We start from the raw sequence: 230,686 nt of genomic DNA on the forward strand, positions 1-230,686 counted from the left end.
CCCGCGGGGGCTATCCGCCCCTCGACCCGGACCAGGGCAAGCCCTGGACTCGGGTTGGAAGAACTGCGCGATGCGCAGTTCTTCCACGGGCCGGTGGCAAGACCAGGGACAACGTTGCCAGGCACGGCGGTCTTGGTTGGCAGGGCCTTCGCTGGTCTTGCCTCGACCTGTTCGATGAACTGCGCATCGCGCAGTTCATCGACCCCGGGTCCAGCGCTTGCGCTGGTCCGGGTCCAGGGGTGGATAGCCCCTGGTGGGGCCTGGGGCAACGCCCCAGCGCGGCGGCCGTGCTCGAGCGGACGCTCCTTCAGCCCTGCGCGGGCGCGTCTTCGGCCCGCTTTCGGCTCGAAACGAAGAGCCTTCGCGTTGCGATGGGCGTGAGCCTCGGGATCGACGGGTCCCGCTCGTGCGCGCGATTGAATACCTTCATCACGCGCTCCATCTGGGAGAGGCAAATGCCGTCTTGTAGGTCGAGATCGGCCTGCGTGATCGGACCCTTGGTTCGCGCGCCGGACGCGAGCTCGCCGGTGGATTTCACCTTCGCGGCCATGTCCTCGAACGCGATGATCTGCGCGGTGTCGAGCCCGCCGTCCTCGAGCTGCTTGGCCGCCTTCGACAGGGGGTTCTGCCGGATGTCCTTCGCGACCTTGAGGAGGGACGTGAGGGATTGGGCGAGCGTCGTGAAATCAGTGACGCGGCCGGTCGCTTTCGTGACGCGCTCGTCGAGCCCCGGTTCGAGGTGGGAAACACCGTCGAGCGCGGTGACGAGGCGATCGCGTTCTTCCATTCCATCTCGATAGGCCTGGTCGGCGACGGCAATGGCAGCGGCGCGGCTCGCCTCGCGAGCGTCCGTGGCTCCGTCGAATTGGGCCACCATGTCGGCGAGCTTCTTCCCTTCATGCACGAAGACCTTGAGGAGCGGCTCGGAGAACCCGAGGAGGTGCCGCTTTTGCGCGGGCGTGGCCTTGGGCCAGAACTCGCCGACGATGCCGCCGAAACGAACGAGGTCGGTGAGGATCTTCTCGCTGCGGATCTGCGAGCCCCGCTCCATCAAGTCGGCGTGGGGGATCTCGACAGCATAACGTTCCGTTTCATCCTGAGTAGGTGCGGACACCATCGCGAGGACGGAGGCCCAGGTGTAGGTGGGGGTGGATGTAGTCACGCTTGCCAAGGTAGCCGAGGGAGATCTCGAAGGAAAGGGGGAAGATTACGGAGAGGACGCGCGGGGGGGACGGGGGAGAGTGTTGCCGGTCACCGGAGACGGGATCTCGGTGGCTTGGGACGGGATCGCGGTGGTGGGTGACGGGATCGCGGTGGTGGGTGACGGGATCGCGGTGGAGAGGTGGGCTGGAGGCGCCGGGTTCAGGATGCCCGGGCGGTGGAGGGGGCGGGCGGGGCCGAGGGGCGTGGACGCGGTGGGGGAGTCGCGGGATGCGGCATGCGTCTCCCTTCGGGGATTGACACCAGCGAAGGAACCATGACTAACCTACGCAGCCATGCACATCCGCAAGATCCAGATTGAGAACATCCGATGTTTCGGGGCGGGCGAGCGGGGAGTGCATCTCGATCTGAGTCGTCCCGACGGATCGCTCGCTGGATGGACGGTGTTCGCTGGGCGCAATGGGACCGGCAAGACAACGCTCCTACAAGCGATAGCGCTCTGCCTGACGGGCCCTTCCGAGGCACGACAGCTCCTGCCGTCCTTCTCCACGTGGCTTCGAGGCGGCGCACGGGAAGGGAAAGTCGATATCGAGTTCGAATTCGATGACGCCTCTCTAGGGGAGATACTTCCCGGGAGCGGCGGGCGCTTCGAAGCGGCTCTTTTCTGGGAGCGCAATGGGGGGCGGGAGCCCGTACTGCAGTTTCGCGGACCGAGCATCGAGGAAGGCGTCACCGGGAAGGCGGAGCTTCTGGGTCCCTGGAAGTGGGACGCGGACCGCTGGTTCTGGTGTGGTTATGGTCCAGGCAGACGGCTTGGGGGCGCGAGCATCGTACCGGAACGCGGAGCTTCCCACAAAATAGGGCGTGTCGCTACCTTGTTCGATGAGGAAAAGTCCCTCGTCGAGGGGCTCGACTGGTTGAGGGAGTTGTACTCGGATCGGTTGGATCTGGCGGAGCGTGCGCGGAACGCAGACGCCAGTCGAAAATCAGAATTGGAGCGCCTCGCCGCCGAGCTTCGAGTGTTGCAAGAAAACGTCATCGGTTTGCTGAACGATGGCCTTTTGCGCGATGGCATGCGCGTCGTCGAGTTCAACCGAGAAGGTTTGTGGGTCGAGCAGGGCGGCGTGAGCCTGGCGCTACACCAGCTCAGCGGCGGCTCTCGTTCCGTCGTCGCCCTCGTGTTCGACATCCTGCGTCGCATGCATGAATGTTTCGGTGAGCTCCGCATCGAGCACGACAAGGAGCATAACGTCATCACCGTGCCTTATGAGGGCGTGATCCTGATCGACGAGATCGAGTCCCATCTTCACGTCTCCTGGCAGCAAAGCATTGGATTCTGGTTGAAGCGACATTTCCCGAACGTTCAGTTCCTGGTGACGACACATAGTCCGTTCGTGTGCCAGGCTGCCGATCCCAACGGCCTCGTGCGCCTCGCCGCCCCGGGCGAGAAGCGCTCCACGGAGATCATGCCGGAAGAGACGTATCTGCGGGTCGTCAACGGCGGCCCCGACGATGCCGTGCTCACGGACCTCTTCGGCCTCGAGACGGTGTACTCGGAGTCCGCAGAGGAGCTCCGCAGCCGCATCTCCAGGCTCGATGTCAAGCTGATCCGGGGAACTGCAACCGCGGAGGAGAAGGAAGAGCGTGACCACCTCGTCAAGATGTTACCGGGCGGCGGAAGCGCGATGGTCGAGCAAACGCTCCGAAAGCTGGAGGCGTTGGGGTGAGGAAACTCGACCGATTGCCGTTGAGCAAAGATGCCCAGTCGAGGCTGGAAAGCCGCACCAAGCAGATCCGCGAGGCCGCCTCGGACCACGAGGATGACGAACAGCGCTTTCTCGTACAGAAGAAAGAGGCCCAGCGTCTATGGGCACAGGAGAACACGGTCGCGTTTCTCGAAATTGAAATGGTGCTGAAGAGGATGGCTCCCGACGAGGGCCGCTGCATGTATTGCCAGTACAATGAAGGCAGCGCCATCGACCACTTCTGGCCGCTAGCGGTGTTCCCCGTTCGGGCATACGATTGGCATAATTATTTGTGGTCTTGCTCCGTATGCAATAGCAACTACAAGGGCGATCGCTTCCCTCGTGATCGGAACGGCTATCCTCTTCTCCTCGACCCGACGGTAGATGAGCCTCGCGACCACCTTTATCCGGCTCCCAGCACGGGGCAGGTCAGGCCTCGGACATGCAAAGGTGCCAAGAGTATCCGCACGTTGGGCCTCAATCGCGGGATGCTCTGCAAGGACCGGAAAGCTGCATGGGACACCGCACAGAAGGTGGTCGAGCTCTATGCGCGATATTGCGCCGAAGGAAATGGCGACGGAGCTGGAGCCTGCAAGTCGGATTTGCAGCGGCACCCGCTGTCGAGTGGATTGCGAGACCTTCTCGGCATCTTGAAGACACCTGGAGCGAAGCACTTCATCGGACCCCGGTGCCTCGCGGCCCTTCGAGACCATCCTGAAATCGAGCAATGGGTCCAGCCCGCAGGACAGGAGGCAGCGTCGCAGCCGACGCTCGCGGTGGACGCGCGTAACGCGACGCGGTAGCCTGCGCCGTGCCCGAGGATCGCCCCCCCGTACCCCGACAATCCCAAGCCCCCGCGCTGCTCGCGCTTCTCCTTTCCACCGCCGCCTGCGGCCGCGTCGGCTACCGCGCCCTCGAACCACGCCCGAACGCTGGCCTCTCCACACGCGCCGCCCGCATCTCGGCCCGTGTCGAGCGTATCCACGTCGGGTACTGGCAACAGAGCGCGAACACGCGCGTCGACGTGCACGTCGTCAACGAGGGGAAAACGCCCCTCCACGTCGAGCCCGAGAGAATCGATCTCGCCGTGCTCGGGAGGCCGTCCGCGCTCGTCGACGCCGCCGTCCAGGAGGGCGACAAGGACCTCGATCCCGGCGAAGGTGGCACCTATCGCCTCACGCTCCCGCGCGCGCCGATCGAATCTGGCGCCCCGTACGTCCTCCGCCTCCATCCTGCCGTCAACGCCCCTGCCGACGCGATCGAACCTTTGCCCCTCGTCAATCCGGCAAAGCCTCATCTCGGGTATGGCCCTCCGGCTGATTCCACGTGGGTCTTCGTCGCCCGCATCGGTGGCGGCGCCATTCGACGTGATGACGTCACGGCGGGGCTCGGTGGGATCGAGGTCTTCACCGGGCCCCAGTTTGGTCGATTCTCCTTTGGCCTCAGCGCGATGATCGGCGCGGGCTCGATCGGCGGTGAGGTGCGTTATCGTTTCGAGCCGGCGAAGGTGCTCGCGATCGTCCCGTTCGCCGGGTACGGGTATTATCCCATCGCGGGGATCGTTGGCCTGAATGTGGGTCACGGCGGCCGCGTCGGCGCTGAGCTCCAGTTCTCGCTCGGTAAGGCCACGCGCTTCGGCTGGGCCCGGAGCGGCGGACGCATGGGCCTCTTCGCCCATGCCGGGCCCGTCTACCTGCGTGTCGTCGATTCGGTGGGCATCGCTGCACAGGGTGGCCTCACCTTCGGTTTTTTCTAGCGTCCTTCCAATCGGAATCGCCCCGGACATCTGGTAGCATGGTCTGTCGGATTGCTTCGGAGGTCTCCTTCATGACGCGTGACAGGCTCTGGTTTCTTTTCCTCGCGGCCGCCGTTTCCTCCGCGGGCGCGATCGCCGCTTGCGGCGGCGGCGGCGATACGAGTGGCGGCGCGGCGGGCAGCGGCGCTTCGGGTCCGGACGCGGGTTCGTCGTCTGGCGGCGGCGGTTCGGGCGGTGACGGTGGCTTGTTCAATTTCCCGGACGGCGGCGAGCAGGCGCTCGTGATCGAGCCGCAGGATCCGATCCTCGACGTGACCGGCGCGCCCGGCTCGCTCCCCTTCAACGCGAAGCTCACCGACGGCTCGAACCCCGGCGCTGTCGATTGGTTCCTCGACGATGTCACCGTCGGAACGATTGGCACCGACGGTGTCTTCGCTTCCGGCGGCTTCGTCGCGGGCAAGGCCAAGGTCACTGCGAAGAGCGGGCAGCTCGAAGCGAGCACGACGATCACGGTGCGCGTGAAGATCGCCGACAATGCCGGCAATCTCTCGACCGACGATCAGACGAAGCTCGACACCGGCGGCAATGCCGATCCGGGCTTCCGGTGGCTCTATCCGTACGACAAGACGGTCTTTCCCCGTGGCCTCGCGGCCCCCACGCTTCAGCTCGCCGGCAATGCGGATGCCGTGCTCGTGAAGATCAACGTGGGCGATTTCGAGTACAAGGGTTACTTTGGCGCCTCGGCCCCGGCGCGCGTGGACCTGCCCGCGGCCGTTTGGAAGGGCGTCACGCAGAGCGCCGGCCCGAGCGACATGGTCTCCGTCACGGCCACGAAACTCGCCGGCGGCGCCGCGACCGGCCCCGTCACGCAATCGTGGCGCATCGCGCAGGGCAGCTTGAGCGGCATCGTTTATTACAACACGTACGTCTCGAAGCTCGCGAACGGCGGCGCGGTGATGCGCATCAAGCCGGGCTCGAATGCGGAGGTTCTTCTCGGCGGATGCAACGTCTGCCACTCCGTCAGCGCGAATGGAAACGTGCTCGCGGCAGGCGTCTCCTGGGGCGACGGCAACCCGCTCGACAGCGCGACCTACGATCTCTCGCAGGACGGCACCGCCTCGCAGCGCTACCTGGACACCGACGGCCGCAAGTTCTCCTTCGGCGGGCTCACGCCGGACGGGACGTACATGATCACGAACGGCATCCCGGCGAGCGGTTCGCCCGTCCGTGGTTTGGCCGGGGATTACCCGTCGCGGCTCCTCGACACGAAGACGGGCGCCGACGTGGGGGCGTCCTCGTTCACGAGCGCCGTGAAATACGCGCTGACGCCGACGTTCTCCCCGGACGGCAAGCACGTCGCATTCACCTGGTACGACGCCAGCCCCGGACGAACCCTGGCCATGATGGACGTCGACCTCGCGCAATCGCCGCCGGCGTTCTCGGCGATCAACGAGCTTCTCACCGTGCCCTCGGGCATCGTCGGCTGGCCGAGCTTCACGCCCGACGGCGGCGCGGTGCTCTACCACGCGGGCGATCGCTTCGACACCGCGGGTGGCGGCGCGACGCCTTCATACGCCGAGGTGCTCCTCGTCGAGACGGCCACGAAGGCGGTGAACAAGCTCGCGGCGCTGAACGGCTACGACGCGAATGGGCAGTTTTATCTGCCGTTCGGCGACGCCGAGGAAGCGCGTCTGAACTACGAGCCGACGATCCTGCCCGTCGCGGTCGGCGGGTATTACTGGGTCTTCTTCACGAGCCGGCGCGTCTACGGCAACACGATCGGCCCAGGCGGCACGGTGCCGGAAGGCGACAACAAGTGGGGCACGTACGTGAACGGCGCCGAGACCCCGAGCCCGCGCAAGAAGCTCTGGGTGGCCGCGATCGACATCGATTACCAAGGCAAACCCGATCCGAGCCACCCCGCATTCTACCTGCCCGGTCAGGAGCTCGAAGCGGGCAACATGCGCGCATTCGCCGCGCTCGAGCCCTGCAAGGATCTCAACCAGCCTTGCGAATCCGCCGCCTCGTGCTGCAACGGCAACGTCTGCCGTCCGGCCGACGTGAACGGAGACGGAACGAAGGAGCTCGTCTGCGTGCCGCCGCCCGTGAACGAATGCGCGCAGGAGGGCGAGTCCTGCGAGACCGCGGCAAACTGCTGCACGCCCGGCTCCTTGTGCATCAACAATCGCTGCGCGGCCCCCACGCCGAAGTGAGGTCGAGGCGCACGCCTCCGGCCTGATCCACCACGGAACCAGGGCGGCTCCCGGCGCACCGGGGCGCCGCCCGTCACGTCACCCAGCATATTTCACGGGCAGCCGTGAGGGGTCACGGGTTCTCTGGACGCCCGTCCGTTTCAGCGGATGATGCGTCGGAAGAAACCGACGCGTCTTTCCTGGCATGCAAGATGCTCATCGGTTTTTTGCATGTCGTCCCTGAGAAGACGCTTGGTGTCGTGTGGCGCCTTCGCTCTGGGAGTGGCGCTCGGGCTGCCCGGGAGCGCTGCTGCGGTGGAACCGAAACCTCCGGTGGAGATCTCCGGCTCCCCCGGCAATGGGGTGACGGTCAAGGTCGGGGACGTGTTCTCGTTTAATGCCCGGAGCCGGATCCAGCTTCGCTACCAGATCAACGTGCCTCCTGCGGATGATCAGGGCGAGCGGGATTTCCAGCAGATCGTCAACATCGGGACGGCGCGCCTCTGGTTCTCTGGCCACGTCTATCGGCCTGAGCTGACATACATGATTCAGCTCGCCATTGCTGGACGTGACTATCGTGACGGCGCGACGTCACCGATCTTCGACGCCTATGTCGACTGGAAGATCCACCGCGATTTTAATGTGCGAGCCGGGCAGTTTTTCGTTCCGTTCGATCGATTGCGGACGGTTCGCGAGTTCGCGCTGCAGATGGCCGACCGGCCGGTGCCCGTCGCCGAGTTGACGCTCGACCGCGATGCGGGCATCACGTTTTATTCGGAGAATTTTCTGGGGAAAGAATCGCCGGTCGCGTGGCGGCTCAGCGCTTTTGGCGGAGGTGGGACGAACCTCACCACGTCGCGAGAGCCCGGTGTGCTCCTCGTGGGGCGGCTCGAGCTTCGTCCGCTCGGCAAGATCGACGATGATTCCGAGGGCGATCTCGACCGCAGGAAGAAGCCGGGCCTGGCGCTCGGCGGCGCGTTTGCGGCGAACTACAATACGAACCGGTTGCGGAGCACGACGGGCGCGACGTTCCTCGGGGGAACGACGGATTATCTGCACGCTGCCGCCGATCTCGTGTTCAAGTGGCGCGGGTTCGCGCTCCAGGGCGAATATTTGTGGAAACGCGCGGACGTCGATCGGATCGAGTCCACGGACGAGGACGGCAATCCGCGCACCGAGTATACGCGTTCGGGCCAGGGCACCGTGTTTCAGGCCTCGTACGTGTTCGATCCGCCGATCGAGATCGTGGCGCGGTTCTCACGATTGTACGCGTTCGGAGGGACGGACCCGAAGCTCGTCTCCGAGGTCGAGAGCCGCGGACAGGAGATCGGCGTCGGGCTCAACTATTACTTCAACAAGCACAAGATGAAGCTGCAAGCCGACTGGATCGCCCGGATGCCGCACGATTTCGATTTCGAGAGGGCGAACCACGCGGCCCACCTCCTGCTCGACGCGACGTTTTGAGGGATGCTGCGCCTAGCGCTGCATCGAGGGGGGGCCAGCGGAAGGCTCGCGGAAATGCGACCACTCGATGCCGAGCTTGCGCATGCGCGCGCGCAGCGTGTGCGGGTTGATGCCGAGCAGGCGCGCCGCGCCGAACGGGCCCTCGATGCGGCCGCCGCGCGCGGCGAGGGCGCGGCGAATGTGCGCGGCCGTTGCCTCGTCGAGGGTGACGATTTCCTCTGCGTCGCGGACAGGTGTCGAGGGGCGCGAGGGCGGTTTTACGGTCGGGCCCCCGAGCGCGGCCGCGAGTTCGAGTCGCTTGCCATTGCCGAGGATCGCGCCGCGTTCGATCACGGCCGCGAGCTCGCGCACGTTGCCCGGCCACGTGTATCGACGGAGCAGCTCGATGTCGTCGGGTGTCGGCGTGAGCCCGGGTCCGCCGAGGCGTTTGCCCGCGCGCTCGGCGAAATGCGCGGCGAGGGCCGGGAGGTCTTCCATGCGGTCGCGCAGCGCGGGCAATCGAATGGGGAAGACGCTCAGGCGATACCAGAGGTCCTCGCGGAACGTCCCTTCGGCCACCATGCTTTCGAGGTGCCTGTGCGTGGCCGCGACGATTCGCACATCCACGTGGATCGTCTCGTGGCCGCCGACCCGCTCGATCGTGCTCTCCTGGAGCACACGGAGCAGGCGCACCTGCGCCGCGCGTGGCAGTTCGCCGACTTCGTCCAGAAAAAGCGTGCCGCCGTCCGCGCGCTCGAACCAGCCTTTGCGTGTGCCCACCGCGCCGGTGAATGCCCCACGCTCGTGGCCGAAGAGCTCGGAATCGATGAGCTCGGAGGGAATGGCGCCGCAATTGACGCGTACCACGGGCCCATGCGCGCGTCGCGAGCGCGCGTGGATCGCCCGCGCGATGACCTCTTTGCCGGAGCCGGTCTCGCCCAGCACGAGCACCGGCGCGTCCGTGGGCGCCACCTGAAGGACGCGCTCCATCACCGGTTTGAGCCCGGAGGATTCTCCGATCACGAACTCGCTCATGTCCATGGTTTCCCTCGGGAGGTTCAGATCTCGTAATCGGGCACGAAGACGCGCACCCTGCGTGGGGCGACATGGACGGTGTCGCCCGAGCGCAGCCCGAGCGCGGCGAACCGCTCGGGCGTGAGCTCCACGTTGATCAATTGATTCGAGTCGAGCGCGCGGAGCTCCACCTTGGTCCGGGATCCGGTCGGATTCACGTGCAGGACCTTCGCCGCGAGGCTGCCTGCATCGGTGGGATGACGCTCGACTTCGAGCTCGTGCGGCCGCACGTAGACGGCGGCGTCGCGCGCCTCGGGATGTTGGTAATCGGGGTACGCCACCGTGAGGCCCGAGACGACGGCCTGGCCGCGCTCGACGCGGCCGTGGAACACGTTCACGTTGCCGAGGAAGTCCATGACGAACGCATTCGCGGGGCGCTCGAATACGTCGGCCGGCGTGCCGACCTGCTCGATGCGGCCTTCGTTCATGATCACCACGTGATCGGCGACCTCGAAGGCCTCTTCCTGGTCGTGCGTGACGAAGACGCTCGTGACCTGGATCTCCTCGTGGAGCTTGCGCAACCATTGCCGGAGCTCCGTGCGCACCTTCGCGTCGAGCGCGCCGAACGGCTCGTCGAGCAAAAGGACGTTCGGCCGCGCCGCGAGCGCGCGGGCGAGCGCGACGCGCTGCCGTTGCCCGCCCGAGAGCTGCGCCGGATAGCGTGAGCCCAGGCCTTCGAGGCGAATCAACTTGAGGAGCTCGTCGACCCGGGTTTGTCGTTCCTGCTTGGGCACCCCGCGCACGCGCAGGCCGTAGCCGATGTTCTCGGCGATCGTCATGTGCCGGAACAGAGCATAATGCTGGAAGACGAAGCCTACTTTTCGATCGCGGGCCTCGTAATCGGTGATGTTCTCGTTGTGGTAGAGGACCGTGCCCCGGTCGGCGACCTCGAGGCCCGCGATGATTCGTAACAGCGTGGTTTTTCCCGAGCCGGACGGGCCGAGCAGGGCGAGGAGCGAGCCGCTCGGGACGTCGAGGCTGACGTCGTCGAGGGCCCGGAAGCTGCCGAAGTTTTTGGATACGCCCTGGATGCGGATGCTCATGGATGCGCTCCCGTGCGGCGGCCCTCGTCGGATTGCGGGATGCGATCTTCGAGCTTGCGCTTGACGACGAGCGTCAAGATGGCGAGCAGCGTCAGCACGGACGCGACCGCGAACGATCCCGGCATGTTGTACTCCTGGAACAGCTTTTCGATCCGGAGCGGCATGGTGTCGGTCTCGCCGGCGATGTGCCCGGAGACCACGTACACCGCGCCAAACTCGCCCATGGCGCGGGCGTTGCACAGAATGATGCCGTACACGAGCCCCCATTTCACGTTCGGCACCGTGACGTGCCAGAACATCTGCCAGCCGCTCGCCCCGAGGCTCAGCGCCGCGAGCTCCTCGTCCGCGCCAATGGCGTTCATGACGGGGATGAGCTCGCGCGCCACGAAAGGAAAGGTCACGAATGCGGTGGCCAGGACGAGCCCCGGCGTGGCGAAGATGATCTTGAGGCTCTTGTTCGAGGGCCACACCTCGAAGGCCTGCTGCCCGAGGACGAGGAGCACGAAGACCGTCGCACCCGCGAGGGCCAGGGCGAAGGGAGGCGTTTTCCAGAGGCCACGCCGCGCGCGCGGGTGGCTCGGCCGAAAGACGAAATAGGCGACGGCGAGGAGGAGGACGAGGAGGGCCGCGACGAGGTACGGCATGATCGCATGGCCGTCGCGGCGGAGGAAGGCACCGAAATAGCCTTGCAGGCCGAAGATCAGCACGAACATCAGGCCGGCGACCACGGGGGAGACCGAAAAGGGCAGGTCGATGAGGGCCGTCAGCAACGTGCGTCCCGGGAAGGAAAACCGCGCGATTGCCCAGGCCGCCGCGACGCCGAAGACCACGTTCGCCGTGACCGCGATGGGGACGACGGTGAGCGTCAGGCCAATCGCGTGGCGCGTGTCCGGATCGTCGACGAGGTTTTTCCAGTAGACACCCGCGCCCTCGGCCAGGGCCCCGGCGAATACATGGGCCACGGGAATCACGATGAGCACGCCGACGACGGCGACGGCGAGTCCGGTGAGGCTCCATCGCAGCCACGCGGGATCCTGCTGCGCCCGCCGGATCTTCGCCGCTGTGGCCTTCGTTCGAGGCGCGTTGCGGACCTCCGCCGTCTCAACGGTCATGGCGCCGGCTCCAGCTTTCGAGGAAGTTGATCACGAGCAGCATCGAGAACGAAATGACGAGGAGCACGACCGCGATGGCCGTCGCCTCGCCATACGCGAACTCCTCCAGGCGCGCGACGATCAAGATCGGTGCGATCTCCGTCTTGAAGGGCATGTTCCCCGAGATGAAGACGACCGAGCCGTATTCGCCGATGGAGCGGGCGAATGCGAGGGCAAACCCCGTGATCAACGCCGGATAAAGCGTCGGAAGGATGACGAACGCGAACGTTTGCCAACGCGTCGCGCCCAGCGAAGAAGAGGCTTCCTCGGCCTCCGGATCGATGTCTTCGAGAACCGGCTGTACGGTCCGCACCACGAAGGGCAGGCCGACGAAGACCAGGACGAGCACGATCCCGAGCCGCGTATACGCCCCGCGGATTCCGAGGGGGACGAGGTATCGACCGAGCCAGCCACTTTCCACGTACAGGCTCGCATAGACGAGCCCGCCCACCGCGGTCGGCAACGCCAGCGGCAGGTCGACGAGCGCGTCGATGATACGTTTGCCCGGGAACGTGTAGCGCGTGAGGACCCAGGCGATGAGGCCGCCGAGAACAACGTTCACGAGCGCGGCGACGAACGAGGTCCCGAAGGTCAGGAGATAGGCGGCGCGCGCGCGCTCGGTCCACACCGCGCCCAGGAAATCGTGCAGCGAGAGCGACCCGGCCTTGACGAAGACGGCCGTGATCGGCAGGAGCACGAGCAGGCCGAGGTAAAAGACCGTATACGCCAGGGTCAGGGAAAACCCCGGGAGCACTCTGCGGTTCACGCTCGCCATCCGCGGCTACTTCTTCGGGCTGTAGATGGTGTCGAAGACGCCGCCCTCGCCGATGAACTGCTTGTGCGCGTCGGGGAAGTCTTTCGCGATCTCGGTGATGGCGAAGAGCCGGAGCTCCGGAAAGATCTCCGCGTGTTTCTTCAGGATGGCCTCGTTCGTCGGCCGGTAGAAATGCTTTGCTGCGATCTCCTGACCCTCGTCCGTGTACGCGAATTTGAGATAGGCCTCGGCGGCTTTGCGGGTGTTCTTGCGGTCGACGTTGCCGTCGACGATGGCCACGTGGGGCTCGGCGCGGATGCTGATGGGCGGATACACGAGCTCGAGCTCGCCCTTGGCTTCGCGTACTTCGAGGTGGGCCTCGTTTTCCCACGCGAGGTGGACGTCGCCGATCTTCTTCTGGACGAACGTGGTCGTCGCGCCGCGCGCGCCCGAATCGAGGACCGGGACCTGCTTGTAGAGCTCTGTGACGTATTTGATCGCGTCGTCGCGGGAGCCGCCGCGCAGGACCACGGAGCCCCACGCGCTGAAGAAGGAGAGGTAGCCGTTGCCCGAGGTTTTCGGGTTCGGCGTGATCACCTCGACGCCGGGCTTGATGAGGTCCGGCCAATCCTTGATTCCCTTCGGATTGCCCTTGCGCACCACGAAGACGACCGTGGATGTATACGGCAAGGAGCGCGAGGGGAACTCGTCGACCCAGTTCGGCTGGATGAGCCCCTTGTTGCGGATCGCGTCGGTATCGAGGAAGGAGGCGAGGGTGACGACGTCCGCTTCGAGCCCGTCGATGACGGCGCGCGCCTGCGTGCTGGATCCGCCGTGCGATTGCTTGATGGTGACCTTCGTGCCCGATTCTTTCTCGTAGGCGGCGATGAACTTCTCGTTCAGATCCCGCCAGAGCTCCCGGGTCGGGTCGTACGAGACGTTCAGGAGCTCGACCTCCTTGGCCGCGCCCCCAGGCTGTGACTTGCCGCAGGCCAAGAGCCCGAGCGCGCCCACGATCAAGGCGGTGATCGCCGCACGTCGGCCCGCCTTCCCACCAGTCGGAATGTGCGCCACGATGACGAGGGTATGTCCGCTATAACGGACGTGTCCAGTGAAATTTGCATGCTGTCCGTCATGGCGGATGATATTGTGTGGTGTGGGACACTGCGCAAGCGACGGCGTCGATTGACGTGGGGTCGTAGTCCGGGTATTCGGGGGGAATGCCGACGCGCACCGAAAAGCTCGCCGCCTCGCTGGTCGTCCTCTTGCTGCTCGCCGGTTGCGGGGGCGGGGAAGGAGGCGCGGGCGGCAGCGGCGGCGCAGGCGGAAGCGGAGGCGCAGGCGGAAGCGGCGGCGCGGGCGGAAGCGGCGGCGCGGGCGGAAGCGGCGGCGCGGGCGGAAGCGGCGGCGCGGGCGGTAGCTCCGTGAGCCCCGAGCCGCCCGCGGAGCTCGAGCATTACGTGACGGGCAACGACGCGGACGCCGACGTGATCCCCGCGGGGCCGGGCCTCGTCTTGATGGGCGGCTCGACGGACGTGGACGCCGCGTTCACCTGGTGGAAGCCACGTATCGCGGGCGGCGACATCGTCGTGATCCGCACCTCGGGCGCCGACGGGTACAACGAGTATCTGCAGGCACTCTCCGCCTCGGATTCGGTCGAGACGATGCTCGTCACGAGCAAGGAGCTCGCGAACAGCGAGTACGTGAAATGGCGCGTCGAGCACGCCGAGGGCGTTTTCATGGCCGGCGGCGATCAGGCCGATTACGTGAACTTCTGGCGAGGCACGGCCCTCGCCTCGGCGATCACCTCGGTCTGGCAGCGCGGCGGCGTAATTGGTGGTACGAGCGCAGGCTGCGCGGTGCTCGGCGAATTCGCCTTCGCGGCCTACGAGGGCACCGTGTACTCGGACGAGGCCCTGCTCGATCCGTACAACGTCTACATGACGATCGAACGTGATTTCTTCGCGTTCCCGCCGCTCGCCGGGTTCATCACGGACACCCATTTCGTGCCTCGCGATCGCATGGGCCGCCTCGTCGGCTTCCTCGGGCGGATCCTCGCGGACGGCTGGGCCCCGAAAGCCAAGGGAATCGGCGTCGACGAAGAGACCGCCGTCGTGATCGATGCCCAGGGCAAGGGAGAAGTGATAGGGGAGGGGAAAGCGTATCTCGTGGTGGCGAACGACAAACCCACGACCTGCGAGGCCGGAAAGCCGCTCGTGTATTCGGGGTTGTCGTACCACCGGCTCGCGGCCGGCGATACCTTGGAATTCCCGTCGGGCGAAACGAGCGTGCCCGCCGAGCCCCTCAGCGCCGCGAACGGCGTGACGAGTCCGGCAAACCCGTACTGATTCGAATCAGGGCAGCGCCTTGAACTGCGTGATCATCTTCGCCCAGACCGCGGGCGTCACGCCGACCTCGAGGTGGCCGTAAGGCACGCCTTCCTGCTTCGACTTGGCCGTCTTGTTCGTGCTGGTCCAGCCCTGCGTGAGCTGATCCCGCGCCGCGACGCTCACGTCGAAGAGCACGCCGTCGCCCTTGGGATCACAGGTCGGGCAGGCCATGCCGTCGATCTCGAAGACCTGCCCGCTCGTGCCGCCCGAGGTGCCGTGCAGCACGTACAGGTAATCGAGGCTCGTGCTCAGGCCCCGCGCCCGGAGCCTTTCGATGAGATTGCCGCCCATCTCCATGACGGCCTTGATGCCGATGCCGTCCATCAGCTTGTACTGCGCATAGCCGAGCGAATACGACTCCGCCGTGAGGCTGTCGTAATAGAGGTGCTTGGCGCGGCAGGCGGACGCGGGATCGTACGCGGTGGCGCGGCAGGTCGTGTGCCCTGCGTCATCCATGATCCAGCCGGCGCCGCCGAAGACGTTCGCCGGGTTGTAGTTCGTCTTGATGGCGATCCAGTCGCGCCACTTCGTCTCGTCCGTGTCGAGCGTGGACCAGTCGTAGCTCACCGGATCGTCCTGCCGGTTCGGCAGCGGGTAATACGGGCGCAGATCGTAGGCGACCTGCATCTGGCCGAGGTACGCCGAGACGAGCTTGCCCTTGTCGTCGACCGAGCCCCACAGCGCCAGGTTGTACTTGTCGAACGTGTAGCCCGTGGCCGAGGCGCCTTGCTCGGTGTTCAGCGTCTTCAGCGACTTCGGAGCGAGGGGGAGGCCGGTCGAATCGAGGCCCGTGATGTTCGACGTGTAAATGCGGCGCCAGTAATCGAGCCACGTGCCGCCGCGGTTCTCGCAGACCGAGTACGCATACGGGTTCGGGAAGATGTCGTTCGGCGAGTCCGCATACCCCCACGTCACGCATTGCACGGCGGACATGTAGCTCCACGTCACGGGCCCCTGGCCGAGCGGCGCGTTCTCTGCCGTGCTGTAGATGAGCAGCGGGTTGAACGGGTGGCGGAAGTTCAGGTCGATACCGAGGTGCGGGCCGGAGAGCGCGACGTACGTGCGCACGTCCTTGCGGAAGTTCGGCACGCCCTTCGACTGGAGCGCGGCGAGCTGCTCGAAATACTTCGGGCCCCAGTCGGTCCAGAGCGCGGGGCTCTGCATGTAGAGGTCCGCCGCGACGACGCCCTTGCTCCAGGCGACGAGGTTGACCTTCGGCTGGCCCGTGAGCGAGCGGATGCGCGAGAGCGCGTTCGCGATGTGAATGGCCTGGTTGAAGTTGTCGCCGTGGAAGTTGCCGAACGTCGTGGCGTACGTGCAGAACCCTTCCGCCTCGAGCGCGTGCACGAAGCCCGTCGCCTGTGTCATGCCGGGGTAGAGCTTGCCCGTGCCGTCGTTGCCGCTCGGCCGGAGCCAGACGTTTGCGTTCTGCATGGCGCCGTGCACGAGGAGTACGGGGCTCTTCGTCTTGTCACACTGATCGAGCGCCGTCTTCGGGCCGTGATGCAGGAGGACGAAGCGGGCCTCGGGGCGCGTGGGGCCCTTGTCCGGACAAGCGGCGGCCGAGGTCGAGCCGACGGTGCCGGCGCAGGCGTTGTTGTAAAAGAGGTTGAACCCGTCGACGAGCTGCTGGTTCAAGGCGCCGAAGTAGGTGCGCAGCGGATAGGTGGAGTCCTCGAACGTGTCCTGCCACCGCCCCTTCGCCGTGCGCAGGTTGTAGCCCTCGGTGCGGAACTTTTGCCGACCTTGGAGGAGCTCGATCTTGCCCCAGGACCAGCTCGGGGGCGTGATGGATCCGACAACCCCGTAGCTCTGCGAGAACGTCGTGGTCGCGGGGGGATCGAAATAGGCCTCGTAATCGGAGATGAACGTGATGGCGGAGGAGACGTCGCCGATCTCGTCGTCCTCGTCCTGCGCGAGGTCAGAGTCGGACGACGCCACGCAGCCCATGGCGGAGAGTGCCGCGACGAGGGCCGTGAGCGCAAACGAACGACGGGGAAGCGAAGATTGCAGCATGGAAACCTCCTGGGCAGCGCCCGCCAGGGAACCCGGGTTGTGCAACCGCAGCAACCACGGGTCGTCCATGCCTATCGGTGTTGCGAGGGGTTTTCAAGCATCGTTCGAACCGGAAGGTCCGTTTGATGCTGCGCCTGCGAAGAAGTGTCGGTAGGGAAGCAATTGCCGCACTGCAAAACGACGCCCAGTGTGCGTGCTGCGATGCAGCATGGAGCGGCGCGTCGTCAGCCGCGGATCTTCTTCGCCATTTCGGCGACGCGCTTGCCGAGGTACTTCGCGTGCGCGATGTCGTGCTCGGTGGGCGCGCCGTTCGCCGTGACGGAGGGGCCGTAGGGGTTGCCGCCGGACGCGAACACGAGCGCATCGGTGTACCCCGGGGTCACGATGACGCCGCCCCAGTGGTAGAACGTGTTGTAAAGCGCGAGCAGCGTCGACTCCTGCCCGCCGTTCACGTTCTGCGCCGAGGTGAAGCCCGCATACACCTTGTTCGCGAGTTTGCCCTGGAACCAGAGCCCGCCCGCCGTGTCGATGAACGACTTCACCTGCGCCGACACGTTGCCGAAGCGCGTGGGCGTGCCGATGACGACGGCGTCGGCCCAGTCGAGGTCCTCGAGCGAGGCCTTCGGCTCGTTCTTCGTCTTGTCGACGAACGCGCGCCACGCGGGGTTTCGGTCGATGGCCGCGTCCGGCGCGGTCTCGGCGACGAGACGGAGGCGCACCTCGGCCCCCGCCGCGCTCGCGCCCTCGCCCACGGCGTTCGCCATGGCGTGGTTGGTCCCCGTCGACGAATAATAGATGATCGCTACGTTCGGCATGGTGGCTATCTACTCCGTCCAGTCGGATAGTCGGATGGTCGGGGGTTCGGGGGCGTAGCTCGGCTTGTCCGAGCTACGCCCCCGACCATGGAAAGGCGCGTACGGTATCACGCAAGGTCGAAGAGGAGCACCTCTCCTTTTCCGAGACCGGTGAAGACGAGCTCCTTCTCCCCGCTCACGGCCGCGCCGTCGCCCGCGCGGAGCACGGTTCCGCCGAGCTGCACTTCACCCTTCGCGACGTGCACGTAGGCGTGCCTGCCGTCCGCGAGCGTGTGGCGCGCCTCTTCGCCCTCGGAGAAAAGACCGGCATAAACGCTCGCGTCCTGATGAATCGTGACGCTGCCGTCGCGGCCGTCGCGGGAGGCGATGAGGCGGAGCCGGCCCTGTTTGTCCGCGTCCGAAAAGTTCTTCTGCTCGTAGCTCGGCGCGATCCCGCGCGCCTCGGGCACGATCCAGATCTGCAAGAAATGGACGCGGTCCTTGCGCGAGCCGTTGAACTCGCTGTGCGTGACGCCCGTGCCGGCGCTCATGCGCTGCACGTCGCCCGGCCGGATGACCGAGCCGGTGCCCATCGAGTCCTTGTGCTCGAGCGCGCCGTCGAGCACGTACGAGAGGATCTCCATGTCGCGGTGCGGGTGCGTGCCGAAGCCCTGCGCCGGCGAAACGCGGTCCTCGTTGATGACGCGGAGCGACCGGAAGCCCATGTGGGCCGGATCGTAATAGTTCGCGAACGAGAACGTGTGGTACGAGTCGAGCCAGCCGTGGTTTGCGTGTCCGCGGTCTTCCGAGCGTCGCAGCGTGATCATGGTGGTCTCCTTCGGTCCCCGGCTTCGTGCGGGGCGCTGTCCGTTCGCCCATCGAGCTTTGCACGACCCGGGCCAAGCCGGTGGAGGCGCTTTTTCCGCGGGAAACGCCAGGTCCGTTCCTCCGGGGCTCTCAAAATGATAGACTCACGGCTCTCAAGATGAAAACCACGGGCATGCGGGCCGCCGATCTGCGGCTCTCCGATCTGTTCTCGTTCAGCCCGAAGGGCGGCGTCATGCGCTTCGCGGGCGAGCGCGTGCTCCTCTTCGACGCCGTGGCGCTCGGGCTCTTGCGCAAGCAGCTCATCGAGAGCTTCGGCTACCACGCGGCGCGCGCGGTGCTGACGCGTTTCGGCTACGGCCACGGCTGGCGGACGGCGGAGGCGCTGCGCGAGGAGATCCCCTGGGCCGACGAGCGTGAATGGCGCATCGCGGGCGGGCGGCTCCACCGGCTCTGGGGGCTCGTGACGTTCGAGCCAGTCGAGCCCGCGGGGCGCGAAGGGCCCGAGCCTTTCGCCGACGCGATATGGCACGATTCGTACGAGGCCGAGCAACATCTCTTGCACCTCGGGCAAGCGACGGAGCCGGTGTGCTGGACGCTCGCGGGATTCGCGAGTGGATACCTGAGCCGCGTGAATGGTCGGCCCATTTTCGCCCTGGAGGAGTCGTGCCGCGGGAAAGGTGACGCCGTCTGCCGGATGATCGGGCGGAGCCGCGAGGAATGGGGCGACGCGATCGAGCCGCACCTGCCGTTTTACGAGACGGACTGCCTCGACGCGTCGCTTCGGCACGTGCAGCGAGCTTTGCGGCGGGCCGAGACGCGGCTCTTGCGCGCCGAGCGGTTGCTCGCGGCGGGCGACGACGAGGCGGAGGTGCCGGGGATCGTTGCGCGGAGCGAGGCCATGCGAGGCGTGGTCGCGATGGCCCGGCGGGTCGCCCGGACGAACGCGACGGTGCTCTTGCTGGGCGAGAGCGGCGTGGGCAAGGAGCGGATCGCGCGGCTCGTGCACGACGCGTCGCCGCGCGTGGGCGGGCCGATGGTGGCGATCAACTGCGCCGCGGTGCCGGAGAGCCTGCTCGAGAGCGAGCTCTTCGGGCACGCGAAAGGCGCATTCAGCGGAGCCGTGACGGAGCGGGCGGGGCTTTTCGAGGCGGCGCGGGGCGGGACGTTGTTCCTCGATGAGGTGGGCGAGATCCCGCTCGCGATGCAGGCGAAATTGCTGCGGGTGCTGGAGGAGCGCGAGGTGCGGCGGGTGGGCGAGAACCGGACGCGACCCATCGACGTGCGGATCGTGGCGGCGACGCACCGGGATCTCGCGGCGGCCGTGGCGCAGGGGCGTTTTCGGCAGGATCTTTATTTTCGGCTGCGGGTCGTGGAGATCGCGATTCCGCCGCTCCGGGAGAGGCCGGACGACATCCTGCCGATCGCGCGGCGGCAGCTCTCGGAGGCGGCGGCGCGGGAAGGGGAGGCGCCGAAGGAGATCGGCAAAGCGGCGTGCCGCGCGCTGTTCGAGCACGCCTGGCCGGGCAACGTGCGCGAGCTCGTCAATGCAATGGAACGGGCGCGGATCCTGTCGGAGGGGCCGACGATCGAAGTGGTCGATCTGCCGCCGGAGATCGGAGGCACGGCGGCTGTGAGCCCGAGCGGAAAAGATTTTTCGCCGCGCCCGCTGGCCGAGGTCGAGCGGGAGCACATTCTCGCGACGCTCGCGGCCGAGGGAGGCAACCGCAAGGAGGCCGCGGCGAAGCTCGGGATTGGCGTGGCGACCCTGTATCGAAAGCTCAAAGAATACGCCGAGGGCTAGGCGTCACTGGCAAGCGCCGCCCAGGAGATCCGCGCCGAGGCATTGCCCGCTCTCGCAATCGGCGTTCGCGTAGCAGTCGACGCCCGGCCCGCCGAGCTTGCAGATGTTCGCCTCGCACGTACCGCCGAGGCAATCGGCGTGCGTCTGGCACGCCTTGTCGTGCCGGCACGGATGACAGACGTCGCCGCCGCAATCGACGTCCGTTTCGTCGCCGTTCTGGATGCAATCGCCGCAGCTCGGGCCCGCTTCGCCCTCCTCGCCGCACGTGACGCGTCCGTCCGCCGGCGCGCAGAGCTGCCGCACCGAGCAGAAATGGCTCACGCAATCCGACTCGACCCCGCACGCAGCGCCGTCCTGGCACGCCGGACACGAGGTGCCGCCGCAATCGACGTCGCTCTCGTCTCCGTCCTGCACGCCATTGCTGCACGGCGCGGCGCCGCCTTCGCCGCCTTCGCCGCCCCCCGCGGCGTCGCTCTCTTCCTTCGCCCCGGCCCCGTTGTTCCCGCTGCCATCCGCGTTCGCCGGGTCCTTCCATGCCTCGATGCCGAGGAGGTCGGCGCAGCCGGTCACGGACAGAAGCAAACCCAATCCCGCTGCTGTGAAGAAAATGGAACGCATGTTCAGTATTCTACCGAGCGGAGGCAACGCGCCGCAAGGTAACTCGCAGCGGTCGGATCAGAATTTTCCGATGAGAAGCGCCCCGCCCCCGGTTCGATCGGCCCAGGGCGCCACTTCGTACTGGAAACCCGTTCGCGATGCGGGTTTGGGTGCCTCGGCGCGCTCGGGGAGCAAGGCGAGCACGAGCGCCGTCACCGCGCCCGCCGCGCCGATGCCAAAGGCGACGTTCGCCACCGTGGCAGACCGGAGCGCGTCCTCGCGGAGCTCGCGCCCGCGCTCGCAGGAGGCCGCCGTCGTGCAGGACTCCTGGATCGAGATCGACGCGGCATTCCGGCTCCCAGCCGAGAGCGCGAAGGCCGCCGCGACCGAAAATCCCGTGAGCCCCACCCCGCCCGCCACGATCGCAAAGACCTTGCGCGGGCCAAGTCCCTTGGAGGTCGAAAGGTTTGAGGTCCCAGGATCCAGTCGCGCCGGATCTTTCTTCGGTGTGTCGACGGGCGCGGGGCGATTGCCGTCGGGGACCTCGACCTCGGCGATCTTGCGCGGCTCGGCCGTGACCGTGGCCCGGAACTCGGGCCGGCCCGGAAGGCGCGCGACGATCTCGTACGTGCCGGGATCGATGGGCTGGGCGACCCCGAGCTCGTCCGGCGAGAGGCGCACGCCGTTGCGGAAGACCGCGATCCCTTCAGCGCCCTTCGGCAGCCGCACGAGCAGGCGCGGCAGCTCCGGTTCGAGCGCGCTCGCGCGCTGCCGGGCAAACGCGCCGCGCTCGTCGTTCACGGCCTCCGCGCGCCGGGCCGTCTCGCCGTACTCGCGCCACGCGGTCGCGGTGCGGCCCTCCTGCTCGTGGCAGGCTGCGAGCAGCCCGAGCGTGCCGATGGCCGGATCGAGCGCGTCGCTCTGGGCGAGTTTCGTGCAAGCCTCGACGAACGCGCCCTGTTCGAGCAGGCGCTTGCCGTCCTGGAAAAGGGTCTCGGCGAGCGTCGCAGCCGCGGTGGGATCCGCGGGCGACGTGAGCCGCGGTTCTTCGTCCGCGCGGGCCGCGGCGGGCACGAGGGCGAGAAGCGACGCAGCGACGAGGACGAACCTATTTGCGCTTGCCACCAAAAATCCCCACGGTTTGCTTGATTGTTTGCGTTTGCTTCGAGGTCTTCGTCGTCGTGGGCGACGTCTTCGTGGACTTCGCCGTGCTCGTGGTCGTCGTCGCGGGCGACGCCGCGGAGGCGAGCGGCTCCGCGGCCGTCGGAGGCGGCGCGGGCGGCGTCGTCGGCTCGGGCGCGCGCGCAGCGGGCGTGGCCTCGGGCGGCGTCGTCGCGGCTGCGGGCGGCGCTGCCTGTTGCGTGATGACGACGAGCGAGACGACGAGGGCGGTGGCGACGAGGCCCGAGGCCGCGAACAACGCCGCGCGTTTTTTCCGGCCCCGGACGTTGCTACCGAAGTCGACAGAGCTCGTGAGGCCCGCGTGCGTATGGGCGAGCGCGCGCGGGAGCGTGACCGCTTGGTCCGTGGGCACGCGCGAGGGGCGCGGCGGTGCGGCGGTCTCGACGCTCGCAATGCCCGCGAGCATGTGGACGATACGCGTGGCCCGCGCGCTCGCCTCGGGGCCGCCGAAGGGCGCGATCGCCTCCGCGAACGCGCCGAGGTCCGGGAACCGCTCGTGCGGACGCTTCGCGAGGGCGCGCAGGATCGCCTCTTCGAGCCGAGCCGGCACCTCGGGGCGTTTTTCGCGCACGCGCGGCGGCGGCTGCGTGGCGATGACGACGATGAGCTGCGTGATGCTCTCGGCCTCGAAGGGCGGCGCGCCCGCGAGCATCTCGTACAGGATCATCCCGAGCGCGTGCTGATCGCTGCGTGCGTCGACGTTCTTCGTCGACTGGATCTGCTCGGGGGACATGTACTGCGGGGTGCCGAAGACCGCGTCGGTGCCGGTGATCGAGGCGCTCTGCCCCGGCGCCTCTTTCGAGAGGCCGAAATCGAGCACCTTGAGCACGCGCGGGCGGAGCGGGCGCTCGGCGAGGAAGAGGTTCGCCGGCTTGAGATCCCGGTGCACGAGGCCCTGCGCGTGCGCGGCCGCGATGCCCTCGCAGGCCTCGAGCGCGAGGTCGACCGCCTCGGTGACGGGGAGTTTTCCACGGCGCGTCAGCTCGGCCTCGAGGTCGTGCCCGTAGAGCCGCTCCATCACGAGGTACGGCGTGCCCGTCTCCGTTTGCCCGACGTCACTCACGCGCGCGATGTGCTCGGAGGGCAAGGTCGCGGCGATGCGAGCTTCACGGAGGAAGCGCGTCACGACGTCCGAGGAAAGCACGAGCGACGGGTTCAGGAGCTTGATGGCGACGGTCTGGCCGAGCGCGAGGTGCGTGGCTTCGAGGACCACACCCATCCCGCCGCTGCCGAGTTCTTGCTCGACACGGTACTTGCCCAGCAGGATGGTCCCGGGCAGCGGCGCCACCATCATACTCATCACGGACGCTATCACGGCTCGTGTCCGGCCGAAACAAGGTCGTCGCGTATGCGTCGGGACGGACGTGTCGGAAATCTGTCACCCGCATCCGCGCGCGGGTGTCCGCGGACGAACCGTTGCCATTGGCGACGCACGGGGAGGGGCCGCCGGCGGAGGCTCGAAGGGCCGGACGACGCCGAAAAAGGAGGTGTCCGCGATTTCCGACGCCGGTTGGTTCGTGGACAAAGGCCCGAATCCGTGTTTCATGATTGACATGCCGAGTCGAGCTTACCGCACCACGATGGGCCTCCTCTTTTCCTCCGCCTGGCTCAGCCTCGCGGCATTTCAAGCGGTTTCGTGCGCGGAAGGGGGAGAGGTCGGCACGGGCGCGGCCGGCGCGAGCGGATCGCAGAGCGGGAGCGGCGGCCGCGGCGGCGACGGGGGCAGCAGCGGGACCGGGGGCGACGGCGGTTCCGCAGGCATGGGGGGCGCAGGTGGGACAGGCGGCGCAGGCGGCGGCGCGGGCATGGGCGGAGCCGGCGGCGTAGGCGGAGCCGGCGGCGCGGGCGGCGTCGGTGGCGTCGGTGGCGAAGGCGGCGGCGGCGGCGGCGGCGGCGGTGCCGGGGGTGGAGGCGGCGCAGGGGGCGCGGGCGGCGCGGGCGGCGGGCCCGTGGTTGGGCTCGAGCTTTGCGTGCTGAATGACGCGGGCCCGGAGGGCGCTTGCGCGAGCCCTGAGGAACTCGCGTATGGCGTCGTACCCGCGGGGACGACCCGGATGCGGCTCTTCCGCGTGGACAATGCCTCGAACGCGACTGCGTCGTTCGCGTCGGTGAACGTGGCGAACCCCGACTTTTCCGTCGCGGTGGTCCGGTACGTGCCCGATGCGCCGAACCCGCCGATTCGCGTGCCCGTCACGTTGCCGTTCGACCGGCCGCCTGGCACGTCGCTTCATTTCGAGGTCACGTATACCTCGCCCGGCCTCGCCGAGCCGCTCGATCCGCTCGACGTGCAGGTCACGGCGACGATCGGCGGCGCCCCCACGCCCGACGTCCTCGTGCCCATCGTCGGCACCGCGGAGGGCTGCCCGCAAGGCGAGGCCGTCTGCGACGCGGATCCGACGAACGGCTGCGATACCGACATCATGACGAGCACGGACCATTGCGGTGGCTGCGACCAGGCGTGCAGCTTGCCGAACACCACCGCCGTCTGCGTGGCCGGATCCTGCAAGCCGGGCGCGTGCACCACGGGGTTCGGGGATTGCAACGACGTGGCCGGCGACGGCTGCGAGACGGACGTGACGAGCAACGTGCAGCATTGCGGCGCCTGCAACGCCGCCTGCGATCTCCCGAACGCGACCGAGGCGTGCATGGGGGGCACCTGCGTGCCGGCCGCCTGCGCCGCGCCGTTTGGCAATTGTGATCAGATCCCCGGCAATGGCTGCGAGACGGATCTGCAAACGAGCCTGGCCCACTGCGGCGCGTGCAACGCGGCCTGCGACCTCGCGAACGCCTCCGAGTCCTGCGTGTCCGGCACCTGCACGCTAGGCGCCTGCGACGGCGGGTTCGGCAACTGCGACGGCATGAGTGCGACCGGCTGCGAGACGAACGTGCAGACGAGCCTCGCCCATTGCGGCGGGTGCAATGCGGCCTGCGACCTCGCGAATGCCTCCGAGTCCTGCGTGTCCGGCGCCTGCACGCTCGGCATGTGCGCCGTGGGATACGGCAACTGCGACGGCATGCCCGCGACCGGCTGCGAGACGAACTTTCTCAACGACGCGTCGAACTGCGGCGGCTGCAACAACAACTGCGGGATGCTCATCCCCAATGCGCAATCGACGTGCTCGGCCGGCATGTGCCAACTCGTCTCCTGCTTGCCCGGCTATTTCGACGTCGACGGCTCCTCGCAGAACGGCTGCGAGTGCCAGTTCGTCGGGGCCGATCTGCCCGACGACGGTTTCGCCGACACGAACTGCGACGGCATCGATGGCGACGCGTCCGCGGCCGTGTTCGTCGCGAAAACCGGCAGCGACCTGAACCCCGGCACGCGCGAGTCCCCGATGGCCACGATTTCCGCCGGGATCTCGAAGGCGGTCGTGCTCGGCAAGAAGCAGGTGTACGTATCGCAGGGGCTCTACGACGGGCGCATCGTGCTGGCGAACGGGGTATCCTTGTACGGCGGGTACTCGGCGCAGAACAACTGGGCGCGGAGCACGGCCTACGTGGCCACGATTCAATCGAGCACCGTGCTGAACGGCCGCGTGAGCGCGGTCGAGGGCAAGGACCTCGTCACGGCGATGACCGTCGACCGGATGACGATCCAGACGCTCGACACGAACACGGCGGGTATCTCGAATTACGCGATGTATTGCAACAACTGCACGTCGCTCGTCCTGAAAAACAGCTCGCTCTCCGCCGGCGCGGCGGGGCCCGGGGCGGCCGGCGCGGCGGGGACGGCCGGCGGCATCGGCGGCAACGGGGCCGCAGGAGGGCCCGGCGGCTGCGATTCGAGCTCACCGGCCGCCGGCGGCTCCGGTGGGACGAGCGTGTGCAGCCGGACCGGCGGCCTCGGTGGCAAGGGCGGCGACGCGGTCGCCGGCGGAACGGGGCTTTCGGGCGTCGGAGGCACGCCCGGCGGAATCGGCGGCTCGGCGGGCAACACGGGAACGGACGGCGGGGGCGGTCAGAATGGCGCGGCGGGGACGAACGGCGGGAACGGGGCGGGCGGCAGCGGCGGATCGACCGCGAGCCTGTTCTGGGTGGGCACCGCGGGCGTCATGGGCGTGACCGGCACGCACGGCAATGGCGGCGGCGGCGGCGGCGGCGGCGGCGGCCAGACCGGGCCGTTCGTCATCAATGGCACGGGCAACGGCGGCGGCGGCGGCGGCGCGGGCGGATGCGGCGGCACCGGCGGCACCGGCGGCGGCGCGGGCGGCGGATCGTTTGGGCTCTTCGTCATCAATTCGAACGGATTGGTCCTGTCGGCCAATACGATCAAGAGCGCGAAGGGCGGCAATGGCGGCAGCGGCGGCGCGGGTGCCGCGGGCGGGGCCGGCGGTGGCAGCGGGACGGGCGCGGCGACGTGCACCGCCGAGGTGGGCAAGGGCGGCAATGGCGGCACCGGGGGCAAGGGTGGCAATGGCGGGCACGGCGGCGGCGGCGCGGGAGGCCCCTCGTTTGCCGTGTATCGTGTCGGCAGCGCCCTGGTTTCGGTTACCGGCAACACGCTCACGCCCGGCACGGGCGGCTCCGGCGGCACCTCGCCCGGCAACGCGGGCACCGCGGGCGCGTCCGGGCAGGTGCTCTGAGCACGTTCCCGCGCCTTTTTCCCGAGGGCCAAGGTTTACGGCCGGCGCGCCCGTCGCCTAGACTCGCGCGCCGGGGCGCTCGTGCGCCCGAGGGAGGTGTCCGTGTCCATTCGTTCGTTGCCTGCGATATCGCTGGTCGCGGTGATGCTCTGCGCTGTCGGGTGCAACAAATCCGACCCAGCCGCCGGCGGAGAGGTGAAGCCCGAATCCCGGGCCGGTGCCGAGGGGAAGGCCGCGTCGGGGCAGAAGCCCGCGGACACGGACGCGGCGAAGGCGCTGCTCGAACAGTTCTTGAAGCCCGGCGTCGATCACGCGGCGCTCACGAAGCCGCTCGAGCCGACGGCCGAGGATTACAAGGCCGTCTTCAAGGAAGAGGCCGCGGGCAAGCTCGAATCGCATTACAAGAAGATGTGGTCCGACCCGAACGCGGCCATCAAGCCGAACGAGGGACAAACCCAGCTCCTCCTCTACTCGGCGACGACGGAGGAGATCGCGGCGGGCGATGGCGACGGCCCGAATTTCCCCGGCGGATACAAGAAGGCGGTGGAATCGATGAAGCCGGGCGTGCGCTGGTATCGGTTCAAGTTCGTCAAGCCTGGCGAGACGCTCGGCATGGCATTCGACGGGCTCACGTTCGTGAATGGCAAATGGCGCTTCTTCCCGAAGCCGTGGCGCGGGCTCGAGGGATCGTGATGGGCACGGAGAGACACATGATCAAAAAAGAATGGATGTTTCTGTTCCTGGGGCTCTCGGCGGCACTTTCCGGCTGCAGCGGCGGCGAGGGAGGCTCCGGGACGAACGAGCCGGCCGACGTTTGCGCGCCTTTCATGTCGGAGGCCTCCGCGGGCGAGGTCGAGATCGTCGTCCGGAACGACCGCTCCACGCCCGTCTACCTACGCAACGGTATGTGCGACGCGCGGTTCTCCCTCCAGCCGCTCGGGGCGCCGGCGGGGGAGACATCCCGAAGGGCCGAGCTCACGGTCCTCGACGTCACGTGTGACGACGCCCGAACGCTCGAAGCGTTCCCGCTCGATTGCTTCGACTCGTCGTTGCCTCCGATCGCGCCAGGCGCGACGGTGACGTTTCCCTGGAAGGGCCTGCTCTACGAGCGCGTCGGCATGCCGGCGAGCTGCTACAACGAGAAGGCGACCCCGCCCCTACCGTCCACGTGTTCCCAGGGCTTCGCCGTCGCGCCGGGCATGGTGGAGGCGACGATACCGCTCTTCGCGAACGCCATGGAGAACTGCGAGGGCGGCTGCCAGACCGGGCTCGATCCGTTCGAGGTCAAAGGAACGTTCAGCTACCCCGACGAAAAGACCGTCACGATCCCCGTCCCGCCCTGACTCAATGTAGATCCGCGAGGAGCTTGTCCGCCGTGAGTTGGTCGGCGGCGAGCCCGCCGAAGTACTGCATGAGACCCACCTCCTCGTACCGCGGCATGATCCGCGGCGAGAGCAGGCCGATCTCGCGCAGGTTCGGCACGAGGCGGCTGAACATCACGGTCCGGAACTCGTTCATTCCCTTCGACCGGTACACCACGTTTCGCCACTCGGCGCGCGTCATCCGGCCCTCGAACCACTCCTCGTAGACCTCGTACGCGGCGAAGCGGTTGCGCATGAGCAGCGCGATCTCGAACGACCAGTCCTCGCGCTCCTGCCGCTCGCGCTCCGTGATGTGCTTCGTGAAATGCTCGCGCAGCGCGCACACGCCGTAATGCACGTGCCGCGCCTCGTCCTGGATGACCATCTTGAGGACCTCCTTCAAGAGCGGCTCCTTCGTCTCCTTGTACAGCGTGCTGAACGCGCCGAGCGCGAGGCCCTCGACCATGATCTGCATGCCGAGGAACTTCATGTCCCAGCGGCCGTCGGTCATGAGCGAGTCGATGATCACGAAGAGGTTGTCGTTGATCTGGTAGAGCTTGTTGAGCTTCGTATCGAGGTAGCGATTGAAAACCTCGACGTGGCGGCCCTCGTCCATCACCTGCGTGGCGCCGTAGAGCTTGCCGTCGAAGAACTGGACGGCCTCGGTCACCTGCGCGGCGGCGAAGAGCGCGCCCTGCTCGCCGTGCAAGAACTGGCTGAGCATCCAGGCGCACATGCTGTAGCCGAGCTCCGCCCGCTCCTTCTTGTCGAGCTTGATGCCGAGCGCCTCGATCTCCTCGAAGCAGAGGAACTCCTCGGGGATGAGCGGTCGCGTGGGATCGAGCGGGTCGACGCTGATGTTCCAGGGCAGGTCGTCGCCGTTCCACTGGCCGACCTTCGCGCGGCGGTAGAGGTCCGCCATCTCGGGCTGATCGTTCGGATAACTCCAGTCGAAATGAGCCGTATGCGTCGCGGGCATGTCCGTCGGCGTGCCTTGCTTGCCGCGGTGCAGGAGCAGGCCCCGCACGCTCGAGGGGCCGAGCGCGGTGAGCACCTTGGGATCCCTCACCGAAAACAGGACCTCCATGGCCTCGAAATACGCGTCGATCTGCGATTGCATCCTCGGCGGGAGGAACCTCGTGAGCCGGCTCGTGTCGAACATGGTGTGTCTCCTCCGAAAACCGTTGCACCTCAAAGTGTCGCGAGGAAATTCCTCGCCAGCGCGTCGTGGTAGCGGACCAGAAATGCGTTGATGAGCGGCAGCGCCCGCTCGACCATGGAGGCGGCCTGCTCGGGCGAGAGCGAGGAGAGGCGCTCGGTGAGGAGCTTCGCCTCGCGGGCGAAGAGCGCGCCCATGGCCTCCTCGTACATCAGGATGTCGCGCGCAGAAAAGCCGATCGACTCGTCGAAGCCGATCCGCCGGAGCTCGGCGAACGTCTCCAGGATCCACGTGTCGTCGCTCGCCACGACGAGCCGCGCGCGGCCCGAGGCGTCGTGCTCCTCCGCGGCCGCGATGAGCCCGAGCTCGACCATGTCCTCGAGATCTTTCCGCGAGAGGCCGAGCTTCTGGATGAGCTCATGGGCGTCCGCGGTCGTGGGTTTGTCCGCGCGCGCGCCGAGCGTGGCGCTGAGGCGCGCTTTCACTTCGTGCACGAACCTGCGCTGCGCGGGGCTGAAGGCCTCGTCGCGTTCCTCGAGCAGGGCCTTGATGGCGCGCAGGGGGAGGAAGCGCTCGTGCTGGAGCTTGCGCACGAGGAGGACGCGGGCGAGGTGTTCCTCGCCGTAATAGGCCATGTTGCGGCCGGTCTTGTGGCCCTCGGGCACGAGGCCCTGCTGGATGTAGAAATGAATGACCTGCCGCGGCAAACCCGTCCGCTCGCAGAGGTCCTTCATGCGATACGGATAGGCCTCGCGGTCCACGGCGGGACCCTTGCTCGCGAGCGCAACGTCCATCACGGGACTTCCACCGTGCACGGCGCCGCCGCGCGGGACACGCACGCGAGGACGAACCCCTGGCTTCGCTCCTCCTCGTGCAGGCAATTCGGCTCTTCGCTCGTCACGTTCCCCGAGAGGAGCTTCACTTTGCACACGCCGCACCCGCCCATCGTACACGAGAACGGCATGGGCAGCGACGCGGCCAGGCCCGCTTCGAGCAGGGTTTGTCCGGGAGCGGCGGAGACGGTCTTCGTGCGGCCGCGAAGGCGGATCTCGACCGGAGCGGAGGTCGTCGGGAGTGCGGGCGTGGTGCGGCGCGCGGGCGCGGAGAATCGCTCCTCGTGGATGCGGGCGGGAGCGACGCCGCGGGCGAGGAGGGCCTCGCGCGCCGCGACCATCATCGGCTCGGGGCCGCAGACGTAATACGCGGTGGTGTCCGCGTCGAGGTCCGAGGACGCGGCGATCGCGTCGAGCTCGCGCGTGACGTTGTCACGATCGAGGAGGCCCGTGCGTCCGGTGAAACCCGCGGGCGGATCGGAGAGAACGTGGCGGAGCGTGAAGCGGTCCGCGTGGGCTCGAGCGAGGGATTCGAACGCGTCGCGGAAGATGATGTCGGCCTCGCCGCGGTTTCCGTACACGAGGGAAACGCGGCTTCCGGGCTCGCGGGCGAGCGTGGTCCGCGTGATCGAGGCGAGCGGCGTGATGCCGCTGCCGCCCGCGAGGAGCACGAGGTGCCTTCGCGCCGCGGGATCCGGCGTCACGGTGAAGTTGCCCGAGGGGCCGAGCACGTCGAGGACGTCGCCTTCCGCGACCCGCTCGTTCAGGTGGTTCGAGGCGCGCCCGTCGGGCATTCGTTTGATGGTGATCGTCACCTCGGCGGCGGCGCCGTCCTCGTCGGGGAGGCTCGAGATCGAATAAGCGCGGCGGAGAACCTCGCCGCTCGTGAGCGTGACGAGCACCGTGAAGAACTGGCCGGGCACGAACGAGATGCGGCGGCCCTCGGGATCGGTGAGCGTGAGCGAGACGGCGTCCTTGGTCTCGCGTACGACGCGGGTGACGCGGAGCCTTCGCGGCGTGATGCCGGCGCTCGACTCGGGCGTGACGGCGAAAAGGTGCCGGGCGAGTGGCGCGCGGATCGCGTAGGGCGGGGGGCGCGCGCCGGTGAAGTCGCTCAAGACCGTGCGTACGTCACGCACCAGCGCTTCGAGCCGGACGACGACGGTGGCGGGCAGGAGAGCCGCGGGGCCGAAGCCTCTTCGCGCATCGTTCCCCTTCTGGCTCTCGCTCTCGCTGCCGTTCCGGGCCTTGTCGAGCTCCATGGCTCGCTTGTACCCCCTCGAACTGCAAAGTGTCAAGTGTCACTTGACACTACGCGCTCACGGCGGGCGTCGTGCAGCTCTCGGGGGCCGGGATGATTGGGATCGGGGATGAGGCACGAAATCGACGGAACGACGATCCGAGCGGCAAAAACCGGCCATAGATGCTTCAGGTTCGTACCATCGGCGCTGGTTCGTCGGCGGGACGTGTTGTCATCCAGCCTGCATCATGCTTTGCTCGATACCGTGAGTTACCTGTTCGTCGCGTACCTGTACGACAAACGTCGCTGCTCGGCGAAGGTCATCGTGGATCCGTGGGCCGACGCGGAGCCGGGCTTCGCGGGCGAGAGCCTCGTGCGTGTCGCCGTGAGCCCGCGCGTCGAGGCGGTGTTCTACTTCCCCGGGAATTTCCGGCTCAAATCGCAGGCATTCTCGTTCGGCTGCGAGGTGTTCCTGGTCGACGACTGGGCCACGGCCCCGGCCGAGGCGCTCCGGAGGGCCGGCGCGCGCGATTGGCAATACGTGGCGTGGGCGTCCTCGGACATGAGCGACTACGACGTGGCCATGCGTTTCACGCCCGACGGATTCGACGGCCGCGCGATGATCGACGGGGAGGGCGAGCGCATCGCGATCGACAAGGGTGTCATCCAGACGTACGAAAAAAAGACGATCGCCGCCTCGCCGCAGGAGCTCGGCTTCGGGACCGAAGGGTTCGACGAGGAGGCGTTCGAGCGCGCGCTCGTGGAACGAGAAGAGCCCTTCCGGCCGGGTCTTCTGGTGCACGATACGCTCGGCGTGACACGCGGGAAGGTGATCGACGCGCTTCACAACGTGGCCGATGGGCAAGGCGAGGCGCTCTGGCCCAAGGGCGGGCCGCTGGATACGCAGGCCCTTCGCCGCGCGGCCGCGGAAGCCGAGGATTCGTTCGTGCCGGCGCTGCCGCTCTGGGAGCATTTGCGCGGCGAGGCGATGAAGCCCGAAAGCGGGCCGAGGAAAAAGAGGGCGCGGATGAAGGCGGGCTGATTCAGGGGCCCGGGCCGAAGGGGCGCTCGACGGCGACAAACGTCGAGCCGGCGATCCAGAAGGGCATCGGCATCACGTCCGCGGGCATCGGCGCGCGGAGGAGCTCTGCGGGCAAGGCGTACGTCCGATCGACCACCCGCACGGTCGCGGGCGCGAAAGGCGTGATGTCGAGGGACCATTCGATGCCCTCCGCGGGTAAACCCTGGAAGGTAAAACCCCAGGGATCGTCGGTTGTCGCGCGAAATCCGTTCGGCTCGTCCACGCGGCGCCCGTCGATGGTCGCGCCGCGGAGGGGCGCCTCCGAGGTGACCGAGACGAGGACGAACGGCGCGTTCCGGCCCGAGCGAATCCGAAAGCGGAGGGTGCGGATTCCATCGTGAAGGGTGTCGCCGAGGGATTCGAGCTGGGGAGGCGGGACGTCGAGCGGCGGCGCCTCGGCCTCGTGCCGGAGCGTGCCCTGGCCGGGAAGGGAGAATCGCGGGGCGCGGCGCGTGGCTTCGGGGATGTGCAACGTCGTCCAGGGAGCCGGCTTTTCTTCCGTCGTCGTCCAGACGGCCGCGCGGCGACCGGCGTCGAGGGCGTACGCGAGGCACGCCGGGCGGGGCTCGGAGGGAGAGAAGGAGTTTGTCGCGACGGACAGGCCCAGCGTGACGGCGCATGCGCCGGCGAGGCCGAGGGCGGGTTTTCGCGACGCACCCGCGCCGAGGACTTCGAGCAGCGGGGCCAAGAGGCCCGCGAGGAGCACGACGACGGCGACGGCCGGCGCGGCCCGCGGCAAGCCGAGCGCGATGAGGAGGAGGTAAGGGACGGGGACGACGAGGACGAGCGCCGGAAGCGCGGAAAGCAGGAGCCAGAGGCCGCTCGACGGCGATTCCGGCGAAGGGCGCCTTTGCCAGACGAGCAGGCCCGTAAGCGATGCGGCGAGCGGGAGGGCAAAAAGAAAACTTGCGCCCGGGAGGAGCGCGGCCGTCGCGAGGGCGAGGAGGAGCCAGGCCGCGGCCGCGCCGAGCGCGAGCTCGAACGGGGAGAGGCGTGCCCGGAAAAACCTATAGGCGGCGGCATATACGGCGACGCCGAGCAGGGCGATGGCGATTCGCGCGAGGCCCGGATCGAAGGGGTCGCCGCGGAAAGCGCCCCACGCGGGCGTGAGGGCGCGGAGCGCGGCGACGAGCCCGGCCGCGAGCGCGGCCGCGGCCACGAGCGAGGCGAGGAGCGTGCCGAACCCGGCAAGCACACGCGCGGGGCGCGCTTGCCCACGCCGCATGGCGAAAACGAGCGCGAGGACGAACAGGGCCACGGGGATCATCGCAATCGGCAGCGCCCACGCGCGGCCGTAGACGACGAGGCCGAGGCCCGGGACGTCGAAATAAACGACCGGCTCGGCCCTGAGGGTCGTGAGATCCAGGTCCCCGAAGCGCCGCGCGAGGGCGAATGCGAGCATTCCCTCGTGCGCGAGGGTCCGCCGGTCGAGGTGCGCCGGGTCGTCGACGGGCGCGTGGTAATGGGCAGCGCCGTCGGCAAACGCGAAATTCATTCCAGGCACGCCGGCGCGCAGAAACGGAAAGATGTCGGTCTGGTGGCCGAGGCGGCGCGCGATTTCGGGGAAGAGCGACGAGGCGACCGGATCGGGCACGGCGTCCGCGAAATGCCGCACGAGCGCGCCGGCGCCGGCGCTCGTCTCGATGAGCCCGACGGGGCCTCGCGTGCCACGCCCGTCGAAGTTCAGCACGAGGCCGATGTCGCGGAACGATGGGTGCTCGTGGACGAATACGTTCCCGCCGAGGACGCCGGCTTCCTCGGCGTCCGTGAACAGGAAAATCATGTCGTTGCGGAGCGTGGGGCCCTCGCGGAGGGCGCGGGCCGTCTCCAGCAGGACGGCGACGCCGCTCGCGTCGTCGGCCGCGCCGGGGGCATTGGGGACCGAGTCGTAATGGGCGACGAGCGCGAGGGCCGGGCCACGCTCACGTCCAGGCAAACGCGCGACGAGGTTTTCCACGCGGGAGACGTCGTACGGCACGCCCCAGTGTGTGCCGAGCGCCGTGGCACGCTGGATTTCCACGGAGATGCCGAGGCGCGTAAGCTCGTCGCGGATGAAGTCCCGCGCGGCGTCGTGGCCCGGGGTGCCCGGAGGTCGCGGCGCCGCGGCGATGCGCGTGACGTGGGCCGCGGCGCGATCGACCGAAAAAGCCTGCGGCGTCGTGCTCGCCGGTGGGTCTTTCGGGACGAACCCGAAGATCCGGAAGGCGACGATCCCGAGGAGGGCGAGGACGAGCGCGGCGCGGAGGGCCCCCGGGTGCTCTTCCGGCTTGTTCACCATGTCCCGACCCTACCACCCCGGAGGTGCGGCGCACGTCGATTGAATTTTGGTCACAGCGGCTACGGGCGAGCGTCTATCCTGTGCCCCCCCGGCGCTCCCAGGAGGTCGTTCGTGTCCGCTCGTGTTTCTCTCACCCGCACATACCCGCTGGTCCTCGCGCTCCTCGCCTCGCCCGCGTGCCATGTCGAAGAGAAGGCCGCCCCGACGCCGCCGCCGCTCCCCGCGCCCGCCGCCGCGCCCGCGCCTTCGAGCGAGGGCGAGCAGCGGGACGCGCGCGCGGAGTTCATCCGGTCGAGGTATACGAAATACGAATATCGCATTCCCATGCGCGACGGCGTGCGGCTCTTCACGGTGGTGTACGTGCCGAGCGACGCGAGCCCGTCACGGAAGTATCCGTTCCTCATGATGCGCACGCCCTACTCCGTGGCGCCATACGGGGCCGATCGGTATCGCGGGCGTTTTCTCACCGAGGCCTTCGAGAAGGAGGGCTTCATCTTCGTGCATCAGGACGTGCGCGGCCGCTACATGTCCGAGGGCGAGTTCGTGAACGTGCGCCCGCACCTCGACAAGAAGGGGCCGAAGGACATCGACGAGAGCACGGATACGTACGACACGCTCGAGTGGCTGACGAAAAACGTGGCCGGGAACAACGGGCGCGCGGGCATGCTCGGGGTGTCGTATCCGGGGTTTTATTCGTCGGCCGGCGCGATCGACTCGCACCCTTCGTTGAAGGCGGTCTCGCCGCAGGCGCCGATCGGGGACTGGTTCCGCGGCGACGACATGCACCGGCACGGCGCCTTCAATTTGCAGCTCGCGTTCCATTTCTTCGGGTCGTTCGACAAACCGCGGCCGAAGCCCAAGGAGGACAGCGAGGACGACTGGGAAGGGGTCGACTACGGGACGCCCGACGCCTATCGGTTTTTCCTCTCCGCGGGGCCCCTGTCCGAGGCCGAGGCGAAGCATTTCAAGGGTGATCGCCCGTTCTTCCGCGACATCGTGGCGCACCCGAACTACGACGCGTTCTGGCAAGCCCGGAACATCCTGCCCCACCTGCGCAACATCAAGGCCGCCGTGCTCGTCGTGGGAGGATTTTTCGATACGGAGGATCTCTACGGCCCGCTCGCCACGTACCGCGCGATCGAGGCACAAAACCCGGGCGCGAAGAATTCGATCGTGATGGGGCCGTGGAAACACGGGGGCTGGTACCATACGACAGGGGACAAACTCGGCGACGCGGATTTCGGGTTCGCGACGTCGCCCGTGCTCCAGGATCTCGAGTTCGCGTTCTTCAAGCACCACCTGAAGGACGGGCCGGATCCGGAGCTCGCCGAGGCGCTGGTCTTCGAGGGGGGCGCCAATCGCTTCCGGCGGTTCGACGCCTGGCCTCCGCGCGAGGCGAAGAAGGGGCGGCTTTATTTGCAAGGCAGCGGCGCGCTGTCGTTCGAGCCGCCGAAGAACGGGGAGGCCGAGAGCGACGAATACCTGAGCGACCCCGACAAACCGGTGCCGTACACGCAGGAGATGTCGAATGGCTGGTCGTCGAGCTACATGGCCGAGGATCAGCGCTTCGCGTCGCGACGGCCCGACGTGCTCGAATATCGCTCGGAGCCGCTCGAGCGGGACGTCACGCTCGCGGGCCCGCTCGAAGCCGAGCTCTGGGTGAGCACGACGGGGACCGACGCGGACTGGGTGGTGAAGCTCATCGACGAGAACCCCGGAAAGATGCCGGGATTCAAGAAGGAAGACCGGTGGGACGGCAAGAAGGACCGCGGCGGACAGCAGATCCTCGTGCGCGGCGAGCCGTTCCGCGGACGGTTCCGCGAGAGCTACGAGACACCAAAGCCGTTTGTCCCGGGCGAGCCGACGAAGGTGAAGTTCGCGGTGAACGACGTGTTCCACACGTTCAAACGCGGTCACCGGATCGTGATCCAGGTGCAATCGACCTGGTTCCCGTTCATCGATCGAAACCCGCAGAAATTCGTGCCGAACATCTTCGAGGCCAAACCAGGTGATTACACGAAGGCGACGCACCGCGTCTATCGATCCCAGGCGATGCCGAGCGCGCTGGAAGTGACGCTCCTCCCGGCGCTGGACGAGTAGGTTTTTCTTCGCACCTCGAACGTTTCTCCGGTACGCTCGCGCCGCCGATCCGCGATGAACACGATGAACCCCACCGCCCCGCCCGCCGCGCCCGCTGCCTCGACGGAAAACACGCCCGCGCAGGACCCCGAGCAACAATGGCTCGATACGGTCTATCGCAAAGGGGAAAAACAGCTCACGCCGCGCGCGGTCGTCGCCGGGATGCTCATCGGCGGGGTGATGTGTTTGTCCAACCTCTACGTCTTTTTCAAGACGGGCTGGAGCCTCGGGGTCACGTTGACCGCCTGCATCCTGGCGTTCGCCCTCTTCGAGCTCTTGCGCGCGGCGAAGCTGACGAAGGGCGAGTTCACGATCCTGGAGAACAACGCGATGGGCTCGGTCGCGTCCGCGGCCGGGTACATGACCGGCGGCGGGAACATGGCGGCGTTCGGCGCGTTGCTCATGGTCACGACGATGCGGCCGAGCGCGGTCTGGTTGATGCTGTGGTTCGGCGTGATCGCGGCGATGGGCGTGTTCGCGGCGATCCCGATCAAGCGGCAGCTCATCAACAAGGAGGCGCTCGCGTTCCCCACGGGGACGGCGACGGCCGAGACGCTGCGCTCGATGCACGTGGCAGCACATCACGGAGACGCGGGCGCAGAAGGCGCGGGCGCCGGCAAGGCGAAGGCGCGGCTGCTCGGGATCGCGGGGCTCATGGGCGCGATGCTCGCGTTTCTGCGCGACGCGAAGGAGGCGTGGATCAACCTGCCAAGCACGATCGCGCTGCCCTTCACGATCGCGGGGCGCGCCGCGAAGGACTGGACGATCGCGCTGAACTGCGAGCTCGTGATGGTCGGCGCGGGCGCGCTCATGAGCTTCCGCACGGCGTGGTCGCTCCTGCTCTCGGGAATGGCCGGCTACGCGATCCTCGCGCCGCGGCTCGCCGCGGAGCACGCGATCAAAGAGGTGAGCTACAAGGCGATCGTCGGATGGACGCTCTGGCCAGGCGCCGCGATCCTCGTGGCCTCGGGCCTGACGAGCTTCTTGCTCGATTACAAGAGCATTGTCCGCTCGTTCCAGGGTTTGTCGGGGATATTCACGGGCGGCGCGAAGAAATCCGAGAAGGAGGAGCCGATCGCGGAGGTGGAGTGCCCGGCCTGGTGGTTCCCCGCGGGGTTTGCCGTGCTCGCGCCGATCGTGATTCTCTTGATGGGGTTCCTCTTCCAGATCCCGTTCTGGGCCGGGCTCATCGCGGTGCCGCTCGCGGTCGTGATGGGGTTCGTCGCGGCGCGCGTGACGGGCGAGACGGACGTGACGCCGACGAAGGCGCTCGGGCCGGTGACGCAGGCGATCTACGGGCTGCTGACGCCTGGCAACCTCGCCGGCAACATCATGAGCGCGAACGTGACGGGCGGGGTCGGGCTGCATTCGGCGGATTTGCTGACCGACCTGAAGAGCGGGTGGCTGCTCGGCGCGAGCCCGCGGCAGCAGCTCAAGGGGCAGCTCTTCGGCGTCGTGGCGGGGGCGCTCGTCGTGGTGCCGGCGTTCTGGCTCATCATGCCGGACCCGTCCGTGCTCGGCAGCGAGGAGTGGCCCGCGCCTTCGTGCCTCGTGTGGGCCGGCGTTTCGAAGGCATTCGCGGGCGGGCTCGGTGGTTTGCCCCCAGGGGCGGATCGGGCGATGGTGATCGGGCTTCTGCTCGGCGTCGTGCTCGCGCTCGCGGAGCGATTCGCGCCGAAGAAGCTGCTACCATTCGTGCCCTCGCCGGCGGGCCTCGGCATTGCGCTCGTGATCCCGGCGAGCAACGCGATCTCGATGTTCATCGGGGCGACGATCGCGTACGTGCTGCGCAAGACGAAGCCGGCGCTCGGCGAGCTGCTCACGGTGCCGGTGTCGAGCGGGTGGATCGCGGGCGAGAGCTTGATGGGTATCGCGATCAAGCTGCTGGTGGTGGCGGGGGTGCTGCAGAAGTAGGCGGGAGCCGGGGGACTGCGGTCAGCCCACGGGGACGAGGTCGATCCGGCCGAGCTCCTCGTGGACGGCCGCGACGGTCGCCTGGATGCGGTCGCCCACGGCAAACCGCTGGCCGTGGCCGATGAGGGCCTGCGCGGCGAGATCGGTGCGGAAGGGGCCGCCGGGGAGTGCTTCCATGGCAATGGAGCCCATCGCGCCCGTGCCGGCGATTTGTACGAGAAGGCCAAACGGCTTGATCGCGATGATGTTGCCCGAGACCTGCTCGCCGAGGCGGCTGGCATAAAGGCGCGCGACGAGCATGCGGTGACGCTCGGCCTCGGCTTTGCCCGCGTTCTGCGAGGAGCGATCACAATCGGCCGCGAGGACGGCGAGCCCGGCGCGGATGTCCTCGTAATCGCGGTGGCCTTCGAGGTACCGCTTGAGGATGCGGTGCACGACGAGGTCGGCGTACCTGCGGATCGGCGAGGTGAAATGCAGGTAGAGCGGCGCGCCGAGGCCAAAATGCGGGCCGGGATCGGGCGTGTAACGCGCCGGGCCGAGGGTCTGGCCGAGCACGGTGCGGATCGCAGGCTCGAAGCGCGCGCCGGCGATCTGCGTCTCGAACGCGGCGAGCGAGCGGGCCGAGAGGCGTGGGCCGAAGCCGGCCTCGATGCCGAAGTTGTGCGCGAGCTGCGCGAGCGTGCGGACGCGCTCGGGCGAGGGCTCGTCGTGGACGCGGTAGATGCCGGGGAGGCCACGTGCGACGAGCCATTCCGCGACGGCCTCGTTCGCCGCGACCATGAGCCGCTCGACGAGCCTGTGCGCAGGGGTCTCACGGCGCGCTTCGATCGCGATCGGCTCGCCCGTGCCGGCGTCGAGCTCGATCTTCGCCTCCTCGCGCGCGAGGTTCACCCCACCCCGCGCGGCGCGAACGGCGCTGAGGCGCGCGACCGCGGTGCGGAGCCAGCGGAGCGTGCTCTCGACGGCGGGCGGGACGCCTTCGGCGTGGCTTTCGGACAGGAACGTGTCGACAGCGTCGTACGTGAGGCGCGCGCGCGAGCGGACGAGGCTCTCGTAGACGTCGACCGAGGTGATGCGACCCTCGGGATCGATGCGGAGCTCGGCCGTGAGCGCAGGCCGGTCCTCGCCCTCGACGAGGCTCGCCGCGCGCGACGAGATGGCCTCGGGGAGCATCGGGAGCACGCGGCCCGCGAGGTAGACGCTCGTGCCGCGCAGGCGCGCCTCGCGATCGAGGATCGAGCGCTCGGGGACGAAGACGTCGACATCGGCGATGGAGACGAGCACGCGGAGCGCGCCGCTCGCGTCGGCCGGGTACGCCGAGAGCGCGTCGTCGATGTCGCGCGTGGAGGCCGCGTCGATGGTCACGGTCGGGACGCTCCGGAGATCGCGCCGCCGCTCCATGGGGATTGGCCGCGTGGCCGCTTCCTCGGCAGTACGATCGAGGGTCTCGGCGAAGACCGCGCGCAGGCCGTGCCGCGCGATGCAACGCTCGACGCCGAGATCGGCGCCTTCGGGGACGACACGCGCGACGACGAGGCGATCGCCCGAGACCTCGGCCACGACGTGCGTGCCCTCGGCGAGCTCGTTCGTCGTGTCGAGCGGCCAGTCCGTGTTCGCCACGGAGCGATCGATCCGCAGGTAGCGTTTGCCGCCGCGGAGGACGACGCTGCCGAAGACCTCGGCGCGGGCGCGGCTGACGAGCGCGAGCTCGGTGGCGACGAAGCGGCCGTTGCCTTCGGACGTGAGCCGCGCGGTTACGACGTCGCCGTCGAGGAAGGGGTTCAGATCCGGGGGGGCGATGAACGCGGAGATGGGCGTCGGCGCTTCGACGACGAGGAAGCCGAACCCTCGTGGATGAACGGAAATGCGCCCGCGTGTCGTGCCGTCGCTCATGTGCCGTCAGGACCGTCGCTCTCGGCTTGCCCGCGGCGCCACCGGAGCTGCATCTCGATCTCCTCGGCGTCGCCCTCGGCCTCGTGCTCGATCGAGAGCTCGGCGTCGTACGGGACCGTGACCCGCACGCCGCCGACCTGAACGCGGAACGGCTCGCCTCGCTCGACGGCATCGGCGACGCGGCGGAGCAGCGCGACGAACTCGTCCCTCGTACGGATGCGCGTGACGTCTCTGGCCATGGGCGGAGGATAATCGGCTCATCGTCGCGATGTCCATCGGAGGCATGTGCTAGTGTCCGGCCCCCTCAGGAAAACCGGAATGGAAGCGAAATCCGAGGTGATCCAGCGGCTCGAAGCGAAGGCGAACCGCGCCTTTCCGCACGTGCTCGCCGCGCGTGACCTCTCCGCGCGGACGCTCGAAAGGCTCCGCGAGCTCCTCCGCGGGCACGATCCGGAGGACGCGAGCATCGTCGTCTTCGGCTCGTTTGCCCGCGGCGAGTACACGCCCGGCAGCGACATCGACTGGACGCTGCTCGTCGACGGGCGCGCGGACCGGGTCCACTTCGACGAGGCCGTCGCGATCACGCGTATCCTGGACGCGGCGAAGTTCCAACCGCCGAGCCCGTTCGGCGTCTTCGACAACGTGTCCTTCAGCCACCCCTTGCTGCACCTCATCGGGGGCCACGACGACACGAACCGCAACACCACGCAGCGCATCCTGCTCCTGCTGGAGTCGATCGCGATCGGCCAGAGGGAGGCGCTCGATCGGGTCGTCGACCTCGTGCTGCACCGCTACGTCTCCGATGATCGTGGTCTCTTGTTCTCCAAGCGTTCGAAGCTCGTGCCGCGCGTCCTCTTGAACGACATCATCCGGTACTGGCGCACCATCACCGTCGACTTCGTGAACAAGCAGGGCTTCAAGGGCGGCTGGGCGCTGCGCAACATCAAGCTGCGCATGAGCCGCAAGTTGCTCTTTGCGAGCGGGATGCTCGCGTGCTTCGCGCTCGAGCTTTTTGGCAAAGGCGAATTCCGGCGTGGTGAGGGCGGCATCGATCCAGCGCGTGTCGTCCGCTACCTCCGCGAGCGGCTCCGCCTCTCGCCGTTCGAGCAGATGTGCGAGGTCCTGCTCCGGCCTACGATCTCCGTCGAGACCGCGCAGAAGGTGATGGGCTCGTACGATGCCTTCATGGCCATCCTCTCGGACGAGGACAAACGCCGGCACCTCTCCGATCTCCCGTTCGAAGCCTTCAATCAAGACGCGCTCTGGAAGGAAGCGACGAACTTGACCTATACCTTCCAGGATGGGCTCGATCAGGTCTTCTTCCTGGAGGACGAAGAGATCGCGGGCCTCGTGCGGCAATTCGGCGTGTTCTGAAGGGAGCCGTGGTTGCAGAGGTGCCGGCGGCGGAGTAACCACACGGCCTTCCCATGTCGGTTCCAGATGAACGACGCACGCACAGAGGCCTGACGATCGCGGGCCTCGTGCTCTGCCTCGCCATGGCCGCGCTCGAGGCCACCGTCGTGGCCACCGCGATGCCCACCGTCACGGGGGATCTCGGCGGCATCCAGTATTATTCGTGGGTCACGAACGCCTACCTGATCACGTCGGCGATCACGGTCCCCATCTTCGGCAAGCTCGCGGATCTGCACGGCCGAAAGCCCGTCTTGCTCGCGGGGATCGCCATCTTCCTCCTGGGCTCGGCGGCGAGCGGCGCGGCGCAGTCGATGCCAGCGCTCATCGTGTCCCGCGCGATCCAGGGGCTCGGCGCCGGGGCCATGCAGCCGATGCCGATCACGATCATCGCGGACATCTTCGGCATCGAGGAGCGCGCGAAGCTGCAAGGTTTCTTCGGCGCGGCGTGGGGCTTCTTCGGGCTCGTCGGGCCGATCATCGGCGGCGTGATCGTCGAGAACGTCTCCTGGCGCTGGGTTTTCTACATGAACCTGCCCTTCGGCGTGGCCGCCGCGGGCCTTCTCGTGACGGCCTTGCACGAGCGCGTGGAGCGGAAGAAGCGCCGCCTCGATCTCGCCGGCGCGGCCCTGCTCGCGAGCTTCGTGACAGCGCTGCTCCTCGCGAGCTCCGGGGTGCACGGCTCCGGCGCGTGGAGGTTCGTCCTCGCCACGGTGCTCTCCTTCGCGGCCTTCATTGCTGTCGAGCGTCGCGCCGAGGAGCCGCTCCTGCCGCTCTCGCTCTTCACGCGCCGGGTGATGGCGCTCTCGTCCGCGATGGGCGCAGTCATCGGCGGTGCGATGATCGCGATCCTCACGTACGTGCCCCTGTTCATCCAGGGCGTGCGCGGCGGGACGCCGACCCAGGCGGGCAGCTCCATCACGCCCATGCTCGTCACGTGGCCGATCGCGAGCTCACTCGCTGGGCGGCTCCTTCCGCGGGTGGGCTTTCGCGCGCTCGTTCGCCTGGGGATGGGCTGCACGGGGGCGGCCGCGGTCGCGCTTCCCTTCATCGCCGAGCAAGGGCCCCTCGCGCTGCGCGTGGTGACCGGGCTGTTCGGGTTCGGGATGGGCTGCGCCAACACGGCGCTCGTCATCGCGGTGCAGACCTCGGTGCGCTGGGAGCAACGTGGCATCGCGACCGCGAGCACGATGTTTTTCCGGACGATCGGCGGCGCCGTCGCGGTCGGCGTGATGGGTGGCGTGATCGTCGCGGCGCTCGGGAAGGACCCGTCGCTCCCGAAGGACGCGGCGAGCCAAGCGCTGTCACGGGAGGGGATGTCCACGCTCGGTCCCGACGTCGTGCAGCGGATCTCCGGCCTGCTCGATGCGGGCCTCGGGACGGTCTTCTGGATGATCGCGGGGCTCGGTTTCACCGCGTTCGTGGCGGCCCTGTTTTTCCCGGACGTTCCGCTGGAGACGATGACGTCGAAGCCGGCTCCCGCGTCGGCGCCTCCTGCGCATTGATCGTTTGACCACCAAATAGATCGTTCAGGGGACGGGCGCCGTCGTCGGGGCTCGCCGCGAGCGTGGCTGGATCTTGGTCACGCGCGGGTTCGGCGTGAGATCGAGCCCGAAGGCGATGCCGAGGCTCGCGCGCACGTCGTGCAGGGGGGCGAGCTCGAGCGCGGGGGGAACGAGGCGATAGCTGCCTTCGAAGAAGGCGGAGATCGGCTCGTCGTTGATCGCGAGGATCGTCCGCTCGACGCGGCCGTAGCCAAGCGCGCCGAGCTTCCAGGTGCGCTCGCTGGTCCAGTGCGGGGTGATCTCGGCGCGGGTGTCGAGCGAGAAGAGCCCGTCCTGCGTTTCGAAGCGGAAGCGGAGCGAGCCGGCCGTCCCGGGGGCGACACGATGCACGAGGCGAGGGCGCGCGATCGAGCCCTCGGGGCCGGTGCCGCGTTGCGGGCCGTAGACGTCGAGGTCGTACCGCACGCCTACGCCGATCTCGATGCTGCGGCCGGGATGGTTGGAGCGCAAAGGATCGAGGTAGGCGGTGGCGCGGGCGACGGAGACGCGGAGGAAGGGGATCGCCGCGCCGTCCGCGGCGCCCGTGGGCAGGGCACGCGGGACGGTGACGCGTCCGATCTCGCCATCGAAGCCGATATCGAAGGGGAAGGGGATGCTGAGTGGCGGCGAGGAGGGCAGGACGATGCGTGGCGCGAGATCGTGGCGGTGCGCGGCGGCGCCGTAGAGCGTGGCGTCGAAGGAGGGCATGTCCCCGAATGGGCGGACGAAGGGCGCGATGAAGCCCGAGAGAATGCGTTGATCGAATTGCCATTCGACCCGCGAGGGGCCCTCGCCGAAGGCATAACGACGGCGCACGGAGATGCCCGCGTGGACCTCGAGTGCAGGGGTGATCCGGCCGTTTTCGTTGCGCGCACCGGATGAGGCCGCGCCGAGGCGAATGCGGCTTTCGGGATCAAAACGAACGCGGAAGGTGCGGCCCTTGGGCGAATGACGAAAGTCTCCCTCGTACGCCGCGGCCATGGGCGCGGTGGTGATGGCGATCGCGGCGATCGCGGCGGTGAGGGAGCGTCGGATCACGGGTCCTCGAAGGCGGGCATCGGCTCGAAGACGCGCGGCGGGGCGCCGAAGGACATGCGCAGGCCCGCGAAGAAGCGGAGCTCGACCGCACGCACGTCACGCACGAAGTCGTTTTGCGTGCGGCCCTCGGCCGCGAGGCGGGCCGAGATCGGCTGGTCGTTGATCGCGACGAGCACGCCCTCGTACGCGAACGATCCCGCGAGGCGATTGACGCTCTCGCCCGTGAGGTCGCCCGAGACGATGGTGGGGCGGCGGAAGGTGAGATCACTGAAGAGATAATGCAGGCCGCCCTTGCCGAGGCTGATGCGCGATTCGATCGCGGCCGTGGGTCCGATGAAATAATTGCCCGATTTGCCGGAGACGATCTTCCGATCCTGCCAGTGCGCGCCGAAATCGCCGCCGAGTTCGATGCGGAGGTGGCTGTACATGTCGTCCGATTGCCAGGGGTTCCAGGCGACGTGGAACTCGCCGAACTCCATGTCGAGGGCGTCCCGGAACGAGGGCTGGCGATCGAGGACGGAAAGGACGCGGAAGCCGAAGCCCATGCGCGGCAGGATCGGGTGGACGTCGGGCTCGCCGAAGAAGGTGCTGATCCAGAAGAGCGGGCGCCTGTGCTCGTGCTGGTAATCGTAGGAGAGGAGTGTGCCGCGGAGCTCGAGGTCGGCGAAGGTCGCGCTGCCTTCGAGGATGCGGAGGTCGTGACGGGCTCGCTTTCGCGGCGAGAGAATGCTGAGGTGAATGCCCATCTCGGCGTTCGCCCGGGCAAACGGAAAGCCCGCGGGGACGGCGAAGCCGCGGCTCGATTGCAGAGTGGGAGCCCAGCCGACGCCGATGTAGAAACGGTTCAGGAGGTCGAATTTGACCTGAAAAGCCCGGCCACTCTCGCCGCGCGCGTAGCCCGGCGGGGCCTCGGCGACCGCGGGGACCATGCGTGCGCGGCGCGCGAGCTGCCGATATTCGTCGTCGCTGTGCGCCGAGCAGGGCTGGACCTTGTCGAGCGGATCGCCGATGCCGACCATCTCGCCGGGAGCGGCGAGGCACGTCTCTCCTTTGGCGTCCTGCGTGCATTGGACGCGGAGCGTTTTCCCCTCCTTCAGATGATAACAGCTCACGGGCTGGTCCCAGCGGAGCGCTGGCGGAGCGTCGTCCGCCGCGGCAGGCGCCGCGAACGCGAGGAGCGGGGCGGTGAGCAGCGCGGAGAGGATGAGGCGTCGGGGAGGTGATCGCACGGTGTTACCTCGTGGCGAAGGCGCCGGCGCGCGAAAAAGAGATCGCGGCATCCAGCAAGCTATCACGAGAGAAGCACGCGGCGTGCCCGCAAGAGGGCAGGGGAGGGAGGAAGGACCTGTCCATTCCGAAAGTGCAGAACATCGACGACGACCGGCGGAAATTCGACAGGGTCTGCGAAGGCGCGGACGCGGCTCGGCGCGGGATCCTGCCAACACGGCTGCGCACGTGGCGCCGTGCCTTTGCCGACATTGAACGGTCCGGGGTGTCCTTGCTAGATTCGGCCGATGACGAAGACCTTCCGATCCTTGGTTCGACGGGCAAACACATTCCAGGCGGCCGTGGCCCTCACGGCGGTATCCCTCACGGGGTGCAGCGACGATCCGGCGCAAAACCCGCCCTGCGTGGGCGATGCGTGCAATCCCCCCGAGCAGACGTGCGTGCCGACGATGGACTTCGAGGGGCTCGACGGCGGGCTCACGGAGACGCTGCGCAGGTTCTACAATGGCAGCGGCGACGGGGGACTCGCGCACATCACGTACTGGAGCCTCAAGGCAGGGACGCCCGAATTCGACGATCTTCCGGCCGAGGAGCAAGCGAAGGTCAAGAAGATGCAGGCGAGCGTCCTGCATTCGCTGAAGCTCGCGCCAAAGGACGACGTGGCCGGCATCGAGGTCACGGGCACGCTTACGGTGACCGAGGGCGGGGTCACGCGGACGCAGGAGATCGTGCTGAAGATGCCGAATGATTGGAACGGCAAGCTCGTGGTGGCCGGGACGCCCGGGACGCGCAATGAATTCTCGAACGATGGGACGATCGTTCCCTGGGTGCTGAAGCGCGGGTATGCGTACGTGGCCGGGAACAAGGGAATGACGAACGGCGGGGCCGATGGGAACGCGACCTTGCTCTCGAAGACGCACCCGACGCAGCACTGGGGCGCGATGATGCTGGATCTCGCGGCGTGGGCCTCGACGTCGATCGAGATCGTGACGTGCAAAGCGCCGACGCATGTGTATGCGGTGGGGCTCTCGAACGGCGGATACCAGGTGCGGCGCGCGCTGGAGCTCGATCACGAGCGCGAGAAGGCCGGCGGGAAGCGGATCTTCGCGGGCGGGCTCGATTGGTCGGGCGCGTACTGGCCCGACGCGCGGGTGCTCGACAAGGACAAGGACGGGACGGTGACGCCGGCCGAGTATGCCGCGGCAAACCACCTCGTGAGCACGAACGAGCGCGCGGCGCTGGCGATGAAGTGGGCCTACGATCCCGCGACGCTCTCGACGCCGGCCGCGTACACCGAGATGCCGCCGTTCTCGGGGGCGCAGGATGCGATGATCGCCGCGGGTTTCGGCGCGCCGTCGGCGACGATCTGGAGCGCGTACAACACGGCGTTCGATTCGCTGAAGGCGTCGCTCCCGCAATTCAAGGGGATCGGGTACTACAACTTCACGGCCTATTACTTCAAGGCGGAGCTGCTCGGCCACGATCTCACCGAGAGCGCGGCGTATAGCTGCTTCCCGCCGAACGACATGGATCCGCCGCCGTTCTACGCGTTCCTGACCTCGGCCGAGGACGCGGGCTGGACGCCGGAGAGCGTGTCGTTTGCCCTGAAAAACGCGAATACCGGCGAGTTCTCGGCGCCGCTCGTGAGCATCCACGGCGACGCGGACGGGCTACTCGGGGTGATCGCGAACGCGGAGGCCTATCGCGACGCGGTGACCGCGTACGGCGATCCGGACATGTACCGGCTCTACGTGGTGGCCGGCGGCGGCCACGTGGATCTGCATTCGGACGGGGTGCTCGATTTCGATTTCGACGGTACGCCGGCCGAGGAGGGCGCCCAGGACAAGTTCACGATCCTGCAGCCCTACGCGGAGCGCGCATTCGACGCCCTCGTGGAGTGGGCCGAGAAGGGCACGGCGCCGCCGCCGAGCAAGACGCTGGCTACGGATTTGGTGAACGATCAGCTCGACGCGTCGAAGATCGAGCTCTGAAGAGGACCCTCAGGAGGGCCGCTCCGGCGCATCCGCTGCGAGCCGCCCTCGCTGGCGCCGCGCCTGCATGCGCCGGAACTTCTCCCGCAGGTGATAAAGCGTCTCCAGGAGCGCGCCCAGGAATTCGAGCGCCTCTTTTGCGTCCTGGTGCGAGGCCTTCGGATCCGTGGGCAGCACGCCGACGTCGCCGAGGAACCGGAGCTCCTCGCCCCAGCGGCAAAGCTCCTCGCTGATGAGGCCCTTCGTGTAGAGCGCCCGCAGGCCGTCGAGGAAACGCTCGTGATCGGGCGCGAACTCGCGCACCACGACCTCCAGCGTGCGCCGCGCCATGACCGCCGTGGCCATCCACGCGCCGGCCGCCTCGCACCGCAGCGTCTCCTGGTACGACTCCATCACCCGCGGCGGGAGCTCGAAATCGATGGGCCGGAGCACCGAAGGCCAGAGCTGCCGCGGCTCCGCGGCCGCGCCGTCGGTTTCGTGCTCGTATTCGACGAGCCCAACGCGGTTGCAGCGGGCGCAGTGGCCGAAGACGTAGTCCTTCGAGGTCCCGTCCTGCTGCTGGTACTTGTGCTCGCCGTGGTGCACGAGCTGCACCTGCATGCGACACGCCTGGCAATAAAAGCTCGGGTTGCGCTGCGTCGACATGGCTACTCCTCGCGACGATGGATGCCCACTCTTTCACGGAGGCCCGCCGGGAGCAATGCCCATTCCGTGCCCGACGCACCTCGGCGCCCCCCGTGCGCGGGCCCCCCTGGGCTACTCGTCTTCCGGCTTTCCGTCTTCGTACTTCGGCGCGAGCGGCGCGCTCTGCCCCTTGGGGTCGAGCAGCTCGAAGGTATTGACGCAGAGGCCGAGCGGGACGACCCACACGTCCCATATGTCGAGCGGCGCCATTCCGATGAGCGCGAACAGGCGATTGCCGTCCTCGAACATCGTGATGCGCAGTCTGAGCTTGCCGAAATCACTCGCCTGCACCGCGACCGCGTCCGCGGCCCAGCCGAACGGGAACTTGTTCAGCTTCATGCGCTGGAGCGCGAGCTGCTGGAGATAACATTGCCGCTCCAGCCATTCAGCCACATTGCCCTTCTTCGGCGCGGGGCGGACGCCGACCGTGAAGAGGATCGGCGGGAGCATCTCCTTCGCCGCGCTGAAGAGCGCGAGCGGGGCGAACTCGGACTCCTTGGAGAAGTCGATCTTGGACGCCGGCGCGGGCTGCTGATACCAGCCGTCGGGCAGGAGAATGCTGAAATCGAGATCCGAGCGAGGCTGCCGGACCGTGACGGTAATGCAATCCTTCAGCTCTTCCGCGTTCGGGAAGACGCCTTGGGTCGGGAGATCCGGATCGTCGAGCGCCATGTCGAGCTCTTCCTTGCTGGAATCGAGTCTAGCACCTTCGTCACGAGGGATCGTCGAAGACGAAGAGGTGCGCGAGGCCCTCGCCGTCGACGGCGATCGTGCGGCCATCGAACAGGCGGGGCGTGCCGATGATCTCGTCCGGCTCGGCGAGCGCGGCGAAGGTCTCGCGCTTGACGTCGAGCAGGATGAAGCGGGTCGTCGCCGGGCGCTCCTCGTCGCCGGGCTTTTCCGTGCGGAAGAAGGCGACAGAGCGGGCGCTCTGCGTGAACGTGGGCGTGCGCGCCGGGTCGAGGTAGCTGCTCTCGTAAAGGACGTGGCCCTCGCCTTCGAGGCGCGGGACGACGATGAGCGCGGTTTTCTCCTGGTCTTCGTGCACGCAGAAGAGGCCGAGCGTCGCGCCCTTGGGTGACCAGAAAGGCAGGATGTGGACGTTTCCGCCCGGGATCTCGGTGAAGATCGAGGTCACGACCGCGTTTTTCTCGCGCTTGACGAGCCAGACCTCGGAGATCTCCTCGCCCTCGCGCCCGGCCGTGTATACGATGTGCTCGCCGTCGGGCGAGACCACGATCTGCGCAGGGAACGAGGGATCGGCGTCGTCCTCGAAGGGGCCGAGCGCGCGCGGCTCTTCCTCGTCGAGCCCATACCGAAGCAGCGATTTGCGATAGGGATCCGCGACAAGGATGGCTTTGCCACCGGCTGTCCAGCCAAACCCCGTCCCTTCCACGCGCCGGATCTCGCCCGGCGCATCCGCACTCGCCCAGCCGACGGTGCCGCGCGCGCCATGACCGAGGAGCGGCGCGACGCGATACGCGATGTGCGAGCCGTCCGGGGAAAATGCGAGGTCCTCGACGCGGCCGGGCTTGAAGGGGACGAGGAGCCGGACCGAGTGGGCATTGTGGATCTCGCCGATCCAGATTCCGGTTTGTCCCTCGGGACCGTCTTCGCGGACAAAGGCGATACGATGGCCGGAGGGCGCGAGCCGGCAGAGCCGCAGGACGGCGTCGCTGGGCACGGGCGCTTGGAGCGTGCGGTGCTGGTAGCGGAGTCCGGCTAGTTGGGTGGCCATGCCGTGAAATATCCGTTGAGCTCGTGCAGGCGTTCGATGAAATCAGCGAGGTCCGGATCGGGCGCCGGCTCGAGCTCGCGGACGGCGAGCAGGCCGATCGTGATGGATTCGCGCTCGTCCTCGGTGGGCGTGCGGTCGTTCGCCGTCATCGATTGCATGGCGGCGAGCTGGCGGGCGATGGATTCGTAGGTGACCGAGCGCGGGGCGCCTTGGAAGCGCGCCTCGGCCTCGATCTGCGTCTGCGCGAGGACGTCGAAAAAATCCTTCCGGTTGTCGAGCGGACGGTTCATGCGGGATCAGGCGGCGGGCTTCACGCCGATTTCGTTGATGTTCGAGTTGTTGCCGATGTAATACTGGGTCGCGCCGCCCGGGGTCATCACCGGCTTGTTCTTCACGCTCCACGTGTCGAGGATCTTCGCCGCCGTGGTCTTCAGGTAGGGCGTGGACGGCGGAATGGCATACGGCTTCGCGATCTTCTCGACGACCGTGCCGTCCTGCTTCGTTCCCATCCAGCCAATGCCGAGATCGGGCGGCGTGGCCATGGAGCTCGCGAAGTAATTGCCCTTGAACCCGCCCGGGACCTGCCATTGCGTGAGCCGCTTCGGCGCCGGCGGCGGCGGACCCACGGAGAGGGGCTCCTTGAAATCGACGCCCCTCATGTGACTCAGGATCTCGTTGATCTCCTGCGGGTAGTTGTAATTGCGCACCTTCCCGAGGGCCTGGTCGAATTTCTGGCCGTTGTCCTTGTAGAAGTGGAGCGCGATCTTCTTCCGGGCGGCCATCTGCGCGACGCTGCTGCCCTTCTCCGCGGCGATCTTGAACATCTGCGGCGTCGGGGGCCGGAAGCCGATGATCTGGCGCTGCATGGCCAGGCGCACGGCCTTGGGCTTGGGCTGGCCAAACGTCTCCAGAACCGCGCCGAGCGTGCGACCCTGGGGCCTTCGCGCGCCGTCGCTCGCGCTGCCCTCGACCTTGGGCGCTCCCCCGGGCACGCTCTTCGTATTGACGTAGACGTGTTTGCCCTCGATGATGACGTCTCCGCCCGATTTCAGGACGACGTTGCGATCGGCGAGCAAATTGATGTTCGCGTCGTCGAGGATGCTCGTGCCCTTGCCCGTGGTGAGCGAGATCTTCGGGTGGACCGTCTCGATCATCGTCTCCTTGAGCACCATCGTGGGCTCGTTCGGTTTGTCCGGGTCTTTCTCCCGGAACTCGACCATGGCGGCGACGCTGCGCTGGCCGACCATGACGTTGTCGACGGCGCCGATGAAGGAGCTCCTGTTTGCGCCCACGAAGATCGAGCGATTCGCGCCCGTCCGCTCGTTTTCGTTCGCCTTGACGAGCTTCGAGAGGTTTCGCTGGGCCTGCATGTAGAGCACCTCCTTGCCCGCGGCATCGTCGAAGGTGATCTCGTTCCAGCCCTCGGATTTCGGCGAGGACTGCGATTTCCACGTGCTCACCGTCCGCTGCTCGGGGAGGTTGAAAGGCACGGGCGCGACCTTGTTGTAGGCGCGGCCGAGAAGGACGGGTTGATCCGGATCCCCTTCGAGGAAGCCGATCAAGACCTCCTGGCTCACGCGCGGCAGGACGATCATACCGAACGCGCCGCCGGCCCAGCCCTGGCTCACGCGAATCCAGCAGGACGATTGATCGTCGTATTGCCCGTCGCGATCCCAGTGGAATTGCACGCGCACGCGGCCGTGCTCGTCGGTGTGGATCTCCTCGCCCTTCGGGCCGACGACGATCGCGCTCTCGACGCCCTCGACGACGGGCTTCGGCGTGACCTTCATCGGCCGGAACCGCGTCTTCTCCTCGACGAACGCGGCATACCCGGAGAGCGTCCACTCGCCGTCGTGCGTGCCTTCGAGCGAGACCTCCGTGCAGAGGAAGCGGCCCGCCGAGACGTCGCCGCGCGGGTGATTCTCGATCTTGAAGAGCAGCCCCGGCGCGAGGTCGTACGCGTTCGCGTCGAACTGGAGCTCGCGCTTGCCGCGGCGCGCGGCCGCGAGGTCGATGTCGGCGACAAGCTTGCCCTCGGGGTCCGCAGGGACGCGCGGCTGCTCGCGCCGATCCTTGACGAGCCCGGCGGGCGTGTACCGGTAAAGCTCGTAAAAATCCTCGGGCTTCGAGGCCTTCTCGGCGTCGCCGAGGAGGTGGAAATCGGGGCGCACGAAGTCGTAATCGCGGAAGCTCGCCGCGCCGGGGCGAATGCGGTGCGCGATCTTGACGTTGCGGACGAACTCCTTGCGCGCGTCCTGGTTCGGCGCGTACACGAAGGGCAGGATGGGGCGCTCCTCGCCCGCCTCGGGTTTGTCCGAAAGGATCAGCTCGGTCGTGTACGTGCCGGCGTTGCCGCCGCCGACCTGCTTGAAGAAATAGGAGATGCCCTCCTCTTCGAGCAGGCGGCTCACGAAGTCGTAATCGCTCTCCTCGTACTGGACGCGATATTCGTGCTCCTGGTGCTCGTCGACCGTCTTCATCTGGTGGACGATCGAATACTCGTCGAGGATCTGCTTGACGATCGCGGGGATCGTCATGTGCTGGAAGATGCGGTTCCGCTTGCGGAGCCTGAGGAGCCACATCTGCGGCACGATCCGCACGAAATAGGTCGAAAGACCCGTCGGCTCGGCCTGCACCATCTGAATGTGGCTGGCGACGCCGGACCACGCGCGCGGCCCCGAGAGCGGGCCGCCCATCATCAAGAATGCGGCAGGTCTCCCGACGAACCCCTCGAGATCGAGCCCTGGCAGGCGCGAGCGCGCGAGCACGCCCACGTCGAACGAGCCAGAGATCGGCTCCCGGACGGAGAAATGCCGCACCGAGAGGGAGTCTTCATTGTTTTCGAAGGCAAGCTCCAGCAGCGCCATGATCGGCCTCTTCGGTTACGTCAGATCGTGTCGTCCGGATCGTCTTGCTTCACGGGGCGCAAGGGCGGGAGCGCGCGACCGTGCGTGATGTCCGCGACGCGCGCGAACCAGCGCGTCGTCCACGTGGCGGCGAGATCCCTGAGCTTCTCCATGCCCTCGTCGAGTATCTCCCGCGTCGTCGTGGCGAGGGGGAAATCCTTCTTCAGGAAATACATGCGTTTGTCCGGGTCGAGGTGGAAATACCCTCCCCCCTGGTCGAAGAGCCCGCCGATCGCCGGATCGTTGAGCGCGCGGCCGACCTTCATGAAGGCGTCGATCTGCGCCTCCGGCGCGCCGTCGCGCCACGCCTTCGCCACGAAGACGCGCCCGACGAGCGCGTCCTTCTCGGGCTCGTGCCGGAAGCCGAACTCGCCGAACGAGATGTCCCCGTTCGCATCGAACGCCGCGTCGTAGCGGTTTTCTTTGCGCGCGTAGAACTGCATGAGGGCCTCGGCCCTGTCCCGCCCCGGCGGCATCGCGCTGTTCGTCGCCATCGTCGTCCCTTTGCCTTCCGCCTCGGCGCCTTATTTGTTCTTGCCGCAGCCGCAGGTGTCGCCGGTGTTCCGGTTCTGCTGCTGGTAGGCCTTGAAATAAAGATCGTCGTCGATGCCGTGGTATTCGGTCATCCCCGGCAGCCAGTGCTTGTCGAGGTTCTTGCCGTTCGTCTCGAAATCGGCAGCCTGGCCGCGCTCGCCCGAGAACGTGACGACGTTGCCGCCGCCCGCGTACTTCGCGTGATTGCTCGGATTGTCGCCGAGGCCGAACACCATCGGCGTCGCGTCGTTCACGTGCACGTAATGCGTGTACTTCGGCCCGTTCACCCATTGCGGCGCCGCGGAGCCGAAGCTCGTGACCTTGACGTTCTCGTCGAGGCCCGCGTTCGGCGAGGGCGAACCCGCCTTGAGCGTGTTGTTCGCGTCGTAGAGCGCGAGGCTCGTGACGGCGCCGCCCTGGCTATGGGCGAAGATCTCGACGGGCCGCCCCGACTCGCGCTCGGCCACGACGAGGTCGCTCAGCGTGTTCACCGCGGGGTTTCGTCCGTCCGTCGTGAGGTCCTTCTTGCCCGCCGCCGCCTCGCGAATGAGGCGCCGATCCTTCGAGGTCTGCTGCGCGTCCTTGGCAAACCCTTCGGTGGCATTGTAAACGCCGACGACGGTGGCGCACGTCATGTCGCCGAGCTGCTTCAGCGTCTCGCAATGGGTGGTGCGCGTCGTATTGATGCCGTTGACGTAGAAGATCGTGCGCGGAGGTTTGCCCTCGGTGCATTTCGCGCAGCAATCCTTCGTCGCCTGCGAGGTGTTTCGCGCAGGATCGTCCGGCCGTTCTGGGTCGTAGGCCGAATGGGTCGCCGACGATGGGTTGTAGCCGCTTTTCTTCGCGTTTTCTATATCGGCCCGCGTGACCTCCTGGCCCTTCTGGGTGAGCGGCACGCATTTGCCGTTCACGTAGCCGAAGATCGCGCCGTCGTGGTCGACGTCCTTGCCGGTGCACGCAATACAAGGCTGGGCCGGGGGTTTGCCCGTGAAATGCTCCTTGGCCTTCGCATACGCGTCGCTGACGGCCTTCGCGCCGGAGTCGAGCGCGTCCTTGCCCGCGCCGAGCACGTTGTACCCGGCGTCCGCCACGGCCCGCGTCGCGCCCCGGACCCCTTCCTTGACGGTGTCCTTGACCGCGACCGCGGCATTGCCGACGGCCTTCGCGCCCGTCACGACGGCATTGCCGACGGCCTTCGCGCCGCTGACGATCCCGTCGCCAATCATCTGCGCGCCACCCGTGATGGCGCCGGCTGTCTTCTTGGCCGCGTTCGAGGCCGCGCCCAAAGCTCTCTGCAATAGACCGCCACCAGGCATGACTCAGGTCTCCTCGAGCGTACGAAGAAGCTTGCGCGTGAAGTCCGAGATCCACGCGGCCTTGTCACCGGACGAGAGGTGCTTGGCCGCGAGCGTCTCCGCCACGGCCGGCATCGCCGTATCGAAATCACCGCCGAGCGCCCAGGCCGTGATCACGTACGTCACGAGCTCGAGCTCCGTCGTGAAGCCGTGCAGCGTGCGCGCACGATCGATCTGTTCGGCGACGAAATACTTGAGCGAAGGCCTCGGCTCCTCCCGCGCGTCCGGAAACTGCGTCTGGAGGAAGTTCACCGTGCGATCCGTGAAGCGCTCCTCCGAGGCCTTGGAGAAGGCGCGCATCTGCGCCGGGCGCAGCTTGTAGAGGACGTCCTCGCGCTTGCGCGGCGCGCCCTCGACGAGGCGTTTCCAGAAGAGCGCGCCGAGGCCGTCTTCCGTGGGGATGCCGTACTCGCTCACGGGGCCGTAAAAATCGTCGAGCTCCTGCGCGGTGCAGCAGTCGAGCCACGTGACGAGCACGCGCGGATCGTAGAAGCGGAAGTTCATCTTCGTGCCCGCCGGCGACTGGACCAGGAGGTAGCGGCGGAAGTGACGACGCACGCCTTCGAGGTTCGTGTCGGCGATCGCGAAGATGCAGAGGCTCGGATCCTCGGTGAGGCCCTCGCGCAGCCAGGTCCAGGTCGAAGGATCGACCTGGAAGAGGTACGGCGCGGCGTCGGCCCACTCGCTCGCGTCCTTGGGTTTGTAGAGACAGACCGCGGCGTGGGGGCCGGCTTGCGTGGCCTTCTCCGCGACGAACGGCGCGTCCGCAGCGTCGACCGCGGCGAACAGGCGGCCCGATCGCGTGAGGCGCTCGATGCCGTCGGCGAAGGCCGCGGTCGTGACGAGAGGGGACTCGTGCTCGTTCATGCCGTTGTCCATCAAGCCTCGTTCTCCCTCAGAAGTCGCACTTGATCGGCGTGAACGGCGCCGCCGCGCGTTTCGCGGCCTTGAGCGTCAGCGCCTGGGACTTGTTGCGGATGCCGACCGCGTCGACGATGACGCCCGGCGGTTGATCGGGCGGTGGCGCGCCGGGAACGTACGGAGGCGGGGTGCCGCCGATGAGCACGGTCATGCAGCCGATCGCGATCGGATCGATGCCCGCGACGCCGGGGACGCCGGGCGCCTTCGGGGGCTCCTTCTTCTCCTCGGCGGGGCCGATCTCGATGTTGAGCTTGAAGCCGAGGCCCGCGAGCAAGGCGCCGACCTTCGCGCCGAACCCCATCTGGAGCTTGCCGTCGCGGTAGCCCGCGTACGCGCTCGCGCGCGCCTCCGCGGTGAGCAGCGCGCCCGAGGCCTCGCCGCCGATGCTGACGTCGAGGTTCACGAGCGGGATCGTGAACGTCTTCTTGCCCGAGGCTTTGCCCTCGACGACGGACGCGCCCGCGCCCGCGCCCGCCTCGACATACGCGGACTCGACCTTGCCGTTCTTGACCTCGAACTGCCCGCCCGCGGCCGCGTCGGCCTTCGCGGTGAGGACCTTGGCCTCGCCCGAGACTTCACCCCAGCCCTTCGCGTCGCCGGCCTTGCCCGCGGCCGCGAAGAGCGAACCTTCGATCTCGGCCTTGCCGCCGGCGTTCGCCTTCATGTTGCGAACGTTCTCGATCTCGGCGGTTGCCCCGATGGAACCCTTCGTCGAGCCGGAGAAGAACTGCGCGTAGTTGTCGACGGGTTTGCCGTCGGCGCCCTTGGGCACGGTGGTCGCGCTCCAGAGCTCCTTGTTCGCGCCGAGCGCGACCTTGGGCTTCCACGCTTGATCCTTCGGATCGCGGCCGTGCGCGACCTGATCGAGCGCCTTGTCGCCGGCCTTGTTCTTCGCCTGGTCCCAGGCTTCGCCGAGCGTCTTGCCCGTGCCCTCGCCCTCGGTGGCGTACTTGTTTTCCTTCGTCGCGGACCCGTCCGCTTTGAAGGTCCACTTCGCCTGCTCGGGTTTGGCCGCGTCGCCTCCGCCGACCGCGGTGGAGGGCATCATGCAGGTGCACGCGTCGCCCACGCGCGCGGCGCCGACCTTGTTGATGAAGACCGTGAACGACGTCTGCGTGACGGGCCCGGGGCCGTGCAGCGGACAGACGTGTTTGTCGGTCAGGCGCGCGGCGGGCATCCCGCCGATGGTGACGTCGGGCGAACCCTCGGCGAGCACGCCGCCGTGCACCGTCAGATCGCCTTTGCGTGCGGCTTGCGGCATGGCGGTCTCCTAGCAGTTGATCTTCACGAACGGGCCGCCGTGGATGACGACCTCGCCACCCGCGTTGAGCTTGATGTCACCGTCGGCCTTCAGCGTGATCGTGGCTCCGTCGAGCGTGATCGTGGCCTTGCCCGTGGTCAGCGTGATCTTGCCGTCGACCATCTCGATCATGGTCTCTTGCTTCTCGACGTCGGGGTTGCCCATGGCCTCGACCTTGAGGTCCTTGGGTTTGGCCATGATGAGCGCGTACTTCGAACCGACGAGCGTGGTGTCGACGGCGCCGACGACGCTCGAACGGTTTGCCCCGACGACCATCGTGCGGTTCGCGCCGGTGCGCTCGGTCTCGTTGCGCTTGACGAGCTTCGAGAGATCACGCTGCGCCTGGACGAAGAAGAGCTCCTTGCCCGCCTTGTCCTCGAACATGATCTCGTTGAAGCCGCCGGTCGTCGGCGAGCTGTTCGTCTTCCAGGTGCTCTTCGTCTTCTCGTCGGGCAGCTTGTACGGGACGCGGTTCTTGCCGTTGTAGAGGCGGCCGACGATGACGGGTTCGTCGGGGTTACCTTCCCAGAAGCCGACGAGGACCTCCTGGCCGATGCGCGGGATCGTCATCATGCCGTACGCGGCGCCGGCCCAGCCCTGGCTCACGCGGATCCAGCAGGTCGAGTTCTCGTCGTACTTGCCGTCGCGATCCCAGTGGAACTGCACGCGCACGCGGCCGTACTCGTCGGTGTAGATCTCCTCGCCCTTCGGGCCGACGACGAACGCGCTCTGGATGCCGTTGATCTTGGGGCGCGGCGTGCGCTGCGCGGGCCTGTGCAGGACGTCGATGAACGTGGCCTCGCCGGAGAGCGTCCACTCGCCGTCGGGCGTGCCTTCGTGCATCGCCTCGAGGACGAGGAGCTTCTTGCCCGGATCGAGATCCTCGCGCGGGTGGTTGTCGATGCTGAAGATCACGCCCGGCGCGAGATCGAAGGCGTTCGCCTCGTACGAGACGACGCGCTTCGTGCGGCGCTCGGCTTCGAGCAGGATGTCCGCGCGGCGCTTGCCTTCCTTGTCGTCGGTGAAGGCGCCGTGCTCGTAGACGTATTGCTCGAAGAAGTCTTCCTTCTTGGTCTTCTCGGCCTCGCCGCGGAGGAGGAACTTGGGTTTTTCGAAGTCGTAGTCGCGGATCACCGCGGCGCCGGGGCGAACCTGGTGCGCGAGGTGGACGCGGCAGATCCACTCGTTGTTGCCGGGCTGGTTCGGGTTCTCCGCGTGGCGGATGGGCTTGCGCGCCTCGCCGCGCGTGGGCGCGTCCGCGAGGTGGAGCTCGCTGACGATCTTGTCGCCGTTCATCGCCTGGCCGAACCAGTACGAGATGCCTTCTTCCTCGAGCAGGCGGCTCACGAAGGCGAAATCGGTCTCGCCGTATTGGACGCGGTACTCGTGCTCGGGGTGCGGCTCGGTGAGCTTCTCCTTGGGCGTGATGCCGTACTCGCCGAGGACCTTCTTGACGATGTCGGGGATCGACATCTTCTGGAAGATCCGGTTGCCCTTGCGCTGCGTGAGCAGCCACATCGTGGGCACGATCCGGATGAGGTAGGTGGAGAGTCCGAGCGAGGTGCCGGTCGGCGGCTCGACGTCGATCTGCTCGGCGTGGCTGACGACGCCGGTCCAGCCGCGTGGCACGTTCAAGTTGCCAATCGCGAGCAAGCCTCCGGCCTTGCCGACGAGCGATTCGAGGTCGATGTCTTCCTTCGGCGAGCGCGCGACGATGCTGGCGCTGAAGAGCGTCGAGATGCCTTCGTGCACCGAGAAGTGCCGCACGGAGAGGCTCTGCTCGCCGGACTCGAAGGAGAGATCGAGGATCGCCATTGGCACAGCCTACGAAAAGCAGGGCGAAGCATGCAAGGGGGCCGAGCCATGCGAAGGCATATCGACACCCCGCGTCATGGGCGCCGATGAGCTATCCGTGAAAAATGATGCCGACGGTGTAGATTGGCGGGCGGTGGAGGGACTTGTCGTGACCGGGCCTTCATTCGCCGGGGCGCGGTGGTCCGGCACGCTGAGGCAGAAGGGCTGGATCGACAGGGTCAGCGAGCAGCGTCGCGGAGCTGTTTCTTGAAGGTGAGGCGGACGATGGGGACGATGGTGGGATCGTTTTGGATTTCGCGTTCGAATTGGAGGACGTCGTAGTAGCCGCAGCGGCTCTTGCCGGGGTATTCGCGGCAGGCCTGGGGGCGGCCTTCGTAGATGGTGCAGCCGCGGGTCTCGGGGTGGAGGAATTTGCAGGATTTGCCGAAGAAAGGATCTTTCTTCCGGCGGAGGATGCGGCCGCCGAAGCGGTGCACGGTGAAGCGTTTCTCGGCGACCTCGGGCGTGAGGCCGAAATGGGCGGCGAGCCGCTTGACGTCCCGCGCCGTCACCTCGACGCGCTCGTAGATGGAGCAGCAAAATGCCACGCACTTGGTGCAATCGTATTGAACGCGCGTTCGTCCGGCGGCCACGGCTGACTCCAGGGAGAGTTGGAATTGGATGGATGCCGCGTCACGCGACGAGGCGGCGCGAGTCTAGGCGCATCGAAGGCGCGGGTCGAGGGGGTTCGTCCGAGCAGGCGATGTGGGCAAAATCACGCAGCCTAGACGAACTCATCCCGTCCCCGGTGCTCTCCCGCGCGTCCTGGGCGGCCAGGTTTGTGCGTTGTGTCGCAATTCGTCGTGACGGGGTCGAATGCGGGCGCTACCTTTCAAGGACTCACGCGGAGGTGCTGTCATGCGCGTTTTCTTGAGCGCCGCTCCGCTTGTCTTGCTGCTTGCGTGCTCGCGCCCGGCCTCGCCCGGCGACCACGGCGAGTCGGCCGATGCGGCTTCCGCGCCGCCGCAAATGCAGAACCTGGCGTCGATCGGGCCCGCGAAGACGAGGCCTCTGTCGCCGCAGGGCGGGCGGCGATTCCGGGTCTCGCCGCTGGGAAACGACGCAAACGATTGCTCGGAGAGCAAGCCCTGCCGGGAAATCCAGCGAGGCATTTCCCTGGCGACGGCGCCCGGCGACGTGCTCTTCGTGGAAGACGGGGAATACGCGCGGTTCACGGTGGACGGGCTGCGCGGCGAGCCGGGCCGGCCCATCACGATCTTCGCGATCGGCAAGCGCGCGGTCGTCCGGCCGGATCCCGATTGCAAGAACAAGAACGCTTGTCGGGACAACATCATTCTGCGGAGATCTCACCACGTCGTCCTCGACGGGATCTCGTCGTACGGCGCGCCGCGGGCCGCGGTGGCGGTGTTTTACGGGACGAATGTGGCGATCCGGAACGGGACGTACTTCGACAACGGTCGGTGGGGGATCTTCTCGTCGTTCGCGGACGATCTCGTGGTCGAGAACAACGAGGTCCGGCGGAGCCGGCGCGAGCACGGGATCTATCTGTCGAACAGCGGCGACAGGCCCGTGGTGCGGGCGAACGTGCTGCGCGACAACGACGGCTGCGGGATCCAGATCAACGCCGACATGCGCGAGAGGCCCGAGTTCGACAAGTCCGGCAAGAGTTTCTACGGCGGCGTGGCCGACGGGCTCGTGACCGGTGCCGCCATCGAGCGGAATCTCATCATCGGCAATGGCGCCGGGCTGCTCGCGAACAACAAGAAGCGCAAAGGCGCGGGGATCAACCTCGACGGCGTGCAGGATTCGATCGTCCAGGGGAACGTGCTCTACGACAATGCCGCGTCGGGCATCGTGGCGTTCGGCGACGCGGATGGAAGCGAAGAGGACGCGGAGGAGGACGGGGACGGTCGCTTCGGGCCGAAGGGGCTTTCGATCGTGCACAACACGGTGGTGATGCCCGAGGGGGCGCGGAGCGCGCTGCAGGTGCGATTGAGCGCAGGGCCGAACGTGGTGCGGAACAACATCCTGTATCATCGGGATGCGCGCCGCGCAGGGCTCGAGCTCGTGACGGAGAAGGACGCGAAGCTCGTGGAGAGCGACGGGAACGTCCTTGATCGGGTGGCGATCGGGGAGAGGGTGCGGCCGCTCGAAGATTGGCGAAAGCAGCTCGGCAAGGACGGGCATTCGCTGTCGCTGCCGCTCGCGCGGCTCTTCGTGGATCCGGCGCGGGGCGATTACACGCTTTTGCCCGCGTCTCCGGCGGCGCGGGCGGCGACGGCGGATCCGGTGGACGAGCACCAGGATTTCATGGGGAAACCACGGATGAGGCGGGAGAAGGGGCACAGCATTGGCGCCTGCGAGGTGGCGCCGGCGGAGCCGCAAGGGGTCAGGGCATCACCAGTCGGACCACGCGCTCACCAGCGATGAGGACGAGGTCCTTGCCGTCAACGGTGACGGCACGGACGCCGCGCGGTGCAACGGAGAGGGGCGGCGCGCCGTCGGCCGCGAGGCGGCCCGGCGCGCCGCTGCCGAAGACGTGCGCAAAGTGGCTCGAAGGCCCGATCGCGCCACTCGCATCCGGCTCGACGACGACGAGCGTGTGGCCGAAGTCGTTCGCGATCACGAGCTCGCCCGTCGGGAGGAAGGTGATGTCGCTCGGGCGATTGAGGCGCAGGTCGGAGAGGGCGCCGGGCTTGGCGACGCCGTAGCGCTGGCTGTCGCCCGGGATGACGTTTTCCGCGGTGAAGGGGCCGGCGGCGGGGATGCGGCGGACGGCGTTGGAATCGTACGAGGCGACGTAAAGGTCGCCGTTCGGCGCGAAGGCGATGCCGCTGATGTTCGGGCCGAGGCTCTGCGGGACGTCGTCGACGTAGCCGGGCTCGAGCGTGACGCCGAACGTGGTGATGGCCTGGTTCGTGATGTTGATGATGCGGAGGTAGTTCGCGTCGGCGAAGTAGAGCGCGCCGTTCGGGCCGATCGTGGCCTTGCCCGCGCCGGTGTTGATGGCGACGCGCGCAGCCGTGGCGAGGCCCGCCGCCTGCTGCTCGGCGGTCGTGGCGGCGCGGCCGTCGCCCGCGACGACGGAGAGCATGCCCGTCGCAAGGTCGATCTTCGACACGCGCGGCAGGCTCGCCTCGAGGAGGTAAAGCGCGCCGCCCGCGAGATCAAAGCCGCGCAAGGAGGCGAGATCGGAGGCGAGCGCCATCCCGTTCGGGCCGATGGTGTTGCCGGTGTAGCCCGTGCCGGCGAGGGGCATGAGCAAGTTCGTCGTGCGATCCTGGGCCACGACGCGCGCGTCCGAAGTGTAGATGTAGCGATTGTTCGCCGCGTCGACGCGGATGGAGCTCAGGCTGTTCAGGGCGCGGAGCGAGAGGCCGGGCAGGTTGTCGATCTTGGTCGGGCCCGTGCCGGCGACGGCCTCGACGAGCCCCGGATTGCCGGCGGCGTCGAACAGGACGCGGCGCAGGCGGCCCTCGGCGAGCACGAGGAGCGAGCCGTTGCGATCGACGAAGGGGCGCGAGAAGAGCGCGAACGTGGCGCTCTTCGCGGGGCCGCCGTCGCCCGTGTAGCCGGCGTTCGGGATGGCCTTGCCCATGTCCCAGCTCCCGGCGACGAAATCGATGCAGTCGTTCTCGTCGAGCGCCGTCGCCAGGTTCCCGCCGGCCGGGCGAATGCGGCGGATGAGGCCGTGGCGGCTGCCGACGAGCAGGTCGCCGCGGACGGGATCGACGATGACGCCGCTGTTGATGCCGAGCGGCGTGGTGATCGCGGGGCAACCCTCGGCGGGCAGGCTCGAATTGTTGCCGTTGCCCGCGAGGTGCACGCTCTCGACGTACATCGGATCGCCCACCGGCGGGCGGTTCGCGGGGATCTTGCGGAGCTGGATGGACGTCGCCGTGTAGATGCTGCCGTCGGCGTCGAGCGTCACGGTGAGCGGATTGACGGCGCCGATGTTCGCGATCTGATCGACCGCGTCGGCCGCGATCGTGACGCCCCAGGCCGTGGTGGCCGTGCCCGTGGTGTTGATCGCGCGGATCGTGCCGTTGCTGTTGTCCGCGACGAGCAGGATCGAGCCGTCGGCCGTGAAGGCGAGGTCGGTGATGCCGTTGAAGCTCGCGCTGAGGCGGTTGCCGCCGTTGCCGCCGTTGCCGCTCGACGCGGTGCCGGCATAGTCCGTGACGGTGCCGTCGGTGCGCTTGGCCCGGAAGATGCGGAAGCCCGACGCGAAATACGCATCCTGCGTGACGGGGTGGATCGCGACGGCGGCGACGCCCTCGGGCGCCTGCGCGACGGTCTGGATGGTCTTCGGCTGGATCGTCTTGCCGAACATCGTGACGGGCATCGAGCCGTTGTTGATGACGCGGACACGCTTGCGATCGGCGATGTAATAGTTGTTGGCCGCGTCCGTCGTGACGAACCCGCCTTCGATGGAGGCGAGCAAGGGATCCGCGCCGTCGCCGATCTCGTTCTCCTCGGGGCCGCCGCCGGCGAGGATCTTGTAATCGCCCGAGACGCCGAAGACGCCGGCGTTCGTGGTTTGTCCGGCCGAATCGATGAGGATCTCGGCCGGGCCGAAGTTGACGGCCGGGACTTCCACGACGAGCCGATCGGGCTCGGCGGAGAGGACGACGGCGTCCACACCGTCGAAGGTGACCTTGTTCATCGCGGCGTCCGCGGCGAAGCCCGTGCCGCGGAGAACGAGCGCGCTGCCGGGAGCGCCGCCGGCCGGGGTCGTGTCGAGCACGGAGAGAATGGGCGTGGTGCCGGTGATCGTGGCCGCGACGTAGCTCCGCGCTGGCATTCGTCCCGGGGCGGCGAGGTTCAACGGGCCGGTGACGGCGTCCGCGGGGACGGTGACGACGACCTGCGTGCCGGCGGCGTTGATCGAGGTGACGGGCGCAGGCGCGGCGGCGCCGGCAAACGTGACAGAAAGGTCGGCGGGTTGCAGGCCGACGAAGCCAGCGCCGGTGAGGGTGATGCTCTCGCCGGGTGCGTGGGGCGCGTCGAAGCCGGTGACCGCGAGCTCGGCGGCGATCGAGGCGTCGGTGATCGTGAGCGGGAGCCAGTTCGAGCGCAGGCCGTTGACCTCGATGGCGATGGCGCCGGTCGCGAGCGTGGACTCGGAGTTGCCGACGCCGAGCGCGAAGGCGAGATCGCCGGGAGTCGCCTGGTTCGTGACGATCTTGCGGCGCGTGCCGCTGCGGCCCGGGATCGCGAGCTGGTTCGCCTCGACGGACGCAGGGTCGAAGCCGAGGCCCTGGACCTTCAGCGTGGAGGAGAGTTTGGCCTGCGTGACGTCGGTCGAACCGGCGACGGGCAGGTGGGTGAAACCCGGGGAGAACGTGGCTTGCGGCGTGCCGTCGAGGGTGAGCGTGACGACGCGGGTGCGGGCGACGGCGGCGGGCGTGGTGACGCTGAGGGTGCCGTCGTCGAGGACCATGACGTCGGCGGCCGGGACGTTGCCGAAGAGGACGCCGACGGCGCCGACGAAGCCGTAGCCGCTGATCGTGACGAGCTCGCCACCGGCGGCGCTGCCGGCGGCCGGCTGCATGCCGATGATGGCGACGGCGGGCTCGACCTCGATCGTGTAGTCCTGCGTCGCCTTCTGGCCGTCGGGGCCCGTGGCCACGAGCGAGACGACCTGTGGCCCTTCCTGGCCTGCGGCGGGCGTCCACGTGACTTCGCCCGTCGCGGCGTCGACCTGCATGCCGTCGGGCTTGGTCGTGAGCGAGTAGGTGATCGTGTCGCCAGGGAGGGCGTTTTCCTGAACGGCCTGCGACGCGTAGAGGTAGGGGTCGCCGACGCGCGCGACGAGCACCGGCGATGTGGTGAACGAGACCGGGCCGCGCATTTCTTCGTGTCCGCCGGCGCCGGCGCTCCCGCCGTTGCCGCCTGCGCCGCCGCTCCCGCCCATGCCGCCGACGCCGCCCGCGCCGCCGCTGCCGGCGGGGTTCGTCGTGCCGGAGGTCGAGGGCGCATCGTCGGAGCAACCCGTCGCGAAGGCGGCGAGCGGGAGGCTGATCAGGAACGCGAGCGAGAGTCGGCTTTTCGCGCGGGAACGCATGGCGTGCTCCTCCTGTGACGGAAGGGAAGGATCGAGGAGGATAGAGCGGAGACGCCGGCGGCAGAAGGGGGAGGATGACAGCAGAGGACGATTCCCGTGTGCCTGGACGAGCTCCGCTTCACCGAACCATGTCGTTCGTCACCCAATCGATGACGGAGCCATGCTGCGGGTTCCAGCCGAGCTCGCGGCGGGCTTTTTCGGAACGGACGCGGCTGTTCGAGCCGAGCGCGAAGACGGCGAGCTCACGGCCCCACCGGGCGATCGCCTGATCGGCGGGCCACGACTCCGCCGCGCCAAGCCCGAGGGCCTTGCCGATCGCGCGGACGAGATCGCCGAAGGAGGCCTCGCCATTCTCCACGTAGTAAAAACTCCCTGCCGGCGCCTTCTCCAGCGCGAGCAGATAAAGCTCGGTCATGTCGGCGATGTGGACGTTCGACCAGATGTTGAGGCCGCGGCCGATGTAGCGCGGGATTCCGCTCTCCTTTGCCTGGGCGCAGAGCGGCGGGATCTGCACGCTCTGGGCGGGCGGGCCCAGCGTGTGGCCGTAGATCAGGCTGTTGCAGAGCACGACGGTTCGCACGCCGGGGGCGGCCTCGACGATGCGCTTGTTCAATGCGACGCGGTGTTCCTTGTCCGGCTCCGGCACGACCTGCGTCTCCTCGGTGAAGATCGCACTCGACGGTTCGCCCATCGCTTCGTCGCCAACGAGGCTCGTGCCGCTCGTGTGGAGGAACGGTTTGCCCGAGCCGGCAAGTCCGGCGAGCAGTGCGATGGCGGCGCCCTCATGGTCGCTGTCGGCGGCATTGATGACGGCATCGGCGGCCTTCGCCTCGGCGGTGAGCAATGCGGCGTCGTCGAGCGTGCCGAGGACGGGGTCGATGCCCTTCGCGCGCACGCCTTCGACCTTCGCAGCCGAACGGACGAGGCCGCGCACGACATGCCCCAGGGAGGCGAGCCGCGCGGCGACCGAACCACCGATATAGCCGCTTGCACCGGTCACGAAGATCTTCATGCAACACTCCTTTTCTCGAGGCCTGGACGATGGAATCACCGCGGCCCTTTGACAATCCGCCGCGCATGCGCATGACATGTGAATCCCTTTCACAAGGCAGGGGTCGAGATGGACAATCGCATGGGCGAGATGCGGGTCTTCGTGCGGGTGGTGGAAGCCGGCAGCTTCTCGGAGGCGGCGCGTCAGCTCAGGATGACGCCGTCGACCGTGAGCAAGCTGGTCGGCCGGATCGAAGAGCGGATGGGCGTGCGCCTCGTCGAGCGCTCGACACGACGCCTGTCGTTGACCGACGAGGGCCAGGTCTACTTCGAACGAAGCGGCGCGCTCCTCGGCGAGCTCGACGATCTGGAAAGGGAGCTCGCGCAGGGAGGTGCGCACGCGAGGGGGACGGTGCGCGTCAACGCGTCGGTCGCCTTCGGCGTGCGCGGGCTCTTGCCGCTCTTGCCGGGTTTCTGGGAGGCGTATCCGGAAATCGTCGTCGACGTGTCGCTGTCGGACGAAATCGTCGACCTCTACCTCGATCGCACCGACATTGCATTTCGCGTCGGCGCGCTCGGCGACTCGAACCTGGTCGCTCGAAAGGTCGGCACGGCACGCCGCCGGATCGTCGCTTCGCCGGCCTATCTGAAACGACACGGGACGCCCCGGACCGTCGAGGATCTCGAGCGCCACAATTGCCTAGGCTTCAACTTTCGGCGGTCGGCGCCGGTGTGGCCCATGCGGCAGGGCGGTCGTGTCGTCGACCGAACCGTGCGCGGCAGCTTGCTCGCCAACAACGGCGAGACGGTGCGCACCATGGCCCTCGCGGGCGTCGGATTGGCGCGGCTCGCGGACTTCCACGTCGATCCCGACATCGAGAGCGGACGGCTCGTCGAAGTGCTGGCGGACGAAGAGCACAGCGACGTCGAAGACGTGCACGCGCTTTATCTCGGGGGGCAGCGCGTGCCACAACGCGTCCGCGTGTTTCTCGACCACATGGTCCCGCGGTTGCAATCGTTCATGGCGCGTGGCGGAGACGATCGCCACGGTCGGGACGCCTCGTCAGGTCCGCGGGGCGGCTCGCGTGAGCGGTCGCGAAAGGCCCGCACGCCCCCGCCTCGTGCGGCTGCGTCGCGATGAAGTCGCGCGGGCGGCGCGTCGTCGTGTCACTTCGCGCGCACGAGCAGCTCCTTGGCCACGTCCACGAAGAGGCGCAGCGCCGGGGAGCATTGCGCGCGGCTCGGGTAGTAGAGGAAAAAGCCGGGGACCTTGGGCGCGTAGGGCTCGAGCACACGCTCGAGCCGCCCGGTGCGTAGCTGCTCCATCACCATGGGCTCGAAGGCGTATGCCAGCCCCAGGCCTTCCTCGGCCATGGCCACGCCGAGCTCGCTCTCGTTCGTGACCACGCCTCCGCGCACCGGCACGCGCCAGTTCCTGCGACCCCGCTCGAGCTCCCATGCGTAGAGCGCCCCGGTGGTCTGCATGCGGAAGGTAATGCATTCGTGGCGCAAGAGATCCTCGGGGCGCTGCGGCGTCCCGTGGCGCGCGAGGTAGCTCGGCGCGCCCACCACCACGAAGCGAAATGCGTCGGTGAGCCGCACCTGCACCATGTCGCGCTCGATGGCCTCGGTCAGCCGCACGCCCGCGTCGTAGCCCTCCGCCACGATATCCACGAAGCGGTTTTCGAGGACGACCTCGACCTCGATCCGCGGGTGACGGGCGCGGAAGGTAGGCACCAACGGCGCGATGATGAAGGGCACCGCCGCCCTCGGCACCGACAGCCGGACCCGGCCCACCGTCTCTCCCGGCTGCGCGGAGACCTCGGTGAGGGCGGCGAGCGCCTGTCTCATTGCCGGGCCGGCGCTCTCCACGAGCCGCCGCCCTGCATCCGTCAGCGACACGCTACGCGTCGTGCGGGCCAGGAGCACCACGCGTAGCTGCTCCTCGAGCTGCCGCACCGCCTGACTCACGGCGGACCTGGAGACGCCGAGCTCGCGCGCCGCGCTGCTGAAGCTCTGCAGGCGCGCCACGGCAAGGAACGCCTGGAGCTGGGGGAAGGGCGCCGTGTTCATGCGGAGGATCCGGCTTCAAGCGCGCCTCATTGTCAAGCATGGGTTAACAGCCCGTTGGCTCCCCGGCGCCTAGTCCTCCGCGGGACCGGGGCGTACGTTTCTTCGTGCACGGGGACGGAGCCGAGTCGAAGGCTTATTCCGCCGCCGGTCCGACAGGAGAACGTTCAATGCAGAAGCGCAAACTTGGAAACAGCCATCTGGAAGTCTCGGCGATCGGCCTCGGCTGCATGGGACTGAGCTTCGGCTACGGCCCACCCACGGACAAGCAGGAGGCGATCTCGCTGATTCGAACGGCCGTCGAGCGCGGCGTCACGTTCTTCGACACGGCCGAAATCTACGGCCCGTTCACGAACGAAGAGCTCGTGGGCGAAGCGCTCGCTCCCTTCCGCGAGCAGGTGGTGATCGCCACCAAATTCGGCTTCAACGCGGACGTGGGAGTGTCTTCCCTCAACAGCCGACCCGAGCATATCAAGCAGGTCGCGGACGCGTCGCTGAAACGCCTCCGGACCGACCACATCGATCTGTTCTACCAGCACCGCGTCGACCCGGATGTGCCAATCGAAGACGTCGCGGGCGCGGTGAAGGAGCTGATCCAGGAGGGCAAGGTCAAGCACTTTGGCCTCTCCGAGGCTTCCGCCAAGACGATCCGCCGCGCCCACGCGGTCCAGCCGGTCACGGCGGTACAGAGCGAATACTCGCTGTGGACGAGAGGCCCTGAAGCGGAAGTGCTGCCGACCCTCGAGGAGCTCGGTATCGGGTTCGTTCCATTCAGCCCTCTGGGCAAAGGCTTTCTGACGGGCAAGATCAGCGAAAACACCACGTTCGCGAGCTCCGACATCCGCAACATCATCCCTCGATTCACGCCGGAGGCAATGAAAGCGAACCAGGCCTTGGTCGATCTGCTGGGCCAGGTCGCGGAACGGAAGAAGGCGACCCCGGCCCAGATTGCTCTGGCATGGCTCCTCGCGCAGAAGCCATGGATCGTACCGATCCCCGGCACCACGAAGCTGCACCGCCTGCAGGAGAACATCGGAGCAGAAAGCGTCGAGCTTTCGCCTGACGATCTCCGTGAGATCGAGAGCGCCGCCTCGAAGATCACCGTGCATGGGGCTCGCTATCCCGAACACCTGGAGAAGAGGACCGGGCTCTGAGCAAGGCGGGACGGGGGCGGCAAGGGGAGCTGATGCGATGGAACGCGTCGTGTAGCTAGCCTTCCGCGTTCGGCGTCTGCTTTGCCTTTGCGGCCTGCTTCGCGCGCCGTCGCGCGGTCGCCTTCTCGGCCGCCGCGAGGAGCGGGGCGCGAATGGCGTCCACGGCGGCGGCGGGGGCGCTCGATTGTTCGAGGTTCGTGAGCACGGCCTTGGCGACCTTCGCCCAGGCGCGCCTCCGCTTCCGGATCTCGGCCGGCGAGACGCCATTCTTTTGCGCCTCGGCGGCGGCCTGCGGCTTTTGATTCTCGATGGCCCCGAGCTTCTGGCCTGCGTCGCCGAGCTGCACTTCGGGTCTGATCCGGGATCGAATCAGAGGGGAGACACTCGACGTCATCGAGCGGGAGGCCCGCGCCTCACTTCCCGGCGAGGCACTCGGGATTGCAGCGCTCGGCGATGCAACCGTCGAGTCGAGTGGCCTCGTCGGAGGGCTCGAAGAGCTGGCCGCACGTGGCGAGGCAGGCCTGGATCATCGCAGCACGGTCGCTGTCTTCGAGCACGGGCGTCCCGGCGGGGGGCGGCTTGCGGCATCCCATGCGGCACCCGAGCGCTTGGGCCGCGCTGGGGGTGAAGGCCACAGGCGGAGAACAGCAACGAGACTTGACGCACGGAGCGCAGGACTCGGACAGGCTCTTCGTCATCGTGCACGCGGCGACTGATTCGGGGCTCACCGGCGCCGGGCTCGCCTCCTCGATGGGCATGCTTGTCGAGGCCGAGGTGGGCGCGGGGGTCGGGGCGGCCACGGGGCTCGGCTCCGAACCGCCACACGCGACGAGGAAAACTCCCAGCAGGGGTACAGAATGAAGTTTCACTCGCCCACGCTAGCACTCTCGCGCTGGTGCTGGACCGGCGGAGCGCGATTGGCGGGGAACCATGAGCCCAAAGCAAAACACGAGGAGCAATCCGAGATATACGGCTCGGGCCCGCATCGGTGCGCACGCCCCCGCGCCGCGAAGTTCGTCGAGGATCAGGGCCAGAGCTCGAGCGTCACGGATTCGTGGGAAAACCCCACGACCTCGACGCCGAGGCTTTCGAGCTGGAGGAGCAAGCCGAACGGCGATTCGAGATCGGCAAATGCACGGCCGACCGCAGCCGGATCCAGGAAGAAACGCGCGCCCAAGGACCTCGGCTGCGGCTCCACGCGACTCCCTTGCGCGACGAGCTTGCGCCACGAGAGCTCGCCGACGGCCGCGACGCATGCGCGGGTCCACGCCCCCCACCAGGTTCGTGGAATCGGGACGTCTGCGAGCCCGCCGGGGACCTGCCGCATCAGCTCGACCATGAGAAGGAGGGCCGCTCGCTCCGGCGGCCGCTCCCGATGGATCCCGGTCCTCCAGACGGGGCGGCGGATCGATTCGCGGCGGCCTTCGGAGAGAGCCCTCGTGCTTCGACCGAGCGCATCCAGGGCGCGCGTGGCCGCGAGCGCGAGACGTTCGGCCTGCGCGACGAGCGGGGCGAATCGCGAGAAAGCAACGGCGTCCTGCGTCGTGATCGGGTGGTGCACGGCGCGCGCGGGCGGAACGCCGGGGCTGCGGCAAAGCGCGATGGAGACGGCGCAGGCGCGCATGCGTCGCCGGATCGAGCCGGGCGCGCCGCCGATGCCCACGCCGTGCAAATGAAAGAGCCGCAGTGGGTCGTCCTCGTATCCCTCGCGGGCGCGATGCATTCGGAGCCGATCCCAGGCCTCGAATGGATCCCGCGTCGACGAGGCGATGCGGCCCGTGAGGTCCCGTCGCTCGGGCGTGTCGAGCTCGAGGCGCGCCACGGCGCGAGGCCATACGCCGGTTCGAACGGCTTCGGCGAGCGCCTCGACGCTCATTCGAATCCGTAACGCACCAGCGGGAGATTGAGATGCGGCGAGCGGCCGGGGATGGGCGAAACGTCCGCAAACACGAAGGGTTCGCCGTCGATGCACTCGAGCGGAGTGCGTGGCGTCTCGTCGGTTGCATCCATCGGTCCTCTTGTCGGCTCGCTCACGAACGGCTCGTTCCGCGCCCCGTGGAGATCATCGCTGCGGCGGTCGCACCTTCGCATGGTCGCCTGGCTCCTCCCCCCGCATCTTCGGGGAAAGCATCCTGTGAGGATGAGACCAAAACAATGGTTCTCCGAGGTCGGGATCGAAAGGCCCGCAGCTTCGGGTAGACTGCCCCCCATGTACACCCCTTCCATCGCCAACAAGAATGACTCGTCCTGGTTGCTTCGGCCATGACCCTCACCATCGAATCGACCCTGGGCCTATGCGCTTCGCGCGGCAGTCGGACGGACGATCGACGTCGGCGCCGGAGCCGGAGAGGGATTGCTCGTCGTCGCTGACGGAATGGGGGGGCCCTGCACGGGGTGGCTCGGCGCACGCCTGGCCGTGCGTGCGCTCGTCCAGCCATTCACGAGCGTTGGCGCGGAGCTCCGGTTCGTGGGAGCCGCCGAGGGGTTCCCCGACAACTGTGACTGGGCCGGCGCGATGCAATTGCATCGAGGGGCCGAGCGCGTGTACGAGGCGTGCGCGGCGGACTTCGGAGATCCGGCGGCGCTCCCGCGTGATCTCGCTGCGATGTTCTCGGAGATCGACCGGGTCGTGGCCAACGTCCCGAAGCATGACCGTATCTACGGCCTCCTGGTCGGGTGTATTGCCGCCACCGTCGAAGGCGCTCGCGTGCGTGGGATCCACGTGGGGATCGGGCGCGCGCTCCTGCTCCGCGCGGGCGCCCACCACTTCGAGAGTCTCGTGGTCGAGCATTACCTGCACCTCGTCGCGGATCGCATGTCGCAAGCCCGCGACATCGACCCGGCGCAGATCCCGTTGAACATCATCGCCAACGGGCTCGGGGGACTCACGCAAACCGGGGTGGGCGTCGACCCATTCGATGTCGAGCTCGGCGCGGGCGACCTTCTCCTCCTCTGCTCCCAACGAATGGACGTCCCCGAAGAAGAAGTGGCCCGCATCGCGAGGGCCGCCGTGGACGATGGTGCTCCGCTCGAGGAGCTCGCGCGCACCCTCGAACGCCGCTCGGCCGCCGTGTTCGACGCTTCCGAGGCGCATCGCGCCGTGGACGTGGCCTTCGCGATTGCGCTTGCGAGGCTCTCACATTCGAGGAGAATTCGGTCCGATGGGCGAGCCGACCGGCGCGCGCGGGACGAGGCCGTGGATCAAGAGCTCGAGCGCCCGTGCCATACGCCGATCTCGCGCGCGGCCCGATCCATCGTCCGCGAGGACGGCCGAGAGCATGGCGAGCACGTCGATCACGTCGGCGAGGGTGAGGTCGTCGCGGACCAGCCCCGCCGCGCGCGCGCGCTGCAGTGGCACCGTGAGCAGCCGCGTCACCCGGGGCACGAGGGCCTGGAGCGCGTGCTCGCCCGGTCCACGCAGCAGGGCGGGCACCAATGCGTGGGTCTCGGTGTGCCGTTCGACGATGGCCGAGAGTAGCTTCATGAAGGCGTCGGGACGATCGCCGTGCTCGTGGGCGAGCGCCTCGAGCTCGCAGAGATCATCCTCGACGATGGCGGCGCCGAGCGCGTACCGGTCCGGGAAGTTCCGATAGAGCGTCGCCCGCCCGACGCCGGCGTGACGCGCGATCGCATCGAACGGCGCGTCGAAGCCGGCCGAGGCGTACACCGCGCGTGCTGCAGCGACGATCCGCGCGCGGTTCTCCTCGGCGTCTTTCCGGCGCGCCGGTCTTTTTTCCGTGGGGCTTTCCACCGCGCGACTCTACCCCGAAGCCGAAGTGGACACCACTGTCCACTTCGGATATGCTCGAACCACGAGCGCCGGAAGCCAGGGCTGCTCGCCGCTGAAGGAGTGCTTCATGAACGACGACACGCTGCCGACCTTGCCCGCGAACGCGTCGATCTTCACCCGCATCCGCCTGGCCGTCCACGCGCTCGGCGTCCTGGCCAATGACCCTGGGCACACGTACTACGCGGTCCGCTGGTGAACGCGTGCCTCGATAGCGAGACGTACGCGAAGCTGGCCGAGACGTGGCGCGAGATTCCCGAGGCCCGCCGGCTGCTCGACGAGCGCCCGACGTTGCAGGGCCGCGAGCTCGACCTCGAAGCCCTCGCGCGCCTGCCGAAAGGCACGCTCGGCCACGAATTCGTGCGCTACTTCCGCGACAATGGCATCGAGCCGTTCATCACCACGTTCCCCGTCGCGAGCGACGTCGATTACCTCAGCAAACGCTACCGCGAGACGCACGACCTGTTTCACCTGATCACCGGTTATGGGACCGACGAGCCCGGCGAGATGGAGCTGCAGGCCTTCGTGCTCGGCAACCTCGGCGTCCGCCAGGCGGTGCTGATCCTGGCGTATTCGGTCCCGCGACAGCTCAAGCGCTCGGGATTCAAGGATTTCAAGGCGTACCTCGGCCGGCTGCGCGCGGCCTATTCGCGTGGCCGCCACTCGCGCGAGCTGCTCAGCGTGAGCTACGAGAAGCTGTGGGAACAGCCGGTGTCGACGCTGACCGACCTCTTGTGCGCCCCTGCGTGAGGGCCTGAGCATGCGGCCCCCCGGTCCCGGACTCTTACAGTTCATCCACGGCGTTCGCACCCTCGGATTCCTCGACTTCGTGGGGAAGCAATGGCGCGAGCACGGAGACGTGTTCCAGGTGCGCATCGGCCGGCGAACGCTCGTCTTCGCCATGCACCCCGACGCGGTGGAGCGCGTCAACATCAGCCATCGGCAGAACTACGACAAACTCGGCAGCTACGACGGGGTGCGGAAATACCTGATCGGCAATGGCATCGTCGCGAGCACCGGGGATCTCTGGCGCCGGCAGCGCAAGTTGATGGCGCCCTTCTACACCCCAAAGGGCGTGCAAGCTTATGCCGAGCTGATGATTCGCGATGGCGCCCGCCTCGTGGAGCGCTGGGAGGCGCTCGCCAGCAAGGGCACCGAGGTGGAGATCGCCGAGGAAATGACCAACGTCACGGCCTCCATCATTCTGAAGGCGATGTTCAGCACCGAGACGATGGAGTCGATCCACCAGATGAAGGACGCGGTGGAGACGATGCTTTCCTTCGTCAACGACCGGATGGCGGGCCTTTCGCTCCCCGATTGGTTGCCTACCTCGAAGAATCGCAAATACCTCGCAGCGCGGGAGCGGGTGCATCGTTCGATCAGCGCGCTCATCGCGCAAAGGCGCGGCACCGACGAGGCGTCCTGGCCCGACGACCTCCTCTCGCGGCTCATGAAGGCGCGCGACGAGGAGACCGGACAGGCCATGTCGGAGACCCTGCTGCGCGACGAGTCGATCACCACCTTTTTCGCGGGCCACGAAACCACCGCGCGCACCATGACGTTCGCCTGGTACGCGCTGGCGACGAACCCGAAGGTGACCGAGCGCCTGCACGAGGAGCTCGATCGCGTGCTCGGCGGACGGACGCCGACCGCGGACGAGCTGCGGCAGCTTCCGTATACGCTGCAGGTCGTCAAGGAGGTGCTGCGGCTCTACCCGGCGGCGCCCTTTTACGTGCGCGATGCCCTCGCCGCCGATCGGATCGCCGGCTTCGACGTGCCCGCGGGCGCGGCGGTGATGCTGTCGCCGTATTACACGCACCGGCATCCAGAGATCTGGGAAAACCCCGAGGTATTCGACCCCGATCGCTGGACGCGCGAGCGAGAGGCCGCCCGTCACGGCTACGCATACCACCCGTTCGCCATCGGTCAGCGCATTTGCATCGGCAACAACTTCTCGCTGCTCGAGAGCCACCTGCTTCTGGCGATGCTCGCGCAGCGCTTCACGCCTCGATTGCGCGCCCGCTTCGAGCCGCGCTGGACGATGCAGGGCACCCTGGGCATCACCAATGGGCTGCCGATGGTCATCACGCCGCGCCGACCCGCAACACCCGGCCGCGTGGGTGACCTCGACGGGCGGTCCGGGTAAACTGCCCGCCGTGTACACCCTCTACATCGCCAACAAGAACTACTCGTCCTGGTCGCTTCGCCCGTGGATCCTGCTCCTGGAAGCAGGCATTCCCTTCGAGGAGCGTTTGCTCCGGTTCGGCGACGAGGCCGCCTGGGCGCCGTTCCGCGCGATGACGCCAGCGGGGAAAGTGCCGACGCTGCTCGACGGCGAACGCGTGGTGTGGGATTCGCTCGCCATCGCGGAATACCTCGCCGAAAGGCACCCCAGCGTGTGGCCCCGCGACGAAGCCGCCCGCGCCTGGGCGCGCTCCGCGGCCGCCGAGATGCACGCAGGATTCGGGGTGCTGCGCGAGAAGTGCAGCATGAACATCGGCATTCGCGTGCGCTTGCACGAGACGCCGCCCGCGCTTTCGCGCGACGTGGCGCGGATCTCGGCGTTATGGACGGAGGGGCTCGAGCGCTTCGGCGGGCCGTTCCTCGCCGGGGACACGTTCACGGCGGTCGACGCCTTCTTCGCGCCGGTGGTCTTCCGCTGGCAGACGTATGGACTGCACTTCGGGGAAGCGGCTGCGGCCTACGCGACGCGGATGCTCGAGCGTCCGTCGATGCGAAGGTGGTACGACGAAGGGATCGCCGAGACCTTCCGCGACCTGTCTCACGATGAGGAGTGCCGCGCCGCCGGTGTGTGGACCGCGGATTTCCGGGCGAGCTGAGCGCTCGGCACCTCACGCAATCCGATGCAGCAACGGCTCGCCGCGAAGGAGGCGGTGGACGTTGCCCGCGACGATGTCCGCGATCCGCGCGAACGCCTCCTCCGTCGAGCCCGCGACGTGCGGCAGGACGACGACGTCGTCCCGACGATAAAGCGGATCCGCCGGATCCCAAGGCTCCTCCCAGAACACGTCGAGCCCAGCACCGCCGAGCCTGCCCGTCTCCAGGGCATGCAAGAGCGCGTCTCGATCGACGATGGGGCCCCGCGCAACGTTGACGAGCAGGGCCCCGGGCTTCACGCGCGAGAGAAACGTTTCGCCCACGAGGCCACGCGTCCTCGGCGTGAGCGGGCAATGGATGCTGATGACGTCGGCGCGGGCCGCGAGATCGAGGACATCCTCGGGGGACGTGGTGCTACGCGCGGCGAGGATACGCATGCCGAGGGCCTCGGCAATGCGGGCGAGCGCCGCGCCGGAGCGGCCGAGGCCGAGGATGCCGAGCGTGCGGCCCGCAAGCTCGATGCCGAGCGGCGCGCCGATGGAGCGCTCGGCGAAAGCGCGGCTCGCGCAGGGGAAGCGGCGCGCAAGAGCGAGGATCAAGAAGAGCGCGGCCTCGGCGACCGATTGTCCATTCGTGCCAGGCGCGTTGCACACGGGAACGCCCCGGGCGCGCGCCGCCGCGAGGTCGATGCCCTCGGTGCCAACGGCCGGCTGCTGGATGAGGCGAAGATTGCGCGGCGCGGCAATGACGTCGGCATCGAGGCGAGCGTTCGAGGGCAAGAGGACGTCAGCGTCCTCGACCTGGCCCGCGAGCGGCAAGCCCGGGTCCCACGCGCGCAGCGTGACGCCGAGAGGCAGCCGCGCGCGGATGGCGTCGACGATGGGGAACCAGCCCGTGCCGCAGAAGACGATGTGCACAGGGGACGGTTACCGCCATCGAGGCGGTCGCGCACGCGCGGAGGCGTGCCCCGTCGTCCGAGGCGGTCTTCGTGCCCCCGCCGTGTGTGGAAAAAGATACAGGCTTTTCCGTACGTCAGCGGGTCGGGCTCGTGGTCTCGATGCGCAACCTTTTGCCGGTTCGACGTCGGTTTCCGTTAGCATGGTCGATCGTATGGATCTGGCTCCGGGCTCAATCATCGCGGGACGGTACCGGGTCGACGCGCGTGTCGGCGCGGGCGGCATGGGCGAGGTGTGGGCCGGTGAGCACCTCGCGATCGGCATGAAAGTGGCGATCAAGACGCTGCTCGCCGCCGCTGCCTACGATCGCGAGGTGGTCGCGCGTTTCCGCCGCGAGGCAAACCTGCTCGGCCGCATCCGGAGCGATCACGTCGCGCGCGTCGTCGACTTCGTCGAGGATCCGAGCGTCGGACTCGTGCTCGTCATGGAGTACATCGAGGGCCAGCCGCTCTCGAAGGTGCTGCAGCAGCGAAGGCTCTCCGTCGAGGAGGCGATCGACGTGGGCTGTCACGTGGTCGACGCACTCGGCGATCTGCACCGCGCGCACGTGATCCACCGCGACATGAAGCCCGGCAACATCATGATGGAGCCGCAGCCGAACGGCAGGACGCGCGCGATCATCGTGGACTTCGGCATGGGCCGCATCGAGTCCGGCGCAGGCGAAGACCTCGAGCAGACGAACCTGACGCGCGCAGACATGGCGCTCGGGACCCTCGAGTACATGGCGCCCGAGCAGATCCTGAACTCGCGCGACGTGACCGCAGCCTCGGATCTCTACGCAGTCGGAGCCATGCTCTACCGCGCGATCGCAGGGCGCCACATCTTCGGCGACGCGCAAGACGCGGAGCTCGCGCGCGCCAAGCTGATGACGGACGCCCCGCCGCTGCAGACAGGGCGAAACGATCGAATCTCGCAAGGGTTCGTCAACGTGGTGATGCGCGCGGTGCAGCGCCGGCCGCAGACGCGCTACCAGAAGGCCGAGGACATGCTGAACGAGCTGCGCGCGCTGCAAGACGCAGTGCGCGCAGCGGCCTTCGAGAGCAGCGCGGCGCGGCATCTGCTCGGGCCGACGAGCATCCCGAACGCGCGGCCCTCGCAGACGTCGTACCCGGGATACGCCGCGACGCAGACGCCGCTGCCGTACGCGCAGCAGCAACCGCCGGTGCAAGCTCCGCAAGCGATGATGCAAGCGCAGGATCGGCCCTCGCTGCCGGGCGGGCCGATCTCGCGGCCAAGCATGAGCGGCCCCGCGCCCATGTCGGTCCCCGCAGCCTCTCCGCGTCGTGGCATGTCACCCGCGGCCGTCGTGGGCCTCGTGTTCATCGCGCTCGCAGCAGGCGTGGCCGGAGCCGCCGCGTTTTTCCTGAACGCGAGGCCCCCCGAGCCAGCCCTTTCCACGGCAGCCGCCACGCCGTCGCAAGCGCCCGTGCCAAGCGCGACCCCCACGCCGACGCCGCAAGCCCCCGCGCCGTCCGCAGCCGCGCCAGCGCCAGGCGCCGAAGGCGATGGTATCGACGTCGAGCCCGCCGCGACCGCGCCGCAGCAAGCGCCGAGCCAGAAGCCCGCGGCGACGCTCGGGAGCGGCGCGTCGTCCGCGAAGCCGTTCGGCACAGGCACGGCGAAGGCGCCCGCGTCGACGGGCACGGCGCCGAAGGTCGGCAATATCAACTTCCCCTGAGAGGGGCTCGACAGGAGCGTGGCGCCGGGGCGCTGCCCCCGGACCCCGCGGGGGCTATCCGCCCCTCGACCCGGACCAGGGCAAGCCCTGGACTCGGGGTGGAAGAACTGCGCATCGCGCAGTTCTTCCAACGGGCCCGTTGGACCGCGTTGCCAGTCGAGAGGGCAGCGCGGCTGTCTCGGTTGGCAGGATCGTCGCCGGTCTTGACTCGGCCTGTTCGATGAACTGCGCGAAGCGCAGTTCATCGACCCCGGGTCCAGCCCCTGGCTGGTCCGGGTCCAGGGGCGGATAGCCCCGGTGGGGCCTGGGGCAACGCCCCAGCGCAGCGGCATCCGCGACGCGGTCGATCGTTCAGTTGCCGTCGTTCGAGCAGGCCAGGAACTGCATGCCGCAGCCGTTCGAGGAGTTGTCGAGCAGGCAGTTCTCGCAGTCGGATGCGGGGACCTGGTTCGACATGCACGCCTCGCCGCACACCGACGCGCAGGCGCCGAGGCACTTGCAGTCGGTGAAGGCCTCGTAGAGCGGGACGGACGCGGGGCAGAGCTCGGGCGGCATCTCGTCGAGCAAGAACTGCTTGCACGACGCGCACGTCGAGCCGCCGCCGGCTCCGCCCACGCCGCCAGTGCCGGCCACGCCGCCGCCTCCGCTGGCTCCGCCGACCCCGCCGAAGCCGCCGACGCCCACGGCAACCGAGGGCCCGGGCACGCCTGGTTCGGGGGAGCAGGTCGCGAAGTTCGAGCTGTCCTCGGTCACGTCGTAACAGCACGTGTCGCCCTCGAACGCGCCCTCGCTGTCGACCGAGGAGATGCTGCTCGAGCAGAAATCACCCTGGAAGAAATCGAGCGCCTCGCCCTGCGAGGGGCAGGAGCCTTCGAGCTCGGTCCAGTAGAAACAGGCGCGATCGGTCCCGCATCCAGAGCTCGACACCGTGAGGAGCAAGCCGGTCGCGAGTGCGAGCGAGAGGAGGGGGAGCGGCAGCGAAGAAAAAGAAAAGAAGCGCGGGTATCGCATGCCGTCCAGCGTGGCGCCTCGCGCTCGAAAATTCAATCGTGGCGCGGGGGAGGTTCGCGCCCATTCCGCCTAGCGGTGTTCCCTCGTTACGTGGAGCTCAGCGCAGCGGGGCCGGCCGGCTCTCGGGCGGCGAGGCGAAGAAGCGGAGCAAGCGCTCGGCGAGCACCTCGGGCGCGGTCCAGTGCATCATGTGGCCGGCTTCGGGCAGATCGACGTGCAGCGTGCTCGGGATGCACGCAAGCCGCTCGGCCTCGTCGGGCAACCGCAGGCCGTTGACGCCGCCGCTCACATAAAGCGTGGGCGCCGTGATGCGGCGGAGGAAGCACTTGAAGGACTCGAGGTGGAACGGGACCGGCGCCGTCGTGCGGTGCATGGCATCGTAGGCCCAGGACAAACGGCCCGAGTGGGTGCGCGTGAGCAGGCGCGCGCGGCTCTCGAGGATCGCGCGCGGGACCTGCGGGTGCCTGCGCGCGAGGCGATCGAGGGCCTCGTCGAAGGAGCCGACGGGGCGCGGGGTGCGATCGAGCGAGCGCATGTCGTCGAGCCAGGTGCGCATGCGATCGACGGCCGTGCTCGGTTCGGAGGCGGGCGCGCCGAGGCCTTCGAGCAGGACGAGCTGATCGACGCGCTGAGGCCTCGCGCCGGCGAAGAGCGCGGCGATCGTGCCGCCCATCGAGTGACCCACGAGCGCGAGGCGCTTCGGCGCGAGGATGTCGAGCAGCGACGAGAGGTCACTGACGTAGTCGGGGAAGTGGTAGTAGCCGCCTGCGCCGACGGAGTCGCTCTCGCCGAACCCGCGAAGATCGGGCGCGAGGACGTCGTGGCCGGCGCGCGCGAGGGGCTCGGCCACGAGATCCCACGTGGCACCCGAGTCCAGGTATCCGTGGAGAAGCAGAACCGTCAGGCCGCTCGGACGAGCGCTGGCGGGCTGAAAACGATGGATGTAGAGGCGGATTCCATTGACGAAGACGAGGCCCGACCCGCTCTGCACCATGCCACCCTTAGCAGGGATGCCGCGGCGCGGATAGTTCTGCTAGCGTCCCGGCCCGGAGGCCGGTCGATGGCTGCAGAAGGCGGCAATGGCAAGGGCGCGGTAGGGCCGAGCGGAGTGCGGACGTACCCCGATTTTTCGGCGCCCACTGTGGACAAGGTGATGGTCGAGGAGCGCGCGGCGGCTCTCGGCAAGCGCAGCATCAAGAAGGAGGCGAAGGTCGCGGGACTCTTGCTCTCCATCGCGATGATGGATCTCACGACCCTCGAAGGGAAGGACTCGCCGGGCAAGGTGACGCAGCTCTGCCAGAAGGCGATGCGGCCCTACGCCTCGCCCGAGGTACCGCCGTGCGCCGCGATCTGCGTGTACCCGAAGCTCGTGCCCGTGGCGAAGCAAGCGCTCGCCGGATCGAGCGTGAAGGTCGCGAGCGTGGCGACGGCGTTCCCGAGCGGGCTCTCGGCGCTCGACGTGAAGCTCGACGACGTGCGGCGCGCGGTCGCGTGGGGCGCCGACGAGATCGACATGGTGATCGATCGCGGCGCGCTGCTCGCCGGGGAGAAGACGCGCATCTTCGACGAGATCGCGGCGACGAAAGAGGCGTGCGGAGCGGCGCACCTCAAGGTGATTCTGGAGACGGGAGAGCTCGGCACGTACGACCTCGTGCGTGAGGCGAGCCAGATCGCGATGCTCGCGGGCGCGGACTTCATCAAGACGTCGACGGGCAAGGTCACGCCGGCGGCGACGCCCGCGGTCACGCTCGTGATGCTGGAGGCGATCCGCGACTTCTTCTACGCGACGGGCAAGCGCATCGGCATGAAGCCGGCGGGCGGGATCCGCACGGCGAAGCAGGCGCTCCATTACCTGGTGCTCGTGAAGGAGACGCTCGGGGACGCCTGGCTCACGCCGGATCTCTTCCGCCTCGGCGCATCCACGTTGCTCAACGACGTGCTCATGCAGCTCGAGAAAGAGCGCACGGGCGCCTACCAGTCAGGCGATTACTTCAGCAAGGACTGAGGAGACACGATGACCGCCAAGGAAACGATCGCCTCTGCGACGAACGGCGAGACCCACGCGGCCCCGTCGTCGCCCGCTCGCCCAACGCATGGAGCCGCGCTCGAGTTCGGCAAGGCGTGGACCTACGCGCCCGCGCCCGAGGCCGCCGATCACGTGCGGATCGATCCGCGTTACGAGCTCTTCATCGGCGGCAAGTGGGTCGCGCCGTCGTCGGGCAAGTATTTCGACACCGTGAGCCCCTCGACCGAGCAGAAGCTCGCCGAGGTCGCCGAAGCCAACGAGCGTGACGTCGACCTCGCCGTCAAGGCTGCGCGAGCTGGGTATGAAAGGTACTGGTCGAAGCTCTCCGGGATCGAGCGCGGCAAGTACATCTACCGCATCGCGCGGGTGATCCAGGAGAAGGCGCGCGAGCTCGCCATCGTGGAGACGATGGACGGCGGCAAGCCCATCAAGGAGTCGCGCGACGTCGATCTGCCGCTCGTGGCAGCGCACTTCTTCTATTACGCGGGCTGGGCCGACAAACTCGCGTACGCGTTCCCGGGTCGCTCGCCGCGCCCGCTCGGCGTGGCGGGGCAGGTGATCCCCTGGAACTTCCCGCTGCTCATGGCCGCGTGGAAGCTCGCGCCCGCGCTCGCCGCGGGCAACACGTGCGTGCTCAAGCCCGCGGAGACGACGCCGCTCACGGCGCTCTTGCTCGCGAAGATCATCGAGGAGTGTGATCTGCCGCCGGGCGTGGTGAACATCGTGACGGGCGCGGGCGCGACGGGCGCGGCGGTCGTCGCGCATCCGGACGTGGACAAGGTCGCGTTCACGGGATCGACGGACGTGGGCAAGCGGATCCAGAAGGCCCTGTCCGGCACGAAGAAGAAGCTCACGCTCGAGCTCGGCGGCAAAGCGGCGAACATCGTGTTCGCGGACGCGCCGCTCGATCAGGCGGTCGAGGGGATCATCTCGGGCATCTACTTCAACCAGGGGCACGTCTGCTGCGCGGGATCACGCCTGCTCGTGGAGGAGGGCGCATTCGAGCCGCTCCTGCAAAAGCTCCGTGATCGCATGCAGACGCTGCGCGTGGGGGATCCGCTCGACAAGAACACCGACGTCGGCGCGATCAACTCGAAGATGCAGCTCGACAAGATCCGCGAGCTCGTCGACGCGGGTGAGCGCGAAGGCGCCGAGCGGTTCTCGACGCCGTGCGAGTTGCCGACGCGCGGCTACTGGTTCGCGCCGACGCTCTTCACGGGCGTGTCGCAATCGCACCGCATCGCGCGCGAGGAGATCTTCGGGCCGGTGCTCGCCGTGATGACCTTCCGCACGCCCGACGAGGCGATCGAGAAGGCGAACAACACGATGTACGGCCTGAGCGCGGGCGTCTGGACGGACAAGGGCTCGAAGAGCTTCTGGGTCTCGCAGCGGCTGCGCGCCGGGGTCGTCTGGGCGAACACGTACAACAAGTTCGATCCGAGCTCTCCGTTCGGCGGTTACAAGGAGAGCGGCTTCGGCCGCGAAGGCGGCCGGCAAGGGCTCTTGCCGTATCTCGAGGTGGACTGATGGCGCGCGCGAAGGAGAGCAAGGTGAAGGACAACGAGCGCGCGCCTCTGCAGGACGACGTGAACGGGAGCGAGAACGGGTTCGTCTTGCCCGAACGCCTGCGGGTGAGAAAAGCCTACAAAATGTTGGTCGGCGGGCAGTTCGTTCGATCGGAGTCGGGCAGGTACATCCAGGTGGCGGATCCGATGAGCCTCGGAGGGACGAAAGAGAACGTGCCGTGGGCGTCCCGCAAGGACGTGCGCGACGCGGTCGTCGTGGCGCGCGGCGCGTGGGAGGGCTGGTCTGGCCGAACCGCGTACAACCGCGGGCAGATCCTCTACCGGCTCGCGGAGATGCTCGAAGCGCGGCAAGGCGAGCTCGCGCGCGCGCTCGAGCGCGGCGGGCTCGATGCGTCGCGGGCGGCGACCGAGACGGCGGCCGCGATCGATCGCGTGGTCTCGTACGCGGGCTGGGCGGACAAGTACCAGAGCTTGTTTTCGAGCCTGAATCCGGTCGCCGGGCCGCACTTCAACTTCACGGTGCCCGAGTCGATGGGCGTGGTCGGCGTCGTTTCGCCCGCGCGTCCGGCGCTCCTCGGGCTGCTCGGCGCGGTCCTGCCGATCATCACGGCGGGCAACACGGTCGTCGTGCTCGCGAGCGAGGAGGATCCGCGCACGGCGCTCGTGCTCGGCGAGGCGCTCGCGACGAGTGATCTGCCGGGTGGCGTGATCAACGTGCTCACCGGCCGCGCGGCCGAGCTGCTTCCGCACCTCGCGAAGCACATGGAGGTGGCGGCGCTCGATCTGCACGGCGTGACGCCGGAGCTCGCGCGCAAGGCGGAGGAGGCGGCCATCGTGAACGTGAAGCGCGTGCGGACGCGATCGATCGACGAGGCGGCCTGGTTCGACGCGGACGGCGCGACGAGCCCGCGCTGGATCGAGCGGTTCGTCGAGATGAAGACGATCTGGCATCCCTCGGGCGCGTAAGCGCAAACCTCCATCCACCGGCATCCCCACCAGCGCTGCGCCGACGCGATCCGAAGGGTTCCGCTTGCGCGGCGTGTCTTGCGTGCATGCGAGACACGCGGGGCCATGTGCGCGGGGGGGCTTGCGCCGGCGCAAACGCTGCCGGCTGCACTCGACGGACCCGCTTGAACGTGCGCAAGCGGGGTCAGCGCACACGTTTGGGTGCGCTTGCGCGCGCACAAGCGCATCCGTGACATGTGTTTGGGGTGTCTTGCATCGGCGCAAGGCACTCCAAACAGTCGCGAGGGCACTGCTTGCGTGGGTGCAAGGGACGTCGGCGACGCCCGAGGGGTCGATTTGCGTGCGTGCAAGACACGCCTCGCAGAGGAGGTGTGGGGTTTTGCGCCGTGGAGCCCTCGGTCGGGAGCCTGCACGCTGCGTTTTTGCGGGGGTGTTCAGCGGCTCTTGTCCGACGAGGGCGGAGGCTCGTCAGGACGTTCGTTGCGCTCGGCCGGCGAGGGGCTTGCCGCTGGGCGGGTGAACGGGCAAGGAACGACGAGGCGCATGTTCCAGTCGATCGAGATCGAACGGTTCCGTGGCTTTTCCCGCCTCACGCTGGAGGATCTCGGTCGCGTCAACCTCGTCGTTGGTGAGAACAACACGGGGAAGACGTCGCTGCTGGAGGCGATCACGCTGCTCGCGAATCCCATGCAGATGTTTGATCTGCATCGGTTGTATCGCATCGACCGCCACCAGGAGGCTGACGCACGGTTTTTCGATTGGGTGCCGCAGCATGGTGCTGGGGACGCTGCGGCCTGCCTTCGGGTGACGTCACCGAAATCCGAGCTGCGTGAGTTTACCATCGAGAGGGGCTTCCACTTCCAGCACAAGCTCGGTGAGGGTGAGCAAAGTGAGTTCTCATCCGACAAGCACCCGATCTTTGTACGCGGCAAGGGACCATTTCGACGTCTGCGTGCGCATGCGGTCTCCGTGCAGCACCGCGTGCCCGAAGCGCTGGTAGACGCCTTCGCGGCAGCAGTGCGAGCGCCCGAAGACGAGCGGCAGTTGGAGTCTCTGCTCGCCTCCGTCGATAAGCGCATCCGCTCGGTGCGGCTCGACGCTGCCTCTTCCAAGCCCTTCATCGCCGTCGACGTCGGCCTTCGTGAGCGCATCCCCCTCTCGCAGGCAGGGCAGGGCATCTACAGGCTCGTGGCGATCTTCTCGGAGCTGCTCGGCGGCAAGCCGGACATCTGCTTCATCGACGAGATCGAGAACGGCATCCACTACACCGCGCTCCCCACGGTCTGGAAGGGAATCGCCGAAGTCTCCGAGCGCCTCGGCATCCAGGTCTTCGCCACGACCCACTCCCGCGAGTGCCTCATCGCCGCGCACGAGTGTTTCGCTGCGCGAAACAGCTACGACTTCCGCGTGATCCAGCTCTATCGCATGGAAGGCGCGGCGGAAGGGCGCACCCTGGACCGCAAGCACATCGAAGCGGCCATCGCCGGGGACATCGAGCTTCGTTGAGACGGTGATGACAACCAAGAAACCGACGCTCGAAGCGTGCGATCGTGTCCTGATCGTCGAGGGCTACGGCGATCTCCTGTTCTACGCCGAGGCGCTCGAGGCGATCGGCAAGCTGGACGGCGTCTTCATCAAGGAGATGAACGGCAAGTCCGAGCTGACCACCAAGCTGGAGACGTTCCTGAGCCGGAAGCTCCTCGCCGCGAAGAAGTGCATTGGCGTGATCGTCGACGCGGACGCGGACCTTTCGGGTACGTGCCGTTCGCTTGAATCGGTGCTCACGAGGATCACGGGGCAGGCGGTCAGGCATGCCGACTGGACGCAGGGCACACCGAGCATCGGGCTCTTCGTCGTCTCCGGCGACGGTAACACCGGCGAGATCGAGTCCCTCGTCTGGCGAGCGTGGTCGAACGACCCCGAGAATGCTGGACCCAGGACGTGCGTCGAGACGTTCCTCGCCTGCATGGACGGCCAAGGTCATCGGGCAAAGAGCCCCGACAAGGGACGGATCAGCGCGCTCCTCTCGGTGCTCAGCGACGAGGACCCCCGGCTGGGCCCCGGCGCGAGGGATCGCGTCTTCGATTTCTCCCGTCCCGAGTTCCAGCCCCTCATCGACTTCCTCCGCCGCCTCTGAAGCGCTACACCCCGCCCGTGCGCGCTCTCTTCTTCGGCACCCCTGCCATCTCCGTCTTCGCGCTCGACGCGCTCCACGCGATCGCCGAGATCCCGCTCGTCGTTTGCCAGCCCGATCGACCTGCGGGTCGCGGCCTCGAACTCCGTGCGCCGCCGGTCAAGCAGCGCGCCCTCGAGCTCGGCCTGCGCGTCGAGCAACCGCTCAAGGTCAAAACACCGGAGTTCGCACGCCTCATCGCGGAGACGAACGCCGACGTCGCGCTCGTCATCGCGTACGGCCGCATCTTGCCCAAGGCCGTGCTCGAAGCGCCTCGCCGCGGCTGCATGAACCTGCACGCCTCGATCCTGCCCAAGTACCGCGGCGCGGCCCCGATCACGTGGGCGATCGTGAACGGCGAGCGCGAGACGGGCGTTTGCCTCATGCAGATGGACGAGGGCATGGACACGGGCCCCGTCTTCTCCACGCACCGAATCCCGATCGGCGAGGACATGACCGCCGACGAGCTTTACGTCGAGCTCGGCGAGCTCGCGGCGCGTGTCGTGCGTGAAGATCTTTTCCGCGCGGTATCCGGAGACCTCGTTGCGCGGGAACAGGATCACGCGGCGGCGACGATGGCGCCGATGCTCGAAAAGGAGCACGGCCGCATCGATTGGTCGAAGCCCGCACGCGCGGTGCACGATCACGTCCGCGGCATGACCTCGTGGCCCGGCGCGTTCACGACGTGCGCAGGCAAAGGGCTGAAGGTGCTCGCAACGAAGGTGGCCACCGAGCAAGGTGTGCGCGGCACGCCCGGCGAGATCATCGCCGCGGACAAATGGGGCGCGGAGGTCGCATGCGGCGCGGGCACGATCACGCTCGTGCGCGGGCAACTCGAAGGACGGAAAGTTCTGTCCGCGCAGGAGCTCGTCGCCGGTCGCGCCCTCGCGAAGGGCATGACCCTCGGCGCCTAGCCAGCGCGCTTCTTCCGCTTCTTCTTCGCCGGCTTCGGCTTCGGCTCGCCTTCGTCTTTCGTTCCGTCGCCGCCGCTCGGCGCCTTCGTCGCATCCGAAAGCTTCCCGGGATCGGCGCAGCAGCGGAAGCCCGTCTCGTAGAACGTGAACGACGGCTCGTGCGCGTCGTTCGTCCCGCGGCAGCCCGTCCACGGCTTCGCCCAGAACCCGCCCATCAGCGCGCCGGGGAATTTGCGTCCGGGCCGCGTCGCGACCCACTCCTCGACGTTGCCCATCATGTCGTAGATGCCGAACGGCGAGACGCAGCTGAGGTACGAGCCGCTCGTCGCACCTTGCCAGAGCTTCTCGAGCTCCTTCTTTTCGTCCTCGCCTCCGGCCGCGAGCGCCCGCGCGTCGAACGGCCGCCACGGCTTGTCGCTGTTGCATTGCGTCCGGTTCACCTGCCAGCCGTACGCGAGCGGCCTCCGCTCGCCGCCTTCGCAGGCGAGCTCCCACTCCTGCTCGGTGCAGACGCGTTTTCCGCGCTCGCCGCACCAGCGCTCGGCCATCCGGAACGACTGCATGACGAGCGGACGCGCGCCGCGCCGGTTCGGCGCCTCGAACTGATCCATGCAGACGCGGACGTCCGTCCGGGTCCCTTCCTCCCCCGTCAGACCCTCGAAATAAGCGAAGCAATGCGTCGTCTTCGCGTCCTTGCGGGGGTCTGTGCAGAGGTGCTGGACCTCGTCGGCGTGTGTGCCCGTGACCAGGCGCATGTCGCTCGGGCACTCGGGGTTCGGGCCTGGATCGAGCGAAGGCGCTGCGGGGACGTGCAGCAGGAAGGCAGCGAGGGACAACGTCGCGAGGACCGGATCGAGCAAGCGGCGGACTCCCGGGCGCATGGTACCCGCCCCGGACGGGGGCGCTAGCCGTGGCGGGCTCTTCAAAGCTCGGAGAAGACCCTACGGGACCCCCGTGGCTCCCGAGAGCGGATGAAATCTCCCGCAGAGCCCTGGCATGGCGCGTGCGTCGTGTCTACGTTGACCGCCGCCTCCGACACCCCGCTCGGGCGCAGCTTGCTCCACGGGGCTCGGGAGGACATCAAACCGATTGACGCTATTCGTGAGCTGGCCTCTGTAGGGTCCAGCAATTGCCGCCGATGCCGGTCGGAGCTGCTCCCGTCCCGGGTAGCTTCGCAGAGGAGATCGTCTCATGTCGGAAAAGAAAAACCCGCCGAGTCAGCCGCGTTCCGAGGAGGAGGTGGTCTTCGGCGACGAGCTCCCGGTCCTCCCCATCCGCAACGCCGTGCTGTTTCCGGGAGCGGTCGCGCCGTTCGACGTGGGCCGTGAGAAGAGCGTCGCCCTCGTCGAAGACGTCGACAACCTTCCCGGGCCGGTGATCGCGATCTTCGCGCAGAGGGATCCGTCGACGGACGATCCCGCGGCGGAGGATCTTTACCCGGTCGGTTGTGCGGCCCGCGTCCTCAAGGCGCTCAAGCACAGCTCCGGCAACTACTCGCTCATCCTCCAAGGCCTGACGCGGATCCGTCTCGAAGGCGTGGTCACGATGTCGCCGTACATGAAGGCGAAGATCCGTCGCATCGACGAGCCCGCGACGGAAGACGTCGAGGCCGAAGCGCTCGCGATGAGCCTGCGCGACATCGCCAAGCAGGTCATCCAGCTGATGCCCGAGCTGCCGCGCGAGGCGGGCTCGCTGATCGATTCGATCCAGGCGCCCGGCGCGCTCGCGGATCTCGTGGCGGCGAACCTCGACGCGCCCGTCGAGGAGAAGGCGCAGCTCATCGAGACCGTGGACGTGAAGGAGCGCATCCGGAAGGTTCTGCGCCTGCTCACGCGCCAGCTCGAGATCCTCAAGATGCGCGAGCGCATCAACTCCCAGATCAAGGAGGAGATGGGCAAGAACCAGCGCGAGTACGTGCTCCGCCAGCAGCTCAAGGCGATCAAGGAGGAGCTCGGCGAGGACGACGGCGATCAGGGCGATCTCGACGGCCTCGAGGATCGCATCGCGAAGGCGAACCTGCCCACGGAGGCGGAGACCGTCGCGAAGAAGCAGCTCAAGCGCCTGCGCACGATGCAGGTGGGTTCGGCCGAGTACACCGTGGTCCGGACGTACCTCGACTGGATCCTCGACATCCCGTGGACGCAGTCGACGACGGACAATCTCGACATCTCGGCGGTGCGCAAGGTCCTCGACGAGGATCACTACGGTCTCGAGAAGGTGAAGAAGCGCATCCTCGAGTACCTCGCGGTGCGCAAGCTGAAGCAGGACAAGAAGGGACCGATCCTCTGCCTGCTCGGGCCTCCCGGCGTCGGCAAGACCTCGCTCGGGCGCTCCATCGCGCGCGCGCTCGGTCGGAAGTTCCACCGCGTCTCGCTCGGCGGCGTGCACGACGAGGCGGCGATCCGCGGCCACCGGCGCACCTACGTCGGCGCGCTGCCCGGCCAGATCATCCAGGGCATGAAGAAGGCGAGCACCGTGAACCCGGTCTTCATGATGGATGAGGTCGACAAGATCGGGCACGACTTCCGCGGCGACCCGTCCGCGGCGTTGCTCGAGGTGCTCGACCCGGAGCAGAACAACACGTTCGCCGATCACTACCTCGAGATCCCGTACGACCTGTCGCACGTGATGTTCGTGGCCACGGCGAACACGGCCGACCCGATCCCGCCTCCGCTCCGCGACCGCATGGAGATCCTCGAGATCCCCGGCTACACGCGGCGTGAGAAGCTCGCGATCGCGCGGCAGCACCTCCTGCCGAAGCAGCTCTCGGATCACGGCCTCACGCAGGAGCAGCTCGAGATCACCGATCGTGCGCTCGAAGAGATCATCGATCGGTACACGCGCGAGGCGGGCGTCCGTTCGCTCGAGCGCCAGATCGCGAGCGTCATCCGCGGCGTGGCGGTGAAGGTCGCCGAGGGCGAGACGCAGAAGCGTCGCGTCGACAACGAGGACGACCTGCACGAGTTCCTCGGCGCGCCGAAGTACACGAGCGAGGTCGCCGAGCGCACGGCGGACACGGGCGTGGCGACGGGCCTCGCGTGGACGAGCGTGGGCGGCGAGATCCTCTTCATCGAGGCGACGCGCATGTACGGCACCGGCAAGCTCCAGCTCACGGGGCAGCTCGGCGACGTCATGAAGGAGAGCGCGCAGGCAGCGCTGTCGTTCGTCCGGACGAATGCCTTGAAGTACGGCATCCCGAAGGACTTCCTCGACAAGAGCGATCTGCACATCCACATCCCCGCGGGCGCGATGCCGAAGGACGGACCGAGCGCGGGCGTGACGATGTTCACCGCTCTCGTCTCGCTCCTGACGGGCCTCAAGGTCCGGCACGACGTCGCGATGACGGGCGAGATCACGCTGCGTGGTCGCGTCCTGCCGATCGGCGGCCTCAAGGAGAAGGTGCTCGCGGCGCACCGCGCGGGGATCAAGCGCATCATCGTCCCCGAGCGGAACCGCGCGGACCTCGAGGAGGTGCCGAAGGAGGTCGTCGACGAGCTGCAGTTCTTCTTCGTGAGCCGCATGGAGCAGGTGCTCGAAGCGGCCCTCGAGTCGATGCCGCAGCCTGTGCCGGAGGGGACCGAAGAGGCCCGCGACGGCGAGAAGAAGGACGCCGAGAAGCAACCGACGGCCAGCAGCAACTGACGCAGGTTTGTCGGCAATGAACATCGGGGGCGGTGCTCGCGCATCGCCCCCGATGTCTTTTTGTGGCGCCGATCCCCATGCTCGCCCGACGTTCGCGGAGCGGGAGACCCGCGGCGGACAAAAATGTTAGTGTGGCGGGCGGATGAAGCCCTGTCCCAGCTGTCAGTGGATGCTCAAGGACACGGACTCGGTCTGCAACATGTGCGGAGCGTCCGTGGGGGGTGGAGCAGGCGCACCGGCGCCGCCTCCGATGGGTGGAGCGGGGGCCTATGCGCCTCCGGGGCCCCCAGGGATGGGCGGCGGCTACCCCGCGCCTCCACCGAAGATCAACCCGGGCGGGATGGCGCCTCCGCCGCCCGTCACGCCCGGAGCCTATCCGCCGCCGCCCATGGCCGGAGGCGGGATGCCGGCCGCGAGCGCGTTCTCGTCGGCCGACGTGGACGACAGTCCCATGCGCTCGCCCTGGGCGCGCGAGGCGCCGAAGCCCGCGCCGCAACAGCCGATGGGCGCGCCGCCCGGGATGCCCGCGGCCCCGGGCTTCGGAGCGCCGCCCGCACCCGGCGGGATGCCGTTTGGCCAAGCGCCGCTCGGCGCGCCGCCGATGGGTGCGCCGCAGATGCCCGGCGCGCCTTCGTTCGGACAACCTCCGCCGATGGCGCAGCCGATGGCGCAGCCGATGGGGCAACCGATGGGGCAGCCGATGGGCCAGCCCGCGCCGACGTTCGGCAATCCAGGCATGTCCGCGCCGCCGATGGCAGTGCCGCAGATGGCGCCGCAGATGGCGCCGCAGATGGCGCCGCAGATGGCGCCGCAGATGGCGCCGCAGATGGCCGTGCCGCCGATGGTCCCGCAAGGCGGGATGGGCGCGATGCCCGCCGCGCCGCCGCGCCTGACGGGGCCGGGTCAGCTCGGCGGGGTCGCGCCGCCGCCGATGGTGGCGCCGCCGCCGATGATGTCGCCGGGCGGTCTGGGAGGCGGGCTCGGGCAGCCGCCGATGGTCGCGCCGCAGATGGTTTCGCCGGGCTCGTTGTCAGGGCCCGCGGCCGCGCCGCCGGGGGCGGTGACGCCGTCGGGGCAACGCGTGCTCGTCGGCTTCCTCGTGACGTTCCAGAACGATCCGGGCGGCAGCTTCTGGCCGATCCACAGCGGCCGCACGCAGCTCGGTCGGAGCGGCGGGGACAGCGGCGTGGACATCGCGGTCTCGGACGGCAGCACGTCGTCGCGCCACGCGACGATCCACGCGGATCCCGCGACGGGTCAGGCGTTCGTCGAGGACGACAACTCGCGCAACGGGACGTTCCTGAACGAGCAGAAGCTCGTGCCCGGCGATCGCCGCCAGCTCCGCGACAACGATCGGCTGCGCCTCGGCAGCACGACGTTCGTGGTCAAACTGCTCGTGTCCTAGAGAATTTTCCGGCGCGCGTGGGAGCAGGTTTCGCCCCCACGCGCGCCCTGCGTGTCTCAGGGCATGCCGCCCGCGCCGCCGGCACCACCGGCACCACCGGCGCCACCTCCGCCCGCGTCAGGCATCGAGCACGCACCGGCGTCGACGTCAGCGCGGCACTTCTTCACGCCGTCCGCATCCAGCACGCAAGCAGAGCCGGAGCCGCAATCGTCGTGGATGATGCAGGTCTTGCACTCACCGCAGGCGTTGTTGCAGACGACGCCGCAGTCCACGTCGCCCTCGTCGGCGTCATGTTTTCCATTGCCGCAGTTCGGGTTCGGCCTGCACTTCAGGATCCCATCCAACTCGTCCTTCGCGCACGTGCGGGAAGCACAATCGGCGTTGATCGCGCACAACTTGCCCTCCGCGCAGCCCTTGCCGCAGATCGCGCCGCAGTCCACGTCGGTCTCGTCCGGGTCCTTCTGCGCGTTGGCGCACGTGGAAGACGCGCCCGGGACGCTGCACTCGAAGTACTCGACGACCACCGGCGGCTCGCCGCTCAGCGGATATTTCTCGTCGGTGGGCATGGGGATCATCGAAGGCGGGTAAACGACGCGGAACCGCACAAAGCCGTTCACGCCCACCGCGCCTGCGCTGGACAAGAGCTCCGCCCTCGGCATGAGCTGGTCGTAGTCCTGCTCGATCTGCTGGTCGCCGTCGCACTTGGCGAGCTGCAGGCGGTTGAAGCGATGCGTCTCGCCGTTCGGGCATTTCGTGTCGATGAGCTCGCGCTCCGTGATCGACGTGACGGAGAACGTGCCACCGCACGTCTGTGTCTCGCTGGAGCAATCCACGGCGCCGGCGTCACCCGTGCCGCCGTCCGGGATGGGCGGATTCGATTCGACGGAGATCGCGAACGCCCCGTCGTTGCCGACCGCGCCGGCGCCGCACAACGTCGCGTCGGCGTTGATGATGGCGAACGAGGCGGTCTTGACGGGGAACTCCGCGATGTCGAGCGGCGGATCGAAGACGACCCTTCCGCCCGCCGCGCTGTCGAACACGCAGAGGTCGAGTTTGTCGCGCTTGAGGAACGTTCCGTGGCGCGGCGAAGGCTGGGCCGGATCGTTCGGCGGCGTATCGGCGTTGGCGACCACGCCACACCGGTCCGTCACCTCCTGGGCGAACTTGCGGTAGCAGTTGTTGGTATCGCCGAGCCAGCCGCAGAGATCCTCGAGGTTGTCGGGGGGGCTGCAGGCGGCGAGGTACGCGCCGATGGCGGTCGGGATGGCGGTGAGAGCAAAGGCGAGCCGGAAGCGCATGGATCGAGTTTACGTGAACGACACGCATCCGGACTACATCCGCGCGCGTCCTTCCCGTCTCGCGCGCCCACCGTGGGGGAGGGCGCTCCGCTCAGAGCTCGGTGTACGGACCCGGGACGCCATACACGTCGTCGGTGCCCGTGTACGCGAACATGCCCCAGCAAACGAGCTTGTGCTTGAGCGCGAAGGCGACCGATTCGGAGAGGCTCGTCTTCGGCGCCAGGACCGCGAGGTTCGACCGGCGCAGCCCCCACCAGCCCGGGCCGTGATCGAGCAGCGATTCCTGCAGATCCCGCGTGGCCGCGAAGTGGTCGTCGAGGACCGCGAGGCGAAGGCGCACGAACTGCTGCGGCTCCCCCTCCTTCTTCTCGCCCGTGGGGAAGTCGAACCAGTAGAGGTTGTCACGCGCCTTCTTGGGCTCGATCTTGAGCCCCTGGGTCTCCAGGAAACGCGCAAAGTCCTCCGGCCCGAGCCGCTGCGTGACCGGGTGGGTGTCGAGCCCCTTGCAGACGTCGTCCTTGATGACGAAGCCGTTCAGCGAAATGCTGGGGTCCGCCTCGCCCTCCGGCGACGTCAGATGCTCATCCGGCGAGGGCAAATCGCTCGGATAGTCGATGCCAGCCTCGAGCCCGACGCAGCCAAAGCCGCCGAGCGCGAGGGCGAGGGATAGAAGGACACTACGTTCTGCGAGATACGTCACGGTGCACTCCCCAGGCGCCGCGCGAGCGACACCGGATCCTGGCATCATCTTGTCCGAAGCCGGCCCGATCATTCAACGGTCTCGGCGAGAAGGCCAAACTCATGAGCGATCATTTGGCCCCGCGACCAGGGTATCCTAAGTTAACCGTGATGAGGCCCGTCGACCTCTCTGCCCCCAAGCTCCGTTCTCTTCGCCGTCTGGCCGTCGTGCTGGGCGCGTTGACCCTGCCCATCGTCTCGCTCGGCTGCGGTGGCTCGCCCACGGCGCCCCAGCGCGACGACGTGTTCTACCTGCACGGCAGCGGGGTCATCGACAAGAACCAGAGCTACGAAGTCTACTTCCCGAAGCTCAACGCCGACGAAAACGAGCGCCTGCCGCGCCGTGTCGGCGTGGGGGTGCTCGACGGCGACGTGCGCTTCGCGCGCCCGATCGACTGGTACGTGCGCGACGCCGACTACGCGCCCGGTCAGCGCTTCATCTCGTATCAGTCGCCGCGCCAGTTCCTCTTCTCGATCTACGAGCGGATCGATCATCCCGAGGACACGTGGCCCGACGTGATGAAGCGCTACGAGCGCGACTGCGAGGACCAAGGCGCGCAGATCCTCGCGGGCCGGATGCCCGTGGCGACGGCGAACGCGCAAGCACGAAGCTACATCGTGAAGACGCGTGTGCCCGCGAAGCCAGCGTATCACTCGTACGCGCACGAAGTTTTGATCCGCAGCGGCAATCGCCTCCTGCTCGTGCAGGTCGTTCACGGCGAGAACATCGAGTCGGTCGCCGACGAGATGGCGACGGCGCTGCGAAGCATGCTCGTCTACTGACAAACTCCCACGCCCCCCCCGCCGCGCCGGGGCGCTGCCCCGGGCCCCGCGGGGGCTATCCGCCCCTCGACCCGGACCAGGGCAAGCCCTGGACTCGTGATGGAAGAACTGCGCTCCGCGCAGTTCTTCCAACGGGCCGGTTGAACCGCGTTGCCAGTCGAAAGGGCAGCGCGGCTGTCTTGGCTGGCAGGGTCGCCTTCGGTCTTGCCCTGGCCTGTTCGATGAACTGCGCATCGCGCAGTTCATCGACCCCGGGTCCAGCCCCTGGCTGGTCCGGGTCCAGGGGCGGACAGCCCCTGGTGGGGCCTGGGGCAACGCCCCAGCGCGGCGGGCTAGTACGGAAGCGGCGGCGGGTCGAGACGTTCTTCCTCTTCGTCGTCTCCCTGGCCGGTCTTCTGGGGTTTGTCGTTCAGCGGTACTTCGATCACGAAGTTTTGCCCGACGGGGCCGCCGAGCCACGTCGTTCGCGCCAGTGTCGACGCGCGCGGCGATGCGAGCTGGAAGCGCGGCGCGTCCTCCGTTGCCACGTGCAGCTCCAGCATCGCGTCACACGCGCCGCGCGTCAGCGTGTCGACTGCGGCCTTGAGGACCGATCGGTTCGAGCCGCCCGGCAAAAACGAGATGTACTCGTCGTACTTCAGCGGCCCGAGCTTGATCTTGAACCGGCCTGTCCCGTCGTAGACCCATCGGCCGATCGTCAGGCTCTCGCCGAGCTGATGGTTCGCCACGCCCATCTTGTTGCGCAGCGGCTTCTCCAGCAGCGTCCAGTGCCCGACGAACTGCTCGATGTCTACGCCCATGCTGCCGAAGATGTCCTTCAGCACCACCTCGAGCCCACGCGCGCTCCTCGACTTCGTCGCGAGCAGCGGCGCGTAGCGCAGGTACAGGAACCGGTGCAGCGGGCTCTTGTGCTCGCGGAATCCATCGACGCCCGCCGCGCAGAGCAGGCGCCGCGTGAACGGATCGTCGCCCTTCTTCCGGTAGCCGACCGAGTGCCGGTACTTCGTGAACGCCCGGTAAAACAGCGACAGCAGGCGATGGTTGAAGACGTCGAGGAACTCGCGCTTCGGCTGCGGACCGCCCTGGTAGTCCTCCTGCGCGAGATCTTCGACGTAGTACGTCGGCAGCGGCGAGACCGAGCCGTAGAGCCCGAGGAAGCCCGCTGTGATGCGTGCGCGCTCGACCTCGTCCGGGTACTTCGTCGACTTCAGCTCGCTGACGTCGGTCGACGCGAAGATCAGGCTCGTGTCCCCGCGCAGGCGGATGCGCTCCGTCGCGACGGGCCCGAGCTGGCCCACGGGTGCGCTGCCCGGGAAGAGGCGTTCGAGGATGTAGACGAGCCGAAAGAACGAGTAGCGACGCGCGCTGTGCTCGAGCTCGGCCATCTTGGCCGCGATCATGGCCTTCGCCTGCCGCTCCGGATCGGGCGACGGCGCGAATGCCGCGTCGGGTTTGCCCCCGCCGCTCAGATCAGGTTCAGGCTGCCGCTCTTCGGCTCCCATCGATAAACCACGCGCGTATTGGTGCCGGTGACGCTCAGCTGCGTGAAGGAGTTGAGCGAGACGTACGCCGCGAGCATCTCGTTCAGGATGCTCGCGAAGAGATACATCTCGCCTTCACCCGCGAAGCCCCCTTCGTCGAGCTCGACTTCCGTCGCCACGCCGCGCACGGGTGCGCCGCGGTAGAGCCGATCCGTGGGGCGGACGCGGATCGACTTGATCGCCTGCATGCGGAGCTGGTTCGCCCGCGCCGCCTGACGATCGACGAGCGCGGGGAAGTTGTAGATCTCGAGGACGGATCGGAGCACGTCGAGCTCCGTGATCGAGCGATAACTCATCGCCATGTGCGAGAGCACGCGCCACTGAAGCTCGCGGCCCATCGGCGGAGGCAAGGGCGCGGTCACGCCCGTGACGTTCGTGAAGCTCGCGACCGCCGGCGATGTCGCTGTCGGCACGCGCAGATCGCCGACCTTGAGCTGCGCCGGCAAGCGCCGGTTCGTGCACGTCGCCTCGATGCTGATGACGTCGAACTCCGGGATCGCCGCGCCGTCCTGCGCCGAGCCGAACGAGACGTAGATGTCCACGCCGTCGCCGATCGCCGCGGGCTTGATGTGCGTCTGGTAAAAGACGCCGCGCGACGACGCCTCCGGATCGAGCTCGTGCTCGAACGAGAAAAACGGCGGGATCTTCACGCGCTGGCTCGTGCGCCGCGCGATGCCGATCACGTTCTCGATGCTGTAGAGCTCGTACGCGACCGGCGTCGAACCCGCGGGGCGCGCGAGGTACTCGTACTTGCTCGGATCAGGCTTGATCGGATCACTCGAGTGCTCGAAGAGGTTCACGACCGGCGAACAGAAGAGCCGGAAGTTCTCCTTCGACAGACGCGTCCCCGCGGGCAGACCGTCCTTGAACTGGATCAGGATCGCGAACCTGTCCGAGAGTTTGTCCGCGGGCATCGCTTCGAGCCCCTGGATCTCGAAGAACGCGAACTTCTGCGGGAGCGTGAAGTACTCCTGGAGCAGCCGGAACCCCGCGTAGACCGTGGGCGGGTAAGGGATCAGCGCCTCGTCCTCGTCGAACCCGACGAGTTTTACGTTGCGCGCAGGCAAGGTCGCGAGCGTCGTGTCGCGGCCGGCGGCGTCGACCGAGCAGAGCGCGACGGAGTCGACGTGCGCGCCGAGCCAGACGCGCACGTCGTCCTGGAGCCTGCGCTCGCCGTGGATGTAGAAGCGGATCCGCGAGAGCGCGAGCGCCGCGAGCGCCGCGCCGCCCGTCACCTTCACCTCGATCCGCAAGGACTGCGCGAGCTGCGCGCCCGTCTCGACGCGCACGTCCTCCACCGTGAGGGGCAAAAGCTCCACGTCCTGCGTCGTGCGGAATCGACACGAAACACCGTCGACGGGCACCGAGCCGACCTCGGCGTGCCGCGCGACGATGAGTTTTTCGCGCACCACGTTCGGCAGCGGCGTGAACTCCACGATCGACGTCGCCGGGATCTGCCTGAGGTAGTGCGGGAAGAGCAGCGACGCGACCGAGTGGATGACTTCGGGCAGCTCGTCGTCGAGCTTCTGCCGGATCTTCCCTGTCAGGAACGCGACGCCTTCGAGCAATCGCTCGACGTCCGGATCTGCCCCGCGCTCGGCGAGCATCGGCGCGATCGCGGGGTACGCCTGCGCGAACTCGCGCCCGAGCTCGCGCAGGTAGGATAGCTCGTCCTGGTAGTACTTGTTGAACATGGGGCCCGACGCCGAACAGTCGACCGTTCCGGAGAGACAGTGTCAACGATCGTGAAGAGGTTCGCGCCTCCGCGAACCGATCAGCCGACCTTGACGTTGCCGCTCTGATCCACCGAGGTGCTGAAACGGAGCCCCGTACGCCGTCCGTCCGGGTAGTGAAGCTGCCCCGTGATCTCGAACTCGAGGTACATGGTCCCCATGACCTCGTTCTTGATGTGCCGCACCTGCACGTTCTTCAGCCGCGGTTCGTACTGCTGAATGCTGTTCTTGATGGCGCGCTGCACGATGCCGACCGCGTCGGGGAAGTCGTGCAGCATCTCCGACACCTCGATCAGCCCATAATCCGGGCAGGTCAGCGAGCTACCCTGCCGCGTGTTCAGCATCCGCGAGAGGTGCGTGATCACCGCCTGCTCGAGATCCTGATCCTTCCACGTGTGCCTCTCCAGCGAGTGCGGGTTGGCGGCGTGGGCGATGCGCGTGAGCAGCGAGGCTGCCATGCTGACCATTCTACCCGTCGCCCCGCTCGACCAGAAGCCCCGAATCCCCGCGCCGCGCTTCCCCCTCGAAACGGCTCGCCGGCATTGTATCAAAGGTCACCTGCCTTCGCGGTGGGGGAGCGTTGTCGGGGTTCGGGCCGTGGATCGTGCGCGGGGAGGCCACAGGGAATTTTCGTGGCAGGCGCCTTGCGTGATACGAAATGAGGCGTGAAGCCGTCTCTTCAAGACCGCCGGAACCAAGCGAAAACGGCGCGCCGCGGGAGCCTCGCCGCGCTGGCGCTGGGGATCGCCTCCACGATGGGCTGCGGCGCTGCGCCCGAGCAGCCGCACCTCGAGGCCAAGACGCGCGAGCAGACGCCGATCGCGGTGTGCACGCAGAAGCTCTCACCGCTGCGCGGGGGTCGCGGCAAGGCCGTGGTGCGCACGCTCGAGGCCGATCAGTGGGCCGAGATCGCGTTCCCCGGGTTCAACGCGGAGAAGGGGTTGAACCCGACCGACGTCGACTGCACCGGCCACTACGCCTTCGCGAACGAGTCGCTCCGCGGCGGCATCTCGGAGAAGGGCTGGCCGCGCAAGCTCGACGTCGAGGAGGTCGACGTCCGCTCCGGCCCGAACGGCCTGCGCACGCTCTGGTTCCGCGTGCTCAAGTTCGAGAACGGCGACGAAGGCGGCCCGATCATCCTCGCCCGCGCGGTCGACGATCGCGCCGAGATCTACGCGATCGGTAGCTTCCGCGGTCCCGCGAAATCGCAGATCACGCCGGTTCGTCTCGGCGACGACAACCTCGTCGTGGCGGAAGCGAAGCGTTGTCCCGATCCGGATGACTGCCGCAAACAGGCGCACATGTTCCTCGCGCGCCGCGGGCGTTTGATCGAGGCGGCGAAGGTCGACATCGAGCGCGTGCAGGTGCTCCCGTCGGTCACCGAGCGCGGGCTTTATGCGCGGTACCAGCTTCGAACGGACGTCAGCTACAAGCCGAACGGGATCCAGCTCCTCGAGCAGGTGAAGGTGAGCATCATCCACTACGAGGATCCGAACCGGGACAGCGACCGCGCGCTGCGCAAGGTCGAGTTCTCGCGTTTCCTCAAGGTGGAGCGCGACGCCCTGTTCTCCTCGAACGACCCGCTCTGGGAGCGCGTCGTCGGTCAGGATTGATCAAGAGGGTGCGGCCTCGATGGGCCGCACCCTACGTCCCTCACTCCGTTTCACTTCATTCGGGACTACCCGGCGTAGGTGCCGCTGGTTCGCTGGGTAGGGTAGCGGCAAAGCCGGGACGTTGGTGCTCCGAAGGTTGGAGCACCAACGTCATGCTGCTTCACCAGCAGAAGATCGCGTTGCCGTAGCCGCAGGAGGGGCGCTGGAGGAGCGCGTAGGCTCCGCCGACGAGCAGGCCGGTGAAGAAGCCCGCGAAGGTGCCGGCGATGATCTGGTTCGAGGTCTCGTAGGGGAGGGTCTGCGTGCCGAACTCGTCGACCGCGGGCGACTCCACGCCGCGGCCGACCGACGTCAAGATCGAGGCCACGAGCGGGACGCCGATGTTCCCGATGAACGAGCCCGCGTTGAAGCGGCCCTTCGAGTACTTGATCGTGTCGACGAGGAAGATGCCCGTGCCGACGCCCGTCGCGCCCCACGACGCGAAGGCGTGTGTCGAGGGCCCGCCGAACGTCTCGCAGCCCGAGTCCGTGTTCGCGACGAGCGTCTGATCCACGGAGCAGCCGGGGCGCGGATATTGGAGCGCGTTCCGGATGGGGCCATCGACGAGGAACGTCGCGGCGGCCATGGTCATCGCGGGGGCGAACATCGAGAAGTGCCAGCGGCCCTTCCAGCCGACCGTCGCTTCCGGGTCGCTGTAGTACACGCGCGGCATGAGAAAGACCGTGCCGGCGCCGACGCCGAGCATGGCGTGGCTCACCGTGCCCCACGTCTCGTCGCGCGGGGCGATGGCCGGGACGCCGGTGGTCTGGGCAGATGCCTCCGTGGAGTAGGCGAAGGAGGCTGAGACGAGGCCCAACGTGGCCAGAACGATCTCCCTGATACGCATTCGGATGAGCCTTCCGTATCCGCGCCCCGCGATGCGGGCGCGGCTCATCGTTTGATCTGGTTCGGCGAGAGAGTGAAGCGGCCGCGGTTCTTCGCGCCCGCATCGCCGGTGGCTTTCTCGTCATCCCCGGCCGTCGCAGCGTACGCGCGAGAGAACTGCGGGCCAAAAATAATCAGGAAGGTCTCTTTCTGTTCTCCAGCGTAGTCGCCGTGTACGACCTCGTAGAGCTTCCAGAGAGCTTCGAATTTGTTCGAGAATAGGCCGCCCCTCTTGCCGCGACGCTCGAGCTCCTCCTCGATCGTCTTCGGCGACAGCTTCGTGAGCAGCGTGCGCACGCCTTCCATCACGCCGTTGATGAGCGCGACCTGGTGGCTCATCACGTCGACGAAGATGTCCTGGAGCTGCCGCGGCGCGTCCGGTCCGCCTTGCGGTCCGAGCAGCGCGTTGCCGAGCTCCTTCTCGTCCTTCGCGGAGGCCACGCGATCGTTCTCGTCCGGCGTCACCTCGCGCGCGAGCATCTCGGCCTCGAACTCCTGGTAGCCGTTCCGCAGGCTCACGAAGCACTTGAGGAAGACTTCCATCGCGTCGCGCAGCTTGCGGCCGAACGTCAGCACGCTCTCGACGTCCTCGATCGGCTTCGAGCCAGGCGCGAGCGTGCGCGAGAGCTCGATCATCGCGGCGTGCGCGGCCTGCGCCGGGCTCGGCTCGCCGAGCATGCGCGGATCGACGCCGTAGTACTGCGAGAGCTTCTGGAAATCCTGCTCGGCCGTGAGGGTCGGCTGCTCCATCGCGACGCGCTTCAAGTAGTTCTGCCGCACCTCGGGCGTAAGGCGCGGCAGGTGGTCGTAGATCACGCGGTACACGCCGCCCCAGGCCGCGCGGTAGGCCTCCACGTACGGCTGGAGCTGCCGCACGTAGGCGTCCTCGGCGCCGGGCGTGATCGGCTTCTGCTGCTGCCTCCACGACGCGGCGGCGTTGCCGGATTGCTCCTGGGCGAAGTCGAGGACCGTCCCGTCTTTCGGGGCCTCGCGTTTCTTCGGCGCCGCATCGATGAGCTGCATCCGCATCACGATCGGGCCGATGGTCAGCTCCGGCGTGCTCGTGACGTCGGTCGGCGTGTCACGCGTGAGGCGCCGGCCTGCGAACACGGTTCCGTTCGTCGAGCCGAGATCCTTGACGATGATCTGCCGGTCGCGGACGTCGATGGCCAGGTGGAACTGCGAGACGTACGGCCGATCGATGTGCAGGTCGTTGAGCTGGTTTCTGCCGATGCGGATGGGGAAGCGCTCGAATGTGACGTCGAAGCTTTGATTGGCCTGGGTATCGATGACCCGGGCCACGAGCGCCAGCGGCATGGGTGCGAGACTAGCAGACAGTGTGCCGGGACCAGAAGTAGCGGGCGACGATCCCGCGAACCTCCTCCGATCCCGCCAGGTTCGCCGCGGCGCGGCGCGTCGTCCGATCGGCAGGCCTTCGGGTGGGCCGGCCCGGTTTTTTGACACCTTTACCTACATCATGCGACCCTGACCGACATGAGCCTCCTGCACAGGATTCCGCCCCTCGTTTCGGCCCTTGCGTTTGGGTACGGCGTGGGGATGAGCGCGCCGGACGCGGCGCTCGCGCCTGTCCAGGCCGCCGTGGTGGCGGTCGCGCCTGCGCCGGGGGCGGCCCGTCCCGAGGCCGCGCCGGTGCCGCTCATCGTGGATCCTTCGCGGACGCCCGTGCGGGGGGATGCGCCGCGGGGCGGGGTCACGGCGGCGCGGATGGGCGGGCCGGAGTCGCAGCAGCTCGGCAGGCTGCGCGAGGTCGAGATGCGGGAGGCGGCGCGCGGGGAGCAGTCCTCGCTCGATCGGCCGATGTACTCGCGTTCGCCGCGGCTCAACTCCGACGCGACGGGGGAGGGGGCCGAGGTCGACGATCTCGACGTGGCGGGCGCAGAGGCGCTCTCGCGGCTGCAGCTTCCGGATCTGAAGGTGTCGATCACGCGGCGCACGTTGAAGTACGTCCGCTTCTTCACGCGGACCGATCGGGGCCGCGGGATGTTCGAGACCTGGCTGAAGCGCAGCGGCCGGTTCCAGGACCTCATCCAGGGGGAGCTCCGCGAGTGGCGTTTGCCCGAGGATCTGATCTGGGTCGCGATGATCGAGAGCGGGTTCGACGCGCGGGCGAAGTCGCCGGCGGGGGCGATGGGGCTCTGGCAGTTCATGCCGGCGACGGGTGCGGTGTACGGGCTCGAGCAGAACAAGCACGTCGACCAGCGGAAAAACCCGAAGCTCGCGTCGCGCGCGGCCGCGCACCACCTCCGGGATCTCTACATGCGCTTCGGCAACTGGGATCTCGCGCTCGCGGCCTACAACATGGGCTACGAGCAGCTCCTCGATCGGATCGATCGCTACGGCACGGCCGACTTCAACGAGCTCGCGCGGCAGGAGGCGCTGCCGACGGAGACGTCGTCGTACGTCCCGAAGATCGCGGCGGCGGCGCTCGTCGCGAACAACCTGGAGCGTTTCGGGTTCGATCAGGTCGAGCTCGCGCGTCCCGTGGACGCGGCCGAGATCGCGGCGCCGCCCGGTTTGTCGCTCAAGACCCTCGCCAAGGCGGCCGGCGTGCCGCTGAAGACGGTGCGGCAGCTCAATCCGGATCTGCTCGGCGATAGGCTGCCGCCGGGACGAGGCGACTTCCTCGTGAACGTGCCGGCGGAGTCGCTGTCGCGCGCGCATACGATGCTCCCGGTCCTCCTCCAGACCGAGCCGATCGTGACCGAGGACGCGGCCGTGCTCGATCCGGTCGATCTCATCGGCGGTCGCGATTTCGTGCGGCGTCGCGCGGCGACGCGGGACAACGACAGCCTGCTTTCGCTCCTGCCTTCGTACAAGAAGCGGCGCGCGCTCCGGGATCCGGTCGAGGAGCTCGCGGCGCAGGCCGGCGTGGGCCCCGAGGCGGACGACGACGAGGGCGACGAGGAGCCGTTCCGGCCGCGCAAGAAGCGCACGGGTCGCAAGACGCTCCTTTACAAGGTTGGTCCGGGCGACACGCTCATCGGAATCGCGCGTCAATTCGCGATGGATGTGGACGACGTGGCGCGGGAAAACCGGCTCGGCGAGGAGGACAAACTCCGCGCAGGATCCATTTTGAGGCTCCACGTCAAGCCCGGCGTGCTCGGTGCGCTCGATCTCGGCGCGGCCGAGGGGGGTGAGGCGGGCGCCAAGGCCGAAGAGACGCAGCGTCGCATCATCGATCCGGGGACGAGCGCGAACGCGAGCACGAGCAAAGATAAGGACAAGGGTCCTTCCGACGCAGCGCGCGGTACCGAGAAGACGGAAGCGCAAAAGGGTCGCAGCGAAGGAAGGAAAGGATCGCGGGGCCGATCCCGCGGGTGACGTCGGGCCCCGGGTCCTTGTAGGATGCCCGGGCCATGATGCTCGTCGAAGCCAAATCCATCATCAAGCGGCTCACCAAAGTCTGCACCGCTGCGCTCGAGGCGGCGGTCGTCCAATGCGTCAATGCCCGGCATTACGAGGTGACCGTCGAGCACTTGCTGCTCGCGCTCCTCGACGACGCGAACTCCGACATCGCGTTCATCGTGATGCACTACGACCTGGATCCCGCGCGCCTGCGACAGGCCCTGCAGAGGAGCCTCTCGGATTTGCGCACGGGCAACGCCGGCAAGCCCGTCTTCTCCCCGACGATGCTCGAGTGGATGCAGGACGCGTTCGTCGTCGGGTCGATGGAGTACGGCTACACGAAGACGCGCAGCGGCGCGCTTTTCGCGCGGCTCGTCAACCAGCCGACGAAGTACACGATGAGCGGCATCGGCGCGCTGCTCGAGGGCATCTCCCGCGAGGACGTCAAGAACAACCTCCCCAAGATCATTTCGGGGTCGAAGGAGGACGTGGAGACGGCCCCGGTGGCGGCGGGCGGGGCGGGCGGCGCGACGGGCCCGGGCGGGCTGCCGCAGGGCGCGGCGAGCGCGTCGGCGGATTCGGCACTGGCGAAGTACTGCGTGGATTACACGGGCCGCGCGCGCGCCGGCCAGATCGACCCGATCTTCGGTCGTGAGGGCGAGATCCGGCAGATGATCGACATCCTCGGTCGCCGCCGGAAGAACAACCCCATCATCGTCGGCGACAGCGGCGTCGGCAAGACGGCCCTCGTCGAGGGTATGGCGCTCATGATCGTGAACAACCAGGTTCCGCCGATCATGCAGGGCGTGGAGATCCTGGGCCTCGATCTCGGCCTCCTCCAGGCCGGCGCGGGCGTGAAGGGCGAGTTCGAGAACCGGATGAAGCAGGTCATCTCGGAGATCAAGGGCTCGCCGAAGCCGATCATCCTGTTCATCGACGAGGCGCACACGATCATCGGCGCCGGCAACCAGCAGGGCGCGGGCGACGCGGCGAACCTGCTCAAGCCCGCCCTCGCGCGTGGCGAGCTGCGCACGATCGCGGCCACAACGTGGGCCGAATACAAGAAGTACTTCGAGAAGGACGCGGCGCTCGCGCGGCGCTTCCAGCCCGTGAAGGTCGACGAGCCGAGCGAGGCCGTCGCGATCACCATGATCCGCGGTCTCCGCCCGAAGTTCGAGGAGGCCCACAACGTCATCGTCTCGGACGAGGCGGTCGTCGCGGCCGTCAAGCTCTCGGCCCGCTACATCTCGGGTCGCCTCCTGCCGGACAAGGCGGTCGATCTGCTCGACACCTGTTCGGCGCGCGTGAAGATCGCGCTCCAGCAGAAGCCCGCGCAGGTCGAGGACATCGAGGTCCGCATCGACACGCTCACGCGTGAGCTCGAGGCGCTCAAGCGCGACCGCGACGCGGGCCTCACGATCGAGCAGGAGCGCGTCGAGTATCTCGAGGACCGGATCGCGAAGTCGAAGGTCGAGCTCGAGAACACGCGCGTCGCCTACGACAACGAGTCCGCGGGTGCGAAGAAGGTCCTCGAGGCGCGCAAGCGCATGGACGAGGCGAAGACGACGGAGGAGAAAGACGCGATCCGCCGCGAGGTCGTCGCCGCGATCAGCGATCTCCACAAGAGCCAGGGCGAGGTGCCGTTACTCCGGCCCGACGTCGACGAGGCGATGGTCGCGGCCGTCGTCAGCGCCTGGACGGGCATCCCCGTCGGCAAGATGGTCTCGGATAGCGTCAAGGCGCTCGTCGAGATGGAGTCGCGCCTGAACACGCGCATCAAGGGCCAGGGTTACGCCCTCGAGACGGTGGCGAAGGAGCTCCGGGCGGCACGCGCGGGCCTCAAGCCGCAGAACACGCCGATGGGCGTCTTCCTCTTCGTCGGCCCGTCCGGCGTCGGCAAGACGGAGACGGCGCTCGCGCTCGCGGACATGCTCTTCGGCGGCGAGCGCATGATGGTCACGATCAACATGTCCGAGTTCCAGGAGAAGCACACGACCTCCCGGCTCATCGGCTCGCCGCCCGGCTACGTCGGCTACGGCGAGGGCGGCATGCTGACCGAAGGCGTGCGCCAGCGGCCGTACACGGTCGTCCTTCTCGACGAGTGCGAGAAGGCGGATCCGGACGTGATGAACCTGTTCTACCAGGTGTTCGACAAGGGCATGCTCACCGACGGCACGGGCTTGCTCGTCGACTTCAAGAACACGGTCATCATCATGACCTCGAATCTCGCGACCGATAAGATCACGAACCACGTGGTCTCGGCGTGGGAGGAGAACCGCGAGCCGGTCATCCGCGAGATCTACGAGGAGATCAAGCCGACGCTCTCCGCGCACTTCAAGCCGGCGCTGCTCGCGCGTATGACCGTGGTCCCGTACATCCCGATCTCGCCCGCCGCGCTCGGCGAGATCACGCGGCTCAAGCTGAACGGCCTCGTCGATCGGCTGAAGAAGAGCCAGAAGATCGACGCGACGTACTCGGATCGCATGGTCGATCTCATCGCGAGCCGGTGCACCGAGGTCGACACGGGCGCCCGCAACATCGACCACATCCTGCGCGCGTCGCTCCTGCCGATGCTGTCGCAGGAGATCCTCACGAAGATGGCCGAGGGCGTGATGCCGAAGAAGCTCTTCATCGACATCGACGATCAGAAGAACTTCACGGCGACGTTCCCGGAGTGACCGCGTAACACCCGTTCGGGGTCAAGGCCCCTCTCGCCGTTGGCGAGGGGGGCCTTTTGGTTTCTGGGCCGACGCTTTCGGCAAAAAGCTAGGCCACTCGCCACACCTTCCGATAAAAAGGAGGGCCATGGCGGCCTCAGCGTCCACCACCTCCTGGAAACGCAAGCGCGCGGCCCTGGCCCTTGCCTCTCTCTCTTTTCTCGGGCTCGGGCTCGGCGCGCTCTCCTCGTTTGCGATCGGCTGCGGCTCCGGGGCCCCGCCGCCCGCCGCGGCGAAGCCGTGCGACGTCCAGATCGTCACGCTCCGCATCTACGCTGCGGACAACATCAACCCGAACGAGAACCAGAATCCGCGCCCCGTCGTCATCCGGCTGTATCAGCTCAAGGACGAAATGCGGATGCAGAACGCGACGTACGACGAGGTCCTCCTCTCCGACAAGGAGGTCCTCGCCGACGACATCGTCAAGGTGGACGAAGTCAGCGTTTTCCCGAACGATCTCGTGGAGGTGAAGTTCGAGCGCGCGAAGGAGGCGAGCACGCTCGGAGGCGTCGCGCTCTTCCACAGCCCGAAGGGGCAGAGCTGGAAGACGTTCTACGCATTTCCTTTGATGCCAGGCGAGGCCCAGTGCGGCGGGCGCGAGAGCGACGCCGGTGCGCAGGCCGACCCCAAGACTGCCTTTTTCGTCGAGTCCACGAAGATCGACAACGGCAGCGAATTCGACGAATCGATGTTCCCGAACGCGACATCGGTCCGCAGGGTCAACCTCCCCAAGGCGTCGGGCGGCAACGCTCCGCCGAAGGCCGCTGCCCCGGCCCCCTAGGGCCGCGCGGCGAGTTCTGATAAGACTGACCGGGCGATATGATCCACCCGCGCAAGCCCGTCTGGACCGAGGGGCTCTTCATGACCCCTCAGCATCTTCAGCAAGGGGACCAGTACCACGAGTCGCTGCTCCAAGCGCGCACCAACGCGCTCTTGAGTTATCCGTGGGGCGTGACGGGCGTGCAGTTCGACGAGCGCGCCCTCGCCGCGGGACAACTCAAGCTCGTCAAGTGTCACGGCTTCTTCCCCGATGGCACGCCGTTCTTCGTCGGTGATCGCGGCGAGGACGTGGTCGAGGCGCGGCCGCTCGAGGGCGTGTTCCCGGCGGCGCTCGAGGCGCTCGACGTCTTCGTGGCGATCCCGAACGTGCGTGAAACGCACCCGAACGTCGCGCTCGATCCGGCGAAGGCGAACCCGGCGATCCGGTTCGTCGCGGCAACCACCACGGTCCCGGACCTGACGACGGGCCGCAACGACACCTCGGTCGTTTGGGCTCGTTACAACCTCCGCATCCTCTTCGGCACCGAGCCGCGCGACGCGTACCAGACCGTGCGGATCGGGCAGCTCGTGCGGGATCGGACCGGCGCGATCGTCCTCAAGAAGAGCTTCATCCCGCCGATCCCGCACATCGGCAGCTCCGACCACATCATGTCGGGGATGCGGCGCATTCTCTCGGCGATGGTGGGCAAGCAGAAGTCCCTCGCCGAGGGACGCAGGCTGCGCACGGCGGCGTCGGTCGACTTCCAGTTCTCCGACACGGCGAAGTTCTGGATGCTCCACACGCTGAACGCGTTCATCCCCGCCGTCTCGCACATGGTCGATCATGGCAACGCGCACCCCGAGGATTGCTACGTCCTCATCGCGTCGCTGATCGGCGAGCTCTGCACCTTCGCGGCGGATGGCGATCCGACGTCGATCCCGAAGTTCAACTACCTCGATCTCGAGGGCGTGTTCGAGCCGCTCTTCGATCGCGCGCTCACGCTCGTCGCCAGCGTGCTCGCGGAGAACTACACCGTCGTTCCGCTGGAGAAGCGCGAGGACGGCATGTACCTCGGCAAGTTCGAGGATCCGAAGCTCCCGCGCACGCACGAGCTCTTCCTCGAGGCGAAGGGCGCCGACGAGGCGACGCTGCGCGAGCGTTTGCCGCGGCTCCTCAAGATGGGGTCGTGGACGCAGATCGGTTACATCCTGAACGCCGCCATGCCTGGCGTTCGTGTCGCGGTCGAGTACCGGCCCCCGGGCGCGATCCCGGTCAAGCCGGGCGTCATCTACCTCCGCGTCGACCAGGCTGGCGATTACTGGAACGATATCCTCGGCTCTGGCACGATCGCGATCTACCAGCCGATCGACCCGCAGAAGGTCGATCTGCGGCTGATCGCGGTCCAGGGCGGCAAGTGAATGAAGCGCGCGGCTTTTGAGATCATGGGGAGCGCATGAGCCTGTCGCAGTCGATGTATTGGGTCTGCTCGGATGTCCTGTCGCTGATCTTGCAGCTCAGGAACTCTCGAGATTTGCCTGCGCCGGACATCCTTCAGCGCCGCGTCCTGCAGCTCTTCGACACGATGATGCAGAACGGCCGCGAGGCTCGGATCCCCGAGCAGGACATGATCGACGCGAAGTTCGCGCTCGCCGCCTTCGCCGACGAGGTCATCTACCACTCGAGCTGGCCGGGCAAGACGCAGTGGCTCAGTAACCCCCTGCAGCTTCAGTTCTTCCAGCTCAACACGGCCGGCGACCAGTTCTTCGTGAACCTGGACAACCTGCACGGCCAGCGCAACCGCGCGCACGTCGCACAAATCTACTTCCTCTGTTTGGCCCTTGGCTTTCAGGGGAAATATCGTTTGCGACACCAGGAGGGGCTCCAGGCGGTGGTGGAGGGGCTCGGCAACTACGTCGCGCTGGCGGAGGGCGGGGGAGATCAGCTCGCGCCGAACGCGGAGCGCAAGGACGGCGGCGGTGGCGCTGTTCGTCGCGAGCTGCCGTATCTCTTCATCGCGATCGGGTTCCTCATCCTGGCGCTGATCGTGATCTTCATCCTTTGGCTCATCATCGGCTCGAACGCCGACTCGACTGCCGAAGCCATCAAGAAGCTTTTGGGCGGCGGCAAGTAAGAGTCCCGGGAAGTTGATCCGGACCGACGGAGACGTTCCATGTGGCTGTGGATCCTGAGCGCCTTGTTCCTCGCCCTGGTCTGGGGCGTGTGGTTCATCCTGAGACCCACAGGTCCTGGGCCGAGCGCCGAGGTGTTCCCGACGTGGATCCCGATCGCCATCACGGCCGTCGTGATCCTCGGGCTTTTGGGTCTCGTCGTGTATCGACGGATCCGCGCGGCGCGTGCAGCGCGCGCGCTGGAGAAAGCGATCGCGCAGCAGGCCCAGGAGCAAGCGCTCAACGCGAAACCTGAGCGGCGCGCCGAGATCCAGGAGCTGCATCGCCAGCTCCAGGAGGGCATCAACGCGCTCAAGTCCTCGAAGCTCGGGGGCGGCACGAACGCGCTGTATTCGCTGCCCTGGTACGTGATGGTCGGCCCGCCCGGCGCGGGTAAGACGACCGCGCTGCGCCACTCGGGCCTCGTGTTCCCGTACCTCGATCCGCAGGGCGGCGGCGTCCGCGGCGTCGGCGGCACGCGCAACTGCGACTGGTGGTTCACGAACGAGGCGATCCTCCTCGACACCGCCGGCCGTTACACGACCGAGGCCGACGACCACGACGAGTGGATGGCCTTCCTCGAGCAGCTCCTCAAGTATCGCCCCTCCAAGCCCGTGAACGGCGTCGTCTGCGCCGTGAGCATCTCGGAGCTCGTCGACGCGACGGAGGAGCAGGTCGAGTCGATCGCGAAAAAGGTCCGCGCGCGCATCGACGAGATGCAGTCGACGCTGAAGATGGTCCTGCCCGTCTACGTGATGTTCACGAAGGTGGACCTCGTCTCCGGGTTCGTCGAGTTCTTCGGTGATCTCAAGAAGAGCGAGCGTGGCCAGGGCTTCGGCGCGACCGTCAAGCTCGACGCGAACAAGAGCGAGCCCGGCAAGATCTTCGACGCTGAGTTCGACACGCTCGTCGAGCGCATGCACGACCGCGCGCTCCGCCGCATGGTCACCGAGCGGAGTCGCGGGACGAAGGAGAAGGTCTTCCAGTTCCCGCTCGAGTTCGCGGCGATCAAGCAAAACCTCTCGCACTTCCTGAACGTCGCGTTCCAGCCCTCGAAGACGGCGGGTCTGGCGACGCCGATCATGCGCGGCTTCTACATGACGAGCGGCGTGCAAGAGGGCAAACCCCTCGATCGCGTCCTCGGCACGATGATGAGCGCGTTCGGCCTGCGCCCCGCGATCTCGGACGAGGCGTCGACGGCGGGCGCCACGGAGGCGAAGAGCTACTTCCTCCGCGACGTCTTCATGAACGTCATCTTCCCGGACCAGGACATCGCGGCGCGGACCGCGGCCGAGGTCCGGAGGCAGCGGATTCAGCGGTTCGCGGCGGCGTTCGCGGCGGCGGCGCTCGCGGTCGTCCTGCTCATCCCGTCGGTGATGTCGTTCGCGAACAACCGCGCGCTCGTCGCCGAGACCTCGCGGATCTCGGGCGAGGCGGCGGGCGTGAAGTGGACCGACGGCAGCTCGCCGCTCGACAAGGTCGACAAGCTCGACAACCTCCGCGCACACGCCCAGCTCCTCGATCAGTACCGCGAGGAGGGCGCGCCCGTGAGCTACCGCTGGGGTATGTATCAGGGCGATAAACTCTTCGAGCCGACGAAGGACCAGTACATCGCGTCCTTGCGCGAGGGCTTCGTCAAGCCTGTGCGTGCGCGCCTCGAAGAGCGCCTGAACGCGGCGACCGGCGGCAAGTACCTCGAGGAGTACAACGACCTCAAGACGTATTTGCTGCTCGCCGACGAGCACAAGATCCACCTGCTCCCCGAGTCCGAGACGGCGTGGGAGACGGGCAAGCTCCTGCAGCTCTGGACCGACATCCTCCGCCCGACGACGGACATCCCCGAGGCGGACCTCAAGGCGAAGCTCGCGCCGCACGTGAAGTATTACGTCGACCTCCTCCGCCGCAACGCGATCCGGGGTGAGGAGCTCGACAAGCGCACCGTGGAGCGCACGCGCGACATCCTCGCCCGCGTCGGCCCCACGCAGCGGTACTACGATCGGTTCGTCACCGTGCTCGAGTACGAGAAGTACGACGAGAACGGCCCGAACACGCGCGAGAACCTGAAGTATCCGCCGATCTCGCTCGACGAGCTCTTCTCGGATCGGCCCGAGGTGCTGAGCAAGGTCCGGAGCGCCCAGAAGGAGCGCACGAGCAAGTGGTTCGTCGTGCGTGGTCCGTACACGTCGAAGGGCCACGCGCAGGTCGTGGCGAGCCTCGAAGAGGGCATCAAGGTCCTCGATCGCGAGCGCTGGGTCGTGCCGCTGACGCAGGAGGAAGAGCGCCAGGGCGACAAGATCGCGCAGGCCCTCGCCCGCGTGCGCCAGGACTACGACGCGCAGTACATCCGCGAGTGGCTCGAGTTCTTCCGGGACATCTCTGTCGAGATCCCGCCGAACAACAAAGAGGCGATCGAGGAGTTCCGCGTCCTCTCCACGCCGGACTGGCCTTACCAGCGCCTGCTCCGCGCGCTCGAGGACAACACGCAGTTCGACCTGGTGGAGAACCAGGCCGAGCAGCAGGTCCTCGCGGACGGTGGCGTGCTCGATCAGGTCAAGGAGCGCGTGAAGCGCCGCATCGACTCGTCGTTCAGCACGCGCACCGGCACGAGCGGCCGCCTCTCGCAGCTCGTGAACCTCGGCGGCGGCGGCGGCGCGCCGGGCACGTACGATCCCATCCCGGACAAGTTCCGCTCGATGGTGCGCTTCGGCGTGCCCGAGCAGCCCCAGAAGACCGCGGAGGGCCAGCCCCCGCCGCCTCCGACGCCGGCCGAGCTCTCGAAGTACATCGGTCACCTCGAGCAGCTCGCGGCCGAGATGGGCGGCATCGAGGACGCTCCGCCCGGCGCCAGCACGCAGGCCGCGCGCGAAAAATTCGGCGAGGCCGTGCGCGAGACCGAGAAGCTCCTGCTCAAGATGGACGAGACGGGCCAGGAGCTCATGACGCCGCTGCTCATGAACCCGCTCCGCCAGGCCTACAAAGCCGTCATGCGCAGCGCCGGCGGGTCCGCGAGCGGGCTCTGGGAGGTCGTCGTCTGGCCGCCTTTCCGCGAGAACATCAAGGATCGGTATCCCTTTGATCTCGCGGCGTCGCGTGACGCTTCGTTCGAGGACGTGGTCGCCTTCTTGAAGCCGAAGGAGGGCATTCTCTGGGGCTTCTACGAGCAGCACCTCGACGACTTCCACATGCGCGTGGGCCACGACTTCATTCCGAAGGGCGGCCTCGAAGGTCGTCCGAAGCCGGCGAAGCCGTTCACGCCCTTCAACGCGATGCTTTATCCCTGCCTGCACAGGGCGCACGAGATCACCGAGGCCCTGTGGCCGAGCGGCGGCGGTGAAAAACCGCAGGTGACGTTCCACGTCAACTTGAAGACGGTGAGCCCGATCGTCAGCGAGGTGCTCTTCGAGATCGACGGCCAGAAGCGCCAGTATCGCAACGAGAAGGAGTTCTGGCACACGTTCAACTGGCCGGGCGAGAAGCAGACCGGCGCGCGCCTGCGTGTGCGTGGCGCGGGCGGGCTCGACGAGGAGCTCGTGCGTGAGGGCCCCTGGGGCATCTTCCGCCTGTTCGAGGCGGGCACGACGACGGCCGAGAAGGACAAGGACAGCGTCTTCACGGTGACGTGGCAGATGACGGCGCCTCCCGTGACGGTGACGATGGAAGTGCGCCCCACCCGCGCCAATCATCCTTTCGTCAACAGCTTCTTCCGCGCGACCAACTGCCCGCCCAGCATTGGCGACAGCTTCGGCGGCAAGAAGGGCTCTTGAGATGGTGTTCCACAGGCGCCGCGTAGCAGCCTGTGGAATGCCCTCCCAGGGTTCGCCCACGGCAGCACGCCCCCTTGTAAAAAGAGGGGGTTCGTGTATTTGTGGGCCGGGCCGGTGATGTTCTGGCGAAAGAAGAAGGGTCCCGCGAGCCCCCCGCAGATTGGCTGCTTCGGCAAGCTCCCTGCGACGGGTGATTTCATCCGCTTCAATGCCGGCGGAGACGAGCTCGCGGCGTTCGATCGCTGGCTCGGCGGGGGCCTCGATTTCGCGCGTCGCGCGCTCGGCCCCTCGTTCGACGGGGCGTACCAGCCTTCCGTCGGGCTCTTCATCTTCCACGGCGAAGGCAAAGACAACGAGCCTCCCACGCGCGGCATGGTCGGCGCCTGGGCCGCGAGCGGTGACAACGCGGGTCGTACGTACCCGATGGTTGTTTTTGCTTCGTACGATTACGGCCAGCTCGTGTCGGCTGGCGCGTCGCTCCCGATCGCGCTCTGGTCGCTGCTCGCCTCGTCGTACGAGATCGCCACGAGCGGACGAACCCTCCCGGTCGATGCGTTCGTCGATCGCGTTTCGCGCATCGTTCCTCCTTCGCTCGAAGACGCGGATGCCGCGGGCGCCGGATATCGCTCGTGGCTCACGACGCAGTCGATGAAGGCGCTCTGGGAGACGGGTTTCGGCACGGATGCGGGCCGCTTCTGGGTCTTGCAAAACGTGTTTGCGTCCGTCGAGCCGTTCATGGGTCAGGACAACCCGAAGACGGGGCTCTGCATTCGCTTGCCGCTCGGCGCGGGCGACGCTTACGCGGCGGCCGTGTGGATGGACATGACGCTGCGTCTGGCGCGCTGGAAGAACACGCTGCTCAATGCCTTCTGGGTCCCGCAGCAGACGATGCTCCTGCACCTCGGTCCGCCGCACGTGGCCTCGTTCCGGGAGCTCATCGCGCCGACGGGATATGCGGATCACATCGTGGAGCTTTGCCGTCCTCCGACGGTCGACGAGCCCACCTCGCGCCGCGCCCTCGGCGTGCAGCTCGACGCCCTCGTGGCGCGCTCGGAGCTCACGATCTCGGGCTTCCTCGACGGCCTCTCGCAATAAGCGACCCAACCGGAACGGGCGCCTTTCGTTCGAGGCGCGCACACGTGGTGCGAACCTGCGCGACCCGTGGGTATGATGCCGGCCATGGCGGCGAGTGACGCGGTAGAGGCTGCAAAGAACCGAGTGTCGGCGATCATCGAGCCGATCTCGGGGGGTGTTGGGCAGGACGTCTCGTACGACGAGCTCTTCGACGCGATCAAGGCCGAGGTCGACAAGGCGCAGTCCCTCGAGGGCGGCAAGATCGACTGGTCGAAGATCGCGACGAACGCCGAGGAGCTGCTCACCGAGAAGTCGAAGGACTTTCGCCTCGCGGTGTATTACGCGGCGGCGAAAGCAAACACGGACGGGATCCAGGGCGCGGTCGATGGGCTCGTGGTCATCAACGAGCTGAACACCGCGTTCTGGGACAAGATGTATCCGCCGATCAAGCGCCCGCGGACGCGCGGCAACTTGATGAGCTGGTACGGCGATCAGGTCGCGGCCGCGATCGGGACCTTCAACCCGACCGCGAAAGACGCGGACATCGTCGGCGCGCTCGATCAACAGAGCCGCCTGCTCGACGGGGAGCTCCGGGACAAACTCGGCGACGCGTATCCGGGCATGGGCTCTTTGCGCGAGTCGTCGCGGCGCATGCTCGCGAGTGTTCCGAAGGAAGCACCGCCGCCGCCCCCGCCGCCGCCGCCCCCACCGCCGCCGCCCCCGCCTCCGCCGCCGCCGCCTCCGCCTGTGGCCGCCCCGCGTGCCGCGCCGCCGCCTCCTCCTCCGCCTGCGTATTCCGCGCCGGTCGTGGAGACGCCGGCCGTCGAAGTCTCGGTTCCCGATGGCACGGCCATCACGGACGCGGACTCGGCGAACGTGGTGCTCGATCAGGTGAGCACGTTGCTCATGCGCGCGGGCGAGGCGCTACGAGCGGCCGATCCGTCGAACGCGTTCGCGTATCGCATCAGCCGCACCGGCCTCTGGCTCTTCATGCAGCAGGATCCGCCGGCCGAGGGTGGACAAACCTACCTGCCTTCGCCGCCGGATCACGTGCGCGGCGCGTTCGACGGCATGGCCGAGGCGAGCAACTGGGATGGGATCCTCGCGTCGGTCGACGAGGTTGTCTCGGAACATCGCCTCTGGCTCGATCCGCACCGGCACGTCTCGAACGCGCTCGAGCAGCTCGGGTATACGGACGCGAAGGTCACGCATTTGCGTGAGGTCGCGCTCCTCTTGCAGCGCGCGCCGACGCTCCCGGATCTCACGTTCAACGACGGCGTCCCGCTCGCCGACGATCTCACGAAGGCCTGGCTCGACGCCGAGGTTCGTCCGGTCCTCGGATCGGGCGGAGGCGGGGGCGGCGGCGGCGCGGCGGCGGGCGGCGCGCCGGGAGGCAAGGGCTTCCGCGCGCTCGACAAGGCGATCGGCGAGGCGCGAAACCTCATCGAGAATGGGGATCCGCTTGGGGCGATCCAGGCCGTGGCGAAGGTCGCGGGGACGGCGGTGACGCCGGTCGACAAGTTCCGCGGCAAGCTCGCGATCGCGCAGGTTTGCCTGCAGCTCGGGCAGCTCGCGATCGCGCGCGCGCAGCTCGATGGTCTCGAGCGCATGGCCAAGCAGCACAAACTCGACGAGTGGGATCCCGAGCTCTGCGCGGAGCTCTACGGGGCGCTTTACACGGCGCTTCGCGGGTTGAACCAGGGATACGAGGTGAGTGAGGAAGCGCGTAAGAGGGAGAACGACGCGTTCGAGCGCCTCTGCGAGCTGGATGCCGCGGCGGCCTTCCGCATCTCGGCCACCTGAGCGCCCGCGTAGTGAAGAAGAGCGAACTCGTTCGGAAAGATAAGGATGGACGAAGTCGGGGTAGTTTGCGGTATTCTTCGAGCGCCTGTCGAGGTGGGCCCCGACCTGACGGCAATCACGTTTTCAACGTAGGGCGGCTCGGAAAGGCCGCTCGGAGCATGTAGCTCCCAAGCGTAGGGGAAAGGAGCCTTCCGCGATGAAAGAAAGTTCAGTCGCGCCGAAAGAACGCGTGAACATCACGTACAAGCCAGCGACGGGGAACGCGAAGGAAGAGGTCGAGCTCCCGCTGAAGCTCCTCATGCTTGGCGACTACACCATGCGCCCCGATCCGACGCCGCTCGAAGATCGGAAGCCCATCAACGTCGACAAGGACAACTTCCAGAAGGTGATGGCGGAGCAGAAGCTGTCGCTCAACCTGGCGGTCAAGGATCGGCTGTCGGAGAACGAGGACAACGAGCTCAACGTCAACCTCAAGTTCCGCCGTTTGTCCGATATGGAGCCTGCGGCGATCGCCAACCAGGTGCCCGAGCTGAAGAAGCTGCTCGAGCTCCGCGCCGCGCTCACCGCGCTGAAGGGCCCGCTCGGGAACGAGAAGGCGTTCCGCAACAAGATTCAGACGATCTTGAACGATCCGGCCCAGCGCAACCGGCTCATCAACGAGCTCGGTCTCAAGCAGGGGGAGGAGTAACCGATGGCTTCCGAGCATCAGGCGCAAGGCGGCGCGGGCGTACAGACGCTCGAAGGTGGCAGCCTTCTCGACGACATCCTCTCGGAGACGAAGATGGCTCCGGGCGACGAGGGCTACGAGGTCGCCAAGCGTGGCGTCCAGGCCTTCATCGCGGAGCTCATCGCGCCGAAGCGCGAGGGCGAGAAGGTCGACAAGGCCCTCGTCGACGCGCTGATCGCCGAGATCGACGCCAAGCTGTCGCGCCAGATCGACGAGATCCTCCACCACCCGACGTTCCAGAAGCTGGAGTCGGCGTGGCGTGGTCTCAAGTTCGTCGTGGACCGCACGGACTTCCGCGAGAACGTCAAGGTCGAGCTTTTGAACTGCTCGAAGGAAGACCTGCTCGCCGATTTCGAGGACGCCCCCGAGGTGCCCAAGAGCGGTCTTTACAAGCTCGTGTACTCGGCGGAGTTCGGCCAGTTCGGCGGCCGTCCCTACGGCGCGATCATCGCGAACTACGAGTTCGGCCCCGGCCCGCAGGACATCATGCTCCTGCAGAAGTGCGCCTCCGTCGCGACGATGTCGCACGCGCCCTTCATCGCGGCCGCCGGCGCGCAGTTCTTCGGCCTGAAGGACTACCTGAACCTGCCGAACCTGAAGGACCTCAAGGCACTCTTCGAAGGCCCGCAGTACACGAAGTACAACGCCTTCCGCGAGACCGAGGACTCCCGCTACGTCGGCCTCGTGATGCCGCGCTTCCTCCTCCGCCTCCCCTACGGCGCGAACACCGTGCCCGTGAAGGAGTTCAACTACGAGGAGAACGTGATCGGCCAGCACGAGTCGTACTGCTGGGGCAACGCCGTCTTCGCGTTCGCGACGCGTCTGGCGGACAGCTTCGCCAAGTACCGCTGGTGCCCGAACATCATCGGCCCGCAGGCGGGCGGCTCGGTCGAGAACCTGCCGCTTCACCAGTACGAGGCGATGGGCGAGATCCAGACGAAGATCCCGACCGAGATCATGCTCACGGAGCGCCGCGAGTACGAGCTCTCGGAGGAAGGCTTCATCGGCCTCACCTACCGCAAGGACTCGGACAACGCGTGCTTCTTCTCGGCGAACAGCGTGCAGAAGCCGAAGTACTTCGGCCAGAGCGAGGAGGGCCGCGCCGCCGAGCTCAACTATCGCCTCGGCACGCAGCTGCCGTACATGTTCATCATGTGCCGCATTGCGCACTACCTGAAGGTGCTGCAGCGCGAGCAGATCGGTACGTGGAAGGAGCGCGCCGATCTCGAGAAGGAGCTCAACGACTGGATCTCGCAGTACGTCGCCGATCAGGACGTCGTCTCGGCGAGCATCCGCGGCCGTCGCCCCCTCCGCAAGGCACGTATCATCGTGACCGAGGTCGAGGGCAACGCCGGCTGGTACAAGGTCGACATGCAGGTGCGCCCGCACTTCAAGTACATGGGCGCATTCTTCACGCTGAGCCTCGTCGGCAAGCTCGACAAGGAATGAGCCGTTTCGGCTGATCCCGACAAACGCGGAAGGCCGGCTCGAAAGAGCCGGCCTTCGTGTTTTTGGGGTCGCCGCGCTGGGGCGTTGCCCCAGGCCCCACCCGGGGCTATCCGCCCCGGGACCCGGACCAGCGCAAGCGCTGGACTCGTGGTCGATGAACTGCGCGATGCGCAGTTCATCGAACGGGCCGAGTCAAGACCGCGAGCGCCCCTGCCAACCAGCGCTGACATCTCAATCGGCAACGGGCCTGTTGGAAGAACTGCGCATCGCGCAGTTCTTCCACGAACGGTCCAGGGCTTGCCCTGGTTCGGGTCGAGGGGCGAACAGCCCCCGCGGGGCCCGGGGCAGCGCCCCGGCGCGGCGGCGAGGGCTTGAATCAGCCGACGAGGAATTCGAGGGAAAACTCTTCCAGGGCGACGCCGAGGAAACGGCGCGGGCGAATCGTGACGGCGACGGCTGTGCCGTCCGAGGTTGCGTGCGCGTTCACGGCGACCTCCATGCTGCCGGGCTTGGCGTCCTCGAAGAGCGCCCAGAGCGAGCGATCCACGACTGATTTCGCCTCGGAGGGCGCGACGTTCCCGGGCAAACGGCCGGCGAGCACGCGCAGGAACTGGACGATTCGGGCCACGAAGAGCTGGTCGACCAAGGAGACCCTTTCGAGCCGCGCCTCGGGCTCCGTGGAGGCACTGTCGTACGTGCGCTTGGGCGGCGGGACGTAGGACGTCGGCGCTGCGAGCACGTAAATCGAGTCGCTGTTCGGGGCCGAAGCGAGGAGGAGCACGCCGGCCTTGGAGAGCTCGCGCTGCGAGTCTGTCGAGACGAACGCCTGCGTGGGGATCGCCACGACCTCGGCGTCGTCGACCTGCCCACGCACCTCGTGGATCGGCAGGTTTCCGATTGTCCCGCCGCTGCGGGCGCCCACGATGCGGCATGGCCAGCGCGTCTCGCGGAAGCTCGTCGTGATGAGAGCGCCCACGCCGTAGGCCGGCGCGATCCAGACCATTGCGCCCTCGTCCGCCGGCTCCTCCTTGACCACCATCTCCCGCACGCGCGAGGTCGACTTGTCGTACGCGGCGCGCGCCAGGATGCCGTTCATCGCGATCGTCACCCAGCGCATCGCCGGCTTCTGCGCCGTGGACTGCCAGCGCACCTGATCCGGCGTGGAAAAGAGCGCGATCTTGTTGTCGAGCCGCTCGAGATCGGCGAGCCGATCCAGGCCGAGGAGCGCGTGCGAGGCGTTCACCACGACGGGCACGGTCTGCGCCTCGGCGACGCGTGCGATTTCTTCGAGCTGGGAGAGCGTCGCGGAGGTGCCGGTGATCGTGACGTCCACGATCGCGCAGGAGACCGGAGGCTCGCCGCCGGCGGTTTGGCGGGCCGCGCGTTCGAGCGCCATGGCCGCGAGCTCGGGCCGCGCGCAGACGACGTCGATCTTGAGACCCTGGGTCCCCTTCGAGCGATCGACGAAGAGCTGCAGGCCGCGCCACGCCTCTTCCAGGCGGCGCACCTCGGGGTGCTGGAGGATCGCGCCGAGCTGCGCGCCAATGGCCTTCTCGACGCGCTGGATGGCCTCCTGCGGGCTGAAGCGGGCCGAGCTCGACTTGCCGGCGTTTGCGACGGCCGAGATGAGCGCGCCGAAGCGGGCGTCGGAGGCAGGGGCCTGGGCCCGCGCCGGCACGACGGGCGCGGGCGCGGATGCGGCGCGGCTCGGATCGGTCTCGACCATGTCGAGGATCGAGGCGACCGAAGCGTCGGTGGAGGTGTCGCGCGGCGGCCCGACGATCCCGGTGTTCCGCGGCGCGCTGCCCGCCTCCGAGACGAGGCGGAGGACGTCACGCACGAAGGGCGAGGCGTTCCAGATCCGATCGAGCTCCACGCGGGCCTGGTCGCGATCGATCGAGCCGTCGCGGAGTTTTTCCAGCGTGAGCTTGCCGTCGAGGAGCGAGCGGAGAAGCGGCACCTCCGTGAGCAGGCCATCGGGCCGGAAGCTCTTGAGGCTCGTCGGCGTGAGATCGACACGCGCGCGGTTGCCCTCGGCGAGCACGCTCGGCACCTCGATCGCGACACGCGGGCGCAGGCGCGTGAAGAGGTCGTCGAACGCGAGCGGATCGACCCGCACCGCGAGCTCGGGCGCGCTGGCGCCGGCGTTGTGCTCGTCACGCGGCAAGAGATCCGCGACGACGAGCACGCGGAGCGGCAGAAGCGGCCCCTCGGTCTGCTCCAGCTGCTCGGGGGCCTCGTCGCCCACGTTGAAGTTCATCCCACCCTTCATGAAACCCTTCGTTTCGGCGGCCATGGCCGAGGAGTGTAGGGGGGGAGCGCGCGCGGGAGAAGCGGCAAACGCGGCAGCCGAAATCACGGCTTCGCGGCTTTCTTTGACGTGAGCTGGGCCCTGCTAAGCTCCGCGCCCATGCGTGGCCCTGCGAACGCCGAAGAGGCGTCTGCGACGACTCCGCGGCGCGGCTCGATTCGACTCGGCCTGCTCGGGTGCGGCACCGTCGGCGGCGGTGTGCTCGAGCTCTGCGCGGCGAATGCGCGATGGCTGGAAGGTCGGGTCGGCGCGCCGCTCGAAGTGCGCCGCGTGCTCGTCCGTGATCCCCGGAAAGAGCGCGTCGCAGCCTGTGATCCGAGCTGGATCACGACGCGACCCGAGGACGTCGTCGACGACCCCGAGATCGACATCGTCGTCGAGGTGATGGGCGGCGAGGAGGCCGCGCTCGAGCTCGTGGAGCGCGCGATCGCGGCGGGCAAGGGCGTCGTCACGGCGAACAAGCTGCTCCTGGCCAAGCACGGGCCGCGGCTCGTCGACCTCGCGATCGCGCGCGGGACCGATCTCGCGTTCGAGGGCGCCGTGGGCGGCGGCATCCCCATCATCCGCACGCTGCGCGAGGCGTTCGCGAGCGACTGGGTCGAGAGGCTCGCGGGGATCGTGAACGGCACGTGCAACTACGTGCTCGGGCGCATGCGCGAGGGCGGGCTCGGGCTCGACGAGGCCGTGCGCGAGGCCCAGGCGAAGGGGTATGCAGAGGCCGATCCCTCGCTCGACACGGGCGGCCACGACGCCGCGCACAAGCTCTGCGTGCTGGCGATGCTGGCGTTTGGCGCAAGGGTCCCGGCGAGTGCGCTCCACGTGGAGGGGATCGAGGGCATCGAGGAGCGGGATCATCGTTATGCCGAGCGCTTCGGCTACGTGATCAAGCACCTCGCGATCGGCCGTGATTTCGGCGACGCGATCGAGCTCCGCGTGCACCCGACGCTCATCCCGAAGACGAGCGTGCTCGCGAACGTGTCGGGCGTCCTGAACGCGATCCTGCTCGAAGGTCGCGCGCTCGGGCCCTGCATGCTCTACGGTCGCGGCGCCGGCGATCTGCCGACGGCCGTGAGCGTGGTGAGCGACATCCTCGACGTGGGGCGCTCGATCGTGGCCGGCGCGTCGGGGCTGCTCACGCGGGGCATTGCGATGGAGCCGCGACCGCTCAAGCCGCAGGAGGACGTCGAGACCCGGTATTACCTGCGCCTCTCGGCGCCGGAGCGGCCGGGGCTCATGGCGCGGATCGCGGGCGGACTCGGGGAGCTCGGCGTGAGCCTGGAGCAGATGGTGCAACCGGAACGACCCACGGCGCCGGGGGATCCCGTGGACATCGTGGTGATCACCCACGTGGCGCGGGAAGGGAATGTGACCGCGGCGCTCGAACGTATGCGCACTGAAGGGCTGTTCGCGGCGCCGCCGCGCCTTTACCGCATCGAGGTTTCGTGACGAGCTTCCACCTGGATCCCGACGCCCCGCTCGGCGTCTTCGACTCCGGTCTCGGCGGTTTGACCGTCGTGCGCGCGCTCCGCGAGCGTTGCCCCGCGGAGAATATCGTGTACCTCGGCGACACCGCGCGCGTGCCGTACGGGACGCGATCCGCCGAGACCGTCGTGCGTTACGCGATCGGCTGCGCGCGTGTCCTCGTGAATCGCGGCGTGAAGGCGATCGTGGTTGCTTGCAACACCGTCAGCGCCGTCGCACTCGACATGCTGCGCGTGGAGCTCGACCGGCCCGTGCTCGGCGTGATCGTGCCCGGCGCGCGGGCGGCGGTCGCAGCGGCAGAGGGCGGGGCGGTGGGCGTGCTCGGCACGACGGGGACGATCACCTCAGGCGCGTATCCACGCGCGGTTGCCTCGCTCTCCACGCGGACCGAGGTATTCGGTCAACCCGCGCCGCTGCTCGTTTCGCTCGCGGAGGAGGGGTGGCTCGAAGGGGAGGTGCCGCGGCTCGTGTCGCAGCGATACCTCGAGCCGCTCGTGCGCGCGGGGGTGCGCTGCGTGGTGCTCGGATGCACGCATTTTCCCCTGCTCCAGCGAGTCATCGAGGCCGAGGCGGCCTCGCTCGCGGGCGCGCCAATCCCGATCGTCGACAGCGCGTCGGCGACGGCGGACGACGTCGCAGCGTTCCTCACGGAGCGCGGGCAACGAACGACGCGGTCGGGGCGGGGCAAACTCGAGCTCTTCGTGACGGATCTTCCGAAGAGCTTTTCCACGGTCGCCGAGCGGTTCCTCGGCGAACCACTCGGCGACGTGCACCAGATCGATCTCTGACAGGGATGCGCGCGGAGCGGGGCGTTGCCCCGCACCCCAGCAGGGGGCTGTCCGCCCCCTGCACCCCGGACCAGGCACGGCCTGGACCGAAGGCGGATAAACCGCGCGATGCGCGGTTTATCCGACGGGCCCGGGGCAAGACCACGAGCGGCGTTGCCTGCTGAGACAGCAGCGCTGCCACCTCGTCGAGCAGACACATCAACGCCGCGGTCTTGGCTGGCAAGCTCGTCGCTGGTCTTGCCACGGCCTGTTCGATGAACTGCGCGCAGCGCAGTTCATCGACCCCGGGTCCAGCGCTTGCGCAGGCCCCGGGTCCAGGGGTGGACAACCCCTGGTCGGGGTCCGGGGTGAAACCCCGGCGCTACGCTGCCGAGAGCCTAGAACTGGTGGGCCTCGGTTGACTCGTTCAGCGCGAGCGTCGAGGCGAGGCCGCCGGAGACCACCTGCGCGACCTGATCGAAATAGCCCGTGCCCACCTCGCGCTGGTGGCGCGTGGCCGTGTAGCCGGACTTCTCTGCGGCGAACTCGGCCTGCTGCAGCTCTGAGTACGCGCTCATGCCGCGCACCTTGTACTCGCGGGCGAGCTCGTACATCCCGTGATTCAGCGCGTGAAAGCCGGCAAGCGTGACGAACTGGAACTTGTAGCCCATGGCCCCGAGCTCGCGCTGGAACTTCGCGATCGTCAGATCGTCGAGGTTCTTCTTCCAGTTGAACGACGGCGAGCAGTTGTACGCGAGCAGTTTGCCCGGGAATTTTCCATGGACACCCTCGGCGAACTTGCGCGCTTCTTCGAGGTCCGGCGTGCTCGTCTCGCACCAGAGCATGTCCGCGTACGGCGCGTAGGCGAGCGCGCGTGCGATCGCCGCGTCGAGGCCGCCCTTGAACTGGAAGAAACCCTCGGGCGTGCGCTGGCCCGTGAGGAACGGGCGATCCCGAGGATCCACGTCGCTCGTGAGCAGCTTCGCGCTGTCGGCGTCCGTGCGGGCCACGAGGATCGTCGGCACGCCCATCACGTCGGAGGCGAGCCGTGCCGCCACGAGCGTCCGGATGAACTGGCTCGTCGGCACGAGCACCTTACCGCCCATGTGGCCGCACTTCTTCTCCGACGCGAGCTGGTCCTCGAAGTGCACGCCCGACGCGCCCGCCTCGATCATCCCCTTCATCAGCTCGAACGCGTTCAGTGGACCGCCGAAGCCCGCCTCCGCGTCCGCGACGATTGGCGCGAGCCAGTGCCGCTCGCGCTTGCCCTCGGCGTGATCGATCTGATCGGCGCGGAGCAGGGCCTGGTTGATCCGGCGCACCACGCTAGGGACGCTGTTTGCCGGGTAGAGGCTCTGATCCGGGTACATCTCGCCCGCGAGGTTTGCGTCCGCCGCGACCTGCCAGCCGCTCAGGTAGATCGCTTTCAGCCCCGCGCGCACCTGCTGCATCGCCTGGTTGCCCGTCATCGCGCCGAGCGCCGCCACGTAGTCCTCGCTGTGCAGGAGCTCCCAGAGCCGCTGCGCGCCGAGCTTCGCGATCGTGTGCTCGATGTGGAACGAGCCACGCAGCCGCTCCACGTCGGCCTCCGTGTACGGGCGGACGATGCCTTGAAAGCGGTTCGGCACGAGGCCGCTCTCGGAAACGGCAGCGGTGCGGATGGGAAGCGGATACGCGACGGACATGCGACTCTCTCCTTCAGCGGTTCATGCGGCGACGGGCGCCTTCTCGGTTTCCCCCGCGGACGTGGATGAAAGGGCGAGGAGACGTTCGTACGCGGGCAGCGTGAGGAACTCTTCGAGCTCGTCCGACGTGGTGAGCGTGGTGAAGAGCTCGCGCGCCTCCTCGAAGCGCCCGTGGGCGAATGCCTCGGCCCCGCGCTCCTTTGCGAGCTCTTCCATCGTCTCGTCGATCGTCCGGACGAGCCGCGCGTGATCGAGCGGCTCGCCCTCGACGGACACGCCGTGGTGCTGCCACTGCCACACCTGCGCGCGGCAGATCTCGGCTGTCGCGGCGTCCTCCATGAGGTCGTAGAGCGGCACGCATCCAATGCCGCGCAGCCACGCCTCGATGTAGAGGATGCCGACCTTGATGTTGTGCCGGAGCCCCGCCTCGGTGCGCGGGCCGTCGGGGACACGCAAGAGATCCTCGGCGAGAACGTTCACATCCTCGCGCTTCACGTCGATCTGGTTCGGACCGTCCATGTGCGCGTCGAAGATCTGCCGCGCGATCGGCACGAGCCCCGGGTGCGCGACCCACGTACCGTCGTGGCCGGCGTGCACCTCGCGGAGTTTGTCCGCTCGAACCTTGTCCAGGGCGGCGCGACCACGCGCTTCGTCGCCTTTGATCGGGATCTGCGCGGCCATTCCGCCCATCGCGTGTGCGCCGCGGCGGTGGCACGTCTTGACGACGAGGTCCGTGTAGGCCTTCAGGAACGGACGATCCATCGTGACGAGACCACGGTCTGGCAGGATGAATGCCGGGTCCGTGCCGAGCTTTTTGATGAAGCTGAAGATGTAGTCCCAGCGGCCGCAGTTCAGCCCGGCCGAGTGCTCGCGCAGCTCGTAGAGGATCTCGTCCATCTCGAACGCAGCGGGCAGCGTCTCGATGAGCACGGTGGCGCGGAGAGTGCCGGGCGGCAGATCCAGCTCGGCCTGTGCGCGCAGAAAGACGTCGTTCCAGAGGCGCGCCTCGAGGTGGCTCTCGAGCTTCGGCAGGTAGAAATAGGGGCGCTTGCCGCGCTCCACGAGGGCGCGCGCGTTGTGAAAGAAGTACAGGCCGAAATCGAAGAGCGACCCGGGCACGGGCAAGCCGTCCACGAGCATGTGCTTCTCCGGCAGATGCAAGCCCCGAGGACGAACGAAGAGGACGGCCGTGCGCTCGCCGAGCGTGTACGACTTGCCCGATGTGGGATCGACGTACCCGATCGATCCCCGCACGGCGTCGGCCAGATTTTTTTGCCCTTCGACGAGGTTCGCGAATGTCGGCGACGTCGCGTCCTCGAAATCGGCCATGAACACGTTCGCGCCGGAGTTCAGGGCATTGATGATCATCTTCCGGTCGACGGGGCCGGTGATCTCGACGCGTCGGTCCTGGAGTTCGTCGGGGATGGCTGCGACGGACCAATTCGCGGCGCGGAGCTCGGCCGTCTCTTCGAGGAAATCGGGGCGCTCGCCGGCGAGAAAGTGCGCGCGCCGCTCGGCTCGTCGGGCGAGGAGCGCGTCGAGGCGCCCGCGGAAGACGCGCGTGAGGTCGGCCACGAACTGAAGCGCCTCGGGCGTGAGCACATCGCCCTGCGAGGGGGTTCTCGGACCGAGGATCGTGACGGGAGAGGAGGTTCCTTGCATGGCTCAACGCTCCGCGTCCAACGCTGCGCGTCGTGACATACGAACTATTTGGTGTTTGCCATCTGTCGTCAATGAACGAAACAAATTCAGGGTGTTACGTATGTATGGTTCTCTCGTTTGACTTGCAGTCACAGTTGTAAATGTTGTAAACTCCCTTGCGAGTCATGTAGCAAACTGCAAGAGCTCCGCTGCTTTGCGCTATGGCCGAAAATACAATGCTGGGCGGAAAGGTGAGGGCGCTGCGTCGACGCGAGAACATGACGCAAGGGCAACTCGCCGAGCGGCTGGGGATCTCGCCGAGCTACCTCAACCTGATCGAGAACAACCGGCGCCCGCTCACGGCGCCCATGCTCATCAAGCTGGCGCAGCTCTTCGAGCTCGACCTGTCCACGTTCGGGACGGGCGGTGATGCCTCGATCGTCTCGGATCTACGTGAGGCGTTCGGCGATCCGCTCTTCGACAACCACGGCGTGACAACAGGCGATCTCAAAGAGCTCGCCGGAAGCTCTCCCACGCTCGCAAAGGCCGTGCTCGCGCTGTATCGCGCCTATCGCGATACCCGAGAATCCGCCGAAACACTCTCCGAGCGGCTCGAGGGCGGCGAGGGCGTGGCCGGCGTGGAGCCCACGCGATTGCCGACGGAAGAGGTCAGCGACCTGCTCCAGCGGCACATGAATTACTTCCCCACGCTCGAGGACGCCGCCGACGAAGTCCGTGCCCGCGGCAAGCTCGAATCCGACGACGTCTACCGTTCGCTCGTGCGTTACCTCGAAAAGGAGCACGACGCCGAGGTACGCCTGCTGCACGTCGCCGACGAACGCAAGGCCATGCGCCGCTACGATCCCGAGGCGCGGCGCCTCAGCCTGTCCGAGCTCTTGCCCCCACGCAGCCGGCGCTTCCAGCTCGCCCACCAGATCGGTCTGCTCTCGGCAAGCGACGCCATCGACAAACTGCTCGAAAGCGAGAGCGGTCTCTCGACGCCCGAATCACGCGCGCTCGCCCGCGTGGCGCTCGCCAATTACTTCGCGGCCGCGCTGCTCATGCCGTACGTGCCGTTTCACGGGGCCGCGCGCGCCGAGCGCTACGACATCGAGCTCCTGGCGCATCGCTTCGGCACGAGCTTCGAGCAGGTCTGCCACCGCCTGACCACCTTGCGCAGGCCGGGCGCGGAGGGCGTGCCCTTCCACTTCTTGCGCATCGACATCGCCGGCAACATCTCCAAGCGCTTCAGCGGCTCGGGCATCCGCTTCGCGCGCTTCAACGGCGCCTGCCCGCGCTGGGCCGTTCATACGGCATTCCTGACGCCAGGGATGATCCGGGTGCAGCTCTCCCGCATGACCGACGGGACGAGGTATTTCTGCGTCGCCAGGACCGTGCGCAACGATCGCGGCGGCTACCACGCGCCGCACTCGATGCTCTCCGTGAGCATCGGCTGCGAGGCAAGGTTCGCGCGAGAGCTCGTCTATTCGGACGGCGTCGACGTGGAGAGCAACGAGGCGCTCGTGCCGGTAGGCGTGACATGCAGGCTCTGCGAGCACCACGATTGCGAGCAGCGGGTCTTCCCGCCGATGCAGCACCCGCTCCGCATCGACGAGAACATGCGTGGCGTGAGCTTTTTCGGGCCCACGCCGAAGCGATGAGTTTCGCTGCGTAGCGCCGGGGTTTCACCCCGGGCCCGACCAGGGGTTGTCCACCCCTGGACCCGGACCAGGCACGGCCTGGACCGAGGGTGCAAAGGCCGCGATGCGGTCGATGCAAGGGTCTCTTAGATGCCTACGATCGCGGAGAGCGCTTTTTCAAGCTCGGTCATGCGCGTCTTGGCGCGGCTCTCGGCCGCGGCGATGGCCTCGCCCGGTGTCATGGGCTCGCGGATGTCGAAGTAGAATTTGATCTTCGGCTCGGTCCCGCTCGGCCGCGCGATGATGCGGCTGCCGCCCTCGAGATCCAGCGCGATCATGTTGCTCTTCGGGAGCGTGAGCGGTTCGGTGCGGCCATCCGGGAGCGTGCGGATCTGCGCCTGGAAATCGGCGAGCGCGAGCACGGCGAGAGCGCCGACGCGCGAGGGCTTCGAGGCGCGCAGCCGATCCATCGCGGCCTGGATCTGCGCGAGGCCCTCGGTGCCGGGCAGCGTCACGGAGCGCTGGCCGCTCGCGTAGAGGCCATACCGACGCGAGAGGGCCTCGAGCTCGTCGAGCAGGCTCTTGCCGCCAGCCTGGATGACGCTCGCGAGCTCGGCGAAGAGCAGCGCCGCGCCGATGCCGTCCTTGTCGCGCACCAGCGTGCCCACCGTGTACCCGAGCGCCTCCTCGTACCCGAAGACGAACGCCGCGCCCTCCGCGCGTTCGAGATCCATCGCGCGGTTCGCGATCCACTTGAAGCCGGTCAACGTCTCCTCGTACCGGACCCCGAGCGCGCGCGCGATCGCGCCGAGCATGGGCGACGAGACGATCGACGCGATCACGAGCTTCTTGCCGGCGTCCTCGACAGGCACGTCATCCGAGAGGCAAGCCGGCGTGCGCGTGAGCAGATAATGGCCGAGCAGCGTGCCGACCTGGTTGCCCGTGAGCTGTACGTATCCGCCCTCGGGTCGACGCACGGCGACGGCGAGGCGATCGACGTCGGGATCGTTCGCGAGGACGATCGTCGCACCCTCGCGCGCGGCGAGCGCGAAGGAGAGATCCATCGCGCCCTTCTCCTCGGGATTCGGGAAGGCCACGGTCGGGAACGCGCCGTCCGGCTCCGCTTGCTCGGGCACGGTCGTGACCCGGGAAAACCCCGCGGCCGCGAGCGCCGCCCGCACGAGCCGGTTCCCCACACCATGCAGCGGCGTGTACACGATCGAGAGCGATCGATCGCCGTCGCCCCGCACCGAGAGCGCGGCGATCGCGGCGAGGTATCGATCGTCGAGATCATTTGGGAACGAACGAACGAGCCCCTTCGCGCGGGCCGCGTCGAGGTCCGACCGGGGCACGTCCTTCGCCGCCGGCGAGGCGTCGATCGCGGCCGCGATGCCCTTGTCGTGCGGCGGGATGATCTGCGCGCCGTTGCCCCAGTAGACCTTGTAGCCGTTGTACTCGGGCGGGTTGTGGCTGGCCGTGATCATCACGCCGGCCACGGCCCCGAGCGCCTGCACCGCGTACGCCGTGACGGGCGTGGGGCAGGGGATCGGCGAGAGGATCGCCGGGATGCCGGCCGCGGCGAAGGCACACGCGGTGTCCTCGGCGAACTCGCGGCTCATCCGCCGGCCGTCGTAGCCGATCACGACCCCACGCGCGCGCGCAGCGGCCTCGTCCGTCGCGAGCAGGTACCGCGCGAGCCCGGCCGTCGTCCGCAGAACGACCGCGCGGTTCATACGGGTCTCGCCCGCGCCGATGATGCCTCGCAGCCCCGCCGTGCCGAACTCGAGCGGCCCCGCGAAGCGCTCGGCGAGATCCCTCGAGGCGCTCGCCCTCTGCGCCGGATCGGCGGCGGAGGAAGCGACCTCGACGAGGTGCGTGAGCTCTTTGCGGGTCTCGGGATCGGGGTCGGCTTCGATCCAGCTTCGGGCGCGTTCGAGAAGGTCGGTCATCGTGCGGAGAAATGTATCACCGCTTCTCTTTCGCGAGCGCCTCCGCGAAGAGCGTGTCGTACCGTCCGCCCACGAAGGCCTCCGATACAAGGACCTGGCGGAGGAACCGGAGGTTCGTCGCGGCCGGACCGGCGGGGCCCACGAGATCGAGCGTGGTCTGGGCGAGCGCCTCGTCGAGCCGGGCGATCGCCTCGGCGCGGCTCCGGCCGGACGCGACGATCTTGGCGATCATCGGATCGTAGAAGGGCGTGACCTCCGAGCCCTCCTCGACCCCGGTCTCGATCCGCAGATCCCCGCCGGCCGGGGCCCAGACGAGCTTTTCGATGCGGCCGGGCTGCGGGGCGAACTTTTTCGCGGGATCCTCGGCGTAGACGCGCGCCTCGATCGAATGCCCTCGCCCCTCGGCCGCGAGCACCTCGGGCGCGAGGCGCTCACCGGCGGCGACGCGGATCTGCTGCTCCACGAGGTCGATGCCCCAGACCATCTCGGTCACGCAGTGCTCGACCTGGAGACGCGCGTTGACCTCGAGGAAGAAAATTTCGCCGTCACCCGAGGCGACGAACTCGACCGTGCCCGCGCCGACGTACCCGACGCTCCGGACGATCCGTTTGGCCTGCTCGAAGAGATCCTTCCGTTTGGCCTCGCCCGCTTCGCCTTGGAAAAACGGGGCCGGCGAGGGCGTCTCCTCCACGATCTTCTGGTGCCGGCGCTGCACGCTGCACTCGCGCTCGCCGAGCGCGACGACGTTGCCATGCGTGTCGGCCAGGATCTGCACCTCGATGTGCTTGGGCGCGCGCATGTAGCGCTCGAGGTAGACGCGCGCGTCGCCGAACGCGCTCTTGCCGCGATCCGAGCAAGCCGTGAGGGCGCGCGGGAGTTTTCCGAGGTCCTCGACGATCTGCATGCCGATGCCGCCGCCGCCGCCCGCGGCCTTCACCAGGATCGGCAGGCCGATGCGCTCGGCCTCGCGCGTGGCAAACTCGACGTCGTCCGCGCTGATGGGCCCGTCCGTGCCGGGCGGCGGCGAGACGCCTACGCGCTTGGCCACCTCGCGCGCCTTGATCTTGTCGCCGAAGGCGTCGAGCGCCTCGGGGCGCGGGCCGATGAAGACGATGCCGGCGTCGTTCACCGCGCGGCAGAAGGCCTCTTTCTCGCTCAGCAGGCCGTAGCCGGGGTGGATCGCGCGCGCGCCGGTTTGCTTGGCCGCTGCGATGACGGCCTCGATCGAGAGGTAGCTGTCTTTGACGGGCGGCGGTCCGATCCGCACGGCTTCGTCGGCCATGCGGACATGCGGGGCGTTCGCGTCGGCGTCCGAGTAGACGGCGACGACGGGAATCCCGAGGCGCTTGCAAGTGCGGGCGATGCGGCAGGCGATTTCGCCGCGGTTGGCGATGAGGATCTTTGCGAACACGGTCCCAGCGATCTGGGCGTGTGCCCGCGGGACGTCAAGAGCGGTCGATGGACGACGCCGACTTCCTGAATCCTTTGACCTTCGGCTTCGCGCCGAGCAGCACGAGCTGACCGCATGCAGCCGAGACATCGTCGCCGCGCCGGCGCCGGATGAAGCACGAATAACCCGCGTCCACGAGGGCCTTCTGGAACGCGAAGACGCGCGCCATCTCCGGCGGGCCGAGCGTCGAGGCCTCGATGGGGTTCATCGGGATCAAATTAATCTTCACGGGCACGCCTCGGAGTAGCTTCGCGAGCTTCTTCGCCTCGGCGACGTCGTCGTTTTTCCCGGACACGAGCGTGTACTCGATGGTGATGCGCCGGCGCCGCTGCATCGGGTAGGCCTTGAGCGCCGCGAGAAGCTCCGCGATCGGGTACTTCTTGTTGATCGGCATCAGCGCCGAGCGGCTCTCGTCATCCGCCGCGTGGAGCGAGATGGCGAGCGCGATCTGCCCGTTGAAATCACGCCCGAGACGCTCGATCTCCGGGACGAGGCCCGAGGTCGAGACGGTCACGCGGCGCGTGGACAGCGCGATCCCGTCGGGGTGCGTGAGAAGCCGGAGCGCGCGTGCCGTGCCGTCGTAGTTGTGCAGCGGCTCGCCCATGCCCATGAACACGACGTTCCGCAGTGCCTCGCCCTCGTCGAGCAGCGCGCGTCCAAGCAGGACCTGCGCGACGATCTCCTCCGGCCCGAGGTGCCGCTTCCACCCGGCCACGCCGCTCGCGCAGAACACGCACCCCATCGCGCAGCCGACCTGCGTGGAGATGCACTGGGTCACGCGGATCTTGCCGCGGAACGCCTCCTCCGTGGCCGCGTCGTCTTCCTCTTCGTCGTCGTCCGCGACGGCCGCGTCGGCGTCGATCTCGGGCTCGGGGCGCGCGCCGGGACCGCTCACCGCGGGCAAGAGGACCGTCTCGATCGTGGCGCCGTCTTTCAAGCGCACGACGAGCTTGCGCGTGCCGTCGGCCGAGCGGTGCACGTGCACGATCTCGGCGATCGAGCCGAGCCCCTCCTCGGCGAGGGAGGCGCGCAGGCGCGCGGAGACGTTTGTCATCGCGGCGGGCTCGACAACGCCGTGACGGTGGATCCAGCCGAAGATCTGCTTGGCCGCGAAGGCCCGCTCGCCGCGTGAGGTGAGCGCATCGCGCCATTCTTCGGGGAGACGCGCGATGGGATGAACGGATGCGGCAGGCTTCACGATGGCGTCGTGGTTAGTGCGCGCGAGACGTAGCGGCAAGGGAGCGAACAAGAGTTGCTGCGAGGACAGGGTCGAAACGTCGGGATCGGCCGCGGAAACGGCCGGGACGGACTCTTGGGCCCGTTTGCTTTACGGGTGATGGAATCTGGCGTAGCCTGGATGAATCCCGAAAAAGAACGGACCTAGGGAGTCACCATGGGTGTCAGCTTTTCCCAGGCAGCGCGGCGAGTGGCGACGAAGTATGTCGATGGTTCGTCCCTCGACGCCGCTGTGGAGGTACTGGGAGCGCGTGCCGAGAAGGACATCGACGCGCTGGATTCCGAGGGCAAGGCCAGCCTGATCAGTTTCCTCGTGCGCAACCTCCGCGAGCTCAGCGTGGAAGAGGCCACCGAGCTCGAGCGCAAGCTGCTCCGTGAGATGGGCGCGGTGCCGAAACCGATGAAGACGATCGTCGTGAAGGACGACATCTCGGTGATCACGCTGCGCAACTACGTCCGGTACCTCTGCGTCTACCTCGGGATGGAGTGGAACCGAGGCATGCTCCTGCAGTCGGCCGTCTCGGATCTCGCCCGCTTCGCGCTCACGCGCGGCGCCGGGACGTTCGAGATCTCGGCCGCGCGCGAGAAGGTGAGCTTCCGCGTGCACATCGACGGGCAGGTCGCGATCGGCGGCGCGTGGCTCTCCACGTCGAACGAGCCGCTGCTCGCCGGCGTGCGTAACCTCGCGCGAGGCCTCCGGAGCACCTCGGGCGCGCAAGGGTCGCAGCTCGAGTTCGACGTCGAGTGGGCGGCTGCCGTCGCCTGACCGTCGGGCTCGCCTCGCGGCTCTCGCGAACAAGGGGAAGAGAAAAACGTCATGGGGATCGTGTTGGACTTGTTCGCGCTTCCGCGAGCCGAGCGCTCGCGGACGCGCAAGCTTCGTAACGCGTTTTTCAGCGCATATCTGGAGAAGAACCCCGACGCGCATCGCGTCGAGGTCGACATCGTGCGCGACGTGGACAAGCTGCCGGCCTGGGACGAGTGGGACGTCCAGACCAAGTTCGAGATGCTGTACGGCGAGGGCAACCTCGACGAGGAGATGGCCACGCGCTGGAACGCGCTCAGCCGGTGGACCGATCAGCTCCACCAGGCGAACCTGATCGTCCTCTCGACGCCCATGTGGAACCTTTCGATCCCGTGGCAGCTCAAGCGCTGGATCGACGCGGTCGTGCAGGCGCGCCTCACGTTCGAGGTGCAGAAGGGCGAGTTCAAGGGCCTGCTCGGCGGGCGCCCCGTCGTCCTGCTCGTCTCGCGCGACGGCGCGTATCCGCCGGGATCGCCCTTCGCTTCGTGGGATTTTCAGGTGCCGTACCTCAAGACGATCCTCGGGCTCATGGGCCTCGGTCCGTTCCACGAGGTGATCGCCGAGCCGATGGGCCTCGGCGGCCCGCAGGTCGCGAAAGAGGCGCTCGAGGCGGCCATCGGTCGCGCCACCGAGCTCGCGAAAACGCTTTGAAGGACGATTCCCGCACCCCCAACCCCTCTCCCTCGCGGGAGAGGGGAGCATCAAGGCACTGATGCTGGGTTCTTCGGCGCCCGCTTCACCCGCTCCAGGCTCTGCGTGCTGAAGTAGACGTGCGTCGCGTCCACCGCGACGTAACACGGTCGATCCTGCCCGCTCGCGAGGACTGTCGGCTCACCGCCCGCGAGGGGCTTCTTCAGGATGCGCCCGCGCGTGCTCGCGCCCGCCCCACCGACCTCGCCAGGATCCGACCAGTAAACGGCCTCGCCGTCGATCGCCATCGAGCACATGCGGTTGTCGGCGACCGCGACGTCAAACGCGGGGCCGCCTTTGACGGGCGCGCTGCGCACCGCGGCGCGCGTCCCATCGAGATCCTTCGCGGAGATCCAGTACAGGTTCGTCCCGACGACCGCGATGCGTTTGACGCGGTCCTGGCCATACGAGACGACCTCGATCGGGCCGCCGCCGATCGGCATCCGCACGACCTCGCCCTGCTTGTTCACGTCTTGCCGCGCCCAGTACACGTGCGTCGCGTCCACCGCGAGCCCGCTCGGCTGGCGCTCGCCCGCCGCGAGCACCTTGTGGGCCCCGCCCGCGAGCGGCGCGCACGCCACGAAGCCGTCCATGTAGTCGCGCTCCACGGTGCCGCCGTCGACCCAGTACGCGTGCGTCGCGGAGACCGCCACCGCGCTCGGCAGCACGAGCCTCGAGGCGAGCACGCGTGGCTCGCCCGATCCATCAAGCGGAAAGGCCATGATCTTGCCTTGCCCGTCGGTCATGAGGCCCCCCGCGTCCGCGACGACGAGCACGTTCTTGCCGAGCGCGACGTCGAGCGGCATGCCCCCCGATCCAAGCGTGGTCTCCGCGCCGCCCGCCACGGGGACCGCGAGGATCCGCTGCCCGAGGAGCGACTCGCCGAAGTAGACGCGTGCCCCGTCGGTCGCGAGGCCCGCGATGAGCGCCTTGCCTTGCGAGACCACGAGATCCCCGGGCTGCGCAGGCGCGCGCGTACCGAGCATGCCCCGATCCTGGAGGGTCGGTCGCTCGAGGTACGGGTTCGGCATTCCAAACGTGTCCGGCGTCGGGCGCTCGTCCACGGCGCAGCGGGAGTAGAAAAACGCGGCCTGGGCGGCGACGACGACGGCGAGGACGGCCCAGCGCCACGAGCGCGCCGGCGCGGGCGGAGGGGATTGCGAGGCGTTCACGCGCGGCATGGTAACCGGCCTCGGCGCGCGCGGGCAGGACAGGATAGGAGAACGGACCGCGCGGGCCCCGCGTGCTACGGGTTCGTCATGGCCAGGCCTTTTGATCCCGTCGTCGTCCCCCCGCTCGAGGAGCAGCGCGGTCAGACCTTCCCTCGCCTCGTCGAGCTCATGCAACGCCTGCTCGCGCCGGACGGCTGCCCCTGGGACAGAAAGCAATCGTTCGAGACGCTGCGCAAGTACGTGCTCGAAGAGGCGTGCGAGGTGATCGACGCGATCGACGCGGGCGATCGCCAAGAGCTCCGCGGCGAGCTCGGGGACCTCTTGCTGCAGGTCGTGTTCCAGGCGGAGCTCGGGCGCGCGGAGGGCGCGTTTGGTCCGGACGACGTGGTCGCCGCGATCTGCGAGAAGCTCGTGCGGCGGCATCCGCACGTCTTCGCGGACACGACGGTCGAGGACGCGGACGAGGTCCTGCGCAACTGGGAGCTCATCAAGGCGAAGGAGCGCGCGAACAAGCCTGATCAGGGGATCTTGTCGGGCGTGCCGCGCAGCTTGCCGGCGCTCGTGCGTGCGCAGCGCATTGGCGAGAAGGTCGCGCGTGTGGGCTTCGACTGGCCGGACGTCGCGGGATCACGGGCCAAGGTGGCCGAGGAGATCCGCGAGCTCGACGAGGCCATCGCGACGGGCGACACGGGTGCGATCGAGGCGGAGCTCGGGGACGCGCTCTTCGCGCTGGTGAACCTCGCGCGGCACGTGAACGTGGACGCCGAGAGCGCGCTGCGCCGCACGATCGACAAGTTCACGCGCCGCTTCGACCACGTCGAAGCCCGCGTCCGCGAGCGCCACGGCGGCTGGCCCGATCCGGGCGGGGAGGATCACCTCACGCTCGAGGAGCTCGACGTCTACTGGGAGGAGTCCAAGAAATCGGGTAGGTAAAGCGCATGTCCGAACAGGTCCTCTTGGTCGAGCACGAAGGCCCCGTTGCCGTCGTCACGTTGAACAGGCCCCGGGCGAAAAACGCGCTCGACACCGAGCTCATCAGCGCGCTCCTCGAGACGCTGCCGCGGCTGGGCGAAGACGCGTCGGTGCGCGTGGTGGTGCTCACGGGCGCGGGCGGCGCATTCTGCGCGGGCGCCGATCTCAAGAACGCGATGAGCGGCCTGCAGGCCGCGGGCGGCCTCGACGCGATCATGGATCGCTACCACGGGATCATTCGCGCGATCGTGAACGCGCCGAAGCCGTTCGTCGCGATGGTCGAGGGCCCGGCGGTGGGTTTCGGCTGCGATCTCGCGCTGGCGTGTGAGCTCCGGATGTTCGGCCAGGATGCGTACCTGGAAGAGCGCTTCGTGAAGATCGGGCTCATGCCGGACGGCGGCGGCTCGTTCTGGCTGCCGCGCCTCGTCGGCCTCGGCCGCGCGATGGAGATCATGCTGACGGGTGATCGCATCTCGGCCGATCGCGCGCTCTCGCTTGGCCTCGCGAACCATGTGCTCCCTGCGGCCGAGCTCCGCGCGGAGACGATGAAGCTCGCCGGGCGCCTCGCGAAGGGCCCGCCGCTCGCGTACGCCGAGATCAAGCGCGCCGTTCGCCTGAGCCTCGGCAGCACGATTGACGAGGCGCTCGATCGCGAGAAGGCCGGGCAGGTGAAGCTCCTGCAGTCGGCCGACTGCATGGAAGGCGTGCTTTCCTGGATGGAGAAGCGCGAGCCTTCGTTTCAAGGCAAATGATCGGGGCCGCTTGCATCGACCGCATCGCGGTCGATGCACCCGAGGTCCAGGGCTGCGCCCTGGTTCGGGTCCAGGGGCGAAGAGCCCCTGGTCGGGTCCGGGGTGAAACCCCGGCGAGACGCCTCGAACGTTCTTCCGATCGTGGCGCTAGTGCAGCCGCTGGCCCAGCTCCTTCACGTTGATCTCCGCGAACACGCCGTAGTGATCCGAGGCCGCGACGCCGTCGTGGTTCTCGGTCATCACCACCTCGGCCGACAGCGGCTTGCCGCGGCCCGTGCCGAGCTCGGGCCCGCGCACGAGGATGTAGTCGATGCGCCGCGGGAACTCGTGCGTCAGCGCGGCGTAGGGGTTCTTCTCTGAGTCGAACGTGTAGCCCGGGGGCGCGCCGAGGTGCTCGAAGCAGTCGGTGAAGTGCACGCTCTTGCCTCCGAGCGACTGGAGCCCGAGCAAGAAGCGCATCTCGGCCGAGTTCGGCACCGCGTTGAAGTCGCCCACGAGCACGGCCGGAAGATCTGCGCCGATCGGGGTCTCGTGCATCACGTACTCGGCGATGGAGACGACCTGGGACTCGCGCGCCACGCCGTCGTGGAACTTCCAGTTGAGGTGCGTCACGAAAAACGGGAGCGTCCCCGCGGGCGTCCGGATCTTCGCGTGGAGGAGCGCGCGCCGCTCCTCGTCGCCGGCCGTGGGCAGCGGGTGCACGATGCGCTTCTCGATCGGGAAGCGTGAGAGGACGGCGTTGCCGAAGTGCATCCCGTCGCCGAGATCGTGCGCCATCCCGAAGGCGGCGTCGTAGCCGAGGCCATCGCGGATCTCGTCGGCCTGCGTGCGATCGTTGTAGAAGATGACCTCTTGCAGCCCGATGACGTCCGGTGAGAGGCGGCGGATGCCTTCGCGGATGAGCTCGAGCCGCCGCTCCCAGGGACCCTTCTTGTTCCAGATGTTGAGCGTGAGGACGCGCAGCCGTTCCATGCTCCTCTCGGGCTACGCCACGATGGCGGCTCAGGCGAGCGGCCGAGGGGGCGTCGCGTGGCGTAATTTTTTCGGACTCCGAGCGCGCGCGCGGGCGCGGCCTCCGTGGCCGACCGAGACGTGCGCGCCGAGCCGTGGTAGCAAGGCGCTCGGAACGGAAAGGACGGAGGCGATGAAGCGTGTCGTGACCCTGGGAGCCCTGGCCTTCTTGGCCCTTTTCTCGTCGCTCGGGTGTTCGAGCAAGATGGAGCCGAAGGAGTGCGACAAGATCCGTGGGGAGGCGTTCGACCTCCTCAACAAGGCGCAGCACTGCAACGTCGACGCCGACTGCAAGCAGAGCGAGTGGCCCGGCTGCGCGAAGCCCGTGAACGGTCAGACGCTCGACACGATCAAGCCGATGGCCGCGAACTACAAGAAGGGCCAGTGCGAGGAGCCCCAGCTCAAGTGCGCTTCGCCGACGCCCGAGAGCTACTGCAAGCAGGGCCTCTGCGTGCACCGCGAGAAGGGTATGAGCGAAGGCGCGGGCGCGCCGGCCGGTGACATCATCGTCAAGTGACGAACCAGGATCCGTGATGGAAGCGAGCTCGTTTTACGCAGGCAAGCGCGTGGTCGTGACCGGCGCGGGGGGCTTCATCGGCAGTCACCTCGTGGAGGCCCTCGTGCGCGAGGGCGCGAACGTACGCGCGCTCGTCCGCTACACGTCGAGCTCGCAGCGCGGCCACCTCGATCGCGTCCCCTCGAGCGTGCTCGGGCACGTGGAGGTCGTCCTCGGCAACGTCGAGGACGCCGCCGGCGTGCGCAAGCTCGTGCGGGGCGCGGACGTGGTCTTCCACCTCGCCGCGCTGATCGGGATCCCCTACTCGTACGTGGCCCCGCACCAGTACGTCGCGACGAACGTGTCGGGCACGTTGAACGTGCTCGAAGCGGCGCGCGAGTACGGCGCCCGTGTCGTGCACACGTCGACGAGCGAGACGTACGGATCGGCGCGGTATGCGCCGATCGACGAGGCGCACCCGCTCACGGGGCAGTCGCCCTACTCGGCCACGAAGATCGGCGCGGACAAGCTCGCCGAGAGTTATTTCCTCTCGTTCGGCACGCCCGTCGCCACGATCCGCCCCTTCAACACGTACGGCCCGCGCCAATCGTCGCGCGCGTTCATCCCGAGCGTGATGAAGCAGCTCGCGGCGGGGCGCGACGTCGTGCGCGTGGGCAGCACGCGGCCGAAGCGCGACCTCAACTTCGTCGACGACACCGTGGCGGGCTTCCTCGCCGTCGGCGCGAGTGATCGCGCCCTCGGGCAAGTCATCAACGTGGGCAGCGGCCGGACGATCTCCATGGGCGAGCTCGCCGAGCTCATCTTCGAGGTTTCCGGCAAACCGGCGCGCCTCGAGACGGACGACGCGCGCGTGCGGCCCGACGCGAGCGAGGTCGAGCTCCTGCTTGCCGATTGCCGCAAGGCCAAGGAGCTCGTTGGATACGAGCCGCGCGTGACCCTCGAAGAGGGCCTCCAGAAGACGTGGGCGTACGTCCTCGAGCGCATCGCCGATTATCGGCCGGACGAGTACGCGATCTGATCGGATCCGAGCATGTGGAAGATCCCCCTCTGCGACCTTCATTTTGGCCCTGAAGAGACCCAGGCCGCGGCGGATGTCGTGGCCTCCGGCTGGCTCACGATGGGCGAGCGCACGCAGGCCTTCGAGCGCGCGCTCGGCGAGGCGTTCGGCACGACGGGCGTGCTCGCCATGACGAACTGCACGGCGGCGCTGCACCTCGCTTACCTCGCCGTGGGCGTGGGCCCCGGCGACGAGGTGATCTGCCCGAGCCTCACGTTCGTGGCGACGGCGAACGCCGCGCTCACCACGGGCGCGGACGTCGTGCTCGCCGACATCGTCGGGCCGGACGATCTCACGATCGATCCCGCGGACGTCGAGCGGAAGATCACGAAGCGGACGAAGGCGATCGCGGTCGTGCATTACGCCGGCTACCCGTGCGACATGGACGCGATCCTCGCGATCGCCGAGCGGCACGGCGTCGCGGTGATCGAGGACGCGGCGCACGCACCGCTCGCGACCTGGAAGGGTCGCGCGCTCGGGACGATCGGCGACGTCGGTTGCTACAGCTTCTTCTCGAACAAGAACCTCTCGACCGGCGAGGGCGGCGCCGTCGCCGCGCGCACGGACGAGCTCAGGCAGCGTTGCAAGCTCCTGCGATCGCACGGGATGACCACACTCACGCTCGATCGCCACAAGGGGCACGCGTTCTCGTACGACGTCGTCCTCGCGGGGCAGAACTACCGCATCGACGAGATCCGCAGCGCGATCGGCCTCGTGCAGCTCGGCCGCCTCGCCGAGGGCAACCGCATGCGCCGCGCGGTCGTGATGCGGTACCACGAGCGCCTCGCCACGATCGGCCGCGTGAGCATCCCGTTCCGCGATTTCGAGTCGCGCGGGGTGGGAGAGGGCGCCTACCACATCATGCCCGTGCTCCTGCCCGAGGGCGCGCCGCGCGAGGCTGTGATGGCGGCCATGAAGGCGCGCGGGATCCAGACGAGCGTGCATTACCCGCCGATCCACGCCTTCTCCTTCCACGGCGCCACCGAGCGTGTCCGCTGCGAGGGCCTCGCGCGCACGGACGCGCTCGCCCCGCGCGAACTCACGCTCCCGCTCTACCCGCGCATGACCGACGCGCAGGTCGACGAGGTGTGCGCGGCGCTCGACGCGTCGCTGCAGGAAGTTTTTCCGGGCTGAACTGAAACGCTTCGGCGTCAGAACAAGCCGAACGACCACGCGAGCGTCTCGATCGTACGCGTTCGAAACGACGGATCACGCGTCGTCGCATACCTCGCGTTCCTCCAGGCGAGCATCCCGCCTTCCATCGAGGCCACGAACGTCATCCCGCCCGCTTCGAGCAGTCTCGCCGCCGTCGCCGATCGATCCCCGGACCGCGAGAGCAGCACGACGAGCGCGTTTCGAACGGGACACGGCCATCACCACGATCGTCGTGAGCGCGCCGAGGTTCTCGATGAGGCCGAAGGGCAGGAGGTAGCAATAGGCCCACGCTCCGGTGCGTGAAGACCCGATATCCCGCGGGGATCGGGATGCTCAGCCAGGGGAGCGTGTTGCTGATGACCAAGCGGATCGTTCGTTGGGATCCGAAGGATCCGCGGTTTTCCAGCGTCTTGCAATTGACGCAGCGGCCACGCGCCTTTTCGTTTCGCTCGTGGAGAAACTTCGGCTTTCAGGAGGCTACCCTTCGAGGCGGGTCGAGGATATAAGGGCCCCCTTCGCGAGGGACGATGCCGATGAAGGAAAAGAAATACCGCTGCCTCGTGTGCTCCTACGTCTACGATCCGGAGATCGGCGATCCGGACTCCGGCGTCGCGCCGGGTACGGCGTTCAAGGACATCCGGGACGACTGGTATTGCCCTGAATGCGGAGCTTCGAAGGCCGATTTCGAGCCGATCGACGATTGAGCCGCGATAGCGTCGTCGGCCCGCTCGTGCGCTCGGGGCGTGCGGGCCCACGACGTCGCACACGGCAAGATCCCGGCGAGGCGGCCGCGAGGCGGACCTTGACGGGACTTTTCCACGTCGGCTAGGATCGGTCCGTTACTTACTATCTAAAGGTTATAGAGGATACACCACCGACGCCCTTCGTCGGTGCTGCCGACGAAGGCTGGTCGAGTCTGGCAGTTCGTCGAGCGGGCGAGCAGCCCAGAGAAGTGGGTTGCTACGGAAAGGAACGGCGCATTCGAATGGACGTATGGATCCGGCCTCGCTGCGCGCGTTCCGCGCGGAGCCTGTCTCCGCGAGGGTGTTCGTCCGGGAAGACGCGGAGGAAGTCGGGGTTTGTCCCCGTACCGAAGCCTGCTGATCGTGGTACCCTCGTGACCCATTGCCGGAAAGGGAGGTTTGCGTGAAAAAGTCCAGCTGGGCTTCGAGCTTCTCGCTCGCTATCTCGGCGCTCCTCGCCGCCACGGCGTATGCCGCGTGCACCGATTCATACTCGGACCCGGAGGCGTCGGGCCCGGGCTCGGGGCCCGGAGGACCCGGGGGAGGCGGCGACGGCGGCTCCGGCGGCGTCATCATCGACACCGACAGCGGCGTAGGCTGCGATGACACGTGCTCGAACGATCTCACGGCGGTCGTCGATTGTTATGGCCAGGTCAAGGTGCAATGCACCTCGGACCAGGGCTGCGCGAATGCGAAGTGCATCGACAACCCCTGCCAGGCCGCCGAGGAGTCGAAGAGCTCGTACGGCTGCGATTACTGGGCGCTGAAGACGGCGCTCCGCCCGCAGGCGGACGGCGCCTGTTTCGCCGCATTCGTGGCGAATACCTGGTCGAAGCCGGTGCACCTCGAGGTCTCGCGCAAGGGCTCGACGCTCGATCCGTCGACGTTCGCGTACATCCCGAGCATCGGCGCGAACGGCGCGATCCAGTACGACCCGTACAACGCGGCGACGGGGATCGACGTGGGACAGGTGGCGATCCTGTTCCTGTCGCGCAAGTCGCAGGGCGCGAGCGTCGTCGACTGCCCGAAGCCCGCGGCGCTGAACCTCGAGACCGGCGTGATCGACACGGGCAAGGGCGACGCCTTCCACATCACCACGGACTACCCCGTCGTGGCCTACCAGATCTCGCCGTACGGCGGCGGTCAGGCGTACGTCACCTCGGCCACGCTGCTGCTCCCGACGAGTGCTTGGGACACCAACTATCTCGCCATCAACGCGTACAAGGCGAGCGAGATCTTCTCCGACGCCTGGCCCTCGATGGCGATCCTCGCGCACCAGGACAACACGAAGGTCACGCTCCTGCCGAACGTGGCGGTCGTCGGCGGCGGCGGCGTCCCCGCATCCGAGGTGAACAAGCCCGTCGACTACATCTTGAACGCGGGCCAGTTCCTGCAGATCACGCAGCCCGAGGAGCTCACGGGCAGCCCCATCGCCTCGGACAAACCGATCGGCGTGTTCGGCGCGTCGAAATGCATGAACGTGCCGTCGATGCAAGACGACTGCGACTCGGGCCAGCAGCAGCTCGCGCCGGTGCGCGCGCTCGGCAACGAATACGTGGCCGTGCGGTACAAGAGCCGGTCGAGCGGGTCGGAGGAGTCGTCGCGGTGGCGGCTCGTCGGCGCGGTCGACGGGACGGCCCTCACCTGGACGCCCACGAAGCCCGCGGGCGCGCCCACGACGATCAACCAGGGCCAGGTCCTCGAGTTCGACGATCCGGGGCCGTTCGTCGTGCGCAGCCAAGACGTGCAGCACCCGTTCTACCTGGGTGCCTACATGACGGGCGGCGCGCCGTTCGCGGCCGTCGGCGATCCGGACTGGGTGAACGTGGTGCCGCCGCAGCAGTTCCTGCGTCGCTACGTGCTCTTCACGGACCCGACGTACCCGGAGACGAGCCTCGTCGTGGTGCGTGTCAAGTCGAAGGTGACCGGCGAGTTTGCCCCCGTCACGCTGAAGTGCAAGGGCGAGCTCGACGGGTGGCAGGCCATCGGCGACTACGAGTACACCCGCGTGGACCTCGTGAAGGGTGATTTCCAGGGCGTGGACGGCTGCACGAACGGGCCGCAGGAGATGTCGAGCACGCAGCCCTTCGGCGCCACCGTGTGGGGCTGGGGCACGACGCAGCAGACGCTCCGCGTTTCGTACGCCTATCCCGCGGGCGCCGGATTCCTGCCCATCAACGAGATCGTCGTTCCGCCGACGCCGAAGTGACCGTCCATGACGCCCGGGTGACCTTGCGTGAAGGGAGGGCGCGCAACGGTCACCCGGTCTGGCCGGGACAATGATACAGAGGACATCGCGTGATGGTTCGACGACATACGGGACCCGCATGGGCAGTGCGGGCGAAGAAGACCCTGCTGCCCGGCGCCACCCTCCTTGCGACCTTGCTCGTGCCGCTCGCGGCGCACGCGCAAGACAAGACGTTTTACCTCGACCGGCTGCAGATCGGCGGCGCGCCTGCCGACGGCCTCGGGATCTGGCGCCCTGAGATTGGCCAGACGCGCCTCTACGGCCAGTTCGGGCTCGGCTTCTCGCTGAACCCGCTGCGCGTCGACAACCACGTCGACAACCTCGACAAGGCCGAGACGCTCAAAGGCCCGCCCGTTGCCAATCAGCTCACGGCGTACATCACGGCCGGTGCCGAGATCCTCGAGCGCGGCGCGGTGCAGGTGACGCTGCCGCTCGCGCTCTACCAGAGCGGCAACCCCACGGGCAACTCGGCCGTCGCGCTCAACCAGAACGTCAACATGCAAGCCTTCGCGCCGATGGATATGCGGCTCGACGGTCGCTTCATCGTGTTCCGCACGGAGGACAAGTCCTTCAAGCTCGGCCTGCGCGCGTCGGCGTTCTTGCCGACCGGCGACGAGTTCTCGTTCGGCGGTGACAAGGAAGCGTGGGGCAGCGTCGGTCTCGCCACGGAGTACGACGCGAAGAAGTTTTTCATCACGGTGAACGCGGGCTTCTCCATCCGGCCCACCGCGAAGCTGCACGAGCTCACGGTCGGTCGCGAGCTCACGTACGGCGTCGGCGGCTACGTGCCGCTCATGCAGGATCGTCTTCGCATCGGGGCCGAGATCTTCGGCTCCGTGGGCATGCTCCCCGAGACGCTCGGCGAGCTCGACGCCTCGCCGCTCGAGTGGTCGCTCTCGGGTCGCATGGCGCTCGACGCGAAGAAAATTTCATGGGCGGGCCTCTCGATCGGCTCGCGCCTCACAGGCGGCTACGCGCCCGACATGCGCATCGTCGCCGTCGTCGGCGGCGCCTTCCAGCTCAAGGACACCGAGGTCGGCGCGGGCTCGGCGCGTTACCAGTTCCGCGACGACGTCGACACGGACAAGGACGGCTTCCCGGACCTCGTCGACATGTGCCCCGTCGACAAGGAAGACAAGGCGCCGCCGAACCCCGACGACGGCTGTCCGACGATGTCCGATCTCGACAAGGACGGCATCCCCGACAACGTCGACAAGTGCCCGGCCGTCCCCGAGGACAAGGACAACATCGACGATCGCGACGGCTGCCCCGAGGACGACGCCGATCAGGACACGGTGCCCGACGTCGAGGACAAGTGCCCGAAGGAGCCGGGCATGCGCGGCGACGATCCCGAGAAGGAAGGGTGCCCGCAGTTCATTCGCCGCATCAGCGGATCGAGCGAGATTCAGATCACGAAGCAGGTCGAGTTCGAGTTCGACAGCAACGTGATCCTGCCGAAGAGCTACCCGATCCTCGACGAGGTCGTGCGCCTGCTCAGGGCGAACCCCGAGATCAAGCTCGTCAGCGTCGAAGGCCACACCGACGACGTCGGCAAGCCCGAGTACAACGACAAGCTCTCGGCGAACCGCGCCGCGGCCGTGCGCGACTACCTGATCAACAAGGGTGGCATCGCAGCGAACCGGCTCCAATCGAAGGGCTTTGGCGCGCGCAAGCCGGTCGCGAGCAACGCGTCGGCCGAGGGGCAGGCGCGCAACCGTCGCGTCGAGTTCCACATCGTCACGCAGGCGATCGAGGGGCGGTGAGCCTCGCCCGAGGCGAGCGCGGAAGGCCCTTCGGGCGCGCGCTCGTCCTCGGGATCGTCCTCGCGGCCGCGGGGCAGGGGAGCACGGAATACCTGCCCGCGGCGCAGGCCGACGATCGGATCGTGCTCGGCGTCGATCGCGACGACGACGACGTCGATGGTCGGCCCGACGCGGAGCAGGACGTCGTCGCGCCGTCCACGGACCTGTTCGAGCTCGTGTTGCCGAAGGGCAAGGATCGAACGATCGAGGTCCGCGGCGACGTGGCGCGCCTGCTCGTGGATGGGCGGCCGTTCTCGGGGAGCGTGATTCCCGCGGGCGCGAAGCGTATCGCGCTGCAGGCCGTGCGGCCGGGGCGCGGTGAGGTGAAGGCGTTCGGGCGAACGCGTACGATCACGGCGATCGACGTGCGGCCGGTCGATGGGCAGGGCCGGTTCGTGGATCCGGCGCGCTCGCACGCTTCGCTCGAGCGCACGCCGCCCGAGCGGCTGCCGGCGGATCCGTATGCGAAGAGCACGAACCCCGACGCGGTGCGCTTCGTCGTCGTGGCCACGGCGGACGATCTGCCGCCGGTCGTGCGCGTGACGGGCCGCGCGCCGTCGGGCGCGATCGTCGATCGACTCGAGCCCTTGATGCTCGGGCCGGTTCCGTGTCCCGACGGCGTGGGCGCGTCGCTCACGTGCGCCTCGACCGCGCCCATCCGCGTGGTGCCGGACGAGATCGATCGAAACCACCCGACGGTGCGTGATCGATCGGTGCGCGCGGAGCTCGGCGGCGCGGTGGAGGTCGCGCTGCTCGGCGAGCCGCGCAAGCTCGGAGGCCTGCGCGTTGCAGGTCCGCGCGTATCGCCGCTTGGTTCGCTCGTGCGCTACCGCGGCGTGCTGCGCGTGTTCCTCGTGCGTCCGCGATCGGGCGGGCCGCCGCCCGTGGGCGGAGACGACGCGGGCGCGATGGCGCTCGCGCGCGCGGACGTGGCGCAAGCGAGTACGCTGTGGGGCGCGTGTGGCGTGAGCTTCGGGCCGCCCGCCGAGACGGAGATCACGATCGTGGATCCACCGCGCCCGCACCTCGTGGCGCTCGGTTGTGATCATGGCTTGCCCGCGGCGGGCGGCGGCAAGGTGCGCGTGCGCGTGGACGGGCGCGAGATCGCGGTGACGCTCGAGAAGGGCACGACGCCCGCGGGCGCGGCGCGCGTGCTCGCGACGGCGATCGCATCGGCGGGCTTCGTGGCCCGCGTCTCGGACAACGCGACGATCGCCGCGGGCGCGCGCGGGAGCTCCGACGTGCTCGTGCGGCGCAAGAGCGGCGAGCCTGCGCTCGTCGAGCCGCCCGCGTCGGGGCCGGTCAGCACGGACACGCTGCTCACGGCGTGCATCGGGCGCGTCGAGCTCGAAGACGGGCTGCAGCACTTCAACGACATCGACGCGATCGCGGGCACGGTCGAGGAGCGCGCGCTCATCAAGGCGCTCGACGATGGGGATCCGTCGACGATCGAGGTGATCGTGGTTCCGAACTTCGCGGGCAGTGGCCGTATCGGCGAGAGCTTCATCGGCGCCGACGGTGGCGCGGTGCGTAACGTGCTCATCACGGATCGCGCCGCGCTCCGGGCCGACCGCGCGAGCTTCGCCCTCGCGCACGAGCTCGGGCACGTGCTGCTCGACGATCCCGGTCATCCCGACGACTTCGGCCGCGACACGCCCACGCGGCTCATGGATGCCGATGCCGCGAACGGGACGGCGTTCGGGCCGCGGCGCCTGCTCGTCGACGAGTGCGCCCGCGCGCTCCGGCAAAGCGGCCCGATGGCGGCCGTTCCGCTGCTGCGCCCGTGGCCGCTCTCGCCGCTCGGCAAAGAACGCTGAGGGAAGCGAGCGAAAGGCCGCGAGAGATTCGGCGGGTCAACGAGCTTCGACCCGTGCTAGACGATGTCCCTCGCAATGTCGGTCAGCCAGTCGAGGGCCCTCGCCGGGGGGATCGCGCTTTACCTCGCCGCGTTCGTGGTGCTCTCGATCGCGCTCGTGCGGCTGTACTCCGCCTTGCTCGGGCCTCACTTCGAGCTCGTGTGGTTCATGCTGCTGCCGCTCGGGCTTGGCCTCGGGGCGCTCCTCGGATCGGTCGTGCGGGGCATCGGGAAGCCTCCTCGCAGCGCTGCGCCGGTTGCGCATTTCGCCGCGCTTTCCGCGGGCGCGATGGCCGTCTCGGTCGTGGTCGGGGTGCGCGCTCGCTCGGTCGACACCTTCGATCGTGCGGCGCTCGGCCAGCTCGCGATCTTCCTCGGCACCTCGCTCCTGCCGTTCCTGCTCGCGGGCGTGACGCTCACGGGCGCGCTCGGCGTGGCGCGGCGGCGCGTGGCCGACGTCGGCAAGAGCGGGCTCCTCGGCGCGGCGTGTGGCGTCGTCGTGGCGGCGTTCGTTCTGCGGTTCGGGCCTGCGCGGGTGGGGCTCGGCGCGGCGATCGCCGCGAGCCTCGCGGCCGCGCTGTTCGCGGTCGCGGCGCGGCGTGAGTTCGTCGAGACCGAGGGCGAGGGGTCGTCCGGTGAAGCGGAGTCGCCGCGGGTGCACCTCGGCGTCGTCACCACGTTCGTGCTCGGCTGCTCGGTGCTCCTCGCGGGCGAGATCGGCGCGCCGTACCTCAAGCTCGCGACCATCCGGTGGATCCAGATCGAGCGCGTCGCCTTCCAGCGCTGGACGAACCGCGGCCTGCTCACCGTGGACAAACCCTCCGCGGGCGCTGCGTGGCTGCGCGCCGACGGCACGATGGGCACGCCGATCTACGAGGGGAAGCAGACGCCGCCGGCCTCGCCGGACGAGCTCGGCTACGTCCTCCACAAGGACAAGGGGCCCGTGCTCGTCGTGGGATCGGCCGGCGGGCGCGGGCTCCGGTCCGCGCTTCGGCAGAACCAGAAAGAGATCTACGCGGTCGAGCCGGACCCGACCCTCGTGCACGAGATCATGCGCGGCGAGTCGCGCGCGTGGAGCGGGGAGCTCTACGACAAACCCGAGATCCGGGTCACGGTCGACGGACCCCGCGCCTTCGCGAGGCGCCCGCCCGTGCCTTATCGCAGCATCGTCGTCGGGTACGTCGACGCCTTCTCGCCTTCGCCGGTCGGCGCCGTCGCGGCCACGCCGATCCCGCTCTTCACGACGCAGGCCGTGCGAGATCTGCTGCTCGCGGTCGTGCCCGAGGGCACCGTGACGCTCTCGCGCCCCGAGGTGGAGGCGGATCGGCTCGTCGCGCTCGCGACGCGCGCGCTGCGCGACACGGGCGCACAGACGCCTGCGAAGCACCTCTTCGGCTGCACGAAGGACAAGATCACCTCGCTGCTCGTGAAGCGCACGCCGCTCCACGCCGAGGAGCTCACGAACCTTCGGTCGCACTGCCGGCGGCACAAGTACACCGAGCTGCTCATGGCGGACGCGCCGAAAGGGAACATCCGTCGCTTGCTCGTCGAGGGGGCCGATCCGGCCGCGCTCTCGGCGCAGCAGGGCACGGATCTCCGGCCGCCGACGGACGATCGTCCCTTCTGGTTCTCCACGGTCGCGCCGGGCAACCTGAAGAAGACGCTGCTCGACGTGCGTGGGCTGAAGGAGAACCAGCGAGGGCTCTTGACGATCGCCGCCGGCCTCGTGGTGACGGCGATCGTCGCGTTCATCGCGCTGCTCGGGCCGCTCGTGGCGGCGCGGCGGACGCTCGACGGCGCTTCGCGTGGATCGATCCTGCGCGCGGCGCTCGCGCTCGGTTTTTCTGCGGCGGGTCTCTCGCTCATCGGCGGGGCGCTGATTCCGCGGCTCGGCGTGGTCGTGGGCCGTGCGGATCTCGTGGCGCTCGTGCTGCCGCTCGTCTTCTTGCTCGCGCTCGGCGTGGGCTTCGGGCTCGGGCATCGGCCCGGGGATGTGGGCGCGCGGGGCGCGGCGCAGCGCTGGTCGCTCGCGCTCGTGTTCGTCCTCGCGCCCCTCGCGATGGGCCTCGATCCGGCGCTCGGTTTGGCCCTCGGGCTCACGCTGCCGGCGCGGATCGGCGTCGCCGCCGCGATCCTCGGCGTGATCGGCCTCAGCCTCGGCGCGCTCCTCGCGCTCGGCGTGCGCATCGCATCCTCGATCGCCGATCGCGCGTTGCCCCTCGCGATGGCCGTCGCTGGATCGTTCGCCGCGTTCGCGCTCTTCGGCGGCGCCCTGCTCGCGCTCCGCCTCGGCTACAGCGCCGCCGTGCTCTGCGGTGGTGCCTCCGTGCTGCTCGCTGCTGCGTTCGTCCCTGCGGCGCGGCGGCCGACCCGGCTCGCGGCGCCGCGCCCCGAGCCTCTGCCCGGCGATCGCGTCACGCCGATCAGCGAACGCCCGACCGTGCCCGAGATCGATCTGCCCCAGGGCGCCTCGGCCCATTCCAGCTAGAACATCGAGCGGTTTGACGACCGCTCGATGTTCTAGCTTTTCGTCTCCCCAAAAACCGACATCCCCACAGGGGATTGCTCTCCGGACGTGGGGCTTTTTGACGTGCGCGGGGTAGGATCGGGCAGGAGAGCAGACAGCGGCTCGGGGGGGACGCTGCTGCTCTCGCGAGCGAGGGGCGCACCGATCGCGCCTCTCGCTCGTTTTGCGTTTGTCGGGACACCCGGTTCCAGGGACCCCCGGCCGGCCTTGTCGAAATCACCCGTCCGGGTTGCACGTCTTGCGGCACGATCTTGGCGCTTCGAGGCGGGGCAACCGGGAGGCGTGCTTGCCGCGTCGCGACAAATAACGCCCCGGATGGCCGAACCGAATTCCTCCGCTATCCTGGACCCATCCTCATGTCCAGCGCGATACCCAAAGGCGGGCGAGACACCCTCAAGCAGTCGCTCGTCGAGCTTCTCCCGGTCGCCGACGCCCTCGACGCATCGGATCTGCGGGATGCGGCCGAAGCGTGCATCGTGCTCCTCGACGCTCCGATGCGCGTCGATCAGAAGAGCCTCGCACCTTTGCTCAAGCTCACGCATGAGCGCGCGGCCGAAGTCTTTCGCCGCGGCGCCCGGGATGCTGACGGCCCGCTGCGCGCCCGCCTCGAGGCCTGCCGCGCCCGCGCCGAGGCCCAGGCCAAGCAAATGCAGCAGTTCCTCCCCACTTTATTTTCGTGATTTCGGGTGGTGGGCTTTTCGTCGAGGAAGCCGGGCCTCCTCGGTCCCGCCATGCGCCTTTTTCTGGCATTCTTTTTTATTGTCGCCGCATGTGACGCGCCGTCACGTCCCGACGCCGTCCTGCCTGCGCCGCTCACGAATTCGACGTCGGTTCCGGATTCGCCTCCGCCTCCGAATCTGCACGCGGATCTGCCTTCACCGGCGCCGCCGCGTCCGCATCCGGCCTGCCCCGAGACCATCGGAGTCTCCGAGGTTTGGGCGCGCCCGGACGGATTGGCGCGTGTCGTTCCTGCCAAACCCGGCGCGGTCGGGCACATGGAGCAGGACTTCGCCGGTCGATCCGTCCGGCTGCGGTTCGTCGGGACGCACCTGTTCGATCTTCTCGACAAACTCCTCTACGAGGGAGGGCCGACCGAGCTCGATCGACGCCGCGTCGCCTGCATCGCGCTCGACGCCGTGGCCCGGAGCGGCGCACCCGTCGTTCGCCTGTGGGGTTCGCTGAAGCAAACGGGCTCGCCGACCGAGATCAAGCACGCGGCCGACATGCTCGCGCTCCTGCTCGACGAAAACGCGCGCCGCGAGCGACCTTTGCGTTTCATCGTCACGCTACAGAACCACCAGGCCGGCTACGGCGCCCCGGACAGCACGCGCTCGCTCGACGACCAGGATCCGAAGAGCCCCTTCTTCGCCCGACGTTTTTATCTGGAAGGCGGCTGGAAAGAAAAAGGCGCAGGCACCCTCGCCGACCGCATCGAGGCCTTTGCCGAGAGGCCCGCGATCGCGCAAGATCCCGCGATCCTGGCCTTCGAGCTCGTCAACGAGCTCGACACGTTCCGGAACGTCGCGCGCGGCACCTGGGACGGCCCGGAGGCCTCGGTTTGGGTGAACGATTTCGTGCGCCCCGCGCTCCGCCTGCTCGGCGAGCGTTTTCCGCACCCGATCCTGCTCGGCGACCTGCGCGGGCACGAGGCGGGCTACGTGTCCTTTCAGCGCGCGTGGATCGAGGCGCTGCCCGCTTCTCTTCGCGCGCGGCTCGTCTGGACGGCGCACGTGTACACGACCGTCGCGCCTTCGAACGAGGACCCCGCGTTCGCCCGCGCGACGTGGAAGCTCGACCATGACCTCACGATCGCCCGGAGCCTCGGTTTGCCCTTTCTGCTCGGCGAGCTCGGCCAGCACGTGCCGAAGAGCGCCCTGCAGTTCTGCCGCGGCGGCGCGAAACACGACCTCGGCCAGCTCTTCGACGTGGTGCTCGGCCCGGCCAGGCCACGCGCCGAGCGCCGACCGATCGAGGCCGCGATCCTCTGGGGCGAGGGGCTCTGCAATCTCGACGTGGAGGGCGGCCGGACGATCTCGATCGGCGCGGGCGGCGACTCGGCCGACATCGGCCCGGACGAACCCTGGGCGCGCGAGCGGATCCGCGAAATCCGGCAGGATCCTCGATTTCGTGTGGAATGACCAACCGGCTTAGCGGCAACAATACTTGACGGCGCCCTCGAGCAGCACCGCGCCGCTCGGCGTGCCGCCCGCGGATGTACAGGCGCCCGTGTAGACGCTGGCTTCGAGGGCGAGGATCGAGAAGGTGGCGGAATCGGCGAGCGTGGAGACGTCGACGCAGGTGTCGCCCGTGATGTCGATCGGGGGATCCGCGTCTGCGCCCGAGCCGGACGGCTGGCAGTTGTTCGTATCGAAAATACGATAGGCGCCGCCCTCGCATCCGGCGCCCTCCAATTGGCACGTGCAAGCGTCGCACGTTCGCGCGTCCTGCCCGCCAGCATAGGCCGTCAGCGTCTCGGCTTCCCATCCGCTCGGGCATACGCCGCCGCCGCTGCTCCGCACGCAGAGCCGCGCTCCCTCCTCGAGCGGCGGCGCGCAGGTGGAGCCCTCGGCGCAGCCAGTCCCCGCGCCGAGCTCGCAGGCCGAGACGATCTGCTGGAAGAGCTGCGGCTCCGTGAGCTCGCCGCCGCTCGCCGTGCACGCGCCCTCCGATTGCACGGCGCCCGGGCCGATGATGCGGCAGCTCGCGGACGGGAACGGGAACGGGCCGAAGGGCGCTTCGCATTGCCCGACGTTTTGAAGCGTTGTGTTGACGACCTCTCCCGAGCAGTTTTTGGAGGGCCAGCACCGGAATTTCGGCGGGGCGCAAGCGCCGCCCTGGACGTCGCTGCACGCGCAGGGTGTGCAGGCCGCCGGCGCGGGGGACATGTAATGGGCGGAGCCCGAAAAGCCCGCGGGGCACGCGGGCCCGGACGTGCCGTCCCAGGCCGAGTGGCGGACCCAGAACGGGCCTTCCCAGCCGGGAGGAGCGTTCGGGACGCAGAGGCTCACGCCACAATCGGGATCGGCGCAATCGGTGAGGCCGTCGCCGTCGTCGTCGACGCCGTCGCCGCAGATCTCGTCTCCGGACGCGAGGACGAGCTCCGGCTCGATGCTGCCAACGATCTGGCATCCGCCCAGAAGCGCGAAGAGCCCCACGAAAGTTCCGATCTGCCGTTTGTAAGCCATGCCGTGCCTCGCTCGGTGACCACCATACCCGATTCCGCGACGAGGACGTTGCCAGAGCGAGGACGCTGGGCCTAGAATCGATCCGGGGTGCCTTTATTCGAAAGGCACCTTCCGCGGGTGGTGGGTCGATTTCACGAAGCTCGCCGCTATGCGGGTAACGACTCCTTGGATGGTTGCTTGGGAGCACGATCGCATGAAGAAGCTGACAAACGAGCTCACTCGTCCTCGTAGACCTCGGCAGATTCGGGTGGCGGCCGCGGCGCTTCCCGCAGCGGCGCGCCTCGCGCTCCGCCGTCGCACCTTCATGATGGGGCTCCTTGGCGGCGTCGCCGCGACGTTCGCGGCGGGGTGTGGCTCCGATCCCATCCAACCGGATCCGGGGACGCCCACCGCGCCGAGCGGCGTATCCATCCCGGAAATCAGGGAGGGCGAGGACGTCATCGCGTACGTCACCCGCGTCAAGGGCAAGTACGACCACGAGTTCTACAAGGCCGTGATCGGCGCCGCCAACGAATACAAGGAAGGCGACGAGGCGCTCGGCATCGCGGCCGTCGACGACCTGTCGCGGCAGAACGCGCGCAAACTGCTCTCGAACACGAAGATCGGCGATCTCGCGGATCGTCCGATGCTCGAGGACGCGGTCTATTCCCTCATCATCCAGACGACCGACGCGCCCGCGCTCGAGGGCGCGCGCGCCTGGAAGATGTCGGAGCTCAAATCGTTCTTGCTCGAAAAGACCGAGGACGAGATCAAGGCCGTCATGGTGGGCCTGCCGAGCGACATCATCGGCATGATCGTGAAGCTCATGAGCAACGACGAGCTCATCAAGCTCGGCCAGACGGTGTTCAACCCGCTGCCGGGCTCGAAGATCGGCGCCAAGGGCTACATGGGCGCGCGTATCCAGCCGAACTCGCCCACGGACGACACGAACGACATCCTCTGGCAGGTCATGAACGGCTTCGCCTTCGCGGTCGGCGATGTCGTGCTCGGCAACAACCCCGTGTCGAGCGAGGTCGCGAGCGTGCACGCCATCGAGGAGGTGCTGAAGGACTTGCTCGTCACGTTCAAGCTCGAAGACACGATGCCGCATTGCTGTCTCGCGCACATCGACGTGCAGGCGGCGGTGGAGAAGCAGTTCCCGGGCTCGACGGCGCTCTGGTTCCAGAGCCTCGGCAGCACGACGGACGCGAACGCGACGTTCGACGTGACCGTGGAGAAGATGCTGAACCACGCGGCGACGCGCTCGGGCAAATACGGCCTCTACTTCGAGACGGGCCAGGGCGCGGACGCGACGAACGGCCACGGCGCGGGCTTCGACATGGTCGTGCACGAGGCGCGCAAGTACGGCTTTGCGCGCGCGCTCAAGAAGCGGGTGGCCGAGGCGCAAAAAGCCGCGGGCAACCCCGAGGAGCCGTGGGTGCACCTGAACGACGTGGCCGGCTTCATCGGCCCCGAGGTCTTCCGCACGAAGGAGCAGCTCGTGCGCTGCTGCCTGGAGGACATCGCGATGGGCAAGCTCCACGGGCTGCCGATCGGTCTCGATATCTGCTCGACGCTGCACATGTCGGTCGATCTCGACGATCTCGACTGGTGCATCGACCAGATCATGCCGGCGAACCCCGCGTACCTCATGGGTTTGCCCACGAAGAACGATCCGATGCTGTCGTACCTGACGACCGCGTTCCAAGACCACGTCCGGATCCGCGAGAAGTTCGGCTACAAGGTCGACGACAAGATGTGGGCGTTTTTCCAGGAGCTCGGCGTGATCGACGCCATGGGCAAGCCCACGCAGTACTTCGGCAACGTGAAGTACGTCTATGCGAAGTATCTGCAAGCGAAGGGGGATCCGCGCACGGTCGAGGAGATCATGAATGCGCAGGAGACGGCCTCTGCGCTCGACGCCGTCAAGAAGCGGGGCGTGTTCATCGCCGAGGGCTACGGGACGAACCCGTGGGATTTGAACCCCGAGCTCGACCAGTACATCCGCGCCCTCGTGGCCGACGGCAAGAAGAGCATCCTCGCCGAGCTCGATCCGGCGTTCGTCGCGACGATCCCGAGCATGGTGAAGGTCTGGACGGGCGCGAAGGATCGTGACGATTACATCCTGCACCCGCCGACGGGCGAGCAGCTCAAGGAAGACGCGGTCCGCGTGGTCGAGAAGCTGCGCGACGAACACGCGGGCAAGTACGACGTGCAGATCATGATTTCGGAGGGCCTGAACGCCTTCTCGATCTCGGATGCGGGCCACGTCGACAAGTTCCTGCCGGCGCTGCGTGCGGAGCTCGAAAAGGCCGGTTACAAGGTCGCGCCCGAGCACATCGTGTGCACGGCGGGACGCGTGCGCGCGGGCTATCACGTCGGCGAGATCCTGTTCGGGAAGATCGCGGACAAGCAGGGCAGACGGGCCATCGTGCACGTCATCGGCGAGCGGCCGGGCAGCGAGCACCGCGCGTTCTCGGTGTACATGACAATTCCGACGGTCACGTACTGGGCAGAGCCGGGCAAGGTCGACCACGACATCACGAGCGTCCTCGCCGGCCTCGCCGACACGACGTATGCCTTGAATGCGGACAAGAAGAATGATCCGGTCGAGTCCGCAAAGCAGGTGGTGACGCAGCTCAACGACCTCAAGGGGAAGGCGTTGCCCTGACGTCGTGCGAGGGGCTCGCCCGTGAAGGCGAGCCCCTTTCCGCGATCATTGCGGCAGCGCGATCGCCCGGAGCTCGGTGCCCGCCGCGTACGAATAACTCACATACGAATCGAACCCGCCCACGGTCACGATGACCGGCACGCCGGCGACGACCCGGTGGACGCCGTCATTTTGTTTGCCCGGCAGGGTGACGACGAAGTTCGCGAGCCCTTGGATGAGGGGAAAGCTGAGCTGGCAGTTGTAGACGAGGAGCTCGGGCGGATTGCCGCCGCGCTCCTCGGTCGTGAGGCCGTCGGCCGCGGTGACCTCGCAGGCGTCGGGGCCGAGGAGGAGCTCGTCGAGCAGGACGCCCTGGCCCGCCGGCACGACGATCGAGATGTAATCGAATACGTATTTGTCGGGCGTGAGGAAGACGTAGTCGGGCCGGGCCTGCTCGAGCGGGGGGACGATGAGCAGGCTGGGATCGCCGCCGGGCAGGCCGCGCCGCACGCCCGCGGCGTCCTGGCTGCCCATGATCTGCGCGACGATGATGGGCTCCGTGCTCTCGGCCGTGAAATTGCGGTAGGCCGTGACCTCGGCAGAATCACCGAGCCATTTCAGGTCGATGACGTCGTAGGGCGGCGGCAGGCTCGTCGTGATCTTCGCGCCGGCCTTCGAGGCGGCGACGAAACGCACGTAATCGGGCTCGGGGACCTCCTCGATGAGCCCGCCGGCCTGCTTGACCATACGCGTGCGGCTCGGCGTGTGCGGAATGGCGAACGTTTTCCCGGCGGTGCGGATCGGATCGAGCTGATCTTCGAGGTGATCGGCGCAGCAGCGTCGATACGCGAGGGTCGGGAAATGGGGCGCGTCCGAGGCCTCGCCGCCCGTGAAGACCGCAATGGGCCGGTTCGACTCGATGGTGCTGCCCGTGAAGTCGGCGTTGAAATCGCCCGTCTCGAGGTTGAGCACGTCGAACGCGTCGAGCCGCACCTCGACCGTGCCGTTCGCAGGCGTCTCCGGCACGGGGCCGCCGCCCACGACCATCGCCCTCGTCTTCACGCGCACGGTGGTGTCCGGCTGCGTGCCCACGACGGTGAGGAACGAGCGGAGGTGGGTGGGGTCGTTCGGGTTGAAGTTCGTGTCGGGATCGTCGGTCGCGGCGATCGTCTGCGGCCAGCCGACGACGACGTACGACGTGATGACGCTGTCCTCGACGCCGAACGAGAGCGCCTCGGTCGGCTTCAAGAGCGACGCGTCGTTCGAGAAGACATTTACATTTTCCAGCGGGTTGAACTGGTACGCGACGACGGGGAAATCCGAGCGGATGCGGAAGGCGTGCCTCGTCAGCGCCGTGTGCGTGCCCGTGTCGTATTCGCCCTCGGGGCTGCCGTCGACCTCGCGCGGACCGAGCTTGAAGACCTGGAGGTTCAGGGGCGCGATGACCGCGGTCGCGATGTCGTAAGGCGCCGCGGGAGAGCCTGGCAGGCCATCGTCTTGCGCGATGCGCACGGAGACGGCGATGTCCGGATGCGGGTTCGAAACGACGACCGCGAACTGCTGCGCGGCCGCGTTGCTGGTCGCGTCGATCATCGCGTTGTCGAGGTCGACGGCCCAGTACTCGCAGCCGACGTTGCTCTTCTCGACGGTCGCGCGGCCGCAGAGGTCCACGCAGCTCCCGACGCGGCACGCGATGCCCTTCGACGGATCACACGTGTCGACGAGCGTCGCGGCGGTGCCGTCTTCGTTGCAGCGATAGGCCTCCTGTCCCTTGCAGCTCCCACCATTCGGGAGGCACGCCGTGCAGCGGAGCAAGGTCGGCGCGCAGACGAGGCCCTCGGCGGCGCAGTCCTCGACGATGGTCCACGCGAGGCCCGCGCCGGTGTCCGTGCAGCGCTCGAGCGCGGTCGTGCAGCGTTCGAGGCCGAGCTCGCACGCGGGCGGCGGCGGGGGCTTGGGCTCGACCTCTTCCCAGCGGGTGGATTTGTCGAAGCAACTCGCGAGCAGAGCCATCGTGCCGAGGGCGAGGGCGCCCGTGCCGAGCTTCTTCGAGCGCCTGGATCGCTCGTTCATGCGCGTGTCCTCGCTCGGATCACAGGAAGACGTTGAAGTAATCGAGGGCGTAGGCGCTCATGCCGCTCGGCCGGATGTCGCGATAGCGGAGCGCGCCGTAGGAGAACTTGTCGACACGCGCGCCGTAGACGCCGATGGTGATGGGTCCGCCCGGCAGGCCGCCTTCGGGGAAAGGGAAGCCCGAGAGATCGGGGATCTCGACGGTATGCGAGCCCTTGGGCACGACCACGGTCCAGCGGATGAGGCCGCCGCCGCTCGCGATGTCGTAGACCGAGAGGTCGATCGCCGAGCCGCCCGCGCCGAACGTGGTGGCGAGGTGTCGGCCATCCCAGGCCGCGCCGCTCGCCGGCGTGTTCAGCGTCGGAACGCCGACGAACCCATCCACGACGAGGTTTTGTGCGGTGCTCGTGGAGAGCAGCCGGCCGACGACGGACATCGGCGCAGAGGCCTGCGGGCCCGTGACCGCGCGGGCCGTGGAAACGTACGTCGCGCCAAACAGCGAGCCGTCGAGCGCAGGCAGGCCGACGAACGGGATGGGCCCGGCGAGCGGGAGGAGCGGGGCTTTCACGCCGGAAGGAAGGATCGCGTAGCCATCGTTGCCGAGCATCACGGAGACCGTGGCGCGCACGCGATCCGGCCCCTTCGGCCCCGGCGCGGGCGGCGCGACGTCCATCGTGAGGGCTTGATCGAGCGTCCGATCCATCACGATGTAGACCTGGTCGGTGTACGCACCCGGCTGCACGCTCACGCCTTGCACCATGCCCATCGCGTACGCCGTGAACTTCGGCGGCACGCTGTTCGTGGTCTCGACGCCGGCGAGCGCGTAAAGCGCGCGATTGCCGGCGCTGCTGCCGAGCTGGAACGCGTAGCCGATCTCGCCGGGCGCATCGGGGAGGATCGCGGTCGAGGGGTGCGGGAGCTGGAAGGTCGCGGTCGGATCCAGGTTCGCGTGGAAGACGTACGCGGCCTGGCGCTCGCCCGGGGCAGGCGCGGGCACGTTGATCCAAGGGGATTTCTTGAACTCGACGCTGCCCGTCCAGACGAGCTCGCCACGGACGCCGCCGCCCGCGCCGGGTTTGCCTCCGACGGGCGGAGGATCGCCGTCGGCCACGCAAGCAGGGCTCAGGACGGGATCGAGATAGATCGTGACCGTGTCGACGGGGACGTCGACGAACGTGATGGGGCTATGGCACTTCGCCGCGATGGTGACGGTGCGCGGCCCGGCGAGCGAGGGATCGTCGAAGAGCGTCACGCCCGTCGAATCGACCTGCTTCACGAGCGCGGACGGGAGATCGCTGCCCACGATCACGTGCGCGCCGGGGATCGGGTCGCCCGTGAAGTTGTCGTAGACGAGCACCTTGAGCTTGCCCGCGATCGGATCGCCGGAGAGGCCGCCCTTGAAGCCGTTCGTGCTGTCCTCGTAGGTGTACGCGTCGAGCACGACGATCGGCTGGCCGTCGCCCGCGTCGACCGAAACAGGCTTCGCGCCGGGCGTGCCTTTGGGAACCGTGCACGTGATCGACGTCGGTCCGTTGACGGTCTGCGTGGTGCAGGGTTTGCCCCCGATCTTGGCGATCGCGCCGGGCCCCCAGCTCGTGCCGTCACCGACGATCTCGATGACCGTGCCGCCGGAGACGGGCCCGCTCGACGGGGCCGCGTAAAGCGCGTCGTACGCGTATCCGCCGGGGAGCGAGCGGCGCGTCGATTCGTCGTCGCCCTTCTGCACGGTGAGCGTGACCGGGCCGGCGGAGCCCTTCGGCGCGACGATCTGCAGGCGGGTCGGATCGATCGGCACCATCGTGGACGCGTCGGCCTCGACCTCGCCGAACCAGACGCGCGTGGCCGCCGCGAAGCCGTTGCCACGCAGGAGCACGCGCTGGCCGCCGGTGAAGGGGCCGTGCGTGGGATCGGCGCCGATCACGGCGTAGGGATCCGCGTTCGGGATCTCGGGCGCGGCGTCGATGGGCGGCACGCCTCCGTCGAAATTGATGAGCGGATCGTCTCCGTCGCCGTCGGTCTGGCGACGGATGCCCTCGGGCGCGCCGGCGATACACGCGGAGGCGGTCAGCGCGAAGAGCAGGAAGCCCCGGAGGAAGAGCTTTTTCGGGCTGGCTTGGAGGTCGCGCACCCCACGAGTGTACGCGATGCAGGCAGGTACGGGCGAGGCTCGGCCGTGTTCAGGGATCCTTGCCGCCGATGAGGCCGAGGCTCGCTTGCTTCTCGGCGAGCGCCTTCACGTCGGGCTCGATGTCCTCGAAGGGCTCGTTGAAGTGGATGGCGACGGCGTACGGCCAGATGTCCGAGACCTCGACGCTGCGCCGCTCGTCCCGCACGACGCGTCCTTTCACGTCGCGGGAATGGTTCGGGTCTCCCGTGAGGTACAGCGACAGCGTCACCTCGTCGCCGATCTTCACGCGCGCACGGGTGAGCACGAGGGCGCCCGAGACGCTGAGATCACGAATCACCGCGGTGCGCTTGTGCCCGTTGCCCGTGTCGATGTGGGCGGGAAAGACGGCCGTGTGCCGGAACGCGGTGCGGCGGTCCGATGCGGGGCCCGATAGGGGGCTTTCGGAAAGCGGTGCTTCTTCTTCACGATCTTGGTTGCTCATGGGCGTACCTCGGCGCGCGCTCGGGGAATCTTCCCGCGGGAGCGCCGCTCGTGACAAGGCCGAACGCCCAAGGCGGTTTTCAGCGTTGCCTAGCTTCGCGCGACCTCTTCGCGATCGCCCCTACCAGCGAGCCGCGCGACCGTGTCGAGCAACGTGCCGAGGTCGAAGGGCTTCTTCAGGAACGCCGCGCACCCGAGCTCCTGCGAGAGCCTCCGCCCTTCGGCCGCGCTCATCATCACGACCGGGATCCCTCCGAGCGATGCGTCTTCGCGCATCAGCCGCAGCATCTCGGCCCCGTCGACGACGGGCATCATCCGATCGAGCAGCACGAGGTCGGGCCGCGATTCGGCGATGCGGGCGAGCCCTTCGCGCCCGTTCGACGCCGTGATCACGCGGTAGCCCTCCGCGGTCAGGAGGTCGCTCAGGACGTCAACGATGTCGAGTTCGTCGTCCACGACGAGGATCGTCTTCACGCGCTCCCCCGGAGGCGCCTTCGCGCGCTCGGTCGCTCCACCTCGATCCCCTGACTCGAAATCCGGAGCCGACGCAAGGAGGGATCGTGCTTGCCGCCCGCGACCTTGCGCGACGCGACGTACCTGCGCAGCCGCCGCCCTTTTTCTTCCTCCTCGAGGACGATCACATTGTCGACGAAGGCGGCCTGCGGCAACGCGCTCACGTTCGGCGCGCGATCCCACGTGGAGATCGTCTCCGCGAGGACCGTGGTCGCACCACGCCTCGCGAGCTCGGCCCAGAGCGCCGCATGAAAGCGATCGAGTCGCTCGACGTCCGTTACCATATTGCGGAAGCCGCGGAGTTCGTCGATGAACACGCGCTTCTGCCCCTCCTCGCTGACCGCCTCGAGCAGGCGCCACGCAACTGCGTCCGCCGTACCCTCGGTAGGGGGATACCATAGCATCGTCAGCTCGGAGCGATCGAGCGCGCCCTGGGCGTCGAGCCCAATGCCACTTGCGGCCTGGACGATCCGCGCCGGCGCCTCGCCGAAGCCGAGGTAGACCCCGCGCTCGCCGCGGCGGATGCCCTCGAGGAGGAAGCTCATCCCGAGCAGCGTCTTGCCCGTCCCGGGCGGCCCCGCGAGCACGGTGGACGAACCGGCGAGGATGCCGCCGCCGAGCATTGCATCGAGCCCCGGCACGCCGAAGCCGAGGCGCCCTTGCGGGGGCACCATGGAGGGCGGCTGGAAGGGCCAGGCTTCGAGCCGCGGGTAGACGTGCATGCCCTTCTCGTCGATGTCGATCGCGTGCGCGCCGAGCGCGTAGTTCGTGGCCCGCATCTTCTCGACCACGATCTCGCGCACCGAGCGCGGGCCGGCGCGGCGTTTGTCCAGCGTGATGAGCCCGTCCACCGTCGCCTGCTCGGGCCGCGGCAAGTCCGAGGCGCGCTGCGTGGCGAGCAGGAGCATCGTGCAGCCGGTCAAGCTCGCCGAGGTCGAGAGCGTCAGGAGAAACCGCTTGAATACGCTCGTCGTGGGAGCGAACTCCTCGGCCGTGCCGAGCCCGTCGAGCACGAGGAACATCGCGCCGTGCTCCCGGATCGTACGGCCGAGCAGCTCGAGCAGGCCGTCGAGCCCGCTCTGTTCGAGCACGCCGTAGCCGCTCATGTAGACGATCCGGTGGGGCACGAACGTCGGGTCGAAGAACTCGAACGCCGCGAGATGCGCGAGCATGCGGGCGTGCGCCTCCGCGAGCAGCGTGACGTACACGGCCGTCTGGCCCGTCGCGGCGCGGCGGAAGGTGATCTGGTTGGCCAGGATGGTCTTGCCGCTCCCGGGCGGACCTACGACGAGGTGGACGCTGCCGGCCAGGAAGCCTCCGCCGAGGACGGTGTCGAGACCTGTGATTCCCGTCGGAATCCGGTCGAGGCTGGGTCGCTCGGCGTCATCCTGTTTCATGGCGTTCCCCTGGGATGCCGGTGGTCCGTCCGTCGTCGCGTTTTCCTCCGTACGGATAGCGCGTGAGGAGGTTCACCGCGAGGAACCGAACGAAAGGCCCGTTCCTTCCGTTGACAAGCCCCATTTCGCGGGGCAGGATGCGCGCCCCGTTTGCCCGAGCTTTGGCTGGGGTTTGGGGTGAAGGACGCCGTCAGGCGGCCGAAACCCCAAGCGTGGGCTGATGTTTTGGGGCGAAGGATGCCGTCAGGCAACCCGAAGCCCCGAGCGTCGACCACGCAAACGGACTCCACACGCTCCCCCGGCACACGCCCCGAAAGGTGGGACTTGCGGCCGGTGCTCCCAGGGATCCGAAGATCCCGGGGGGTTGTCCGCAGGATGGGGAGCGGAGGTCCAACCGAACCCGAGAAGGAATCCGTGCCATGACCGATATTTCGATGTCCACTGCTGAGTCCGCTGGCACCTTCGTGCCCCCCGGCCCCGGCGAGTTCCCGCTGCCCCTCCGCTCGCTGCTCGATGCAGGCGTGCACTTCGGCCACCAGACGAAGCGCTGGAACCCGAAGATGCGCCCGTTCATCTACGGCGCACGCAACGGCATTCACATCGTCGATCTCGACCAGACGGTGCGCCTCTTCAAGCGCGCGTACGACTTCGTCGTCGACGCGGTCGGCCGCGGCGGCAGCATCCTGTTCGTCGGGACGAAGCGCCAGGCCCAGGACATCGTCCAGGAAGAGGCCCGTCGCTCCGGGATGTACTTCGTCACGAACCGCTGGCTCGGCGGCACGCTGACGAACTTCCGCACGATCAAGCAGGGCCTCGACCGCCTCCGCACGCTCGAGCGCATGAAGGAGGACGGGACGTACGAGCAGTTCGTCAAGAAGGAGGTCGCGCGTATGGAGAAGGAGCGCGATCGCCTGGAGAAGTACCTCGGCGGCCTCAAGGGCATGGGCGGGGTGCCGGCCGCGATCTTCGTGATCGACCCCCACCAGGAGTCGATCGCGGTGAACGAGGCGCGCAAGCTCGGCGTGCAGGTCATCGCGATCACGGACACGAACTGCGACCCGGATCTCATCGACTACGTGATCCCGGGCAACGACGACGCGATCCGGTCGATCCGGCTCATCACGGCCCGCATCGCCGACGCCGCGCTCGAGGGCTCGCAGCGCCGCAAGGACGTGGAGCGCGAGCAGGAGCGCGAGCGCCCGCAGCAGGGCGGCCAGCAGCAGGGCGGCGGCGGCCGTCGTGAAGAGATCAGCGTGTACCAGGGCGGCCGTGGCGGTCGCGGCGGCCGTGGCGGTCGCGGCGGCGGCGGCGATCAGCCCCAGCAGTGAGCACGCGCCCGGCAGGGCGAGCGTGACGGCAGGGCGCTCCCTTTCGAGTGCGAGGTTTCAGGCCTCGCTCGGGGTGGCGCCCTTCCTGCCACCATCGGCCCCCGGGGATCCCTGAGAGCATCCTGTCCACGTTCGGGGCTCCGCTCGGACGAGCCGAGCCCGGCGCCCGAACCACGAAAATTTCCCCAACACGAACGATACATTTTCCGGAGGAATACGAGCCATGGCCGGCATCAATCCGCAGGCGATCAAGGAGCTCCGCGAGCGTACGCAGGCGGGCATGAGCGACTGCAAGAACGCCCTCACCGAGGCCGAGGGCGACATGGAAAAGGCCGTCGAGATCATCCTGAAGAAGGGCCTCGCGAAGAGCGCCAAGCGTGCCGGCGCCGTCGCCAGCGAGGGCGAGGTTCGCGCGTCCATCTCGACGGACAAGCGCGCCGCCACGCTGGTCGAGGTCAACATCCAGACGGACTTCTCCGCGCGCAGCGACGAGTTCAAGAACTTCGTTGGCGACGTGCTGTGTCTCGCGGAGGCCGCGCCCCTCGGCGCTGACCTCAAGAACAGTGATCTCCGCGGCAAGAAGGTGGGCGACGTGATCGTCGACCTCACGGCGCGTATCGGCGAGAAGATCGACATTCGCCGCTGGGACCGCACCGAGGTCCCCGCCGGCAAGTCGGGCGTGGCGCACGCGTACGTGCACCTCGGCGGCAAGATCGGCGTCGTGCTCTCGCTCGAGACGGAGAGCGACGCGGTCGCGCAGCACGCCGAGGTCCTGAAGTTCGCCGACGAGACGGCGATGCAGATCGCGGCGATGAACCCGGTCGCGCTCGTCCGCGAGGACATCAGCGACGACGCGAAGGCCAAGCAGAAGGAGATCTTCGAGGGGCAGCTCCGCGAGGACCCGAAGCCGAAGCCCGAGAGCGCGTGGCCCAAGATCATCGAGGGCAAGTTCAACAAGTGGTTCAGCGAGGTCACGCTGACCGAGCAGGAGTCGGTCGTGGTCCCCGGCCAGACGATCGACAAGCTGCGCCAGGCTGCGGAGAAGGCCGCGGGCGGCAGCGTGAAGATCGTGCGCTTCGTCCGCTACGAGCGCGGCGAGGGCATCGAGAAGCCGCAGGGCCCCGACTTCGCCTCGGAAGTTGCGAAGATGGCCGGTGGCTGACGAGACGCGCTTCGGCGCTGTCTCCGTCGACCTCGACGGCATCTCGCACTACCACCACATCCACGGCCTCGCTCCGCTCGCGGACGAGGCCGCGGCCCTCCACGTCGTCTACGACGTCGCCCTCGCCCGCATGGCGGACTTCGCGCGGGCGCACGACCTACCCCTCACCCTCTTCGCCATCGGCGCGGATCTCACGAGGCCCGAGAGCGCGGCAAAGCTCGCGGAGCTCGCGGCGCGTGGTCACGTCGTCGAGAACCACTCGTTCTCGCATCGCTACGATCTCACGCGCGCCTCGCCCGAAGAGATCCAGCGCGACATCGCGGCCGCGCAGGATGCCATCGAGCGCGCCACGGGGCGGCGACCGATGGGCTTCCGCGCGCCGGGGTACACCGTGACCGACGTCGTGCTCGATGCGCTGGAGACGCTCGGGTTGCGCTTCGATTCGTCGGTCTTCCCGTGCCCCGCGTACTACGGCGCGAAGGCGCTCGTGATGGGGGCCATGCGCATCGTCGGGCGTACGAGCGCTTCCGTGCTCGATACGCCGCGCGTGCTCGCCGCGCCGACACGCCCGTATCGCCCGGGCAAACCCTTGTTTCGCCCGGGAAACCGCGCGCTCGTCGAGCTCCCGATCCAGGTCACGCCGGGCCTTCGCTTGCCATTCATCGGCACCTCGATCGCCGTTGCCGGGCCTCGCGTCGCGCGCGTGCTTGCCGCGCAGTGCGCAGGGGAGCCACTCGTGAACCTCGAGCTTCACGGCATCGATTTTCTCGACGCGAGCGACGGCCTCGCGCACCTCGTCCCGCATCAGCGCGAGCTCCGGATCCCGCTCGCCAAGCGTCTCGACGCGCTCTCGACGGCGATCGACGTGCTCGCGAAGCGCGGTACGAAGTTCGTCACGCTCGAGGAAGCCGCTCACGAAGTCGTCTAGCTCGTCGGGTGATACCGCACCGCGGCGCCGCCCTCCGGCGCTTGCTTCAAGCTCTCGACGCGCGAGATGCGCTCGGGCGCGACGCCCGAGGCCGCGATGAACTCGCGCGCGATCTCGCTCTCGCCGTAGGCGAGCTCGTCGGGCGTGCCCGAGGCGACGACCTGGCCCTGGATCACGAGGAACGCCTGGTGCGCGATGCGGAACGTGCTCGCCATGTCGTGCGAGATCACCACGCTCGTCACGCCGAACCGATCGCGCGTCTCCTCGATGAGATCGTCGACCATGCGGCTCGTCTGCGGATCGAGACCGCTCGTGGGCTCGTCGTAGATCAGGATCTTCGGCTCGAGCATGAGCGCGCGCGCGAGCCCCACGCGCTTTCGCTGCCCGCCCGAGAGCTCGCTCGGCATGCGCTTCTCTTTGTTCTCGAGCCCGAGCAGGTTCAGCATGCCCACGACCTTGTCGCGGATGTCCTTCTCCGACATGTGCTTGCGGTGCTCCCGCAAGGGGAACGCGACGTTGTCGAAGATGTTCAGCGAGTCGAGCAGCGCCGCGTACTGGAAGACCATGCCGAACTTCTGCCGCACGCGGTTCATCTGACGCTCGCCGAGCGGGCCGATGTCCTCGCCGTCGACCCATATGTGCCCGCTCGTGGGTTTTTCGAGGCCGATGAGGAGCCGCAGCAGCGTCGTCTTGCCTGCGCCCGAGCCGCCGATGATCACCGCCGTCTCCTTGCGGCGGAGGTGCATCGTCACGCCTTTCAGGACCTGCGTCGTCCCGAACGATTTCTTCACGTTGTCGACGAAGACGTGATCCTCCGGCGGGATCCGGGGTGGTTGGCTCGTGCCTCCGGCGGACATCGCGCGTCGAGGCTACCACGCGGTCTCGTCCGAAGGGCGCTCGCGCTTGACGCGTGGGGCTCGTGGCGGGAAATGTGCCGCATGACCGAGGACATGTTTCGCACCGTGCTCGATAGCGCTTCCGTCACGACCGACCCGGAGGGTTGGCTTCGCCTGCCGGAGGGGCAGCTCTTGACGCTGTACGCCGCGCACGACGGCGTCGCGCTGAACATCGCGAAGGTGGAGTCGCTGCGGCTCGCCCACGGAGTCATCCGGGCACGCTCGAACAAGGGCGAGACGTTCTTCGTGGCGCGCGAGGATCTCTTCGCGGTCAGCCTCGACGGCGGCACGAAGGTCTCCGCGGGCCGCAAGGCGGGCTTCTTGGGTTGAGCGCGCGAAGCCGAGCGGACGAGACGCTCGGCGCTCGCGCAGAGGGCGCGCCCGAGGCCCTCCCGCAGGGTTCGCGAGGACCTCTGTGGATGTGGCTCGTGGCGCGCCTCGTCGGGCTCTTGCCGTACCGCGCGCTTCGCTCGTTCGGCGCGGTGCTGGGCGCGCTTGCCTTCGGGCTCGTGCGCGTGCGTCGCCGCCACGTCGAATCGGCCATGGAGCGCGCGGGCGTGCCGGAGCCGAGGCGCGCGGCGGCCGCGATGTACGGCTCGCTCGGCGCGGGCCTGCTCGAGCTTCTCTGGACCGCGGGGCGGCCAGAGGAGCCGCTCGAACCGAAGCTCGTGGTGTCACCGCGGGCCGCGGACGTCTTCACGCGGGCGCTCGTACATGGCCGCGGCGTGGTGGTCGCGACGGCGCACACGGGCAACTGGGATCTCTCGGCGTGCGCGGCGGCGGCGTGGCTCCGAGAGCACGAGGGGCTGTCGGGACGCACGCCGGCACTGCACGTGATCACGAAGCGTTTGTCATGGCGCGCGCTCGATCGCACCTGGCAACGCCTGCGCGCGGAGCGTGGTGTCCTGCTCGTCGACGCCCGCGGCGCCACGACGCGCGTACGGGAAGCGCTCGCACGCGGTGACGTCGTCGCGATGATGATCGATCAAGCCCCCGAGCGTGCTGCCGGTGTTGCGCAGATCCCGTTCCTCGGCGCGCCTGCGTGGTGTGATCTCGCCCCGTTTCTGATGGCCGCACGCGCGCGTGCGCCGATCGTCGTCGCCTTCGGCCGCCGCCGCGACGATGGATTGCACGAGCTCGATGCCGTCGATCTGATCGAGCCCGAGGCGCTCGCCACGCGGGCCGATGTCGTGCAGGTCGCGGCGCGGATCACGAATGCGCTCGCGTCGTTCGTCGAGACGTACCCGGCGCAGTGGTTGTGGTTGCACCGGCGTTGGAAGGAGCTTCGCCGGGTGAAGAAGGGCTGAGCGTGCGTCAGAACGTGCCGATCGCGCCGAGGGCCGGGATCGTGCTTCCGCGGAGGTCGTACGCGACGGTCGGACCGATGCCCTGAAGCTCGAAGCTGCTCGCGGTGTTTTGCTTCTTGGCTTCGAGCTGCTCGCGATGCGGCGTCGTCGCGAGGTCGACGATGCCGAGCGTGAGCGGCGCGAGGAACGCGAACGTGAGCGGGACGAGGTGGGTCGGGTCGTCCCATTCGATCATCGTGCCGGCGGCGAACGAGCCGCCCCGGAGCGCCGTGTAGAGCAGCCCTTTGCCCCAGTCGCCCACGACGAAGCGCGGGACGCTCGGCGTGATCGTCAGGATCGCGCCCATCGCATACAGCGCGGACTTCGAGGGCTCGACGTTGCAGACCTCCGTGGCGCCACAGGCCGCGCTCGCGCCGAGCGAGATGAGGTACGCGGCGCCGGTGGTGACCGTACCGAGGCCGAAGATGATGCTCGACGCGATGAGCGCGCCGCGGCGGCCCGGATCCGGGGCGTATCGAGGTTTTTGTTTGCGCGCGGGCGGCGGAGGCGGAGGCGGGGGCGGATAGGCGTACGCAGGCGGAGGCGTGTAGGGGTACGGGTACGGCGAAGCGTGGGGGAGGGGACACGCGCCGTGCGGAGCCTCGGCGGGCTGCGTGGCGCGGGGATCGACGTCGACGCGGCCGCAGCCGTAAGCGTGGACCGTGCCGGAGCTCGTCTGCGCGTGGACGTCGACGCCCTCCTCAGGGGTGCGGGTGACGGTGGTGCGGCCGTCGGGATGCTGGACGATGTTGGGCGGGAGGGGCGCTCCGGGCGGAAGCGGTTCGAGCGGCGGGGGCGGCACCTGGGCCGACGCGATTCCGGCGGTGAGGAACCAAGCGAGCGCCGTGGCCGAGCAGAGCATCGTCTTGCGCATGGCGGGGGCGAAAGGGAGCAAGTTCCAAGCCATACGTGCTTTCCGGGGTCGATGCGAGGGACCTCGGGCAGTGTATCACGCCGGGCGAGCGGGGGCGTAGACCCGGGTTCACGGCGGAGGGAGGTCGGAAAGGTGAATGTTTGGCCTGGATGGCCCGCCCTTGGTGATAAATTGGCGGCGCGATGGAAGCGGGAAGCCAGTCGACCGACGACATGCCCTGCGCGCGCCTCGAGGACGGCGCGTGGCGGGGGGCGCATGCGTCGCGCGAGCTTCTCCCAAGCGAACACGATCTGCATGGCGCGCGCGAAGGGCTCATCCGTGTCTGGACCTGACTCGGGCGATCGAGCCGTCGACGTCGCGCTGAGGCTCGCCGAAGAGCTCTTCGGCTTCGGCTCGAGCGGCGCGACGCCCGGATGGGTGCGCGATCGCGTGCGTCGCTACCTCGAGCATCAGTCGTACAGGAGCGGCCTGTCGATGAACGAGGTCGCGCGGGAGCTCATCAAGGACAAGGCCGCGGTCGAGCAGATCGTCACCTCGCTGCGCGTCGGCGAGACGCGCTTCTACCGGGACGGCGCGCAGTGGGAGGCGATCGAGCGTCAGCTCGAAAAACTCTTCCCCGCGGACGTGGAGCTCGCGGTGCTCTCGGCCGGCTGCAGCACGGGCGAAGAGGCCTACACCATGGGCATGTTGCTCACGGCGGCGCGCCGGCGCTTCCGCGTGCTCGGCGTGGATCGTTCGGCCGAGGCGATCGCGGTCGCGCGCGAAGCGACGTACGGGCGCGAGGCGGCGCGTGACATCCCGCCCACGTGGGTCGAGCGCTTCTGCGACGAACAGAACGGCCGTCTGCGCGTGGGCCTGCTCGTGCGCAACGCGGTCGAGTTCGAGGAGTACGACCTCGTCAAGCGCGTGCCGCAGGGGCCGTTCCACATCATCCTGTTCAAGAACGTGCTGCTCTACCTGACGACGCAGGCCGGCGAGCAGGTCGCCATGCGGCTCGCGAACGAGCTCGAAGACGGGGGACTTTTGTTCTCGGCCGCGAGTGAGGTGCTCCGCCTGCGCGGCATGGGCCTCGAGCCGTTCCGTCTCGCGCCTACCGTCACCGCACTCCGCCCCCCGAAGCGACGACCATGAACGCCGAGGTGAAGGATCCGACGGGCGTGCTCGTGGATCTTCGCCGCGAATGGTCCGCGCGACGCGCCGAGCTCGAAGCGCTCGTGCCTTCGAGCAGCCACCCCGCGCCGCTCGACGCATGCGGGCTCGTGCTCGGCCGCAAGCACGCGCGGCACTGCGACGAGCTCCTCACGCGGCTCTTCGACATCCTGCGGACCGAAGCGCGCGAAGGACGCCTGCGTTTGCCCGGCGGCGAGGCCGCGCCGAAGGAGGTCGCCGACGCGTTCGAAGAGGTCGCGCTCGGCGGCGTGGGTGGGTACGGGCGCGGCGCGCTCGCGCTCGGCAGCGATCTCGACGTGCGGCTCCTCGCGCGGGATCTCGGCGCGGCTGCGGCCGTGGCGGAGGCGCTGCTCTACCCGCTCTGGGACATGGGCGTGCCGATTGGTCATCAGGTCGGCAAGGTCGAGCAGCTCGTCGAAGCGGCCCGCTCGGATTTGCCCACGGCGACGAGCTTGCTCGACTACCGGCACATCACGGGGAGCCGCGCGCTCTCGGACGAGCTGAAGACGCGGTGCGACGCCGGTCTCTTCGCGCACGCGGAGCTGCCTCGGTTCCTCGCGCAGCTCGAGGACGAGGTGCGCGAGCGGCACGCGCGGTTCGGCGGATCGGTTTATCTGCTCGAACCCGACGTGAAGAACGGCGCGGGGGGCCTGCGCGATCTCGACATCGCGGGCTGGGCGGGGAAGGCGCGCTTCGGCGTGCACGAGCTCGACGATCTCGTGCGCGTGGGTGCGCTCTTGCCGCGCGAGTCGGCGGAGATCGCCGCGGCGCGCGAGTTGCTCTTCCGCATCCGGAACCTGCTCCACGCGCACGCGGGGCGGCGCAGCGACAGGCTCACGTTCGACGAGCAGGAATCGATCGCGGCGCTGCTCGGCTACGGCGAGGGCGGCGAGGCCGTCGAGAAGATGATGAGCGCGTACTACCGCAGCGCGCGCATCATCTCGAGCGCTCGAGAGACCATGCTCGCGCGCGCCGCGCCGATGCTCGGCAAGAAGAAGCCGCGCGAGGAGGACCTCGGCGGCGGCGTGCGAATGTTCGACGGCTGCGTGACGATGAGCGAGCTCGAGCTCGTCACCAAGGATCCCGCGCTCGCGCTGCGCATGCTCTCGGCGGCCGTCGAGCGCCGCGCGCCGCTCCTTCCGTGGGCCCGCGACGCCATTGCGCGCGCCGCCGCGGATCCTTCCTGGACCGAGAGCCTGCGCGAGAGCCCCGAGGCCGCGCGCCTCTTTTGCGCGCTCGTCTCGACGACCGAGGAGACGCGTCTCAAGCGCGGATCTCCACTCGCCGAGATGCACGACCTCGGGCTCCTCCTCGCGATGATCCCCGAGTTTTTACCCGTCGTCGGACGCGTGCACCACGACGTCTACCACGTGTACACGGTCGACGTGCACTCGGTGGCCGCCGTCGATCGACTCGCGGCGCTCGTGCGTGGCGAGCTCACGGCCGAGCACCCGCTCGCGTGCCGACTCGCGGCCGAGGCGACACGCAAGACGATGCTGTTCTTCGCGACGCTCCTGCACGACGTGGGTAAGGCGATCGGCGGCAAGGATCACAGCGAGCGCGGCGCCGTCATGGCCGACGGCATCCTGAAGCGCATCGGTTTGCCGGCCGAGGACGTCGCGGCCGCGTGCCACCTCGTGCGTCAGCACCTCGTGATGTACCACGTCGCGACGCGACGGGACCTCGACGATCCCGCGACGATCGAGGAGTTCTTACGCGTGATCCCCGATCGGGACACGCTCTCCGAGCTCTACCTGCTCACCGTCGCCGACCTCTCCACGACCAGCCCGACGTCGATGACCTCGTGGAAGGCGCGCATGCTCGACGAGCTCTACCTCGCCGCCGATCGTGCGCTCGCGGGCAACCCCGGCGAGGACGAGCGCTTGGCGCGTGCGCAGTCGGCCGTGCTCGAAGCCGCGCTCGCGCTCCCCGCGTCCTCGGACGAGGAGCGGACCGCGCGGCAAGCGTTCGTCCCGGCGTACCTCGCGTCGATGCCCGAGCGTTACCTGCTCTCGAACGCCCCCGCGGCGATCTCCGCGCACGCCGAGCTTGCGCGCAAGCATGAGGGGCGGACGGTCAGCGTCGCGCTCGTCCCTTCGAGGCACCCGCAGGCCGCCGAGATTTGCGTGATCGCCGCGGATCGCCCCGGCCTCCTCGCGTCGATCACGGCCGCGCTCACGGCCTCGCGTCTCGAAGTACACGCCGCGCAGATCCACTCGCGACATTTGCCGGACGGCACGGTCGAGGCCGTCGACCTCTTCTGGGTGCGAGATCGCGCCGAGGGCGTGGAGGGCGTCGCGCGTGCGCTGCCGGTCCTCGTGCGGGACCTCGACGCGGTGCTCGAAGGCCGCACGACCACGGCCGAGCTCGCGAGCAAGCGCGGCAAGAGCACGCTGCCGGGCCGCGCGACGCCACGCGTGCGCACGCAGGTCTCCATCGACGATCGCGCCTCGCCGCGGCACACGGTCATCGAGGTGATGACCCGGGATCGCCCCGGCCTCCTGCACGCCATCTCCGACGCGCTCTACGGCCTCGGCCTCAGCATCGTCGTGGCCAAGATCAACACCGAGGGCACGCGCGCGGCCGATGTGTTCTACGTCAGCGAGGCGGACGGCGGTAAAGTGGCGCCGGGCAAGCGCGCCGCCGAGGTGCGGCAACGAATCGAGTCGGTGCTCGAATCGCTCGAGCAAGAAGGAAACAGCGGGCCATGGTCTTCTCCTCCTCCTCCTCGCGCAGAGCGATGAGAGCCTTCCTCCTCCCTTGCATCACGGCGCTTCTCCTCTCGGCCTGCGGCAGCACGCCGCCGCCGAAGGATCCCGATCTCGTCGCCGATCCGCCGCTCGGCGGCAGCGAGGGCATCAACGAAGGCGCCGCGCAGACCGACTTCCAGCGCGCCGTCGCCTACATCGACAAGGAGCAGTACGCGGCCGGCAAGGTCCACCTCGAGCGCGCGCTCAAGGCGTCGCCGGACAACGCCGAGGCGCACGCGTACATGGGCCTCGTGCTCGAAAAGGAGAACGACCTCGCCGGCGCCGAGAAGTCCTACCTCGCCGCGCTCCAGATCAAGCCGGGCCTCGCCGCGGCCGCGCAGAACCTCGCGGCCATCTACCTCTCGACGAGCCCGCCGCGCGCCGACGACGCCATCAAGTACCTCCGCGCAGCGCTCGAAAAGACGCCCGGCGACGTCGGCATGTTGCGCAACCTCGGCTACGCGCTCGGCCTGAAGGGCGACGTCGAGGGCGCGTCGAAGGCGTACGAGACGGCCATCGCGAAGGGCGACAACGTCGAGGTGCGCTTCGAGTACGCCGCGATGCTCGCCGAAGCGAAGCAACACGAGAAGGCCGTGCCGCACCTGAAGAAGGTCCTCGAAGGCACGAAGGACGACCCCGCGATGCTCGTCACGGTCGGCCGCATGTTCGGCTACGGCAAGGCGTTCGGCGACTGCGTGGCCGCGTTCGACCGAGCGATCAAGCTCAAGGGGACCGACCCCGAGTGGTTCGTCCGTCGTGGCACCTGCAAGCACGAGCTCGGCGACGAGGCCGGCGCGCTCGCGGACTACCAGGAGTCCGTCAAGGTGAAGCCCGACTATGCCGCGGGGTACTACTACATGGGCCTCGCGCAGCTCGCGCTCCAGAAGCCGCAGAGCGCGGAGTTCTCCATGGGCAAGGCCGTCGAGTTCGGGAAGGACTCGCCGATCGGCAAGGCCGCGAAGGACAAACTCCGCGAGATCAAGGCGATCAACAAGCGCTGATCACCTTCTCGACGCGTGCCTCTGCCGCACGAACGCGGCGAGCGACACGATCGCGCCGAGCGCGAGGGCGAAGGCGAGCAGCTCCGTCGGGATGTCGAGCTCCTTGCCCACGACGGCGAGCACGTAGATGCGCGGCGCGCGCCCGAGCCCCACGGCGACAGCATATCGCAGCGCCGGGTAGCCCGAGAGCGGCATCAAGACCCGCACGATGATGAACGGTAACGGCAAGGCCGCGAAGGCCGCCGTCGTCAGGAACGGCGCGACCTTCACCCAGCCTTCGGCGCGCTGGAAAAGCGACTTCTTCCGGATCTCCGCGAGCGCCTTGATCTGGAACGTCGTGCGCACGAGGCGATGATCCACGAACGCCGCGAGCGCCGCCGCCACGGCCGCGACGAGCGCGAGGGCCCACGGCGGCGCCGCCTTCGCGGCCAGGAGTGTCGCGGGCGTCAGCGGCTGCGGCACGAAGGCCGCGAGCACCATCAGCCCGAAGAACATCGCGAGCGTGGGCACGACGTTCGGCACGAGGGCATCGTGCGGCGACCGGGCGGGCACCGCAAGCGCCCGCCCTCATGTTCGCGTCACGCGCCGAGCAGAGCGAGCAGCCGATCGAGCTCGTCGAGCGAGCCGTAGACGACGGCGATCTCGCCGCGCCCGTCCTTGTCGCGCACCTCGACCTTCGCGCCGAGCTTGCGCATGAGCCGCGCTTCCAGGTCCTTCACGCCCGGCGACTTCGGCGCGGGCTCGTCGGCCTTGTTGCCTTTGCCTCCGCCGCCCTCCTTCGGGCCGCGCGAGGTGCGCACGAGCTCCTCGACCTTTCGCACCGGCAGCCGACCACGCACCGCCTTGTCGGCGATCTCTTCCATCGCCTTCTCGTCGGGCGCGCCGAGCAGCGCGCGCGCGTGGCCCTCGCTGAGGTCGCCGCCGATCACCATCGACCGCACGCGCGCGGGCAGCTTCAAGAGCCGCAGGCTGTTCGTCACCGTCGTGCGGTTCTTGCCCACGCGCTCCGCGAGTGACTCCTGCGTGTAGCCGTGCTCTCGGAGCAGCCTGTCGAACGCCTCGGCGAGCTCGATCGGGTTCAGGTCCTCGCGCTGCACGTTCTCCACGAGCGCGAGCTCGAACGCCTCCTTCGGCGAGACGTCCTTCACCACGACGAGCACGTCTTTCAGGCCTGCGCGCTGCGCTGCGCGCCACCTCCGCTCGCCGGCGATGATCTCGTACTTGTCGGCGCCCGCTTGCGGGCGGCGCACCACGATCGGCTCGAGGATCCCGTGCTCCCGGATCGACGCGGCGAGCTCCTCGAGCGCCTCGTCGTCGAAGTGTTGCCGCGGCTGCCCCGGCTGCGGGCCGATGCGCTCGATCGGGCACGTGAACACGCTCTTGTCGCCGTACGACGCGCCGGACGGCGACGGGGGGGCGGCGGCGGGCAGGAGCGCGTCGAGTCCGCGGCCGAGGGCGCGGCGCGGTGCGTTCTTCGGATCCGTGCTCATGGCCTCGGCCTCGCGGCTTTGCCTTTCGGCCGGTTCACCTCGAGGATCTCGCGCGCCAGGCTCAGGTAGCCCTGCGCGCCCTTCGACGAGGCGTCGTAGAGCAGCACGGGTTTTCCGTGCGACGGCGCCTCCGAGAGTTTTACGTTCCGCGGGATGATCGAGTCGAAGACCTTGAAGTGACCCTTCACCTCGTCGGCGACTTGGTGCGTCAGCGAGGTCCGCCCGTCGTACATCGTGAGCACGATCCCCTCCACGCCGAGGTCCGGGTTGAAGGCTGCCTTCACGCGGTCGATCGTCGCCATCAGGTAGGTGAGACCTTCGAGCGCGTAGTACTCGCACTGCAGCGGTACGAGCACCCGGTCCGCGGCCACGAGCGCGTTCAGCGTGAGCAGGCCCAGGCTCGGCGGGCAGTCGAGGATCACGTACTCGTAGCCGGCGGTGTGGGGCCGTAGCGCGTCGCGTAGCTTCGTCGCGCGGTCGGGCGCGTCGACGAGCTCGATCTCCGCGGCCACGAGGTCTTGCGTCGCTGGGACCACGTCGAGCCGCGGCACCGACGTCGAGATCACCGTCTCGCGCAGCGTCGAGCGGCCGATGAGTACGTCGTAGAGCGAACGCTCGATGCTCGGCCGGCGCACGCCGACGCCGCTCGAAGCGTTGCCCTGCGGATCGCAGTCCACGAGCAGCGTCCGCTTCTCCGCCGCGGCGAGGCTCGCGGCCAGGTTCACCGAGGTCGTCGTTTTGCCGACGCCGCCCTTCTGGTTGGCGACGGCATAGATGAGGGGCGAGGGGGCCATGAAATGTGCCGGGAACGCCGCGCCTTCCGGCGCGGTGGAGGGTCGTCCGTCCCGGGGGACGATCCCGTGGGTAGCGGCTGCTTACACGACCCTCGCCCCCCCGTCGAGGGCGCGTCGATCACGTTTTTTTGGCCCTTGACGCACCAGTATCTACAGTGGCGCACATGTCGCTCGCTGTGGGTGCATGTAGGACAACGTCGTCGACGCCAACGATGTCGCGCCGCTCCGGGGGCCGGAGGGGCCCTGGGGCCCGTGGGCTTCGGCTCGCGAGCGCCCTTGCCCACCACGAGTCGACCGCGAGCGACCGCGTGCTCGCGCGGGCCTTCTGGGCCGCGCCGAGCCTCACCGCGCCTGCCCGCGTCCTCCCGCTTTTCCCGAACCACGACCGCCGTTCGACCTGAGCCGATCTGTTTCGCGCGCGGCCCCGCCGAGACCGCGTGCTGCCGAGGAGAGAGCCATGCCGCTGCCGAAGAGCTTCCAGAACTTCGCCGAGTTCGAGCGTGAGATCATCCGCGCGGGCACCCGCGTCAACCTGAGCCTCGAGGACATCGTCGAGGACACCTCCTTCGAGGAGGAGATGGAGCTCGACCAGGACGACGATCCCTTCGCTTCCATGCGCGACTTCTGAGGCAGGGGGCCCGCCGCGAGCGGGCCTCCGTCCCCCGATGCGCTCCCCCGATGCGTTGCGGCATCGGACGCATCGGGGGGCCGAGCCCTACGTCTCGCCAGGACCTCCTGGGCTGCTTGGACCCGACCGAGCCTCGACGGCGCCTCTCCGTCGGGGCTCTTTTTTTGTCTTCAAACCCGCCCTCGCTTGACCCCTCTCGCCGTGCATGGCATGGCGCCGTTCCTTCCAACGAACGCCCATGCAAGTCACCGTCGAAAAGCTCTCCCCGGTCCTCGTCGAGCTCAAGGTCGAGATCCCTGCCGAGCAGGTTCGCACCGAGGTGGACAAGGCCTACGCCAACCTCCAGCGCTCCGCCCGCGTGAGGGGCTTCCGCCAAGGCAAGGCGCCGCGCCACGTGCTCGCCCACCTCTACTCGGGCAGCATCCACGCGGACGTCGCCCGCCGGCTGGTCGACACCACGTTGAACCGTGCCCTTGCCTCGCAGCAGGTGCAGCCCCTCTCGCAGCCCGACATCGCCCCCGTCGAGCTCCGCCCCGAGGAGTCGTTCTCCTACAAGGCGCGCTTCGAGGTTCGCCCCGACATCGCCGAGGTGAAGTGGGAGGGCTTCGAGGTCAGCCGGCCGAAGACCGAGGTCACGGCCGACGCGATCGACGCCGAGGTGGCGCGCCTCCGCCGTGAGCACGCGACCCTCTCGACGCCCGAGCCCGAGCGTCCTGCGAAGGCCGGCGACCTCGTGCGCATCGCCTTCACCCTCGACGTCGACGGTAAGGTCCGCGAGGACAAGCCGCAGGAGATCGAGACCGAGATCGGCAGCGGCCAGGTCTTCAAGGAGATCGAGGACGTCCTCACCGGCATGAACGTCGGCGAGTCCAAGGACGCCACGGTGGCCTTCTCGGAGCGCCACACGAACGAGTCGCTCCGCGGCAAGACGGGCACGTTCCACGTCACGCTGAAGGAAGTCCGCGAGCGGAACTTCCCCGAGGTCGACGACGAGTTCGCGAAGGACGTGGGCCACGAGAACCTCGAGGCCATGCGCACCGCGCTCTCGGCGAAGATCGAGAAGGAGCTCAAGCAGAAGGCGACCGACTCCGTCGCGGAGAAGCTCGTCTTCGAGCTCTGCAAGGCGAACCCGATCCCGGTGCCTCCCTCGCTCGTCGAGCAGCAGGCGCAGCTCACGGAGCGCGAGCTCGTCACGGCGGCGCGCCGCCAGGGCCAGCGCCTCGAGATGACGCCCGAGATCCGCGCGCGCGTGCACGCCGACGCCGAGACGAAGGTTCGCGCGGGCCTGCTCATGGCCGAGATCGCGAAGTCGAAGACCGTGCAGGTCACGCCGCAGGACATCGAGAAGGGCTACGAGGAGCTCGCCGAGCAGACCGGCAAGAACGTCGCCAAGGTCAAGGCCGAGTACCGTGATCCGAAGAAGCAGGAGATGCTGATTGGCATGATCCTGGAAGACAAGATCCTCGACCTCATCGAGGCCGCCGCGAAGATCACGGAAGCCTGAGAGCTTCGCTCGCGATCTGCGGCATCACGAACGGGCGTGCTGGTGTCACCAGCGCGCCCGTTTTCGTCTTCACGTCCATCGATGTCTCTCCAGGCTTTCGAGCCTCTCCCACCACGAACGAAATTCCCTCGCGGAAGCGCGAAAACGGCTCACGCTCGGCCGTCGCATTTCTTCACACCGACCCCACGGTTCGGGCTTGCGAAGCGCGGGCTTCTGGCTCACGACTAGGGCCTCCCGGCACCCTTTTGCCGAACCACAGCGGAGCCCTGGATGATCCGACGAGTCGAGACACGTAAGCAGGCGATGGAGTTTCTCGAGCGGGACCACGATGCGGTGGCAAGCGACCGGGCGTCGGGCCTCACCACGCTCCGGGAGCAGGGGTATGTCCTGCCGACGGTCACCGAGGTGACCCACCGCGGCGAGCGCGAGTGGAACATCTTCAGCCGTCTGCTCAAGGACCGGATTGTCTTCATCGGGACCGAGATCGACGACTTCGTGGCGAACGCTGTCATCGCGCAGTTCCTCTTCCTCGAGAGCGAAGATCCCGACAAGGACATCCAGGTCTACATCAACAGCCCTGGCGGCATCGTGACGAGCGGCCTCGCGATGTACGACACGATGCAGTACGTCCGTTGCCCGGTCTCGACGATGTGCATCGGCCAGGCCGCGTCGATGGGCGCGGTGCTGCTCGCGGCGGGCCACAAGGGCCGCCGGTACGCGCTGCCGCACGCGCGCATGATGATCCATCAGCCCCTCGGCGGCGCGCGCGGCCAGGCGACGGACATCGAGATCCAGGCGCGTGAGATCAAGAAGATGAAAGAGACCTTGATCGACATCCTCGCCGACGCGACGAGCAAGAATCGCGAGGAGCTCGCCAAGGACATCGAGCGCGACTTCTATCTGAGCGCGCCGCAGGCCAAGGAGTACGGCCTGATCGACGAGGTCCTGCCGAAGCGCATCAAGGGCTCGCCCCAGGCCCTGTGAAGCAGGATCGCGACGCCCGCCTGCGAAGGGCGGGCGCTCGGCTGGGAGCGCGCGGCCCGGGCTGTTTTCGGGCCGCGTGGATGGGGACACGCCTTGGACGAAACCAATCCGTCCGTACTCGTCTTCTTGTGCCGCGGATGGCACTTGCGGTCCGATGAATGCGCCCCGAGGTGCATGAAATGCACGCGTCGCACCGCCCGGAGCCGTAGGGACGGGCGGCGACCGAGCGCGCGAAGCACGAGCGTTAACTTGCGGGTCACAGGGTAGGGGACTAGAATCCGCTCACGGCGATACGCTGGAAAAACGCGGATTTTCAGCATCGTTTTCGTCGTCGAGCGCGCCTCGGTGAACGCCGCTGCGGACACCGGGCATGCTCGAATGAAAAGGGCCCGAGGTGCGAAAGTACCGGGGCCACGGCGAGGCGAGAGAGGCGAGAGGCGAAGTGGAGCGAAGGCGGGACGATCACTCGAACGGCAATCTGAGCTGCTCCTTCTGCGGCAAATCGCAGAAGGAGGTGAAGAAGCTCATCGCTGGGCCGACGGTGTACATCTGCGACGAGTGCATCGGGCTCTGCAACGACATCATTGCCGAGGAGGTCGAGAAGGACGAGCCGTACGCCGGCTCTGCCCCGATCCCCAAGCCGGCCGACATCAAGGCCATCCTCGACGAGTACGTGGTCGGGCAGCACCGAGCGAAGAAGGTCCTCTCGGTCGCGGTGCACAACCACTACAAGCGCATCGACAGCCGGGTGCACTCGGACGACGTCGAGCTGCAGAAGTCGAACATCCTTTTGCTCGGCCCGACCGGCTCCGGCAAGACGCTGCTCGCGCAGACGCTCGCGAAGATCATCAACGTGCCCTTCGCGATCGCCGACGCCACGACGTTGACCGAGGCGGGCTACGTCGGTGAGGACGTCGAGAACATCATCGTCCAGCTCCTCCAGAACGCCGATCACGACGTCGAGCGCGCGCAGCGCGGCATCGTCTACATCGACGAGATCGACAAGATCAGCCGGAAGAGCGACAACCCGAGCATCACGCGCGACGTCTCGGGCGAGGGCGTGCAGCAGGCGCTCCTGAAGATCATCGAGGGCACGATCGCGAACGTGCCTCCGAAGGGCGGCCGCAAGCATCCGCAGCAGGATTTCCTGCAGGTGGACACGACGAACATCCTGTTCATCTGCGGCGGCGCGTTCGTCGGCCTCGATCAGATCATCCAGCGCCGCGTCGGACAGAACACGCTCGGGTTCGGCGCCGAGATCAGGTCGAAGAAGGAGTTCAAGCTCGGCGACCTGCTCTCGCAGGTTCAGCCCGAAGATCTCCTCAAGTTCGGCCTGATCCCGGAGTTCATCGGCCGTTTGCCCATCATCGCGACGCTGCACGAGCTGAACGAGGACGCGCTGATCGACATCCTCACGAAGCCGAAGAACAGCCTCGTGAAGCAGTACCAGAAGCTGCTCGAGATGGACGGCGTGAAGCTCAAGTTCACGAAGGGCGCGCTCACCGCGGTCGCGCGGCAGGCGCTCGACCGCAACAGCGGCGCGCGTGGCCTCCGGGCCATCCTCGAGGCGGCGATGCTCGACATCATGTACGACGTCCCCTCGCGCGCGGGCGTGAAGGAGGTCGTCGTCAGCGAGGACGTCATCCTCAAGCACGAAGCCCCGCTGATCGTTTACCAGAAAGAAGCGGAGCTCGCTTAGCGCCGGGGGAGGACGTCCTCCCCCACTCCATTTCCTCTTCCTCGCGTCGTCTCGCTCATCTTCACGAGCGAGCGATCACCCGTAGGCCCGTTTGCCCCGGCCCGCGCGCCGGGGCGAGAAAGACGTCGGATGTTCTTCAAGAACGACAGTGATCGCGGCAAGTCCGCCCCGGAGCGCGGGGTCGCACCCCTCCTGCCGCTCAGGGACATCATCGTCTTTCCTTACATGGTCTCGCAGCTCTTCGTCGGCCGCGAGCGCTCGATCGCCGCGCTCGACGAGGCGATGAACCGAGGCAAGGAGATCTTCCTCGCGGCGCAACGCAACGCCAAGACGAACGACCCGACGGCCGAGGACATCTTCGCCGTCGGCTCCGTCGGCGTGATCATGCAGCTCCTCCGCCTGCCCGACGGGACGGTGAAGGTGCTCATCGAGGGCAAACGCCGGGCGAAGATCAAGAAGTTCGTCCAGTCGGACGCCTTCTTCCTCGTCGAGTACGAGGAGATCCCCGAGAAGGCCGCGTCGAGCGTCGAGGTCGAGGCGCTCATGCGAAGCGTGCAGAGCACCTTCGAGGTCTACGTAAAGCTCAACAAGAAGATCCAGCCCGAGGTCCTGATGGCCGTGCAGGCCATCGACGACGCCTCGCGGCTCGCCGATGCCATCGTCGCGAACCTGCCGACCATCAAGCTCGCCGATCGCCAGAGCCTGCTCGAGACGGACGATCCGAAGCAGCGGCTCGAGCGCCTCATCGAGCTGATGCAGGCCGAGATCGAGATCCTTCAGGTAGAGAAGAAGATCCGCTCCCGCGTCAAGAAGCAGATGGAGAAGACGCAGAAGGAGTACTACCTGAACGAGCAGATGCAGGCCATCCAGAAGGAGCTGGGTGGCGGCGAGCGCGACGAGTTCAAGAACGAGATCCAAGAGATCGAAGAAGCTTTGAAGACCAAGCGGATGAGCAAAGAGGCCACCGCGAAGGTCAAGAAAGAGCTGAAGAAGCTCAAAATGATGCACCCGACGAGCGCGGAAGCGACCGTCGTGCGCAACTACATCGACTGGATCCTCGACCTGCCCTGGTACGAGAAGAGCGAGGAGCGCTTCGACCTCACGGAGGCCGAGAAGATCCTCGACGAGGACCATTACGGGCTGCGCAAGATCAAGGAGCGCATCCTCGAGTACCTCGCGGTCCAGGCGCTCACGAAGAAGCTCAAGGGCCCGGTGCTCTGCTTCGTTGGTCCTCCCGGCGTCGGCAAGACGAGCCTCGCGAAGAGCATCGCGCGCGCCACAGGGCGCAGGTTCGTCCGCCTCTCGCTCGGCGGCGTCCGCGACGAGGCCGAGATTCGCGGCCACCGCCGCACGTACATCGGGGCGCTGCCGGGCAAGCTCATCCAGAGCCTCAAGAAGGCCGGGACGAACAACCCCGTCTTCCTGCTCGACGAGGTCGACAAGATGTCGACCGACTTCCGCGGCGACCCCGCGGCGGCGCTGCTCGAGGTTCTCGATCCCGAGCAGAACCACGCGTTCAACGATCACTACCTCGACCTCGATTACGACCTCTCCGACGTGATGTTCATCACGACGGCGAACACCCTCGGCGGCATCCCGGTGCCGCTGCAGGACCGCATGGAGATCATCCAGCTCTCCGGCTACACCGAGTTCGAGAAGCTCAACATCTCGCTGAAGTACCTCGTGCCGCGCCAGCGCAAGGAGTGCGGGCTCGAGGACGTGAACATGAACTTCAGCGAGGGCGCGGTCCGCACCATCATCCACCACTACACGAAGGAGAGCGGCGTGCGCTCCCTCGAGCGCGAGATCGCCAGCGTCTGCCGCAAGGTCGCGCGCAAGGTGGTGAACGAGGGGAAGGACAAACCCATCGAGATCAGCGCGAAGAGCATCCCGAAGTTCCTCGGCGTGCCCAAGTACCGGCTCGGTCGTCGCGCCGAGAAGGACGAGGTCGGCCTCGTGAACGGCCTCGCGGTGACCAGCGTCGGCGGCGATCTCCTGCCCGCCGAGGCCGTGGTCCTGCCGGGCAAGGGCAAGCTCGTGGTGACGGGTCTGATCGAGAAGGGCATGGAGGAGAGCGCGCAGGCCGCGATGAGCTACGTGCGCTCGCACCTCGAGCGGCTCGGGCTGTCGGGCGACGCGTACCAGAAGGCGGACGTGCACGTGCACTTCCCCGACTTCGTGCGCAAGGATGGTCCGAGCGCGGGCGTGACGATGGTGACGGCCGTGTGCAGCGCGCTCATGAAGGTCCCCGTTCGTCAGGACCTCGCCATGACGGGCGAGGTCACGCTGCGGGGCCGCGTGCTCGCGATCGGCGGGCTCAAGGAGAAGCTGCTCGCGGCGCACCGGAGCGGCATCTCGACCGTCGTCCTGCCCAAGGAGAACCGCAAGGATCTGCGCGACGTCCCGCGCCGCGTGCTCCGCGCGCTCCGGCTCGTGCTCGTCGAGCATGTCGACGACGTCCTGCGCGAGGCGCTCATCGTGAAGGACCCCGAGGCGACGTTCGGCCCGCCGCACGCCCGCCTGGAGTACCGCGACGGCGAGCTCGTCACGCCGAACGGATCGTCGGCTCCGTCCATGCCGTCCCTCCCGGCTGATTCGCCTGCCGAACAGCCTGGCGCGTAGGCGAGAGCGTCCCCCCTCCTCGTTTCCTCTCATCTCCCTGCTGGCAAGGATCGCGGCGGCGCGCTAGTCGCTCGCCGCCATGATCCGACGAGCCCTCATCTCGGTCTACGACAAGGCGGGACTCCTACCGTTCGCGCGCGCGCTCGCGGCGCGAGGCGTGGAGATCCTCTCGACCGGCGGCACGCTCAAAGCGCTCGCAGACGCGGGGCTGGCCGTCACCAGCGTGGAGTCCTTCACGGGCTCGCCCGAGGTGATGGGCGGGCGCGTGAAGACGCTTCACCCGCGCGTGCACGGCGGCATCCTCATGCGCGGCGACATCGACCAGGCCGACCTCGAGCGCCTCGGCGGCGCGCCGATCGACCTCGTCGCCGTGAACCTCTATCCCTTCACGCAAACGGTCGCGAAGCCGGGCGTGCTGCTCGCCGAGGTGATCGAGCAGATCGACATCGGCGGGCCCGCGATGGTGCGCAGCGCCGCGAAGAACCACGGGCGCGTCGCCGTCGTGTGTGATCCGTCCGATTACGAGGCCGTGCTCGCCGAGATCGAGGCGAGCGGCGAGGTGTCGTCCGCGACGCGCCGCAAGCTCGCAGCGAAGGCGTTCGCGCACACGGCCGCGTACGACGGCGCGGTGTCGGCGTACCTGTCGTCGCTCGGGGATCCGGATCCGGCCGAGGAGAAGGCGCCCCCGAAGCGCGAGGCGTATCCGCGGTATCTGACGCTCACGTTCGAACGGGCGTACGGCCTCAGGTACGGCGAGAACCCGCATCAGTCGGGCGCGTTCTACCGCGAGCGGAGCGCGCCCGAGGGCTCGCTCTCGCTCGCCGACTCGCTCGGCGCCGGCGGCAAGGAGCTCTCGTTCAACAACCTCGTCGACGTCGACGCTGCACTCGAAGCGGTGCGCGAGCACGAGCGGCCCGCGGCCGTCGTCGTGAAGCATGCGAACCCCTCGGGCGTGGCCGTGGCCGACGCGCTCGAGCGCGCGTACCGGCTCGCGCGCGACGCCGACGCGCTGAGCGCTTTCGGTGGGATCGTCGCGCTGAACCGCCCCGTCGATCGCGCGACGGCCGAGGCGCTCGCCGAAACCTTCCTCGAGTGCGTCGTCGCGCCTTCGTTCGCGGACGACGCGCTCCCGGTCCTTCGCGCGAAGAAGAACCTGCGCCTCCTCGCCACGCGTACGCTCCTGCCGGCCGAGCTCGACGAGCTCACCTGGAAGCGCGTGGGCGGCGGCCTCGTCGTGCAGGGGCGCGACGCGACCGCGCGTGGCGAGGTCGAGAAGGCGCGGGTCGTCACGAAGCGCGCGCCGACGCCGGAGGAGCTCGCCGCGCTCGACCTTGCGTGGAAGGTCTGCAAGCACGTGAAGTCGAACGCGATCGTGCTCGCCAAGGAGGGCCGTACGGTCGGCGTGGGCGCGGGGCAGATGTCGCGCGTCGAGAGCGTGCGCATCGCGTGCCGCAAGGCCGAGGCCGAGGCCCGCGGCGCCGTGCTCGCCTCGGATGCGTTTTTCCCGTTCCCGGACGGCGTCGAGCTCGCCCTTGAGCACGGCGTCACGGCCTTCGTGCAGCCGGGCGGGAGCGTGAAGGACGCCGACGTGATCGCGGCCGCGGACAAGGCCGGCGCTGCGATGATCTTCACGGGCGTCCGGCATTTCCGGCACTGATCGCGGCCTTTTCCGCCTCGCCGCCGCGCCCCCGCGCGCCCCGCCAAACGCCCGGTCTCAGCCCCTCGCGGGGTCCTTCCATACCGCCGATGGATCCAGCCTCACGGATCTAGGCAAAAAAACGCACACAAAAAATTTGGCCACCCCGATCTAGCTGTGCTGTTGGTGGCTTACAGCGTCGCGGCGGGGCGCCGCGGCGAGCTTCAAGGAGCATGGCGGTGGCCGGGATCAGGGAGTCGTGCAGCGTTTGCGGGTCGGAGTTCGACGTCCAGTTCCGCTACCAGATGGAAGAGCGGGACGGCGGGTTCTCGTTCTACTGCTCCCAGAAGTGCCTGGAGAAGAGCCAGCTCGGCGGCGAAGGGCAGGGCGACAAGCTCGCCACGTGTGACGCCTGCGCGAAGCGGTTCCAGCCCGAGCTCGCGTCCCAGGTGATGTACCTGAACGGGCGTCGCACCTACGCGTGCTCGATGCCCTGCCGGACGCAGCTCCAGCGAGAGGCGAGCGGCGTACGGCTCGGCGAGATCGCCGCCGAGGTCACGCCGCAGGCCGTCGCGCCCTCGCCGCCGCCGCAGTCCGTGCCGCGGGCCGTGGCGACGCGCGCGGCGGGCCCTTCGAGCTCCGCGACGCCCACGAAGCGTGCGTCCTCGTCGACCTCGCCGGCCGTGGCCGTGCCCGTGGTGCCGCAGGTCGCGAACAAGCGGACGGCTCCGGGGGCGCAGGCCTCGCAGGCGTCGCCGGCCGCGCCCGAGGCGCCGAAGGAGCAGGCCGCGGACGCGTCCGTGCCGCGTTACCTCGCCGTGTTCAACCACAAGGGCGGCACGGGCAAGACGACGACGGCCGTGAGCATCGCGGCCGGCCTCGCGTCGCGCGGCAAGAAGGTCCTGCTCGTCGATACGGACGCGCAGGGCAACGTGTCGGTCTCGCTCGGCGCGAACGTCGAGCGCTCGCTCTACCACGTTCTCGTGATGGGCCTGCGGGTCGCGGACGCGACGCGCGTCGTTCGTCCGAACCTGGACCTTTTGGGCTCCAACGAGACGCTGGCCGCCGCCGAGCTCTACCTCGCGGGCCGCCAGAACCGCGACCGCGTGCTCTGCGAGCGCCTGAGCGCCGCCGCCACGGGCTACGACTACGTGGTGCTCGACTGCTCGCCGAGCCTGTCCTTGATGAACCAGAACGCGCTCGTCTTCGCCGACAGCGTGCTCGTGCCCGTTGCTTGCGACTACCTCTCGCTCGTCGGCGTGCGTCAGGTCATCAAGACCGTGAAGAACGTGAACGCGCTCCTGCATCACCCGGTGCAGATCTGGGGCGTGCTCCCCACGTTCTTCGACGCGCGCGCGAAGATCTGCCGCGAGGCCGTCACCACGTTGAAGCAACACTTCGGCGACCGGTGCCTCCCGCCGGTGCGCGCCGCGATCAAGGTGAAGGAAGCGCCGGCGCAGGGGCAGACGATCTTCGAGTACGCCGCCGGCACGCCCGCCGCGGAGGACTACGGCGTCGTCGTGGACCGCATCATCCAGAGCCGCGAGGGCGCGGCGAAGGGCGCGAAGGACACGAAGGACGCGAAGCCCGCGCGCACTGCCGCAGCGACCGCTTAGGAGAAGGGACGATGAAGCACGAGGGCGAATTCTCCGAGGCCGCGCACGCGCTCCTCGATCGCGACGAGGTCGAAGGGGTCCTCTCCGGGGCGTTCTACACGCCCGCGGGTAAGCCGGCGCGGGCGCAGAAGCCCGCCCCGGAGCGCCCGACGCATTACAAGGTCATCTGCATCTCGATGTACACGGACGACCTCGAGCGTCTCGACGAGATGGTCGAGGCCTTGAAGGCGCGCGGCTTGACCAAGGCGAGCCGCAGCGCGCTCATCCGTCACGCGCTCGAGCAGGTTGATCTGGAGAAGGTGCCGAAGGGCATCTGATCCGTCCGCGGCTCGGCGCTTGCACGGCGCCGAGATGATGTCGAACGCGCCCATCAAGCCACCTCCGAGGGATCTCGGCGAGGTCCCTGCGACGCCAACGATCGACGAGCAAATGCCGCCGTCCGGCGTGCGGAAGATGCTCGACGCCTTCGAGGAGCGTGACCTCTCGCGCATCCGGTGGAGCTCCGTGCTCGCCGGGCTCTTCCTCGCGCTCGGCACGCTCGTGCTCCTCGGGCTGCTCGGGTTCGCGACCGGCGTGAGCGTCCTCGATTCAGGCGGCCGCGCGTCGATCGAGCGCCTCGGGGCAGGCATGGCTTTGTGGATGGCCTTCGCCTCGCTCGTCGCCCTCTTCGTCGGCAGCTACGCGGCGGCCAAGCTCGGCGGCGCGATTCGTCGGTGGGACGGCGCGCTCGCGGGCGTGCTCACCTGGGCCGTCTCGCTCGCGCTGCTCGTGTTCGTCGTGGGAAACGGGGCGCCTCCGTTTTTCGAGACGCAGGAGTTCGGGCGGCCGACTGGCTTCGAGCCGGCGTTCATGTTCGCGCAGCGGACGACCGAGCCGTTCGGCCCGTCCTTCCGGCTCAACCAGGGCGAGCTCGTCCGGGCCGCGTGGCTCACCTTCGCGGGCGCCGTGATCACGCTGCTCGCGGCGACGTTCGGCGGAGCGCTCGGTGCTGTGGGTCGGCGTCGCGGCGGCGGGCTTCCTCCGGCGTCTCGGCCTTCGTCGGGGGATCAGATCCCGCTTTACTGAACCGTCGGAGCAGGCGCGGGCGCGGCCTCTTCCAGGCTCGCCCAGAAGGCTTCGAGATCCGGGGGCAGCGGTGCCTCCACGCGGAGCCTGCGCCCCTCTTCCGCCGGATGATCGAGCTCCAGCACCGCCGCGTGCAGCGCGTGCCGATCGATCTCCAGGAGCGCACGGTCCTCGTCCGTGAGCAGACCGTCCGCCCCGCGACCGAAGAGCTCGTCGTCCGGGCCGTACAGTTTGTCCCCGACGACCGGCGTCCCGCGTGACGCGAGGTGCACGCGGATCTGGTGCTGCCGTCCCGTCTCCAGCGTGCACCGCACGAGCGCGTAGATCTTTCCCGTCGCGGGGTTTCTCCGCCTTCCGATCACGGCGCAACGCGTGGCCGAGGGTAGACCCTCGCCGGGCCGGGCGACGCGCATCTTCACGCCGTAACGGCTCGTCGGATCGAGCTCGAGCGGCGCCTCGACACGGAACGCGTCCGCCTCGTCCGCGCCCCAGGTGATCGCCAGGTACTCCTTGTGCACGCTGCGCTCTTCTGCGCCGGGCCGCGTCGCGCCGCGGGCGAACTGCCATTTTACGTGACGGTCCGCCTCGCTCGTCCGCGCCAGCAGGAGGACGCCGCTCGTCTCCCGATCGAGACGGTGCGAGAGCATGAGCCGCTCGCCGTCGCGGGCGTTCTCAAGGAGCTTCACGACCGTGCTCTGGTGGTACCGCGCCGTCGGATGTACCGGGATTCCGGCGGGTTTGTCCACTGCGAGCAGGTGGGCGTCCTCGTGCAGGATGCGCAGCGTGACGTCGGGTGCCTTCTCGTCCCAGGGCGGACGCCAGAGCAGGATGAGCTGCTCGGCTTGCACGCGGTCGTTGCCGCGCAGGCGGCGCGCATCCGGGGCGTAGGCGCCGTGCGCGATGATCTTCTGGGCGCGGGTACGGCTCGTCCGCTTGAGCTGCGATTGCACGAACCGGTCGAGCCGCATGCCCTTCGCCTCCGGGGGCACGCGGAGGATGGAGACGACGGACCCCTCGGGCACCTCGTCCGGGCGTACGACCTTCATCCCTCGCCCGAAAGGGCCATCCGTCGAGCCGAGCTCGTGCGCGCTGATGCGCGTCATGCTCGCCATCCTAGCCTGCCTGCCGTTCGGGGCTACCGCCCGCGTTCGTCGGTCGGCCCCATCGGTGCATGCTCGCTCTACGTCGCGGCCGCGAGTCGTGCTACACCCGCCCGCGCATGGACATCCTCTTCGTCGCTTCCGAGATCGCGCCGATGGTGAAGGTCACCGGCCTCGCCGACGTCGTCGCGTCGCTCTCGAAGGCGCTCCGGCTCCTCGGGCACAAGGTCACCCTCGCGCTGCCGCGTTACCCTGGGATCGAAGCCTCCGGCGTCATGATCGCGCGCAGGCTGACCCCGCTCGTCCTGACCATCGGCGGCGAGCGCGTGGAGGTCACGGTCTTCGACGGGCGGCTCGGATCGGGCGTGGAGCTCGTGCTCTTCGACGTCCCGGGTCTCTTCAGCGAGGGCCCGTCGCGCCTCGCTGACGAGGACGAAGGGGATCTCGCCGCCGCGCGACGGTACGGCGTGTTTGCGCTCTCCGTCGTCGAGCTCGTCCGCCAGCGCGCGCTCGCGGGCACGCCGTTCGAGGTCGTGCACGCGCACGACTGGCCGTCGGCGCTCGTCCCGTACCTCCTGCGCGACCGCGAAGGCGACGCGCGCCCTGCCGCGGTGCTCACGCTCCACGACCTCGCGCGCCAGGGCCTCTTCCCGCGTGAAGCGCTCCGCGTCATCGGCCTCGGCGACCAGCACTTCCAGCCTTCGCTGCTCGAGTTTTACGGCAAGGTGAGCTTCCTCAAGGCGGGCCTGCTCGCCGCCGACGCCATCACCACGGTGTCGCCGACGTATGCCCGCGAGATCCTCACGCCCGACCACGGCGAGCGCCTCGACGGCGTGCTCGCGGCGCGGGCGAAGGAGAACGAGATCGTCGGCATCGTGAACGGCATCGATTACGCCGTGTACAACCCGATGACGGATCCGGCGTTGCCTGCGCGGTACGACGCCGAGGACACGACGAACAAGTCGCGCTGCAAGAGCGCGCTCCTCGCCGAGCTCGGGCTCCCGATCGACATCGAGCGTCCGCTCGTGGTCTCCGTCGGCCGCATCTCCACGCAGAAGGGCGGCGATTTGCTCGCCACCTCGCTGCCCAAGATCCTGAAGAGCGACGCGAGCGTGGTCGTGGCGGGCGCGGGGGATCGCGCGATCGTCACGAAGCTCGAAGCCGCCGTCGGAAAGGCGCCCGAGCGCGCGCGTTTCCTCGGCGACGCCGCCGAGCCTCTCGTGCACCGCCTCTATGCCGCCGCGGACATCGTCGTCGTCCCGTCGCGGTACGAGCCCTGCGGCCTCGTGCAGCTCTACGCGCAGCGTTATGGCGCGTTGCCGGTCGCCTACCGGACCGGCGGCCTCATCGACACGATCGTCGATTGCGACGCGGCGCTCGAGACCGGCACCGGGTTCCTGTACGACAAACCGACCTCGACGCACCTCGTCGGTGCGGTGCAGCGCGCGCTCGCGGCCATGACCTCGCCCCGGTGGCCCGCGCTTCGGCGCCGCGTGATGCGGCTCGACCTCGGCTGGGATCGACCGGCGCGCCGCTACGTGCACGTTTATCGCTCGGCTGTCACGAAGCGCATGGCGTAGTTTTCGCCGAGAAGATGCGGCGGACGGACGCTTCGTAGTACAGTGCATGCGCCCTTTTGGGCGCTTGTGTCCCAGAACGTCGAATTCCTCGTCTCCGAGCAGGGCAACATCCGCGGACCCATGCGGCTGGAGGCGGTCCGTCGCGAGATCGGCGGGGGAACGCTCAAGGACCCGCTTTTCCGCATGGAAGGGTGCAAGCGGTTTCTCCCCGGCGCGGCGTGGGATCCGATCTCGGACCTTTTCCCGTCGCCGAGCCCGCCCGATGCGCCCGAGGGCGTGGTCGCCGAGGCGTTGCCGCGCGACCTCGCCAAGCTCGATCCGCAGGCGCGGGACAAGCTCCTCTGGTTCGTCGAGGACACCGACGGCGTCATGGGTCCCGTGACGGGCGCATTCGTGGTGCGGGGCCTCATGACCGGCCGCATCCCGATCTCCTCGGGCGTCTCGCTCGTCAGCGTCCCCGGCTGGATTCGCGGCACGGCCGTGTTTCCAGCGGCGCTCGAGGGCGCGACTGCGATTCGCAAGCGCCCGATGTCCACGTTCACGTGCCCGTATTGCCTGGAACCCGTCATGGTCGGCAGCACGAGCTGCCTCATGTGCGGCGAGTTCGTGGGCATCGCAAAGCCGCGGCTCGGTCTTTCGCGCGTGGTGGGCCTCGTGGGCATCGGGCTCGCGCTGGTGCTCGCGCCGCTGCTCGGAGGCGCGCTTTCCGTGCGCGGGGACGGGCGCGGCGCGGGGGTCGAGATTCCTTCGGCGAACGCCGCGCCTTCGCCCGGCGCATCGGCATCGCCGGGATCGAGCGCGTCCGCCGCGACGAGCGCGCCGGCCGATCCTGCGGCAAACGCGCTTGCCGATTCTGCGCCTGCCGCAGCGAAGCGGCTCGAAGGCAAGGTCGCGGCGAAGATCGACGTCGCGGCCGACGCAGAAGCCGCGATCCTCCTTCCGCAAGGCCACGTCGCCGTCGCGCGTCGTGTCGCGCTCGACGTCGTCGATCCGCGGAGCGGCGTGGTCATGACGAGCTCGCGCGAGGCGCAATCGGCGCGCGTGATCGAGCGTGTCGGCGGCGCTCTTTATGCGCTCGGCCAAACCCGCATCGGCGCGCTCGAACCCGACACGCTCCGCGTCCTTCGCTGGATCGAGCCTCGCACCCAGCTCCTCCCGGGCGCCGCCGCGGCATCGGCTGGCCTCGCGATCTTTCCTTCCGCCGTCGATCGCAGCGTCCTCGTCGTCGGCACCGAGCACCACGTCGAGATCGCGCGTTTCCGCTTTGGAGGCGCCATTCCGAGCGCCGCCGCGATCGACGCCGAAGGCACCTGGGCCGTCGCGAGCGTCGCCGATCCACGCCCGCGCGCCTATCCTGATGCCATCGAGGTCTTCGCGCCGCTCACCCCGCCGAGCGCGCAGCTCGTGCGTCACCTCTCGCTCGGTGATCCCGTTGCGGCCGTCGCCGTCCAATCGGGGTTTGCCTTCGTCGCGCTCGGCTCCTCGCGCATCGTCCGCGTCACGCTCGAAGGAAAAGGCCTGCTCGCGCCGCCCAATCTTTCCCGCGACACCTGCACGGATCCCGCGTTCGTCCGGGCCGCCCCTCGCACGCTCGTCGTTGGCTGCAGGGCGGGCCGCGCGCTCTCGTTGCATGCGCCGGCCACGCTCACGCAGGACACGCGACTCGAGCTCGGCAGCCCCGTGACGGCGCTCGAAGTCTCGCCCTCGGGGGATCAGGCGCTCGTCGTCACGGGCGCGCCTTCGCCCGGCGTGTACGTCGTCGATCTCGCGACCGGCGAGCCCGTGCGTGTCGACGTCACCGACGAGGTCACGAGCGTCCGATTCGGCAAAGACGCGGAAAGCGCGACGGCGTTTTCGGCCCGTGCGCGCCGCGTGTGGGTGCTCCGGTGAGCAAGACCAAGTGCCCCAGATGCGGAACCCTCACGATCCGGCCGGGCGCGACGAAATGCCCCTCGTGCCGCGCGTGGGTGAGCTCGCCCAAGCTCGCGGGCAGCCGCGTGCAATTCGGCGCGCTCGGGCTCGTGCTCCTCGCGGCGGGCCTCGGCGGCTTCGGCATGCTCGCCGGCGGCGCGGCCGTCCTCGCCTCGCAAGGCCGCCTCGGCGGCAAACGCCCACCCGCCACGACGCCTCCGCCTGCGCTCCCCACCTCGTCCGCGGCGCTGCCCCCGGCGGCCTCCGCGAGCGCCCTCTCTTCAGCGTCGGCCTCGACCGCCCCGACCGCGGACACGCCGCCTCCCGCGGCCGAAGCGCCCGCGGCGTTTGCCGTGGCCACGACGATCCGCCTCGACGCGCCCCCGATCGACCTCACCGTCGCGGACGACGAGGCGATGTTCTTCGTGCTCTGCGAGGACGGCACGCTCCGGGCGCACGCGCTCGATTCCGGCGCCGAGAAGGCCCGCGCGCGCCTCCCGGGCAAGGGCACGGGCCTCCGGCGGCTCCCTGCGGGCCGGCTCGCCGTGCTCGGCGTCTCCACGGGCCTGCCGGTCGTGAACACGGCGTCGTGGCTCTCGGGCGCGGCGCCTGCGGCCTATCTGAAGAAGGTCGACGTGAAGGGCGCGCTCGACGTTGCGGCGAGCGGCGATCCGCCCGTCGTCGTCGTCGCGACCTCGCAAGGAAGCCGCGTCGTCCGCCTCGCGGGCCCCGAGCTCACAGCCGACGGCGAGATCCTCTTCCCGACCCCGATTCGCGGTGTCGCGCCCCTGCCTTCTTCGGCTGGCGCTCGGCTGCTCGTGCTCCTCGACGGGCGCGCGCCCACCGAGCCGGGATCCGTGATCGTGCTCGATCCCGCGGCAAAACCCTTCGGTGGTGCGCGTGCTGCGTGGTCCTCGCTCCTCGAACCGCGCGCGTCGACGGTCCCTCCGGCGGCCTCCTCCGAGCGTGCGCTCCTCTTTGATCGGGCGACGGCCAAGGTCATGGGTTTTTCCGTGGGGGCCGAGCCGCGCCTCGCGCCTGCGGGGCCGCAGCCGATCGCGGCATTCCCGTGGCCCGGCGATCGGGCCGTCGTCATTGGCGCGGCGGGCGAGGCGACGCTCGTGTCCCTCGAACGCCGCGAGGTCCTCGCTACGGTCGCGCTCGGCGGTGTTCCTTCCTCGGCTGTGCTTTCGCCGGAGGGCCGGACGATCCTCGTCGCGCTCGGCGGTGGGCCTCGTGGCAAGGGCGCGACCACGGTCGCGCTCGGGGGCGAGCCGCTGCGTATCGTTTCGACGCTGCAAACGGGGGAGGGATCGCACGTGGTCTCTGTGGCGCCCAGGGGTCGCCTCGCGCTCGTGGCGGCGGCGTCGGCGCGTGTCGTGACGGTGCTCCGGCGCCCCTGAGATTGGGGCCCCGTCGCGCCGATTTTTTGCGCCCATGACGCTCGAGATCGGCGACACTGGCGGCGGCGTCCTGGCTCGGCGCCTTACCTTGGAGTTGCCCATGACCACGTCCGCGACTTCCCTCCACAGGAGCAAGCTTCGCTCGTTCGGTTTGGCATCGGCCCTCGCGCTCGCCTGCGCGATGGTCGTGTCTGCGCCCGGGTGTCTCGATCAGCAGGGCTCGAACCCATCGACCGAGTGCACGGCGGGACAAACGGACGCCACCACGCCCGACGATTGCGTGCGCAAGGAATGCCAGGGTGGGAAGTTCGTCACGGTCGCGAACGACACGGAGGTCCCGGACGACGCGAATCCCTGCACGCAGGACACCTGCTCGGACGGCGTGCCGCAGCATACCGCGGTGAACGGGACGATGTGCCAGCTCGGCGAGGGCATGGGCCAGTGTGTGTCCGGGCAATGCGAGATCCCGTGTAATGATTCGGCGGAGTGCGACGACAAGAATCGGTGCACGACCGACGCGTGTGTCGGCAAGGTCTGCATGTTCACGCCGGACCCCCAGGCGAATCCCGACGACATGAACCCGTGCACGACCGACGCGTGCGCGGACGGCAAGGAGAGCCACGTGCCCGCGCCCGGGGCGACGTGCGGGACGAACGGCACGTGCAACGACATGGGCGTCTGCATCGGCTGCGCGAGCGACACGGATTGCCCCGTCGACGATCACTGCAGCGACTGGGCGTGCACGGACAAGCAATGCATCTCGACGCCGCTCCATGAAGGGATGCCGCTTCCCCCGAGCGAACAGTCGCTCGGCGACTGCAAGAGCAAGGTCTGTCAGAGCGGGCAGATCGTGACGATCGCGGACGCGGCGGACCCCTTCAACGACGGCAATTCTTGCACCGCCGACCAGTGCAACGACATGGCCCCGGTGAACCCCCCGCTCCCGGCGCTCTCGTCCTGCGCGACGCCGAACAACCCGACGGGGATGGGCAAGTGTGACAGCACCGGCGTTTGCCTCGGGTGCTCGCAGACGCTCGATTGCAGGGGTGGGCCTCCGTGGCACACGTGCGACACGACCGTCAACATCTGCTTCAGCTGCAGCGACAACGCGCAGAACGGCACCGAGACGGACGTGGACTGCGGCGGCGAATGCATCGAACGGTGCGAGCTCGGCCAGAAGTGCCTCGTCACCTCCGACTGCCAGGGGGAGTGCGACAACAACGTCTGCGTGGACTGCTTCGACAACGTGAAGAACGGCACCGAGGGCGACGTCGATTGCGGCGGCATCTGCCCGCAGAAGTGCAGCACCGACGACTCTTGTAACGTGCCAACGGATTGCTTCCACGGCGTTTGCAGCGGGGGCAAGTGCGCCGCGCCTTCTTGCAGCGACTCGGTCCAGAACGGCAACGAGACCGACGTCGATTGTGGTGGCTCCTGTCCGGATTGCCCGGCGGGCAAGAAGTGCATCGGGGGCAACGATTGCATCAACGACTGCATCAGCGGTATCTGCAACTAAACCCACTCTCAAGGCCGAACCATGCCCCGCCCCCGCCTTTTATCCGCGCTGCTCGCCACGGCCTTCGTGGCCTCCGCCCTCGTGCAGGCTGCTTCCTGCGCGCTCGAGACCGAGGGCTCGAAGCCCACGCAGACCACGAAGCCCTGCGAGTCCGCCGCCAATTGCGACGACGGTAGCTCCTGCACCGTCGACACGTGCAGCGACGAGAAGATTTGCGTCTACACGCCGGTCGCCGATGGGCCGAACCCCGCCCAGACCGTCGGCGATTGCCAGCGCATCGATTGCGCGGCCGGCCAGGAGGTCACCGTCACCGACGACGCGGACATCCCCGACGACAACGAGCCCTGCACGAACGACGCCTGCCAGGGCGGCACGCCGAGCAACACGCATACGCCCGACGGCGGCGTGTGCCAGCGCGGAAACGAGAGCGGCACGTGCCAGGACGGGGTCTGCCAGATCTCCTGCGACGCGCAGAACCCGTGCGACGACGGCAACGCCTGCACGGACGATTTCTGCAACTTCGCCACGAGCACCTGCATCTTCACGAACCTCGACGGCCAGCCCACCCCGGGCGCCACGCAGAACCCCGGCGATTGCAAGCAAAAGCTCTGCGTCAATGGCAAGGACACGGACGTCACCGACGACACCGACGTGCCCGTCGACGTGAACACCTGCACGGACGACGTCTGCACGAACGGCGTCCCGTCGAACCCGCCCACGACCTCGGGGACGCCGTGCACGCCGGAGGACACGGACGTCTGCGACGGCGCGAGCAACTGCGTCCAGTGCACCGAGGCTGTTCATTGCATCGGCATCATCGCCGAGGACGAGTGCACGAAGGCCGCCTGCATGAACCATACCTGTGTAAAGAGCTACATGGGTACGGACACGCTGGCGAGCCCGGCCCTCCAGACAGCGGGCAACTGCAAGAAAATCGTCTGCGACGGCAATGGTGGGACGACGGAGTTCCCGGACGACACCGACAAGCCCAACGACAACAACGCCTGCACGACCGATAGCTGCTCGGGCAGCAACCCGACGTCCATGCCCGTCGCGCAGGGCACGGCCTGCGGCATGAACCAGGTCTGCAATTCGACCGGCAGCTGCGTCGGTTGTAACACCGCCGCCGACTGCCAAGGCACGGACGATTTCTGCAAGAAGCGGACGTGCACCAACAATGTCTGCGGTTTCGATTACACGGAGAGCAACACGCCGCTGCCGAACGGCCAGACCGAGGACGACTGCAAGCGCCTCGTTTGCGACGGCGCGGGCAACACGGTCACCGTCGCGGATTCCTCGGATCCCAAGGTCGACGGCAACGAATGCACGCAGGACACGTGCAACGGGACCACGCCTTCGAACCCTAACCAGCCTGCCGGCACGATGTGCAACCAGAGCGGCGGCGACGTCTGCAACACCGCGGGCCAATGCAAGAAGTCGAACGGCAAGAGCTGCGCGGCAGGCGGCGATTGCGCGAGCACCTTCTGCATCGACGCCGTCTGCTGCTCGACGAACTGCAACGGGACGTGCCGCGCGTGCAACCTCGCGGGGAGCCTGGGCACGTGCAGCCCCGTGCCGAAGGGGCAGGAGGACGCGCCGTCGTGCACGGGCGCGAGCTCGTGCGACGGGTCGAACAACGGCAACTCCGCCTGCAAGAAGGACGACGGGCAAGGGTGCGGCGGCGCGAACGAGTGCGTGAGCAACTTCTGCGTCGACGGCCGGTGCTGCGTGTCCGCCTGCAACACGACCTGCCAGGCGTGCAACGTCACGGGGAGCGAGGGCAGCTGCGTCAACATCCCCGCGGGCCAGCCCGACGTCAGCGCGAGCATGACGTGCGACAACGGCAGCGTGTGCAACGGCTCTGGCGTCTGCAAGAAGTCCAATGGTACGACCTGCGGCGCGGCCAGCGATTGCTTGAGCAATTTCTGTGTCGACGGCAAGTGCTGCGAGAATGCCTGCACCGGGACATGCAAATCGTGCGGCATCGCGGGCAGCGAGGGGATGTGCGTCAACATCGCCTCCGGGCAGGAGGACAACAACGCCAGCATGACCTGCACCGGCACGAAGTCCTGTGACGGCAGCGGCGGGTGCAAGACGGACAACGGCGCCTCGTGCTCCATGGGCACCGATTGCCTGAGCACGTTCTGCGTCGACAGCGTCTGCTGCAACAACGCTTGCACGGGGACGTGCCAGGCGTGCAACGTGTCGGGGAACGCCGGCACGTGCTCGAACATCCCGCCGGGCAATGAAGACACCTTCCCGATGAACGCCTGCGTCGGCGTCAATCAATCGTGCGACGGCATGGGCGAGTGCAAGGGCAAGCTCGGGGCGTCCTGCGTCGACGGCGCGGCCGATTGCCTGAGCGGCTTCTGCGCCGACGGGGTCTGCTGCGAGAACGCGTGCGGCGCGACGTGCATGCAGTGCAACGCGTCGGGCTCCTGCGTGGCCGTCCCGCAATTCTCGGAGGACAACTCCCCGATGAACGCGTGCGTCGGAACCAAGAGCTGCGACGGCACGACCGCCGGCAATGGCGCGTGCAAGCTCGACAATATGCAGCCGTGCAATGGCGACGGCGAGTGCGCCAGCGGCAACTGCCACTCGAGCGGGGAGTGCAGGCCCTGAAGGGTTCGTCGGGCCAAGGCGGCCGGCGCGGGGGACGCCGGCCGCCACATGTCATGATTCGCGTCCCGGATTCCAGAACGAACGATTGACGATGCCAAACCGCCCCCGCGTCCTCGCCTCTCTCCTCGGTTCGCTCCTCTCCGCCGCCCTCGTCGTCCAGATCGCCGCCTGTGGGCTCGATACCAACGGGTCCCTAGCGCCCGAAGACACCAAGGCCTGCGTCGTCAACGCGAACTGCGACGACCAGAATCCTTGCACCGTCGACGTCTGCGGGAACGACGGGACGTGTGTCCTCGTGCCACTCGACGACGGGCCCTTGCCGGGACAAACCGCCGGCGATTGCCAGCGGAGCGATTGCGTGGCCGGCGTCCTCACCACGACGAACGACGACGCCGACATCGACGACGACGGCGAGAGCTGTACGGACGACGCGTGCGCGATGGGCACGCCGGTCCACACGCCGGCGCAAAACGGGACGAGCTGCCTCTTCGGGACGGCGCAGGGCACGTGTCAGGGCGGCGCGTGCGCGGTCGAGTGCGGCGCGCAGAACCCGTGCGACGACGGCAATCCCTGCACCGAGGATGCCTGCAATGCGGGCGCGGGCATCTGCATGTTCACGGATCTCGACGGATTGCCGACGCCGGGGTATGTGCCCGTGCCCGGCGATTGCTTGCAGCACATCTGCGTCGCGGGCGAGGACACGGCCGTCACCGACGACACGGACGTGCCCGTCGACATGAACACGTGCACGTTCGACGTGTGCACGATGGGCGCGCCGACGAACCCGCCGGTGATCGCGGGCGAGCCCTGCGAGCCGGGCAAACCCGAGGTCTGCGACGGCACCTCGAATTGCGTCGCGTGCAACGAGCCCGCCGATTGCGTGCTCCTCCCGCCGGACGACGTTTGCCAGCAGCGCACGTGCGAGAACCACGTCTGCGTGCAGTCGTTCGCGCCGGACGGGACCACGATCGACGGCCAGACGGCCGGCGATTGCATGCGGGTCGTCTGCGACGGCGCGGGCGCGACGAAGGAGATCGTCGACGACACCGACCTGCCGAACGACAACAACGCCTGCACGAAGAACGTCTGCACGAACGGGACGCCGACGTTCCCGAACGAAGCGATCAACACGGCGTGCGGCGCCGGACTTTACTGCGACGGCGGCGGCAAATGCGTCGGCTGCAACGAGGCCGCGCAATGCGAAGGCACCGACGATTTCTGCAAGGTCCGCACGTGCATCGACAACCAGTGCGGCGTGAGCTTCACGCCCGAAGGCACGGAGCTGCCGAACGGGCAGACGGCCCTCGATTGCAAGGTCATCGAGTGTGACGGTCAGGGCAACATCGTCACGTCGACCGACACGACCGACAAACCCGTCGACGGCAACGAATGCACCGACGACGTGTGCAGCCCGACCGGCGTGCCGTCGAACCCGAACCGGCCCGTCAACGCCGCGTGCAACGAGAATGGCGGCACGGTGTGCAACGGCGCGGGCGCGTGCAAGAAGGCCCCCGCGCAGACGTGCGGCGGGGCCGCCGAGTGCCTGAGCGGCCATTGCGTGGACGGCGTCTGCTGCAACGCGGCCTGCAGCAGCACGTGCATGGCGTGCAACGTCGCGGGCAGCGTCGGCACGTGCACGAACGTGCCCGTCGCGACCGAGGACGCGCCCACCTGCACGGGCACGAACGCCTGCGACGGCGCGGGCACGTGCAAGAAGGACAGCGGCCAGCCGTGCGCGGGCGCGGTCGATTGCGTCAGCGGCTTCTGCGCGGACGGCGTCTGTTGCAATAGCGCCTGCGATACCGCGTGTTTCGCCTGCGACCTGATGGGCAGCATGGGCACGTGCGTGCCGCTCGTCTCCGCGGAGGACACGAACCCCACGAACGTCTGCGCGGGGACGCGGTCCTGCGACGCGACCGGGGCCTGCAAGGCGAAGGACGGCGGCGCTTGCGTGGTCGCGGGCGATTGCTTGAGCGGGCATTGCGCCGACGGGGTCTGCTGCGACACGGATTGCACGGACACGTGCATGGCGTGCGACCTCGCGGCCACGCCGGGCGTCTGCTCGCTCGTCGCGAGCGGGCAAAAGGACGACACCTGCGCCGGGGCCGACGAGGTCTGCGACGGCGCAGGCGCGTGCAAGGCCGCACAGGGCAAACTCTGCGGCGCGGACGCGGAATGCCTGAGCGGTCATTGCGTGGACGGCGTCTGCTGCGACACGGATTGCACGGGCACGTGCATGGCGTGCGACCTCGCGGCCACGCCGGGCGTCTGCTCGTTCGTCGCGAGTGGGCAAACCGACGACACCTGCACCGGGGCCGACGAGGTCTGCGACGGCGCGGGCGCGTGCAAGACCGCGCAGGGCAAGCTCTGCGGCGCGGACGCGGAATGCCTGAGCGGGAATTGCGTGGATGGCGTCTGCTGCGACGACGCCTGCGCGGGCACCTGCGAGGCGTGCTCGGCGGCGAAGAAGGGCAGCGGCGTCGACGGCGTCTGCGAGCCGATCACGAAGGGCACCGATCCGGACATGGAGTGCACGATGCCGGGCACGTGCGACGGCGCGGGCATGTGCATCGGCGACATCGGCGAGGCCTGCATGGACGGCATGGACTGCGCGAGCGGCCATTGCGCGGACGGCTTCTGCTGCACGACGGCCTGCGCCGACGATTGCTTCTCCTGCGGGCTCGGCGGCATGGAAGGTCAATGCATGCCGGTCTCGGCGGGCACGACCGACGGGACGTGCGTGGCGGAGGATCTCGAGGTCTGCGACGGCGCGGGCGTGTGCCTCGGGGATACGGGCTTTACGTGCAATGAAAACGAGCAGTGCTTCTCCGGCAACTGCATGAACGACGTGTGCGAGCCGTGAGCCACGTGTTCGCTCTGCCCCGCCCGCCCGTTCGCCTTTCCGTAACCTGAATCACCCTTCCTGGCAGTCCCCTCGCCAAGACGTTGCCCAAGCCGCGCGTTCGTCCTAAGCAGCGGCGAACCTCCCCGATGTCCCTCTGCGCGCGTCCCTCCCGAAGGCCTGCGCTCCTCGCCCTGCTGCTCGCTCTTCCGGGCTGCGGCAACGTCGAGGATCCGCCGGGGCGCGTCCTCGATCGGGCCCCCCCCGGCGCGACGCTCAAGCGCCCCGAGAAGCCCGAAGGCACCCTCGCCGTGGACAAACGCGCCGAGGAGGAGACCGAGCCGGGCCACGGCGCGAAGATCGGCAGCATCGCGATGCGGACCTGGATCTACGTCGCGCCCGACGATCGCTCGACCAAGCTCGGCTACCTGCGCGCCGGCGCCGTCGTCGATCGCGCCGAAAAATCCGCCGGCACCAGGCGCTGCGAGGGCGGCTGGTACCGGATCGTGCCGCGCGGCTACGTGTGCGTCGGCAAAGGCGCGACGCTCGCGCTCGACCACCAGGTCATCCAGGCCGCCCTGCGCGGACCCGACCGCGCCGCCACGTTGCCCTACGCCTACGTGATGTCGCGCTCCCCCGCGCCGCATCTCTACTTCCGTCTGCCCACCGACAAGGATCAACGGCGCGTCGAGGGACCCACCGTGCGCGAGCACGTCCGCCTCGCGATCACGCCGCAGGTCCCGCTCGACACCGTGCCCACCTTCCTCGCCGAGGGCCGCGATCTGCCGAAGCCGTACGGCGCCGTCGAGCCGCTCCGCTACACCGTGCACGCCGGCCGCGCGAAGGAGGAGTCGGCCTTCGGGCTCGTCACGGCCTTCGAATGGACCGACCGCAAGTTCGGCCTGACGACCGAGCTCGACCTCATCCCGCTCGATCGCACGAAGCCCGCGAAGATCAGCGCGCACCACGGCGTGGTCGTGGACAAACCCGGCGTGCCGGGCATCGTCGTCGCCCACGGTGCGACGAAGCTCGTCCTCGGCGCGGACGGTCAGATGCGCGAGAGCGGGATCGCGCCGTGGCGTTCGGGCTGGATCCTGACGGGCAACACGAAGGGCGGCGAGCGCGGGCTCTGGGAGACGACCGAGGGCTTCTGGCTGCCCGCCGAGACGATGCTGATCGGGACGCCGCGCGAGGATCCGGTGGGGCACGCGCGCGCGGGCAAGAAGTGGATCGACGTGTCGATCAAGAAGCAGTTCCTCGTGGCGTACGAGGGAACGCGGCCGGTGTTCGCGACGCTCGTGTCGACGGGTCGCGGCGGGATGAGTGATCCCGAGAAGACGACGGCCACCGTGCGCGGGGTGTTTTACGTGCACGCGAAGCACGTCTCCGGGACGATGGACGGTGAGGAGGGCTCGGACTCGTTCGATCTACGCGACGTGCCCTACATCCAGTACTTTCACGAGGGCTACGCGCTGCACGGCGCGTACTGGCACGACGAGTTCGGCAAGCCGCGCAGCCACGGCTGCGTGAACCTCGCCCCCGCCGACGCGAAATGGCTCTTCGACTGGACCGACCCCGTCGTCCCCCCCGAATGGCACGGCGCCGTCAACCTCGAAGGAGGGACGCTCGTATGGACCCACGGGGGTTGATACGGGGTTCTAGAAAGTAAAACGGGCCGACGCGCCAAACGGTCCGACGGAGACGACGGCGGCGGGAGCGCGGGAACGTTCGACCTGTCCGAGGACGAACACGGGGATGCCCGCGACGAACATGGCGCCGCCGATGCCCATGAGCACGGTCGGAAAGATCCAGGACGACTTCGCGCAGGGGACACACGCGGCGCGATCGGCGTTTTCGTTCGCGACGTAGAGCCCAGCGCCGAGGCCGGTGACGACCGCGCCGCTCACCATCAAGGCGATGCCGGAGGTGATTTTCGTGCGGCCCGGGCTCGGTGGAGGCTCGAGCGCGCTCGCCGTGCGGGAAGGGAACGAGGCGATCACGAACCCGAGCGCCGCGGCGAGGGCCACGCGAAACGCGCGCAGGCTCACCTCCGCCGAACGGCGGGCCATGGCGCTCGGGACGCGAGGGCGTCTCACTTACATTGCGCGGGCGCGCCGGCGCCCTTCAGCATGTTGCGGACTGCGCTGAGCGCCTGACGTCCCTCGGGCGAGTTGACGAGGCCCTCGCACATGCCGGCGGCGGCCAGGTACGTGCCCTTCTGATCGAGCGGCGCCGAGTTCGCGTTCTGCCGGAGCGCGGCGCAGCAGGCGCGGATGCCCGTCGAATCGCCCGTACCGACGACCTTCTTGCCTGCGTCCGCGTCCTCGCCGGCGTCCGAGGCGTCCGAGCCTGCGTCCTCCTCGACCACGAGCGGCGTCGGCGTGGGGGCCGGCGTCGGCGTCGGCGCCGGGGCGGCCGACGGCACGGGCGGGGTTTCTTCTTCCTTGTTGCCGCAGCCATTGGCCACGAGGACCAGAGCGAAGGGCAGTACGGCAGCGCAGAGAGCGGTGATGTAGCGCGTGTGGTTCATGTTGTACCTGGAAGTATCCCGGTCGCTCGGACCTGGCGAACTTTTTTGGCGTCCGTCCGCCAAGCGATGTTTGGACGAAACCCCAAGGGACCGCAAGAGGTAGGTGAGTCTCGAACGTGCCCGACGTGCCAGCGTCGTGGACGATCTGTCCCACGCACGGGAGCGGGAGCGGGAGCGGGAGCGGGAGCGGGAGCGGGAGCGGGAGCGGGAGCGGGTGCGGGAGCGGGTGCGGGAGCGGGTGCGGAAGCGGGTGCGGGTGCGGGGGCGCATGCGCACGGGCAGGCCAAAGTCAAGCGCACGTGCAAGGGGGCGGGGACGTAGGGGATTCCGCTCGGAAGGAGGCTAGCTTACCGTCGTGCTCGGTCTCTGCAAGACCAAGCCGTGCTCGCCATCCTCGCCACGCAAAGCGTGGCTGCGGGTGGCTCCGCGGTGCGCCAGGCGAAGCCTGGGTGAGGAGGAAGCGTGATGTCCGCCTGATCGAAACGCGGGCTGTAGTCCATTTCGGCGAGCAATGCACCTGTCCGCGTATCGTAAATGAGCAACCTATTGTCCTCTCCCGAGGGCCACGTCGCTCGCGGCTTGCCGGCGAACGTGGAGGGTGTCCCCATGCTGGTACGCTCTGCACGATTGTTGCAAGACCAAGGAATCCTGACCGGTCCTGGCGCCTGGTTGCGCCATGCTGAGCCATCTCCGGAGATGAAGACCATGTCTTTTCCCCGCAAGCAGAAGCCCCGCCGAAAGCCTTTTGTCGTCACCGTCGCCCAGGCCGCGACCGCCGTCGTGTTGTTGCCCGGGTGTATCACCACCGTCACGTCGAACCCGCCTCCCACCGAGACCGAGAACCCGCCTCCCGTCGAGACGCCCGAGTGCCCCGCGACGCCGCCGGACACGAACACGCCGTGCACCGGGCCGCTCTCGTGCGAGTACAACGACGCGTGCGTGGAGGTGTATTATTGCGAAGAGGGGACATGGCACATGACGAGCGGGTGCAATCCGCCCCCCGTCGACCCATGCCCGTCCGAAGCGCCGGCGTCGGGAGCGCTTTGCAGCTACGTGACCACGTGCAGCTACACCGTCGATTACGGCTGCGGCCCGCAGGAGCAGACGGCCTCGTGTGATGGCGCGGTCTGGACCACCGAGGGCATATCGACCTGCAATCCCCCGCCCCCCGACTATTGTGTTTCCTACAAGAACGAGACGGAGTGCGGCGCGGACGCAGGCTGCCGCTGGCTCGTCCCGGGCTGCGGAATGCCGGCCCTCCCGGAGGCGGGCTGCTTCGCCGTGACGGATTGCACCGGCGACTTCGATTGCCCCATCTCCGGCGGCACGTGCCAGGAGGTGAGCATCAATCCCTGCCACAACCAGCCCTGCAACACCTGCGGCATGACCGTCTCGGTGTGCGTGACGCCGGCCGCCCCCTGACGGCGCGGGGATGCGTTCGCGAAGCTCGCGGGAGGGGCTCCTACGCCTGCTCGAGCTATCAGCCCGACATGTGGTGTGCTAACGCGTCGTATTCATGAAGAAACTTCTCGCGCTTGTTCTCTCGCCCGCCCTCTCGACGTTCGCCTGCGTCGCGACAAACACCGACCTGGAGAGCGACGACTCGCAATCGAGCATCGAGCTCGGCGAGGCGGAGCAGGCGGCTTCGACTCCGCTCCGCCAGAAGGCGCTCGGACGCATGCGGAACGCGGCAAAGTTCTTTCACGATTTCGTCGCGCGTCACGGCGGGTATGCGTGGCACCACAACGCCACCAACCTGAGCGAGCGCTGGGGCGATATCCAGCTCGACGAGGATCAGATCATGATCCAATCGCCCGGCACGGCGGACGTGACGATCGCGTTCGTCGAGGCCGCGCTCGCCGACCCGGCGACACCAGCGCTCGAGACCTACGCGCTGGACGCGGCGATGGCGCTGCGTCACGGCCAGATCAAGTCGGGGGGCTGGCGGCTCTACGCGGACTTCAAGCCGACGCCGACGCTGAAGGGGTGCTACCTCAACACCACGGCGAGCTGTAGCTGCGGCGGCTGCACGACGACGAGCTACGACGACCAGGTCACGCAGAACGCGCTCATCGCGATCATGCGCACCGATCATCTCCTCGGGTTCGCGGACGCGGCGATCTCCGGCTCCTCCTCGTACGCCCGCGCGCGGGTCGAGACCTCGCAGTTCCCGACGAACGGCGGCTTTCCACAGGGGTTCTCCGGCCCCGTCGCCGCGCGGCCGGCGCTCCAGGCGAGCTATCCGCCCTCGATCGGGACCTCGTGCGGCCTCGCCAACTGCTACGCGAACGCCTACACCAACGAGTACTGGGACGACCCGACCCTGAACGACAACCTCGCGACGGCCTTCGTGGAGATGCTGTACTGGGCGAGGGAGATCTATCCCGCGCAGGCCGCGACCTACCAGGCCATGCTCACCGCGTACGGCGACTTCCTTCGTCGCGCGCAGATGCCGCAGCCGCAGCCCGCCTGGGCGCAGCAGTACGACATCCAGATGCAGCCGCGCTGGGCGCGCAGCTGGGAAGTTCCGGCGATCGCGGGCCAGGAGAGCCAGGACGTCATGTGGGCGCTCCTCCGCCTCTACCAGCTCGACCCGAGCGTGCCGGCCAACCGTGCCGCGGTCGGGACCGCGCTCGCCTACCTCGAGACCGTCGACCACGCGAACGACACGCTGATCCACCGCTACATCGAGCTCGATGACACGTCGCCGTCGAACATCGGCTTCTACACCGTGAAGCCCGGCGGTTACCCGGTCCAGTTCTCTCCTGCGCCGCCGACCTACCAGAACTACGGGTGGGTGGGCCCGTCGCAGCTCGCCGCGATCCACGCCGAGTACGACCGGCTGGCGACCGACACGACCGTGATGAAGCGCTCGTGCCAGCAGCTCCGCGCCGACACGGCGCAGGCCGTCGACACGGCGATCAACAACGAGCGGTGGATCACGACGTACAGCCCGAGCGGCCCGCGGAGCGGCGCCACCCCGGGCGACTATTACGACACGAGCAAGTTCGTGCAGAACATGCGCACGCTGGCCGAGTTCGTCGTTCGCACGACGACCGACTGCGTCGCGTGGAACTACTGACCGCCGGCGCCGCCTGCCCGAGGGCCGTCGGTCGACGCGGCCGGCACCGCCCACGCCGCCTGCCACGCCGCGCAACGCGCGACGGCGGCGTTACCCTACGGGCAGGCGCGCACCGATGAACTCGGCCGCGGTGAGGGCGGCCGGGTGCCCGCGGTTGCACAGCACCACGGTCGCGTAATCACGATAGATCGCCAGATCGCCGTTGACCCCGGGGGCGCTGCCGCCGTGCCCGTAGTAGGTCTCGCCGTTGCGGGTCCGCACCGCCAGGCCGAGGCCCCAATGCGACGTGCCCGCCACCACTCTGGGGGCCGTCATGGCCGCGAGCGTCGCTGCGCTGACCAGGGCCCCGCTGCGCAAGGCGACGACGAAGGCCTGCAGGTCCTCGACGGTCGAATAGCCGCCGCCGGCGGGGAGCCCTTCGTAGGGCGCCAGGGCTTTGCGCCCGGTCGCGCCCGCGCCGGTGTACGGCACCGCGGTCGCGCGCGAGGAGGCGAAGGCTTGCGACGTCGCCGGCATCCCCGCGGGCCCGAAGATCCGCTCGTGAAACACCGCCTCGTAAGGCTTGCCCGTCACGCGCTCGAGGATCGCACCCAGCAGGACGAACCCGTAGTTGCTGTAGCCCCACCGCGACCCCGGCTCGAACAACGGCTCACGCGTGCCGTAGAAGCGCACCAGGTCGGCGGTGGTCTTGAGCGCGGCGGCGTTGGCGTCGTACTGCGGGCCGAAGATGTCGCCGGTGCCGCCGGTGTGGGTCAGCAGCTGCTCGACCGTCACTCGCTCGGCCAAGGTCCGGTTGGCGTAGTCGGGCAGATGCCGGGCCAGCGGGTCGCTCAGGCCGAGGCGCCCCTGCTCCACCAGCTGCATGATCGCCACCGCCGTGAACAGCTTGCCCATCGAGCCGATGCAGAACCGGGTCGACGTCGACACGGGGAGCGCCCGTTCGTCGTTCGCCGAGCCGTGGCCCGCGCTGAACAGCACCTGTTCACCCCGCGCGATCAACACCGCCCCGTTGAAGCGACCCGCCCGAGCTTCCTCGCCGAACTTCGTCTTCACCGCGGCGAGGACCGACGCCTGATCGAGCCGCTGGATCGTCCCCTCAGCAGGAGCGCCGGTGAAGGCGATGTCGTCGAGCTTGTCCCGGCCCGAGGCGGTGAGCACCACCTTCGAGCGCCGGTCCCACGCGCGATCCTTCACCCAGGCGGTGATCTCTTGCGGACCCGTCACCTGCGACGACAGCAGCTCGAAGCCGCCGGTGATTTCGCGGACCGCCAGGTCGTCGTCGACGTACGGGCGCACCGTCGGCGCGAGCGTCTCGACGAACCGCTTGTACACGCCCAGGTCCGGATCGTTGAACGCCGTAAGCCAGCGCTCCAGCCACGATTCGAGCACGGGCGGCGGGTCGACGGCCGCCTTGCTCGCGGGCTCGCGCGGACGGGCTCGACAACCGCCGAGGGCGGCGCCCGCGATGAGCCAGCCGGCACCTGCGCCCACAGAGACGAGAAGATCGCGTCTGTTCACGATGTGGGCGCCATCCTAGCCCGGTGCATTGGGACGGCCACGAAAATGCAGCCCACGTCGCCACCCACGCAAACGCGCCGAGCTCGAAGAGGGCGGATCGTCGAGTCGGTCGCCGGGGTCTCGCCAAGAAATTGTTGCGCTTCGCTGTCACCCACGATCGGCGTGCGGCCCATATCCATCTGAGGGGCGGTGCAACCTGACGCCCGCAGCGAGCCCGCATGCGCTTTTGTGCAGGCGCGTTTGCTGGGGGCGTCTGGGCATAGAAGCCCCCAGCCTCACCCTTCCCGGGCCGGTTTCAACGCCGGCCTGCTCGCGCACCTGGTCAGGAGGCACCGTGATCGGCCCGGGAGGGGGAGGGTTTTCCCGTTGCTCGTCGCTCGAAGACGGGGCGTTGTCGCGCGCCTGACTGCGTCATGACAATGGCCAGGTCCGCGTGAAAGCGGAATGGTGGACGCACGCCTCGTCCTCGGGCGATGGGCCTTCCTTCGGAAGGAGATGGCGTCATGCTCGCTCAGCAAGACCGACCTACGGCCGTTCCGACGGGGGATGACGAGGACGAAGCTACACTCGCTTCCGCTTCCGCTCCCGCTTCCGCTCCCGCTTCCGCTCCCGCTTCCGCTTCCGCTTTCGCTTCCGCTTCCGCTTCCGCTTCCGCTCCCGCTTCCGCTTCCGCTCCCGCTCCCGCTTCCGCTCCCGCTTCCGCTCCGGATAGGACGCGCATGCAAAGGCCTCGTCCGGGGGCTCGAGCATGCCCGCGTGCTCGGGTGGCGCAAGGCCAAGCCGCGCTCGCCGTGCTCGCGCTTCGCGCTCCGCGCGGCTGCGCGCGGTGCGAGGCTGCGCCTCGCAGCCTTGCACCACCCTCCGCGCGCGGGCCCGGGGGCAGGGCCCCGGTCGGGGCAGGAGGATGCAATGGCTCTCAAAATCTACGGCGTCACGATCGAATTGCTGCGGGGGCTGCGGCCGATCATCGAGAAGATCGGCGGGAAGGATGCGAACCTGGCAGATCAGCTACGGCGCGCCGCTACGAGCGTGCCGCTGAACCTGAACGAAGGAGCGTATTCGCAGGGCCGGAACGAACGGGCACGGTGGCACACCGCCATGGGGTCCGCAGCAGAGGTGCGCGCGTGCCTGGATGTAGCGGAAGCTCTCGGATACGTAGACGCAGTGGATGATGGGCTGCGCGATTCCCTCGACCATGTCATCGCCACACTGCACCGACTGACGCGCCGGTGAAGCGCCAGGCGGGCCGTCCGTCACCGGGCGGCCCGCCACCAACTCACGCAAACTCGAACGTCTTCAGATGCTCGCGGGCGAGATGCACGCGGCTGTAGACGGTCTTCAGCTCGAGGCCGAGCAAGTCGGCAATCTCCCCGATCGAACGCCCCTCCAGATACGGCGCTCCGGGGTCGCGCAGAGGCGAAATACGTCCGATACGTGAACATTGGGGACAGCGCCCTGGCTATCCCTCCGGCCCGAGCTGCGAGCCTCAATCAGGGGAGGCGCTTGCGCCAATAGTCCGAGCGAAACGGGACGAGGAGCTGGCCGACGTAGCTCTCGGGAAATTCCGCCGCATCCTCGCCGAGTCCCACGTCCTCGGGGGGAGCGACGTCGGGGCGGAAGCGATAGCTCCCGAAGACGTGATCCCAGAGCATCACCCTCGGACTGTAATTGGCATCGGCCTCGTGGCGGCGGGGCGAATGGTGCCAGCGATGAACGCGCGCGGTGCTGAAAAACAGATCGAGAAAGCCGGTGCGAAGATCGATGTTCGAGTGCTGCAGCATGCCGTGCGCGCCGGAGAAGGCCGCCATCAGCGCGAGCGGCTCATCACCGACGCCGAGCAACGAAAGCGGCGTGAAGGCGGCGACCGCGCTAATCAGGTTGTCAAGCGGGTGGGTGCGGGCGAAGTTCCACCAATAGATCCGACGCGAGCTGTGGTGCACCGAGTGCACGCGCCACAAGGGGGCCCAGATATGCTCGAGTCGGTGGATCCAATACCAGGGCAGCTCGAACACCACCACGGCGAGCAGCGCTTGCAGCGGGAGGGGCCAACCGTGCGGCCAGAGACGTGTGCCGAGCCGAGATGAAAGCGCCTCTCCGAGCGGGGCAAACACGCCGATGGCGACAAGTGTGCCAACGTCGAAGGCGCGATTGGAGAAGACGAGGTGCCAGAAATCGGTGAGCCGGTCACCGTGCGGCTTCGCCCAAACCCGCGAATACGGGATGATCCACTCGAGCAAGGTCACGAGCACCGCGGCCACCACGACGACCACAACGCCGACAGCCCAGGCTGGCCAATGTCGCGCGATGGCCCAGAGGCCAAACGCGACCGCTCCGCCCGTCATCGCCGGATATGCGAGATACGAGAGCGAGAGCCGCAATGTGCTCGTGAGCGACATCTTCTCAGAACCCCTTCACCCGGAGGAAAGAAGCCCCGATGGCCGGCGCCCTTCAGCGACGCCCGTTTGAGCTGCCATATCCTGCGCAGCGAGTAGAACATCGCACGGGGAGTGCGTCAAGCAACCTCATTGGTATCATGTCACTGAGCCATCACTCGGCGAGGGGGGCATCGCTGCCGGAGACGATGAAGCTTGCCCAGTAGTAGGGATGGGCGCGGTCGGGCCGGTCGAGCATCTCGAGCTGCCCGAGGCGCATCGCTTCACTCCGGCCGCACCCGGCAAGAAGCCTGTCATAGTAGGCCTCCATCAGCTCGCGCGTCGCTGCATCGTCGACGCTCCACAAACTCATCACCTGGGTCTCCGCGCCTGCCATGACCATGGCGCGCCGCAGGCCGTAGACGCCGTCTCCGATACGAACCTTGCCTACCCCGGTCATGCACGCGGAAAGCACCACGAGCTTCGTTCCAACCAGGTCGAGCTGCGAAACCTCCAGCGCAGTCAGGAGGCCATCGCCCTCTTCATCATGACCGCGATTTGCGCCGGCGAGCGCGATACCCGAGCGCAAAAGAGCGTTCTCCATGATAGCCAGCTTGGGTAGAGGGTCGAGGTCACTGGAAGGGGACATGTGAAGCGCAGGCAAGTCCGGGAGAAAAAAACCGTGTGTTGCGATGTGCAGCACGCGCGGCCCGGCGAGAGCTTTCACGGCATCCGTGGTCGCTAGAGCGCCCGTCAGATACCTGGAGCCGGGTAGCTTCGTCGAAATGGTGCGGCCTTCGTTTGCGGCAAAGTGAAGCGGGGAGAACCGCATTCCTCTTGCGTCCGCAGAGCGCTGCCTGCGGGTACCGGCTTGGCCCGCGGGCGTGGCACCTCGCGCGGTGTCATAGTCCGGCGCCGCGACGACGACCGGACCTTGCCGCGAGGGCACGCTGGTCCCAAGGCGCAAGAGATCTCGACCGCTCGCCAGATACGTCAATGCGTAACGCTCGACGAGGTAATGCCCATCCTCGTCCACGAGGACGCCAAACGGTACGAGGTTGAGAAAACCATCTGGACTTAGCAGGATCCGGCGGCCCGAACCGAGGAGACGGCGGATCGGTTGCATCACCAGCGCGTCCAGGTCACGGGCAGCGGGCCGCGGGTCGACGAACGGCTCGGCATGCGAGAGGAATTCGCGCGCCGTACCACGGGCGCCGACGGGGCCCGGTCCGGCGGCCCTCCGCGAGAGCGCCTGCCGCAAGCGAGTGACCGCCGCATGGATGGGCGCGGCGGGGCCGAGATCGGCCCAGGCGATCTCACCATTCCGATGCAATACATACGCCACATAACGTGGCTCGCCAACGCGATAGCTCCACGTATCCGTGTCGAATGGGGCATACACAAAAAACTCGACGAGCGTGGCTCCTTCCGGGATGGCAGCGCGCACCTCGTCGATCGTGAGGGGCCGCAAATCGCCGCGGAGCTCGGCGCTACGACGGCTGATGTCGGCCTCGAGCTCATGGCGCTCCGCCGCGAGGCGCAAAAACCTCGCGCGATACTCACCACGGGTCATCCGCGCCGGCTTTCGGTACACGAGCGCGCTGTACTCGGCGCTGATGGACCTCAGCTCTTCGAGTCGCCCCCGATCCGACGGGGCAAGGCTATGGCGCAGCGCCGCGAAGCTGTCCGTCATGGCGTCGAGCACCCGTCCCTTGCGGTTCAGAATCACGCCGAGCGCAAGGCGTTTTGCCTCCTCGGCATGAGGCGCGGCCTGCACATGCGAAGAGATCGCCTGATCGGTGGAGCCGCGCAGCGTGGACATGTACGCCTGCTTCTGCTCGTCCGAGCCCGTGTTCAGCAAAATCGCAGCATTGCGATTTTGGATGGCGACCGCGCGGCCGAGCCTGTCCACGGCCTTCGCGTGTTGACCGAGCGCCTGATACACCCTGGCGAGCTGCTGGAGCGCGTCCGCCACGTCAGGGTGGTCCGGCCCGAGCGCCTTTTCTCTGATCGCCAATGCCCGCTGCTGAAGCGGCTCTGCCGCTACGTGGTCTCCTCTTTGGCTTCGAAGCGTCGCGAAACCGAGGAGCGAGCCCGCCAGGCGGGGGTGATGGGGTCCCAGTACTCGCTCCTCGATGGAAAGCACGCGCTGATAGAGCGGCTCTGCCTCGGTGTAGTCCCCCCTCGCTTTGTACACCAAGGCGAGGTGGCGAAGCGCGAGGGCTACGTATGGATGCGCCGGCCCCAGCGCCTTCTCCCAGATGGTGAGCGCGCGCTGAATGTATCGCTCCGCCGTCGCGTGGTCCTTCTTCGCCAAACAGATCGTCGCGAGGTTGTTGAGAGATTCGCCCACGTCGACGTGGTCTGGCCCCAGAGCCCTCTCTTGGATGGCGAGCGCGCGCCGGTGGAGCGATTCGCTCTTGGAAGAGTCCCCCTTCGAATGGTACACCCTCGCGAGGTTGTTGAGCGCGGTGGCCACATTGTGGTCCTCTGGCCCCAGCGTTTCCTCGAAGATGGTCAGCGCGCGCTGAAGGATCGGTTCTGCCTTGACATAGTCCCCTTTCGCCTCGTGTAATGACGCGAGGTTGTTGAGCCCGGTCGCTACCATCGGGTGGTGCGACCCGAACGCGTCCTCCGCGATGGCGAGCGCGCGCTCGGCGAACGGAATGGCTGCGTCGAACTTACCCTCGCCGTACAGTTGATTGACTTTTTGATTGAACTGTTCAGCCTCCGCCCATGCGCTCTCGAGGGCCATCGCGCCGTGCCCACGCCTGTCGTCGGGTTTCCTTCCATCCCTCGCGCTCATCGTCTCTCCAAAGCTCCGTTTCACGCTCTGCGAGCGCTACCGCCCATGCTTTTCCGCTCGATCCGCGCTGCTCATCCGAGGTACCAGCATGGTAGCATTCACGATGTCGAGAGTTTAACGAAGGCTGCGTACGGTACACAATCAGCTTCCGCTTGCCGCTTCCGCTTCCGCTCCCGCTTCCGCTTCCGCTTCCGCTTCCGCTTCCGCTCCCAAACCCGTTTCCGCCCCGCTAGCGCTCCTATCGCATAAGGGGCACGCGGTTCAGCGGATCTTCCACGTGTCCGGATGACGCCGCATGTGCATGACCGCGACCAGCGCCTGCCGCCGGCAGGCTCCTCGTTGCGAGATCTCGCTGGCGATGGTGACCTCCTGGCACATCGCCAACATCGTCGAGCGCGACGTGTGCGAGCATCGCCTCGATCAGGCCTATATCAATCGGGGGAACGACGCCACGGTGCAAGACTGGCAGATCATGCGAGACATGGTGCGAGAGAAGAACCATCCTGCGGCATCGGCTGGGGTCACGATTGGGCCACCGCGCAGATCGCGGCCTTGAGGAGGGGGACGGTTCTCACTCTGAAGCCGCGGAGGGCGGCCTTGATCTTGGACCAGGCCAGCTCGATGGGGTTGAGGCCCGGCGAGTAGGGCGGCTGGTAGATGAGCCGCGCGTGACGGGGCGAGGCCGGCCACGTATCCTGCGGCGGCGCAGGAGCAACCATGAGCATCGATCTCTCGCTCGTGATCACATCGTCCTCGCGGCCGACCGCGAGGGGCAGGCAAGACGGGCGTCTGCTCGCGTGGCGGCGGGCGTTCGTCCCGCTCGCGTGGTCGGCGATGTTCGATGGCGCCACCGCCGCGGCAGTATCCCCAGCGACAATGGTCGCTCGTTTCAGAGCTGCTTCAAAGCTCGATAGAAACTGCCAGCGACTCCCAATCGATTTGCTGGAGCTGGCCGAGCACGGCTTCGTGCACGTGCCTGTGCTTTGGCTGGAACCAGATGACCGTCAGCCAGGATGGTTTGTCGGGGGCGCCATGCTTGGGCGCGCTCTTGAACGTTCCTACGCACTTCCACGGGGGCAAGAACTCGGGCACACCGAAGCGCTCGATCCAATCCTGCACCTCCCTTAAAAAACCCTCCACCTCGTCGGCCGTCGGTAGACGGTCGGGCTCATGAGGGACAGGGGCCCGATCTGGAGGGAGCAGGAGCGGCTTCGCCCCTCCCTTGGTGCAGGTCCAGCAGCGCCCCTCGGCGTCCTGCATGGCGTGCTCGATGATATGGTCGTTCATCTTCCGGGTTGGATACCCTTCGCCCAGGGAAGCATAAGTAGGCGCGCGGTCGAAGGCTGCCAGCAACACCTCTCGCCCCGACCGTAGCGTCAATACCAACCGTTGATGAACCGTCACGTTTTACTCATCCTAACACACCCTTTCAGCCATGAGGTGTCGCGAAGGCAGCGACCCTTGCCTGTGCGGTACGCAATCAGATTTCGCTCCCGCCCCCGCCCCCGCTCCCGCTTCCGCTTCCGCTCCCGCTCCCGCTCATGCCCCGGCGCCCGGGGATAACGTGACCGCCAAAAGACGCTCTCCCGCGGCCCAAACGACCTCGTCGCCCCGGAGCACGAGCCTCGTCCACAGCCTTGAACGATTGTACCACCGTGCCAGCTTGCGCTGCCCTCCATCCGGGCCCAGGCGAATGAGCTCCCCCACGTCCTCTCTGCCGACGACAACCAGGAGATCGTCGCCCACCGGGAGGGCGCACACGCTCTCGGCCCCGACCTCCACCGAGCGCCGCGCGCCCGTCACCGGGTCGAGCACGCTGATTCGTTGCCCGGAGATCCACGCAATCACCTTGCCGTCGGTGACCAACCCAAAAGCCTCCGCAGAGTCCCCTTCCTCCAGCACGGCGATGACCTCGGCGCGCCCCATGGTGGGATCCCAACGGTGGAGGTCCGTCCGGAAACTCTTCGCCCCTCGCCTTTCGCGCTGACGCCAAAACAGCGCCCCACTGCAGGCGATCAAATCCCCCACGCCATGGTGCTCGTGAATGGGTTCCTCCCTTCCTTCCAGCCGTACCCGGACTGGATGCCCGTCCTTCCATCGAGGTGGCGACGGGCCGTCGAGCCACGCAGCGCGCGCGTCCAGCACCACGGGCGACCTCGGTTCTTCCTGCCCACGCGCGACGACCTCGGCATCTCCGCCCTCGATGGGCACCCGCCACACCTCTTCATCGCTCAACGCCACGATCACGGCATGCGCACCGTCCGCCGCGAGCTGGGCGAGCCGCACGTCCAGGGCTTGCAACATCACCCCGTGCGTCTTCCCGGGGTCGAGGCGCCGTAATCGTTCGCCGTCACAAGCCACGAGGTGCTCCCCGCAGGCGACGACCGAGCCGAACCCCGGAGCGAACGCCGACGCTCCGATCCGACGTACCTTGTTCACGAGCTCCCACGTTTGCTCGTCCAACGTGCGCCTCCTGGCCGTGGCCACTGTCGCCACCACCATGCTTCCCCGTTCCCGTGGTGAGCACAATCCGCGCGCCGCTGTCGTGCAATGCTATTCGCAGCCGCAGCCGCAGGCATTGGAGAAGTGCTGCTGCGGCGGCTCGCAGCGATACTTGATGAGCATGCATTTTTCCCTGTCGCCGAGGTATCTGCGGTGCGGTTCTTTGGCGGGGTCGCACCCGCTCGCCGCGGGGACCTGCGTGCCTGCTGTATTCGTGGGCGCGGTCTGCGGATCCCCGACCGCCGCGGTGGGCTGCGGCTCAGGCGCCTGGGTTGGCTGCGGGTCGGACGATGGCGGCGCGCTGGCAGACGTCGTTGACGCGCCGAGCGCTTGGGGCGTGGCGGGCGCCTGGTCGCTGGATGCTGGCGCCTGACCGCTGCAAGCGCCGGCCGTCGACACGGCGAAAAACGCGAAGACGGCGTACATGGGCGAACGTCGGCAAGGGGAGAGCGAGCTTTTCTTCATTCGAGACCTCGATACGATCCGCGCGCCTCAGGGCGCTCCGCAGGGGTCAGCGTATAACATCCCGCCCCCCAGGGAGAGCCTCCCAGGTAACGGTCGCCGTGAAACAGTTTCGAGCGCGTCGTGCACCTACCACCACGACCTCGAAACTGTTTCGAAGGCGTGCTGCACGGGGAAAGATCTCCGCGCGGGAACCGACGCGCCGTGCGCCGTGTCGTTCGCCGCGCGATGGTCCCCTTGCTGCGTTCTCTCTCCCTTTTGTGCTGCACAGCGGTCACGTTTTCTGCCTGCGTGCGGCCCGTTGTCACGCACACCGCTCCGCCCGTGGTCGTGCTGCCCACCGTAACGCCCGTGCTCGACGTCACCGCCGAGCCCCCGGCCCCACAGCCCGCGCAGCCCGCGCAGCCCGCGCAGCCCGCACCTCCCAGTGGAACGTACTGGGTGCGGCGGCTCACCCGCGGGATCAACATCGCGTCGGGCGTGGGCCAAGAGCGCGAGTACTCGGGCGAGGTCGCGTGCGTGCCCGCGACGATCGATCGCAAGGCGAACGAGATCACGTTCACGCTGGGTCCGTTTTCGTTTGAGCTGCACGAGATGGGCGAGCAATGGACGTTGTGGTCGCCCACGCTCACGCACGCGTCGCCCGCGTTCTCGCTTCGCGGCAGCACAAACCAGGAGATCGAGCTGCTCGATGGGAGCAGCGACGCGGTGGTGCTCACAACGGTGGGCGCGCTGTTCCGTGAACGCGAAGCGTGCGCGCAGAGCACGCGCTTCATGCTGCGCTGCGTGGGAGACGAGTGCGAGGAGATCGCGCCCACCGAGCGACCGTTTCTGCTCCCCGCGTGCGAGCAGGAGATGGCCGAGGCGGAGCGCATGCGCGCGCGGGTGACCGACGTTCCGGACGCGGCGCTCGCGCGCACGCTCACACGCGCAGACGCGCTGATCGCGCACGGCGGGACGCTGTGGGAGTACGTGGCCGCCGAAGCGCAGTGCAGCACGCTCACGGCGAAGCCGCGCAAGGGCAACGGCAACGGCGTGAAGCTCTCGCAGCGTTACACCACGCGAGACGGGCGGCGCGTGGAGCGCGACACCGAGTTCGAGTCGGTGATGCCGTCCGCACGGCAAGCGGTGCCCTATACCGACTCCAGCTCGGTGACGTTTCCCGACGGCAGCGTGAGCCGGGGCTCGAGCGGGATGACGATTCCGTCTCCGCCCGTGACGCTCTACTTCGGCGACCAGTTCATGCTCGTCGACAATCGCCAGCTCTACCTCACCGCGGCGAGCTGCCGCGCGCGACAAGCCCAAGGCAGCGCGCCCGCGCTCCCGCTCCCGACTGCACTACTTGCCTCGCCGCCGAGCCCCCCGCCGTGATCGGACTCCGTCGGTTGCCTCGTCCGCGAGACCCCGGCCCTGATCGGACTCCGTCGGTTGCCTGGTCCGCGAGACCCCCGCCGTGATCGGACTCCGTCGGTTGCCTGGTCCGCGAGACCCCGGCCCTGATCGGACCTCGCCGGGGCCTCGTCGACCAGGCAACCGACGAGGTCCGATCTCCTCCGGGGTCTCGTCGACGAGGGATTCCGGGTGAACTTACGTCGTGGTCGCGTGTAGGCACCACACGAGGCGTCCTTCGTGTCTTCGCCGACCCTCGGCGTGACGGACCTCACCGCTGTAGGGAAGTACGAGGAGAGAGGGAGGCCCCCGACCCATGGCGAGGGCTCAGCTTGAAAGCAAAAAGTATAGTTTGCGCAGGTGAGCTCGACTGTCGTCGAGGCAAAAGGGGGCCACGATGGCGCGTGATATTGTCGCAGTTGGGGAAATCAACTCGTCGATGAGGAACGGGAACGTATAGAGCCACAGCTCCGCGAAGCCCGACACCTCCCTGCTCAGGCCACGCCTCGGAGGAGGCGGACATCCTGGTTTACTTGTCCTCGATGCATCCCCTGCTGCGTACAATGCCCTCACCTCACGTTGCCAACGTGCCCCAAAGGAGGGGTTGGACCCTTGTCGTATGACGCCCCCATCTGGATGCTCCTGAACCTGCTGGGCTGCGGGCTCGGCGTCGCGCTCATCGCCGCGAAGAGACCTGGGTGGGGGGCCATCGCCGCTGGGCTCGTGGCCGCCGCGTATATGACCAAGCTGCGGTGGATGCCCGCGTATGCCTGGTCCTCGACGGCGTCCTATCCGGTCATGCCCGGGTGGTCCCATGAGCACAACATCGCGGCAGGGGCGCATGAGCGCGCCCGGTGGGCTCTGGAGTTGCTTGCTTGGGCGGTTCCGCCGCTGCTCGTGTGCGCGTGGGGATGCGTCGTGGCTGCGCGAAAGAAGAAGAGCCGCCGGCCGCTTTTGTGGATCCTTCCCGCCTGCGTGCCCAGCGGTATCCTTCTGTTCTGGATCGTCAGCGCCGCGTTTTATTGGTCGTCCGACGACCCGCGGTGGTCGATGGGGTACCTCGAGGAGTGGCGGGAAGGGGGCCGTCAGGCGACCCATGGCGGGAGCTGCTACGGCTTCCTGGTGGACCAAGCCCGTTTGGTGGGGCTCGTCCCCGAGGACAACCTCGCGCGCGCTCGAAGTGAGTGTGGGGAGCTCTGCCGAGAACAAGCGGCTCGGCGCTCCTTCAACCCCGGCGTCCTGGAGGAGAAGTGTCGAGAAGCGGGGCTCCTCCCGTGAACGCCCCGGAGAAGACGGCTCCCGCTTCCGCTCCGGCTCCCGCTCCCGCTCCCGCTCCCGAATCGGAGATCCGCTTGGAGTATGGGATCGAGCTCGTCGTGGGCCTCAGCGTGTCAGGCCAAAATGCAGGTGCAGCGCTGGATGAAGCGGTACGGGATCGAGCCGGAGACATTCAAGAAATAGGGGTGCGAGCAGGATGCAACGGGTGCAACGGGTGCAACAGGGGGTGCAACCGGTGCAACCACCACGCAGCAGCCGGAAGCACGCGCGTTGCAGAGAGCAAGGCCACGAATCTTCGCGCCACGGCGCCCATTTGGGCCTGGCACGCCCGCTGCCATGGCTCCCCGCCATGCGCACTCTGCTTCTTCCGCTGCTCACCATCACCCTGGCCTCCCTGTCGCTCGTCGCCTGCGGCGGCGACGACACCCACCCCGATTCCGGCACCGGCGGTGCGGGCGGCTCCGGCGGCTCCGGCGGTGCGGGCGGCTCCGGCGGCTCCGGCGGCTCCGGCGGCGCGACGTCGGCCGATATCTTCGAGAAGCTCCAGGACATCGAGGGCCTCACGGTCACGGAGGAGGAGACCGAGATCCCTGGCTACCGCTATTTCGTGCTCACGATTGACCAGCCCGCGGATCACGACGATCCCTCCGGCGCGCGCTTCGAGCAGCGCCTCGTGCTGCATCACCGCGACCCGGCCGCGCCCGTGGTGCTCGCCACCCAGGGCTACAACCTCTATCCGGAGTACCAGTGGCTCGACGAGCCCGCCGAGCTGCTCGCCGCCAACCAGGTCCGGGTCGAGCACCGCTTCTTCACCCCCTCCCGCCCGGAGCCCGCGGACTGGTCGCAGCTCACCATCGAGCAGGCCGCCCGAGACCTGCACCACATTGTCGAGGTGATCCGGCCACTCTACGAGGGCAAATGGATCTCCACCGGCGGCAGCAAGGGCGGGATGACCTCCGTCTATCACCGCCGCTTCTATCCCGACGACGTGAACGGCACCGTCGCTTACGTCGCCCCGCACAACTTCGGCGACGCCGACCCGCGCTACCGCGACTTCGTGGCCCAGCGCGGCGACGCGGCCTGCCAGCAGGCCCTCCTCGACTTCCAGCGCGAGGTGCTGCTGCGCCGGCCGGAGATGCTGGTGCGCATGCAGGCCCAGGCCGCGGACGCCGGCCTCACCTATGAGCTGCTCGGCGAGGATCAGGCCCTGGAGACCGCGGTGATCGAGTTCATCTTCAGCTTCTGGCAGTACGGCGACGAAAGCCACTGCGCCGAGATCCCGCCCACCTCGGCGAGCGACGACGAGGTGTGGTCGTTCTTCGACCTGGTCTGCGGCCCCTCGTTATGGTCCGACGGGGCCACCCTCGCCTACGAGCCGTACTATTGGCAGGCGGCGGTGCAGCTCGGCTATCCGGGCTACGCCGAGGAGAACGTCGCTGATCTGCTCCTCTACCCCGGCTTTGACGTGGCCGCCTCGTACACGCTACCCGGACGCGGCAAGAACCCGATCCTGGACCCCCAGGCGATGCAGGACGTCTCTGCGTGGCTCACCACCAAGGGCGAGCGGATGATGTTCATCTACGGCGAGAACGATCCGTACACCGCCGCCGCCTTCGATCTCGGGGGCGCGCAGGACTCATACCGCTTCTTCGAGCCGGCGGGGAACCACAGCGCGTCCATCGGCGGGCTGCCGCAGGCCGACCTGGAGGCGGCGCTCGCCGCGCTGCAAGCCTGGACGGGCGTCACCCCGGTCCAGAAGGCGCACGCGCTGGCGGCGTACCCGTCGACGCCCCGCTGGATGCTGTCCCAAAGCCGGCGCCGGATGCCCTGATCCCGCGCTTGCCAGCTCGTTCTGAAACAAACGAGTCCCAATACGCGCTGCACGATCCGGTAAAGTACCGTGTCCTCTGGTCGATGCCGCTCGTGCCGGTCGGCGCCATGCAATTCGGAAAGCGCGCTCGAAGGACCCACGCGCGGCGCCATCGCGCGCGTCGTGCCAAACGAAGGGCGCGCCGATTGCCGAGCTCTTCATCGATCATCCCTGACGGCCGCCACCCTCCGCCATCGCGCCCGCCACACCCGGCAACGCCCATGGCCCATCCGGCACTCGACCTACCCCCCTTCCTCAACAGCGGACACAATTAGATCTCGGTTGCCGCTTCCGCTTCCGCTTCCGCTTCCGCTTCCGCTTCCGCTTCCGCTTCCGCTCCCGCCTCCCCCCAAGGAGCTCACCCCTCCGACGCTTCGATTTCGACCTGCGCCTCCGGGCTCGTCGGAAGCTTGATCTCGGGCCCGACCTTTTCGGGCTCGGCGGAAGGTGGCGTGAGGACCACGAGGCTTGCCGGCCTGCATTCGATCGCGACGGGGGTCGTGCCTGCCGCCTCGCCGTCGATGAGTACGTGCTGCGCTGGGTCGGCGAGGATGCGCAGGCGGCGACACGGGAAATAGCCAACCTCGTCGCGCGTCGCGGGCTCGCCGCGCGCGGCCGTGAGAAAGAGGTGAATGCCTGTGGCCACGGCCGCGTTGAGCGTGGTGGCTGCGACGACTGTCACGTCGAGCATTCCGTCGTCGCCGACGAGCGCTGAAGGGCCCTGCGCGAGCACCGTGCGGAGCGGCGCCATGTTTGCCACGGTGACGGCCACGGCGCGGCACCGGACGATTTGCTCGTCGGTTTCGAGCTCGACCTCGAACGGCGCGAGCGTGCTGAGCTTGCGCAGCGCCGTCGCGACATAGGCGAGCACGCCCCAGCGATGTTTGTCCTCCCTCGCCGTATCGGCCACCGTGTCGGCGTGGAGGCCGACCGAGGCGTGGAGCACCATGCAGCGATTGCCGACGAGGGCGGTATCGATGACCCGGCGGTGGCCTGCGAGCAGCGTGTCGCACGCGGCGATCGGGTCTCCTGGGATGCCGAGGGCCGCGGCCAGCGAATTCGACGTGCCACACGGCAGGATCCCGAGCGGCACCTCGCTCTGTGCGAGCACGGCCGCCACGGACGAGACCGTCCCGTCGCCCCCCGCCGCGATCAGCATCTCCGCGCCCGCGTCGAGCGCCTCCCGCGCGCACGCAGACGGGTCCTGGTCGGGGCCCGTGCGCAGGACGTTCAGTTCGAAGCGGGGCGCGAGGATCGCGTGCACGCGGTCGAAGACGTCATCGGCGGCGCTGCCGGCAGCGGCGTTGTAGATGAGGCACGCTTTCATTCCATCGGCTTACCATCTCTCCTCCCTCCTTTGAAAGCGGAACACAACCGGACGGCGTTTGCCGCTTCCGCTTCCGCTTCCGCTTCCGCCGATGGCGGAACGCATCAGGCCGCGTACCGACGAATCTCCACCTCGGCGCCATCCTGAACTGCGCGCTCGGCCATCGCGTACACCTGGGAGGCGACGGCTTCGTCGAGGTAGTACTCACCGCAATTTTCACAAATCGACGCGGGAACGCCTTTGAGGATGACCGTGGTCTCTCCGCGTTGGAGCGTGACCGTGACGAAGCCGGGAGCCGTCTCGCCGTGCTTGCAGAGGATGCAGTTCACCGTGGTTTCCTCTTCCTGGTCTTGAAGTCGCTTTCCCAAAGTGCAGAGTCCGGGATGTACGCGGTGACGACGTGGGCGGTCTCGGTGGCCGAATCATACCCGAACACGACGTGGATGGCACGGCCGTCCACGAAGGCCAGCACGAGGCGGCTGGGAAACGGACGATCGTCCGGGTAGTCGGCGATCGGCTCGCCATGGTCGATGACCGTGCGCACGTCCTCAGGGCGGATACTGCGGGCGAACATCCGGTCCATCGCATGGCCCGAGAACTTTAGCTTCATGGTGGAGTCGGCGTTGTGGAGGGGGCTGCGCCGCGCTCTTTGATCAACTCGGTACGGCGGGTGATGAGTTGGTTGACGGTGCGGGTGACGGTCTCAAGGGCGGGGGAAGGCTGGAGGGTGCCGTCGGCGACGCGGGCGACGAGCACATCGAGGCATTTTTGGAGAACGTCAATGGGCCCTTTCATTTCTTCATGCGGGAAACTGAGCAGCATGCTAGCGGTATCTGCTGTCGTCAGGCAATCTCGCGGTCGCTTCGACCCCGGCCCGAGCGTGCAACCTGCCGACGTAGGACGCGCCAATGCACCCACGAAACCGCCACGACGAACGCGGTTCCGAGGAACACGAGCGGGTCGCCGGTCTGAATGAAGTCGCGTGCGTTCCAGCCGATCACCGCAACCCCTAGCGCGATGAACCAGCGGGGATCCGCGAACCCGGAGACGGTGCAAGCGACGAGCAGAAGAGCCGCGACCGCGGCCGCGCCCCGGTCGACCGTTCCGGGCACGAGGTGCCACGTCGTCGTCGCGAACCAAGCCGCGAGGCGCCACGTCGTCGTCGCGAACGACGCCAGCGCAAGCCCGACGAGCGCCGGCCGAACGGCGAGCGCGCGATCGGTCTTCCTCGCGGCTATCGTGAACGCAGCAACGAGGAAGGGGATCGCGCCCGGAACCGCCATGCCGAGAGCCCACCGGATGCCGATGGGTCCAGGGTAGCGGAGCGTCCCGAGCAGGCCGATGCCGCCGAGGGTGAGGGCTCCCGCCCAGATGAGCACGCGCCGCTGCTGCAGCATCGCGACCGCGAGCAGCACGTACACCACGAGCTCGAGCGCGAGCGGCCCGGCGTAGAGCGCGAGCTCATCGGACGGCACACCGGCGGCGCTGTTGACGGGAAGCCAGTGCACGAACCACCCGAAACGAAGCAGGAGGGCGCCGACGCGAACGCTGGCGAGGAGGGCCGCGCCCAGCACGATGCCCTGTGCGAGCACGACGCGGAACGGTTGGTTTGCGGGCGTCGTCGCGTGGGCACGAATCGCCGAGACGACGAGATCCAACACGTCGCGCGGGTGGGGCCAGGACTGCTCGGCCGTGCACGTCTCGAGCGTGGTACGGACGAGATCTTCCTCCCATCGCGCTCGAAACGACGCGGGAAAGAGGGAGATGAGCGCGCGGATGCGACGTTCGAGGGGGCTCATCGGTGCGCGAGCCTTTGCTTGGCGAGCCCCACGAGGGCCTCCCGCCGTTCGGTTTCTTCGACGAGGACGCGGCGCCCGCGCCGCGTCAGGCGGTAATAACGTCGCGGCCGCCCCTCCTCGATTTCCTCGCGATCGAGCTCGACGTGACCGGCTTCCTCCAGTCGCTCGAGGGCTCCGTACAAAGTCCCGGGGCCGAGCCGGATCGTTCCGCGGCTCAACTCGCTGACCTCGAGAAGGATGCCGTACCCGTGGCGAGGCCGATCCGAGAGCGCGAGGAGAATCAGGTACGTGGGGTCCTGCATCGGTCCTCAACCTATCGCCTCACGATGTATCGGTCAACGATATATGGAGTCCGCCCGCGGCTCCGGACGCGGCGTCGCGCGCGTCTACGTGGACGGAGGATGCTCGCTCTCCTCTATCTTGGCCTCGAGTCGCGCCAGGGCTTGCTCCAGGTTCGTGCGCTGCGAGCGACTCTCGATTCCATACTCGTAGAATCCGTCGTCTCCGCCCAGTTGTTCCGGGTAGCGCGAGCGGAGCCACGCACGCAATCGTTCGCTTACCGAGGCGTGCATGAGGTCGAGCCGCACGCATATGCCCGGTGAGACCCAGCTCCCTCTGTACACGCCGTCGTGGGGGGGTGCATTCGGGATGAGCGGGTGCTTGGGCGCCTGATCGTAACGGTGCGGGGTCCAGCCAACCTCCCAGATCGGACGCGCCGGAACCGCATCGAGCGCGTCAGCGAACGGCAGCAACGCGGGCGAGAGCTTGGAGGGAGGCATTGACATCGGATGCGAGTACCACGCCCTTACGCGCGCGTCGACGCGGGCCGGCAGTCACCTTGCTTCTCGAGAGCGGTACACAATCAGATTTCGCTTGCGGCCCCCGCTTCTCGGGAAGTTCGCTTTGGGGCCTCCCCAAATACCCTGCGAGCCGCCCACGCTTCGCAATGGGGCCTCCCCAAAGACGATCCCGACCGCCCGGACCTGGCGATGGGGCCTCCCCAAAGACGATCCCGACCGCCCGGACCTGGTCATGGGGCCTCCCCAAAGACGATCCCGACCGCCCGGACCTGGCGATGGGGCCTCCCCAAAGACGATCCCGACCGCCGGGACCTGGTCATGGGGCCTCCCCAAAGACGATCCCGACCGCGGGGACCTGGCGATGGGGCCTCCCCCAAGACGATCCCGACCGCCCGGACCTGGCGATGGGGCCTCCCCATGACCGATCCCGACCGCCCGGACCTCCCTTTGGGGCTTCCCCGCTCCATTTGGGAGCACTCAGCGCTCCGTTTTGGAGCACCTCGCACCTGCGGGAAAAACTCGAGAGAGAAACGTCCACGATGTCCGTGACGCGCCATCGTTTTCCGCAGCACCGTGGCAGCGTCGCTCGTGGTAGGCTCGTTCACCCCGGTGCGCAATCGCGACCCGCAATTTCTTCTCGCGGCAGCGCTGCTCCACGCGGCCGTCATCCTCGCGGTGTGGTTCACCGCGTCCTCGCCATCGCCGCGCAACGAGGGTTCGCAGACGGAAGCGCCGGGGCAAGAGCGCGACGAGATCGCTTTCGACCTCGTGTCCGATACGCCAACGCAAAAACCAGAGAAGGCTCCCGCGCCCATCGCCCGCGTCGCGCCGGCGAAAGCGCCGCGCGTCGGACACCACGCGCCGCGACGGCCGACGCACGATGCTCCCGGCGAGGACGCTCCGTATCCCGATCCCGAACCGCTGCCTGCCGCCGGCGCAAACGCGGGCTCACAAGAGGCGCCCGCCGAGCAGCCTCCGACCCTGCCGGGCCTCGACGGCAAGCCGATCTGGGCTGTGCCAGGCGTCCTTCCCGCGCCTGCCCTCGCCGGTCGCGTCTCGTCCGCCCCGCCGCCCGCCCCCGAGGAGCCCACGATCGCTCCCTCGCTGGGACAAAAAGCGCTCGATTACCTCGCTTCGCGCGTGCCGCCGCCGCCATCGGCGTACGAGCGCCGCGATCCCATCCAGCACTTCCCCGCAGCGGGCACGCTCGCCTCGGCCGTCACGGACGAGCTGCGATCTTCGACCACGCCGGCCGAATCCGATACGCACTTCGAGCTCGTCGTCGACGCCCAGGGGCACCTCGTGTCCGTGCACGTCGTCGCGGCGGACCCCGCGCACCGCAAGGCCGCGGAGCACGTGGCCCGCGCCATCGCGGAGCGCTTTTCTGGCCAAACGTTCCCGCTCCCCGATGCGTTCGCGGCGGGCAGCCGCATTCGCGTCGGCGTGAAGAGCGAGGTCGTCTTGCCCAATGGCGCGAAGCACCACGTCTCCGACCCTCGGCTGAGCCTGCCGGGCGTGAGCGTGCCGCTGGGCTCCCAGGAGTATTTGTTCGACGAGCGCTCTCGCCCCGGCTTGGCCGGGGTCCTGCCGAACCTGAATCTCGGGATCGAGCTCTCGTTCAAATTCGACCTCGCGACCCTCGGCTCGACACGCAAGCGCGTCTTGCACACCCGCGTCAACGCCGTGCCGCTCGCCAGCGCGACGCAATGACGCCGATCACGACGTCCGCCCGTTCGCGGGACTCGTCTGCGCGGCTGATGGTCGAAAGCACCCCCGGCTCGGAAAAACGCGAAGGCGTCGTCGTCGGCGCTGACGCGGAGCCCCCGGCAAGCTAGGGTCACGGCGCCGTGAACATCGTCCAGATTCGCAAGAGCGCCCATGCGTCGGGTCGTGATCTCCGCCGTTTCCTGCCCACGACCCGCGCCGAGATGGAGGCGCGCGGCTGGGACGAGCTCGACGTGCTGCTCGTGAACGGCGACGCCTACGTGGATCACCCCGCGTTCGGCGCGGCCCTGATCGGCCGTTTCCTCGAAGCGCGTGGCTTCCGTGTCGGGGTCATCTCGCAGCCGGACTGGCGCACGACGGACGACCTCTTGCGCATGGGGCAGCCGCGGCTCTTCGTGGGCATCACGGCCGGCAACATGGACAGCATGTTGAACAAGCTCACGGCGCAGAAAAAGATCCGGAGCGAGGACCAGTACTCGCCGGGCGGGCGCACGGGGCTCCGGCCGAACCGCGCGACGATCGTGTACGGCAACCTCTGCCGCCGCGCCTTCCCGGGCGTGCCGCTCGTGCTCGGCGGGATCGAGGCGTCGCTCAGGCGGATCGCCCACTACGACTACTGGTCGGACCAGGTGCGCCGGAGCGTGCTGCTCGACGCGAAAGCGGATCTGCTCATTTTCGGGATGGGCGAGCGGCCGGTCTGGGAGGTCGCCGATCGGCTCAGGCGGGGCGAGACCATCCGCGATCTCCACGACGTGCGGGGCACGGCGTACGTGCGGCGCAAGGGCGAATGGGAGGACCTCGAGCCGAGCCGGTTCGTCAGCGACGGCAAGGTGGTGATCCTGCCGAGCTACGAGGAGGTCGTCCGGGACAAGGAGGCGTTCGCCGAGATGAGCCGGCGCTTCCAGTACGAGACGAACCCGGGCAACGGGCGGCCGCTCGTGCAGCCGCACGGCGAGGAGGCGGTGTATTTCAATCCGCCCGCCATCCCGCTCGAGACGAAGGACATGGACGAGCTCTACGACCTGCCCTTCGCGCGCGCGGCCCATTACAGCTACAGCGAGCCGATCCCGGCCTTCGAGACGGTCAAGCATTCGATCGTGACGATGCGCGGCTGCTTCGGGGGCTGCACGTTCTGCTCGATCACGGAGCACGAGGGCCGGGTCATCCAGTCACGCTCGGCCGAGAGCATCCTGAAGGAGATCCGCGCGCTGCGCCGAATGGATGATTTCCGCGGCTCCATCTCGGACCTCGGCGGCCCGACGGCCAACATGTACATGATGAAATGCAAAGACCCCGCGATCGAGAGCAAATGCCGCAGGCTCTCGTGCGTGCACCCCGGGGTCTGCGAGAACCTCGAGACGGATCACGAGCCGCTGCTCGATCTGATGCGGGCCGTGCGCGAGAGCGAGGGCGTGAAGAAGGTCTTCATCGCCTCGGGCATCCGTTACGACCTCGCCGAGCGCTCGCCGGAGTTCATCGAGGAGCTCGCGAAATGGCACGTGGGCGGCCAGCTCTCCGTCGCGCCCGAGCACTCGAAGAAGGACGTGCTCGACAAGATGAAGAAGCCGGGCATCGAGAGCTACGAGCGCTTCGCCGAGCAATTCCAGTGCGCGAGCGAGGAGGCGGGGAAGAACCAGTTCCTCGTGCCGTACTTCATCTCGGGCCACCCGGGATCGGCGCTGAAGGACATGGTGGACCTCGCACTCTGGCTCAAGAAAAAGGGAATGCGTCCGCGCCAGGTACAGGATTTCATCCCGACGCCGATGTCCATGGCGACGTGCATGTATTACACGGGCATCGATCCTTTCACGAAGGCGCCGGTGTACACGGCGAAGGAGATGCACGAGAAGCGGCTGCAGAAGGCGCTGCTCCTTTACTGGGATCCGGCCCATCACGACGAGGCGCGCGAGGCCTTGATCAAGGCGGGGCGCGGGGACCTCATCGGGTCGAAGCCGCATTGCCTGGTGCCGCCCGCCTCCGGGAAGGGCGCGATGCCCATCGCCATGCGGCGCGCCCGCGCGGAACGTGGCAAGCCGAAGGGGCGCAAGCCGACCGAGGTACGGCGCTAGCCTGGAGTGGGCCCCTTGCAGATCCGTTCGTTCAAGCTGCGCGTCGCGGATCGCCACGTGCGCGTGGTGCCGAAGACGGATGCCGAGGGATGCCCGTTCGCAGGCCCCGGGGTCGATCTGCGTGGTGAGCGCGCCGAGCAAGCCCTCACCGCGGCGAGGCCGGTCTTCGAGGCGCTCGCCTCGTTCGAGCCTGGCGTGGTGATCCGCTCGCTCTCCTTCGACTTCGACCGGGAGCGGCTCCTCGCGACGCTCGAGCCGACGACGCCGGAAAGCGATCCGCGGCCGCGCGTGGTGCGCATCGACGGGGGTCCGGCATTACGAACGCTCTTGCCCCTGGCGGCCGCGCTCGCGACATCCCTCGCCGAGCTCGCGAAGCCAGTGCTGGCAGAGCGCCCGAAGGATCACGTCGAGGCGTAGGGAGGAGCGATGACGGAGGCCCTGGCGACGACGCCCGAGAAGACGGACCCGGCGCGCGCCTGGGACGCTCTCGGCCGACTTTTGCATCGGCGCCTGATCCTGATCTACCTGACCGCCTCCGTCGCCGTGACAGGCACCGGGGCGCTCTTCTTCCTGTTCGGTCTCGACTTCAGTGCCTACCAGAAGCAGCTCGTCCTCGGTCTGCTCGCGCCGCTGGCCGCATTGCCGCAGGTGATCGCCGACATCTCGGTGATCGGGCGGCACGTCGCGCCGATCCGCGCATTCTTCGCAGCGCTGCCGGGGCCTTCGGCGAAGTCGCTGGCGGCGCCAGCGCTCGCGCGCGCCTTGAATTTGCCTCTTTACACGGCCGCACGCGTGCTGTTCCTGCACGCGCCGATCCTCGCCGTGTCCCTGACGGTGCTCTGCTCGCTCGCGAACGCGTGGCTCGGGCTGGGGCTCGCGCCGTGGCAGTTCGCCCTCGTCTACGCGACGATCGTGGTCTTCGCCTCAGGCCACGCGATCTACGAGTACCTCGCCGTGAAGTCGGCCGTGAAGCCCGTGCTCCCGCACATCCGCGCGCACGTGGACGAGGCCGCGCGCGACTCCGTGCCGCGGGTGCTTCCCCTCAAGATGCGCTCGCAGCTGCTCTTCGTGTTCGCATTCGTGGCGTGCGTGCCGCTCGCCGCGCTCGGGTTCACGGTGATGCTGAAGCTCGGCCGTCTGCTCGAACGCGTAGGAATGCACGAAGCCGCGTCGATCGAGGGGCCACTCGAAGTGTGGGTGCTCCTGCTCGTGATCGGCGGATCGAGTCTGGCGCTGTTTCTCGCGACGATGCTTTCGCGCGACATCGCAGCCTCAGCCGAGGGGCTCGTCGAGGCCATGCAGCGCGTGGAGCGAGGCGAGGTGTCAGCAGAGCTCGTGGTGGCCTCGACAGACGAGTTCGCCGAGGCATATCGCGGCTTCAACCGGATGACGCACGGGCTCATGGAGCGCGAGCGTCTGCGCGACGCGTTCGGTCGATACGTCGCACCCGAGCTCGCCGAGGAGGTGATGAAGCACGGGGTGTCGATGGGCGGGAGTCTCGTGCACGCAACCGTGATCTTCGCCGACATCCGCGGCTTCACGTCCCTCTCGGAGGCAATGTCGCCCGTGGAAGTCGTGAGCCTGCTGAACCGCTACTTCGCCGCAGTGAGCCCGCCGATCCGCGCCGAAGGCGGGTTCATCAACAAGTTCGGCGGGGACAGTCTGCTCGCCGTGTTCGGCGCGCCGGTACCAGCGTCAGATCACGCCGAACGCGCAGCCCGCGCAGCACTCGGGGTGCGCGCAGCGCTGGCCCGCTTCAACGAGCACGAGGTAGCCGAGGGTCGAGCAGCGCTGCGCATCGGGATCGGCGTGCACACAGGCGAGATGGTAGCCGGGAGCGTGGGGAGCCCCGATCGAATGGAGTACACGGTGATCGGCGACGTCGTGAACGTGGCAGCGCGGATCCAAGGTCTCACGAAGGAGCTAGGGACGGACATCCTGCTCAGCGAGGCCGCGCACGAGCCGGTAAAGGACATCGTAGCGGCGCAGCCAATGCCAAAGGTGGCAGTACGCGGCAAGGCCGAGCCAATCGTGGTGTACGCCGTCGTCGATTCAGCCTGACCGGACCGGGGTTTCACCCCGGACCCCGACCAGGGGTTGTCCACCCCTGGACCCGGACCAGCGCAAGCGCTGGACTCGTGGTCGATGAACTGCGCGATGCGCAGTTCATCGAACGGGCCCGTTGGCAAGACCAGCGACGTCAGCCCTGCTGCCTCGGCTGGCAACGCCGCTTGTGGTCTTGCCCCGTTCCTGTCCGAGAAACCGCGCATCGCGCGGTTTCTCGGC

At 68.1% G+C, this 230,686-nt stretch carries 185 protein-coding genes; 97 read left to right on the forward strand and 88 right to left on the reverse strand.

The window, feature by feature from the left end; translation table 11 throughout:
- Positions 1-307: 307 nt before the first annotated feature.
- Entirely contained in the window at positions 308-1,162 is an 855-nt protein-coding gene (locus tag KEG38_RS21520; RefSeq protein ID WP_272421536.1) for an HAD family hydrolase, read from the reverse strand.
- Positions 1,163-1,496: 334 nt separating this feature from the next.
- Here KEG38_RS21520 and KEG38_RS21525 point away from each other — a divergent pair, with 334 nt between their 5' ends.
- The 5 genes from KEG38_RS21525 (at position 1,497) to KEG38_RS21545 (ending at position 8,318) form a co-directional block, all read left to right on the forward strand.
- Positions 1,497-2,888 (forward strand): AAA family ATPase, encoded by a 1,392-nt coding sequence (locus tag KEG38_RS21525; RefSeq protein ID WP_272421539.1) that lies wholly within the window; start codon positions 1,497-1,499, stop codon positions 2,886-2,888.
- Positions 2,885-3,709, forward strand: a complete 825-nt coding sequence (locus KEG38_RS21530; RefSeq protein WP_272421541.1) for an HNH endonuclease family protein — start codon at positions 2,885-2,887, stop codon at positions 3,707-3,709. The genes KEG38_RS21525 and KEG38_RS21530 overlap by 4 nt, the downstream gene beginning before the upstream one ends.
- Before the next feature lie 8 nt (positions 3,710-3,717).
- Positions 3,718-4,662 (forward strand): hypothetical protein, encoded by a 945-nt coding sequence (locus tag KEG38_RS21535; RefSeq protein WP_272421543.1) that lies wholly within the window; start codon positions 3,718-3,720, stop codon positions 4,660-4,662.
- Between the two features lie 71 nt (positions 4,663-4,733).
- Positions 4,734-6,875: a beta-propeller domain-containing protein gene (locus tag KEG38_RS21540; RefSeq protein ID WP_272421544.1), complete on the forward strand. Its 2,142-nt coding sequence runs from the start codon at positions 4,734-4,736 to the stop codon at positions 6,873-6,875.
- A gap of 294 nt (positions 6,876-7,169) precedes the next feature.
- Positions 7,170-8,318 (forward strand): porin, encoded by a 1,149-nt coding sequence (locus KEG38_RS21545; RefSeq protein ID WP_272421545.1) that lies wholly within the window; start codon positions 7,170-7,172, stop codon positions 8,316-8,318.
- Positions 8,319-8,330: 12 nt separating this feature from the next.
- Here KEG38_RS21545 and KEG38_RS21550 read toward each other — a convergent pair whose 3' ends face one another.
- The 5 genes from KEG38_RS21550 to KEG38_RS21570 are packed head-to-tail and all read right to left on the reverse strand — an operon-like array spanning position 8,331 to position 13,393.
- A complete protein-coding gene (locus KEG38_RS21550) occupies positions 8,331-9,338 on the reverse strand; it encodes a sigma-54 interaction domain-containing protein (RefSeq protein ID WP_272421547.1) in 1,008 nt (335 codons plus the stop codon).
- A 17-nt stretch (positions 9,339-9,355) separates the two neighbouring features.
- Entirely contained in the window at positions 9,356-10,414 is a 1,059-nt protein-coding gene (locus KEG38_RS21555) for a sulfate/molybdate ABC transporter ATP-binding protein (RefSeq protein ID WP_272421549.1), read from the reverse strand.
- A complete protein-coding gene (locus KEG38_RS21560) occupies positions 10,411-11,526 on the reverse strand; it encodes a sulfate ABC transporter permease (RefSeq protein ID WP_272421550.1) in 1,116 nt (371 codons plus the stop codon). The genes KEG38_RS21555 and KEG38_RS21560 overlap by 4 nt, the downstream gene beginning before the upstream one ends.
- Positions 11,516-12,331: a sulfate ABC transporter permease subunit CysT gene (cysT, locus tag KEG38_RS21565; protein ID WP_308215654.1), complete on the reverse strand. Its 816-nt coding sequence runs from the start codon at positions 12,329-12,331 to the stop codon at positions 11,516-11,518. Before cysT ends, KEG38_RS21560 begins: the two co-directional genes overlap by 11 nt.
- 15 nt (positions 12,332-12,346) lie before the next feature.
- The gene (locus tag KEG38_RS21570; protein WP_272421553.1) at positions 12,347-13,393 is read right to left on the reverse strand and encodes a sulfate ABC transporter substrate-binding protein; all 1,047 of its coding nucleotides are present in this window, start codon (positions 13,391-13,393) and stop codon (positions 12,347-12,349) included.
- A 146-nt stretch (positions 13,394-13,539) separates the two neighbouring features.
- On the opposite strand from KEG38_RS21570, the gene KEG38_RS21575 reads away from it, so the two are divergent.
- A complete protein-coding gene (locus tag KEG38_RS21575) occupies positions 13,540-14,667 on the forward strand; it encodes a cyanophycinase (RefSeq protein WP_272421555.1) in 1,128 nt (375 codons plus the stop codon).
- Positions 14,668-14,673: 6 nt separating this feature from the next.
- On the opposite strand, the gene KEG38_RS21580 is transcribed toward KEG38_RS21575, so the two are convergent.
- The 3 genes from KEG38_RS21580 to KEG38_RS21590 form a co-directional block, all read right to left on the reverse strand.
- Positions 14,674-16,725, reverse strand: a complete 2,052-nt coding sequence (locus KEG38_RS21580) for an esterase/lipase family protein (RefSeq protein WP_272421556.1) — start codon at positions 16,723-16,725, stop codon at positions 14,674-14,676.
- 224 nt (positions 16,726-16,949) lie between these two features.
- Positions 16,950-17,540 carry an NAD(P)H:quinone oxidoreductase gene (gene wrbA, locus KEG38_RS21585; protein ID WP_272421557.1) on the reverse strand — a complete coding sequence of 197 codons (591 nt, stop codon included), beginning with the start codon at positions 17,538-17,540 and terminating at the stop codon, positions 16,950-16,952.
- Between the two features lie 107 nt (positions 17,541-17,647).
- On the reverse strand, positions 17,648-18,346 hold the full coding sequence (locus tag KEG38_RS21590; protein ID WP_272421559.1) for a pirin family protein: 699 nt from the start codon (positions 18,344-18,346) through the stop codon (positions 17,648-17,650).
- A gap of 158 nt (positions 18,347-18,504) precedes the next feature.
- On the opposite strand from KEG38_RS21590, the gene KEG38_RS21595 reads away from it, so the two are divergent.
- Positions 18,505-20,148: a sigma-54-dependent Fis family transcriptional regulator gene (locus KEG38_RS21595; RefSeq protein ID WP_276073332.1), complete on the forward strand. Its 1,644-nt coding sequence runs from the start codon at positions 18,505-18,507 to the stop codon at positions 20,146-20,148.
- A gap of 3 nt (positions 20,149-20,151) precedes the next feature.
- On the opposite strand, the gene KEG38_RS21600 is transcribed toward KEG38_RS21595, so the two are convergent.
- The 3 genes from KEG38_RS21600 to KEG38_RS21610 are packed head-to-tail and all read right to left on the reverse strand — an operon-like array spanning position 20,152 to position 23,227.
- Positions 20,152-20,766: a hypothetical protein gene (locus tag KEG38_RS21600; RefSeq protein WP_272421560.1), complete on the reverse strand. Its 615-nt coding sequence runs from the start codon at positions 20,764-20,766 to the stop codon at positions 20,152-20,154.
- 57 nt (positions 20,767-20,823) lie between these two features.
- Positions 20,824-21,870: a hypothetical protein gene (locus KEG38_RS21605; RefSeq protein WP_272421561.1), complete on the reverse strand. Its 1,047-nt coding sequence runs from the start codon at positions 21,868-21,870 to the stop codon at positions 20,824-20,826.
- A complete protein-coding gene (locus KEG38_RS21610) occupies positions 21,854-23,227 on the reverse strand; it encodes a serine/threonine-protein kinase (RefSeq protein WP_272421562.1) in 1,374 nt (457 codons plus the stop codon). Before KEG38_RS21610 ends, KEG38_RS21605 begins: the two co-directional genes overlap by 17 nt.
- A 253-nt stretch (positions 23,228-23,480) precedes the next feature.
- On the opposite strand from KEG38_RS21610, the gene KEG38_RS21615 reads away from it, so the two are divergent.
- From KEG38_RS21615 to KEG38_RS21625, 3 genes are all read left to right on the forward strand, one after another.
- Positions 23,481-26,510 carry a hypothetical protein gene (locus KEG38_RS21615; RefSeq protein WP_272421563.1) on the forward strand — a complete coding sequence of 1,010 codons (3,030 nt, stop codon included), beginning with the start codon at positions 23,481-23,483 and terminating at the stop codon, positions 26,508-26,510.
- 102 nt (positions 26,511-26,612) lie between these two features.
- A complete protein-coding gene (locus tag KEG38_RS21620; protein WP_272421564.1) occupies positions 26,613-27,203 on the forward strand; it encodes a hypothetical protein in 591 nt (196 codons plus the stop codon).
- 17 nt (positions 27,204-27,220) lie between these two features.
- The gene (locus tag KEG38_RS21625; protein ID WP_272421565.1) at positions 27,221-27,853 is read left to right on the forward strand and encodes a hypothetical protein; all 633 of its coding nucleotides are present in this window, start codon (positions 27,221-27,223) and stop codon (positions 27,851-27,853) included.
- A 1-nt stretch (position 27,854) separates the two neighbouring features.
- Here KEG38_RS21625 and KEG38_RS21630 read toward each other — a convergent pair whose 3' ends face one another.
- The 3 genes from KEG38_RS21630 to KEG38_RS21640 are packed head-to-tail and all read right to left on the reverse strand — an operon-like array spanning position 27,855 to position 31,125.
- A complete protein-coding gene (locus tag KEG38_RS21630) occupies positions 27,855-29,033 on the reverse strand; it encodes a ferritin-like domain-containing protein (protein ID WP_272421566.1) in 1,179 nt (392 codons plus the stop codon).
- A 29-nt stretch (positions 29,034-29,062) separates the two neighbouring features.
- On the reverse strand, positions 29,063-29,824 hold the full coding sequence (locus KEG38_RS21635; protein WP_272421567.1) for a MerR family transcriptional regulator: 762 nt from the start codon (positions 29,822-29,824) through the stop codon (positions 29,063-29,065).
- Positions 29,824-31,125, reverse strand: a complete 1,302-nt coding sequence (locus KEG38_RS21640) for a ferredoxin--NADP reductase (RefSeq protein ID WP_272421568.1) — start codon at positions 31,123-31,125, stop codon at positions 29,824-29,826. Before KEG38_RS21640 ends, KEG38_RS21635 begins: the two co-directional genes overlap by 1 nt.
- 243 nt (positions 31,126-31,368) lie before the next feature.
- Here KEG38_RS21640 and KEG38_RS21645 point away from each other — a divergent pair, with 243 nt between their 5' ends.
- Complete coding sequence (locus tag KEG38_RS21645) at positions 31,369-32,145, forward strand: hypothetical protein (protein WP_272421569.1); 777 nt, start codon at positions 31,369-31,371, stop codon at positions 32,143-32,145.
- Position 32,146: 1 nt separating this feature from the next.
- Here the strand turns inward: KEG38_RS21645 and KEG38_RS21650 are convergent, their stop codons facing one another.
- Positions 32,147-34,462, reverse strand: a complete 2,316-nt coding sequence (locus KEG38_RS21650) for a M28 family peptidase (protein WP_272421570.1) — start codon at positions 34,460-34,462, stop codon at positions 32,147-32,149.
- Positions 34,463-34,573: 111 nt separating this feature from the next.
- Here KEG38_RS21650 and KEG38_RS21655 point away from each other — a divergent pair, with 111 nt between their 5' ends.
- Both KEG38_RS21655 and KEG38_RS21660 read left to right on the forward strand, forming a co-directional pair.
- Positions 34,574-36,562 (forward strand): CocE/NonD family hydrolase, encoded by a 1,989-nt coding sequence (locus tag KEG38_RS21655; RefSeq protein WP_272421571.1) that lies wholly within the window; start codon positions 34,574-34,576, stop codon positions 36,560-36,562.
- A 63-nt stretch (positions 36,563-36,625) separates the two neighbouring features.
- A complete protein-coding gene (locus KEG38_RS21660) occupies positions 36,626-38,515 on the forward strand; it encodes an OPT family oligopeptide transporter (protein WP_272421572.1) in 1,890 nt (629 codons plus the stop codon).
- A 21-nt stretch (positions 38,516-38,536) separates the two neighbouring features.
- Here KEG38_RS21660 and KEG38_RS21665 read toward each other — a convergent pair whose 3' ends face one another.
- Both KEG38_RS21665 and KEG38_RS21670 read right to left on the reverse strand, forming a co-directional pair.
- Complete coding sequence (locus KEG38_RS21665) at positions 38,537-40,408, reverse strand: ribonuclease R family protein (protein ID WP_272421574.1); 1,872 nt, start codon at positions 40,406-40,408, stop codon at positions 38,537-38,539.
- Complete coding sequence (locus KEG38_RS21670; RefSeq protein ID WP_272421575.1) at positions 40,405-40,647, reverse strand: amphi-Trp domain-containing protein; 243 nt, start codon at positions 40,645-40,647, stop codon at positions 40,405-40,407. Before KEG38_RS21670 ends, KEG38_RS21665 begins: the two co-directional genes overlap by 4 nt.
- 79 nt (positions 40,648-40,726) lie before the next feature.
- On the opposite strand from KEG38_RS21670, the gene KEG38_RS21675 reads away from it, so the two are divergent.
- On the forward strand, positions 40,727-41,782 hold the full coding sequence (locus KEG38_RS21675) for a nucleotidyltransferase domain-containing protein (protein ID WP_272421576.1): 1,056 nt from the start codon (positions 40,727-40,729) through the stop codon (positions 41,780-41,782).
- A 53-nt stretch (positions 41,783-41,835) separates the two neighbouring features.
- Positions 41,836-43,323: an MDR family MFS transporter gene (locus tag KEG38_RS21680; RefSeq protein ID WP_272421577.1), complete on the forward strand. Its 1,488-nt coding sequence runs from the start codon at positions 41,836-41,838 to the stop codon at positions 43,321-43,323.
- A 24-nt stretch (positions 43,324-43,347) separates the two neighbouring features.
- Here KEG38_RS21680 and KEG38_RS21685 read toward each other — a convergent pair whose 3' ends face one another.
- Positions 43,348-44,400 carry a hypothetical protein gene (locus tag KEG38_RS21685; protein WP_272421578.1) on the reverse strand — a complete coding sequence of 351 codons (1,053 nt, stop codon included), beginning with the start codon at positions 44,398-44,400 and terminating at the stop codon, positions 43,348-43,350.
- A complete protein-coding gene (locus tag KEG38_RS21690; protein WP_272421579.1) occupies positions 44,397-45,629 on the reverse strand; it encodes a hypothetical protein in 1,233 nt (410 codons plus the stop codon). Before KEG38_RS21690 ends, KEG38_RS21685 begins: the two co-directional genes overlap by 4 nt.
- A 285-nt stretch (positions 45,630-45,914) precedes the next feature.
- Between KEG38_RS21690 and KEG38_RS21695 the strand changes: the two genes are divergently transcribed.
- The gene (locus tag KEG38_RS21695; RefSeq protein ID WP_272421580.1) at positions 45,915-47,618 is read left to right on the forward strand and encodes an alpha/beta hydrolase domain-containing protein; all 1,704 of its coding nucleotides are present in this window, start codon (positions 45,915-45,917) and stop codon (positions 47,616-47,618) included.
- A 9-nt stretch (positions 47,619-47,627) separates the two neighbouring features.
- On the opposite strand, the gene KEG38_RS21700 is transcribed toward KEG38_RS21695, so the two are convergent.
- From KEG38_RS21700 to KEG38_RS21750, 11 genes are all read right to left on the reverse strand, one after another.
- On the reverse strand, positions 47,628-48,263 hold the full coding sequence (locus KEG38_RS21700; protein ID WP_272421582.1) for a DUF4145 domain-containing protein: 636 nt from the start codon (positions 48,261-48,263) through the stop codon (positions 47,628-47,630).
- Positions 48,264-48,374: 111 nt separating this feature from the next.
- Positions 48,375-48,974 (reverse strand): hypothetical protein, encoded by a 600-nt coding sequence (locus KEG38_RS21705; RefSeq protein ID WP_272421583.1) that lies wholly within the window; start codon positions 48,972-48,974, stop codon positions 48,375-48,377.
- Positions 48,975-49,014: 40 nt separating this feature from the next.
- Complete coding sequence (locus KEG38_RS21710) at positions 49,015-50,040, reverse strand: TolB-like translocation protein (RefSeq protein WP_272421584.1); 1,026 nt, start codon at positions 50,038-50,040, stop codon at positions 49,015-49,017.
- Positions 50,025-50,330, reverse strand: a complete 306-nt coding sequence (locus tag KEG38_RS21715; protein ID WP_272421585.1) for an immunity protein Tsi6 family protein — start codon at positions 50,328-50,330, stop codon at positions 50,025-50,027. Before KEG38_RS21715 ends, KEG38_RS21710 begins: the two co-directional genes overlap by 16 nt.
- 6 nt (positions 50,331-50,336) lie before the next feature.
- Complete coding sequence (gene tssI / locus KEG38_RS21720; protein ID WP_272421586.1) at positions 50,337-52,907, reverse strand: type VI secretion system tip protein TssI/VgrG; 2,571 nt, start codon at positions 52,905-52,907, stop codon at positions 50,337-50,339.
- Between the two features lie 20 nt (positions 52,908-52,927).
- Positions 52,928-53,440, reverse strand: coding sequence for a hypothetical protein (locus tag KEG38_RS21725; RefSeq protein WP_272421587.1), 513 nt, complete (start codon positions 53,438-53,440; stop codon positions 52,928-52,930).
- Positions 53,441-53,470: 30 nt separating this feature from the next.
- Positions 53,471-54,796, reverse strand: a complete 1,326-nt coding sequence (locus tag KEG38_RS21730) for an alpha/beta hydrolase family protein (protein WP_272421588.1) — start codon at positions 54,794-54,796, stop codon at positions 53,471-53,473.
- A gap of 3 nt (positions 54,797-54,799) precedes the next feature.
- On the reverse strand, positions 54,800-55,714 hold the full coding sequence (locus tag KEG38_RS21735; RefSeq protein ID WP_272421788.1) for a DUF4123 domain-containing protein: 915 nt from the start codon (positions 55,712-55,714) through the stop codon (positions 54,800-54,802).
- A 16-nt stretch (positions 55,715-55,730) separates the two neighbouring features.
- A complete protein-coding gene (locus KEG38_RS21740) occupies positions 55,731-57,017 on the reverse strand; it encodes a PAAR domain-containing protein (protein WP_272421589.1) in 1,287 nt (428 codons plus the stop codon).
- A 9-nt stretch (positions 57,018-57,026) separates the two neighbouring features.
- Positions 57,027-58,871, reverse strand: a complete 1,845-nt coding sequence (locus KEG38_RS21745; protein ID WP_272421590.1) for a type VI secretion system Vgr family protein — start codon at positions 58,869-58,871, stop codon at positions 57,027-57,029.
- A gap of 218 nt (positions 58,872-59,089) precedes the next feature.
- Positions 59,090-59,503 carry a YkgJ family cysteine cluster protein gene (locus KEG38_RS21750; RefSeq protein ID WP_272421591.1) on the reverse strand — a complete coding sequence of 138 codons (414 nt, stop codon included), beginning with the start codon at positions 59,501-59,503 and terminating at the stop codon, positions 59,090-59,092.
- A gap of 265 nt (positions 59,504-59,768) precedes the next feature.
- Between KEG38_RS21750 and KEG38_RS21755 the strand changes: the two genes are divergently transcribed.
- Positions 59,769-61,301, forward strand: a complete 1,533-nt coding sequence (locus KEG38_RS21755) for a right-handed parallel beta-helix repeat-containing protein (RefSeq protein WP_272421592.1) — start codon at positions 59,769-59,771, stop codon at positions 61,299-61,301.
- Here KEG38_RS21755 and KEG38_RS21760 read toward each other — a convergent pair.
- Both KEG38_RS21760 and KEG38_RS21765 read right to left on the reverse strand, forming a co-directional pair.
- Positions 61,261-64,938: an IPT/TIG domain-containing protein gene (locus KEG38_RS21760; RefSeq protein WP_272421593.1), complete on the reverse strand. Its 3,678-nt coding sequence runs from the start codon at positions 64,936-64,938 to the stop codon at positions 61,261-61,263. The genes KEG38_RS21755 and KEG38_RS21760 overlap by 41 nt on opposite strands.
- Before the next feature lie 118 nt (positions 64,939-65,056).
- The gene (locus tag KEG38_RS21765) at positions 65,057-65,950 is read right to left on the reverse strand and encodes an NAD-dependent epimerase/dehydratase family protein (RefSeq protein ID WP_272421594.1); all 894 of its coding nucleotides are present in this window, start codon (positions 65,948-65,950) and stop codon (positions 65,057-65,059) included.
- A gap of 108 nt (positions 65,951-66,058) precedes the next feature.
- Here KEG38_RS21765 and KEG38_RS21770 point away from each other — a divergent pair, with 108 nt between their 5' ends.
- Complete coding sequence (locus tag KEG38_RS21770; protein WP_272421595.1) at positions 66,059-67,069, forward strand: LysR family transcriptional regulator; 1,011 nt, start codon at positions 66,059-66,061, stop codon at positions 67,067-67,069.
- A 26-nt stretch (positions 67,070-67,095) separates the two neighbouring features.
- On the opposite strand, the gene KEG38_RS21775 is transcribed toward KEG38_RS21770, so the two are convergent.
- Complete coding sequence (locus tag KEG38_RS21775) at positions 67,096-68,001, reverse strand: LysR family transcriptional regulator (protein WP_272421596.1); 906 nt, start codon at positions 67,999-68,001, stop codon at positions 67,096-67,098.
- Positions 68,002-68,168: 167 nt separating this feature from the next.
- Between KEG38_RS21775 and KEG38_RS21780 the strand changes: the two genes are divergently transcribed.
- On the forward strand, positions 68,169-69,152 hold the full coding sequence (locus tag KEG38_RS21780; protein WP_272421597.1) for an aldo/keto reductase: 984 nt from the start codon (positions 68,169-68,171) through the stop codon (positions 69,150-69,152).
- Between the two features lie 55 nt (positions 69,153-69,207).
- Here the strand turns inward: KEG38_RS21780 and KEG38_RS21785 are convergent, their stop codons facing one another.
- The 5 genes from KEG38_RS21785 to KEG38_RS21805 form a co-directional block, all read right to left on the reverse strand.
- A complete protein-coding gene (locus KEG38_RS21785; protein WP_272421599.1) occupies positions 69,208-69,498 on the reverse strand; it encodes a hypothetical protein in 291 nt (96 codons plus the stop codon).
- A gap of 67 nt (positions 69,499-69,565) precedes the next feature.
- Positions 69,566-69,745 (reverse strand): hypothetical protein, encoded by a 180-nt coding sequence (locus KEG38_RS21790; protein ID WP_272421600.1) that lies wholly within the window; start codon positions 69,743-69,745, stop codon positions 69,566-69,568.
- Between the two features lie 431 nt (positions 69,746-70,176).
- Positions 70,177-71,028: a hypothetical protein gene (locus KEG38_RS21795; protein ID WP_272421601.1), complete on the reverse strand. Its 852-nt coding sequence runs from the start codon at positions 71,026-71,028 to the stop codon at positions 70,177-70,179.
- Positions 71,029-71,421: 393 nt separating this feature from the next.
- Positions 71,422-72,246 (reverse strand): hypothetical protein, encoded by an 825-nt coding sequence (locus KEG38_RS21800; protein ID WP_272421603.1) that lies wholly within the window; start codon positions 72,244-72,246, stop codon positions 71,422-71,424.
- 42 nt (positions 72,247-72,288) lie between these two features.
- Positions 72,289-72,903 (reverse strand): TetR/AcrR family transcriptional regulator, encoded by a 615-nt coding sequence (locus tag KEG38_RS21805; RefSeq protein WP_272421604.1) that lies wholly within the window; start codon positions 72,901-72,903, stop codon positions 72,289-72,291.
- A gap of 106 nt (positions 72,904-73,009) precedes the next feature.
- Between KEG38_RS21805 and KEG38_RS21810 the strand changes: the two genes are divergently transcribed.
- Genes KEG38_RS21810 through KEG38_RS21825 form a run of 4 tightly spaced genes read left to right on the forward strand, consistent with a single transcriptional unit; the run spans position 73,010 to position 75,779 of the window.
- The gene (locus tag KEG38_RS21810; RefSeq protein WP_272421605.1) at positions 73,010-73,138 is read left to right on the forward strand and encodes a hypothetical protein; all 129 of its coding nucleotides are present in this window, start codon (positions 73,010-73,012) and stop codon (positions 73,136-73,138) included.
- Positions 73,135-73,689, forward strand: a complete 555-nt coding sequence (locus tag KEG38_RS21815; protein ID WP_272421606.1) for a Coq4 family protein — start codon at positions 73,135-73,137, stop codon at positions 73,687-73,689. Before KEG38_RS21810 ends, KEG38_RS21815 begins: the two co-directional genes overlap by 4 nt.
- 10 nt (positions 73,690-73,699) lie before the next feature.
- Positions 73,700-75,085: a cytochrome P450 gene (locus KEG38_RS21820; protein ID WP_272421607.1), complete on the forward strand. Its 1,386-nt coding sequence runs from the start codon at positions 73,700-73,702 to the stop codon at positions 75,083-75,085.
- A 10-nt stretch (positions 75,086-75,095) separates the two neighbouring features.
- Positions 75,096-75,779 (forward strand): glutathione S-transferase family protein, encoded by a 684-nt coding sequence (locus tag KEG38_RS21825; RefSeq protein WP_272421608.1) that lies wholly within the window; start codon positions 75,096-75,098, stop codon positions 75,777-75,779.
- Between the two features lie 12 nt (positions 75,780-75,791).
- Here KEG38_RS21825 and KEG38_RS21830 read toward each other — a convergent pair whose 3' ends face one another.
- The gene (locus tag KEG38_RS21830; RefSeq protein ID WP_272421609.1) at positions 75,792-76,694 is read right to left on the reverse strand and encodes a 2-hydroxyacid dehydrogenase; all 903 of its coding nucleotides are present in this window, start codon (positions 76,692-76,694) and stop codon (positions 75,792-75,794) included.
- A gap of 193 nt (positions 76,695-76,887) precedes the next feature.
- On the opposite strand from KEG38_RS21830, the gene KEG38_RS21835 reads away from it, so the two are divergent.
- Complete coding sequence (locus KEG38_RS21835; protein WP_272421610.1) at positions 76,888-78,411, forward strand: serine/threonine-protein kinase; 1,524 nt, start codon at positions 76,888-76,890, stop codon at positions 78,409-78,411.
- 351 nt (positions 78,412-78,762) lie between these two features.
- Here the strand turns inward: KEG38_RS21835 and KEG38_RS21840 are convergent, their stop codons facing one another.
- Both KEG38_RS21840 and KEG38_RS21845 read right to left on the reverse strand, forming a co-directional pair.
- Positions 78,763-79,422 carry a hypothetical protein gene (locus KEG38_RS21840; RefSeq protein ID WP_272421611.1) on the reverse strand — a complete coding sequence of 220 codons (660 nt, stop codon included), beginning with the start codon at positions 79,420-79,422 and terminating at the stop codon, positions 78,763-78,765.
- Positions 79,423-79,519: 97 nt separating this feature from the next.
- Positions 79,520-80,416, reverse strand: coding sequence for an alpha/beta fold hydrolase (locus KEG38_RS21845; protein ID WP_272421612.1), 897 nt, complete (start codon positions 80,414-80,416; stop codon positions 79,520-79,522).
- Positions 80,417-80,482: 66 nt separating this feature from the next.
- On the opposite strand from KEG38_RS21845, the gene deoC reads away from it, so the two are divergent.
- From deoC to fmt, 6 genes are all read left to right on the forward strand, one after another.
- Entirely contained in the window at positions 80,483-81,427 is a 945-nt protein-coding gene (gene deoC / locus KEG38_RS21850) for a deoxyribose-phosphate aldolase (protein ID WP_272421613.1), read from the forward strand.
- Between the two features lie 9 nt (positions 81,428-81,436).
- Positions 81,437-82,975, forward strand: a complete 1,539-nt coding sequence (locus KEG38_RS21855) for an aldehyde dehydrogenase family protein (RefSeq protein ID WP_272421614.1) — start codon at positions 81,437-81,439, stop codon at positions 82,973-82,975.
- On the forward strand, positions 82,975-83,940 hold the full coding sequence (locus KEG38_RS21860) for an aldehyde dehydrogenase family protein (protein WP_272421615.1): 966 nt from the start codon (positions 82,975-82,977) through the stop codon (positions 83,938-83,940). Before KEG38_RS21855 ends, KEG38_RS21860 begins: the two co-directional genes overlap by 1 nt.
- Before the next feature lie 543 nt (positions 83,941-84,483).
- Complete coding sequence (locus KEG38_RS21865; RefSeq protein WP_272421616.1) at positions 84,484-85,446, forward strand: AAA family ATPase; 963 nt, start codon at positions 84,484-84,486, stop codon at positions 85,444-85,446.
- Between the two features lie 7 nt (positions 85,447-85,453).
- On the forward strand, positions 85,454-86,077 hold the full coding sequence (locus KEG38_RS21870) for a DUF3226 domain-containing protein (protein ID WP_272421617.1): 624 nt from the start codon (positions 85,454-85,456) through the stop codon (positions 86,075-86,077).
- 17 nt (positions 86,078-86,094) lie between these two features.
- The gene (gene fmt / locus KEG38_RS21875) at positions 86,095-87,027 is read left to right on the forward strand and encodes a methionyl-tRNA formyltransferase (RefSeq protein WP_272421618.1); all 933 of its coding nucleotides are present in this window, start codon (positions 86,095-86,097) and stop codon (positions 87,025-87,027) included.
- Here the strand turns inward: fmt and KEG38_RS21880 are convergent.
- On the reverse strand, positions 87,024-87,908 hold the full coding sequence (locus KEG38_RS21880; RefSeq protein WP_272421619.1) for a formylglycine-generating enzyme family protein: 885 nt from the start codon (positions 87,906-87,908) through the stop codon (positions 87,024-87,026). The two genes, fmt and KEG38_RS21880, sit on opposite strands and share 4 nt — an antisense overlap.
- A 310-nt stretch (positions 87,909-88,218) precedes the next feature.
- Here KEG38_RS21880 and lon (KEG38_RS21885) point away from each other — a divergent pair, with 310 nt between their 5' ends.
- Both lon (KEG38_RS21885) and KEG38_RS21890 read left to right on the forward strand, forming a co-directional pair.
- Entirely contained in the window at positions 88,219-90,669 is a 2,451-nt protein-coding gene (gene lon, locus KEG38_RS21885) for an endopeptidase La (RefSeq protein WP_272421620.1), read from the forward strand.
- 142 nt (positions 90,670-90,811) lie between these two features.
- Positions 90,812-92,074: an FHA domain-containing protein gene (locus KEG38_RS21890; RefSeq protein ID WP_272421621.1), complete on the forward strand. Its 1,263-nt coding sequence runs from the start codon at positions 90,812-90,814 to the stop codon at positions 92,072-92,074.
- Between the two features lie 56 nt (positions 92,075-92,130).
- Here KEG38_RS21890 and KEG38_RS21895 read toward each other — a convergent pair whose 3' ends face one another.
- Positions 92,131-93,372, reverse strand: a complete 1,242-nt coding sequence (locus KEG38_RS21895) for a hypothetical protein (RefSeq protein WP_272421622.1) — start codon at positions 93,370-93,372, stop codon at positions 92,131-92,133.
- Positions 93,373-93,463: 91 nt separating this feature from the next.
- On the reverse strand, positions 93,464-94,072 hold the full coding sequence (locus KEG38_RS21900) for a hypothetical protein (protein WP_272421623.1): 609 nt from the start codon (positions 94,070-94,072) through the stop codon (positions 93,464-93,466).
- Between the two features lie 149 nt (positions 94,073-94,221).
- Here KEG38_RS21900 and KEG38_RS21905 point away from each other — a divergent pair, with 149 nt between their 5' ends.
- Positions 94,222-94,893: a hypothetical protein gene (locus KEG38_RS21905; protein ID WP_272421624.1), complete on the forward strand. Its 672-nt coding sequence runs from the start codon at positions 94,222-94,224 to the stop codon at positions 94,891-94,893.
- Between the two features lie 332 nt (positions 94,894-95,225).
- Here KEG38_RS21905 and tssG read toward each other — a convergent pair whose 3' ends face one another.
- The 3 genes from tssG to tssE form a co-directional block, all read right to left on the reverse strand.
- Positions 95,226-96,395: a type VI secretion system baseplate subunit TssG gene (gene tssG, locus KEG38_RS21910; protein ID WP_272421626.1), complete on the reverse strand. Its 1,170-nt coding sequence runs from the start codon at positions 96,393-96,395 to the stop codon at positions 95,226-95,228.
- Positions 96,359-98,128 carry a type VI secretion system baseplate subunit TssF gene (gene tssF / locus KEG38_RS21915; RefSeq protein WP_272421627.1) on the reverse strand — a complete coding sequence of 590 codons (1,770 nt, stop codon included), beginning with the start codon at positions 98,126-98,128 and terminating at the stop codon, positions 96,359-96,361. The genes tssG and tssF overlap by 37 nt, the downstream gene beginning before the upstream one ends.
- 80 nt (positions 98,129-98,208) lie before the next feature.
- Positions 98,209-98,625, reverse strand: coding sequence for a type VI secretion system baseplate subunit TssE (gene tssE / locus KEG38_RS21920; protein WP_272421628.1), 417 nt, complete (start codon positions 98,623-98,625; stop codon positions 98,209-98,211).
- 207 nt (positions 98,626-98,832) lie between these two features.
- Between tssE and KEG38_RS21925 the strand changes: the two genes are divergently transcribed.
- Positions 98,833-99,780 (forward strand): hypothetical protein, encoded by a 948-nt coding sequence (locus KEG38_RS21925; RefSeq protein WP_272421630.1) that lies wholly within the window; start codon positions 98,833-98,835, stop codon positions 99,778-99,780.
- A 160-nt stretch (positions 99,781-99,940) separates the two neighbouring features.
- Here the strand turns inward: KEG38_RS21925 and KEG38_RS21930 are convergent, their stop codons facing one another.
- Both KEG38_RS21930 and KEG38_RS21935 read right to left on the reverse strand, forming a co-directional pair.
- A complete protein-coding gene (locus tag KEG38_RS21930; protein ID WP_272421631.1) occupies positions 99,941-100,666 on the reverse strand; it encodes a hypothetical protein in 726 nt (241 codons plus the stop codon).
- A 44-nt stretch (positions 100,667-100,710) separates the two neighbouring features.
- Positions 100,711-102,021 carry a type VI secretion system-associated FHA domain protein gene (locus KEG38_RS21935; RefSeq protein ID WP_272421632.1) on the reverse strand — a complete coding sequence of 437 codons (1,311 nt, stop codon included), beginning with the start codon at positions 102,019-102,021 and terminating at the stop codon, positions 100,711-100,713.
- A gap of 177 nt (positions 102,022-102,198) precedes the next feature.
- Between KEG38_RS21935 and KEG38_RS21940 the strand changes: the two genes are divergently transcribed.
- From KEG38_RS21940 to tssC, 10 genes are all read left to right on the forward strand, one after another.
- Positions 102,199-104,046: a lytic transglycosylase domain-containing protein gene (locus KEG38_RS21940; protein ID WP_272421633.1), complete on the forward strand. Its 1,848-nt coding sequence runs from the start codon at positions 102,199-102,201 to the stop codon at positions 104,044-104,046.
- A 38-nt stretch (positions 104,047-104,084) separates the two neighbouring features.
- Complete coding sequence (gene tssH, locus KEG38_RS21945) at positions 104,085-106,748, forward strand: type VI secretion system ATPase TssH (RefSeq protein WP_272421789.1); 2,664 nt, start codon at positions 104,085-104,087, stop codon at positions 106,746-106,748.
- Positions 106,749-106,875: 127 nt separating this feature from the next.
- Positions 106,876-107,568, forward strand: a complete 693-nt coding sequence (tssJ, locus tag KEG38_RS21950) for a type VI secretion system lipoprotein TssJ (RefSeq protein WP_272421634.1) — start codon at positions 106,876-106,878, stop codon at positions 107,566-107,568.
- Positions 107,569-107,606: 38 nt separating this feature from the next.
- Positions 107,607-108,965 carry a type VI secretion system baseplate subunit TssK gene (gene tssK / locus KEG38_RS21955; RefSeq protein WP_272421635.1) on the forward strand — a complete coding sequence of 453 codons (1,359 nt, stop codon included), beginning with the start codon at positions 107,607-107,609 and terminating at the stop codon, positions 108,963-108,965.
- 35 nt (positions 108,966-109,000) lie between these two features.
- Positions 109,001-109,678 (forward strand): DotU family type IV/VI secretion system protein, encoded by a 678-nt coding sequence (locus KEG38_RS21960; protein WP_153818124.1) that lies wholly within the window; start codon positions 109,001-109,003, stop codon positions 109,676-109,678.
- Positions 109,679-109,717: 39 nt separating this feature from the next.
- The gene (gene tssM / locus KEG38_RS21965) at positions 109,718-113,479 is read left to right on the forward strand and encodes a type VI secretion system membrane subunit TssM (RefSeq protein WP_272421637.1); all 3,762 of its coding nucleotides are present in this window, start codon (positions 109,718-109,720) and stop codon (positions 113,477-113,479) included.
- A 93-nt stretch (positions 113,480-113,572) separates the two neighbouring features.
- On the forward strand, positions 113,573-114,574 hold the full coding sequence (gene tagF, locus KEG38_RS21970; protein ID WP_272421638.1) for a type VI secretion system-associated protein TagF: 1,002 nt from the start codon (positions 113,573-113,575) through the stop codon (positions 114,572-114,574).
- A gap of 84 nt (positions 114,575-114,658) precedes the next feature.
- The gene (gene tssA / locus KEG38_RS21975) at positions 114,659-116,356 is read left to right on the forward strand and encodes a type VI secretion system protein TssA (protein ID WP_272421639.1); all 1,698 of its coding nucleotides are present in this window, start codon (positions 114,659-114,661) and stop codon (positions 116,354-116,356) included.
- 196 nt (positions 116,357-116,552) lie between these two features.
- Entirely contained in the window at positions 116,553-117,044 is a 492-nt protein-coding gene (tssB, locus tag KEG38_RS21980) for a type VI secretion system contractile sheath small subunit (RefSeq protein WP_272421640.1), read from the forward strand.
- 3 nt (positions 117,045-117,047) lie between these two features.
- Positions 117,048-118,532 carry a type VI secretion system contractile sheath large subunit gene (gene tssC, locus KEG38_RS21985; protein ID WP_272421641.1) on the forward strand — a complete coding sequence of 495 codons (1,485 nt, stop codon included), beginning with the start codon at positions 117,048-117,050 and terminating at the stop codon, positions 118,530-118,532.
- A 376-nt stretch (positions 118,533-118,908) separates the two neighbouring features.
- On the opposite strand, the gene KEG38_RS21990 is transcribed toward tssC, so the two are convergent.
- On the reverse strand, positions 118,909-120,828 hold the full coding sequence (locus tag KEG38_RS21990; RefSeq protein ID WP_272421642.1) for a type VI secretion system contractile sheath domain-containing protein: 1,920 nt from the start codon (positions 120,826-120,828) through the stop codon (positions 118,909-118,911).
- 114 nt (positions 120,829-120,942) lie between these two features.
- Between KEG38_RS21990 and KEG38_RS21995 the strand changes: the two genes are divergently transcribed.
- Together KEG38_RS21995 and murI are read left to right on the forward strand one after the other, a co-directional pair.
- Positions 120,943-122,289 carry a homoserine dehydrogenase gene (locus KEG38_RS21995; protein ID WP_272421643.1) on the forward strand — a complete coding sequence of 449 codons (1,347 nt, stop codon included), beginning with the start codon at positions 120,943-120,945 and terminating at the stop codon, positions 122,287-122,289.
- Complete coding sequence (gene murI / locus KEG38_RS22000; RefSeq protein WP_272421644.1) at positions 122,286-123,113, forward strand: glutamate racemase; 828 nt, start codon at positions 122,286-122,288, stop codon at positions 123,111-123,113. The genes KEG38_RS21995 and murI overlap by 4 nt, the downstream gene beginning before the upstream one ends.
- A gap of 377 nt (positions 123,114-123,490) precedes the next feature.
- On the opposite strand, the gene aceA is transcribed toward murI, so the two are convergent.
- Together aceA and aceB are read right to left on the reverse strand one after the other, a co-directional pair.
- The gene (gene aceA, locus KEG38_RS22005; RefSeq protein ID WP_272421645.1) at positions 123,491-124,777 is read right to left on the reverse strand and encodes an isocitrate lyase; all 1,287 of its coding nucleotides are present in this window, start codon (positions 124,775-124,777) and stop codon (positions 123,491-123,493) included.
- A 21-nt stretch (positions 124,778-124,798) separates the two neighbouring features.
- A complete protein-coding gene (gene aceB, locus KEG38_RS22010; RefSeq protein WP_276073344.1) occupies positions 124,799-126,439 on the reverse strand; it encodes a malate synthase A in 1,641 nt (546 codons plus the stop codon).
- Between the two features lie 215 nt (positions 126,440-126,654).
- Between aceB and KEG38_RS22015 the strand changes: the two genes are divergently transcribed.
- The gene (locus KEG38_RS22015) at positions 126,655-128,079 is read left to right on the forward strand and encodes a helix-turn-helix domain-containing protein (protein ID WP_276073386.1); all 1,425 of its coding nucleotides are present in this window, start codon (positions 126,655-126,657) and stop codon (positions 128,077-128,079) included.
- 125 nt (positions 128,080-128,204) lie between these two features.
- Here KEG38_RS22015 and KEG38_RS22020 read toward each other — a convergent pair whose 3' ends face one another.
- Genes KEG38_RS22020 through rlmN form a run of 3 tightly spaced genes read right to left on the reverse strand, consistent with a single transcriptional unit; the run spans position 128,205 to position 132,655 of the window.
- A complete protein-coding gene (locus KEG38_RS22020; protein WP_272421647.1) occupies positions 128,205-130,007 on the reverse strand; it encodes a phospho-sugar mutase in 1,803 nt (600 codons plus the stop codon).
- Positions 130,008-130,023: 16 nt separating this feature from the next.
- Positions 130,024-131,418 carry an acetyl-CoA carboxylase biotin carboxylase subunit gene (locus tag KEG38_RS22025; RefSeq protein ID WP_272421648.1) on the reverse strand — a complete coding sequence of 465 codons (1,395 nt, stop codon included), beginning with the start codon at positions 131,416-131,418 and terminating at the stop codon, positions 130,024-130,026.
- Between the two features lie 34 nt (positions 131,419-131,452).
- Complete coding sequence (gene rlmN, locus KEG38_RS22030) at positions 131,453-132,655, reverse strand: dual-specificity RNA methyltransferase RlmN (protein WP_272421650.1); 1,203 nt, start codon at positions 132,653-132,655, stop codon at positions 131,453-131,455.
- Between the two features lie 195 nt (positions 132,656-132,850).
- Between rlmN and KEG38_RS22035 the strand changes: the two genes are divergently transcribed.
- Positions 132,851-133,459: a hypothetical protein gene (locus KEG38_RS22035; RefSeq protein ID WP_272421651.1), complete on the forward strand. Its 609-nt coding sequence runs from the start codon at positions 132,851-132,853 to the stop codon at positions 133,457-133,459.
- A gap of 51 nt (positions 133,460-133,510) precedes the next feature.
- Positions 133,511-134,149 carry an FMN-dependent NADH-azoreductase gene (locus KEG38_RS22040; protein ID WP_272421652.1) on the forward strand — a complete coding sequence of 213 codons (639 nt, stop codon included), beginning with the start codon at positions 133,511-133,513 and terminating at the stop codon, positions 134,147-134,149.
- Between the two features lie 50 nt (positions 134,150-134,199).
- Here the strand turns inward: KEG38_RS22040 and KEG38_RS22045 are convergent, their stop codons facing one another.
- On the reverse strand, positions 134,200-135,360 hold the full coding sequence (locus KEG38_RS22045; protein ID WP_272421653.1) for a hypothetical protein: 1,161 nt from the start codon (positions 135,358-135,360) through the stop codon (positions 134,200-134,202).
- An 87-nt stretch (positions 135,361-135,447) separates the two neighbouring features.
- Between KEG38_RS22045 and mazG the strand changes: the two genes are divergently transcribed.
- Positions 135,448-136,293, forward strand: coding sequence for a nucleoside triphosphate pyrophosphohydrolase (mazG, locus tag KEG38_RS22050; RefSeq protein WP_272421654.1), 846 nt, complete (start codon positions 135,448-135,450; stop codon positions 136,291-136,293).
- Positions 136,294-136,298: 5 nt separating this feature from the next.
- On the forward strand, positions 136,299-137,084 hold the full coding sequence (locus tag KEG38_RS22055) for an enoyl-CoA hydratase (protein ID WP_272421655.1): 786 nt from the start codon (positions 136,299-136,301) through the stop codon (positions 137,082-137,084).
- Between the two features lie 147 nt (positions 137,085-137,231).
- Here the strand turns inward: KEG38_RS22055 and KEG38_RS22060 are convergent, their stop codons facing one another.
- The gene (locus KEG38_RS22060) at positions 137,232-138,056 is read right to left on the reverse strand and encodes an endonuclease/exonuclease/phosphatase family protein (RefSeq protein WP_272421656.1); all 825 of its coding nucleotides are present in this window, start codon (positions 138,054-138,056) and stop codon (positions 137,232-137,234) included.
- 172 nt (positions 138,057-138,228) lie between these two features.
- Between KEG38_RS22060 and KEG38_RS22065 the strand changes: the two genes are divergently transcribed.
- Genes KEG38_RS22065 through KEG38_RS22075 form a run of 3 tightly spaced genes read left to right on the forward strand, consistent with a single transcriptional unit; the run spans position 138,229 to position 140,803 of the window.
- Positions 138,229-138,612, forward strand: coding sequence for a hypothetical protein (locus tag KEG38_RS22065; RefSeq protein ID WP_272421657.1), 384 nt, complete (start codon positions 138,229-138,231; stop codon positions 138,610-138,612).
- 16 nt (positions 138,613-138,628) lie between these two features.
- Entirely contained in the window at positions 138,629-139,630 is a 1,002-nt protein-coding gene (locus tag KEG38_RS22070; RefSeq protein ID WP_272421658.1) for a GDP-mannose 4,6-dehydratase, read from the forward strand.
- A gap of 12 nt (positions 139,631-139,642) precedes the next feature.
- Positions 139,643-140,803: a DegT/DnrJ/EryC1/StrS family aminotransferase gene (locus KEG38_RS22075; protein ID WP_272421659.1), complete on the forward strand. Its 1,161-nt coding sequence runs from the start codon at positions 139,643-139,645 to the stop codon at positions 140,801-140,803.
- Between the two features lie 17 nt (positions 140,804-140,820).
- Here KEG38_RS22075 and KEG38_RS22080 read toward each other — a convergent pair whose 3' ends face one another.
- On the reverse strand, positions 140,821-141,012 hold the full coding sequence (locus KEG38_RS22080; protein ID WP_272421660.1) for a rhodanese-like domain-containing protein: 192 nt from the start codon (positions 141,010-141,012) through the stop codon (positions 140,821-140,823).
- A 345-nt stretch (positions 141,013-141,357) separates the two neighbouring features.
- Here KEG38_RS22080 and rd point away from each other — a divergent pair, with 345 nt between their 5' ends.
- The 7 genes from rd to KEG38_RS22115 all read left to right on the forward strand — a co-directional run bounded on the left by rd (position 141,358) and on the right by KEG38_RS22115 (position 152,137).
- Positions 141,358-141,528, forward strand: a complete 171-nt coding sequence (gene rd, locus KEG38_RS22085; protein WP_272421661.1) for a rubredoxin — start codon at positions 141,358-141,360, stop codon at positions 141,526-141,528.
- A gap of 442 nt (positions 141,529-141,970) precedes the next feature.
- Positions 141,971-143,776 (forward strand): IgGFc-binding protein, encoded by a 1,806-nt coding sequence (locus KEG38_RS22090; protein ID WP_272421662.1) that lies wholly within the window; start codon positions 141,971-141,973, stop codon positions 143,774-143,776.
- Positions 143,777-143,868: 92 nt separating this feature from the next.
- Complete coding sequence (locus KEG38_RS22095) at positions 143,869-145,578, forward strand: OmpA family protein (protein ID WP_272421663.1); 1,710 nt, start codon at positions 143,869-143,871, stop codon at positions 145,576-145,578.
- On the forward strand, positions 145,575-147,434 hold the full coding sequence (locus KEG38_RS22100) for a hypothetical protein (protein ID WP_272421665.1): 1,860 nt from the start codon (positions 145,575-145,577) through the stop codon (positions 147,432-147,434). The genes KEG38_RS22095 and KEG38_RS22100 overlap by 4 nt, the downstream gene beginning before the upstream one ends.
- Before the next feature lie 63 nt (positions 147,435-147,497).
- Positions 147,498-149,960, forward strand: a complete 2,463-nt coding sequence (locus KEG38_RS22105) for a hypothetical protein (RefSeq protein ID WP_272421666.1) — start codon at positions 147,498-147,500, stop codon at positions 149,958-149,960.
- Positions 149,961-150,355: 395 nt separating this feature from the next.
- Complete coding sequence (locus KEG38_RS22110) at positions 150,356-150,679, forward strand: hypothetical protein (protein WP_272421667.1); 324 nt, start codon at positions 150,356-150,358, stop codon at positions 150,677-150,679.
- Positions 150,680-150,730: 51 nt separating this feature from the next.
- Positions 150,731-152,137 carry a glycoside hydrolase 5 family protein gene (locus tag KEG38_RS22115; protein WP_272421668.1) on the forward strand — a complete coding sequence of 469 codons (1,407 nt, stop codon included), beginning with the start codon at positions 150,731-150,733 and terminating at the stop codon, positions 152,135-152,137.
- 9 nt (positions 152,138-152,146) lie between these two features.
- On the opposite strand, the gene KEG38_RS22120 is transcribed toward KEG38_RS22115, so the two are convergent.
- Positions 152,147-153,184: a hypothetical protein gene (locus KEG38_RS22120; RefSeq protein ID WP_272421670.1), complete on the reverse strand. Its 1,038-nt coding sequence runs from the start codon at positions 153,182-153,184 to the stop codon at positions 152,147-152,149.
- A gap of 193 nt (positions 153,185-153,377) precedes the next feature.
- Here KEG38_RS22120 and eutB point away from each other — a divergent pair, with 193 nt between their 5' ends.
- Positions 153,378-155,834 carry an ethanolamine ammonia-lyase subunit EutB gene (gene eutB / locus KEG38_RS22125; RefSeq protein WP_272421671.1) on the forward strand — a complete coding sequence of 819 codons (2,457 nt, stop codon included), beginning with the start codon at positions 153,378-153,380 and terminating at the stop codon, positions 155,832-155,834.
- Between the two features lie 45 nt (positions 155,835-155,879).
- Here the strand turns inward: eutB and KEG38_RS22130 are convergent, their stop codons facing one another.
- The 5 genes from KEG38_RS22130 to KEG38_RS22150 form a co-directional block, all read right to left on the reverse strand.
- On the reverse strand, positions 155,880-157,886 hold the full coding sequence (locus KEG38_RS22130; protein WP_272421673.1) for an IgGFc-binding protein: 2,007 nt from the start codon (positions 157,884-157,886) through the stop codon (positions 155,880-155,882).
- A 19-nt stretch (positions 157,887-157,905) separates the two neighbouring features.
- Complete coding sequence (locus KEG38_RS22135; protein WP_272421674.1) at positions 157,906-160,014, reverse strand: IPT/TIG domain-containing protein; 2,109 nt, start codon at positions 160,012-160,014, stop codon at positions 157,906-157,908.
- Positions 160,015-160,063: 49 nt separating this feature from the next.
- Positions 160,064-160,495 carry a PilZ domain-containing protein gene (locus KEG38_RS22140; protein ID WP_272421675.1) on the reverse strand — a complete coding sequence of 144 codons (432 nt, stop codon included), beginning with the start codon at positions 160,493-160,495 and terminating at the stop codon, positions 160,064-160,066.
- An 89-nt stretch (positions 160,496-160,584) separates the two neighbouring features.
- Positions 160,585-160,968 carry a response regulator gene (locus KEG38_RS22145; RefSeq protein WP_272421676.1) on the reverse strand — a complete coding sequence of 128 codons (384 nt, stop codon included), beginning with the start codon at positions 160,966-160,968 and terminating at the stop codon, positions 160,585-160,587.
- Positions 160,965-162,404 carry a DUF7125 family protein gene (locus tag KEG38_RS22150; protein WP_272421677.1) on the reverse strand — a complete coding sequence of 480 codons (1,440 nt, stop codon included), beginning with the start codon at positions 162,402-162,404 and terminating at the stop codon, positions 160,965-160,967. The genes KEG38_RS22145 and KEG38_RS22150 overlap by 4 nt, the downstream gene beginning before the upstream one ends.
- Before the next feature lie 419 nt (positions 162,405-162,823).
- Here KEG38_RS22150 and rpsB point away from each other — a divergent pair, with 419 nt between their 5' ends.
- The 3 genes from rpsB (at position 162,824) to KEG38_RS22165 (ending at position 165,822) form a co-directional block, all read left to right on the forward strand.
- Positions 162,824-163,732, forward strand: a complete 909-nt coding sequence (gene rpsB / locus KEG38_RS22155) for a 30S ribosomal protein S2 (protein ID WP_276073349.1) — start codon at positions 162,824-162,826, stop codon at positions 163,730-163,732.
- A gap of 223 nt (positions 163,733-163,955) precedes the next feature.
- Complete coding sequence (gene tsf, locus KEG38_RS22160) at positions 163,956-164,894, forward strand: translation elongation factor Ts (protein ID WP_272421678.1); 939 nt, start codon at positions 163,956-163,958, stop codon at positions 164,892-164,894.
- Positions 164,887-165,822, forward strand: coding sequence for a polysaccharide deacetylase family protein (locus KEG38_RS22165; RefSeq protein ID WP_272421679.1), 936 nt, complete (start codon positions 164,887-164,889; stop codon positions 165,820-165,822). The genes tsf and KEG38_RS22165 overlap by 8 nt, the downstream gene beginning before the upstream one ends.
- Here the strand turns inward: KEG38_RS22165 and KEG38_RS22170 are convergent.
- Positions 165,819-166,679: an ABC transporter ATP-binding protein gene (locus KEG38_RS22170; RefSeq protein WP_272421681.1), complete on the reverse strand. Its 861-nt coding sequence runs from the start codon at positions 166,677-166,679 to the stop codon at positions 165,819-165,821. The two genes, KEG38_RS22165 and KEG38_RS22170, sit on opposite strands and share 4 nt — an antisense overlap.
- Before the next feature lie 81 nt (positions 166,680-166,760).
- On the opposite strand from KEG38_RS22170, the gene KEG38_RS22175 reads away from it, so the two are divergent.
- Together KEG38_RS22175 and KEG38_RS22180 are read left to right on the forward strand one after the other, a co-directional pair.
- The gene (locus KEG38_RS22175) at positions 166,761-167,048 is read left to right on the forward strand and encodes a hypothetical protein (protein WP_272421682.1); all 288 of its coding nucleotides are present in this window, start codon (positions 166,761-166,763) and stop codon (positions 167,046-167,048) included.
- Positions 167,049-167,137: 89 nt separating this feature from the next.
- Complete coding sequence (locus tag KEG38_RS22180; protein ID WP_272421684.1) at positions 167,138-168,025, forward strand: lysophospholipid acyltransferase family protein; 888 nt, start codon at positions 167,138-167,140, stop codon at positions 168,023-168,025.
- Positions 168,026-168,032: 7 nt separating this feature from the next.
- Here the strand turns inward: KEG38_RS22180 and KEG38_RS22185 are convergent, their stop codons facing one another.
- Complete coding sequence (locus tag KEG38_RS22185) at positions 168,033-168,938, reverse strand: hypothetical protein (protein WP_272421685.1); 906 nt, start codon at positions 168,936-168,938, stop codon at positions 168,033-168,035.
- 318 nt (positions 168,939-169,256) lie between these two features.
- Here KEG38_RS22185 and KEG38_RS22190 point away from each other — a divergent pair, with 318 nt between their 5' ends.
- The 3 genes from KEG38_RS22190 to KEG38_RS22200 are packed head-to-tail and all read left to right on the forward strand — an operon-like array spanning position 169,257 to position 173,859.
- Positions 169,257-170,069, forward strand: a complete 813-nt coding sequence (locus KEG38_RS22190; RefSeq protein WP_272421686.1) for a CheR family methyltransferase — start codon at positions 169,257-169,259, stop codon at positions 170,067-170,069.
- Positions 170,066-172,852 carry a [protein-PII] uridylyltransferase gene (gene glnD, locus KEG38_RS22195; RefSeq protein ID WP_272421687.1) on the forward strand — a complete coding sequence of 929 codons (2,787 nt, stop codon included), beginning with the start codon at positions 170,066-170,068 and terminating at the stop codon, positions 172,850-172,852. The genes KEG38_RS22190 and glnD overlap by 4 nt, the downstream gene beginning before the upstream one ends.
- Positions 172,849-173,859: a tetratricopeptide repeat protein gene (locus KEG38_RS22200; protein WP_272421688.1), complete on the forward strand. Its 1,011-nt coding sequence runs from the start codon at positions 172,849-172,851 to the stop codon at positions 173,857-173,859. Before glnD ends, KEG38_RS22200 begins: the two co-directional genes overlap by 4 nt.
- Here the strand turns inward: KEG38_RS22200 and KEG38_RS22205 are convergent, their stop codons facing one another.
- From KEG38_RS22205 to KEG38_RS22215, 3 genes are read right to left on the reverse strand one after another with little or no spacing between them, the layout of a single operon-like run.
- Complete coding sequence (locus tag KEG38_RS22205; protein WP_272421689.1) at positions 173,860-174,381, reverse strand: VTT domain-containing protein; 522 nt, start codon at positions 174,379-174,381, stop codon at positions 173,860-173,862.
- A gap of 56 nt (positions 174,382-174,437) precedes the next feature.
- Positions 174,438-175,349, reverse strand: a complete 912-nt coding sequence (locus KEG38_RS22210) for a ParB/RepB/Spo0J family partition protein (protein WP_272421690.1) — start codon at positions 175,347-175,349, stop codon at positions 174,438-174,440.
- On the reverse strand, positions 175,346-176,143 hold the full coding sequence (locus tag KEG38_RS22215; protein ID WP_272421693.1) for a ParA family protein: 798 nt from the start codon (positions 176,141-176,143) through the stop codon (positions 175,346-175,348). The genes KEG38_RS22210 and KEG38_RS22215 overlap by 4 nt, the downstream gene beginning before the upstream one ends.
- Positions 176,144-176,600: 457 nt before the next feature.
- Here KEG38_RS22215 and KEG38_RS22220 point away from each other — a divergent pair, with 457 nt between their 5' ends.
- The 9 genes from KEG38_RS22220 to KEG38_RS22260 all read left to right on the forward strand — a co-directional run bounded on the left by KEG38_RS22220 (position 176,601) and on the right by KEG38_RS22260 (position 187,897).
- Positions 176,601-176,771: a transcriptional regulator gene (locus tag KEG38_RS22220; RefSeq protein WP_272421695.1), complete on the forward strand. Its 171-nt coding sequence runs from the start codon at positions 176,601-176,603 to the stop codon at positions 176,769-176,771.
- A 238-nt stretch (positions 176,772-177,009) separates the two neighbouring features.
- On the forward strand, positions 177,010-178,275 hold the full coding sequence (tig, locus tag KEG38_RS22225) for a trigger factor (RefSeq protein WP_272421697.1): 1,266 nt from the start codon (positions 177,010-177,012) through the stop codon (positions 178,273-178,275).
- A gap of 270 nt (positions 178,276-178,545) precedes the next feature.
- A complete protein-coding gene (locus KEG38_RS22230; RefSeq protein WP_272421698.1) occupies positions 178,546-179,259 on the forward strand; it encodes an ATP-dependent Clp protease proteolytic subunit in 714 nt (237 codons plus the stop codon).
- A 442-nt stretch (positions 179,260-179,701) separates the two neighbouring features.
- Positions 179,702-180,958 (forward strand): ATP-dependent Clp protease ATP-binding subunit ClpX, encoded by a 1,257-nt coding sequence (gene clpX, locus KEG38_RS22235; protein ID WP_271924572.1) that lies wholly within the window; start codon positions 179,702-179,704, stop codon positions 180,956-180,958.
- Positions 180,959-181,087: 129 nt separating this feature from the next.
- Positions 181,088-183,580, forward strand: a complete 2,493-nt coding sequence (lon, locus tag KEG38_RS22240; RefSeq protein ID WP_272421701.1) for an endopeptidase La — start codon at positions 181,088-181,090, stop codon at positions 183,578-183,580.
- A 79-nt stretch (positions 183,581-183,659) separates the two neighbouring features.
- Positions 183,660-185,237, forward strand: coding sequence for a bifunctional phosphoribosylaminoimidazolecarboxamide formyltransferase/IMP cyclohydrolase (gene purH / locus KEG38_RS22245; RefSeq protein ID WP_272421703.1), 1,578 nt, complete (start codon positions 183,660-183,662; stop codon positions 185,235-185,237).
- A 218-nt stretch (positions 185,238-185,455) separates the two neighbouring features.
- Positions 185,456-186,832 carry a ParA family protein gene (locus tag KEG38_RS22250; RefSeq protein ID WP_272421705.1) on the forward strand — a complete coding sequence of 459 codons (1,377 nt, stop codon included), beginning with the start codon at positions 185,456-185,458 and terminating at the stop codon, positions 186,830-186,832.
- Positions 186,833-186,843: 11 nt separating this feature from the next.
- Entirely contained in the window at positions 186,844-187,149 is a 306-nt protein-coding gene (locus tag KEG38_RS22255; RefSeq protein ID WP_272421707.1) for a ribbon-helix-helix domain-containing protein, read from the forward strand.
- 34 nt (positions 187,150-187,183) lie between these two features.
- Positions 187,184-187,897 (forward strand): hypothetical protein, encoded by a 714-nt coding sequence (locus KEG38_RS22260; protein WP_272421708.1) that lies wholly within the window; start codon positions 187,184-187,186, stop codon positions 187,895-187,897.
- Here the strand turns inward: KEG38_RS22260 and KEG38_RS22265 are convergent.
- Entirely contained in the window at positions 187,891-189,000 is a 1,110-nt protein-coding gene (locus KEG38_RS22265; protein WP_272421709.1) for an RluA family pseudouridine synthase, read from the reverse strand. The genes KEG38_RS22260 and KEG38_RS22265 overlap by 7 nt on opposite strands.
- Positions 189,001-189,116: 116 nt before the next feature.
- Between KEG38_RS22265 and KEG38_RS22270 the strand changes: the two genes are divergently transcribed.
- The 7 genes from KEG38_RS22270 to KEG38_RS22300 all read left to right on the forward strand — a co-directional run bounded on the left by KEG38_RS22270 (position 189,117) and on the right by KEG38_RS22300 (position 202,520).
- Positions 189,117-190,577, forward strand: coding sequence for a glycogen synthase (locus KEG38_RS22270; RefSeq protein ID WP_272421710.1), 1,461 nt, complete (start codon positions 189,117-189,119; stop codon positions 190,575-190,577).
- A gap of 66 nt (positions 190,578-190,643) precedes the next feature.
- Complete coding sequence (locus KEG38_RS22275; RefSeq protein ID WP_272421711.1) at positions 190,644-192,467, forward strand: WD40 repeat domain-containing protein; 1,824 nt, start codon at positions 190,644-190,646, stop codon at positions 192,465-192,467.
- Positions 192,464-193,891 carry a zinc ribbon domain-containing protein gene (locus KEG38_RS22280; RefSeq protein WP_272421712.1) on the forward strand — a complete coding sequence of 476 codons (1,428 nt, stop codon included), beginning with the start codon at positions 192,464-192,466 and terminating at the stop codon, positions 193,889-193,891. Before KEG38_RS22275 ends, KEG38_RS22280 begins: the two co-directional genes overlap by 4 nt.
- Before the next feature lie 100 nt (positions 193,892-193,991).
- Positions 193,992-195,407, forward strand: a complete 1,416-nt coding sequence (locus tag KEG38_RS22285) for a hypothetical protein (RefSeq protein ID WP_272421713.1) — start codon at positions 193,992-193,994, stop codon at positions 195,405-195,407.
- A 21-nt stretch (positions 195,408-195,428) separates the two neighbouring features.
- Positions 195,429-198,029 (forward strand): hypothetical protein, encoded by a 2,601-nt coding sequence (locus KEG38_RS22290; RefSeq protein WP_272421714.1) that lies wholly within the window; start codon positions 195,429-195,431, stop codon positions 198,027-198,029.
- 91 nt (positions 198,030-198,120) lie between these two features.
- Positions 198,121-200,892 (forward strand): hypothetical protein, encoded by a 2,772-nt coding sequence (locus tag KEG38_RS22295; protein WP_272421715.1) that lies wholly within the window; start codon positions 198,121-198,123, stop codon positions 200,890-200,892.
- A gap of 128 nt (positions 200,893-201,020) precedes the next feature.
- A complete protein-coding gene (locus tag KEG38_RS22300; RefSeq protein WP_272421716.1) occupies positions 201,021-202,520 on the forward strand; it encodes a L,D-transpeptidase in 1,500 nt (499 codons plus the stop codon).
- 9 nt (positions 202,521-202,529) lie between these two features.
- On the opposite strand, the gene KEG38_RS22305 is transcribed toward KEG38_RS22300, so the two are convergent.
- The gene (locus KEG38_RS22305) at positions 202,530-202,940 is read right to left on the reverse strand and encodes a hypothetical protein (protein WP_272421717.1); all 411 of its coding nucleotides are present in this window, start codon (positions 202,938-202,940) and stop codon (positions 202,530-202,532) included.
- A 23-nt stretch (positions 202,941-202,963) separates the two neighbouring features.
- Positions 202,964-203,401 carry an acyltransferase gene (locus tag KEG38_RS22310; protein ID WP_272421718.1) on the reverse strand — a complete coding sequence of 146 codons (438 nt, stop codon included), beginning with the start codon at positions 203,399-203,401 and terminating at the stop codon, positions 202,964-202,966.
- Positions 203,402-204,106: 705 nt separating this feature from the next.
- Here KEG38_RS22310 and KEG38_RS22315 point away from each other — a divergent pair.
- On the forward strand, positions 204,107-204,823 hold the full coding sequence (locus KEG38_RS22315) for a hypothetical protein (RefSeq protein ID WP_272421719.1): 717 nt from the start codon (positions 204,107-204,109) through the stop codon (positions 204,821-204,823).
- A 94-nt stretch (positions 204,824-204,917) separates the two neighbouring features.
- Positions 204,918-206,483: a pectate lyase gene (locus KEG38_RS22320; protein WP_272421720.1), complete on the forward strand. Its 1,566-nt coding sequence runs from the start codon at positions 204,918-204,920 to the stop codon at positions 206,481-206,483.
- Positions 206,484-206,573: 90 nt separating this feature from the next.
- Here KEG38_RS22320 and KEG38_RS22325 read toward each other — a convergent pair whose 3' ends face one another.
- Complete coding sequence (locus tag KEG38_RS22325) at positions 206,574-208,001, reverse strand: serine hydrolase domain-containing protein (RefSeq protein ID WP_272421721.1); 1,428 nt, start codon at positions 207,999-208,001, stop codon at positions 206,574-206,576.
- 909 nt (positions 208,002-208,910) lie between these two features.
- Between KEG38_RS22325 and KEG38_RS22330 the strand changes: the two genes are divergently transcribed.
- Positions 208,911-209,234 (forward strand): four helix bundle protein, encoded by a 324-nt coding sequence (locus KEG38_RS22330; protein ID WP_272421723.1) that lies wholly within the window; start codon positions 208,911-208,913, stop codon positions 209,232-209,234.
- A gap of 43 nt (positions 209,235-209,277) precedes the next feature.
- Here KEG38_RS22330 and KEG38_RS56025 read toward each other — a convergent pair whose 3' ends face one another.
- The 3 genes from KEG38_RS56025 to KEG38_RS22340 all read right to left on the reverse strand — a co-directional run bounded on the left by KEG38_RS56025 (position 209,278) and on the right by KEG38_RS22340 (position 213,128).
- Positions 209,278-209,433, reverse strand: coding sequence for an RNA polymerase sigma factor (locus KEG38_RS56025; RefSeq protein WP_372518183.1), 156 nt, complete (start codon positions 209,431-209,433; stop codon positions 209,278-209,280).
- 58 nt (positions 209,434-209,491) lie between these two features.
- The gene (locus tag KEG38_RS22335; protein WP_272421724.1) at positions 209,492-210,343 is read right to left on the reverse strand and encodes a sterol desaturase family protein; all 852 of its coding nucleotides are present in this window, start codon (positions 210,341-210,343) and stop codon (positions 209,492-209,494) included.
- A gap of 205 nt (positions 210,344-210,548) precedes the next feature.
- Positions 210,549-213,128: a tetratricopeptide repeat protein gene (locus KEG38_RS22340; protein ID WP_272421725.1), complete on the reverse strand. Its 2,580-nt coding sequence runs from the start codon at positions 213,126-213,128 to the stop codon at positions 210,549-210,551.
- Between the two features lie 352 nt (positions 213,129-213,480).
- Here KEG38_RS22340 and KEG38_RS22345 point away from each other — a divergent pair, with 352 nt between their 5' ends.
- Positions 213,481-213,735, forward strand: coding sequence for a hypothetical protein (locus KEG38_RS22345; protein WP_272421726.1), 255 nt, complete (start codon positions 213,481-213,483; stop codon positions 213,733-213,735).
- On the opposite strand, the gene KEG38_RS56030 is transcribed toward KEG38_RS22345, so the two are convergent.
- The 4 genes from KEG38_RS56030 to KEG38_RS22365 form a co-directional block, all read right to left on the reverse strand.
- A complete protein-coding gene (locus KEG38_RS56030; RefSeq protein WP_372518184.1) occupies positions 213,701-213,904 on the reverse strand; it encodes a transposase in 204 nt (67 codons plus the stop codon). The two genes, KEG38_RS22345 and KEG38_RS56030, sit on opposite strands and share 35 nt — an antisense overlap.
- A 175-nt stretch (positions 213,905-214,079) precedes the next feature.
- A complete protein-coding gene (locus tag KEG38_RS22355; protein WP_272421727.1) occupies positions 214,080-214,583 on the reverse strand; it encodes a hypothetical protein in 504 nt (167 codons plus the stop codon).
- A gap of 135 nt (positions 214,584-214,718) precedes the next feature.
- Positions 214,719-215,642 carry a hypothetical protein gene (locus KEG38_RS22360; protein WP_272421728.1) on the reverse strand — a complete coding sequence of 308 codons (924 nt, stop codon included), beginning with the start codon at positions 215,640-215,642 and terminating at the stop codon, positions 214,719-214,721.
- A gap of 90 nt (positions 215,643-215,732) precedes the next feature.
- Positions 215,733-216,107 carry a hypothetical protein gene (locus KEG38_RS22365; RefSeq protein ID WP_272421729.1) on the reverse strand — a complete coding sequence of 125 codons (375 nt, stop codon included), beginning with the start codon at positions 216,105-216,107 and terminating at the stop codon, positions 215,733-215,735.
- Between the two features lie 387 nt (positions 216,108-216,494).
- On the opposite strand from KEG38_RS22365, the gene KEG38_RS22370 reads away from it, so the two are divergent.
- From KEG38_RS22370 to KEG38_RS22380, 3 genes are all read left to right on the forward strand, one after another.
- The gene (locus KEG38_RS22370) at positions 216,495-217,514 is read left to right on the forward strand and encodes a hypothetical protein (RefSeq protein ID WP_272421730.1); all 1,020 of its coding nucleotides are present in this window, start codon (positions 216,495-216,497) and stop codon (positions 217,512-217,514) included.
- Between the two features lie 630 nt (positions 217,515-218,144).
- On the forward strand, positions 218,145-218,810 hold the full coding sequence (locus KEG38_RS22375) for a hypothetical protein (protein ID WP_272421731.1): 666 nt from the start codon (positions 218,145-218,147) through the stop codon (positions 218,808-218,810).
- Between the two features lie 349 nt (positions 218,811-219,159).
- The gene (locus KEG38_RS22380) at positions 219,160-220,641 is read left to right on the forward strand and encodes a S28 family serine protease (RefSeq protein WP_272421732.1); all 1,482 of its coding nucleotides are present in this window, start codon (positions 219,160-219,162) and stop codon (positions 220,639-220,641) included.
- A 397-nt stretch (positions 220,642-221,038) separates the two neighbouring features.
- On the opposite strand, the gene KEG38_RS22385 is transcribed toward KEG38_RS22380, so the two are convergent.
- From KEG38_RS22385 to KEG38_RS22415, 7 genes are all read right to left on the reverse strand, one after another.
- Positions 221,039-222,007: a YegS/Rv2252/BmrU family lipid kinase gene (locus tag KEG38_RS22385; RefSeq protein WP_272421734.1), complete on the reverse strand. Its 969-nt coding sequence runs from the start codon at positions 222,005-222,007 to the stop codon at positions 221,039-221,041.
- A gap of 104 nt (positions 222,008-222,111) precedes the next feature.
- A complete protein-coding gene (locus KEG38_RS22390) occupies positions 222,112-222,336 on the reverse strand; it encodes a type II toxin-antitoxin system MqsA family antitoxin (protein WP_272421735.1) in 225 nt (74 codons plus the stop codon).
- On the reverse strand, positions 222,333-222,617 hold the full coding sequence (locus tag KEG38_RS22395) for a DUF4258 domain-containing protein (RefSeq protein ID WP_272421736.1): 285 nt from the start codon (positions 222,615-222,617) through the stop codon (positions 222,333-222,335). The genes KEG38_RS22390 and KEG38_RS22395 overlap by 4 nt, the downstream gene beginning before the upstream one ends.
- Positions 222,614-222,829, reverse strand: a complete 216-nt coding sequence (locus KEG38_RS22400; protein WP_272421737.1) for a hypothetical protein — start codon at positions 222,827-222,829, stop codon at positions 222,614-222,616. Before KEG38_RS22400 ends, KEG38_RS22395 begins: the two co-directional genes overlap by 4 nt.
- Before the next feature lie 20 nt (positions 222,830-222,849).
- A complete protein-coding gene (locus KEG38_RS22405) occupies positions 222,850-223,806 on the reverse strand; it encodes a hypothetical protein (RefSeq protein WP_272421739.1) in 957 nt (318 codons plus the stop codon).
- A complete protein-coding gene (locus KEG38_RS22410; protein ID WP_272421740.1) occupies positions 223,803-224,108 on the reverse strand; it encodes a PadR family transcriptional regulator in 306 nt (101 codons plus the stop codon). Before KEG38_RS22410 ends, KEG38_RS22405 begins: the two co-directional genes overlap by 4 nt.
- Before the next feature lie 84 nt (positions 224,109-224,192).
- Positions 224,193-224,591: a hypothetical protein gene (locus KEG38_RS22415; protein WP_272421741.1), complete on the reverse strand. Its 399-nt coding sequence runs from the start codon at positions 224,589-224,591 to the stop codon at positions 224,193-224,195.
- A gap of 588 nt (positions 224,592-225,179) precedes the next feature.
- On the opposite strand from KEG38_RS22415, the gene KEG38_RS22420 reads away from it, so the two are divergent.
- From KEG38_RS22420 to KEG38_RS22435, 4 genes are all read left to right on the forward strand, one after another.
- Positions 225,180-226,316: a hypothetical protein gene (locus tag KEG38_RS22420; RefSeq protein WP_272421744.1), complete on the forward strand. Its 1,137-nt coding sequence runs from the start codon at positions 225,180-225,182 to the stop codon at positions 226,314-226,316.
- Between the two features lie 137 nt (positions 226,317-226,453).
- Positions 226,454-228,400 (forward strand): YgiQ family radical SAM protein, encoded by a 1,947-nt coding sequence (locus KEG38_RS22425; RefSeq protein WP_272421745.1) that lies wholly within the window; start codon positions 226,454-226,456, stop codon positions 228,398-228,400.
- A gap of 15 nt (positions 228,401-228,415) precedes the next feature.
- A complete protein-coding gene (locus KEG38_RS22430) occupies positions 228,416-228,817 on the forward strand; it encodes a hypothetical protein (RefSeq protein WP_272421746.1) in 402 nt (133 codons plus the stop codon).
- Positions 228,818-228,826: 9 nt separating this feature from the next.
- Complete coding sequence (locus KEG38_RS22435) at positions 228,827-230,461, forward strand: adenylate/guanylate cyclase domain-containing protein (protein WP_272421747.1); 1,635 nt, start codon at positions 228,827-228,829, stop codon at positions 230,459-230,461.
- Positions 230,462-230,686: the final 225 nt, after the last annotated feature.

It is taken from the genome of Polyangium jinanense (genome assembly GCF_028435265.1).
Taxonomy (GTDB): Bacteria; Myxococcota_A; Polyangia; order Polyangiales; family Polyangiaceae; genus Polyangium; species Polyangium jinanense.

Coding starts and splice junctions, on each gene's coding strand:
- tssC (WP_272421641.1), top strand. CDS start 117,048: ATGGCTTCCGAGCATCAGGCGCAAGGCGGCGCGGGCGTACAGACGCTC.
- rpsB (WP_276073349.1), top strand. CDS start 162,824: ATGACCGATATTTCGATGTCCACTGCTGAGTCCGCTGGCACCTTCGTG.
- tssI (WP_272421586.1), bottom strand. CDS start 52,907: ATGGCGCTGCTGGAGCTTGCCTTCGAAAACAATGAAGACTCCCTCTCG.
- KEG38_RS21665 (WP_272421574.1), bottom strand. CDS start 40,408: ATGAGCGACGGCACGACACGCGGGCGCATTTCCGTTCATCCACGAGGG.
- KEG38_RS21995 (WP_272421643.1), top strand. CDS start 120,943: ATGCGTGGCCCTGCGAACGCCGAAGAGGCGTCTGCGACGACTCCGCGG.
- KEG38_RS21870 (WP_272421617.1), top strand. CDS start 85,454: ATGACAACCAAGAAACCGACGCTCGAAGCGTGCGATCGTGTCCTGATC.
- KEG38_RS21800 (WP_272421603.1), bottom strand. CDS start 72,246: ATGCGCCTCGGAAGCGTCGAACACGGCGGCCGAGCGGCGTTCGAGGGT.
- KEG38_RS21705 (WP_272421583.1), bottom strand. CDS start 48,974: ATGGCGCTCGACGATCCGGATCTCCCGACCCAAGGCGTCTTCCCGAAC.
- KEG38_RS22110 (WP_272421667.1), top strand. CDS start 150,356: ATGTCCAGCGCGATACCCAAAGGCGGGCGAGACACCCTCAAGCAGTCG.
- KEG38_RS21855 (WP_272421614.1), top strand. CDS start 81,437: ATGACCGCCAAGGAAACGATCGCCTCTGCGACGAACGGCGAGACCCAC.
- KEG38_RS22290 (WP_272421714.1), top strand. CDS start 195,429: ATGCCCCGCCCCCGCCTTTTATCCGCGCTGCTCGCCACGGCCTTCGTG.
- KEG38_RS21610 (WP_272421562.1), bottom strand. CDS start 23,227: ATGAGTATGATGGTGGCGCCGCTGCCCGGGACCATCCTGCTGGGCAAG.
- mazG (WP_272421654.1), top strand. CDS start 135,448: ATGGCCAGGCCTTTTGATCCCGTCGTCGTCCCCCCGCTCGAGGAGCAG.
- deoC (WP_272421613.1), top strand. CDS start 80,483: ATGGCTGCAGAAGGCGGCAATGGCAAGGGCGCGGTAGGGCCGAGCGGA.
- KEG38_RS22020 (WP_272421647.1), bottom strand. CDS start 130,007: ATGACCGACCTTCTCGAACGCGCCCGAAGCTGGATCGAAGCCGACCCC.
- tssB (WP_272421640.1), top strand. CDS start 116,553: ATGAAAGAAAGTTCAGTCGCGCCGAAAGAACGCGTGAACATCACGTAC.
- KEG38_RS22330 (WP_272421723.1), top strand. CDS start 208,911: ATGGCTCTCAAAATCTACGGCGTCACGATCGAATTGCTGCGGGGGCTG.
- KEG38_RS21560 (WP_272421550.1), bottom strand. CDS start 11,526: ATGACCGTTGAGACGGCGGAGGTCCGCAACGCGCCTCGAACGAAGGCC.
- KEG38_RS21865 (WP_272421616.1), top strand. CDS start 84,484: ATGTTCCAGTCGATCGAGATCGAACGGTTCCGTGGCTTTTCCCGCCTC.
- KEG38_RS22385 (WP_272421734.1), bottom strand. CDS start 222,007: ATGAAAGCGTGCCTCATCTACAACGCCGCTGCCGGCAGCGCCGCCGAT.
- KEG38_RS22015 (WP_276073386.1), top strand. CDS start 126,655: ATGCTGGGCGGAAAGGTGAGGGCGCTGCGTCGACGCGAGAACATGACG.
- KEG38_RS22405 (WP_272421739.1), bottom strand. CDS start 223,806: ATGAGCCCCCTCGAACGTCGCATCCGCGCGCTCATCTCCCTCTTTCCC.
- KEG38_RS21710 (WP_272421584.1), bottom strand. CDS start 50,040: ATGGCCACCCAACTAGCCGGACTCCGCTACCAGCACCGCACGCTCCAA.
- lon (WP_272421701.1), top strand. CDS start 181,088: ATGTTCTTCAAGAACGACAGTGATCGCGGCAAGTCCGCCCCGGAGCGC.
- KEG38_RS22170 (WP_272421681.1), bottom strand. CDS start 166,679: ATGTCCGCCGGAGGCACGAGCCAACCACCCCGGATCCCGCCGGAGGAT.
- KEG38_RS22315 (WP_272421719.1), top strand. CDS start 204,107: ATGTCTTTTCCCCGCAAGCAGAAGCCCCGCCGAAAGCCTTTTGTCGTC.
- KEG38_RS22335 (WP_272421724.1), bottom strand. CDS start 210,343: ATGACGGGCGGAGCGGTCGCGTTTGGCCTCTGGGCCATCGCGCGACAT.
- KEG38_RS21810 (WP_272421605.1), top strand. CDS start 73,010: ATGAACGACGACACGCTGCCGACCTTGCCCGCGAACGCGTCGATCTTC.
- KEG38_RS21700 (WP_272421582.1), bottom strand. CDS start 48,263: ATGTCGACGCAGCGCAACCCGAGCTTTTATTGCCAGGCGTGTCGCATG.
- KEG38_RS22260 (WP_272421708.1), top strand. CDS start 187,184: ATGATGTCGAACGCGCCCATCAAGCCACCTCCGAGGGATCTCGGCGAG.
- KEG38_RS22255 (WP_272421707.1), top strand. CDS start 186,844: ATGAAGCACGAGGGCGAATTCTCCGAGGCCGCGCACGCGCTCCTCGAT.
- KEG38_RS21845 (WP_272421612.1), bottom strand. CDS start 80,416: ATGGTGCAGAGCGGGTCGGGCCTCGTCTTCGTCAATGGAATCCGCCTC.
- KEG38_RS22340 (WP_272421725.1), bottom strand. CDS start 213,128: ATGGCCCTCGAGAGCGCATGGGCGGAGGCTGAACAGTTCAATCAAAAA.
- KEG38_RS21960 (WP_153818124.1), top strand. CDS start 109,001: ATGAGCCTGTCGCAGTCGATGTATTGGGTCTGCTCGGATGTCCTGTCG.
- KEG38_RS21760 (WP_272421593.1), bottom strand. CDS start 64,938: ATGCGTTCCCGCGCGAAAAGCCGACTCTCGCTCGCGTTCCTGATCAGC.
- KEG38_RS21670 (WP_272421575.1), bottom strand. CDS start 40,647: ATGGCCAGAGACGTCACGCGCATCCGTACGAGGGACGAGTTCGTCGCG.
- KEG38_RS22435 (WP_272421747.1), top strand. CDS start 228,827: ATGACGGAGGCCCTGGCGACGACGCCCGAGAAGACGGACCCGGCGCGC.
- KEG38_RS22270 (WP_272421710.1), top strand. CDS start 189,117: ATGGACATCCTCTTCGTCGCTTCCGAGATCGCGCCGATGGTGAAGGTC.
- KEG38_RS22215 (WP_272421693.1), bottom strand. CDS start 176,143: ATGGCCCCCTCGCCCCTCATCTATGCCGTCGCCAACCAGAAGGGCGGC.
- KEG38_RS22395 (WP_272421736.1), bottom strand. CDS start 222,617: ATGAAGCTAAAGTTCTCGGGCCATGCGATGGACCGGATGTTCGCCCGC.
- KEG38_RS22310 (WP_272421718.1), bottom strand. CDS start 203,401: ATGAACCACACGCGCTACATCACCGCTCTCTGCGCTGCCGTACTGCCC.
- KEG38_RS21780 (WP_272421597.1), top strand. CDS start 68,169: ATGCAGAAGCGCAAACTTGGAAACAGCCATCTGGAAGTCTCGGCGATC.
- KEG38_RS56030 (WP_372518184.1), bottom strand. CDS start 213,904: ATGCTCATGGTTGCTCCTGCGCCGCCGCAGGATACGTGGCCGGCCTCG.
- KEG38_RS21990 (WP_272421642.1), bottom strand. CDS start 120,828: ATGGCCGCCGAAACGAAGGGTTTCATGAAGGGTGGGATGAACTTCAAC.
- glnD (WP_272421687.1), top strand. CDS start 170,066: ATGAACGCCGAGGTGAAGGATCCGACGGGCGTGCTCGTGGATCTTCGC.
- KEG38_RS21890 (WP_272421621.1), top strand. CDS start 90,812: ATGAAGCCCTGTCCCAGCTGTCAGTGGATGCTCAAGGACACGGACTCG.
- KEG38_RS21715 (WP_272421585.1), bottom strand. CDS start 50,330: ATGAACCGTCCGCTCGACAACCGGAAGGATTTTTTCGACGTCCTCGCG.
- KEG38_RS21790 (WP_272421600.1), bottom strand. CDS start 69,745: ATGGGATGCCGCAAGCCGCCCCCCGCCGGGACGCCCGTGCTCGAAGAC.
- tssJ (WP_272421634.1), top strand. CDS start 106,876: ATGGCGGCCTCAGCGTCCACCACCTCCTGGAAACGCAAGCGCGCGGCC.
- KEG38_RS21860 (WP_272421615.1), top strand. CDS start 82,975: ATGGCGCGCGCGAAGGAGAGCAAGGTGAAGGACAACGAGCGCGCGCCT.
- KEG38_RS21525 (WP_272421539.1), top strand. CDS start 1,497: ATGCACATCCGCAAGATCCAGATTGAGAACATCCGATGTTTCGGGGCG.
- rd (WP_272421661.1), top strand. CDS start 141,358: ATGAAGGAAAAGAAATACCGCTGCCTCGTGTGCTCCTACGTCTACGAT.
- KEG38_RS21745 (WP_272421590.1), bottom strand. CDS start 58,871: ATGGCGATCCTCGATCTCTCCTTCGAGTCCGGCGAGCAGAGCCTCTCC.
- KEG38_RS21660 (WP_272421572.1), top strand. CDS start 36,626: ATGAACCCCACCGCCCCGCCCGCCGCGCCCGCTGCCTCGACGGAAAAC.
- wrbA (WP_272421557.1), bottom strand. CDS start 17,540: ATGCCGAACGTAGCGATCATCTATTATTCGTCGACGGGGACCAACCAC.
- tssM (WP_272421637.1), top strand. CDS start 109,718: ATGTGGCTGTGGATCCTGAGCGCCTTGTTCCTCGCCCTGGTCTGGGGC.
- KEG38_RS22400 (WP_272421737.1), bottom strand. CDS start 222,829: ATGCTGCTCAGTTTCCCGCATGAAGAAATGAAAGGGCCCATTGACGTT.
- KEG38_RS22040 (WP_272421652.1), top strand. CDS start 133,511: ATGGGGATCGTGTTGGACTTGTTCGCGCTTCCGCGAGCCGAGCGCTCG.
- KEG38_RS21740 (WP_272421589.1), bottom strand. CDS start 57,017: ATGCCGCAAGCCGCACGCAAAGGCGATCTGACGGTGCACGGCGGCGTG.
- KEG38_RS21895 (WP_272421622.1), bottom strand. CDS start 93,372: ATGCGCTTCCGGCTCGCCTTTGCTCTCACCGCCATCCCGACCGCCATC.
- KEG38_RS22060 (WP_272421656.1), bottom strand. CDS start 138,056: ATGGAACGGCTGCGCGTCCTCACGCTCAACATCTGGAACAAGAAGGGT.
- tsf (WP_272421678.1), top strand. CDS start 163,956: ATGGCCGGCATCAATCCGCAGGCGATCAAGGAGCTCCGCGAGCGTACG.
- KEG38_RS21680 (WP_272421577.1), top strand. CDS start 41,836: ATGTCGGTTCCAGATGAACGACGCACGCACAGAGGCCTGACGATCGCG.
- KEG38_RS21540 (WP_272421544.1), top strand. CDS start 4,734: ATGACGCGTGACAGGCTCTGGTTTCTTTTCCTCGCGGCCGCCGTTTCC.
- KEG38_RS22175 (WP_272421682.1), top strand. CDS start 166,761: ATGACCGAGGACATGTTTCGCACCGTGCTCGATAGCGCTTCCGTCACG.
- KEG38_RS21595 (WP_276073332.1), top strand. CDS start 18,505: ATGAAAACCACGGGCATGCGGGCCGCCGATCTGCGGCTCTCCGATCTG.
- KEG38_RS21615 (WP_272421563.1), top strand. CDS start 23,481: ATGCCGAGTCGAGCTTACCGCACCACGATGGGCCTCCTCTTTTCCTCC.
- KEG38_RS21640 (WP_272421568.1), bottom strand. CDS start 31,125: ATGGAGCTCGACAAGGCCCGGAACGGCAGCGAGAGCGAGAGCCAGAAG.
- KEG38_RS22070 (WP_272421658.1), top strand. CDS start 138,629: ATGGAAGCGAGCTCGTTTTACGCAGGCAAGCGCGTGGTCGTGACCGGC.
- aceA (WP_272421645.1), bottom strand. CDS start 124,777: ATGTCCGTCGCGTATCCGCTTCCCATCCGCACCGCTGCCGTTTCCGAG.
- KEG38_RS22320 (WP_272421720.1), top strand. CDS start 204,918: ATGAAGAAACTTCTCGCGCTTGTTCTCTCGCCCGCCCTCTCGACGTTC.
- KEG38_RS22285 (WP_272421713.1), top strand. CDS start 193,992: ATGACCACGTCCGCGACTTCCCTCCACAGGAGCAAGCTTCGCTCGTTC.
- KEG38_RS21580 (WP_272421556.1), bottom strand. CDS start 16,725: ATGCTGCAATCTTCGCTTCCCCGTCGTTCGTTTGCGCTCACGGCCCTC.
- KEG38_RS22055 (WP_272421655.1), top strand. CDS start 136,299: ATGTCCGAACAGGTCCTCTTGGTCGAGCACGAAGGCCCCGTTGCCGTC.
- KEG38_RS22130 (WP_272421673.1), bottom strand. CDS start 157,886: ATGAACGAGCGATCCAGGCGCTCGAAGAAGCTCGGCACGGGCGCCCTC.
- KEG38_RS22345 (WP_272421726.1), top strand. CDS start 213,481: ATGACCGCGACCAGCGCCTGCCGCCGGCAGGCTCCTCGTTGCGAGATC.
- tssH (WP_272421789.1), top strand. CDS start 104,085: ATGCTCGTCGAAGCCAAATCCATCATCAAGCGGCTCACCAAAGTCTGC.
- KEG38_RS21650 (WP_272421570.1), bottom strand. CDS start 34,462: ATGGTGAACAAGCCGGAAGAGCACCCGGGGGCCCTCCGCGCCGCGCTC.
- KEG38_RS21835 (WP_272421610.1), top strand. CDS start 76,888: ATGGATCTGGCTCCGGGCTCAATCATCGCGGGACGGTACCGGGTCGAC.
- KEG38_RS21635 (WP_272421567.1), bottom strand. CDS start 29,824: ATGGACGTTGCGCTCGCGAGCAAGGGTCCCGCCGTGGACCGCGAGGCC.
- KEG38_RS21625 (WP_272421565.1), top strand. CDS start 27,221: ATGATCAAAAAAGAATGGATGTTTCTGTTCCTGGGGCTCTCGGCGGCA.
- KEG38_RS22305 (WP_272421717.1), bottom strand. CDS start 202,940: ATGGCCCGCCGTTCGGCGGAGGTGAGCCTGCGCGCGTTTCGCGTGGCC.
- tssF (WP_272421627.1), bottom strand. CDS start 98,128: ATGTTCAACAAGTACTACCAGGACGAGCTATCCTACCTGCGCGAGCTC.
- KEG38_RS21695 (WP_272421580.1), top strand. CDS start 45,915: ATGACGAAGACCTTCCGATCCTTGGTTCGACGGGCAAACACATTCCAG.
- KEG38_RS21880 (WP_272421619.1), bottom strand. CDS start 87,908: ATGCGCCCGGGAGTCCGCCGCTTGCTCGATCCGGTCCTCGCGACGTTG.
- KEG38_RS21905 (WP_272421624.1), top strand. CDS start 94,222: ATGAGGCCCGTCGACCTCTCTGCCCCCAAGCTCCGTTCTCTTCGCCGT.
- KEG38_RS21555 (WP_272421549.1), bottom strand. CDS start 10,414: ATGAGCATCCGCATCCAGGGCGTATCCAAAAACTTCGGCAGCTTCCGG.
- KEG38_RS21930 (WP_272421631.1), bottom strand. CDS start 100,666: ATGCGTATCAGGGAGATCGTTCTGGCCACGTTGGGCCTCGTCTCAGCC.
- KEG38_RS21820 (WP_272421607.1), top strand. CDS start 73,700: ATGCGGCCCCCCGGTCCCGGACTCTTACAGTTCATCCACGGCGTTCGC.
- KEG38_RS22075 (WP_272421659.1), top strand. CDS start 139,643: ATGTGGAAGATCCCCCTCTGCGACCTTCATTTTGGCCCTGAAGAGACC.
- KEG38_RS22265 (WP_272421709.1), bottom strand. CDS start 189,000: ATGACGCGCATCAGCGCGCACGAGCTCGGCTCGACGGATGGCCCTTTC.
- KEG38_RS22150 (WP_272421677.1), bottom strand. CDS start 162,404: ATGAAACAGGATGACGCCGAGCGACCCAGCCTCGACCGGATTCCGACG.
- KEG38_RS21795 (WP_272421601.1), bottom strand. CDS start 71,028: ATGAGCGTCGAGGCGCTCGCCGAAGCCGTTCGAACCGGCGTATGGCCT.
- KEG38_RS21730 (WP_272421588.1), bottom strand. CDS start 54,796: ATGCCTGGTGGCGGTCTATTGCAGAGAGCTTTGGGCGCGGCCTCGAAC.
- KEG38_RS21770 (WP_272421595.1), top strand. CDS start 66,059: ATGGACAATCGCATGGGCGAGATGCGGGTCTTCGTGCGGGTGGTGGAA.
- KEG38_RS21600 (WP_272421560.1), bottom strand. CDS start 20,766: ATGCGTTCCATTTTCTTCACAGCAGCGGGATTGGGTTTGCTTCTGTCC.
- tssK (WP_272421635.1), top strand. CDS start 107,607: ATGATCCACCCGCGCAAGCCCGTCTGGACCGAGGGGCTCTTCATGACC.
- tssE (WP_272421628.1), bottom strand. CDS start 98,625: ATGGCAGCCTCGCTGCTCACGCGCATCGCCCACGCCGCCAACCCGCAC.
- KEG38_RS22105 (WP_272421666.1), top strand. CDS start 147,498: ATGTCCCTCGCAATGTCGGTCAGCCAGTCGAGGGCCCTCGCCGGGGGG.
- KEG38_RS21940 (WP_272421633.1), top strand. CDS start 102,199: ATGAGCCTCCTGCACAGGATTCCGCCCCTCGTTTCGGCCCTTGCGTTT.
- KEG38_RS22095 (WP_272421663.1), top strand. CDS start 143,869: ATGGTTCGACGACATACGGGACCCGCATGGGCAGTGCGGGCGAAGAAG.
- KEG38_RS22115 (WP_272421668.1), top strand. CDS start 150,731: ATGCGCCTTTTTCTGGCATTCTTTTTTATTGTCGCCGCATGTGACGCG.
- KEG38_RS21735 (WP_272421788.1), bottom strand. CDS start 55,714: ATGGACAACGGCATGAACGAGCACGAGTCCCCTCTCGTCACGACCGCG.
- KEG38_RS22365 (WP_272421729.1), bottom strand. CDS start 216,107: ATGTACGCCGTCTTCGCGTTTTTCGCCGTGTCGACGGCCGGCGCTTGC.
- KEG38_RS22120 (WP_272421670.1), bottom strand. CDS start 153,184: ATGGCTTACAAACGGCAGATCGGAACTTTCGTGGGGCTCTTCGCGCTT.
- KEG38_RS22185 (WP_272421685.1), bottom strand. CDS start 168,938: ATGCGCAAGACGATGCTCTGCTCGGCCACGGCGCTCGCTTGGTTCCTC.
- purH (WP_272421703.1), top strand. CDS start 183,660: ATGATCCGACGAGCCCTCATCTCGGTCTACGACAAGGCGGGACTCCTA.
- KEG38_RS22300 (WP_272421716.1), top strand. CDS start 201,021: ATGTCCCTCTGCGCGCGTCCCTCCCGAAGGCCTGCGCTCCTCGCCCTG.
- KEG38_RS22035 (WP_272421651.1), top strand. CDS start 132,851: ATGGGTGTCAGCTTTTCCCAGGCAGCGCGGCGAGTGGCGACGAAGTAT.
- KEG38_RS22065 (WP_272421657.1), top strand. CDS start 138,229: ATGAAGCGTGTCGTGACCCTGGGAGCCCTGGCCTTCTTGGCCCTTTTC.
- tssA (WP_272421639.1), top strand. CDS start 114,659: ATGGCGGCGAGTGACGCGGTAGAGGCTGCAAAGAACCGAGTGTCGGCG.
- KEG38_RS21550 (WP_272421547.1), bottom strand. CDS start 9,338: ATGGACATGAGCGAGTTCGTGATCGGAGAATCCTCCGGGCTCAAACCG.
- KEG38_RS22295 (WP_272421715.1), top strand. CDS start 198,121: ATGCCAAACCGCCCCCGCGTCCTCGCCTCTCTCCTCGGTTCGCTCCTC.
- tssG (WP_272421626.1), bottom strand. CDS start 96,395: ATGGGAGCCGAAGAGCGGCAGCCTGAACCTGATCTGAGCGGCGGGGGC.
- KEG38_RS21590 (WP_272421559.1), bottom strand. CDS start 18,346: ATGATCACGCTGCGACGCTCGGAAGACCGCGGACACGCAAACCACGGC.
- eutB (WP_272421671.1), top strand. CDS start 153,378: ATGAAGAAGCTGACAAACGAGCTCACTCGTCCTCGTAGACCTCGGCAG.
- KEG38_RS22415 (WP_272421741.1), bottom strand. CDS start 224,591: ATGTCAATGCCTCCCTCCAAGCTCTCGCCCGCGTTGCTGCCGTTCGCT.
- lon (WP_272421620.1), top strand. CDS start 88,219: ATGTCGGAAAAGAAAAACCCGCCGAGTCAGCCGCGTTCCGAGGAGGAG.
- KEG38_RS21630 (WP_272421566.1), bottom strand. CDS start 29,033: ATGTTCGACACGAGCCGGCTCACGAGGTTCCTCCCGCCGAGGATGCAA.
- KEG38_RS21935 (WP_272421632.1), bottom strand. CDS start 102,021: ATGCCGCTGGCGCTCGTGGCCCGGGTCATCGATACCCAGGCCAATCAA.
- aceB (WP_276073344.1), bottom strand. CDS start 126,439: ATGCAAGGAACCTCCTCTCCCGTCACGATCCTCGGTCCGAGAACCCCC.
- KEG38_RS21840 (WP_272421611.1), bottom strand. CDS start 79,422: ATGCGATACCCGCGCTTCTTTTCTTTTTCTTCGCTGCCGCTCCCCCTC.
- KEG38_RS21675 (WP_272421576.1), top strand. CDS start 40,727: ATGGAAGCGAAATCCGAGGTGATCCAGCGGCTCGAAGCGAAGGCGAAC.
- KEG38_RS22210 (WP_272421690.1), bottom strand. CDS start 175,349: ATGAGCACGGATCCGAAGAACGCACCGCGCCGCGCCCTCGGCCGCGGA.
- KEG38_RS21725 (WP_272421587.1), bottom strand. CDS start 53,440: ATGGCGACGAACAGCGCGATGCCGCCGGGGCGGGACAGGGCCGAGGCC.
- tig (WP_272421697.1), top strand. CDS start 177,010: ATGCAAGTCACCGTCGAAAAGCTCTCCCCGGTCCTCGTCGAGCTCAAG.
- KEG38_RS21765 (WP_272421594.1), bottom strand. CDS start 65,950: ATGAAGATCTTCGTGACCGGTGCAAGCGGCTATATCGGTGGTTCGGTC.
- KEG38_RS21755 (WP_272421592.1), top strand. CDS start 59,769: ATGCGCGTTTTCTTGAGCGCCGCTCCGCTTGTCTTGCTGCTTGCGTGC.
- KEG38_RS22410 (WP_272421740.1), bottom strand. CDS start 224,108: ATGCAGGACCCCACGTACCTGATTCTCCTCGCGCTCTCGGATCGGCCT.
- KEG38_RS22230 (WP_272421698.1), top strand. CDS start 178,546: ATGATCCGACGAGTCGAGACACGTAAGCAGGCGATGGAGTTTCTCGAG.
- KEG38_RS21775 (WP_272421596.1), bottom strand. CDS start 68,001: ATGAACACGGCGCCCTTCCCCCAGCTCCAGGCGTTCCTTGCCGTGGCG.
- KEG38_RS22220 (WP_272421695.1), top strand. CDS start 176,601: ATGCCGCTGCCGAAGAGCTTCCAGAACTTCGCCGAGTTCGAGCGTGAG.
- KEG38_RS22200 (WP_272421688.1), top strand. CDS start 172,849: ATGAGAGCCTTCCTCCTCCCTTGCATCACGGCGCTTCTCCTCTCGGCC.
- KEG38_RS22380 (WP_272421732.1), top strand. CDS start 219,160: ATGCGCACTCTGCTTCTTCCGCTGCTCACCATCACCCTGGCCTCCCTG.
- KEG38_RS22140 (WP_272421675.1), bottom strand. CDS start 160,495: ATGAGCAACCAAGATCGTGAAGAAGAAGCACCGCTTTCCGAAAGCCCC.
- KEG38_RS21575 (WP_272421555.1), top strand. CDS start 13,540: ATGCCGACGCGCACCGAAAAGCTCGCCGCCTCGCTGGTCGTCCTCTTG.
- KEG38_RS22180 (WP_272421684.1), top strand. CDS start 167,138: ATGTGGCTCGTGGCGCGCCTCGTCGGGCTCTTGCCGTACCGCGCGCTT.